The sequence below is a fragment of the Phytobacter sp. genome (genome assembly GCF_059074235.1).
The window spans coordinates 1,489,559-1,720,244 of sequence record NZ_JCACPZ010000004.1; the positions used below are offsets into that span (position 1 = coordinate 1,489,559).

At 53.5% G+C, this 230,686-nt stretch carries 209 protein-coding genes, 3 tRNA genes, 2 pseudogenes, 1 riboswitch and 1 other annotated feature (2 of these 216 cut by a window edge); of the genes and pseudogenes, 97 read left to right on the forward strand and 117 right to left on the reverse strand.

Going from position 1 to position 230,686, the window contains the following annotated elements; genetic code table 11:
• The 22 genes from secA to leuO form a co-directional block, all read right to left on the reverse strand.
• On the reverse strand, positions 1 to 99 hold the start of the coding sequence (gene secA / locus AC5JPW_RS11000; protein ID WP_494240232.1) for a preprotein translocase subunit SecA. Its footprint begins 2,607 nt before the window's first position; the window shows 99 of its 2,706 coding nt (coding positions 1-99); it begins with the start codon at positions 97 to 99; the stop codon falls past the left edge of the window.
• Positions 100 to 158: 59 nt separating this feature from the next.
• Positions 159 to 659 carry a secA translation cis-regulator SecM gene (secM, locus tag AC5JPW_RS11005; RefSeq protein ID WP_494240233.1) on the reverse strand — a complete coding sequence of 167 codons (501 nt, stop codon included), beginning with the start codon at positions 657 to 659 and terminating at the stop codon, positions 159 to 161.
• Positions 660 to 944: 285 nt separating this feature from the next.
• Positions 945 to 1,862 carry a UDP-3-O-acyl-N-acetylglucosamine deacetylase gene (lpxC, locus tag AC5JPW_RS11010; protein WP_494240235.1) on the reverse strand — a complete coding sequence of 306 codons (918 nt, stop codon included), beginning with the start codon at positions 1,860 to 1,862 and terminating at the stop codon, positions 945 to 947.
• A gap of 100 nt (positions 1,863 to 1,962) precedes the next feature.
• A complete protein-coding gene (gene ftsZ / locus AC5JPW_RS11015) occupies positions 1,963 to 3,114 on the reverse strand; it encodes a cell division protein FtsZ (RefSeq protein ID WP_494240237.1) in 1,152 nt (383 codons plus the stop codon).
• A gap of 61 nt (positions 3,115 to 3,175) precedes the next feature.
• Positions 3,176 to 4,432: a cell division protein FtsA gene (ftsA, locus tag AC5JPW_RS11020; RefSeq protein ID WP_494240239.1), complete on the reverse strand. Its 1,257-nt coding sequence runs from the start codon at positions 4,430 to 4,432 to the stop codon at positions 3,176 to 3,178.
• Positions 4,432 to 5,262, reverse strand: coding sequence for a cell division protein FtsQ (gene ftsQ, locus AC5JPW_RS11025; RefSeq protein WP_494240240.1), 831 nt, complete (start codon positions 5,260 to 5,262; stop codon positions 4,432 to 4,434). Before ftsQ ends, ftsA begins: the two co-directional genes overlap by 1 nt.
• Position 5,263: 1 nt before the next feature.
• Positions 5,264 to 6,184, reverse strand: a complete 921-nt coding sequence (locus AC5JPW_RS11030; RefSeq protein ID WP_494240242.1) for a D-alanine--D-alanine ligase — start codon at positions 6,182 to 6,184, stop codon at positions 5,264 to 5,266.
• The gene (murC, locus tag AC5JPW_RS11035; protein ID WP_494240244.1) at positions 6,177 to 7,646 is read right to left on the reverse strand and encodes a UDP-N-acetylmuramate--L-alanine ligase; all 1,470 of its coding nucleotides are present in this window, start codon (positions 7,644 to 7,646) and stop codon (positions 6,177 to 6,179) included. Before murC ends, AC5JPW_RS11030 begins: the two co-directional genes overlap by 8 nt.
• A gap of 54 nt (positions 7,647 to 7,700) precedes the next feature.
• Positions 7,701 to 8,768 (reverse strand): undecaprenyldiphospho-muramoylpentapeptide beta-N-acetylglucosaminyltransferase, encoded by a 1,068-nt coding sequence (gene murG, locus AC5JPW_RS11040; RefSeq protein WP_494240245.1) that lies wholly within the window; start codon positions 8,766 to 8,768, stop codon positions 7,701 to 7,703.
• A complete protein-coding gene (gene ftsW / locus AC5JPW_RS11045) occupies positions 8,765 to 10,009 on the reverse strand; it encodes a cell division protein FtsW (protein WP_494240247.1) in 1,245 nt (414 codons plus the stop codon). The genes murG and ftsW overlap by 4 nt, the downstream gene beginning before the upstream one ends.
• Positions 10,009 to 11,325 carry a UDP-N-acetylmuramoyl-L-alanine--D-glutamate ligase gene (gene murD / locus AC5JPW_RS11050; RefSeq protein WP_494240248.1) on the reverse strand — a complete coding sequence of 439 codons (1,317 nt, stop codon included), beginning with the start codon at positions 11,323 to 11,325 and terminating at the stop codon, positions 10,009 to 10,011. The genes ftsW and murD overlap by 1 nt, the downstream gene beginning before the upstream one ends.
• A gap of 2 nt (positions 11,326 to 11,327) precedes the next feature.
• Positions 11,328 to 12,410 (reverse strand): phospho-N-acetylmuramoyl-pentapeptide-transferase, encoded by a 1,083-nt coding sequence (mraY, locus tag AC5JPW_RS11055; RefSeq protein ID WP_044182217.1) that lies wholly within the window; start codon positions 12,408 to 12,410, stop codon positions 11,328 to 11,330.
• Complete coding sequence (gene murF / locus AC5JPW_RS11060; RefSeq protein WP_494240249.1) at positions 12,404 to 13,762, reverse strand: UDP-N-acetylmuramoyl-tripeptide--D-alanyl-D-alanine ligase; 1,359 nt, start codon at positions 13,760 to 13,762, stop codon at positions 12,404 to 12,406. Before murF ends, mraY begins: the two co-directional genes overlap by 7 nt.
• Positions 13,759 to 15,246: a UDP-N-acetylmuramoyl-L-alanyl-D-glutamate--2,6-diaminopimelate ligase gene (gene murE / locus AC5JPW_RS11065; protein ID WP_494240251.1), complete on the reverse strand. Its 1,488-nt coding sequence runs from the start codon at positions 15,244 to 15,246 to the stop codon at positions 13,759 to 13,761. Before murE ends, murF begins: the two co-directional genes overlap by 4 nt.
• A complete protein-coding gene (locus tag AC5JPW_RS11070) occupies positions 15,233 to 17,002 on the reverse strand; it encodes a peptidoglycan glycosyltransferase FtsI (RefSeq protein ID WP_494240252.1) in 1,770 nt (589 codons plus the stop codon). Before AC5JPW_RS11070 ends, murE begins: the two co-directional genes overlap by 14 nt.
• Before the next feature lie 15 nt (positions 17,003 to 17,017).
• Positions 17,018 to 17,383 (reverse strand): cell division protein FtsL, encoded by a 366-nt coding sequence (gene ftsL / locus AC5JPW_RS11075; RefSeq protein WP_458044474.1) that lies wholly within the window; start codon positions 17,381 to 17,383, stop codon positions 17,018 to 17,020.
• On the reverse strand, positions 17,380 to 18,321 hold the full coding sequence (rsmH, locus tag AC5JPW_RS11080; RefSeq protein ID WP_494241205.1) for a 16S rRNA (cytosine(1402)-N(4))-methyltransferase RsmH: 942 nt from the start codon (positions 18,319 to 18,321) through the stop codon (positions 17,380 to 17,382). Before rsmH ends, ftsL begins: the two co-directional genes overlap by 4 nt.
• Positions 18,322 to 18,323: 2 nt before the next feature.
• The gene (gene mraZ, locus AC5JPW_RS11085; RefSeq protein ID WP_494240253.1) at positions 18,324 to 18,782 is read right to left on the reverse strand and encodes a division/cell wall cluster transcriptional repressor MraZ; all 459 of its coding nucleotides are present in this window, start codon (positions 18,780 to 18,782) and stop codon (positions 18,324 to 18,326) included.
• Between the two features lie 606 nt (positions 18,783 to 19,388).
• Positions 19,389 to 20,393, reverse strand: a complete 1,005-nt coding sequence (gene cra, locus AC5JPW_RS11090) for a catabolite repressor/activator (protein ID WP_494240255.1) — start codon at positions 20,391 to 20,393, stop codon at positions 19,389 to 19,391.
• 181 nt (positions 20,394 to 20,574) lie between these two features.
• Positions 20,575 to 21,066 carry an acetolactate synthase small subunit gene (gene ilvN / locus AC5JPW_RS11095; protein ID WP_437431170.1) on the reverse strand — a complete coding sequence of 164 codons (492 nt, stop codon included), beginning with the start codon at positions 21,064 to 21,066 and terminating at the stop codon, positions 20,575 to 20,577.
• Between the two features lie 2 nt (positions 21,067 to 21,068).
• Positions 21,069 to 22,793, reverse strand: a complete 1,725-nt coding sequence (ilvI, locus tag AC5JPW_RS11100) for an acetolactate synthase 3 large subunit (protein WP_494240258.1) — start codon at positions 22,791 to 22,793, stop codon at positions 21,069 to 21,071.
• 387 nt (positions 22,794 to 23,180) lie between these two features.
• A complete protein-coding gene (gene leuO, locus AC5JPW_RS11105) occupies positions 23,181 to 24,125 on the reverse strand; it encodes a transcriptional regulator LeuO (protein WP_494240259.1) in 945 nt (314 codons plus the stop codon).
• A gap of 622 nt (positions 24,126 to 24,747) precedes the next feature.
• Here leuO and leuL point away from each other — a divergent pair.
• The 9 genes from leuL (at position 24,748) to aroD (ending at position 34,944) form a co-directional block, all read left to right on the forward strand.
• Positions 24,748 to 24,834, forward strand: coding sequence for a leu operon leader peptide (gene leuL, locus AC5JPW_RS11110; protein WP_103280481.1), 87 nt, complete (start codon positions 24,748 to 24,750; stop codon positions 24,832 to 24,834).
• Positions 24,835 to 24,924: 90 nt separating this feature from the next.
• Positions 24,925 to 26,502: a 2-isopropylmalate synthase gene (gene leuA, locus AC5JPW_RS11115; RefSeq protein ID WP_494240261.1), complete on the forward strand. Its 1,578-nt coding sequence runs from the start codon at positions 24,925 to 24,927 to the stop codon at positions 26,500 to 26,502.
• Positions 26,502 to 27,593, forward strand: coding sequence for a 3-isopropylmalate dehydrogenase (gene leuB / locus AC5JPW_RS11120; protein WP_494240262.1), 1,092 nt, complete (start codon positions 26,502 to 26,504; stop codon positions 27,591 to 27,593). The genes leuA and leuB overlap by 1 nt, the downstream gene beginning before the upstream one ends.
• 2 nt (positions 27,594 to 27,595) lie before the next feature.
• Positions 27,596 to 28,993 (forward strand): 3-isopropylmalate dehydratase large subunit, encoded by a 1,398-nt coding sequence (gene leuC, locus AC5JPW_RS11125; RefSeq protein ID WP_494240263.1) that lies wholly within the window; start codon positions 27,596 to 27,598, stop codon positions 28,991 to 28,993.
• Positions 28,994 to 29,005: 12 nt separating this feature from the next.
• The gene (leuD, locus tag AC5JPW_RS11130; RefSeq protein WP_494240264.1) at positions 29,006 to 29,611 is read left to right on the forward strand and encodes a 3-isopropylmalate dehydratase small subunit; all 606 of its coding nucleotides are present in this window, start codon (positions 29,006 to 29,008) and stop codon (positions 29,609 to 29,611) included.
• A 414-nt stretch (positions 29,612 to 30,025) separates the two neighbouring features.
• Positions 30,026 to 32,023 carry an oxidoreductase gene (locus tag AC5JPW_RS11135; protein ID WP_494240266.1) on the forward strand — a complete coding sequence of 666 codons (1,998 nt, stop codon included), beginning with the start codon at positions 30,026 to 30,028 and terminating at the stop codon, positions 32,021 to 32,023.
• 46 nt (positions 32,024 to 32,069) lie between these two features.
• A complete protein-coding gene (locus AC5JPW_RS11140; protein ID WP_494240268.1) occupies positions 32,070 to 32,933 on the forward strand; it encodes a shikimate dehydrogenase in 864 nt (287 codons plus the stop codon).
• An 11-nt stretch (positions 32,934 to 32,944) separates the two neighbouring features.
• Complete coding sequence (locus AC5JPW_RS11145) at positions 32,945 to 34,156, forward strand: MFS transporter (protein ID WP_494241207.1); 1,212 nt, start codon at positions 32,945 to 32,947, stop codon at positions 34,154 to 34,156.
• 32 nt (positions 34,157 to 34,188) lie between these two features.
• Complete coding sequence (gene aroD / locus AC5JPW_RS11150; RefSeq protein ID WP_494240269.1) at positions 34,189 to 34,944, forward strand: type I 3-dehydroquinate dehydratase; 756 nt, start codon at positions 34,189 to 34,191, stop codon at positions 34,942 to 34,944.
• Between the two features lie 48 nt (positions 34,945 to 34,992).
• On the opposite strand, the gene AC5JPW_RS11155 is transcribed toward aroD, so the two are convergent.
• Entirely contained in the window at positions 34,993 to 35,889 is an 897-nt protein-coding gene (locus AC5JPW_RS11155) for a LysR family transcriptional regulator (protein WP_494240270.1), read from the reverse strand.
• Positions 35,890 to 36,127: 238 nt separating this feature from the next.
• Between AC5JPW_RS11155 and AC5JPW_RS11160 the strand changes: the two genes are divergently transcribed.
• Positions 36,128 to 37,438 (forward strand): MFS transporter, encoded by a 1,311-nt coding sequence (locus AC5JPW_RS11160; RefSeq protein ID WP_494240271.1) that lies wholly within the window; start codon positions 36,128 to 36,130, stop codon positions 37,436 to 37,438.
• Between the two features lie 45 nt (positions 37,439 to 37,483).
• On the opposite strand, the gene AC5JPW_RS11165 is transcribed toward AC5JPW_RS11160, so the two are convergent.
• A complete protein-coding gene (locus tag AC5JPW_RS11165) occupies positions 37,484 to 38,662 on the reverse strand; it encodes a sugar efflux transporter (protein ID WP_494240273.1) in 1,179 nt (392 codons plus the stop codon).
• 12 nt (positions 38,663 to 38,674) lie between these two features.
• On the opposite strand from AC5JPW_RS11165, the gene AC5JPW_RS11170 reads away from it, so the two are divergent.
• A complete protein-coding gene (locus AC5JPW_RS11170; protein ID WP_494240275.1) occupies positions 38,675 to 38,821 on the forward strand; it encodes a hypothetical protein in 147 nt (48 codons plus the stop codon).
• 63 nt (positions 38,822 to 38,884) lie between these two features.
• Here AC5JPW_RS11170 and sgrT read toward each other — a convergent pair whose 3' ends face one another.
• Positions 38,885 to 39,037, reverse strand: coding sequence for a glucose uptake inhibitor SgrT (gene sgrT, locus AC5JPW_RS11175; RefSeq protein ID WP_494240276.1), 153 nt, complete (start codon positions 39,035 to 39,037; stop codon positions 38,885 to 38,887).
• An 88-nt stretch (positions 39,038 to 39,125) separates the two neighbouring features.
• Between sgrT and sgrR the strand changes: the two genes are divergently transcribed.
• The 4 genes from sgrR (at position 39,126) to thiQ (ending at position 44,200) form a co-directional block, all read left to right on the forward strand.
• Positions 39,126 to 40,781: an HTH-type transcriptional regulator SgrR gene (gene sgrR, locus AC5JPW_RS11180; RefSeq protein ID WP_494240277.1), complete on the forward strand. Its 1,656-nt coding sequence runs from the start codon at positions 39,126 to 39,128 to the stop codon at positions 40,779 to 40,781.
• Positions 40,782 to 40,817: 36 nt separating this feature from the next.
• Positions 40,818 to 40,917: riboswitch (TPP riboswitch) on the forward strand.
• Positions 40,918 to 40,951: 34 nt separating this feature from the next.
• On the forward strand, positions 40,952 to 41,935 hold the full coding sequence (thiB, locus tag AC5JPW_RS11185) for a thiamine ABC transporter substrate binding subunit (RefSeq protein ID WP_494240279.1): 984 nt from the start codon (positions 40,952 to 40,954) through the stop codon (positions 41,933 to 41,935).
• Positions 41,911 to 43,521 (forward strand): thiamine/thiamine pyrophosphate ABC transporter permease ThiP, encoded by a 1,611-nt coding sequence (gene thiP / locus AC5JPW_RS11190; protein WP_494240280.1) that lies wholly within the window; start codon positions 41,911 to 41,913, stop codon positions 43,519 to 43,521. The genes thiB and thiP overlap by 25 nt, the downstream gene beginning before the upstream one ends.
• Positions 43,505 to 44,200 carry a thiamine ABC transporter ATP-binding protein ThiQ gene (thiQ, locus tag AC5JPW_RS11195; protein WP_494240282.1) on the forward strand — a complete coding sequence of 232 codons (696 nt, stop codon included), beginning with the start codon at positions 43,505 to 43,507 and terminating at the stop codon, positions 44,198 to 44,200. Before thiP ends, thiQ begins: the two co-directional genes overlap by 17 nt.
• Here the strand turns inward: thiQ and AC5JPW_RS11200 are convergent.
• Both AC5JPW_RS11200 and araC read right to left on the reverse strand, forming a co-directional pair.
• Complete coding sequence (locus AC5JPW_RS11200; RefSeq protein ID WP_494240284.1) at positions 44,193 to 44,957, reverse strand: DedA family protein; 765 nt, start codon at positions 44,955 to 44,957, stop codon at positions 44,193 to 44,195. The two genes, thiQ and AC5JPW_RS11200, sit on opposite strands and share 8 nt — an antisense overlap.
• A gap of 127 nt (positions 44,958 to 45,084) precedes the next feature.
• Positions 45,085 to 45,930, reverse strand: a complete 846-nt coding sequence (araC, locus tag AC5JPW_RS11205) for an arabinose operon transcriptional regulator AraC (RefSeq protein ID WP_494240286.1) — start codon at positions 45,928 to 45,930, stop codon at positions 45,085 to 45,087.
• 336 nt (positions 45,931 to 46,266) lie between these two features.
• Here araC and araB point away from each other — a divergent pair, with 336 nt between their 5' ends.
• From araB to rluA, 7 genes are all read left to right on the forward strand, one after another.
• Positions 46,267 to 47,961 (forward strand): ribulokinase, encoded by a 1,695-nt coding sequence (gene araB / locus AC5JPW_RS11210; protein ID WP_494240287.1) that lies wholly within the window; start codon positions 46,267 to 46,269, stop codon positions 47,959 to 47,961.
• 10 nt (positions 47,962 to 47,971) lie between these two features.
• The gene (araA, locus tag AC5JPW_RS11215) at positions 47,972 to 49,474 is read left to right on the forward strand and encodes an L-arabinose isomerase (RefSeq protein ID WP_494240288.1); all 1,503 of its coding nucleotides are present in this window, start codon (positions 47,972 to 47,974) and stop codon (positions 49,472 to 49,474) included.
• 51 nt (positions 49,475 to 49,525) lie between these two features.
• The gene (gene araD, locus AC5JPW_RS11220) at positions 49,526 to 50,221 is read left to right on the forward strand and encodes an L-ribulose-5-phosphate 4-epimerase (protein WP_494240290.1); all 696 of its coding nucleotides are present in this window, start codon (positions 49,526 to 49,528) and stop codon (positions 50,219 to 50,221) included.
• 141 nt (positions 50,222 to 50,362) lie between these two features.
• Positions 50,363 to 50,989: a YdcF family protein gene (locus AC5JPW_RS11225; protein ID WP_494240292.1), complete on the forward strand. Its 627-nt coding sequence runs from the start codon at positions 50,363 to 50,365 to the stop codon at positions 50,987 to 50,989.
• Between the two features lie 44 nt (positions 50,990 to 51,033).
• Positions 51,034 to 53,391: a DNA polymerase II gene (gene polB, locus AC5JPW_RS11230; protein WP_494240293.1), complete on the forward strand. Its 2,358-nt coding sequence runs from the start codon at positions 51,034 to 51,036 to the stop codon at positions 53,389 to 53,391.
• 185 nt (positions 53,392 to 53,576) lie between these two features.
• Positions 53,577 to 56,483: an RNA polymerase-associated protein RapA gene (rapA, locus tag AC5JPW_RS11235; protein WP_494240295.1), complete on the forward strand. Its 2,907-nt coding sequence runs from the start codon at positions 53,577 to 53,579 to the stop codon at positions 56,481 to 56,483.
• Between the two features lie 11 nt (positions 56,484 to 56,494).
• On the forward strand, positions 56,495 to 57,154 hold the full coding sequence (gene rluA / locus AC5JPW_RS11240; protein WP_494240296.1) for a bifunctional tRNA pseudouridine(32) synthase/23S rRNA pseudouridine(746) synthase RluA: 660 nt from the start codon (positions 56,495 to 56,497) through the stop codon (positions 57,152 to 57,154).
• 151 nt (positions 57,155 to 57,305) lie between these two features.
• On the opposite strand, the gene djlA is transcribed toward rluA, so the two are convergent.
• Complete coding sequence (gene djlA / locus AC5JPW_RS11245; RefSeq protein WP_494240298.1) at positions 57,306 to 58,124, reverse strand: co-chaperone DjlA; 819 nt, start codon at positions 58,122 to 58,124, stop codon at positions 57,306 to 57,308.
• 197 nt (positions 58,125 to 58,321) lie between these two features.
• On the opposite strand from djlA, the gene lptD reads away from it, so the two are divergent.
• The 6 genes from lptD to apaH are packed head-to-tail and all read left to right on the forward strand — an operon-like array spanning position 58,322 to position 65,095.
• Entirely contained in the window at positions 58,322 to 60,718 is a 2,397-nt protein-coding gene (gene lptD, locus AC5JPW_RS11250) for an LPS assembly protein LptD (RefSeq protein ID WP_494240300.1), read from the forward strand.
• A gap of 53 nt (positions 60,719 to 60,771) precedes the next feature.
• The gene (gene surA / locus AC5JPW_RS11255) at positions 60,772 to 62,058 is read left to right on the forward strand and encodes a peptidylprolyl isomerase SurA (RefSeq protein WP_494240302.1); all 1,287 of its coding nucleotides are present in this window, start codon (positions 60,772 to 60,774) and stop codon (positions 62,056 to 62,058) included.
• Positions 62,058 to 63,044: a 4-hydroxythreonine-4-phosphate dehydrogenase PdxA gene (gene pdxA, locus AC5JPW_RS11260; protein ID WP_494240304.1), complete on the forward strand. Its 987-nt coding sequence runs from the start codon at positions 62,058 to 62,060 to the stop codon at positions 63,042 to 63,044. Before surA ends, pdxA begins: the two co-directional genes overlap by 1 nt.
• Positions 63,041 to 63,862, forward strand: a complete 822-nt coding sequence (gene rsmA / locus AC5JPW_RS11265) for a 16S rRNA (adenine(1518)-N(6)/adenine(1519)-N(6))-dimethyltransferase RsmA (protein ID WP_494240306.1) — start codon at positions 63,041 to 63,043, stop codon at positions 63,860 to 63,862. The genes pdxA and rsmA overlap by 4 nt, the downstream gene beginning before the upstream one ends.
• Before the next feature lie 3 nt (positions 63,863 to 63,865).
• Positions 63,866 to 64,243, forward strand: a complete 378-nt coding sequence (gene apaG, locus AC5JPW_RS11270) for a Co2+/Mg2+ efflux facilitator ApaG/CorD (protein ID WP_494240308.1) — start codon at positions 63,866 to 63,868, stop codon at positions 64,241 to 64,243.
• Positions 64,244 to 64,246: 3 nt separating this feature from the next.
• Entirely contained in the window at positions 64,247 to 65,095 is an 849-nt protein-coding gene (gene apaH, locus AC5JPW_RS11275) for a bis(5'-nucleosyl)-tetraphosphatase (symmetrical) ApaH (RefSeq protein WP_494240309.1), read from the forward strand.
• A 74-nt stretch (positions 65,096 to 65,169) separates the two neighbouring features.
• Here the strand turns inward: apaH and folA are convergent, their stop codons facing one another.
• The 7 genes from folA to AC5JPW_RS11310 form a co-directional block, all read right to left on the reverse strand.
• The gene (gene folA / locus AC5JPW_RS11280; RefSeq protein ID WP_494240311.1) at positions 65,170 to 65,649 is read right to left on the reverse strand and encodes a type 3 dihydrofolate reductase; all 480 of its coding nucleotides are present in this window, start codon (positions 65,647 to 65,649) and stop codon (positions 65,170 to 65,172) included.
• 198 nt (positions 65,650 to 65,847) lie between these two features.
• Positions 65,848 to 67,710 (reverse strand): glutathione-regulated potassium-efflux system protein KefC, encoded by a 1,863-nt coding sequence (kefC, locus tag AC5JPW_RS11285; RefSeq protein WP_494240312.1) that lies wholly within the window; start codon positions 67,708 to 67,710, stop codon positions 65,848 to 65,850.
• Positions 67,703 to 68,233, reverse strand: a complete 531-nt coding sequence (kefF, locus tag AC5JPW_RS11290; RefSeq protein WP_494240313.1) for a glutathione-regulated potassium-efflux system oxidoreductase KefF — start codon at positions 68,231 to 68,233, stop codon at positions 67,703 to 67,705. The genes kefC and kefF overlap by 8 nt, the downstream gene beginning before the upstream one ends.
• Before the next feature lie 314 nt (positions 68,234 to 68,547).
• On the reverse strand, positions 68,548 to 69,051 hold the full coding sequence (locus tag AC5JPW_RS11295; protein ID WP_494240315.1) for a heme-degrading domain-containing protein: 504 nt from the start codon (positions 69,049 to 69,051) through the stop codon (positions 68,548 to 68,550).
• An 11-nt stretch (positions 69,052 to 69,062) separates the two neighbouring features.
• On the reverse strand, positions 69,063 to 70,370 hold the full coding sequence (locus AC5JPW_RS11300; RefSeq protein ID WP_494240317.1) for an MFS transporter: 1,308 nt from the start codon (positions 70,368 to 70,370) through the stop codon (positions 69,063 to 69,065).
• A 45-nt stretch (positions 70,371 to 70,415) separates the two neighbouring features.
• The gene (locus AC5JPW_RS11305) at positions 70,416 to 71,366 is read right to left on the reverse strand and encodes a 2-hydroxyacid dehydrogenase (RefSeq protein WP_494240318.1); all 951 of its coding nucleotides are present in this window, start codon (positions 71,364 to 71,366) and stop codon (positions 70,416 to 70,418) included.
• A gap of 211 nt (positions 71,367 to 71,577) precedes the next feature.
• Positions 71,578 to 72,570, reverse strand: coding sequence for a LacI family DNA-binding transcriptional regulator (locus tag AC5JPW_RS11310; RefSeq protein WP_494240319.1), 993 nt, complete (start codon positions 72,568 to 72,570; stop codon positions 71,578 to 71,580).
• Positions 72,571 to 72,809: 239 nt separating this feature from the next.
• Between AC5JPW_RS11310 and idnO the strand changes: the two genes are divergently transcribed.
• The 3 genes from idnO to AC5JPW_RS11325 are packed head-to-tail and all read left to right on the forward strand — an operon-like array spanning position 72,810 to position 74,585.
• Positions 72,810 to 73,574: a gluconate 5-dehydrogenase gene (gene idnO, locus AC5JPW_RS11315; RefSeq protein ID WP_494240321.1), complete on the forward strand. Its 765-nt coding sequence runs from the start codon at positions 72,810 to 72,812 to the stop codon at positions 73,572 to 73,574.
• 10 nt (positions 73,575 to 73,584) lie between these two features.
• Positions 73,585 to 74,115, forward strand: a complete 531-nt coding sequence (locus AC5JPW_RS11320) for a gluconokinase (RefSeq protein ID WP_494240322.1) — start codon at positions 73,585 to 73,587, stop codon at positions 74,113 to 74,115.
• Positions 74,112 to 74,585 (forward strand): NanQ anomerase/TabA/YiaL family protein, encoded by a 474-nt coding sequence (locus tag AC5JPW_RS11325; RefSeq protein ID WP_494240323.1) that lies wholly within the window; start codon positions 74,112 to 74,114, stop codon positions 74,583 to 74,585. The genes AC5JPW_RS11320 and AC5JPW_RS11325 overlap by 4 nt, the downstream gene beginning before the upstream one ends.
• Before the next feature lie 53 nt (positions 74,586 to 74,638).
• Here AC5JPW_RS11325 and AC5JPW_RS11330 read toward each other — a convergent pair whose 3' ends face one another.
• From AC5JPW_RS11330 to AC5JPW_RS11355, 6 genes are all read right to left on the reverse strand, one after another.
• Positions 74,639 to 74,872, reverse strand: coding sequence for a YgdI/YgdR family lipoprotein (locus tag AC5JPW_RS11330; protein WP_494240325.1), 234 nt, complete (start codon positions 74,870 to 74,872; stop codon positions 74,639 to 74,641).
• A 133-nt stretch (positions 74,873 to 75,005) separates the two neighbouring features.
• Positions 75,006 to 75,848, reverse strand: a complete 843-nt coding sequence (locus AC5JPW_RS11335) for a hypothetical protein (RefSeq protein WP_494241208.1) — start codon at positions 75,846 to 75,848, stop codon at positions 75,006 to 75,008.
• Positions 75,849 to 76,021: 173 nt separating this feature from the next.
• Positions 76,022 to 79,246, reverse strand: a complete 3,225-nt coding sequence (gene carB, locus AC5JPW_RS11340) for a carbamoyl-phosphate synthase large subunit (protein WP_494240327.1) — start codon at positions 79,244 to 79,246, stop codon at positions 76,022 to 76,024.
• A gap of 19 nt (positions 79,247 to 79,265) precedes the next feature.
• Positions 79,266 to 80,414: a glutamine-hydrolyzing carbamoyl-phosphate synthase small subunit gene (gene carA / locus AC5JPW_RS11345; protein ID WP_494240329.1), complete on the reverse strand. Its 1,149-nt coding sequence runs from the start codon at positions 80,412 to 80,414 to the stop codon at positions 79,266 to 79,268.
• A gap of 455 nt (positions 80,415 to 80,869) precedes the next feature.
• Complete coding sequence (dapB, locus tag AC5JPW_RS11350) at positions 80,870 to 81,691, reverse strand: 4-hydroxy-tetrahydrodipicolinate reductase (RefSeq protein ID WP_494240331.1); 822 nt, start codon at positions 81,689 to 81,691, stop codon at positions 80,870 to 80,872.
• 283 nt (positions 81,692 to 81,974) lie between these two features.
• Positions 81,975 to 82,604 (reverse strand): alanyl-tRNA editing protein, encoded by a 630-nt coding sequence (locus AC5JPW_RS11355; RefSeq protein WP_494240333.1) that lies wholly within the window; start codon positions 82,602 to 82,604, stop codon positions 81,975 to 81,977.
• Positions 82,605 to 82,696: 92 nt separating this feature from the next.
• Here AC5JPW_RS11355 and AC5JPW_RS11360 point away from each other — a divergent pair, with 92 nt between their 5' ends.
• Positions 82,697 to 83,608: a LysR family transcriptional regulator gene (locus tag AC5JPW_RS11360; RefSeq protein WP_494240335.1), complete on the forward strand. Its 912-nt coding sequence runs from the start codon at positions 82,697 to 82,699 to the stop codon at positions 83,606 to 83,608.
• On the opposite strand, the gene rihC is transcribed toward AC5JPW_RS11360, so the two are convergent.
• The 7 genes and pseudogenes from rihC to AC5JPW_RS11395 form a co-directional block, all read right to left on the reverse strand.
• Positions 83,592 to 84,506, reverse strand: coding sequence for a ribonucleoside hydrolase RihC (rihC, locus tag AC5JPW_RS11365; RefSeq protein ID WP_494240337.1), 915 nt, complete (start codon positions 84,504 to 84,506; stop codon positions 83,592 to 83,594). The two genes, AC5JPW_RS11360 and rihC, sit on opposite strands and share 17 nt — an antisense overlap.
• 64 nt (positions 84,507 to 84,570) lie before the next feature.
• Positions 84,571 to 85,521: a 4-hydroxy-3-methylbut-2-enyl diphosphate reductase gene (gene ispH, locus AC5JPW_RS11370; protein ID WP_494240338.1), complete on the reverse strand. Its 951-nt coding sequence runs from the start codon at positions 85,519 to 85,521 to the stop codon at positions 84,571 to 84,573.
• Positions 85,502 to 85,972 carry an FKBP-type peptidyl-prolyl cis-trans isomerase gene (fkpB, locus tag AC5JPW_RS11375; RefSeq protein ID WP_494240340.1) on the reverse strand — a complete coding sequence of 157 codons (471 nt, stop codon included), beginning with the start codon at positions 85,970 to 85,972 and terminating at the stop codon, positions 85,502 to 85,504. Before fkpB ends, ispH begins: the two co-directional genes overlap by 20 nt.
• A gap of 80 nt (positions 85,973 to 86,052) precedes the next feature.
• Positions 86,053 to 86,550 carry a signal peptidase II gene (lspA, locus tag AC5JPW_RS11380; RefSeq protein WP_494240341.1) on the reverse strand — a complete coding sequence of 166 codons (498 nt, stop codon included), beginning with the start codon at positions 86,548 to 86,550 and terminating at the stop codon, positions 86,053 to 86,055.
• Positions 86,550 to 89,366: an isoleucine--tRNA ligase gene (ileS, locus tag AC5JPW_RS11385; RefSeq protein WP_494240343.1), complete on the reverse strand. Its 2,817-nt coding sequence runs from the start codon at positions 89,364 to 89,366 to the stop codon at positions 86,550 to 86,552. Before ileS ends, lspA begins: the two co-directional genes overlap by 1 nt.
• A gap of 37 nt (positions 89,367 to 89,403) precedes the next feature.
• Positions 89,404 to 90,342 (reverse strand): bifunctional riboflavin kinase/FAD synthetase, encoded by a 939-nt coding sequence (gene ribF, locus AC5JPW_RS11390; protein WP_494240344.1) that lies wholly within the window; start codon positions 90,340 to 90,342, stop codon positions 89,404 to 89,406.
• 49 nt (positions 90,343 to 90,391) lie between these two features.
• Positions 90,392 to 90,564 (reverse strand): annotated as a pseudogene (locus AC5JPW_RS11395) (DUF2575 domain-containing protein).
• 103 nt (positions 90,565 to 90,667) lie between these two features.
• Between AC5JPW_RS11395 and rpsT the strand changes: the two are divergent.
• Positions 90,668 to 90,931 (forward strand): 30S ribosomal protein S20, encoded by a 264-nt coding sequence (gene rpsT / locus AC5JPW_RS11400; protein ID WP_494240345.1) that lies wholly within the window; start codon positions 90,668 to 90,670, stop codon positions 90,929 to 90,931.
• 59 nt (positions 90,932 to 90,990) lie between these two features.
• On the opposite strand, the gene AC5JPW_RS11405 is transcribed toward rpsT, so the two are convergent.
• From AC5JPW_RS11405 to dnaK, 7 genes are all read right to left on the reverse strand, one after another.
• The gene (locus tag AC5JPW_RS11405; RefSeq protein ID WP_494240347.1) at positions 90,991 to 91,698 is read right to left on the reverse strand and encodes an ArsR/SmtB family transcription factor; all 708 of its coding nucleotides are present in this window, start codon (positions 91,696 to 91,698) and stop codon (positions 90,991 to 90,993) included.
• Positions 91,679 to 92,086, reverse strand: coding sequence for an amino acid-binding protein (locus AC5JPW_RS11410; RefSeq protein WP_494240349.1), 408 nt, complete (start codon positions 92,084 to 92,086; stop codon positions 91,679 to 91,681). The genes AC5JPW_RS11405 and AC5JPW_RS11410 overlap by 20 nt, the downstream gene beginning before the upstream one ends.
• 4 nt (positions 92,087 to 92,090) lie before the next feature.
• Positions 92,091 to 92,402 (reverse strand): antibiotic biosynthesis monooxygenase family protein, encoded by a 312-nt coding sequence (locus AC5JPW_RS11415; RefSeq protein WP_494240351.1) that lies wholly within the window; start codon positions 92,400 to 92,402, stop codon positions 92,091 to 92,093.
• 87 nt (positions 92,403 to 92,489) lie between these two features.
• Positions 92,490 to 93,383 (reverse strand): transcriptional activator NhaR, encoded by an 894-nt coding sequence (nhaR, locus tag AC5JPW_RS11420; RefSeq protein ID WP_494240353.1) that lies wholly within the window; start codon positions 93,381 to 93,383, stop codon positions 92,490 to 92,492.
• 61 nt (positions 93,384 to 93,444) lie between these two features.
• The gene (nhaA, locus tag AC5JPW_RS11425; RefSeq protein WP_494240355.1) at positions 93,445 to 94,605 is read right to left on the reverse strand and encodes a Na+/H+ antiporter NhaA; all 1,161 of its coding nucleotides are present in this window, start codon (positions 94,603 to 94,605) and stop codon (positions 93,445 to 93,447) included.
• 167 nt (positions 94,606 to 94,772) lie between these two features.
• Entirely contained in the window at positions 94,773 to 95,909 is a 1,137-nt protein-coding gene (gene dnaJ, locus AC5JPW_RS11430; RefSeq protein WP_494240357.1) for a molecular chaperone DnaJ, read from the reverse strand.
• 84 nt (positions 95,910 to 95,993) lie between these two features.
• Positions 95,994 to 97,910: a molecular chaperone DnaK gene (gene dnaK / locus AC5JPW_RS11435; protein ID WP_494240359.1), complete on the reverse strand. Its 1,917-nt coding sequence runs from the start codon at positions 97,908 to 97,910 to the stop codon at positions 95,994 to 95,996.
• 297 nt (positions 97,911 to 98,207) lie between these two features.
• Here dnaK and satP point away from each other — a divergent pair, with 297 nt between their 5' ends.
• The 7 genes from satP to AC5JPW_RS11470 all read left to right on the forward strand — a co-directional run bounded on the left by satP (position 98,208) and on the right by AC5JPW_RS11470 (position 105,183).
• Positions 98,208 to 98,774, forward strand: a complete 567-nt coding sequence (satP, locus tag AC5JPW_RS11440; RefSeq protein ID WP_494240360.1) for an acetate uptake transporter — start codon at positions 98,208 to 98,210, stop codon at positions 98,772 to 98,774.
• A 130-nt stretch (positions 98,775 to 98,904) separates the two neighbouring features.
• Positions 98,905 to 100,158, forward strand: coding sequence for a chloride channel protein (locus AC5JPW_RS11445; RefSeq protein WP_494241210.1), 1,254 nt, complete (start codon positions 98,905 to 98,907; stop codon positions 100,156 to 100,158).
• 189 nt (positions 100,159 to 100,347) lie between these two features.
• Positions 100,348 to 101,421, forward strand: a complete 1,074-nt coding sequence (locus AC5JPW_RS11450; RefSeq protein ID WP_494240362.1) for a FecCD family ABC transporter permease — start codon at positions 100,348 to 100,350, stop codon at positions 101,419 to 101,421.
• Positions 101,418 to 102,194, forward strand: coding sequence for an ABC transporter ATP-binding protein (locus tag AC5JPW_RS11455; protein ID WP_494240364.1), 777 nt, complete (start codon positions 101,418 to 101,420; stop codon positions 102,192 to 102,194). The genes AC5JPW_RS11450 and AC5JPW_RS11455 overlap by 4 nt, the downstream gene beginning before the upstream one ends.
• A 19-nt stretch (positions 102,195 to 102,213) precedes the next feature.
• Complete coding sequence (locus AC5JPW_RS11460; RefSeq protein WP_494240365.1) at positions 102,214 to 103,353, forward strand: ABC transporter substrate-binding protein; 1,140 nt, start codon at positions 102,214 to 102,216, stop codon at positions 103,351 to 103,353.
• Between the two features lie 133 nt (positions 103,354 to 103,486).
• Positions 103,487 to 104,416 carry an extracellular solute-binding protein gene (locus AC5JPW_RS11465; RefSeq protein WP_494240367.1) on the forward strand — a complete coding sequence of 310 codons (930 nt, stop codon included), beginning with the start codon at positions 103,487 to 103,489 and terminating at the stop codon, positions 104,414 to 104,416.
• On the forward strand, positions 104,404 to 105,183 hold the full coding sequence (locus AC5JPW_RS11470) for a molybdate ABC transporter permease subunit (protein ID WP_494241212.1): 780 nt from the start codon (positions 104,404 to 104,406) through the stop codon (positions 105,181 to 105,183). The genes AC5JPW_RS11465 and AC5JPW_RS11470 overlap by 13 nt, the downstream gene beginning before the upstream one ends.
• On the opposite strand, the gene AC5JPW_RS11475 is transcribed toward AC5JPW_RS11470, so the two are convergent.
• The 3 genes from AC5JPW_RS11475 to tal all read right to left on the reverse strand — a co-directional run bounded on the left by AC5JPW_RS11475 (position 105,180) and on the right by tal (position 108,255).
• Positions 105,180 to 106,484: an MFS transporter gene (locus AC5JPW_RS11475; protein WP_494240369.1), complete on the reverse strand. Its 1,305-nt coding sequence runs from the start codon at positions 106,482 to 106,484 to the stop codon at positions 105,180 to 105,182. The two genes, AC5JPW_RS11470 and AC5JPW_RS11475, sit on opposite strands and share 4 nt — an antisense overlap.
• A 127-nt stretch (positions 106,485 to 106,611) precedes the next feature.
• Complete coding sequence (mog, locus tag AC5JPW_RS11480) at positions 106,612 to 107,199, reverse strand: molybdopterin adenylyltransferase (protein WP_494240371.1); 588 nt, start codon at positions 107,197 to 107,199, stop codon at positions 106,612 to 106,614.
• 102 nt (positions 107,200 to 107,301) lie between these two features.
• The gene (gene tal, locus AC5JPW_RS11485) at positions 107,302 to 108,255 is read right to left on the reverse strand and encodes a transaldolase (RefSeq protein WP_494240373.1); all 954 of its coding nucleotides are present in this window, start codon (positions 108,253 to 108,255) and stop codon (positions 107,302 to 107,304) included.
• A 199-nt stretch (positions 108,256 to 108,454) separates the two neighbouring features.
• Here tal and AC5JPW_RS11490 point away from each other — a divergent pair, with 199 nt between their 5' ends.
• Positions 108,455 to 109,906 (forward strand): alanine/glycine:cation symporter family protein, encoded by a 1,452-nt coding sequence (locus tag AC5JPW_RS11490; RefSeq protein ID WP_494240374.1) that lies wholly within the window; start codon positions 108,455 to 108,457, stop codon positions 109,904 to 109,906.
• Between the two features lie 57 nt (positions 109,907 to 109,963).
• Positions 109,964 to 110,737 carry a peroxide stress protein YaaA gene (yaaA, locus tag AC5JPW_RS11495; RefSeq protein WP_494240375.1) on the forward strand — a complete coding sequence of 258 codons (774 nt, stop codon included), beginning with the start codon at positions 109,964 to 109,966 and terminating at the stop codon, positions 110,735 to 110,737.
• Positions 110,738 to 110,780: 43 nt separating this feature from the next.
• Here yaaA and AC5JPW_RS11500 read toward each other — a convergent pair whose 3' ends face one another.
• From AC5JPW_RS11500 to yjjY, 7 genes are all read right to left on the reverse strand, one after another.
• Positions 110,781 to 111,071 carry a DUF2502 domain-containing protein gene (locus tag AC5JPW_RS11500; protein WP_494240377.1) on the reverse strand — a complete coding sequence of 97 codons (291 nt, stop codon included), beginning with the start codon at positions 111,069 to 111,071 and terminating at the stop codon, positions 110,781 to 110,783.
• A gap of 223 nt (positions 111,072 to 111,294) precedes the next feature.
• Positions 111,295 to 112,581, reverse strand: a complete 1,287-nt coding sequence (gene thrC / locus AC5JPW_RS11505; RefSeq protein ID WP_494240379.1) for a threonine synthase — start codon at positions 112,579 to 112,581, stop codon at positions 111,295 to 111,297.
• A gap of 3 nt (positions 112,582 to 112,584) precedes the next feature.
• On the reverse strand, positions 112,585 to 113,514 hold the full coding sequence (gene thrB / locus AC5JPW_RS11510) for a homoserine kinase (protein ID WP_494240380.1): 930 nt from the start codon (positions 113,512 to 113,514) through the stop codon (positions 112,585 to 112,587).
• Position 113,515: 1 nt separating this feature from the next.
• Entirely contained in the window at positions 113,516 to 115,978 is a 2,463-nt protein-coding gene (gene thrA / locus AC5JPW_RS11515) for a bifunctional aspartate kinase/homoserine dehydrogenase I (RefSeq protein WP_494240382.1), read from the reverse strand.
• A gap of 23 nt (positions 115,979 to 116,001) precedes the next feature.
• Positions 116,002 to 116,122, reverse strand: a sequence feature (Thr leader region).
• Positions 116,058 to 116,129 (reverse strand): thr operon leader peptide, encoded by a 72-nt coding sequence (gene thrL / locus AC5JPW_RS11520; RefSeq protein ID WP_072042696.1) that lies wholly within the window; start codon positions 116,127 to 116,129, stop codon positions 116,058 to 116,060. It overlaps the preceding feature by 65 nt.
• A gap of 211 nt (positions 116,130 to 116,340) precedes the next feature.
• Positions 116,341 to 117,027 carry a tRNA/rRNA methyltransferase gene (locus tag AC5JPW_RS11525; RefSeq protein ID WP_494240383.1) on the reverse strand — a complete coding sequence of 229 codons (687 nt, stop codon included), beginning with the start codon at positions 117,025 to 117,027 and terminating at the stop codon, positions 116,341 to 116,343.
• Between the two features lie 399 nt (positions 117,028 to 117,426).
• Entirely contained in the window at positions 117,427 to 117,567 is a 141-nt protein-coding gene (gene yjjY / locus AC5JPW_RS11530; RefSeq protein WP_121497538.1) for a YjjY family protein, read from the reverse strand.
• A gap of 95 nt (positions 117,568 to 117,662) precedes the next feature.
• On the opposite strand from yjjY, the gene arcA reads away from it, so the two are divergent.
• Positions 117,663 to 118,379, forward strand: coding sequence for a two-component system response regulator ArcA (arcA, locus tag AC5JPW_RS11535; protein WP_437431093.1), 717 nt, complete (start codon positions 117,663 to 117,665; stop codon positions 118,377 to 118,379).
• A gap of 67 nt (positions 118,380 to 118,446) precedes the next feature.
• Here the strand turns inward: arcA and creD are convergent, their stop codons facing one another.
• The 4 genes from creD to creA are packed head-to-tail and all read right to left on the reverse strand — an operon-like array spanning position 118,447 to position 122,478.
• Positions 118,447 to 119,826, reverse strand: coding sequence for a cell envelope integrity protein CreD (gene creD, locus AC5JPW_RS11540; RefSeq protein ID WP_494240386.1), 1,380 nt, complete (start codon positions 119,824 to 119,826; stop codon positions 118,447 to 118,449).
• A gap of 35 nt (positions 119,827 to 119,861) precedes the next feature.
• The gene (gene creC / locus AC5JPW_RS11545; RefSeq protein ID WP_494240388.1) at positions 119,862 to 121,307 is read right to left on the reverse strand and encodes a two-component system sensor histidine kinase CreC; all 1,446 of its coding nucleotides are present in this window, start codon (positions 121,305 to 121,307) and stop codon (positions 119,862 to 119,864) included.
• On the reverse strand, positions 121,307 to 121,996 hold the full coding sequence (creB, locus tag AC5JPW_RS11550; RefSeq protein ID WP_494240389.1) for a two-component system response regulator CreB: 690 nt from the start codon (positions 121,994 to 121,996) through the stop codon (positions 121,307 to 121,309). The genes creC and creB overlap by 1 nt, the downstream gene beginning before the upstream one ends.
• Before the next feature lie 11 nt (positions 121,997 to 122,007).
• Entirely contained in the window at positions 122,008 to 122,478 is a 471-nt protein-coding gene (creA, locus tag AC5JPW_RS11555; protein ID WP_494240391.1) for a protein CreA, read from the reverse strand.
• 209 nt (positions 122,479 to 122,687) lie between these two features.
• Between creA and robA the strand changes: the two genes are divergently transcribed.
• On the forward strand, positions 122,688 to 123,557 hold the full coding sequence (gene robA / locus AC5JPW_RS11560; protein ID WP_494240393.1) for an MDR efflux pump AcrAB transcriptional activator RobA: 870 nt from the start codon (positions 122,688 to 122,690) through the stop codon (positions 123,555 to 123,557).
• On the opposite strand, the gene gpmB is transcribed toward robA, so the two are convergent.
• A complete protein-coding gene (gene gpmB / locus AC5JPW_RS11565) occupies positions 123,554 to 124,201 on the reverse strand; it encodes a 2,3-diphosphoglycerate-dependent phosphoglycerate mutase GpmB (RefSeq protein ID WP_494240395.1) in 648 nt (215 codons plus the stop codon). The two genes, robA and gpmB, sit on opposite strands and share 4 nt — an antisense overlap.
• 97 nt (positions 124,202 to 124,298) lie before the next feature.
• Between gpmB and yjjX the strand changes: the two genes are divergently transcribed.
• On the forward strand, positions 124,299 to 124,814 hold the full coding sequence (yjjX, locus tag AC5JPW_RS11570) for an inosine/xanthosine triphosphatase (RefSeq protein WP_494240397.1): 516 nt from the start codon (positions 124,299 to 124,301) through the stop codon (positions 124,812 to 124,814).
• Here the strand turns inward: yjjX and trpR are convergent.
• Both trpR and sltY read right to left on the reverse strand, forming a co-directional pair.
• The gene (gene trpR, locus AC5JPW_RS11575; RefSeq protein ID WP_494240399.1) at positions 124,805 to 125,134 is read right to left on the reverse strand and encodes a trp operon repressor; all 330 of its coding nucleotides are present in this window, start codon (positions 125,132 to 125,134) and stop codon (positions 124,805 to 124,807) included. The genes yjjX and trpR overlap by 10 nt on opposite strands.
• Before the next feature lie 63 nt (positions 125,135 to 125,197).
• A complete protein-coding gene (gene sltY / locus AC5JPW_RS11580; RefSeq protein WP_494240400.1) occupies positions 125,198 to 127,138 on the reverse strand; it encodes a murein transglycosylase in 1,941 nt (646 codons plus the stop codon).
• 207 nt (positions 127,139 to 127,345) lie between these two features.
• Between sltY and ettA the strand changes: the two genes are divergently transcribed.
• Positions 127,346 to 129,013: an energy-dependent translational throttle protein EttA gene (ettA, locus tag AC5JPW_RS11585; RefSeq protein WP_494240402.1), complete on the forward strand. Its 1,668-nt coding sequence runs from the start codon at positions 127,346 to 127,348 to the stop codon at positions 129,011 to 129,013.
• Positions 129,014 to 129,111: 98 nt separating this feature from the next.
• On the opposite strand, the gene nadR is transcribed toward ettA, so the two are convergent.
• The 3 genes from nadR to serB all read right to left on the reverse strand — a co-directional run bounded on the left by nadR (position 129,112) and on the right by serB (position 132,820).
• On the reverse strand, positions 129,112 to 130,344 hold the full coding sequence (gene nadR, locus AC5JPW_RS11590) for a multifunctional transcriptional regulator/nicotinamide-nucleotide adenylyltransferase/ribosylnicotinamide kinase NadR (protein WP_494240403.1): 1,233 nt from the start codon (positions 130,342 to 130,344) through the stop codon (positions 129,112 to 129,114).
• 107 nt (positions 130,345 to 130,451) lie between these two features.
• Positions 130,452 to 131,837, reverse strand: coding sequence for a DNA repair protein RadA (radA, locus tag AC5JPW_RS11595; protein ID WP_494240405.1), 1,386 nt, complete (start codon positions 131,835 to 131,837; stop codon positions 130,452 to 130,454).
• Positions 131,838 to 131,848: 11 nt separating this feature from the next.
• On the reverse strand, positions 131,849 to 132,820 hold the full coding sequence (gene serB / locus AC5JPW_RS11600) for a phosphoserine phosphatase (protein ID WP_494240407.1): 972 nt from the start codon (positions 132,818 to 132,820) through the stop codon (positions 131,849 to 131,851).
• A 105-nt stretch (positions 132,821 to 132,925) separates the two neighbouring features.
• Here serB and AC5JPW_RS11605 point away from each other — a divergent pair, with 105 nt between their 5' ends.
• Complete coding sequence (locus tag AC5JPW_RS11605; protein ID WP_494240409.1) at positions 132,926 to 133,570, forward strand: YtjB family periplasmic protein; 645 nt, start codon at positions 132,926 to 132,928, stop codon at positions 133,568 to 133,570.
• Between the two features lie 40 nt (positions 133,571 to 133,610).
• Positions 133,611 to 134,627 (forward strand): lipoate--protein ligase, encoded by a 1,017-nt coding sequence (gene lplA, locus AC5JPW_RS11610; RefSeq protein ID WP_494240411.1) that lies wholly within the window; start codon positions 133,611 to 133,613, stop codon positions 134,625 to 134,627.
• A gap of 5 nt (positions 134,628 to 134,632) precedes the next feature.
• On the opposite strand, the gene yjjJ is transcribed toward lplA, so the two are convergent.
• From yjjJ to deoC, 5 genes are all read right to left on the reverse strand, one after another.
• Positions 134,633 to 135,961, reverse strand: a complete 1,329-nt coding sequence (gene yjjJ, locus AC5JPW_RS11615; protein WP_494240412.1) for a type II toxin-antitoxin system HipA family toxin YjjJ — start codon at positions 135,959 to 135,961, stop codon at positions 134,633 to 134,635.
• 142 nt (positions 135,962 to 136,103) lie between these two features.
• A complete protein-coding gene (gene deoD / locus AC5JPW_RS11620; protein WP_494240413.1) occupies positions 136,104 to 136,826 on the reverse strand; it encodes a purine-nucleoside phosphorylase in 723 nt (240 codons plus the stop codon).
• 90 nt (positions 136,827 to 136,916) lie between these two features.
• Entirely contained in the window at positions 136,917 to 138,140 is a 1,224-nt protein-coding gene (gene deoB, locus AC5JPW_RS11625; protein ID WP_494240415.1) for a phosphopentomutase, read from the reverse strand.
• Positions 138,141 to 138,192: 52 nt separating this feature from the next.
• Positions 138,193 to 139,515, reverse strand: coding sequence for a thymidine phosphorylase (gene deoA / locus AC5JPW_RS11630; RefSeq protein WP_494240417.1), 1,323 nt, complete (start codon positions 139,513 to 139,515; stop codon positions 138,193 to 138,195).
• 179 nt (positions 139,516 to 139,694) lie between these two features.
• Positions 139,695 to 140,474, reverse strand: a complete 780-nt coding sequence (gene deoC / locus AC5JPW_RS11635) for a deoxyribose-phosphate aldolase (protein ID WP_494240418.1) — start codon at positions 140,472 to 140,474, stop codon at positions 139,695 to 139,697.
• Between the two features lie 251 nt (positions 140,475 to 140,725).
• Here deoC and AC5JPW_RS11640 point away from each other — a divergent pair, with 251 nt between their 5' ends.
• Together AC5JPW_RS11640 and AC5JPW_RS11645 are read left to right on the forward strand one after the other, a co-directional pair.
• Positions 140,726 to 142,276: a YjjI family glycine radical enzyme gene (locus tag AC5JPW_RS11640; RefSeq protein WP_494240419.1), complete on the forward strand. Its 1,551-nt coding sequence runs from the start codon at positions 140,726 to 140,728 to the stop codon at positions 142,274 to 142,276.
• A complete protein-coding gene (locus AC5JPW_RS11645) occupies positions 142,248 to 143,111 on the forward strand; it encodes a YjjW family glycine radical enzyme activase (protein WP_494240421.1) in 864 nt (287 codons plus the stop codon). The genes AC5JPW_RS11640 and AC5JPW_RS11645 overlap by 29 nt, the downstream gene beginning before the upstream one ends.
• A 6-nt stretch (positions 143,112 to 143,117) precedes the next feature.
• Here the strand turns inward: AC5JPW_RS11645 and AC5JPW_RS11650 are convergent, their stop codons facing one another.
• From AC5JPW_RS11650 to AC5JPW_RS11685, 8 genes are all read right to left on the reverse strand, one after another.
• Positions 143,118 to 143,897 (reverse strand): TatD family hydrolase, encoded by a 780-nt coding sequence (locus tag AC5JPW_RS11650; protein WP_494240423.1) that lies wholly within the window; start codon positions 143,895 to 143,897, stop codon positions 143,118 to 143,120.
• Entirely contained in the window at positions 143,894 to 144,967 is a 1,074-nt protein-coding gene (locus AC5JPW_RS11655; RefSeq protein ID WP_494240425.1) for a patatin-like phospholipase family protein, read from the reverse strand. The genes AC5JPW_RS11650 and AC5JPW_RS11655 overlap by 4 nt, the downstream gene beginning before the upstream one ends.
• 162 nt (positions 144,968 to 145,129) lie before the next feature.
• Positions 145,130 to 145,291, reverse strand: a complete 162-nt coding sequence (locus AC5JPW_RS11660) for a DUF1328 domain-containing protein (protein WP_007373037.1) — start codon at positions 145,289 to 145,291, stop codon at positions 145,130 to 145,132.
• 128 nt (positions 145,292 to 145,419) lie between these two features.
• Complete coding sequence (osmY, locus tag AC5JPW_RS11665) at positions 145,420 to 146,037, reverse strand: molecular chaperone OsmY (protein WP_494240427.1); 618 nt, start codon at positions 146,035 to 146,037, stop codon at positions 145,420 to 145,422.
• 401 nt (positions 146,038 to 146,438) lie between these two features.
• The gene (gene prfC, locus AC5JPW_RS11670) at positions 146,439 to 148,028 is read right to left on the reverse strand and encodes a peptide chain release factor 3 (RefSeq protein ID WP_494240429.1); all 1,590 of its coding nucleotides are present in this window, start codon (positions 148,026 to 148,028) and stop codon (positions 146,439 to 146,441) included.
• A gap of 91 nt (positions 148,029 to 148,119) precedes the next feature.
• Entirely contained in the window at positions 148,120 to 148,797 is a 678-nt protein-coding gene (gene yjjG / locus AC5JPW_RS11675; protein WP_494240430.1) for a pyrimidine 5'-nucleotidase, read from the reverse strand.
• Positions 148,798 to 148,818: 21 nt separating this feature from the next.
• Positions 148,819 to 149,259, reverse strand: coding sequence for a ribosomal protein S18-alanine N-acetyltransferase (gene rimI, locus AC5JPW_RS11680; protein ID WP_494240431.1), 441 nt, complete (start codon positions 149,257 to 149,259; stop codon positions 148,819 to 148,821).
• Complete coding sequence (locus AC5JPW_RS11685; RefSeq protein WP_494240433.1) at positions 149,228 to 149,641, reverse strand: DNA polymerase III subunit psi; 414 nt, start codon at positions 149,639 to 149,641, stop codon at positions 149,228 to 149,230. The genes rimI and AC5JPW_RS11685 overlap by 32 nt, the downstream gene beginning before the upstream one ends.
• A 149-nt stretch (positions 149,642 to 149,790) precedes the next feature.
• Between AC5JPW_RS11685 and rsmC the strand changes: the two genes are divergently transcribed.
• The 4 genes from rsmC to AC5JPW_RS11705 all read left to right on the forward strand — a co-directional run bounded on the left by rsmC (position 149,791) and on the right by AC5JPW_RS11705 (position 151,312).
• Positions 149,791 to 150,819 carry a 16S rRNA (guanine(1207)-N(2))-methyltransferase RsmC gene (rsmC, locus tag AC5JPW_RS11690; protein ID WP_494240435.1) on the forward strand — a complete coding sequence of 343 codons (1,029 nt, stop codon included), beginning with the start codon at positions 149,791 to 149,793 and terminating at the stop codon, positions 150,817 to 150,819.
• 165 nt (positions 150,820 to 150,984) lie between these two features.
• Positions 150,985 to 151,070, forward strand: a tRNA-Leu gene (locus AC5JPW_RS11695).
• A 28-nt stretch (positions 151,071 to 151,098) separates the two neighbouring features.
• A tRNA-Leu gene (locus AC5JPW_RS11700) sits at positions 151,099 to 151,184 on the forward strand.
• A 42-nt stretch (positions 151,185 to 151,226) separates the two neighbouring features.
• A tRNA-Leu gene (locus AC5JPW_RS11705) sits at positions 151,227 to 151,312 on the forward strand.
• 47 nt (positions 151,313 to 151,359) lie between these two features.
• Here AC5JPW_RS11705 and AC5JPW_RS11710 read toward each other — a convergent pair.
• Positions 151,360 to 151,638, reverse strand: coding sequence for a DUF1435 domain-containing protein (locus AC5JPW_RS11710; RefSeq protein ID WP_494240436.1), 279 nt, complete (start codon positions 151,636 to 151,638; stop codon positions 151,360 to 151,362).
• A 218-nt stretch (positions 151,639 to 151,856) separates the two neighbouring features.
• Between AC5JPW_RS11710 and AC5JPW_RS11715 the strand changes: the two genes are divergently transcribed.
• Positions 151,857 to 152,921, forward strand: a complete 1,065-nt coding sequence (locus AC5JPW_RS11715; RefSeq protein WP_494240438.1) for a GGDEF domain-containing protein — start codon at positions 151,857 to 151,859, stop codon at positions 152,919 to 152,921.
• Between the two features lie 101 nt (positions 152,922 to 153,022).
• A complete protein-coding gene (gene fhuF, locus AC5JPW_RS11720) occupies positions 153,023 to 153,811 on the forward strand; it encodes a siderophore-iron reductase FhuF (protein WP_494240439.1) in 789 nt (262 codons plus the stop codon).
• A 76-nt stretch (positions 153,812 to 153,887) separates the two neighbouring features.
• Here fhuF and AC5JPW_RS11725 read toward each other — a convergent pair whose 3' ends face one another.
• Positions 153,888 to 155,231 carry a PTS sugar transporter subunit IIC gene (locus AC5JPW_RS11725; RefSeq protein ID WP_494240440.1) on the reverse strand — a complete coding sequence of 448 codons (1,344 nt, stop codon included), beginning with the start codon at positions 155,229 to 155,231 and terminating at the stop codon, positions 153,888 to 153,890.
• A gap of 337 nt (positions 155,232 to 155,568) precedes the next feature.
• On the opposite strand from AC5JPW_RS11725, the gene AC5JPW_RS11730 reads away from it, so the two are divergent.
• Positions 155,569 to 156,027 (forward strand): YbaK/EbsC family protein, encoded by a 459-nt coding sequence (locus AC5JPW_RS11730; RefSeq protein ID WP_494240442.1) that lies wholly within the window; start codon positions 155,569 to 155,571, stop codon positions 156,025 to 156,027.
• 43 nt (positions 156,028 to 156,070) lie between these two features.
• Here AC5JPW_RS11730 and bglJ read toward each other — a convergent pair whose 3' ends face one another.
• Positions 156,071 to 156,751 (reverse strand): DNA-binding transcriptional activator BglJ, encoded by a 681-nt coding sequence (bglJ, locus tag AC5JPW_RS11735; protein WP_494240444.1) that lies wholly within the window; start codon positions 156,749 to 156,751, stop codon positions 156,071 to 156,073.
• A complete protein-coding gene (locus AC5JPW_RS11740) occupies positions 156,700 to 157,434 on the reverse strand; it encodes a helix-turn-helix domain-containing protein (RefSeq protein ID WP_494240445.1) in 735 nt (244 codons plus the stop codon). Before AC5JPW_RS11740 ends, bglJ begins: the two co-directional genes overlap by 52 nt.
• A gap of 484 nt (positions 157,435 to 157,918) precedes the next feature.
• Here AC5JPW_RS11740 and AC5JPW_RS11745 point away from each other — a divergent pair, with 484 nt between their 5' ends.
• The 9 genes from AC5JPW_RS11745 (at position 157,919) to opgB (ending at position 165,444) form a co-directional block, all read left to right on the forward strand.
• Entirely contained in the window at positions 157,919 to 158,695 is a 777-nt protein-coding gene (locus AC5JPW_RS11745) for a threonine/serine exporter family protein (RefSeq protein WP_494241214.1), read from the forward strand.
• Entirely contained in the window at positions 158,686 to 159,159 is a 474-nt protein-coding gene (locus tag AC5JPW_RS11750) for a threonine/serine exporter (protein ID WP_494240446.1), read from the forward strand. The genes AC5JPW_RS11745 and AC5JPW_RS11750 overlap by 10 nt, the downstream gene beginning before the upstream one ends.
• A 65-nt stretch (positions 159,160 to 159,224) precedes the next feature.
• Positions 159,225 to 159,866, forward strand: a complete 642-nt coding sequence (locus tag AC5JPW_RS11755) for a TetR/AcrR family transcriptional regulator (protein ID WP_494240448.1) — start codon at positions 159,225 to 159,227, stop codon at positions 159,864 to 159,866.
• Between the two features lie 41 nt (positions 159,867 to 159,907).
• Positions 159,908 to 160,357 carry a MarR family winged helix-turn-helix transcriptional regulator gene (locus tag AC5JPW_RS11760; protein ID WP_494240449.1) on the forward strand — a complete coding sequence of 150 codons (450 nt, stop codon included), beginning with the start codon at positions 159,908 to 159,910 and terminating at the stop codon, positions 160,355 to 160,357.
• A gap of 83 nt (positions 160,358 to 160,440) precedes the next feature.
• Positions 160,441 to 160,869 carry an organic hydroperoxide resistance protein gene (locus AC5JPW_RS11765; protein ID WP_494240451.1) on the forward strand — a complete coding sequence of 143 codons (429 nt, stop codon included), beginning with the start codon at positions 160,441 to 160,443 and terminating at the stop codon, positions 160,867 to 160,869.
• Positions 160,870 to 161,054: 185 nt separating this feature from the next.
• On the forward strand, positions 161,055 to 161,594 hold the full coding sequence (dnaT, locus tag AC5JPW_RS11770) for a primosomal protein DnaT (protein ID WP_494240452.1): 540 nt from the start codon (positions 161,055 to 161,057) through the stop codon (positions 161,592 to 161,594).
• A gap of 2 nt (positions 161,595 to 161,596) precedes the next feature.
• Positions 161,597 to 162,334 (forward strand): replicative helicase loader DnaC, encoded by a 738-nt coding sequence (gene dnaC, locus AC5JPW_RS11775; RefSeq protein WP_494240454.1) that lies wholly within the window; start codon positions 161,597 to 161,599, stop codon positions 162,332 to 162,334.
• A 76-nt stretch (positions 162,335 to 162,410) separates the two neighbouring features.
• On the forward strand, positions 162,411 to 162,905 hold the full coding sequence (locus tag AC5JPW_RS11780) for a YjjA family protein (protein ID WP_494240456.1): 495 nt from the start codon (positions 162,411 to 162,413) through the stop codon (positions 162,903 to 162,905).
• A gap of 247 nt (positions 162,906 to 163,152) precedes the next feature.
• Positions 163,153 to 165,444 (forward strand): phosphatidylglycerol--membrane-oligosaccharide glycerophosphotransferase, encoded by a 2,292-nt coding sequence (gene opgB / locus AC5JPW_RS11785; protein ID WP_494240458.1) that lies wholly within the window; start codon positions 163,153 to 163,155, stop codon positions 165,442 to 165,444.
• 116 nt (positions 165,445 to 165,560) lie between these two features.
• Here the strand turns inward: opgB and AC5JPW_RS11790 are convergent, their stop codons facing one another.
• Positions 165,561 to 166,583 (reverse strand): zinc-binding alcohol dehydrogenase family protein, encoded by a 1,023-nt coding sequence (locus AC5JPW_RS11790; RefSeq protein ID WP_494240460.1) that lies wholly within the window; start codon positions 166,581 to 166,583, stop codon positions 165,561 to 165,563.
• Between the two features lie 138 nt (positions 166,584 to 166,721).
• On the opposite strand from AC5JPW_RS11790, the gene AC5JPW_RS11795 reads away from it, so the two are divergent.
• Both AC5JPW_RS11795 and AC5JPW_RS11800 read left to right on the forward strand, forming a co-directional pair.
• Complete coding sequence (locus AC5JPW_RS11795; protein ID WP_494240461.1) at positions 166,722 to 167,636, forward strand: GntR family transcriptional regulator; 915 nt, start codon at positions 166,722 to 166,724, stop codon at positions 167,634 to 167,636.
• Positions 167,637 to 167,849: 213 nt separating this feature from the next.
• Positions 167,850 to 169,211: an MFS transporter gene (locus tag AC5JPW_RS11800; RefSeq protein ID WP_494240463.1), complete on the forward strand. Its 1,362-nt coding sequence runs from the start codon at positions 167,850 to 167,852 to the stop codon at positions 169,209 to 169,211.
• A gap of 15 nt (positions 169,212 to 169,226) precedes the next feature.
• On the opposite strand, the gene AC5JPW_RS11805 is transcribed toward AC5JPW_RS11800, so the two are convergent.
• Both AC5JPW_RS11805 and tsr read right to left on the reverse strand, forming a co-directional pair.
• Complete coding sequence (locus tag AC5JPW_RS11805) at positions 169,227 to 170,039, reverse strand: GNAT family N-acetyltransferase (RefSeq protein ID WP_494240465.1); 813 nt, start codon at positions 170,037 to 170,039, stop codon at positions 169,227 to 169,229.
• A gap of 81 nt (positions 170,040 to 170,120) precedes the next feature.
• Positions 170,121 to 171,782, reverse strand: a complete 1,662-nt coding sequence (tsr, locus tag AC5JPW_RS11810; RefSeq protein WP_494240467.1) for a methyl-accepting chemotaxis protein — start codon at positions 171,780 to 171,782, stop codon at positions 170,121 to 170,123.
• 354 nt (positions 171,783 to 172,136) lie between these two features.
• On the opposite strand from tsr, the gene AC5JPW_RS11815 reads away from it, so the two are divergent.
• The 3 genes from AC5JPW_RS11815 to yjiA all read left to right on the forward strand — a co-directional run bounded on the left by AC5JPW_RS11815 (position 172,137) and on the right by yjiA (position 175,677).
• Positions 172,137 to 174,290, forward strand: a complete 2,154-nt coding sequence (locus AC5JPW_RS11815; RefSeq protein WP_494240468.1) for a carbon starvation CstA family protein — start codon at positions 172,137 to 172,139, stop codon at positions 174,288 to 174,290.
• 201 nt (positions 174,291 to 174,491) lie between these two features.
• On the forward strand, positions 174,492 to 174,695 hold the full coding sequence (locus AC5JPW_RS11820; RefSeq protein ID WP_059180224.1) for a YbdD/YjiX family protein: 204 nt from the start codon (positions 174,492 to 174,494) through the stop codon (positions 174,693 to 174,695).
• 10 nt (positions 174,696 to 174,705) lie between these two features.
• Positions 174,706 to 175,677: a GTPase gene (gene yjiA, locus AC5JPW_RS11825; protein WP_494240469.1), complete on the forward strand. Its 972-nt coding sequence runs from the start codon at positions 174,706 to 174,708 to the stop codon at positions 175,675 to 175,677.
• 79 nt (positions 175,678 to 175,756) lie between these two features.
• Here the strand turns inward: yjiA and AC5JPW_RS11830 are convergent, their stop codons facing one another.
• Positions 175,757 to 177,280, reverse strand: a complete 1,524-nt coding sequence (locus AC5JPW_RS11830) for a DNA recombination protein RmuC (protein WP_494240470.1) — start codon at positions 177,278 to 177,280, stop codon at positions 175,757 to 175,759.
• Between the two features lie 179 nt (positions 177,281 to 177,459).
• Between AC5JPW_RS11830 and AC5JPW_RS11835 the strand changes: the two genes are divergently transcribed.
• The 5 genes from AC5JPW_RS11835 (at position 177,460) to AC5JPW_RS11855 (ending at position 182,282) form a co-directional block, all read left to right on the forward strand.
• Positions 177,460 to 178,728 (forward strand): DUF445 domain-containing protein, encoded by a 1,269-nt coding sequence (locus AC5JPW_RS11835; RefSeq protein ID WP_494240472.1) that lies wholly within the window; start codon positions 177,460 to 177,462, stop codon positions 178,726 to 178,728.
• A gap of 34 nt (positions 178,729 to 178,762) precedes the next feature.
• Positions 178,763 to 180,001, forward strand: coding sequence for a multidrug efflux MFS transporter MdtM (mdtM, locus tag AC5JPW_RS11840; RefSeq protein WP_494240473.1), 1,239 nt, complete (start codon positions 178,763 to 178,765; stop codon positions 179,999 to 180,001).
• Between the two features lie 113 nt (positions 180,002 to 180,114).
• Positions 180,115 to 181,266 carry a double-cubane-cluster-containing anaerobic reductase gene (locus AC5JPW_RS11845; protein WP_494240475.1) on the forward strand — a complete coding sequence of 384 codons (1,152 nt, stop codon included), beginning with the start codon at positions 180,115 to 180,117 and terminating at the stop codon, positions 181,264 to 181,266.
• Positions 181,267 to 181,275: 9 nt separating this feature from the next.
• Positions 181,276 to 182,040, forward strand: a complete 765-nt coding sequence (yjiL, locus tag AC5JPW_RS11850) for a putative 2-hydroxyacyl-CoA dehydratase activator YjiL (RefSeq protein ID WP_494240476.1) — start codon at positions 181,276 to 181,278, stop codon at positions 182,038 to 182,040.
• Complete coding sequence (locus AC5JPW_RS11855; protein ID WP_494240478.1) at positions 182,040 to 182,282, forward strand: putative Se/S carrier protein; 243 nt, start codon at positions 182,040 to 182,042, stop codon at positions 182,280 to 182,282. Before yjiL ends, AC5JPW_RS11855 begins: the two co-directional genes overlap by 1 nt.
• 22 nt (positions 182,283 to 182,304) lie before the next feature.
• Here the strand turns inward: AC5JPW_RS11855 and AC5JPW_RS11860 are convergent, their stop codons facing one another.
• From AC5JPW_RS11860 to AC5JPW_RS11900, 9 genes are all read right to left on the reverse strand, one after another.
• A complete protein-coding gene (locus tag AC5JPW_RS11860; RefSeq protein WP_494240480.1) occupies positions 182,305 to 183,372 on the reverse strand; it encodes a DUF2955 domain-containing protein in 1,068 nt (355 codons plus the stop codon).
• Positions 183,362 to 184,429, reverse strand: coding sequence for an HlyD family secretion protein (locus tag AC5JPW_RS11865; protein WP_494240482.1), 1,068 nt, complete (start codon positions 184,427 to 184,429; stop codon positions 183,362 to 183,364). The genes AC5JPW_RS11860 and AC5JPW_RS11865 overlap by 11 nt, the downstream gene beginning before the upstream one ends.
• A 3-nt stretch (positions 184,430 to 184,432) precedes the next feature.
• Positions 184,433 to 184,900 carry a MarR family transcriptional regulator gene (locus AC5JPW_RS11870; protein ID WP_494240484.1) on the reverse strand — a complete coding sequence of 156 codons (468 nt, stop codon included), beginning with the start codon at positions 184,898 to 184,900 and terminating at the stop codon, positions 184,433 to 184,435.
• Between the two features lie 111 nt (positions 184,901 to 185,011).
• Positions 185,012 to 185,314, reverse strand: coding sequence for a BrnA antitoxin family protein (locus tag AC5JPW_RS11875; protein ID WP_494240485.1), 303 nt, complete (start codon positions 185,312 to 185,314; stop codon positions 185,012 to 185,014).
• A complete protein-coding gene (locus tag AC5JPW_RS11880; protein ID WP_494240487.1) occupies positions 185,301 to 185,588 on the reverse strand; it encodes a BrnT family toxin in 288 nt (95 codons plus the stop codon). The genes AC5JPW_RS11875 and AC5JPW_RS11880 overlap by 14 nt, the downstream gene beginning before the upstream one ends.
• A gap of 125 nt (positions 185,589 to 185,713) precedes the next feature.
• Positions 185,714 to 186,664: a hypothetical protein gene (locus AC5JPW_RS11885; RefSeq protein WP_494240489.1), complete on the reverse strand. Its 951-nt coding sequence runs from the start codon at positions 186,662 to 186,664 to the stop codon at positions 185,714 to 185,716.
• A 272-nt stretch (positions 186,665 to 186,936) separates the two neighbouring features.
• A complete protein-coding gene (locus AC5JPW_RS11890; protein ID WP_494240490.1) occupies positions 186,937 to 187,986 on the reverse strand; it encodes a DUF1176 domain-containing protein in 1,050 nt (349 codons plus the stop codon).
• Positions 187,987 to 188,123: 137 nt separating this feature from the next.
• Positions 188,124 to 188,729: an ATP-dependent Clp protease proteolytic subunit gene (locus AC5JPW_RS11895; RefSeq protein WP_494240492.1), complete on the reverse strand. Its 606-nt coding sequence runs from the start codon at positions 188,727 to 188,729 to the stop codon at positions 188,124 to 188,126.
• Between the two features lie 92 nt (positions 188,730 to 188,821).
• On the reverse strand, positions 188,822 to 188,989 hold the full coding sequence (locus AC5JPW_RS11900; protein WP_494240494.1) for a DUF1127 domain-containing protein: 168 nt from the start codon (positions 188,987 to 188,989) through the stop codon (positions 188,822 to 188,824).
• A 176-nt stretch (positions 188,990 to 189,165) separates the two neighbouring features.
• On the opposite strand from AC5JPW_RS11900, the gene AC5JPW_RS11905 reads away from it, so the two are divergent.
• A complete protein-coding gene (locus AC5JPW_RS11905; RefSeq protein ID WP_494240495.1) occupies positions 189,166 to 190,584 on the forward strand; it encodes an aminotransferase-like domain-containing protein in 1,419 nt (472 codons plus the stop codon).
• 45 nt (positions 190,585 to 190,629) lie between these two features.
• Here the strand turns inward: AC5JPW_RS11905 and foxA are convergent, their stop codons facing one another.
• Positions 190,630 to 192,732, reverse strand: a complete 2,103-nt coding sequence (gene foxA / locus AC5JPW_RS11910) for a ferrioxamine B receptor FoxA (protein WP_494240497.1) — start codon at positions 192,730 to 192,732, stop codon at positions 190,630 to 190,632.
• 173 nt (positions 192,733 to 192,905) lie between these two features.
• Positions 192,906 to 193,862, reverse strand: coding sequence for a helix-turn-helix transcriptional regulator (locus tag AC5JPW_RS11915; RefSeq protein WP_494240499.1), 957 nt, complete (start codon positions 193,860 to 193,862; stop codon positions 192,906 to 192,908).
• A 387-nt stretch (positions 193,863 to 194,249) separates the two neighbouring features.
• Here AC5JPW_RS11915 and AC5JPW_RS11920 point away from each other — a divergent pair, with 387 nt between their 5' ends.
• From AC5JPW_RS11920 to AC5JPW_RS11940, 5 genes are all read left to right on the forward strand, one after another.
• On the forward strand, positions 194,250 to 194,825 hold the full coding sequence (locus AC5JPW_RS11920; protein WP_494241216.1) for a TetR/AcrR family transcriptional regulator: 576 nt from the start codon (positions 194,250 to 194,252) through the stop codon (positions 194,823 to 194,825).
• Between the two features lie 149 nt (positions 194,826 to 194,974).
• Positions 194,975 to 196,096, forward strand: a complete 1,122-nt coding sequence (locus tag AC5JPW_RS11925) for an efflux RND transporter periplasmic adaptor subunit (RefSeq protein WP_494240501.1) — start codon at positions 194,975 to 194,977, stop codon at positions 196,094 to 196,096.
• Complete coding sequence (locus AC5JPW_RS11930; protein ID WP_494240502.1) at positions 196,096 to 199,203, forward strand: efflux RND transporter permease subunit; 3,108 nt, start codon at positions 196,096 to 196,098, stop codon at positions 199,201 to 199,203. The genes AC5JPW_RS11925 and AC5JPW_RS11930 overlap by 1 nt, the downstream gene beginning before the upstream one ends.
• A gap of 2 nt (positions 199,204 to 199,205) precedes the next feature.
• Positions 199,206 to 200,570 carry an efflux transporter outer membrane subunit gene (locus tag AC5JPW_RS11935; protein ID WP_494240503.1) on the forward strand — a complete coding sequence of 455 codons (1,365 nt, stop codon included), beginning with the start codon at positions 199,206 to 199,208 and terminating at the stop codon, positions 200,568 to 200,570.
• A 94-nt stretch (positions 200,571 to 200,664) separates the two neighbouring features.
• Entirely contained in the window at positions 200,665 to 201,825 is a 1,161-nt protein-coding gene (locus tag AC5JPW_RS11940) for a multidrug effflux MFS transporter (protein WP_494240505.1), read from the forward strand.
• Here AC5JPW_RS11940 and AC5JPW_RS11945 read toward each other — a convergent pair.
• The 5 genes from AC5JPW_RS11945 to AC5JPW_RS11965 all read right to left on the reverse strand — a co-directional run bounded on the left by AC5JPW_RS11945 (position 201,822) and on the right by AC5JPW_RS11965 (position 206,576).
• On the reverse strand, positions 201,822 to 202,715 hold the full coding sequence (locus AC5JPW_RS11945) for a MurR/RpiR family transcriptional regulator (RefSeq protein WP_494240506.1): 894 nt from the start codon (positions 202,713 to 202,715) through the stop codon (positions 201,822 to 201,824). The genes AC5JPW_RS11940 and AC5JPW_RS11945 overlap by 4 nt on opposite strands.
• Before the next feature lie 9 nt (positions 202,716 to 202,724).
• Complete coding sequence (locus AC5JPW_RS11950; protein ID WP_494240508.1) at positions 202,725 to 203,672, reverse strand: ABC transporter substrate-binding protein; 948 nt, start codon at positions 203,670 to 203,672, stop codon at positions 202,725 to 202,727.
• A 14-nt stretch (positions 203,673 to 203,686) separates the two neighbouring features.
• Positions 203,687 to 204,739, reverse strand: a complete 1,053-nt coding sequence (locus AC5JPW_RS11955; protein ID WP_494240510.1) for a FecCD family ABC transporter permease — start codon at positions 204,737 to 204,739, stop codon at positions 203,687 to 203,689.
• Positions 204,736 to 205,674, reverse strand: coding sequence for a FecCD family ABC transporter permease (locus AC5JPW_RS11960; protein WP_494241218.1), 939 nt, complete (start codon positions 205,672 to 205,674; stop codon positions 204,736 to 204,738). Before AC5JPW_RS11960 ends, AC5JPW_RS11955 begins: the two co-directional genes overlap by 4 nt.
• Positions 205,675 to 205,748: 74 nt before the next feature.
• The gene (locus AC5JPW_RS11965; RefSeq protein WP_494240512.1) at positions 205,749 to 206,576 is read right to left on the reverse strand and encodes an ABC transporter ATP-binding protein; all 828 of its coding nucleotides are present in this window, start codon (positions 206,574 to 206,576) and stop codon (positions 205,749 to 205,751) included.
• Positions 206,577 to 207,012: 436 nt separating this feature from the next.
• On the opposite strand from AC5JPW_RS11965, the gene AC5JPW_RS11970 reads away from it, so the two are divergent.
• From AC5JPW_RS11970 to mtr, 4 genes are all read left to right on the forward strand, one after another.
• Positions 207,013 to 209,172 (forward strand): TonB-dependent siderophore receptor, encoded by a 2,160-nt coding sequence (locus AC5JPW_RS11970; RefSeq protein WP_494240513.1) that lies wholly within the window; start codon positions 207,013 to 207,015, stop codon positions 209,170 to 209,172.
• Positions 209,173 to 209,363: 191 nt separating this feature from the next.
• On the forward strand, positions 209,364 to 209,459 hold the full coding sequence (gene tnaC, locus AC5JPW_RS11975; RefSeq protein ID WP_458044624.1) for a tryptophanase leader peptide: 96 nt from the start codon (positions 209,364 to 209,366) through the stop codon (positions 209,457 to 209,459).
• A 125-nt stretch (positions 209,460 to 209,584) separates the two neighbouring features.
• Positions 209,585 to 210,973 carry a tryptophanase gene (tnaA, locus tag AC5JPW_RS11980; RefSeq protein ID WP_494240515.1) on the forward strand — a complete coding sequence of 463 codons (1,389 nt, stop codon included), beginning with the start codon at positions 209,585 to 209,587 and terminating at the stop codon, positions 210,971 to 210,973.
• 121 nt (positions 210,974 to 211,094) lie between these two features.
• Positions 211,095 to 212,339 (forward strand): tryptophan permease, encoded by a 1,245-nt coding sequence (mtr, locus tag AC5JPW_RS11985; RefSeq protein WP_494240517.1) that lies wholly within the window; start codon positions 211,095 to 211,097, stop codon positions 212,337 to 212,339.
• A gap of 94 nt (positions 212,340 to 212,433) precedes the next feature.
• Here mtr and AC5JPW_RS11990 read toward each other — a convergent pair whose 3' ends face one another.
• Positions 212,434 to 213,555, reverse strand: coding sequence for a ribosomal protein uL16 3-hydroxylase (locus tag AC5JPW_RS11990; protein WP_494240519.1), 1,122 nt, complete (start codon positions 213,553 to 213,555; stop codon positions 212,434 to 212,436).
• A 135-nt stretch (positions 213,556 to 213,690) separates the two neighbouring features.
• On the opposite strand from AC5JPW_RS11990, the gene AC5JPW_RS11995 reads away from it, so the two are divergent.
• Entirely contained in the window at positions 213,691 to 214,263 is a 573-nt protein-coding gene (locus tag AC5JPW_RS11995) for a DUF1349 domain-containing protein (RefSeq protein ID WP_494240521.1), read from the forward strand.
• A gap of 11 nt (positions 214,264 to 214,274) precedes the next feature.
• Here the strand turns inward: AC5JPW_RS11995 and AC5JPW_RS12000 are convergent, their stop codons facing one another.
• Complete coding sequence (locus tag AC5JPW_RS12000; RefSeq protein WP_494240523.1) at positions 214,275 to 214,664, reverse strand: putative T6SS immunity periplasmic lipoprotein; 390 nt, start codon at positions 214,662 to 214,664, stop codon at positions 214,275 to 214,277.
• Entirely contained in the window at positions 214,658 to 215,206 is a 549-nt protein-coding gene (locus tag AC5JPW_RS12005) for a type IV secretion protein Rhs (RefSeq protein ID WP_494240525.1), read from the reverse strand. Before AC5JPW_RS12005 ends, AC5JPW_RS12000 begins: the two co-directional genes overlap by 7 nt.
• A gap of 229 nt (positions 215,207 to 215,435) precedes the next feature.
• Between AC5JPW_RS12005 and AC5JPW_RS12010 the strand changes: the two genes are divergently transcribed.
• Together AC5JPW_RS12010 and AC5JPW_RS12015 are read left to right on the forward strand one after the other, a co-directional pair.
• On the forward strand, positions 215,436 to 217,505 hold the full coding sequence (locus AC5JPW_RS12010) for a site-specific DNA-methyltransferase (RefSeq protein ID WP_494240527.1): 2,070 nt from the start codon (positions 215,436 to 215,438) through the stop codon (positions 217,503 to 217,505).
• A 10-nt stretch (positions 217,506 to 217,515) separates the two neighbouring features.
• Positions 217,516 to 220,473, forward strand: a complete 2,958-nt coding sequence (locus AC5JPW_RS12015; RefSeq protein WP_494240528.1) for a type III restriction-modification system endonuclease — start codon at positions 217,516 to 217,518, stop codon at positions 220,471 to 220,473.
• A gap of 346 nt (positions 220,474 to 220,819) precedes the next feature.
• On the opposite strand, the gene AC5JPW_RS12020 is transcribed toward AC5JPW_RS12015, so the two are convergent.
• Positions 220,820 to 221,551: a hypothetical protein gene (locus AC5JPW_RS12020; RefSeq protein ID WP_494240529.1), complete on the reverse strand. Its 732-nt coding sequence runs from the start codon at positions 221,549 to 221,551 to the stop codon at positions 220,820 to 220,822.
• A 196-nt stretch (positions 221,552 to 221,747) separates the two neighbouring features.
• Between AC5JPW_RS12020 and AC5JPW_RS12025 the strand changes: the two genes are divergently transcribed.
• From AC5JPW_RS12025 to AC5JPW_RS12055, 7 genes are all read left to right on the forward strand, one after another.
• The gene (locus tag AC5JPW_RS12025) at positions 221,748 to 222,116 is read left to right on the forward strand and encodes an STY0301 family protein (protein WP_494240531.1); all 369 of its coding nucleotides are present in this window, start codon (positions 221,748 to 221,750) and stop codon (positions 222,114 to 222,116) included.
• Between the two features lie 503 nt (positions 222,117 to 222,619).
• The gene (locus tag AC5JPW_RS12030) at positions 222,620 to 225,949 is read left to right on the forward strand and encodes a DEAD/DEAH box helicase (RefSeq protein ID WP_494240533.1); all 3,330 of its coding nucleotides are present in this window, start codon (positions 222,620 to 222,622) and stop codon (positions 225,947 to 225,949) included.
• A gap of 126 nt (positions 225,950 to 226,075) precedes the next feature.
• Entirely contained in the window at positions 226,076 to 226,327 is a 252-nt protein-coding gene (locus AC5JPW_RS12035; protein WP_494240535.1) for a helix-turn-helix domain-containing protein, read from the forward strand.
• Between the two features lie 3 nt (positions 226,328 to 226,330).
• Entirely contained in the window at positions 226,331 to 227,644 is a 1,314-nt protein-coding gene (locus tag AC5JPW_RS12040) for a type II toxin-antitoxin system HipA family toxin (protein WP_494240537.1), read from the forward strand.
• A 236-nt stretch (positions 227,645 to 227,880) separates the two neighbouring features.
• Entirely contained in the window at positions 227,881 to 228,138 is a 258-nt protein-coding gene (locus AC5JPW_RS12045) for a YjhX family toxin (RefSeq protein ID WP_494240539.1), read from the forward strand.
• A gap of 15 nt (positions 228,139 to 228,153) precedes the next feature.
• Positions 228,154 to 228,867, forward strand: a complete 714-nt coding sequence (locus AC5JPW_RS12050; RefSeq protein WP_494240541.1) for an SAM-dependent methyltransferase — start codon at positions 228,154 to 228,156, stop codon at positions 228,865 to 228,867.
• Between the two features lie 136 nt (positions 228,868 to 229,003).
• Complete coding sequence (locus AC5JPW_RS12055) at positions 229,004 to 229,288, forward strand: helix-turn-helix domain-containing protein (protein ID WP_494240543.1); 285 nt, start codon at positions 229,004 to 229,006, stop codon at positions 229,286 to 229,288.
• Here AC5JPW_RS12055 and AC5JPW_RS12060 read toward each other — a convergent pair.
• A pseudogene (locus AC5JPW_RS12060) lies at positions 229,285 to 229,956 on the reverse strand (IS3 family transposase); the annotation flags it as partial. The gene AC5JPW_RS12055 and the pseudogene AC5JPW_RS12060 sit on opposite strands and share 4 nt — an antisense overlap.
• A gap of 167 nt (positions 229,957 to 230,123) precedes the next feature.
• Between AC5JPW_RS12060 and AC5JPW_RS12065 the strand changes: the two are divergent.
• On the forward strand, positions 230,124 to 230,686 hold the start of the coding sequence (locus AC5JPW_RS12065) for a site-specific DNA-methyltransferase (RefSeq protein WP_494240545.1). The gene runs 976 nt beyond the window's last position; the window shows 563 of its 1,539 coding nt (coding positions 1-563); the start codon lies at positions 230,124 to 230,126; the stop codon falls past the right edge of the window.

Genomic DNA, 230,686 nt, shown 5'->3' on the forward strand with positions numbered 1-230,686 from the left:
AGGTTCCATGGTGTTAATCAGTGCAACCGCTTTGCGCATACGACGCAGTGTACGATCGTTACGGCTACCGAATACTTTTGTTAATAATTTGATAAGCATAATAAAAATCTCAAACGCCCCGCTTTGCGGAGTCAAAAATTAGTTGAAGGTTATTTTTTTCAGCTAAGGCGTTGAGGTCCGGCACGTATGCCCTGAACCTGGCTTACCCAGGTACGGACTGTGAATACAGAATAAGAGGGAAAACCGGCATAGAATGCCTGGTGGATGGTCGTCGACGGTCTCCGCTCCTGGGTCAGCAGTGCGCTGAGCGTGTCCAGTAACGCGAGATGGTGCGCCTGAATCGGTAATGCTTCTTCCACAACCGGCAGCGCTTGAGGCGCCATCGCGAAAGAGAGATGACGAATAACGGTTCGAATGGCATGTTGATGCCAGTAATCAACGGTAAAGTTGGGACGACGTGTCCCTTCGAGCAATGCCAGGTTGGTAAAGTTTACCGTACCTGATCCATCGTGATTACGGGTTGCAGTTCTGACCGGTTCGGTATGTTCGGTGCTGTTGAGCGCAGGCAAGCCGAAACTCGCCGCGACCATCCCCAGCAGGAGATGCGGCCAGAAATAACGTCTGCCAAATTGTCGCCAGCGCGTCAGTAATCCGCTCACTCAATCCACCAAAAAATATTCAAACTTGCCCGTATAGATCCGGAACGCGTTATTTTGCGCACCGATAGTACCATTAATGGGCAAAGACAGCAGCGATAATAAGGCGTCAGGCAGGCGAAATCGACCAGGAAAGCAGCAATCGCACTCGTACGAGCCTTTAAAAGCACTATGGATGTAACAAGGGAAAAATCAGACGGAAATCAAATAAAAAACGACTGGTTTCCTGGCAGGAGAGAGTTTGCCAGAAAGACCAGTCGAATTTGTATCTAACGGGTGAAGTTAGATTTACGCCAGAACCAGTGACGGAGCTTTGAATGCCAGCGGCAGTTCAGCATCGTTTTCGTAAGTCACATATTCCCAGGCTTCCTGTTTCGCCAGGACGGCCTGCAACAGTTTGTTGTTCAATGCATGACCGGATTTAAACGCGGTAAATGCACCGACGATGTTGTGACCACACATGAACAGGTCGCCAATTGCATCCAGCATTTTATGACGCACAAATTCATCTTCGAAGCGCAGGCCGTCTTCGTTCAATACGCGATAATCGTCAACTACGATGGCACAATCGAAGCTACCGCCCAGACACAAACCACGAGACTGGAGGTATTCGATATCACGCATGAAACCGAATGTACGCGCACGACTAATCTGGCGCATGAATGCGTCGGCAGAGAAGTTCATCGCATAACGCTGAGTACTGGCATCAATCGCCGGATGGTTAAAGTCGATGGTGAAGTCCAGAGAGAAACCGTTATATGGTCTGAACTCTGCCCATTTATCACCGTCTTCAACGCGCACCGTCTCTTTGATTCGAACGAATTTCTTCGCGCTACGCAGCTCTTCGACGCCTGCATCCAGCAGAAGATAAACGAACGGTGCAGCACTGCCATCCATAATCGGGATTTCTGGCGCATCGACTTCAACAATAATGTTGTCGATACCCAGACCAGCCAGAGCAGCATTAAGATGCTCAACTGTTGAAATCCGCACGTCATGCTCGTTCACCAGACACGTACAGAGCATGGTATCACGCACAGATTTAGCATCAGCCGGGAAATCTACCGGAGGATTTAAGTCAGTGCGACGATAGATGACCCCGGTATTGGCCGGCGCAGGGCGCAACGTCAGTGTGACTTTTTTGCCGGTATGTAAACCGACGCCAGTCGCCTGAACGATACGTTTTAATGTCCTTTGTTTGATCATCGTATAATCTCGCCTAATTACCTATCCAACCGAAGTGTACTACACAATCGGTGGGCCAGTTTAGCACAAAGAGCGAAGATGCCCAACTTCCAGCGAATTCTTAATCTGCTTGTTTACGCAGGAATGCTGGAATGTCGAGATAATCCGGTTCTTTCGTGGTTTGCGGCGCATTGTCGTTCACCACTTTAGCAGCAGGTTTCTGCTCTTGCTGCATCGCCGGCATACCGTGCTGCTGGTAACGATCCATCACAGGTTGCTGTTGCTGCTTGTTGGTTACCAGCGTAATTTCAGGACGTTTGTCCATGCCGATACCTGTCGCAACGACAGTCACTCGCAATTCGTCGTTCATATCCGGATCCAGAGAAGTACCGATAACCACGGTCGCATTATCCGATGCAAACGCACGAATCGTGTTACCCACAGTTTCGAACTCATCCAGACGCAAGTCAAAGCCAGCTGTAATGTTAACCAATACACCACGCGCACCAGACAGATCGATATCTTCCAGCAGCGGAGAAGAGATCGCCATTTCTGCGGCTTCTTCTGCGCGGTCTTCGCCCTTCGCAACACCTGAGCCCATCATGGCATAGCCCATTTCGGACATCACGGTACGCACGTCAGCAAAGTCAACGTTCATCAGGCCCGGACGGGTGATCAGTTCAGCGATACCTTGCACCGCACCTTTCAATACGTCGTTCGCAGCACCAAATGCATCCAGCAGGGAGATACCGCGACCAAGAACTTTAAGCAACTTATCGTTCGGGATAGTGATCAGCGAATCCACATGTTTGGACAGCTCAGCGATACCCTGTTCCGCAAATGCCATACGCTTCTTGCCTTCAAAATTGAAAGGCTTGGTCACGACAGCAACGGTCAGAATCCCCAAATCTTTTGCAACCTCAGCAACGACAGGTGCGGCACCCGTACCGGTGCCACCGCCCATACCCGCTGCGATAAAGACCATATCCGCACCATCCAGCGCAGCGCGCAGGGCTTCACGGTCTTCTTCTGCTGCATTACGGCCGACCTCTGGGTTTGCCCCAGCGCCCAGACCTTTGGTGATGCCACCACCGATCTGAATGGTCTGACCCACCGCTGTCTTACGCAATGCCTGAGCATCGGTATTCACTGCGAAGAATTCAACACCCTCGATGCGCTCGCGCACCATGTGTTCAACGGCATTACCGCCGCCGCCACCGACGCCGATGACTTTAATCACCGCGTCGTTGGTCAGTTCCATAGGTTCAAACATAATTTCTCTCCGTTTTGTGCCTGTCGCCTGAGACCGTTAATGTGCCCCGGTCTCTGAAAAATTAAAATTCTTTACGTAGCCAGCTGTTAAGTCGCTTAAACCACGAACCGACTGATACGCGTTTTTCCACTTCTGCTTCACCACTTAAATGGGTCTCTTTTCCATAGTGCAGCAGGCCCACCGCCGTCGAGTAGTACGGCTCCTGGGCATAATCTGTTAAGCCAGTAATATTCAGCGGCGCACCAATACGCACCTGCGTATGGAACACGCGTTGAGCGCAGGCCGCAAGACCTTCAATTTGCGCTGCACCGCCGGTCAGAACAATCCCCGCAGCCAGGTGATGTTTCACACCTTGTGTACGCAGCTGTTCCTGCAATTGCAAAATTTCATCGTTGACCAGATTGAGGAGCTCGGTATAACGCGGCTCAATCACGTCCGCCAGCGTTTGACGCTGCAGACTGCGTGGTGGTCTTCCACCCACGCTCGGGACTTCAACGCTCTCGTCCTTACCCACCAGAGAGCCCAGCGCGCAACCATGGCGCACTTTGATCGCTTCGGCATCACTTGGTGGTGTACCAAACGCGTATGCGATATCGCTGGTCACCACGTTCCCTGCATACGGGATCACTTTGGTATGACGCAGTGCACCACCGGTATAAACCGCCATATCCATTGTACCACCGCCGATGTCTACAACGCAGACACCCAGTTCACGTTCGTCTTCCGTCAACACGGAATAGCTGGATGCCAGTCCGGCAAATATCAGTTGGTCAACTTTCAGCCCACATCGTTCCACGGCTTTAACAATGTTTTTAGCCATGTCGTTATGGCAGGTAATCAAATGCACTTTTGCCTGCATACGCACACCGGAAAGACCAACCGGGTTCTTGATTCCTTCCTGGTAATCAATGGCATATTCCTGAGGAATAACATGCAGGACACGATGCTCATCGCGCACACGTACGGATTTGGCGGTGTGCACAACATTCTCGACATCTTCCTGCGTCACTTCCTCTTCTGAAATTGGCACCATACCAATCTCATTCTGGCAGCTAATGTGCTTGCCGGACAGCGCCAGATAAACTGAAGATATCTGGCAATCAGCCATCAATTCAGCCTGATCGATGGCACGTTGAACACACTTCACAACCGATTCAAGGTCGTTCACTCCGCCTTTATCCATACCGCGGGACGGGCAGCTACCCACACCAATGATATTGACCATACCGTCGGGCAGAACTTCCCCTACTAAAGCGGCCACCTTCGCGGTGCCAATCTCCAGTCCAACTACCAGTTTTCTGTCCGTCGCCTTGATCATTATTGCTCTGCCTGTGCCTGATTCTGTTGCTGATTAGGGTCCTGTGCCGGGGCCGGTTTCCAACCTACCGCCGCGCCAGAGTCATAGCGTAAATCCACGTAGCTTATCTCTTTGCCATCAACCTGTGCTTGTTGTTGTAGAACTGGATACAGTTCTACAAAGCGTGCCAGGCGTTTCATGGTGTCGCCCCGGCCCAGATTGAGCTTGATATCGTTGTTGAGCGTCAATTGCCACGAACGTCGTGCTGTCATTGCCGCTTCTTTTAACGTGAATTTATCCTTCGCCAGCACCTGTCCCATGTCACGGAAGCCCTGTAAAACTTCACTTTCACTCCCTTCCGGGCCGTACAGCATGGGTAAAACCTGCTTGCTGGTACGATCGGCGGGAACACTGAACGAATTACCGTCCGTATCCATCATGTGCTGATCATTCCAACGTGCTATGGGCACAAATTCAACCAGATGAATCTTCAATTCATCAGGCCATTGCTTCCTGACGCTGGCCTGTTTTATCCAGGGTAGACGTTCAATCTGGCTCTGGATAATGTTGACATCCTGCGTCATAAAAGTGCCGGGTGCGCCTAACGCCAGTATTGACTGGCGAATATCATCGTTACGGGTGTAATGACGATCGCCTGTTACCACCAGTTTCGACAACGGTAAACGTTGCGCGTCTTCCATCCAGCCCAACACAACCCAACTGCTCACCAACACGGTACATAACACCGTCAGCAGGAAAATAATGCCTGCAAGACGCGTTCCATTACTGCGACGGGAAGCTGGAGCCTCTTCGACATCGCGATTTCTCGTGTTCAGCGCAGCCTGAGACATATCACTCCGCCAGATTCAAAATTCGCACGACGAGTTGGGAGAAACTTAACCCCGCCTGACGTGCTGCCATCGGAACCAGACTATGGCTGGTCATGCCTGGCGATGTATTCGCTTCCAGCAAATAAAACTGACCATCGCTGTCTTTCATTGCATCAATGCGTCCCCATCCGCGACAGCCCAAAACTTGCCAGGCTTTCAACACCAGGGATTGCAATTTCACTTCGTCTTCCGCTTCCAGACCTGCCGGGCAGAAATATTTTGTCTCATCAGAGAGATACTTCGCCTCATAATCATAGAAGGTTCCAGCAGGCTGGATGCGAATTGACGGTAAAATTTCTTCACCGAGTATCGCAACCGTAAATTCCGGCCCACTGAGCCATTTTTCGATTAAAACTTCATCATCGTGTTGAAAAGCAAGGGCGAGTGCCGTGTTTAATGCAGCAAATTCATCCACTTTTGACATGCCGACGCTGGAGCCTTCACGACTGGGCTTGACAATAACGGGTAACCCCAGCAATTCAATGCGTTGAATAGCGTCGTTCTTAAGTCCAATTTCAAATTCTTGCCGCGTAACAGCAACACCTGAAGCAACCGGAAGCCCTGCACCCTGCCAGAGCAACTTGCTGCGCATCTTATCCATGGAAATGGCAGATGCCATCACGCCACTGCCGGTATAGGGCAAACCGATCAGCTCAAGCAGCCCTTGTAACGTTCCATCTTCGCCACCGCGACCGTGAAGCGCGATAAAAACTTTATCGAATCCCATCGCTTTCAAAGCGGTGACATCCACCTCACGCGGATCGACCGGATGTGCGTCAACACCGCCTTCGAGCAAACCTTTCAGCACCGCAGCGCCAGAGTTCAGCGAAACGTCACGTTCAGCAGAAGAGCCGCCCAGAAGGACTGCGACTTTCTCAGCCATGGCGTTCTTCCTCCTGCGGCTTCAGTTTCACGTCTGCCAGGTGGCGAGCGATTTTGCCGATGTTCCCTGCACCCTGGATAAGGATCAGATCGTTGCCGGTCAGCACCGGTGCCAACATAGCGGCGGCCTGTGCAGGATCGGAGACCAGGATCGGATCCACTTTGCCACGGCCACGGATCGTGCGGCACAAGGAGCGACTGTCCGCTCCGGGGATTGCCGTCTCACCCGCTGAATAGACATCCAGCATCAGTAGCGCATCAACCTGCGTCAGCACATTCGCAAAGTCGTCGTACAGGTCGCGCGTACGCGTAAAACGGTGTGGCTGGAACAACATCACCAGATTTTTGTCCGGCCAGCCCGCACGTGCCGCTTTGATCGTTGCATCCACTTCCGTTGGGTGATGACCGTAATCATCAACCAGCATCGCGGTACCGGCTTTACCGTTTACGGTTTCCAGCGGGAACTCGCCGAGGAAATCGAAACGACGGCCCGTGCCCTGGAAATTCTCCAGCGCGCGCAGAATATCTTCGTCATCAATGCCTTCTTCGGTCGCGACAGCCACGGCTGCAGCCGCATTCAACGCATTATGGCGACCGGGGGCATTCAGCATGACCTGCATATCCGGTTTATCCTGACGAATCAGAGTGAAGTGGCCTTGAGCCCCTTTTTGCTGGTAATCCTGTACACGAACATCAGCATCTTCACTAAAACCGTAAGTTGTTATCTGGCGGCCAACGCGCGGCAGCAGCTCACGGATAACCGGATCGTCCACACACATCACCGCACGGCCGTAAAACGGCAAGTTATGCAGGAAGTTGATAAACGTCGTTTTCAGGTTCTCGAAGTCACCCTGATACGTGTCCATGTGGTCCGCTTCGATATTAGTGACAATGGCCACCATCGGCTGCAGATGGAGGAATGACGCATCACTCTCATCCGCTTCCGCAATCAGATAACGGCTGTGACCCAGACGAGCATGCACACCCGCCGCTTTTACGAGACCACCATTGACGAAGGTTGGATCCAGACCACCTTCAGCATAAATACTGGAGACCATCGCCGTGGTCGTGGTTTTACCGTGCGTACCGGCAATCGCAATGCCATGACGAAAACGCATCAACTCAGCCAGCATTTCAGCACGACGGATAACCGGGATACGTGCTTCGTTAGCGGCCACAATTTCCGGGTTATCGGCAGAGATTGCACTCGACACCACCACAACACTGGCGTCACTGACGTTTTCAGGGCGATGGTTGAAATAAATCGTTGCACCCAGCGCAGTCAATTGCTGCGTGACGGGGTTCGGTGCCAGGTCGGAACCGCTAATCTGATAGCCTTCGTTAGCCAAAACTTCGGCAATACCGCCCATGCCAGCACCACCGATGCCAACAAAGTGAATGTGCCGGACGCGACGCATCTCGGGCACGATTGAACGCAGTTTTGCCAGTTGTTGTGTATTCATTCTTTATGCCATCTACCACTTCAAATTCGCGCGACGCAAAAGGCATCGCCAGTATTAAGCCTGAGCTGCCAGACTCACTTCGTTTGCCACTCGTTGGGTGGCGTCCGGGATAGCCGCGGCACGTGCACGCTCTGCCATCGCCAGTAATTCAGTTCGATTCCAGCCCGCCAGTGTCTGCACAACGGCATCGACGGTGAACTGCGGTTGCTCCAGAATCTTCGCCGCACCCGCTTTTTCCAGCGGCAGCGCATTCCAGTATTGCTGCCGATCTTTATGCTGGAACGGCACAAACAGCGCCGGCAAGCCTGCCGCAGCGATTTCACTCACCGTCAGCGCACCAGAACGACACACTACGACATCAGCCCAGGCATAAGCCTTCGCCATATCGTCAATAAACTCTGTCACTTTGTGCTGAGACTGACCGGCATCGACATATGCCTGTTCAACGGTTTGCTGTGCACCTTTGCCGCTCTGATGCCAGATGGTCACCGCATCACCCAGTTTCGCTGCTACCTGCGGCATCGTCTGGTTCAGCACGCGCGCACCTTGCGAACCGCCAACCACCAGCACCCGAACCGGCCCTTCACGACCAGGCAGACGTTCTTGTGGCAGCGGCAGTGCGAGCACGTCGACGCGAACCGGGTTACCCACCACGTCAGCTTTCGGGAATGCGCCCGGGAAAGCCTGCATCACTTTGGTGGCGATTTTCGCCAGCCATTTATTGGTCAGCCCGGCAATCCCGTTTTGCTCATGAAGCACTACCGGGATCCCCAGCGACCAGGCCGCTAAACCGCCAGGACCAGAAACATAGCCGCCCATTCCCAGCACGACATCCGGCTTGTAACGCTGCATGATGGCGCGCGCCTGACGCCAGGCGTTGAAAATACGCAGAGGCGCGAGCAGTAAGGCTTTCACACCTTTGCCACGCAAACCTGAAATACGAATAAAGTCGATCTCGATGCCGTGTTTTGGCACCAGATCGGCTTCCATGCGATCGGCGGTTCCCAGCCAGCGCACTTGCCAGCCCTGATCCATTAAATGGTGCGCAACCGCCAGTCCCGGGAAGACATGTCCACCGGTACCGCCCGCCATCACCATTAACCGCTTCGCTTGACCGCTCATCGTAAACCTCGTGTAAACGCCTGGGCTTTTTCCAGACGCGTCTCATAATCGATACGTAACAACAGCATGATGGCCGTCGACATGATCAATAAACTGGAACCACCGTAGCTGATAAGCGGCAGTGTCAGACCTTTGGTCGGTAACATACCGGCAGCGGCGCCGACGTTGACCAGCGCCTGGAAACTAAACCAGATGCCAATAGAGCAGGCCAGGAAACCAGAAAATCGTTGATCAATTTCCAGCGCTTTACGCCCAATGGACATGGCGCGGAAAGCGACGAAGAATACCATTAAAAGCGCAAGTACCACACCGATATAACCCAGTTCCTCGCCGATAATGGCGAAGATGAAGTCAGTATGCGCTTCAGGTAAATACTCCAGTTTTTGCACCGAGTTCCCAAGTCCTTGTCCCCACAACTCTCCGCGCCCGAAGGCCATCAGGGATTGGGTTAGCTGGTAACCGCTACCGAAAGGATCATCCCACGGGTTCCAGAACGAGGTCACACGGCGAATACGATAAGGCTCTGCGAGGATCAGCAGCACTACAGCTGCAATACCGGAACCGATAATGGCGATGAACTGCCAAAGTTTTGCCCCCGCCAGAAACAGCATCGCCAGGGTGGTAATAAAGAGCACAACGACAGTACCAAGGTCAGGCTGCGCCAGCAGCAACACAGCCAGCACCATGATCACACCCATGGGTTTCAGGAAGCCGCGCAGGTTGTTACGTACTTCATCGACCTTACGTACCAGGTAGTTCGCCAGATAGCAGAACAACGACAGCTTGGTAAATTCCGCTGGCTGGAAACGCATCACCCCTAAATCGATCCAACGCGATGCACCGTTAATGGAGCTACCTACCAGCAACACCACGAGCAGCATCACGATAGCGGCGATTAGCATCGCAGAGCTCCAGCGTTGCCAGAACTCCATCGGTAATCGCAACGTCACCATAGCAAAACAGAACGCCAGGAACAGATAGAGCGCATGGCGCTTGGCGAAGAAAAATGGATCGGCCGTCAAGCGCTGCCCAACAGGCATTGAAGCCGAAGTCACCATGATGAAACCGATAGCCGCAAGACCCAACGTTAGCCATAGCATCGTGCGGTCATACATGACCAGACTGTCATCGTCTTTCACGCGTGAGCCCATCACCCAGCCCTTCAATGCGCCAAACACCCACGCCAGGATTCCAAATCCTGGCAGGCGCGGCATTCTCGGACGAGGGAGCGTTAAGCGCATTAACCTAACTCCTCAGCGAGGCGAGTGAAGACATCGCCACGCTGCTCAAAGTTTTTAAACTGATCCAGGCTGGCACAAGCAGGTGACAGCAGTACCATATCGCCCGGACGAACGCGGGTCGCAATAAGGCGCATCGCCTGCTCCATATCGGCGGTTTGCTCAGCGATTTCCGGGCGCAAAGCGGCAAGTTCAGCACCATCGCGACCAAAACAGTACAGGCGCACATTGTCACCTTCCAGGTAGCGTTTCAGCGGCGTGAAATCGGCTGATTTTCCGTCGCCACCGAGCAGCAGATACAAAGTGCCATCCACATGCAGGCCATTCAGCGCCGCTTCGGTGCTTCCCACATTGGTCGCTTTGGAGTCGTTGATCCAGCGAACACCGTTATGCTCCAGAGCAAGCTGGAAGCGGTGTGCAAGGCCACTGAACGTGGTCAGTGCCTTGAGGCTGCTGGCTCGCGGTAAACCGGCTGCATCGGCCAGTGCCAGTGCCGCCAGGGCATTGGTGTAGTTATGCTGGCCGCTGAGCTTCATCTCTTTGACGTTAAGCACTTTTTCGCCTTTCACGCGCAGCCAGGTTTCCCCTTGCTGACGATTAAGGTGATAGTCACCGACATCTACGCCGAAGCTGACACAGCGTTCATCAGCGCCGCGTACCGGCATCGTTAAACCGTCATCCGCATTCACTACGCATACTTTGGCATTTTCATAAACCCGCAACTTCGCGGCACGGTATTGCTGCAGACCAAACGGATAGCGGTCCATATGATCTTCAGTCACGTTGAGGATCGTCGCCGCCACCGCCTGAAGGCTGGAGGTGGTTTCCAGTTGGAAACTGGAAAGCTCAAGGACATAAAGCTGACGAGCTTCATCCAGCAGCATCAATGCAGGAAGACCGATATTGCCCCCAACGCCGACGTTAACGCCCGCTGAGGCCGCCATCTCACCCACCAGCGTGGTGACCGTGCTTTTACCGTTCGAGCCGGTAATTGCCACAATCGGTGCCTGCGCTTCCCGGCAAAACAGTTCGATATCACCGACAATTTCAACACCTGCGTCTGCCGCCGCACTCAACGAAGGGTGCGCCAGGGCGATGCCCGGGCTTGCAACAATCAGATCAGCAGCAAGCAGCCAGTCATCATTCAGACTACCGAGGTGACGCTCAACCGCTTCGGGTAGCTTATCCAGCCCCGGAGGAGAGGTTCGCGTGTCCATCACTTTTGGCGTGACGCCGCGTGCGAGGAAGAAATCCACGCACGAGAGCCCCGTCAGACCAAGACCAATAATGACGACTTTTTTACCCTGGTAATCTGCCATGATTAACGTACCTTGAGCGTTGCCAGTCCGATCAGGACCAGCATCAGCGAAATAATCCAGAAGCGCACAATGACGCGCGGTTCCGGCCAACCTTTCAGTTCATAATGGTGATGAATCGGTGCCATGCGGAAAATACGCTGCCCGCGCAGCTTGAACGACCCCACCTGCAAAATGACCGACAGGGTTTCAACCACGAACACGCCGCCCATGATCACCAGCAAGAATTCCTGACGCAGCAGCACGGCAATAATGCCCAGCGCGCCCCCCAGCGCCAGCGAACCGACATCGCCCATAAAGACCTGCGCCGGGTAAGTGTTGAACCACAGGAAGCCCAGACCCGCACCGACAATCGCCGTACAGACGATCACCAGTTCACCCGCGTGACGCAGGTAAGGAATATGCAGATAGTTGGCAAAGTTCATGTTACCTGTCGCCCAGGCCACCAGTGCAAAGCCACCCGCAACAAAGACGGTAGGCATAATCGCCAGGCCATCAAGACCGTCCGTCAGATTTACGGCATTACCCGTACCGACGATGACGAAGTAAGCGAGCAGAATGTAGAAAATGCCCAGTTGCGGCATCACATCTTTGAAGAATGGCACCACCAATTGGGTCGCAGGCGTGTCGTTACCGGCCAGGTAGAGAGCAAAAGCCACGCCCAGTGCGATCACCGACATCCAGAAATACTTCCAGCGCGCGATAAGTCCTTTGGTGTCTTTACGCACAACTTTGCGGTAGTCATCAACAAAGCCGATAACGCCGTAACCCACCAGCACGACCAGCACGCACCAGACATACGGGTTCGATGGGTAAGCCCACAGCAGCACGGAAACCACAATCGCTGTCAGGATCATGATGCCACCCATGGTCGGTGTGCCGCGCTTACTGAAGTGCGACTCCGGACCATCGTTGCGAACGACCTGACCAAAAGAGAGTTTTTGCAGACGGGCAATCATGCGCGGCCCCATCCACAAAGAGATGAAGAGTGCAGTCAGCAGGCTGACAATGGCGCGAAACGTCAGGTACGAAAAGACGTTAAAGCCGGAATAATATTTGACCAAATGTTCGGCCAGCCAAACTAACATGCCCTATTCTCCTGTAATGCGCGTGCAACCTCTTCCATGGCTGCACTACGTGAACCTTTAATCAAAATGGTAATAATCTGCTTCTCTGCGACCAGCGTTTTTAACCGCGCAATCGCTGACAACTTATCGTCAAAATGCTCGCCAACACCGCTGGCATCGCTAATGGCTTTGCTGAGTTTGCCCACGCTGAGTACCCGATCGATACCCACCGCTTTTGCCGTCTCGCCAACCTGCTTATGGCAGGCTTCGCTCTCGTCGCCTAGCTCTGCCATATCGCCAACAACCATCACCCGATAGCCAGGCATCTCCGACAACACGTGCGCTGCCGCCGTCATCGAACCGACATTTGCGTTATAGGTGTCATCAAGGAGTAACTGGTTTTCACCGAGTTGAATCGGGAACAGGCGGCCAGGCACGGCCTGAAGATGGGCAAGACCAGTTTTCACCGCGTCGTGCGTCGCACCTACTGCCATAGCGAGCGCTGTGGCGGCAAGGGCATTAGCAATATTGTGACGCCCAGGCAATGGCAATACGACATCAATGCCACCTGTAGGCGTTTGCAGCGTGAATTCAGTACCGTGCGAGGTCACATGGATGTTGGTGGCAGTAAAATCACTGTTTGCAGCATTGGGTGAAAAACGCCAGACCTTACGTGCACCAATCGTGTTCTGCCAGTTCAGCCAGTCGTTGTTATCGGCGTTCATAATGGCAATGCCGTTCACCGGCAAACCGGTATAAATTTCGCCTTTGGCTTTCGCCACACCCGCCAGCGATCCAAACCCTTCCAGGTGCGCCGCAGCCAGGTTGTTGACCAGCGCCGCTTCCGGGCGAGTCAGCCCCACGGTCCAGGCAATTTCGCCCTGGTGATTGGCCCCCAGCTCAATCACCGCAAACTGATGCTCGCGCGTCAGTCGCAGTAATGTCATCGGCACGCCAATATCATTATTGAGATTGCCAGCGGTATAAAGCGTATTGCCACATTCGCTAAGAATTGCAGCCGTCATCTCTTTCACCGACGTTTTGCCGGAGGAGCCCGTCAGCGCCACGACGCGGGCAGGTACCTGCTGACGAACCCACGCCCCCAGTTCACCAAACGCAAGGCGCGTATCCTTCACCACCAGTTGCGGCAGGTCGATATCCAGTTTACGGCTGACCAGAAGTGCACCTGCCCCCGCATCTTTCGCTTTATCGGCAAAGTCGTGAGCATCAAAACGCTCACCTTTCAGGGCAACAAACAGACAACCTGGCGTCACTTTACGCGTATCAGACGTAACCGCATCAACGCTAACATCCGCGCCGCACAGTTCACCGTTTAGAACGCTAACGAGTTGACTCAGCGTGACGTTAATCATGCGATAACTCCCAGTAAACGTGCCGCGGTGACACGGTCGGAGTAGTCCAGCCGATGCGTGCCCACAATCTGATAGTCTTCGTGGCCTTTGCCAGCCAGCAATACAACATCGTTTTCTTTGGCCTGCATGATGGCGTTGGTGACGGCTTCCGCACGACCTTCAACGACACGGGCGTGAACGGCATCGACCATCCCTGCCAGGATGTCGTTGATGATGGCGCGTGGCTCTTCGGTACGCGGGTTGTCATCGGTTACTACCGGGATATCAGCAAACTCTTCAGCAATAGCGCCCATCAGCGGACGTTTGCCTTTATCGCGATCGCCGCCGCAGCCAAACACGCACCACAGTTTACCGGTGCAGTGCAGTCTTGCGGCCTGTAACGCTTTTTCCAGCGCATCCGGCGTGTGGGCATAATCCACCACGACCGTCGGTTTGCCTGGGGCACTAAAGACTTCCATTCGGCCGCATACTGGTTGCAGGCGCGCTGCGGTTTTCAGCAAATCAGCAAGCGGGTAGCCCAGCGCCAGCAGCGTTGCCAGAGCCAACAGCAGGTTGCTCACGTTGAACGCGCCCATCAGGCGACTTTCAATTTCACCGTCACCCCAGCTTGAGGAGAAGCGAATCGTTGCACCGCTGTCGTGATAATTGACCTCGACCGCCTTCAGCCAGCGGCCATGGCAGTTCGGGTTAATATGGTCTTCCATGGAGACCGCAACCGCGTCAGGTAAATTCGCCAGCCAACGGCGACCGACTTCATCATCGGCATTCACAATGGCCTGGCCGTAATGATGAGCAGAGAACAGCAGCCATTTCGCCGCTTCGTAGTTGGCCATATCGCCGTGGTAATCGAGATGGTCGCGGCTCAAATTGGTGAACACAGAAGCCGCAAAGGTCAGTGCCGCTACACGGTGCTGCACCAGCCCATGAGAAGAGACTTCCATGCCTGCAAGCGTTGCGCCTTGCTGCGCCAGGGTGGCGATCACATGTTGAACATCAACGGCTGAACCGGTGGTATTTTCTGAGGGAGAGACTTTACCCAACAGACCATTGCCCACCGTCCCCATCACTGCGCTGGTTTCGCCGAGCAGTTGGCTCCATTGCGCCAGCAGTTGCGTGGTGGTGGTTTTTCCGTTCGTGCCGGTCACACCAATCAAGCGCAGTCGCTCAGAGGGCTCACCATAAAAGCGCCCCGCCAGTGCCGAGAGACGTTCGTTGAGCTGGCTCAGGTAAATAACCGGGACGCCGTGCATCTCACGGATTTCGCCATCGGAGGCTTCATCTTTCGCCTCGGCAATAATGGCAGCCACACCTTGCGCAATCGCCTGCGGGATATATCGACGCCCGTCCGCCTGATGACCCACAACTGCCACAAAAAGATCACCCGATGCCGCAGAACGGCTATCGAGTGTCATTTCCCGCAGTGTTCGCTCCGGCGCATTTGGCACCCACGGAGCGAGAAGGTCGCGCAAATTACGATCTGCCACCTGATCCCTCGCCTTGATTAATTACAAATTCATTTTTATCGCCCGTCGCCAGCGCATCCGGCTCGATGTTCATGGTACGCAAAACGCCGCCCATGATGGCACCGAACACCGGCGCAGATACGGCGCCACCGTAGTATTTACCCGCCTGCGGATCGTTAATCACAACCACCAGCGCAAAGCGCGGATTACTCGCAGGCGCAACGCCTGCGGTATAAGCAATGTATTTGTTGATGTAGTGGCCGTCCGGACCAACTTTTTTTGCCGTACCGGTCTTAATCGCAATGCGATAGCCTTTGATTGCGGCTTTCACGCCGCCACCGCCTGGCAGCGCGACACTTTCCATCATGTGCACAACGTTACGCACGATAGATTCAGTGAAGATACGTTCACCCGGAACAGGAGGGTCAACTTTGGTTATCGACAGCGGACGATAAATGCCGTAGCTGCCAATCGTTGCGTAAACTCGCGCTAACTGTAACGGAGTTACCATTAGCCCGTAGCCGAAAGAGAAGGTGGCCCTCTCTATGTCAGACCACCGTTGTTTTTGAGGATATAAGCCACTGCGTTCTCCGACCAACCCCAAATTGGTCGCCTTTCCTAGCCCAAAACGTGAGTAAGTATCTACTAACGCTGAGGACGGCATCGCTAACGCCAGCTTGGAAACGCCGACGTTACTCGACTTCTGTAGCACCCCGGTCAGGGTCAATTCGCTATAGCGCGCCACGTCTTTAATCTCGTGGCCATTAATACGATAAGGAATAGTGTTCAGGACGGTGTTCGGCGTGACCACTCCGCGCTGCAATGCAGTCATCACGACCATCGGTTTAACAGTGGAGCCCGGTTCAAACACGTCGGTGATTGCCCGGTTACGCATAGTGTCTTTTGCCGTACCGGTGAAGTTATTCGGGTTGTAAGAAGGGCTGTTCGCCATCGCCAGCACTTCGCCGGTATTTACATCCACCAGCACGGCGCTGCCGGATTCGGCTTTGTTAAAGGCCACCGCGTTATTCAGCTCACGATAAACCAGCGCCTGCAGACGTTCATCAATACTGAGCGCCAGGTTATGTGCAGCCTGACTGTCTGTTGACGAGATATCTTCAATCACGCGCCCGTAGCGATCTTTACGCACCACACGCTCACCCGGCTGGCCGGTTAGCCATTTATCAAAGCTTTTCTCGACGCCTTCGATACCCTGGCTATCAACGTTAGTAAAACCAATGAGGTGAGCGGTTACTTCGCCTGAAGGATAATAACGGCGGGATTCTTCCCGCAGATGAATACCGGGTAACTTGAGCTTCTTGATGTATTCGCCCAAATCCGGGTTCACCTGGCGTGCCAGATAGATAAAGCGTCCTTTCGGGTTGGCGTTAACGCGGGCAGAAAGCTGGTCGAGCGGCATATTCAGCGCATCGGCAAGCGCTTTCCAGCGGTTATCCAGCGTAACACCGCCAGCATCCTGTAGCTCTTTAGGGTCGGCCCAGATCGCTTTAACGGGCACACTGACAGCCAATGGGCGACCGGAACGATCGGTGATCATCCCGCGAGAGGTTGCCACTTCCTGCACGCGCAGCGAACGCATATCCCCTTCGCGCACCAGCATGTCGGGAGCAATAATTTGCAAAAAGGCCACGCGGCCCAGCAGGAAGCACAGCGCCAGTAAAATACAGCCGCACAGCAAGGCAAAACGCCAGCTCACAAAGCTGGCTTGTTCTTCCTGGCGTTTCGGTTTTGGCGTCTTTACCGCAGCGGCTTTCATGCGTCGCGTGGTTCCTTATTTCTGTACAACGATATTTTCCTGGGATGGATCAACATGCTGCATTTGCAGCTTTTCCGTTGCGATCCTCTCAACCCGGCTATGATCGCCGAGAGCATTTTCTTCAAGAATCAGGTTGCGCCATTCGATATCCAGAGCATCACGTTCCAGCACAAGCTGTTCGCGCTGTGCCGTCAGCAGACGGGTGTGATGCGCTGTTGTGACAACGGTGACAGCGGTCATAATGATGCAAATGAACAGGCAGAGTGGCAGTTTCCCAAATCGCAAAAGATCGTCACCGATCACACCAGGCAAGGCATGGCGCTCGTTGCTTCCTAACGACTCTTTAACTTTGCTGAGGGTCTCTGACACTCTACCGATCATGCGTTCGTCCTCTCTGCAATGCGCAGAACTGAACTACGGGCACGTGGATTCTCTGCCACCTCTTCTTCACCCGGCATCAACTTGCCTAATGCTCGCAACTGACGGCCACCCAGTTTCCTGAGTTGTGCTTCTGTCATGGGTAATCCAGCCGGAACTTGCGGACCGCGGCTTTGCTCACGCATAAAGCGCTTAACAATACGGTCTTCAAGGGAGTGGAAACTGATGACAGAAAGCCGACCTTCCGGGGCCAGCACGCCGATCGAGCTTTTTAGCGCCTGCTCTATCTCCTCCAGTTCACTGTTCACCCAGATGCGCACCGCCTGGAAGGTACGGGTCGCAGGATGTTTGAATTTGTCCTTCACGGGCATCGCCGCCGCAACCACTGTCGCCAGCTCTTTCGTTCTGGTCATCGGCTCAATGCGGTTGCGCTCAACAATGGCGCGCGCAATACGTTTGCCAAAGCGCTCTTCGCCAAAGGTTTTGATCACCCAGGCAATATCAGCTTCATCAGCGGTTTGTAACCACTCAGCCGCAGATTGGCCACGCGTAGGATCCATACGCATATCCAGCGGACCGTCGCGCATGAAGGAGAAGCCGCGTTCAGCATCATCAAGTTGAGGTGAGGAAACGCCAAGATCGAGCAGAATGCCGTCGATCTTACCCGTGAGTCCGAGTTCGTCGACGTAATCGGCGAGCGCAGAGAAAGGACCATGCACGATGGAAAAGCGGGGATCGTTGATTGTTTTCGCGACAGCAATTGCTTCTGGATCGCGATCAATAGCCAGCAAACGTCCTTCCGGTCCCAGTTGGGAAAGGATCAGGCGTGAGTGGCCACCGCGGCCAAAAGTGCCATCAATATAGATGCCGTCAGGACGAATATTCAGGCCGTTAACGGCCTCGTCGAGCAGCACCGTCGTGTGTTTAAAATTTTCCATCATCATTACAGAGACAAATCCTGCAACCGATCCGACAGTACGTCAGAACCCGATTGCTCAGCGTCGATATCTTCCCTGACCTGTTGATACCAGGTCGTTTCATCCCACAGCTCAAACTTGTTGAACTGCCCAACCAGCATCACTTCTTTCGTTAACCCGGCATGTTGCCGTAAAACGGGGGCGATTAATAAGCGCCCTGCATTGTCCATTTGGCATTCGCTGGCATGCCCTAACAACAAGCGTTGTACGCGGCGTTCCAGCGGATTCATGCTTGATAGACGCGACAATTTTTGTTCAATAACTTCCCATTCAGGTAAGGGGTAAAGCAGCAGGCAGGAGTGATGGATGTCAATGGTACACACCATTTGACCGGAAGCATTCTCAAGCAGCAAATCCCGATAACGGGTCGGCACCGCTAAGCGCCCTTTGCTATCCAGATTAACTAATGTTGCTCCACGGAACATACACGCTCCACCCCTGAATGACCTTTTTCACCACTTTCACCCACAAATCCCCACCAAAGGAGTTTACGGAGCGGAGGAAAACCTTGTCAAGCCAGTGCAAAGACTAACCGGAGCAAAAGATCTCTTATTCGCAGCTACATTCCAGATTGATGAAATACCGCTCACCTGACGAAGCAAATTAACGTCATGAATATTTGTAAGAAAAAAAACCAAATATTCAATGGGACGTTAAAGCGCACTCATTAGACGCATATGAAATATAAAATGTCAGTTTGCGACGCGGGCGGCATTTTAAGGCATAACGCGTGCAGATAACAGTACCTGTTGCATACAGTGGCAATTGAAAGCTTAAGGCAGTGAAGGCTACGCAAACCGCTGCGTTCAGACGCAGTGATATTCCAATGAGTGCCTCAATAGATGTAACAAAATAATACAGAGATAATGTTTAGTTACGTCTTATTTGACCTTGAGAAAATAATTAGCGTTCCGAATGAAATTAATTAAGAAGACACCTTAAAAAAAGGGATTTATCCGAAATAATAATATCCTTAATTTATGTATTTGAGATGCAGTAAAAAAGGCAGCCTTCGCTGCCTTAATGTCTGATTAAACCCGACTTAACACCCCACGGCGGTAGAGATTTCTCCGTATACGGCTTAAACCTGCTTTCGGTTTACGGGGTTCATCAAGACTGGCCAGCACGATCTCCAGTACACGCTCTGCTACATCACGGTGGCGCTGCGCAACGGCAAGCACAGGGCATTGCAGAAAATCCAACAGTTCATGGTCACCAAAGGTCGCAATCGCCAGATCGGAAGGCAGTTTCCCATCACGGCGCAACGTCACGTCAAGCACCCCCTGCAATAACGCAAAGGATGTGATGAAGAGTGCCTGCGGCATTTCGTGTGTTTCCAACCATTTTTCAAACAGCTGGGCCGCCGCTTCGCGTTCATAGCTGTTTGCATAAAGGTACTGCACTTCACGTGGATCATCTTTCCATGCAGTACGGAAACCTTGTTCACGTAAAAAACTCACGGATAACTCGGGTAACGCGCCGAGATAAAGTACGCTCTCTGCCGGGAACGTCCGCAGTTCAGCCGCCAGCATCTCTGAATCATCCTGATCGGCACCCACCACACTGGTGAAGTGCTCACGATCAAGCGCCCTGTCCAATGCAACAATCGGGAACGCATCGTTTGCCCAACGCTGATAAAACGGATGCTCAGGTGGTAAAGAGGTGGACACAATAATCGCATCAACCTGCCGCTGTAAGAGATGTTCAATGCAGCGCATTTCGTTATCTGGCTGATCTTCCGAGCAGGCAATCAGCAATTGATAACCACGCTGACGCGCCTGGCGCTCCAGATAATTGGCGATCCGTGTATAACTGGTGTTTTCCAGATCGGGAATAACCAACCCAATGGAGCGAGTACGTCCCGCTCGCAACCCAGCCGCCACCGCATTCGGGTGGTAATTATGCTCACGCACGACCGCCATGACTTTCTCAACGGTTTTGTCACTTACACGATATTGCTTTGCCTTTCCATTAATGACATAGCTTGCCGTGGTGCGTGAGACGCCGGCTAGCCGGGCGATTTCATCCAGTTTCACAATTGCCCCTCAAAAAATAAAAGATACTCCATAACCTTTTTAGGGATATAGGTTAAATTCCATAACATCTAAGCGCAGAATAGTCACTGCGGCAACCGCTTTTATGTTCGCTTCAAGCGGATTTCGCAAAAAAAAGCCCGGCAGAGGATGCCGGGCCAGGAACGAGAGCTAAGCATCTTGCTTAACGCATGATTTTATCACCGCGTGATAAGCCCACTACACCCGATCGTGCCACCTCAACGATTTTAGCCACGTCGCGGATTGTCGCTAAAAATGCATCAAGCTTATCGCTGGTCCCGGCCAACTGGACCGTATAAATAGAAGGTGTCACATCAATGATCTGCCCGCGGAAAATTTCCGCGCTGCGTTTTACCTCTTCGCGACCGTAACCACTGGCCTGTACTTTCACCAGCATGATTTCACGCTCAACGTAAGCACCCTGGCCTAACTCATTCACTCGCAGCACATCAACTAACTTGTGCAACTGCTTTTCGATCTGCTCAAGCACCTTCGCATCACCCACCGTCTGGATGGTCATACGCGAGAGTGTGGGATCGTCAGTCGGCGCAACGGTCAGACTTTCAATGTTGTAGCCACGCTGAGAGAACAAGCCAATCACGCGCGACAGGGCACCTGATTCGTTTTCCAGTAATACAGACAATATCCGGCGCATAATCAGGTCCTCTCCGTTTTGCTAAGCCACATTTCATCCATACCGCCGCCGCGAATATGCATCGGATAAACGTGTTCGCCACCGTCAACACACACATCCACGAATACCAGGCGATTGTTACGCACCTGTTCAATGGCTTCTGCCAGTTTGCTTTCCAGCTCAGCAGGTTGTGTGATGCGCATCCCGACATGTCCGTAAGCTTCTGCCAGACGTACGAAGTCCGGCAACGACGTCATATAGGATTGTGAATGGCGACCGGAATAGATCATATCCTGCCACTGTTTCACCATACCCAAATAGCCATTGTTCAGGTTCAGCACCAGCACCGGTAACTCGTACTGCAGAGCGGTAGAAAGCTCCTGGATATTCATCTGGATACTGCCATCGCCGGTCACACAAATGACCGTTTCATCAGGTAGCGCCATTTTGACGCCTAATGCCGCTGGCAGACCAAAGCCCATCGTCCCCAAACCGCCGGAGTTGATCCAACGTCGGGATTTGTCGAAAGGGTAATAGAGAGCTGCGAACATCTGGTGTTGACCGACATCGGAAGTGACATATGCCTCGCCATTGGTCAGACGCCAGACTGTTTCAATTACCGCCTGCGGCTTGATACTTTCACTTTGGGTATCGTATTTCAGACACTGACGGGCACGCCACTGATCGATACGTAACCACCAGTCACGAAGATCGTCCAGCGGCTGCTGCGTCTCTTCCTGAGCCAGCTGTTCGAGCATTAACTCAAGCACCAGTCGAGCATCACCGACAATGGGTACATCTGCCTGGACGGTCTTCGAAATCGACGTCGGGTCAATATCGATGTGCAGAACGGTCGCGTCCGGGCAGTACTTCGCCAGGTTGTTCGTCGTGCGGTCGTCAAAACGCACACCGACGGCAAAAATCACGTCGGAATTGTGCATGGTCATATTGGCTTCATAGGTCCCATGCATGCCGAGCATCCCCAACGCCTGCCGATGCGTAGCCGGGAATGCACCGAGTCCCATTAAGGACGAGGCGACCGGAATATTCAGCTTTTCAACCAGCGTGCGCAATTGCTCTTCACAGCCGGAAGTAATTGCCCCCCCGCCCACATAGACGACCGGTTTTTTTGCTGAGATGAGCGTCTGAAGAGCACGCTTGATTTGGCCTTTGTGCCCGTGCGTTGTCGGATTGTAAGAACGCATGCTGACCGTTTCGGGCCACACATAAGGAAGCTTGTTTGCCGGGCTGAGAATATCTTTTGGCAGATCCACAACCACCGGCCCAGGACGGCCGCTGGCGGCCAACCAAAAGGCTTTTTTAAGCACGCCAGGGATGTCCTCCGTTTGCTTCACCAGGAAGCTATGTTTCACGACAGGGCGGGAAATCCCCACCATATCGCACTCCTGGAACGCATCATAACCAATCAACGACGTTGCAACCTGCCCGGAAATCACCACCAGCGGAATGGAATCCATATAAGCAGTTGCAATACCCGTGATGGCATTCGTTGCCCCTGGGCCAGAGGTGACCAGCACAACCCCGACTTCACCCGTTGCCCTGGCGAGACCATCCGCCATGTGTACGGCGGCTTGCTCATGGCGCACCAGCACATGGTCGATGCCGCCGACGGTATGTAGCGCATCGTAAATATCGAGGACTGCGCCCCCAGGATAGCCGAACACTTGCTTCACGCCCTGATCGATCAATGACCGGACGACCATCTCGGCTCCAGACAACATCTCCATGGTTTGCCTCCAGGCTATTGTTTGTCGACTGACAGCAGAATTCATTTCCGCCATGTCGCTCTACTCAGAACAGGAAATCCCTGCATTCTGATTATGAATGGCAGTTACCATAACCGCTGAAAATCTGGCAGGCAATTAGCAAACGATTTACCGCCTGCAGCCTGAAAAGTGGAAAGATGACGTTAGTTTACGGGAAATGGTAGAATAGTCTGAGATAAGTAAAGTCGATGATAAATCATCGCTCAAATTGCTTACTGCTCAGTAAATCATGCATTTTTCAGGCACCGAAATCCTCTTCGATAAAGATTTTCAGCATAAAATATTGCGATGATATACATGAGCAGATTAAACATAATGAATTAGTTTCACTGCGTAACTGCGATCAATTTATCGAGAGCATACAGAGACTAACAACTCTTCCATCCATTGATGGCCTTTGTCACGGCCAGCGGCTTCATGCCATGAAAGAAAACAAGTGCGACTGTTCAGTTTCAATGGTAGCGGTAATACCTGAAGCTGTAATTTCTCAGCAAACTCTTCGGCCAGCCAGCGTGGTGCTATCGCAATCAAATGTGTTTGTGAGACCACATTTAATACGCTGGTTAAGGCCATCCCCTGATAGGCAACACTGGCTTGTTTATCAGGAGTGTCATACCAGGGTTGGCTAAATGAAGCATAACGATCCAACGATACAACAGCATGCTGCTCACTATAAATATCACTTTCACGCAAAGGTCCCATAATACGCGGGTGAGATTTACTGGCTACCAATACCATTTCATCTTTAAACAGTGGGATACAACTGAATTCTGGACGATGAAATTCATCATAACCGATAACAAATTCAGTTTCCTGGTAACGTAATTGATGTTCTGTATTTTGATTCAGTGAAGATTTGAAGACCAAATGAATATTCGGTGCAATTTTTTCAACACTATTATAAATAACAGAGGTCAGAAAATTATCCAGTGGACTGCAAACACAGAGATTAAAAATACGTTCACTGGTAACCGGTTCAAAACCTGATCCCGGGAGCTCATTCTGCACTAGTTGTAGCGCCTGACGGACAGAACCAAAAAGCTGATGCGCACGGGCAGTAGGCTGAATCCCCCTGCCATAGCGAACGAAAAGTTCATCATTAAACATCACTTTTAGCCGTGCCAGTGCATTACTTACTGCGGGTTGTGACATCCCCAACGAGTGTGCCGCGCGAGTGATATTTTGTTCCTGCATCACGGCATCAAAAATAGTTAACAAATTTAGATCAACTTTGCGCAATTGAGGTTTAACTATCTCATTTTGCTGAGTGTCTTCAACGTGTTCTTCTGACATATTCATCTCCAGTGTCAAACTACATCCCTTTTCCGGTAGTAATAACCGCTAGAAATATGATTTACCATGCATATAGAAACAGGAAAAGAGGATTCTAAAAAAATAGGAATATATAAAGACGCCCAATGCAATTATGCATTCACAAACTCAAAGTGAATTGAATTTACGCCGGTTAATTACCTATATTAACGAAGTGAAATCAAAACATAAACCAGGTGAATATACAATACGGCCAAAGTGCATAATTAGTACATCTACACTAAAACATTTCAAATGACACAAATAATATAATTTAACCTAATTTTATCATTTGAATTTATCATTTGAAAAAATCGATACAGCTACATTATTAATGATGCAATATCATTAAGATAAGCTAAACGCCTGGAAAATGTATAAATATCTCCAGTTGCAAGGAAATGTGCCCGTAAGGAACAATTCTCACCAAGTATGAAAAAGCACAAATACCTTATTTTGCTTTTACCACTAAATCCAGCACGATTAACTAAATTCATCTACCAACCCTCTTCTGCTTTCTTACTGTTTTCCTTGCCTAAGGGTTGACTTTGAATTCCGTATCCAGTACCACTAATAGCATTACGCATTCATCTGGAGCATGGTCATGATTCGCAATGTTCGCTTCCTCGGTCTACTACTACTAAACGCATCCCATGTGCGCGGTAGACCGGTGGACGACGCTCAGCGTTAATCATCCTCCAGTTAATACTTAAACCCGCGCCTTGGCGCGGGTTTTTTTATGCTCGTAGCAAGGCGACCTGAAAGAGACAAGGACCAATCCATGAGCCAGCAACAACAAGTCATTATTTTCGATACGACCTTACGTGATGGTGAGCAGGCGTTACAGGCAAGCCTGAGCGTGAAAGAGAAACTGCAAATCGCCCTGGCGCTGGAACGTATGGGCGTGGACGTCATGGAGGTCGGTTTCCCGGTCTCCTCTCCAGGCGACTTCGAATCTGTACAGACCATCGCCCGTCAGGTGAAAAACAGCCGCGTATGCGCACTGGCACGTTGCGTTGAGAAAGATATTGATGTCGCTGCCGAGTCACTGAAAGTCGCCGAGGCCTTCCGTATTCATACCTTCATTGCCACTTCCCCGATGCATATTGCCACCAAGTTGCGCAGTACGCTGGATGAAGTGATTGAGCGCGCCATCTATATGATTAAGCGCGCACGCAATTACACTGACGATGTTGAGTTCTCCTGCGAAGATGCAGGCCGTACGCCCATTGCTGACCTGTCTCGCGTGGTGGAAGCGGCCATTAACGCCGGTGCGAAAACCATCAACATTCCAGATACCGTCGGCTACACCATGCCTTTCGAGTTCGCCAATATCATCACTGGTCTGTATGAGCGCGTGCCTAACATTGATCAAGCAATTATCTCTGTTCACACCCATGATGACTTAGGCCTGGCAGTCGGTAACGCTATCGCCGCTGTCCATGCTGGCGCACGTCAAGTTGAAGGCGCTATGAACGGCATCGGTGAGCGTGCAGGTAACTGCTCACTGGAAGAAGTCATCATGGCCATCAAAGTGCGCAAAGACATCATGAACGTGCACACCCGTATTAACCACCACGAAATCTGGCGTACCAGCCAGACCGTCAGCCAGATTTGCAACATGCCTGTTCCAGCGAACAAAGCCATTGTCGGTACCGGCGCGTTCGCTCACTCCTCCGGTATCCACCAGGACGGCGTGCTGAAAAATCGCGAAAACTACGAAATCATGACCCCGGAATCCATCGGTCTGAACCAGGTGCAGTTGAACCTGACCTCCCGTTCAGGCCGTGCGGCAGTGAAACACCGTATGGAAGAGATGGGTTACCAGGACAGCGACTACAACATGGATCACCTGTACGACGCGTTCCTGAAACTGGCAGATAAAAAAGGTCAGGTCTTCGATTACGACCTGGAAGCGCTGGCGTTCATCAACAAACAACAGGAAGAGCCAGAACATTTCCGTCTGGATTACTTCAGCGTGCAGTCCGGCTCCAGCGATATTGCGACCGCCTCCGTGAAACTGGCCTGTGGCGAAGAGACGAAAGCCGAAGCGGCTAACGGCAACGGCCCGGTAGACGCCATTTATCAGGCAATTAATCGCATCACTGGTTATGACATTGAGCTGGTTAAATATGATCTCAATGCCAAAGGCCAGGGCAAAGATGCATTGGGTCAGGTGGATATCGTGGTGACTTACAACGGTCGTCGTTTCCACGGTGTCGGTCTGGCGACGGATATCGTTGAATCCTCAGCCAAAGCAATGGTTCACGTCCTGAACAACATCTGGCGCGCCGCCGAAGTCGAAAAAGAATTGCAACGCAAAGCTCAAAATAAAGAAAACAACAAGGAAACCGTGTGATGTCGAAGAACGCTCATATTGCTGTTTTGCCGGGTGATGGAATTGGCCCGGAAGTGATGGCGCAAGCCCTGAAAGTACTGGAAGCTGTTCGCAACCGTTTCGATATGCGTATCTCCACCAGCCATTATGACGTGGGCGGCATCGCTATCGACCGTCATGGCAACCCTCTGCCGCAGGCCACCGTTGAAGGTTGTGAGCAGGCAGACGCCATCCTGTTTGGCTCCGTTGGTGGTCCGAAATGGGAAAATCTGCCGCCAGCCCAGCAGCCTGAGCGTGGTGCTCTGCTGCCGCTGCGCAAACATTTCAAACTCTTCAGTAACCTGCGTCCGGCTAAACTGTACCAGGGCCTGGAAGGGTTCTGCCCGCTGCGTGCCGACATCGCCGCAAACGGTTTTGATATTCTGTGCGTGCGTGAACTGACTGGCGGTATCTACTTCGGTCAGCCGAAAGGCCGCGAAGGCAGCGGTCAGCATGAGAAGGCGTTTGATACCGAGGTGTATCACCGTTTTGAGATCGAACGTATTGCCCGCATCGCTTTTGAGTCCGCACGCAAGCGCCGCAAGAAAGTACACTCGATTGATAAAGCTAACGTCCTGCAAACCTCCCTGCTGTGGCGTGAAATCGTCAATGAAATCGCGCAGGAGTACCCGGACGTTGAGCTGGCGCATATGTACATCGACAACGCGACCATGCAGTTGATTAAAGATCCGTCCCAGTTCGACGTGCTGCTCTGTTCCAACCTGTTTGGCGATATCCTGTCTGACGAGTGCGCCATGATCACCGGTTCTATGGGCATGCTGCCGTCTGCCAGCCTGAATGAACAAGGCTTTGGTCTTTACGAACCTGCCGGTGGCTCTGCGCCGGATATCGCAGGCAAAAACATTGCTAACCCAATCGCGCAGATCCTCTCTCTGGCGCTGTTACTGCGCTATAGCCTGGATGCAGATGACGCAGCCACCGCGATTGAAAGCGCGATTAACCGCGCATTAGAAGAAGGCGTACGCACCGGTGACTTAGCCCGTGGTGATGCCGCAGTCAGTACCGATGAAATGGGCGATATCATTGCCCGTTATGTCGCCGAAGGGGTGTAATCATGGCCAAAACGTTATACGAAAAATTGTTTGATGCGCACGTTGTTCATGAAGCGCCAAACGAAACCCCACTGTTATATATTGACCGCCACCTGGTGCATGAAGTCACTTCACCTCAGGCCTTCGATGGCCTGCGCGCCCACAATCGTCCGGTGCGCCAGCCAGGCAAAACCTTCGCCACCATGGATCACAACGTCTCCACGCAGACGAAAGACATCAATGCATCCGGCGAAATGGCTCGCATCCAGATGCAGGAGCTGATTAAGAACTGCAAAGAGTTCGGCGTTGAGCTGTATGACCTGAACCACCCGTATCAGGGCATCGTGCATGTGATGGGGCCAGAACAGGGTGTCACCCTGCCGGGCATGACCATCGTCTGCGGCGACTCCCACACCGCAACTCACGGCGCTTTCGGTGCGCTGGCGTTCGGTATCGGCACCTCCGAAGTCGAACACGTTCTGGCAACCCAGACCCTGAAACAGGGCCGCGCCAGAACCATGAAAATTGAAGTCCAGGGCAAAGCAGCCGCGGGCATCACTGCGAAAGACATCGTGCTGGCGATTATCGGCACCACCGGCAGCGCAGGCGGTACAGGTCATGTGGTCGAATTCTGCGGCGACGCCATTCAGGCGTTGAGCATGGAAGGCCGTATGACTCTGTGCAACATGGCTATCGAAATGGGTGCCAAAGCCGGTCTGGTTGCGCCAGATGAAACCACCTTTAACTATGTGAAGGGTCGTCTGCACGCGCCAAAGGGCAAAGATTTCGACGATGCGGTTGAGTACTGGAAAACCCTGAAGACCGACGATGGCGCGACCTTCGACACCATTGTCACTTTGCAAGCCGAAGATATTGCCCCTCAGGTGACCTGGGGTACTAACCCGGGTCAGGTGATCTCCGTGAATGACAACATTCCGGACCCTGCCTCCTTTGCCGATCCGGTTGAGCGGGCTTCAGCAGAAAAAGCACTGGCCTACATGGGCCTGCAGCCTGGCGTCCCGCTGACCTCAGTGACTATTGATAAAGTCTTTATTGGTTCCTGTACCAACTCGCGTATCGAAGATTTGCGTGCGGCAGCAGAAGTGGCCAAAGGCCGTAAAGTGGCCCCTGGCGTTCAGGCGCTGGTGGTTCCAGGCTCCGGCCCGGTGAAAGCGCAGGCGGAAGCCGAAGGTCTGGACAAGATCTTTATCGAAGCGGGCTTCGAATGGCGTCTGCCTGGCTGCTCAATGTGTCTGGCTATGAACAACGACCGCCTGAATCCGGGTGAACGTTGTGCATCCACCAGTAACCGTAACTTTGAAGGCCGTCAGGGCCGTGGTGGTCGTACACATCTGGTGAGCCCGGCAATGGCCGCCGCCGCCGCCGTAAGCGGTCATTTCGCTGACGTTCGTAGCCTGTAAGAGGAGATAATCATGGCAGAGAAATATACACAGCATACCGGCCTGGTTGTCCCTCTGGATGCCGCCAACGTTGATACTGACGCAATCATTCCAAAACAGTTTTTGCAGAAAGTCACTCGTACCGGATTCGGCGCGCACCTGTTCAATGACTGGCGTTTCCTGGATGACAAAGGTGAAGTTCCTAACCCGGAATTCGTCCTGAACTTCCCGGAATACAAAGGTGCCTCCATTTTACTGGCACGTGAAAACTTCGGCTGTGGTTCATCACGTGAACATGCCCCTTGGGCACTGACCGATTACGGCTTTAAAACCGTGATTGCCCCGAGCTTTGCGGACATCTTCTACGGCAACAGCTTTAACAACCAACTGCTGCCGATCAAGCTGAGCGATGAAGAAGTCGATGAAATGTTCAAGCTGGTTCAGGCGAATCCAGGCATCTCTTTTGAGGTGGATCTGGAAGCACAGGTCGTCAAAGCGGGCGATAAGACCTACAGCTTTACTATTGATGCGTTCCGCCGTCACTGCATGCTCAACGGTCTGGACAGCATCGGTCTGACCTTGCAGCACGAAGATGCTATTGCGGCTTACGAAAACAAACAGCCTGCATTTATGAACTGAGTCAGTCAATGTCTCCGATGCCCGGCCAGCGCGCCGGGCATTTTTTTGTTTTTATACCAGTCACAAAAAACGTGACACAAGTCACAATTACCAACATTCACCCATATCATCAGTAAGGTTATTTGATTTTCTAAAATTTTGTTATTCCACTCAGCGTTTACATTCTCGCCCAATATTCCCGCCTTTATGTATAAACTCACCATCACAAGTAAAAATAGATCTCAATTATTTAAGATATAAATACCAGCATGTGAAAAAACGGTTAATTGCATAGAAGTCCCCTATGGTTCCATGCAAAAAAAAACATTATTTTTCCCCCAGCCCGCTCGCTATCTTGCCCACAGAAACATATTAACTTTGGATTTATCAGGAGTACCGCGTAACGGCCTTCTGGATTTCCCGTGGAGAGATCAAATGAGCCACTACCAACACCTTTTTAGCCCGCTAACCATCAACGGGATGACGATTAAAAACCGCATCATCATGCCGCCGATGGGCACCAACATGGCTACGCTCAACGGTGAAGTCTCTCGCGAACAGCTTGAGTACTATGAGTTACGGGCAAAAGGCGGTACGGGTTTAATTACCATCGAGAATATTTGTATCGATTTCCCTTTTGCCTCAAATGGCACAACACAACTGAGAATCGATAACGACCAATATATTCCTGGGTTGTTTAAATTAACGGAAACATTACATAAACACGGGGCATGTGTTTCTATTCAACTTAATCATGCCGGGGCTTCTGCGTATGCATATCGCCTGAACGGCGAGCAGCCATTATCCTCCTCCACGACGCCTTCGAAAAAGAATGGCAATATTCCCCGTGCCATGACGCGTGAGGAAATTTATCATGCTGTGGAGAAATTCGGAGAAGCCGCAGAGCGCGTAAAACGCGCCGGTTTTGACTGCGTGGAAATACATGCAGGCCACTCTTACTTAATCAGCCAGTTCTTATCACCGCTGTTTAATAAGCGTACCGATGAGTTTGGCGGAGATCTGGAAAACCGAGCCAGAATCCTGTGCATGGTGGTCGACAAAGTGCGCGCAAGCGTTGGTCCTCGCTTCCCCATCAGCCTGCGATTTAGCGCCGATGATTTTCTAAAAGGCGGCAACACCCTGGATGACACGCTGCGCATGCTCGAACTCTGCCAGGACAAAGTCGATATCCTCAACGTCTCTGCCGCACAGAACGACAACCTCAATCTGCAAATTGACCAGATGTCGCTGGAAGATGGCTGGAAACGTTACCTCTCCCGTGCCGTGCGTGAGAAGTTTAATAAACCCACCGTCATCGCCGGTAACATCCGCACGCCAAAAGTCGCCGAAGATATTGTCGCCAACGGCGATGCTGACCTGATTGCTATTGGCCGCGGCCTGATTGCCGAGCCTGAATGGGTGCAGAAAGTCCAGCAGGGCAACGAACGCCTGATGCGTAAATGCATCTCCTGCAACATTGGCTGTGCGGATCACCGCATTGCCCGCTCCCGCCCGCTGCGCTGCTCCATTAACCCGGACATTATTCACGGCGATGCCTACAAACAGCGTGCAGTAAACCGAGACACCCGAGTGGTGGTCATTGGCGCGGGTACAGCCGGCATGGAAGCGGCCTGTACCGCAGCTGAAGTGGGTTGCCACACCTGGCTGCTGGAAAAGAAAAACAGTCTGGGTGGACTTGCCAGTGAAATCTCACTGCTGCCGGAGAAAAAGCGTATTGCTGACTTCCCCCAGTTTATGAAAAACCGCATGTCAGGTTTGCATAACCTGATGCTGCAGGTGGGTCATGAAGCCAACGTCAATGCCCTCGCTGAACTTCAGCCAAACCTGATCATTAACGCCACCGGCTCCACACCTTTGCTGCCACCGATTACCGGGCTGAAAGAGTGCATTGATGTCGAAGGCGGCAATGTCTTCTCCATTACTGGCATGATTCACCACCTGGACAAATTTGCTGATGTCGAAGGAAAACGCATCGCAGTGGTTGGCGGGGGAGCCGTCGGCCTCGACGTTATCGAATATTTCTCCGCCCGCGGTGCCCGCACCGTGCTGATTGAAATGCAGGATGGCCCGGGCCGTGACCTGGACATCATCACCAAAAACGCCATGTTGACCATGCTGGACGAGCACCACGTGGAACAGCACATGCAGACACAACTCGTCGCCGTCCACCCGGACCATTTCAGCGTCAGGAAAGCCGACCATGCGTATGACATTCCCTTTGATTACGGCTTTGTGTGCCTGGGAATGCGCGCAAACAGAAACGGCCTTGATGACATCGAACGTTGGGCTAGCACCCAGGCAATTCCCGTCATGAATATCGGCGATAGCGTGATGGCGCGCCGCATCATCGACGGCGTGCGCGAAGGGCGCAACGTGCTGCAGACCCTCGAAGACATGGGTGTACTGGGTTAACGACGACGAAAAACGAATTCTATTTCCAATAATTGAGGACTTTATCATGGCAGAACGTATTACTGGTCACACTGAGCTTATTGGCCTGATTGCGACCCCTATTCGTCACAGCATGTCCCCGACCATGCATAACGAAGCCTTTGCCCATCTGGGTCTGGATTATGTCTATCTGGCCTTTGAAGTGGACAATCAGGAGCTGAAAGATGTCGTGCAGGGTTTCCGGGCCCTGAAACTGCGCGGTTTTAATGTCTCCATGCCCAACAAAACCGCTATTTGCCAGTATCTCGACAAGCTGTCTCCGGCAGCCGAACTGGTCGGCGCGGTCAACACCGTGGTGAACGATAACGGCGTGTTAACGGGCCACATCACCGATGGCACCGGCTATATGCGCGCACTCGCCGAGGAGGGCATCGACATCATCGGTAAGAAAATGACCGTGCTGGGTGCCGGTGGCGCGGCAACGGCGCTCTGCGTACAGGCAGCACTGGACGGCGTGAAAGAGATCTCCATCTTCAATCAGAAAGACAAATTCTTCGCCAATGCAGAACAGACTGTCGCCAAGATCCGCAATAACACAAATTGCGAAATCCACCTGTTTGACATTGCCGACCACGACAAGCTGCGTCAGGAAATCGACAGCAGTGTGATCCTCACCAACGCCACGGGTGTCGGCATGAAACCGTTTGAAGGCCAGATGCTGCTGCCGAACGACAGCTTCCTGCGTCCGGATCTGATCGTGTCTGACGTGATTTACAATCCGCGCAAAACCCACCTGTTACAAGTCGCAGAGAAGAAAGGCTGCCGTACCCTCAATGGCCTGGGCATGATGCTCTGGCAGGGCGCAAAAGCATTCGAAATCTGGACGGGCAAAGAGATGCCGGTTGATTACGTCAAGAATGTCCTTTTCTAAGGGTCGGCATGATGAAAAATAAATATGTCCCGACGGCAGCCGGGCTGTATCTCAACTATCTGATTCACGGTATGGGGGTACTGCTGATTACCCTCAATATGGCGAATTTGCAGGAACAGTGGGGAACAGACAGAGCCGGCGTGTCGATTGTCATCTCGTCTTTGGGTATCGGTAAACTCGCCACCATCGTGACGGGTTTCCTGTCCGATCGTTACGGACGTAAACCCTTTATCTATCTTGGCATAGTGAGCTATCTGATCTTTTTCTTCGGCATTTTGCTGACTAAAAATATCTACATGGCCTACTTCTTTGGCATCCTGGCCGGGATGGCGAACAGCTTCCTCGACTCCGGTACTTATCCGGCGCTGATGGAGTCTTTCCCGAACTCTGCAAGCCGCGCTAACGTGCTGATCAAAGCCTTTGTGTCGGCCGGGCAGTTCCTGTTGCCGTTCATTATCAGTCTGCTTATCTGGGCAAACATGTGGTTTGGCTGGTCATTTATTATCGCAGCGGCGTTGATCGTCATCAGCGGTATCTATCTGATCAAAATGCCCTTCCCCGATCACAGGGCGAAAAAAGAGGTCGCAGAGAAATCCACTGCCCCGACGGCTCAGCAGCCGGACGCCAGCGCAATGGATATGATTATCTTCACGCTGTATGGCTACATCGGTATGGCGACCTTCTATCTGGTGAGCCAGTGGTTGGCGCAATACGGTCAGTTTGTTGCCGGGATCCCTTACGAATCGGCCATTAAATTGCTGAGTATCTACACGGCGGGTTCCTTGACCTGCGTATTCGTCACCGCCACCTTCGTGAAAAACGTCATCAACTCTGCCGTGGCGATGGTGCTCTACACGGCCATTTCGACCATTTCGTTGTTGGTGGTCTGCCTGTTCCCCACCCCGCTTATTGTCACCGGTTTCGCATTCGTGATCGGTTTCTCAGCGGCTGGTGGGGTCTTACAACTGGGTGCGACCATCATGGCCATGAGTTTTCCAAGCGGAAAAGGCAAAGCGACGGGGATCTTCTATACCGCAGGCAGTATCGCCAGTTTCACCATCCCACTCATCACGGCAAAACTGTCAAAAATCAGCATCGCCAGCATCATGTGGTTTGATTTAATTATCGCCATCATCGGCTTTGTGATTGCCCTGTACATCGGTTATCGTCAGTTTCAGGTTTATGCGGCTCAGAAAACCGCTCGCGTTACCGCGACGGCCTGATAGCTCAGCGAAAAAGAATAATGGATACCAACATGACTCAAGCTGTAAAGGTTAAAAACATCACCTTCCAGGAAGGGGAAACGTTGATTTGCGTGCCGCTGATTGGCAAAACGCTCGACGAAGTAACAGCCAGTGCCCGCACGCTGGCAAGCGCAGGTGCCGATCTGATTGAATGGCGCGTGGATCACTTTACTCAGGTGCGAGACGTCGAACAGGTGCAAAACGCACTCGCTGAAATCCGCGCCCTGTTAGCGGATATTCCGCTGCTGTTTACCTTCCGTAGCAAACGCGAAGGCGGCGAAACGGAGATCAGCGACGAGGCTTACTTTGAGCTGAACCGCCAGGCGGCAGCAAGCGGGCTGGTCGATCTCATTGATATCGAGCTGTTCAACGACGAAACGCAGATCCGTGCCGTTATTGATGCCGCACATGCGGCGGGTGTCAAAGTTATCATGAGCAACCATGATTTCCACAAAACGCCTGCCCAGGAAGACATCATCTACCGCCTGCGTCGCATGCAGGATCTGGGTGCAGATTTGCCGAAAATTGCCGTAATGCCGCAGACGCCAAAAGATGTACTGACGCTTCTGTCTGCCACGCTTGAGATGAAAGAGAAGTATGCAACACGCCCGATAATCACCATGTCGATGGCAAAAATGGGCGGTGTGAGCCGCGTAACCGGACGTCTTTTTGGATCCGCCATGACGTTCGGCACAGTGGGTCAGGCCTCAGCACCGGGTCAGATTGCCATTGCACAACTGCGTGAAATGATGGGCGTATTGTCCTGATTTTAGCCGTGAAACCGTATCGCCCGGGGTAACACTCCGGGCATACCGCTACCGTTTTTTCTGGCTGTCATCAATGATGAAGTTCTTAAAGGACTGAATCGCAGGGGAAAGCACCCTGTCTTTCATGGTCGCCAGGTAGATAAAGCGTGGGGGAATTTTGTTTTTGATCGCGAGGATATGCACATTGTAATTTGCCAGAGCGGAAATACGCGGCATGATGGCAATCCCATAATCAATACTCACCAATCCCGCCATCGCCGTGTCTTCTTCAACATAGCAGGCAATGTCTGGCACCAGTTTTTGCTGGATAAAAACATTGTCAATAAAAGGTCGAAGCCCGCTATTTTCAGAAAAATAGATGTAGGGGTAATGGATCGTCTCAACCAGGTCTACTTCATCCTGATATAACCTTGCCAGTGGATGATCCTTCGCGGTAACAACAACTAATTCCTGTTGAATAATGGGGATAAAATCAATATCCGGCTCATCAGCAATATAAGAACAAATCGCCAGATCGGTACGCCCCGACTTTAGCTCTTGTAAAAGCGTCAGGGATGTTCCTTGCGTAAAAGAAAACGTTACATTATGGCGTGCGGGGGTGACAGAATATTTATGAATAAGTTGAGGCACAACATATTCACCCATTGTGTAAATAAATGCGATGCGAATATTTTCCTTGCTATCCAGCCCACTCTTTTGCAACGTCAGTCGGCCGTTTTCCAGCGACGTTAGCGCATCCTCTACATAGGGAAGAAAGCGTTTCCCGTTTTGCGTAATCTCGACATTGCGGCCTTTTCTGGCAAACAGCGATACGCCCAGCTCCTTCTCTAACTCAGAGATAGCATGGCTTAGCGACGGTTGCGTGATGAAAAGACTGGAAGCGGCCTCAGTGTAGTGCTCCGTTTCTGATAGTCGCTTAAAATAATAAAGTTGCTTTAGGTTCATTATTTTTAACCGTATAATATAATATAATATAAGATAAATTAACTATCTTAAATATAACACAAAGGGAGTAAACCACGGTTACTAAAGCGCAAATACACGTGTAACATCAAATATTATCACGCGCTGTAACCAGGATGTAAATAAACAGTTCACGAGATGAGAAATAAGATATTCAGATAAAGTATTTCTGCATGCAAAGATATATGCAAAAATATTTTAAACTTTAAAGGATATTCATATGAGGACGATAGCGAATCAGGAGAGCGCCGTGCCATTAGCGGGTACCAGAAAAAGAAGCCGGGCGCGAATTGTAATTTTATTGTTATTATCTATCGGCACCATGATTAATTATCTGGACCGAACGATCCTGGGAGTTGTCGCGCCCGCATTGACCAGCGAACTGCACATCGATCCCGCCATAATGGGCATCGTTTTTTCCGCTTTTGCCTGGACCTACGCACTGGCGCAGATCCCCGGCGGCATGTTTTTGGATCGCTTTGGGAACAAACTCACCTACGCTCTTTCTATTTTTTTCTGGTCAACATTTACGCTTCTGCAAAGTTTTTCACTGGGTCTCAAATCCCTGCTGCTCTTTCGTTTGGGTCTTGGAATCAGCGAAGCCCCCTGCTTTCCGGTGAACAGTCGCGTTGTCGGAACCTGGTTTCCGCAGCACGAACGCGCACGTGCCACCGCAACCTACACGGTTGGGGAATATATTGGCCTTGCCGCCTTCTCACCCCTTTTATTTTTAATTCTTGAGCATCATGGCTGGAGAACGTTATTTTTCATCACTGGTGGATTAGGCATCGCCTTCACCTTTGTGTGGTGGAAATTTTATAAAGAACCACATGAATCCACTACTGCTAATAAAGAAGAGCTGGATTACATTGGCGTTGGAAATAAAGAGAAGGCAAGTGAGAACATTCCTTTCAACTGGGCAGATGCAAAACGACTTCTCTGCTGCCGCCAGGTGATTGGTGCCAGTCTGGGGCAATTTGCAGGCAATACAACTCTGGTCTTTTTTCTGACCTGGTTCCCGACTTACCTGGCCCAGGAACGACAGTTACCGTGGCTTCATGTCGGATTCTTCGCCACCTGGCCGTTTCTCGCGGCGGCAATTGGCATCGTTTTTGGCGGTTGGGTCTCCGACAAACTGTTAAAGAAAACCGCCTCGGTAAACGTCAGCAGAAAATTACCGATCATTACCGGGTTACTGCTCTCCAGCGTTATTATCGCAGCCAACTGGGTGTCAAATAACACAATCGTTATTGTGATAATGTCCATTGCTTTCTTTGGCCAGGGAATGGTCGGTCTGGGCTGGACACTTATTTCAGATATTGCACCCAAAAATATGGCGGGCCTGACCGGGGGGATATTTAACTTCTGCGCCAATATGGCATCCATCATTACCCCGTTAATTATCGGCTTTATCATAGCCGGTACGGGGAATTTCTTCTATGCACTGATCTACATCGGCTTAACGGCCCTGATAGGGCTGGTGGCGTACATCTTCATCATCGGCGACATCAAGAGAATCGAGTTCAATTGACCGAGTGCGCCCGGCGTAAACCTCGCCGGGCGCACTGCTAAGGCATCAGATATCTTTCACTCTGCTGGTCAGGAAAAGTGTGACCAGCGACAGCGCGGCAATCACCCAGTAAACGGAGGCGTGGCCGTAGCTTTGCGCCAGCGCCCCCTGGATTACCCCCGCCAGAATCACCCCCGTCGAGATGCTGTTAGTGAACAGCGTTGTCGCAGAACCTGCGCGGCCCGGCATTAAATCCTGGAACCACAACATGCCAATCCCGGCGATAATACCGATGAAGATGGCGTTGAAAATTTGCAGCCCCATCAATGCTTCGCGGCTGTGGAACATCAGCAACCCCGCATAGAACAGCACACCCGCAGCCACGGCGGTGACCATCATTTTGCGTTTTCCAAAACGCTTCACATAGTAACCCGCCAGGATCATGGCCGGGATCTCAAGCCCTGCGGCGGTGCCCATCAGCACACCGGCCAGACTGTCCGGCAGACCCAGTTCGCTACTGATCCATAAAGGCATGTCGATGATGTACATGGTGTTGCAGGTCCACATGAGAGTGGAAGCAATAAACAGCATGCGGACGTTTTTATCGTTCCATCCGCTCACCTGGGTCACCGGCACATCAGCCGGTTGCTCTACACGAGCAACGGAAGGTAGCCAGAGCGCAATCATCACCAGGCTTATGACAAAAATCCCGGCAGCGATGGCGTACATGGTAGTGAAGCCATAATTCAGCGCCAGCATAAATGCCAGCGGTGGGCCAATCACCCAGGCAACAGAAATCTGCGCACGCATGATGGAGCTGAACATCACTACTTCGCGAGCGGAGCTATCAGCATATTCGCGCGCCAGCGCGAAAAGCTGTGGCATAGCCGTGCTGGCAAGGGAGGCCAGGAAGACACCACAGGTGATGAGCGTCAGGTAATGCCGGTTGAAGGCAAAAAGCAGCGCGTTCCCCACCGCCATCAGGCAGCAGAACATAATCAGTTTGCGGCGATCCCCCTGGCGGTCAGAGCGCTTAGCCAGTGCCAGACTCACCCCAATCCCTGCGATGGCGTTCACCGTATAGAACAGCCCAACCCAGAAGGGCGCAACACCCACTTCACGGCTGAGAAACAGACTGAGCGTAGGCGCCTGTAACGCCCCCGCCACGCCGATCATAAACGCGACCATCATAAAAGCGAGGTATACACCGTTCAGGCGGCGTCCCATCGTCATCAACCAGAGCATAAGGATCCTTGCATGCGTAGAAACGAAAAAAGCCAGCAGATGATACCTGCTGGCGTGGTGATTCGCACCAATACTCAGTCACACATGATGGCTGCGATTCAGGGTTATACCCGTCATACTTCAAGTTGCATGTGCGTTGGCTTTCCTCGCTCACCCTAGTCACTTACCAACGTAAGCTCCTGGGGATTCTCTGCGTTGCCGCCTGCCTGCAACTCGAATTATTTAGGGTATAGAGACCGGGGATGTCACTTCCCACTGCATTAATTCTTCGAGCATTTTCAGTCGTTGAGCCGCGTCAGGACGCGGTAGCCACGACGCTCCCTGCGTCGCACGAAAATACGCTAAGTAAAATTGCCGGGTAAATGATCTCTTCATACTCCCCTCCTCGCTTTCATCGAAGAGAATTATTGGCTTAATATAGGGATTAATAAATTGCTGACTTTTTCTCAGGAGTTCCCCTTTTATGTCTTCTGGTCGCCTGCAACAACAGTTCATCCGCCTCTGGCAATGCTGTGACGGGAAGTCACAAGAGACCACGCTCAATGAGCTGGCGGAATTACTGAGCTGCTCGCGGCGCCATATGCGCACCCTGCTCAACACCATGCAGGAACGGGGCTGGCTGACCTGGGATGCAGAAGCCGGGCGCGGCAAGCGATCGCGCCTCACTTTCCTCTATACAGGCCTCGCTTTACAGCAGCAGCGCGCCGAAGACCTACTCGAACAGGATCGCATCGATCAACTCGTGCAACTGGTGGGCGATAAGAGTGCCGTGCGGCAGATGCTGGTGTCACACCTGGGGCGCAGCTTCCGCCAGGGGCGGCACATTCTGCGCGTCCTCTATTACCGGCCACTGCGCAACCTGCTGCCCGGCACGGCGCTGCGCCGCTCCGAGACCCATATGGCCCGGCAAATCTTCAATGCTCTGACCCGCATAAATGAGGCAAATGGGGAACTGGAAGCGGATATTGCCCACCACTGGAAGGAAATTACCCCCTTGCACTGGCGATTTTATTTGCGCCCTGGCATTCATTTTCATCACGGACGCGAACTGGAGATGAGTGATGTGATTGCTTCTCTTCAGCGTGTCAGCACGTTACCGCTCTATTCCCATCTCACCGATATCGTTTCACCTACGCCCTGGACACTGGATGTTCATTTGAGCCAGCCGGACCAATGGCTGCCCTGGCTGGTCGGGCATATTCCGGCGATGATCCTGCCGCAGGAGTGGAGCACGATGGCGAACTTCTCCAGCCATCCGGTCGGCACCGGACCTTATGCCGTGACGCGTAACAATAACAATCAGCTTAAAATTCATGCCTTTGAGGATTACTTCGGCTTTCGTGCACTGATTGACGAGGTCAACGTCTGGGTATTACCGGAAATTGGTGATGAACCCAACGGCGGCCTGACGATAGATGGCCCTACCGACAGCGAAAAAGCCATCGAGAGCCGACTGGAAGAAGGGTGTTATTACTTGCTCTTTGATGCGCGCTCAAACCGGGGCGCGAATCAGGCGGTACGTGACTGGATAAGTCAGGTCCTCTCCCCGACCAATTTACTCTATCACGCCGAAGAGCACTATCAGCGTTACTGGTTCCCGGCCTATGGTCTCCTGCCACGCTGGCACCATGCTCGCCCTGGCAGCGGTGAAAAACCTGCCGGACTGGAGTCACTGACGCTCACCTTCTATCGCGACCACAACGAACATAAAGCCATTGCGAATACCATGAGCGCACTGCTAGCCAGTCATGGCGTGCACCTGGAAATCCAGGAAGTGGACTACGCGGAGTGGCACGCGGGTGAGATTATTAGCGATATCTGGCTCAACAGCGCCAACTTCACCCTGCCGCTCGATTTTTCCCTCTTTACGCATCTCTATGAAGTGCCGCTCATACAGCACTGTGTACCGCTCAACTGGCAGGAAGATGCAGAAAAGTGGCGCGCCGGTGAGCTGAATCTGGCGGTCTGGTGCCAGCAACTGCTGGAGAGCAAAGCGATGGTGCCGCTGATTCACCACTGGCTGATGATCCAGGGCCAGCGAAGCATGCGCGGGCTGCGAATGAACACCCTGGGCTGGTTTGACTTTAAATCTGCGTGGTTTGCCCCGCCGGATCCATAAGGCTTTCCGAAAACTTACAAAATCATTACAATGCTGCGGTGCTCAACGGGGTGCTGCGCGTAAGCGTGTGCTGAGAAAATACCCGTCGAACCTGATCCGGATAACGCCGGCGAAGGGATTTGAGGCTCTCGCTCAAAATCCTTTGCCACCTACATTTTTTGAGGTGCAAAGTGCTTAAAAAAGTTCTGCCCGTCATGCTGCTGGTTGCAGCCCCCGTGTTTGCCAAACCGACCCTCACTGTTTACACCTACGACTCTTTTGCCGCCGACTGGGGCCCAGGTCCGGTAGTCAAAAAAGCCTTCGAAGCTGACTGCAATTGCGAGCTGAAACTGGTGGCGCTGGAAGATGGCGTGTCTCTGCTCAACCGTCTGCGTATGGAAGGCAAAAACAGCAAAGCGGACGTGGTATTAGGGCTGGACAACAACCTGATTGAAGCGGCATCACAAACCAAGCTGTTCGCCAAAAGCAGCGTAGCGACCGATGCGGTAAACGTACCGGGCGGCTGGAAAAATGACACCTTCGTGCCTTTTGATTACGGCTGGTTCGCCTTCGTCTATGACAAAACTAAACTGCAAAATCCGCCGAAAAGCCTGAAAGAGCTGGTTGAAAGCCCAGAGAAATGGCGCGTGATATACGAAGATCCGCGTACCAGTACGCCGGGCCTGGGCTTGCTGCTGTGGATGCAGAAAGTCTATGGCGACAAATCCCCGGAAGCCTGGAAAAAACTGGCCGCGAAAACTGTGACCGTCACCAAAGGCTGGAGCGAAGCCTACGGTCTGTTCCTCAAAGGGGAAGGCGACCTGGTCCTGAGCTACACCACCTCTCCGGCTTACCACATCATTGAAGAGAAAAAAGAGCAGTATGCCGCCGCGAATTTCAGCGAAGGTCACTATCTGCAAGTTGAAGTGGCGGCTCGCACTGCGGCCAGCAAACAGCCTGAACTGGCAGAGAAATTCCTGAAATTTATGGTCTCCCCGGCATTCCAGAACGCCATCCCAACGGGCAACTGGATGTATCCGGTGACCAATGCAGCACTGCCAGCGGGCTTTGATAGCCTGGTGAAACCGCAAACCTCTCTGCAATACACACCACAAGAGGTTGCCTCCCAGCGCGCCGACTGGATCAGTGCATGGCAACGCGCCGTCAGCCGCTAATTGCAGGCTGGCTGATTCCCGGCCTGACCGCCGCGACCATCATGGTTGCGGTGGCTTTAGCCGCGTTTCTGGCACTCTGGGAACACGCACCCGCAACGGAACTGGCGGACGTATTACAGGACAGTTATCTGTGGCACGTGGTGCGTTTTTCCTTCTGGCAGGCGTTTCTCTCTGCCCTGTTTTCTGTGATTCCGGCCATTTTTCTCGCCCGTGCCTTGTACCGGCGTCGCTTCCCCGGACGGCTCGCACTGCTGCGCTTATGCGCCATGACCCTGATCCTGCCGGTACTGGTGGCGGTCTTTGGCATTCTTAGCGTCTACGGTCATCGCGGCTGGCTGGCATCAGCTTTCACTGCGCTCGGTCTTCAATGGACCTTCTCGCCCTATGGGTTGCAGGGCATCCTGCTGGCGCACGTTTTCTTTAACCTGCCAATGGCCTCGCGCTTACTGCTGCAGGCGCTGGAGCAAATCCCCGGCGAACAGCGTCAGCTCGCAGCCCAACTGGGCATGCGCGGCTGGTCGTTCTTCCGCTACGTGGAGTGGCCGTGGCTGCGTCGGCAGATCCCGCCAGTCGCGGCGTTGATCTTCATGCTCTGCTTTGCGAGCTTTGCCACCGTGCTATCACTGGGCGGCGGGCCTCAGGCCACGACTATCGAGCTCGCCATTTACCAGGCGCTGAGCTACGACTTTGACCCCGGCCGTGCGGCATTGCTGGCGCTGATTCAGATGGTCTGCTGCTTAGGGCTGGTGCTACTCAGCCAACGTCTCAGCAAAGCCTTTGCGGTGGGCAGTCACCAGATTCAGGGCTGGCGCGACCCGCAGGATAGAACCTTTAGTCGCCTCTGTGATTACACCTTGATTGCGCTGGCGTTACTGTTGCTTCTGCCACCGCTGTTGGCAGTCATTATTGATGGATTCAACCTCAGCCTGCTGAACATGCTCTCCCAGCCGGTGCTCTGGCAGGCAGTATGGACATCAGTGCGCATTGCCCTAAGCGCAGGGTTGCTCTGCGTCATATTCACCCTGATGCTCCTCTGGAGTAGCCGTGAGCTGCGCGCCCGCCAACACACTCTGGCAGGCCAGACGCTGGAGATGAGCGGCATGCTGATCCTGGCGATGCCGGGCATCGTGCTGGCGACCGGTTTCTTCCTGCTGCTGAATGACAGCATTGGATTACCTACATCGGCAGATGGCATTGTGATTTTCACCAACGCATTAATGGCTATTCCGTATGCTTTAAAAGTGCTGGAAAACCCGATGCGCGATGTCACCGCACGCTACAGTCTGCTGTGTCAGTCGCTGGGTATGCAGGGCTTCAGCCGCCTGCGCGTAGTAGAACTGCGTGCACTCAAAATCCCGCTGGCACAAGCGCTGGCATTTGCCTGCGTGCTCTCCATTGGCGATTTTGGCGTGGTCGCGCTGTTTGGTAATGACGACTTCCGCACACTGCCCTTCTATCTTTATCAACAGATAGGCTCATACCGTACCCAGGACGGGGCGGTTACGGCATTGATCCTTTTGATATTGTGCTTCTCACTGTTCACGCTTATTGAAAAACTTCCGGGCCGCCATGCTAAAACTGATTGATGTAACCTGGCTGTATCAGCATTTACCCATGCGGTTTTCACTGTCAGTCAAACAGGGAGAGCTGGTCGCCGTGCTCGGACCGAGCGGCGCGGGGAAAAGTACCCTGTTGAGCCTCGTGGCGGGTTTCTTAACCCCCGCAAGCGGCACCATCATGATTGAAAACAGCGAGCATACGCACACCCCACCAGCAAAGCGCCCGGTGTCGATGCTGTTTCAGGAAAACAATCTCTTCACTCACCTGACCGTGCGGCAGAATATTGGGCTGGGACTGGATCCTGGTCTGAAGCTTACCAGCGCGCAGAGCACTAAGCTGGATACCATTGCTACTACGATGGGGCTGGAGACGCTGTTAAATCGGCTGCCGGGGGAGCTGTCTGGTGGGCAACGTCAGCGTGTGGCCCTTGCTCGCTGTCTGGTGCGTGAGCAGCCGGTGCTGCTGCTTGATGAGCCCTTTTCCGCGCTCGACCCGGCGCTGCGTCAGGAGATGCTCACCCTGGTTCAGGACGTGTGTCATCGCCAGCAACTCACGCTGCTGATGGTGTCGCATAGTGTGGAAGATGCCGCGCGCATTGCTCCGAGATCGGTGGTCGTGGCTGACGGGCGTATTGCCTGGGACGGGAAAACCGGCGACCTGTTAAGCGGTGAATCGCCGGTCTCCGCCCTGCTTGGGATCAGGTGATCACTTTACCGAGGATCTCAGCATAAATGGGCATCAGCGGATGGCGCACCAGCACCGTTATCGCAATCACGGCCGCGCAAATCAGTAACGGCGTAAGCCAGAACAGGCGCTGGCGCGGCAGGTAAGCAGAAAGTTTGTCACGGCCACTTTTTTGGCTGCGCCAGAGTCGCCAGCACATCCAGCACGCCAGCCACAACAGCACTGCCGCCAGTACCAGCAGCCATTTAAAACCGCCGCTTTGTTCACCCGCCGGAATGTCGATCGCCGCCCCCGCCAGAATGCCCGGCAGGAAGTAAAACGGTGGCCAGAGCAGACAGCCGATGATATTCGGCACGACAAATTTGGAGACCGGCAGGTCCAGCATCCCCGCAACCATCGGGATCAGCGGACGCGTGGGCCCCACAAAGCGCCCAATAAGAATGGTAAACATGCTGTGCCGATGAAGCGCATGCTCGGTTTTATCCAACAGCGCTTTGTTTTTTTGCAGGAAGGAGAGGCGATGCAGCGGCCCCTTAAAGCGCCAGCCGAGCCAGAAAGAGATCCAGTCCCCCAGAAGACAACCGACGATCCCTGCCAGCCACGCGTGCCAGAAATTCACTTCGCCGCTGCCAATCAGCGCGCCGAGCGCCGCCATCATCACCGTACCGGGAAGGATGAGCCCCACCAGCGCCAGCGATTCGAGAAACGCGACCAGGGCAATCGCAATCAGCGAGTAAATGGCTGACTGCGTAATAAAGTGTTCCAGCAATGCTTGCATAGTCTATCCGGTTGAGTAACGACGCCGGGATTGTCCAGAGCCGAACCACGAGGGTCAATCTTCAATTATCCGAATAGTTTAGCGATTCTGGTATTCACCCGCGTAATTCATTGCGCTTCTTTACCGTTTATTCACATCCTGCACGAAATTCACTGGGGCTGGCCCCGGTGCATTTTTTAAATACCCGCGAGAAGTAGAGCTGATCTTCAAACCCCACGTTGCGCCCGACGCTGGCAATCGGCATACGGGTGGTACTCAGCAGTAATTTGGCCTGACTGATGCGCTGGTCTTCACGCCAGCTCAGGACGCTGACGCCTAATTGCTGGCGGAAAAGATGAGATAAACGTGACGGAGAGAGGCACACGTGCTGCGCCACCCCGGCGATATCAAAGTGGTTGTCCGCCAGATGATCACTGATGTACTGACAGGCGTCACGCACCCGGTTATCCAACGGCGGATGCAGGGATTCGTTGATCGCATCCATACGCCGCAGCAGCAGTTGCTCCAGCAAATTTATCGCCAGCAGCTCCGCATAGCGCCCGCCGCTCTGCCCGGCATCAATAATTTGCCCGAATAGCTCACTAAACTGCGCCAGATGCTGCTCTTCCGGGCGGTAAAAACCGGTTTGCGCGAAAATGGTGGGCCAGCTTAGCCACTCCTGCCAGTAGGCGCGTGGACGGAAGTAGACCCACTGGTGATACCACTCACTGGCATCCGGGTGGCGGCCGTAATGGTGGATTTCGCCCGGCGGGAACAGCAGCATATCGCCAGGACGGCAAACATACTGCTTGCCGTGGTTATCAATCACCCCTTCTCCACGGATGGTGAAGTTCAGGATGTAACCCTTCATACCGAGTGGGCGATCGATAAAAAAATCGAGGTAACCTTCCGACTCAATGGGGGTCAATCCCGCCACCAGATGGGCGTTAAACGAGTAGCCAGGCAGCAGTGGATCGTTTTGAGATTCAGCCATAAACGCAATACTCCGATTGTCAGTCAGGAAACCAATTGTCCATATTGATACGCTTTTCATTTCCCACGCATTTTGACCGGGCACAAGGAAATCGCCGTCACTTTTAACCCCGCCAGATAAAAGCAGTTATGCCAGTTTAGCGCATAATAATGGGATAGAAAGAGGCAACCAAAGTGTCTATAAAGGCGGCAGAAATGTCCACATCGAATTTTTGCACGGCGTCACACTTTGCACTTACATAGCATTTTAGTCCATAAGATTAGCGAATACAGCCTGACGCTTTTTTCAGCCGATCACTATGTTTCTCCATAAGGTAATTCTTCATGGAGCAACACGATGGCAATTGCAATTGGCCTCGATTTTGGTAGCGATTCAGTACGTGCACTGGCAGTGGACTGTGCCTCCGGCGATGAAATCGCCACCAGCGTCGAGTGGTATCCCCGCTGGCAGGAAGGTCGCTACTGCGACGCTGCCCACAACCGCTTTCGCCACCACCCCCGTGACTACATTGAGTCAATGGAAGCGGCCATCAAAGCCGTGCTGGCGCAACTTACCGACGGTCAACGTCAGGATGTGAAAGGCATTGGCGTTGACAGCACCGGTTCAACGCCCGCCCCTATTGACGCCGAAGGTCGCGTTCTGGCGCTGCGCCCTGAGTTCGCGGATAACCCCAACGCCATGTTTGTCTTGTGGAAAGACCATACAGCAGTGGAAGAGGCTGAAGCGATCACCGCGCTCTGCCACGCACCGGGCAAAACGGACTACTCACGCTATATCGGCGGTATTTACTCCAGCGAGTGGTTCTGGGCCAAAATTCTACATGTGACCCGCGCAGACAGCGACGTGGCTCAGGCCGCGGCCTCATGGATTGAGCTGTGTGATTGGGTGCCTGCCCTGCTCTCTGGCACCACTCGTCCGCAGGATATCCGCCGTGGACGCTGCAGCGCCGGGCACAAATCGCTGTGGCATGAAAGCTGGGGCGGTTTGCCACCCGCAAGCTTCTTTGACGACCTCGATCCGCTGCTCAATAAGCATCTCCCGACCCCGCTCTTTACTGAGACGTTCACCGCCGATCTGCCGGTCGGTACGCTGACGGCGGAGTGGGCTCAGCGCCTGGGCTTATCCGAATCTGTTGTGATTTCGGGCGGCGCATTTGACTGCCATATGGGTGCCGTGGGTGCCGGGGCGCAGCCGAATACGCTGGTGAAAGTGATTGGTACCTCGACCTGCGACATCCTGATTGCCGATAAACCGAGCGTGGGCGACCGCGCGGTAAAAGGCATCTGTGGGCAAGTGGATGGCAGCGTGGTGCCGGACTTTATTGGGCTGGAAGCCGGGCAGTCTGCCTTCGGTGACATCTATGCCTGGTTTGGTCGTGTACTCGGCTGGCCGCTGGAGCAACTGGCCTCGCAACATCCGGAACTGAAAACTCAGATTAAAGAGAGTCAGAAACAGCTTCTGCCTGCTCTGACCGCCGCATGGGCGAAAAACCCTTCTCTGGAGCATCTACCGGTTGTGCTGGATTGGTTTAACGGTCGCCGCACACCGAATGCGAACCAGCGCCTGAAAGGGGTGATTACCGATCTTAATCTCGCCACCGACGCACCGGCACTCTTCGGTGGGTTGATTGCCGCCACCGCCTTTGGTGCCCGCGCCATCATGGAGTGCTTCACCGAACAGGGCATTGCTGTCGACAACGTCATGGCCCTGGGCGGTATCGCCCGTAAGAACCCGGTCATCATGCAAGCCTGCTGCGATGTGCTTAATCGCCCGCTGCAAATTGTTGCCTCTGACCAGTGCTGCGCACTCGGTGCGGCCATTTTTGCCGCCGTGGCGGCTGGCGTTCATGCCGACATTCCAGCTGCTCAACAGCAGATGGCCAGCCAGATCGAAAATACGCTGCAACCCGCAGCCGCGCAGGCTCAACGTTTCGAACAACTCTATCGACGCTATCAGCAATGGGCGAAAAGCGCCGAGCTTCACTATCTCCCGGTAGCCGCGCCAGCACCCCAGGCAGCGCTCACTCACTAAGGACACAATAATGACAATTTTTGATAATTATGAAGTTTGGTTTGTGATTGGCAGCCAACACCTGTACGGACCCGAAGCGCTGCGTCAGGTGACGCAGCATGGTGAGCAAGTGGTTAACGCCCTGAATGCCGAAGCGAAATTACCCTGCAAGCTGGTGCTTAAACCGCTTGGCACCTCGCCGGATGAAATCACCAATATCTGCCGTGATGCCAACTATGACGATAAATGTGCGGGTATGGTGGTGTGGCTGCACACCTTCTCCCCGGCCAAAATGTGGATTAACGGCCTGACTATCCTCAACAAACCGTTACTGCAATTCCACACCCAGTTCAATGCAGCCCTGCCGTGGGACAGCATTGATATGGACTTTATGAACCTGAACCAGACCGCGCACGGCGGCCGCGAGTTCGGCTTTATCGGTGCCCGCATGCGTCAGCAGCATGGCGTGATCACCGGCCACTGGCAGGACAAAAAAGCGCATCAGCGTATTGGTGCCTGGATGCGTCAGGCCGTCTCCAAACAGGATACCCGTCACCTGAAAGTGTGCCGCTTTGGCGACAACATGCGTGAAGTGGCAGTGACCGACGGCGACAAAGTGGCTGCACAAATCAAGTTCGGCTTCTCCGTCAATACCTGGCCGGTGGGCGACCTGGTGCAGGTCGTGAACAGCATCAGCGACGGTGATATCAGCGCACTGGTCGACGAGTATGAAAGCAGCTACCGCCTGACCGCCGCCGCGCAGGTTAATGGCGACAAGCGCCAGAATGTGATTGACGCTGCACGTATTGAACTGGGGATGAAACGCTTCCTCGAACAAGGTGGATTCCATGCCTTCACCACCACGTTCGAAGATTTACACGGCCTGAAACAACTGCCAGGCCTGGCAGTACAACGTCTGATGCAGCAGGGCTACGGCTTTGCGGGCGAAGGCGACTGGAAAACTGCCGCTCTGCTTCGCATCATGAAGGTGATGTCGACCGGTCTGCAGGGCGGCACCTCCTTTATGGAGGATTACACCTATCACTTCGAAGAGAACAACGATCTGGCGCTCGGCTCGCACATGCTGGAAGTGTGTCCGACCATCGCGCTGGATGAAAAACCGATCCTCGACGTTCAGTACCTCGGCATTGGCGGCAAAGCCGATCCGGCACGTCTGATCTTCTCCACCAAAACCGGCCCGGCCATTAATGCGAGCCTGATTGATCTGGGGGATCGTTTCCGCCTGCTGGTGAACTGCGTTGATGCCGTTGAAACGCCGCATGCACTGCCAAAACTCCCTGTTGCTAACGCCTTGTGGAAAGCGCAGCCGGATCTGCAAACTGCATCCGAAGCCTGGATCCTCGCAGGCGGCGCACACCACACTGTCTTTAGCCACTCTCTGACCCTGGACGATATGCGTCAGTTCAGCGAACTGCACGGTATCGAGCTTGCTGTTATCGACAACGACACCCGCCTGCCCGCCTTTAAAGACGCGCTGCGCTGGAACGAAGTGTATTACGGCTCCAAACGTTAACAGGGGAACATTTGGCCTGCTCCGGCAGGCCGCTTTTTCCTGGAGGAAAGCATGTTAGAGAATCTCAAACAGCAGGTACTTGAGGCCAACCTCGCCCTGCCAAAACATAATCTGGTGACGCTGACCTGGGGCAACGTAAGTGCCGTGGATCGCGAACGCGGTGTGTTGATTATCAAGCCTTCCGGCGTCGACTACAGCGTGATGACCGCCGAAGATATGGTGGTTGTCAGCCTGGAAACCGGCGAAGTGGTCGAGGGCAAGAAGAAACCCTCTTCAGACACCCCGACCCATCGTCTGCTTTACCAGGCCTTCCCAACCATTGGTGGGATTGTCCATACCCACTCGCGGCACGCCACCATCTGGGCGCAGGCCGGACAATCAATCCCCGCAACGGGCACCACCCATGCGGACTATTTCTATGGTTCCGTTCCCTGTACGCGCAAGATGACCGATGAGGAAATCAACGGCGAGTACGAGTGGGAAACCGGTAACGTGATTGTGGAAGCCTTCAAAACCCAGGGTATCGACCCGGCGCAAATGCCTGGCGTACTGGTGCACTCCCACGGCCCTTTTGCCTGGGGCAAAAATGCTGACGATGCGGTACATAACGCCATCGTACTGGAGGAGGTGGCCTATATGGGTATTTTCTGTCGCCAGCTCGCGCCAGAACTGCCGGATATGCAACAGACTCTGCTCGACAAACACTACCTGCGTAAGCACGGCGCAAAAGCCTATTACGGTCAGTGATCTTCCTTTACAAGCGAAGCGCCAGGCTTCGCTTATCTCTTTGTATGTTCCTAATTTTCATCTCTCATCCCTCCGCATGTTGAATCCGCAGCAATAAAAGGTAACGTTGTCGCCTGACGGGTCTAAAAGGATGTAACCACGATGCGTAAAGGTATATTCAAACTCGCAATATTGAGCGCTCTCACGGCGTTAATCGTCATCTTCTACAACGCGGTGGCTATCTGGCAGTTCAGCAAGCAGGATCAGACACGTCATGCCGACTGCGCTATCGTCGCAGGCGCAGGTATTCAAGGCGACCAACCGAGCGCTGTTTTCAAAGCGCGACTGGATCATGCCGTCTGGCTGTACCACGAGGGATTTGTCGGTTCACTGATTCTGACCGGCGGCATGAGCCCCGGTGCAACACGTTCTGACGCCGCAGTGGCAAAAGAGTATGTGCATGCAAAAGGAGTTCCCGAAGCGGCAATTCTGATTGAAGAGCAATCGACCATCACGCGCGAAAATTTGCGCAATGCCGCAGAGCTCATGCATCTTCATCGCCTGAAAACCGCCCTGCTGGTGAGCGATCCGTTGCATATGCGGCGTATGCAAATTATCGCCTGGGATAATCGCATTGAAAGCTGGTCTTCTCCGGTCACCGCCAGTCGCTACCAAAGCTGGTCGACCCGACTTCCTTTTTTACTCAGCGAGTCATTTTATTACACCGGTTACCGTATCCTGCGCTACGTGCCGCTGATACCTGTACAAAAAATCAGTACTCCCGAGTAATCCAGGCTATAATCTCGCCGATACGAACTGGATGAGAGAATGGTGTGGCGCAAGCGCGAGAAGGCTTTTTACTGACCCGGCACTGGCGAGACACGCCGCAGGGCACCGAAGTGGAATTCTGGCTGGCAACGGACAACGGGCCGTTGCAGGTTTTTCTGCCGCCCCAGGAGTCCGTCGCCTTTATTCCCTCTTCTCAGGTCGCACAAGCCCAGCGTCTGCTCAGCGGTGAACAGCATTTTCGTCTCGCTCCCCTCCAGTTATTAGATTTCCATCGCCAGCCGGTGCATGGCCTTTACTGTCGCGCACATCGCCAGCTAATGCGCTATGAAAAGCTGCTGCGCGATGGCGGCGTGACGGTGTATGAAGCAGATGTGCGACCACCTGAGCGTTTTTTGATGGAACGCTTTATTACTGCGCCAGTGTGGGTCGATGGTGACGAGCAAGCTGGACGTTTACGTAATGCCCGCCTGAAGCCGCACCCGGATTACCGCCCTTCCCTGAAATGGGTGTCGCTGGATATCGAAACCACCCGTAATGGCGAGCTCTATTGCATCGGTCTGGAGGGCTGCGGTCAGCGCACGGTGTATATGCTCGGCCCGGCCAACGGCGATGCCAGTGGGCTCGATTTTCATCTTGAGTACGTGAACAGCCGCCCGCAGTTGCTGGAGAAGCTCAACGCATGGTTTGCCGAGCACGATCCGGATGTGATCATTGGCTGGAACGTGGTGCAGTTCGACCTGCGCGTGCTGCAAAAGAGCGCCGAGCGTTATCGCATCCCCTTGTTGCTTGGCCGGGGGAACTCCGCACTCGAATGGCGTGAGCACGGTTTTAAAAACGGCGTTTTCTTCGCTCAGGCAACGGGCCGGGTGATCATCGACGGGATCGATGCACTGAAATCGGCGTTCTGGAGCTTCTCCTCTTTCTCACTGGAAACCGTCTCGCGAGAGTTACTGGGGGAAGGCAAAGCCATTGATAACCCGTGGGATCGCATGGACGAAATCGATCACCGCTTCGCCGAAAATAAACCGGCCCTCGCCACCTATAACCTGAAAGACTGCGAGCTGGTCACGCGTATTTTCCACAAAACGGAGATCATGCCGTTTTTACTTGAGCGCGCCACGGTTAACGGCCTGGCAATTGACAGGCACGGTGGTTCCGTCGCCGCTTTCGGTCATCTCTATTTCCCGCGAATGCACCGTGCGGGCTACGTCGCCCCTAACCTCGGTGATGTGCCACCGCAGGCAAGCCCTGGCGGTTACGTGATGGACTCGCGTCCCGGTCTCTACGATTCGGTGCTGGTGCTTGACTATAAAAGTCTGTATCCGTCGATCATTCGCACGTTCCTCATCGATCCCGTCGGTCTGGTGGAGGGGATGGCGAAACCAGACACCGAACACAGCACCGAAGGTTTTCTCGGTGCCTGGTTCTCCCGGCAAACCCATTGTCTGCCGGAGATCGTGGGTCAAATCTGGCACGGTCGCGATGAGGCAAAGCGCACCGGTAATAAGCCGCTTTCACAGGCACTGAAGATCATCATGAATGCCTTTTACGGCGTGCTCGGTACCAGCGCCTGCCGCTTTTTCGATCCGCGCCTGGCGTCGTCGATCACCATGCGCGGTCATGAGATCATGCGCCAGACAAAAGCGCTTATCGAACAGCAGGGCTATGACGTTATTTATGGCGATACCGACTCGACCTTCGTCTGGCTGAAAAAGGCCCATAGTGAAGACGACGCAGCCCGTATTGGCCGCGAACTGGTTACACACGTGAACAACTGGTGGACAAACCATCTTCAGGCGCAAAACCTGACCAGCGCGATGGAACTGGAGTTTGAGACCCATTTCTGCCGCTTTTTAATGCCGACCATTCGCGGTACCGACCAGGGGAGTAAAAAGCGCTACGCAGGGTTGATTCAGGAAGGTGACGCGCAGCGGATGGTGTTCAAAGGGCTGGAGACGGTACGCACCGACTGGACTCCCCTGGCACAACAGTTCCAGAAAACGCTTTACCTGCGCATCTTCCGCAATGAGCCCTATCAGGATTATGTGCGCGAGACGATCAAAAGCCTGATGGACGGCGAGCTCGACGATCAGCTGGTTTACCGTAAGCGCCTGCGCAGGCCGCTCGCCGAATATGAACGCAATGTGCCTCCTCATGTACGCGCCGCACGTCTGGCCGATGAAGAGAATCTGAAACGTGGGAGACCTGCACAGTATCAAAACCGGGGAACCATCAAATATGTCTGGACCACGCAAGGGCCTGAGCCGGTCGACTATCAGCACTCTCCGCTGGACTACGATCACTATTTAACCAAACAACTTATGCCGGTCGCCGATGGAATCTTACCCTTCACCGACGATGATTTTGCTACACTACTGACAGGGCAACTGGGTCTGTTTTGACGCAATGCATGATTACGCAAGCCACAGCCAATACATGGTATTAGGCTGTATGTCGAGTAGTGACGAAATCATTGCCATCCAGTACCATAGCGCCCTTTCTATTCCTGGCCCCAACATTAGACGCCCGTCTGCTCCTCAGACGGTGACGAACTATTGCCTGCAATTTGAGATATAGAGTTCATTTTATGCCTTTTAAACTTGGTCAACGCTGGATCAGCGACACGGAAAGCGAACTCGGACTTGGTACCGTCGTTGCGATGGATGCGCGAACTGTCACTCTGCTTTTCCCCGCGACCGGAGAAAACCGTCTTTATGCGCGCAGTGACTCCCCTGTCACACGCGTCATGTTTAATCCTGGCGATACGGTGACCAGCCACGAAGGCTGGCAGATGAGCATCGAAGAAGTATTAGAAGAAAACGGTCTGCTCGCCTATATCGGTACACGTCTGGATACAGAGGAAGCAGGCACTATGCTGCGCGAGGTGATGCTCGACAGCAAACTGGTGTTCAGCAAACCTCAGGACCGACTCTTTGCGGGTCAAATCGACCGTATGGATCGCTTCTCACTGCGTTACCGCGCCCGCAAATACCAAAGCGAGCAGTACCGCATGCCCTGGAGTGGTCTGCGCGGTCAGCGCACCAGCCTGATCCCCCACCAGTTGCATATCGCCCATGATGTTGGTCGTCGCCATGCGCCACGCGTCCTGCTGGCCGATGAAGTGGGCTTAGGGAAAACCATTGAAGCCGGGATGATCCTGCACCAGCAATTGCTGTCAGGGGCCGCAGAACGCGTTCTGATCGTCCTGCCGGAAACACTGCAACACCAATGGCTGGTGGAAATGCTGCGCCGCTTTAACCTGCGCTTTGCGCTGTTTGATGATGAGCGCTATGCCGAAGCCCAGCACGATGCGGATAACCCGTTCGAGACCGAACAGTTGGTCATCTGCTCTCTCGACTTCGTCCGCCGTAACAAGCAGCGTCTTGAGCACTTGTGCGACGCAGAATGGGACCTGATGGTCGTCGATGAAGCGCACCACCTCGTCTGGAGCGAAGATGCGCCGAGCCGCGAGTATATGGCCATTGAGCAACTGGCTGAACGTGTGCCAGGCATCCTGCTGCTGACGGCTACCCCGGAACAGCTGGGGCTGGAGAGCCACTTCGCTCGCCTGCGTCTGCTCGACCCAAGCCGCTTCCACGACTTCGCTCAGTTTGTTGATGAGCAACAGAACTACCGTCCGGTTGCCGATGCCGTCGCCTTGCTGCTCGAAGGCAAACGTCTGAGCGATGCCGACCTGAATATGCTGAGCGATTTGATTGGCGAACAGGACATTGAGCCGCTGCTGCAAACCGCCAACAGCGATCGTGACGGTGCCGACGCGGCGCGTCAGGAACTGATCGCCATGCTGATGGATCGCCACGGCACCAGCCGCGTGCTGTTCCGTAACACCCGTAACGGTGTGAAGGGCTTCCCGAAACGCGAGCTGCACACCATCAAGCTGCCGCTGCCGACCCAGTACCAGACCGCAATCAAGGTGTCTGGCATCATGGGCGCGCGCAAAAGTCAGGAAGACCGTGCGCGTGACATGCTCTATCCGGAACAAATTTACCAGGAGTTTGAAGGTGACACCGGTACCTGGTGGAACTTCGACCCACGTGTTGAATGGCTGATGGGCTATCTGACCAGCCACCGTTCACACAAAGTGCTGGTGATCTGCGCCAAAGCCGCCACCGCGCTGCAACTGGAGCAGGTACTGCGTGAGCGTGAAGGTATCCGTGCAGCCGTCTTCCACGAAGGCATGTCGATTATCGAACGCGACCGTGCAGCGGCCTGGTTCGGTGAAGAAGACAGCGGTGCGCAGGTGCTGTTGTGCTCTGAAATCGGCTCTGAAGGGCGTAACTTCCAGTTTGCCAGCCACCTGGTGATGTTCGATCTGCCGTTTAACCCGGATCTGCTCGAACAGCGTATTGGCCGTCTGGACCGTATCGGTCAGGCACACGATATCCAGATCCACGTGCCGTACCTTGAAAAAACCGCTCAGTCGGTACTGGTGCGCTGGTACCACGAAGGTCTGGATGCGTTTGAGCATACCTGCCCAACCGGTCGCGCGATTTATGACCAGGTCCACACCAGCCTGATCGGTTATCTGGCTTCTCCGGAAGAGAGCGAAGGCTTTGATGACCTGATCAAAACCTGCCGCGAACAGCACGATGCCCTGAAAGCGCAGCTTGAGCAAGGCCGTGACCGCCTGCTGGAAATCCACTCCAACGGCGGTGAAAAAGCGCAGGCACTGGCAGACAGCATTGAGGAGCAGGATGACGACACTGGCCTGATTAACTTTGCGATGAACCTGTTCGATATCGTCGGCATTAACCAGGACGACCGTGGTGAGAACATGATTGTTCTGACCCCGTCGGACCATATGCTGGTACCGGACTTCCCGGGTCTGCCGGAAGATGGCTGCACCATCACCTTTGAACGTGATGTGGCGCTGTCTCGCGAAGATGCACAGTTTATTACCTGGGAGCATCCCCTCATCCGCAACGGTCTGGATCTGATCCTCTCCGGTGACACGGGCAGCAGCACCATTTCACTGCTCAAAAACAAAGCGTTGCCTGTCGGTACCCTGCTGCTTGAACTGATTTACGTGGTCGAAGCCCAGGCACCGAAACAGCTGCAGTTGACCCGCTTCCTGCCGCCGACGCCAATCCGTCTGCTGGTCGATAAAAACGGAACCAACCTCGCAGGTCAGGTGGAGTTTGAAAGCTTTAACCGCCAGCTTAGCGCCGTAAACCGTCATACCGGCAGCAAGCTGGTGAACGCGGTACATCAGGACGTGCATACGATTCTGCAAAAAGGCGAAGCGCAGGTAGAGAAAGCAGCGCTGGCACTGATCGAAGCGGCTAAAAACGAGGCCGATGAGAAGCTGTCTGCGGAACTCTCTCGCCTGGAAGCACTGCGTGCGGTGAACCCGAACATCCGTGACGACGAGCTTTCTGCTATTGAGAGCAATCGTCAGCAGGTGCTCGAAAGCCTGTCGCAGGCAAGCTGGCGTCTTGATGCGCTGCGCCTTATTGTCGTCACGCATCAGTAACGGAGCAGGCTATGTTAATGGAGCCCTACAATCCGCCTCAGGATCCCTGGCTGGTCATTCTGTATCAGGATGAACATATTATGGTGGTCAACAAGCCAAGCGGCTTGTTGTCTGTGCCCGGGCGTCTGGAGGAACACAAAGACAGCGTGATGACGCGTGTGCAGCGTGATTTTCCGCAGGCCGAGTCCGTGCATCGCCTGGATATGGCGACCAGTGGCGTGATTGTGGTGGCACTGACCAAAGCCGCTGAGCGTGAGCTTAAGCGGCAGTTTCGCGAGCGTGAACCAAAGAAACAGTACGTAGCCCGCGTCTGGGGACATCTGGAAAAAGAAGACGGACTGGTGGATTTACCGCTGATTTGCGACTGGCCGAATCGCCCGAAGCAGAAAGTCTGTTTTGAGACCGGTAAGACGGCGCAGACGGAATATGAGGTGCTGGAGTATGCGTCTGATAACTCGACGCGAGTCAGGCTTAAACCGATTACCGGGCGCTCTCACCAGTTGCGCGTACACATGCTGGCGTTAGGTCACCCGATTCTGGGCGACCGCTTTTACGCGACGCCAGAAGCGCTTGCCATGGCACCGCGCCTCCAGTTGCACGCAGAAACGCTCACCATCACCCACCCGACGTTTGGCAACAGCATGACGTTTAAAGCGCCGGTGGATTTTTAGTTTCGTAAAAACGGTTTTGAAAACAGCCCTGAGTGTCAGCGGCGCAGGCAGCTTATTCGCGGCCTGCGCGCAGCCACCGGAGCGTACTCAAAGTACGTGAGGATGGCGAGCACAGCCCGAGGATAAGCTGGCAAGTAAGCTAGCCCGCAGGTTACTTAAATCCTTTTTGCTCTTTAATCAGCTCATACGCCTTCTGAATTTCCTGCGCTTTCTGCTTCGCCATCTCCATCATCTCCGGCGGCAGACCTTTCGCTACCAGTTTATCCGGATGATGTTCACTCATCTGTTTACGATAAGCCCGCTTGATAGTCGTCGCATCGTCCGTCGGCTTAACACCCAGCACATTGCAGGCATCTTCCAGCGTTGGGCCGCGTTGCGCCTGTTGCCAGCCGCCACCGGACTGCTGCTGATGCTGGTAACCGCCACCAAACTGGGCACCACCTTGCATCATGCGCAGGAACTGGTCGAACTGCGTGCGGGAAATGCCAAGCTCTTCGGCGATGACGTACAGCACTTCACGCTCGTTGGGATGCAGAGAACCATCGGCAAACGCTGCCTGAATCTGAATCTCCAGAAACATCCGAATTAAATCAAAACGACCGAAACAGACGCTGCGAAACTGGCGCATCTTGTCGCGTAACGGGTAATTGTCTGCTTTACCGACGCGAAATGCCTGTTGTGCCGCCGTACGAGAATCGCCATGCAGATTCATTCTGTCCATGAACAGGCTGGCAACCTGAATATCTGCCTGAGTGACATGCCCTTTCGATTTGGTCAGATGGCCCATCACCTCAAAGGTGGTGGCGAAAAAGAGCGCCTGGCGTTCACGTTGATTGGCAAACCACGCCATTTTTCGGCTGCGCGCCTTATCAAACATATGTCCGACTAATAGCCCAAGGACCGCGCCCCAAAAGCCTCCGCCCATAATCAGAGCGATGACCAAACCCGCCACTTTTCCCCAATACTGCATATACTCCCCAAATCGTCATGCCGTCGGCTAAAATTTGCTTTATCATACCCGTCATTCTATGCCGTGCACAGGTACAGTCTTCGCTGACCTGGCTCGAAAACGGGCAGGATTAAAACTAGCGCGGCGAAGATGAGTACGTTAGTCTCTGACCGTTTGCCAGCGTAAAGCCACAGATGACGGAACAACAAATACAACGTATGAAAAAACGTATTCCCACCCTCCTGGCCACCATGATTGGTACCGCCCTTTATAGTCAACAAGGGTTGGCAGCCGATCTCGCCTCGCAATGTATGCTGGGCGTACCCAGCTATAACCGCCCTCTTGTCGAAGGCGATACCAATAATCTGCCTGTTACCATCAATGCCGATAATGCAAAAGGCAACTACCCTGACGACGCCGTTTTTAGCGGCAATGTCGATATTAATCAGGGAAATAGCCGTTTACGATCGGATGAGGTTCAACTTCACCAAAAGCTGGCTGAAGGTCAGACCGATCCGGTGCGCACAGTCGATGCGTTGGGTAATGTGCACTACGATGACAACCAGATCATCCTGAAAGGTCCGAAAGCCTGGGCCAATCTGAATACAAAAGATACCAACGTCTGGGAAGGCGACTACCAGATGGTGGATCGCCAGGGACGCGGCAAAGCGGACCTGATGAAACAGCGTGGTGATAATCGCTACACCATTCTGGAAAACGGCAGCTTTACCTCCTGCCTTCCAGGTTCAGACACCTGGAGCGTTGTCGGCAGTGAAGTGATTCACGACCGCCAGGAACAGGTCGCCGAAATTTGGAATGCGCGCTTCAAGCTCGGGCCAGTTCCGGTGTTCTACAGCCCGTATTTGCAATTGCCGATCGGTGACAAACGTCGCTCTGGCTTCCTGATCCCGAATGCGAAATACAGCACCAACAACTCGTTTGAGTTCTACCTGCCGTATTACTGGAACATCGCGCCTAACTTTGATGCCACCATTACGCCGCATTACATCCAAAAGCGTGGCAACATCCAGTGGCAGAACGAATTCCGTTACTTGACACAAGCCGGTGCTGGCCTTGTTGAATTCGATTATCTGCCCTCTGACAGCGTTTATAAAGATGACTACCCGACGGCAACCAATGCTCACCGCTGGTTGGTTTACTGGAACCACTTTGGGGTGATGGATCAGGTGTGGCGTTTTAACGTCGACTACACCAAAGTCAGTGACTCAAACTATTTTAACGATTTCTCGTCAAAATATGGTTCCAGTACCGACGGTTACGCCACGCAAAAATTCAGCGTGGGCTACGCACTCGATAACTTTAACGCAACGGTATCGACCAAGCAGTTCCAGGTGTTTGATCGCACAAACAGCAACTCTTACTCTGCTGAGCCGCAGCTGGATGTCAATTATGCCATGAACGATCTGGGCCCGTTTGATGCCCATATCTATGGCCAGGCAGTGCATTTTGTAAATACCAATGCTAACCGTCCTGAAGCGACGCGTGTTCATCTGGAGCCAACCTTAGACCTGCCGTTATCGAATGCCTGGAGCAGCCTCGACACCGAGGTTAAATTGCTGGCGACGCATTACCAGCAATCGAATCTGAGTGCTTATCGTAACTATGCTCAGGAGCAGTACAGTAGCAGTGCGACAAGTGCTAACGAGACGCTTCTGAATTCAGCCAACGCGCTTAAAGGCTCGGCAAACCGTGTTATGCCGCAGTTCAAAGTCGATGGAAAACTGATCTTCGAACGCGATATGAACCTTGCCAGCGGCTATACCCAGACGCTGGAACCGCGCATGCAGTACCTCTACGTGCCTTATCGCGACCAGAGCGGTATCAATAACTACGACTCTGCCTTGTTACAGTCGGACTATAGTGGCCTGTTCCGTGATCGCGTATATGGCGGTCTGGACCGTATTTCGTCAGCAAACCAGGTCACCTCCGGCGTCACATCTCGTATTTATGATGACGCTGCCGTTGAACGTTTTAACGTTTCTGTTGGTCAAATCTACTATTTCACCGAGTCTCGTACCGGTGATGACAATATCAACTGGGAGAAAGACAACAAAACGGGTTCGTTAGTGTGGGCAGGGGATACCTACTGGCGCATTGCCGATAGCTGGGGCTTAAGAGGTGGCGTGCAGTACGACACGCGCCTGAACAACGTGGCCAATAGCAGTGCAGCGGTTGAATATCGTCGCGATGAAGATCGTATGGTACAGCTGAGTTATCGCTACGCCAGTCCGGAGTACATCCAGGCCACACTGCCAAACTATGCGACCTCAGACCAATATAAAGACGGAGTTTCACAAGTTGGCGTAGCCGCAAGCTGGCCAATCGTCGATCGCTGGTCTGTCGTCGGTGCGTATTACTATGACACCAACACAAGCAAGCCTGCCGACCAGATGCTCGGTCTGCAGTATAACTCCTGCTGTTATGCCCTTCGCGTTGGGTATGAGCGCAAGATCAACGGCTGGGAAAACAATCAAAGCAAGTATGACAACGTCATCGGTTTCAACATTGAGTTGCGTGGTTTGAGTTCTAATTACGGTTTAGGTACGCAAAAAATGCTGCGTTCCAACATTCTGCCGTATCGCAGCTCTCTTTGATGTAGTTGATTTGCAACATAATCCGCATTGCGGTTAATTGAAATGGAAAAGGTATGAAGAACTGGAAAACGCTGCTTCTCGGTATCGCTATGGTTGCGAATACCAGTTTCGCCGCACCACAGGTTGTTGATAAGGTCGCCGCCGTCGTTAATAACGGCGTGGTGCTCGAAAGCGACGTTGATGGTTTGATGCAATCCGTAAAACTCAACGCAGGTCAGGCGGGTCAGCAGTTACCTGATGACGCGACGCTGCGCCATCAGATTCTGGAACGTCTGATTACGGATCAAATCATTCTGCAAATGGCGACCAAAATGGGCGTCAAAATTACGGATGAGCAGCTCGATCAGGCTATCGCAAATATCGCGAAACAGAACAACATGTCGATGGATCAAATGCGCAGCCGTTTGGCCTATGACGGTGTGAACTACAACACCTATCGCTCGCAGATTCGTAAAGAGATGACCATCTCTGAAGTGCGTAACAACGAAGTGCGTCGTCGCATTACCGTTCTTCCGCAGGAAGTGGATGCACTCGCTCAGCAGGTCGGCAATCAGAACGATGCCAGCACCGAGCTGAACCTGAGCCACATCCTGATTCCACTGCCGGAAAACCCAAGCTCTGAGCAGGTCAATGAAGCAGGCCGCCAGGCGACCTCCATTGTTGAAGAAGCGCGTAATGGCGGTGATTTTGGCAAACTGGCTATCACCTATTCAGCCGATCAGCAGGCGCTGAAAGGCGGCCAGATGGGCTGGGGTCGTATTCAGGAACTGCCGTCTATTTTCGCCCAGGCTCTGAGCACCGCGAAGAAAGGTGACGTGATTGGCCCGATTCGTTCCGGTGTGGGCTTCCACGTTCTGAAAGTGAACGATCTGCGCGGTCAGAGCAAAAGTATTTCGGTTACCGAAGTCCACGCCCGCCACATTCTGCTGAAACCATCACCGATCATGAGTGATGACCAGGCACGTGTGAAACTGGAACAAATCGCGGCAGACATTAAGAGTGGTAAAACCACCTTCGCGGCTGCAGCGAAAGAGTTCTCTCAGGATCCAGGTTCTGCAAACCAGGGCGGCGATCTGGGCTGGGCGGCTTCTGATATCTACGATCCTGCCTTCCGTGATGCGCTGATGAAACTGAATCGTGGTCAAATGAGCGCGCCGGTGCACTCCTCATTCGGCTGGCACTTGATTGAACTGCTGGACACCCGCAACGTCGATAAAACCGATGCGGCGCAGAAAGATCGTGCGTACCGCATGCTGATGAACCGTAAGTTCTCTGAAGAAGCAGCCACCTGGATGCAGGAACAACGCGCAAGCGCCTACGTCAAAGTGCTGAGCAATTAATGTCGGTGCAACGTGTCGTTATCACTCCCGGCGAACCCGCCGGGATTGGCCCCGATTTAGTCGTCCAGCTCGCACAGCGCGACTGGCCGGTTGAACTGGTGGTCTGCGCGGATGCCGGATTGCTGACCGAGCGAGCCCGCTTGCTCGGTCTTCCCCTTACCCTGCGCGAATATGCTCCTTCCCTGCCCGCCATTGCTCAGCAAGCGGGCAGTTTGACGTTATTACCTGTCACACTGAAAGCAGCGGTTATGCCGGGTGAGTTGAATGTGGCAAACGGTCCCTACGTGGTCGACACGCTGGCCCGTGCCTGCGACGGCTGCCTGAACGGCGAATTTGCCGCGCTGATTACCGGCCCAGTGCATAAAGGCGTAATCAACGATTCAGGCACACCTTTTACCGGGCATACAGAATTTTTTGAAGAGCGCTCTCACGTTAATAAAGTCGTGATGATGCTGGCAACGGAAGAGTTGCGTGTCGCCCTGGCGACCACACATCTCCCCATCAAAGCAGTGGCGGAGGCCATCACAGCGGATTTGCTGCGTGATGTGATCACCATTCTGCATACGGATTTGCAGCAAAAATTCGGCATTCGCCAGCCACACATCCTGGTGTGCGGCCTCAACCCACATGCCGGTGAAGGCGGGCACATGGGAACAGAAGAGATAGATACCATTATCCCTGTTCTCGACGAAATGCGTGCAACAGGCATGAACCTTAGCGGACCACTGCCTGCAGACACGCTCTTTCAGCCCAAGTATCTGGACAACGCCGACGCGGTACTTGCTATGTACCACGATCAGGGCTTGCCCGTGCTAAAATACCAGGGCTTTGGCCGTGGCGTGAATATCACCCTCGGTTTACCCTTTATTCGTACTTCTGTGGACCACGGCACCGCGCTTGAACTGGCGGGTCAGGGTAAAGCAGATGTCGGCAGTTTTATTACGGCGCTTAATCTCGCCATTACCATGATTGTTAATACTCAATGAATACTAGAGTCCACCAGGGCCACTTAGCCCGTAAACGCTTCGGGCAAAACTTCCTCAACGATCAGTTTGTGATCGACAGCATCGTCTCGGCGATCAATCCGCGTAAAGGTCAGGCTGTGGTCGAAATCGGCCCGGGTCTGGCAGCGTTGACTGAACCGGTTGGCGAGCGTCTGGATGAACTGACCGTTATCGAGCTGGATCGCGATCTGGCTGCACGTCTGCAAACGCACCCGTTCCTCGGGCCGAAGCTGACGATTTATCAGCAAGATGCGATGACCATGAACTTCGGCGAACTGTCGCAGAAGATGGGTCAGCCGCTGCGTGTGTTCGGCAACCTGCCGTACAACATTTCCACCCCGCTGATGTTCCATCTGTTTAGCTATACTGATGCGATTGCAGACATGCACTTTATGCTGCAAAAAGAGGTCGTGAATCGTCTGGTTGCAGGGCCGAACAGTAAAGCGTATGGTCGTTTAAGCGTCATGGCGCAGTACTACTGCCAGGTTATTCCTGTGCTCGAAGTACCGCCAACGGCGTTCACACCGGCACCAAAAGTTGATTCTGCGGTTGTGCGTCTGGTGCCGCACACCACGATGCCGTACCCGGTAAAAGATATCCGCGTGCTGAGCCGTATCACCACGGAAGCCTTTAACCAGCGCCGTAAAACTATCCGTAACAGCCTCGGCAATCTGTTCACTGTCGACGTGCTGACTGAGCTGGGAATTGATCCGGCAAAACGTGCGGAAAATATCTCTGTTGCGCAGTATTGCCAACTGGCGAATTACGTTTCTGATAATGCGCCGCCGAAGGAGAGTTAACTCATGATCAATTCGCCCCGAATCAGTGTCCAGGTGCAAAGTGTCTACATTGAGTCTCAGTCTTCACCCGACGAAGAACGCTATGTATTCGCCTACACCATCACCCTTCGGAATTTGGGGCGAACCCCTGTCCAGTTGCTGAAGCGTTATTGGCTTATCACCAACGGGAATGGCCGTGAAACTGAGGTTCAGGGCGAAGGTGTTGTTGGCGTCCAGCCACACATTGAGCCCGGCGGAGAATATCAGTACACCAGTGGTGCCGTCATCGAAACACCGATGGGCACCATGCAGGGCCATTACGAGATGATCGATGCGCAAGGGAAGGCGTTCCGCGTCGCAATCCCTGTCTTCCGACTTGCCGTCCAAACACTGATCCATTAATCAATGTCTACCTATCTTATTGGCGACGTTCACGGTTGCTATGATGAACTGATCGCATTGTTAAATCAGGTGCAGTTTGTACCTGGGCAGGACACCTTATGGCTGACAGGTGATTTAGTCGCACGCGGTCCCGGTTCACTGGACGTGTTGCGCTACGTTAAATCCCTGGGCGACAGCGTGCGCATGGTTCTCGGTAACCATGATTTGCATCTGCTGGCCGTGTTTGCAGGCATCAGCCGTAATAAGCCGAAGGACAGGCTTAATCCCTTACTCGAAGCACCGGATGCAGACGAGCTGATTAACTGGCTGCGTCGCCAGCCGCTATTGCAAGTTGATGAAGAGAAAAAGCTGGTGATGGCCCACGCTGGTATCACACCGCAATGGGATCTGGAGACCGCTCAGCTTTGTGCGCGTGATGTCGAAGCGATTCTGTCCAGCGACTCTTATCCCTTCTTCCTCGACGGCATGTATGGTGATTATCCGAATAGCTGGTCAGCCGAACTGAGCGGTATGGCACGCCTGCGCTTTATCAGTAATGCCTTAACGCGTATGCGCTACTGTTTCCCGCATGGCGAACTGGATATGTACTGCAAAGATATTCCGGAATGCGCACCAGCACCGCTTAAACCCTGGTTTGTCATTCCTGGCCCGGTTTCTCAAGAGTACAACATCGTATTTGGTCACTGGGCTTCGCTGGAAGGGAAAGGGACACCGGAAGGCATCTATGCGCTGGACACCGGCTGTTGCTGGGGTGGCACATTAACCTGCCTGCGTTGGGAAGATAAGACCTGGTTTGTACAACCTTCAAACCGCCAGATGGATTTAGGCGAAGACGAAGCGGTTGCGTCATAACTGTATAAAAAAAGCCTGACGGCGAGTGCCAGTCAGGCTTTTCAGTTACGCTTTTCAGTCACGCAAACAACCGATTAACGGCGTTCCAGAATCTCGAAGCAGTAGCTGTGCGAGTTTTGCTCATCGGCATCATTAAACTCACTAAACACCGACTCCCAGTCGTCCGGCTCGTAATCCGGGAAATGGGTATCCCCTTCCACTTCTGCATCGATATGTGTCAGATAGAGTTTTTGCGCTTTAGGCAGGAACTGTTCATACACGCGTCCGCCACCAATCACCATAATCTCTTCGACGTCACCACATGCGGCGACGGCCTCTTCCACAGAAGAAACCCACTGCACGCGATCGTCAGTACCGGGTTTGCTACTGATCACGATGTTCTTGCGGCCTGGCAACGGGCGTCCGATCGACTCCCATGTCAGGCGACCCATCACGACAGGTTTGTTTAACGTGTTACGCTTGAACCAGGCGAGATCGGCGGGTAAATTCCATGGCATGGTGTTTTCCATGCCGATCACGCGATCTACTGCCAGCGCCGCAATCAGACTGATCATTGATAATTTCCTGGATGCAAAAAAATTGTCGCCACTATACGGAAAGCATATTCTTTCGTCGACTGGCGGCGCGGTAAAGAATGCGAAAATTTTCGCATTCTGCAAGCGACCCCACGCCGCATGATCGGACATCTTGCTTTCCACATTCGGTTAATCAAAAGCTTACACGTCAATCTTCCGTAACAGCACCGAAGAGCACTACGGCTGCGGTTTTACCTCTGGCTCATCATGAGGATTGCCGGTATGACGACCCTCTTCCGTTCCTTGCCAGCCATGACGTTGAATCACCGATAAATGCGCTTGATCCTCGGTGATGATTTCGGTCAGCATCGCGCTGGTACGTTTGAAGACCGCCGCTCTGGACTGCGGATCGTTTTCCACCTCCGCCATCTCCTCCACCATTTGGGTATTAAACTGGCGGAACAGATCGGCACGCTCACGGGCCTCATAGCGCCCCAGCCCCAACCCTTCGAGCGCCATACGCCCCACTTTCAGCGCCGCCTCGAAGGTTTCACGTTCCGGGTTCTCGACACCCGCCTGCCGCAGTCGGATGTAATGGTCAACGTCGCGGGCACGGGCGATGATCCGTAGCTCAGGGAAGTGCGTCTGCACCAGTTCGGTTAGCTGCAAACTGGCCTGCGGATCGTCAATAGCATTAATGAGCACTTCTGCTTTTCGTGCACCCGCAGACTCAAGCAGATCGGCACGGGTTGCATCGCCGTAAAACACCTTCATGCCGAATTTGCGCAGGGTTTCGATGTGGTCAGGGTCATGATCAAGAACGACCATTTTGACACCGCTGGAGAGCAGCAGACGCCCGGCAATCTGACCAAAGCGACCAAACCCGGCGATAATCACCCGAGGTTCATCTTCGTCAATCTCATCGGCTTCACGCGTCTGCGTACTTCCCGCATTATCAAGACGGGTAAGCAGCACCAACAGTATTGGCGTTGCCGCCATCGAGAGTGCTACGGTCAGCGTCAGGGCTTTGACCCACTCCGGATCCAGCACACCGGCCATTTGAGCTGCCCCAAAGACCACGAAGGCAAATTCACTGCCCTGCCCCAGCAGGGCGGCAAACCAGCGACGCTGACGGGCTGGTACATTCAGCGGACGACCAATCAGCCACAGAACCACCGCTTTAATGACCAGGAACCCGACCAGTAGAATCAGGATCCGCAGCGGGTGGGTGACCAGGGTGCCGAAATCAATCGACATACCGACGCCGATAAAAAACAGCCCCAGCAACAATCCTTTGAAAGGCTCGATATCGCTTTCCAGCGCATGGCGGTACTCGGAACTCGCCAGCAGCACCCCCGCCAGAAATGCCCCCATCGCCATCGACAGCCCGGCCTCTTCCAGCAGCAGACCGAAGCCAAAGACCAGGAACAGGGCCACGGCACTGAAGACTTCACGCAGGCCAGTACGGGCAACAAAGCGCAGCGCCGGGCGAGCGACATAACGCCCGATCAACACCACCAGCGCCAGCGCGCCAATGACTTTCAGTGCCGACAGCGCGAACGCCCCGAATGTTGTGGATGCGCCACTGCTGGCGAGCAGAGGGATCATCGCCACCAGCGGGATAGCCGCAATATCCTGGAACAACAGCACCGAGAAGGCACTGCGCCCCATTTGCGAAACCGTCAGGTTACGCTCGTTCATCGCCTGCATCGCAATCGCGGTCGAAGAGAGCCCCAGCGTCAGACCAATCAACAGGGCGACCGGCCAGGCCAGCCCCAGCGCGATGCAGAAACCACCGAGCAGCAGTCCACAGGTCGCCATTTGCAACGCACCGCCGCCAAACACCGACACGCGCAGTTTCCATAAACGCCGCGGGTCGAGCTCAAGGCCGATGACAAACAGCATCAGTACCACGCCAATTTCCGCAAAATGGAGAATCGACTCGGCGTCCGTCACCAGGCGCAATCCCCAGGGGCCGATGATACAACCGGCAATCAGATACCCCAGAACCGACCCCAGCCCAAGCCTGACGGCAATGGGCACGATCAGCGCCGCAGCGCCCAGGTAAATCAGCGCCTGAATTAAGCTATGGCTATCCACGGGTCGCCTCCTGCCAGTCAACAAGACGCTGTCTGTAACGACGCGCCTGCCCTTCCAGCGTTTCGTCATCACAAATAAAGGTGCAGTGCATCGCAAACGGCGGGAGCCACTTCATGCCGCAATAGAGCGCCGTCGCCTGTAAAGGCTGCGCCAGGACGTCGAACCCAGGGTGAGAGCCAATATCAAAATGCTGATCGCCGCCACCGGTCGTGACCGCCCACAGCAGGCTTTTGCCTTTGAGCGCACGCGCACCATGACCATAGGCCCAACCGTGAGCCAGCACTTTATCGATCCAGAGTTTTAACAACGGCGGGGTACTGTACCACTGCATGGGATGTTGCCAGACCACCAGGTCAGCGCGGTCGAGCGCAGCCTGCTCAGCGGCAATGTCGATATTAAAATCAGGGTAGAGCTCATACAACGAGCGGATTTCAATCCCCTCCAGCGTCCCTATGTGGTCAAGCATCCGCTTATTCGCATGCGAATGCTGCGGATAGGGATGGGCATAAATAATAAGAATCATCGATTAACCTGTTTTCACTCGCCCCTAAATAATTCGAGTTGCAGGAAGGTGGCAACGCAGCGACAAATTCGTCAGGAACGAATTTGAACAGCCAAAGGCTGCCTTGCGTGAGGGACATGGATGTCCCTCATTAGTCCCCAGGAGCTTACTCAAGTAAGTAACTGGGGTGAGCGAGGAAAGCCAACGAACCTGCGACTTGAAGTATGACGGGTATGCACACTTTTTTGTTTGAGTGTAGACACTTAATCGCCCTGCAAACAGTCATAATCTGTAGGGAATTGCAGGTACGGTCCTTGTACCTGCAATTTATTACCTTACATCGGCTCCGGAACCAGCGTCAGTTCGCTTTTCGCAATGCCTGACATAGCCCCCAGGACCTCAAGCACCAGATTGTGATCGTCTCTCTGCGGCGCGCCAGAGACCGTCACGGTGCCTATCTGACAGCCGCTGGTCAGATAGAGCGGATAGCTGCCACCGAACGCCGCGTAATCGCGTAAATCCAGGCCATATCGCTGGGCCAGCGTGGTCTCACGGGACTGCAACATCAGCCCCGCAGCCCATGAGCTGATACCCAGGAAATCAACCATGTTACGTTTACGCCGGACCCAATCGATATTCTCGGCTGTCGCCCCCGGCATTAACGCACTGAACAGGCAAACCTGATTGACGCGAATGTCGATGGCGAGCGCAAATCCTCTGCGTGTCGCTTCTGCATACAGGGCGTTGCCGAGCGCCCATGCATCACTGGCATCAAAGCGCGGAAATTGCAGCAGTGTCCGGTGGCTTTCGCATAAGGCAATCTGTTTTTCCAGCGTCATGCTCTTTCCTCTCACACGCGGTGCGGCTTTTCATCGCCACTCAAGGCAGCAGACTTGTCCGGTACGCGGTCACATTTTTTCGGCAGGAAGAAGGTCATGGTCCCGGCGATAATCAGTGACCCCGCCAGTGCGCATACCGCCACGTTTTGCCCGTAGAAGTAGATCATCACGCCCACCAGATACGGGCCACAGAAGCCGCCCAGATTCCCGAGACCGTTGATCACCCCACGCGCGCTGCCCGCCACTTCCGGTGACGCAATACGACTCGGGATAGACCAGAACGGGCTGGTTGCTGCCTTGAGGAAGAAGCCGCACAGCACCAGCGCGATATAGGCCGCCACGATATGCTCTTTCAGCACCACCGATGCCAGTAAACAGGCCGCAAAGCAGTAAAGAGAGATGCGTACAAGTGCACGCCGTTTACCCGTGCGGTCGCTGAACAGTGAAATCACGTAAATCCCGGCCAGAGTGGCGACAAAGGGTAAAATCGCCAGCACTCCCACGCCCGCCATGTTGGCCCCGGTCAGGTTTTTCAGGATTGTCGGCAGCCAGAGCGTGTAGCCGTAATCACCGGTCTGATAGAAGAAGTTGAGAATGACCAGTTTCATCAACCCTGGGTTACGGAACACGTCTTTCACGGGGGCGTTGCTGACAGGCTCTTCTGCCATGCGCGCCTGACGTTCACGGCTCAGGGTCGTCACCAGATATTCACGCTCGCTGTCCGGAAGCCATTTCGCCTCTTCCGGGCGATCGCTTATCAGGAACCACCACACCAGCAGCACCACGAACGAGAGCAGACCTTCGATGATAAACAGCCAGCGCCAGTCGAATGCCGCAATGATCGCGCCGGAAACCGGTGCCGTCAGCATGCCGCCGAGTGGCGCAAACATCATCACAAAAGCATTGGCCCGACCAACTTCTTTTTCCGGGAACCAGTTGCTGACCATGGTCAGGACCACCGGTAACATCCCCCCTTCGGAGACGCCCAGGATAAAGCGCAGCACTAACAACTGATATTCATGCGTCACAAAGCCGGTCGCGATGGAGACTACCGCCCATGCAATTAATGACCAGGCAATAAAACGTTTACCGCTGCCGTAGACCGCAATACGGCCACCGGGGATTTGCAAAAACAGATAACCGATAAAAAATATGCCACTGGCTACCCCAGCCATCTGGCTGGTAATACCTAAATCCGTTTCCATACCGCCGGGTAAGGCAAAACTAATATTAACCCTGTCCATGAACGAAATAATGCAGGCAATCAGAACCGGGGCAATAATTCGCCACCAGCGGGTGCCGGGAATTTTATTATTCATATTTTTCTCGCTATCGCAGAGGGGATAAATAACCTGTGTGAGAAATTACGCAATCACATTCGGTAACGGCGCTTGGGCAAAATAAGCCTCAACATTGGCATAAACGACATCACTCATTCTTTGGCGTGTTTCATGGGTCGCACTGGCAACGTGCGGTTGCAGTACCACGTTGTCCAGAGCAATCAACTCAGCCGGAACGTGAGGCTCATCTTCGTACACGTCGAGCGCGGCCCCGGCGATAACACCTTTTTGTAACGCGTTAATCAGTGCTTTTTCATCGACCAATGAACCACGTGCCACGTTAATCAACCATGCATGACCGGGCATGACGTTCAGCACTGAGGCATCGATCAGCTTGTGGTTTTCAGGCCCTGCGGAAGCCGCAATCACCAGAAAATCGCTCTCATGGGCGAGGGTGTGGAGGTCTGCACACCACTGGTAGTCCAGCCCGGCAATTTTCTGGCGATCGTTATAAAGAATCTCCATATCAAAGCCACTGGCGCGTCGTGCAATCGCCTGACCAATGTTCCCCATACCAAAGATACCGATGCGCTTGCCGCTCACCTGAGTCGCCAGTGCCGGCGCCGTATTGACCCAACGGCCTTCACGCACAAATCGGTCGCCCTGACAGAGCTGGCGAGCACCTGCCAGCAGCAGTCCCATCGCCAGGTCAGCCACGCCTTGAGTTAGCACGCCGGAGGTGATGGTCACCGCGATATTACGCGAGCGGGTGTAATTCAAGTCGACCGCGTCGGTGCCCACACCAAACACCGCAATCAACCCAACCTGCGGCAGCGCCTCAAGCACCGGATTGGTCACGCCAATATCGCCACGGGTCACCACCGCCTGAACAGACGCCCCGACTTCTTTCAGAAAGGCAGCCGCATCCTGCTGCTCATAAAGACGATGAACCGTAAAGGCCGTGGAGAGTTTATCCAGCAGGCTGTCGACGACGGGGGCAATCAGCAAAACGGTCTGGGGGAGTTGTGTAGTCATAGTGTTACCTGTTTGAAAGTTTTAGTACGTCAGATACGTATTATCAAACGGGTTTTTAGCAGGTAATTTTGCGATCTACGTCACGCTGAATCGTGTTAAAAAAGCGTGTTACCGTCTACGTGATCGGGGCGGACAAATCCCCGCGTCACGCCTGACGGCTTTCGACATAACCTCAACAAAACGCTAACAATTTAAGTTTGCGAACGCAGCGTCAGATGGTTTCACCCATCGACAGGCGGAAGTGAAGATCCACTTTTTCGATGGTCGGCAATCCTTTGATTTTTTTGATGATAATTTCAGTCGCCACTTTCCCCATTTCAAAACGCGGGGTCAGTACACTCGCCAGTCGGGGATTGATAATCTGCCCAATCTCCAGGCCGTGGAATCCGGCAATCGCCATGTCTGCAGGGACTTTTATACCGGACGCGAGGCACTCCTGTAACACCCCAACCGCCAGGTCATCATTGGTGCACAAAATCCCGTCCATATCGGCATACATCTGCCGCGCCAGCGTCATCATGCCGGTACCAATCGAAATAGAAGAGACTTTATTGGGCGCTATGCGCCCAACCGACAATCCCTGCGCTTCCATCGCCTGGCAGTAGCCCGTGTAGCGCTGCTCGTCGCGCACATCCGACATCGAACCGAAATAGATAATGCGCTTCTTGCCGCTTGCCAGCAGCATGTTGGTCATATCGAAGCCGGCCCGTACGTTGTCAAAACCGACGTTGATACGATCCGGGTTGTCTGACAGCCCCATCACTTCCGCAATCGGGATTTTAGCGGCTTTCAGGTACTTCTCCGCCCGCAGGCTATGCACGGATTCAGTGAGCAATAACCCCTTCACTTTAAAGGCGAGCACCGTGGCAATTTGCTCTTCCTCGCGCTGGCTGTCGTAATCGTAGTTGACCACCAGCGTCTGATAGCCCTGCGCTGCGGCGACCGACTCAATACCGGCAAGCAGGTCAGCAAAGATCTGATTATTAAAAGAGGGGATCAGGACGCCAATGCGTGGCAGGCCATTGGCGGACATGGCCGGGTTATCCGGGTCAGGCTGGTAGCCCACTTCAGCAATCACGCTGGCTATACGCTCAGCGGTTTCAGGTTTCACCCTTTCCGGGGTGCGGAGATAGCGGCTCACCGTCATTTTGGTTACCCCCGCCAGCGCAGCGATATCATGTAATGTAATTCGTTGTGGTTTCATCGTTGATACCTGTTCTGACGCCTGCGCAAGCCTGCCATTATGCCCCGTGTCACCGGAAAAGAGAATTACCAGAACACGCGTCGCAGCGCGCTTAGCACCTGAAATGCCCCGAAATTTGCCCTCAGGTTCACACTAAAGGTAACCCCTTTTCGTAACATGGATTTGAGTGATCTTCATCACAGTTTACCGGCATTAAAAACCGTGAGATAGACAGCACATCATTTGGGCAGGAAATAACAATGAACGATCTTTTTAGTTTAAATGGCAAACGCATTTTAATTACGGGTTCAGGTCAGGGGATCGGCTTTGTCATGGCCCAGGGTCTGGCGCAATCTGGCGCAGAAATTATCATCAACGATATTTCCGCAGAGCGTGCTGAGCAGGCCGCGATGAAATTACGTGATGAAGGGGCAACGGCCTGGACTTCGGTATTTAATGTTACCGATGCAGAATCCGTAGAAAAAGCCATTGAGGATATTGAAAGCAATATCGGCCCGATCGATGTGTTATTTAATAATGCCGGCATTCAGCGTCGTCATCCTTTTACCGAATTCCCCGTTGAAGAGTGGAATGCAGTCATTGCCGTCAACCAGACCGCCGTGTTTTTAGTCTCTCAGGCCGTCGCAAAACGCATGATGACCCGCAAACAGGGCAAAATTGTCAACATTTGCTCCATGCAGAGCGAGCTTGGTCGCGACACCATCACCCCGTATGCCGCCGCCAAAGGTGCAGTGAAAATGCTCACCCGTGGTATGTGTGTTGAGCTGGCGCGATACAACATCCAGGTCAACGGCATTGCTCCTGGCTATTTCCAGACCGCCATGACGCAAACGCTGGTTGATGACAAAGCCTTCACCGAGTGGCTGTGCAAACGTACTCCGGCCGCCCGCTGGGGCAACCCGGAAGAGTTGGTGGGCGCGGCGGTGTTCCTCTCGTCAAAAGCCTCCAACTTCGTCAATGGCCATCTGCTGTTTGTTGACGGCGGCATGCTGGTCGCGGTGTAAGGAGCGAATCATGGCAGGTCAGTGCGTGATTTTAATGGGGGTTTCCGGTACGGGGAAATCAACAGTGGGCCTGGCGTTAGCGCAGGCAATGCAGGCCAAGTTTATTGATGGGGACGATCTTCATCCCCGGCAGAACATCCGCAAAATGGCCTCGGGCCAGGCACTGAATGATGACGACCGTCTCCCGTGGCTGGAGCGCGTTTCCGACGTCATTTTCAGCCTTGAGCAGAAAAACGAATCCGGTGTATTGGTCTGTTCAGCGTTAAAAAAACGCTATCGAGACCAGTTGCGCCACGGCAACAACAACGTGCGTTTCCTTTGGTTAAAAGGGGATTACGACTGCGTGCTGGACCGCATGCGCCAGCGTCAGGGGCACTTTATGCCGGAGGCGTTGCTAAAAAGTCAGTTCGCAGCACTTGAGCTGCCCACTGAAGACGAAGCGGACATCATCGCCGTCGATATCGCACCTCCGGTCGCCACCCTCGTGTCGCAAAGCCTTTTACTGTTACGAAACCATGTTAAGCAGGATGTTCCCGCATGATAGTTGATACCTTATCCGCAGGCGCGGTAAACCCGATTTATCCGGCCATTATTCGCCAGACGCTACAAGCCATCATCGACAAAGCGCCCCACACGCTGCCCACCGGGAAATACCCGTTGCAGGGGGACAGCGTTTTCTTTTCCGTGGTTGAAGGGCATACCCGTCTGATTGACGAACAACGCCCGGAATTTCACCGTCAGTACATTGATATTCATATCGTACTGACGGGAGAAGAGGTGGTCGGTGCCGGAGTGACGGGTCTGCCGCTGGATCTGAGCGAGCCGTTTAATACCGCTCACGATCTGGGATTTTGTCATCGCATTGACAGTGAAACACTGATTCACCTACAACCTGAAGAGCTGGCCATTATCTTCCCGCTTGAGCTGCATCGCCCAATGTGTGCCCTTGAAACGCCTGCCGCACTGCGCAAAATCGTGGTCAAAATCGACGCGGCACTTCTCACTGCGTAACCCATAAAAAAGTCCCGCATACCGGCGGGACTTTTCTCGCTTAGCGGCTGGTATCAATTATCCAGCTCACTCATGTTTTTCACTTGATCACGGTTAATCTGCTCAGTTTTACCGGTCTCAGCATTTTTGTAAGAGACCAGACCGGTATCCTCATCAACCTCCGGCTTGCCATCGGTCACGATAGTTTTGCCGTCAGTGGTTTTCACTGCCTGGTTAGATGAACAGCCCGCAACGGTAAACAACGTGGCGGCAGCAAAAATGGACGTTAATAGTAGTTTCGATCGCATGGTGTTCTCCCCTGCTTTCAGATGGATTAGATTACATACCTCACTATTTTAGTTTAACGTCCTGAAATTTTATGGAAATACAGAAGGTTCCGAGACCGGGCATTCTGAAGCACAGTTGCCCGGCCAGATGACGTTACGGCTTAAGCTCGAGAATTGAGCTCATCATCGTGTGATTCAGGTTAGTCATAATTTCATAATAACGGGTCAATTCCCCCCCACCCGTTTTAGGATTACGCCATTTCTCGCGGTTCTGTTTTTCAAACTCCTTCAGCAAATCTTTTTGTTCACTTGCCGATTCTGCGTGAATAAAGGCTGTATAAATTTTGCTGGCGGCATCCAGGTTTTGCTGAAGTTCAGAAGAGTTGAAATGCGCAGTTATTTCAGGCGGCTGGTAACGTGACTCGGTGATACGCATATTTTGACTGTAGTCAGCTGACGGAGAAAATTCATTATCATAATAATGTTTAAAATCCTCGCTGCGGAAAATCTTGGTTTTGTAATTATCGTTAGATGTGGATGACATCGATTGTGGGAAAGACTCTGTCGGATTCAGTTCCCACTGATTTGCAAATTTATCAATAAACAGTTCGCTTCCCAGATCGTTGAACGGGCCGGTGACGGTCCGCCCATCAATAGTCAAAGTATGAACATCACTATTTTCACCGGCGGGCTGTACCCCTTGCGCCAGATACTTTTGCACCACATAAATATAGCGGGTACGGGTAGGATTGATGAGACCGCTCTCGCCGGAACCAGGCCAGGCCTCAAACACGCTGAATTTTACCGTTTCACCCTTTTCCAGCGTAAGCGTATGTTGACCCGCATCGAGTTTGATATTTTGCGATTCCTTTGCCGGGATCGTTATTTTCTGATCGTCGATCGCAATAGTTAATGGTTGCCCGGTCGGGTTATCGATAAGAAATTCTTTTTTATCACCAAAGCAGGCGGTCAATGTTATGCAGGCTGCCAACAGCATGATTCTTTTAAACACGTGTTTCTCCTTGAACGTGAAAGACGGACTCATTAAACGACACGATTTAAGGGTAAAGGATGGTCACGCGGGAGTGAAAAAGAAATTGGCTATTAAATTTGGGGGGGCAGGAATAAAAAAAGCCAGCTTACGCTGGCTTTTGGTTAATTCATGACAACTTATTTGGTGATCTGCGCGTGCATTTCCTGAACTGAAATCACTTTCTCAACCGCATTGGCATTCAGGGCCATCGCTGTTGCGAAACCGCCATTCAGGGTGGTGTCGTAATGCACTTTGTACTGCAGTGCGCTGCGGCGAATCAGCTTGGAATCTTCAATCGCCTGACGACCTGCGGTGGTGTTGATGATGTAGGTATACTCGCCATTCTTGATACGGTCCTGAATGTGCGGACGGCCTTCATGCACCTTGTTCACCAGACGCGGGTTGATGCCAGCTTCACCCAGTACAATCGCGGTACCGTGGGTGGCATCCAGCTCAAAACCAAACTTGAGCAGTTTTGCCGCCAGATCCACCACGCGCTCTTTGTCGCCTTCACGAACAGAAAGCAGCGCACGGCCCTGTTTCTTCATCGTGGAGTTGCTGCCCAGTTGCGCCTTGGCAAAGGCTTCTGCGAAGGTGCGACCTACGCCCATCACTTCCCCGGTAGAGCGCATTTCTGGCCCTAACAGCGGGTCAACGCCTGGGAACTTGTTGAACGGCAGCACCACTTCTTTAACAGAGTAGTACGGCGGGATAATCTCTTTGGTCACGCCCTGCTGAGCCAGCGTCTGGCCTGCCATAACGCGTGCAGCCACTTTCGCCAGCGGAACACCGGTGGCTTTGGAGACGAACGGCACGGTACGCGCAGCACGCGGGTTCACTTCAATCAGATAGACCTCGTTGTTTTTCACCGCAAACTGCACGTTCATCAGACCGCGCACCTGCAGCTCGAAGGCAAGTTTCTGCACCTGCTCACGCATCACATCCTGAATCTCTTTGCTCAGCGTGTAGGCTGGCAGAGAACAAGCGGAATCGCCGGAGTGTACGCCAGCCTGCTCGATGTGCTCCATGATACCGCCAATCAGCACCCTTTCGCCGTCGCAGATAGCATCTACGTCCACTTCTACCGCATCGTCAAGGAAGCGGTCCAGCAGCACTGGCGCATCGTTAGACACGCTGACGGCTGTCTGGAAGTAACGACGCAGGTCAACTTCGTCGTAGACAATTTCCATTGCGCGACCACCGAGAACGTAGGACGGGCGAACCACCAGCGGGTAGCCAATCTCTTTCGCTTTTTCGACAGCCATTTCGATCGCGGTGACGGTGGCGTTAGCCGGTTGTTTCAGCTTCAGACGGTCAACCGCCTGCTGGAAACGTTCACGGTCTTCAGCACGGTCAATTGCATCCGGGCTGGTACCGATAACCGGCACACCCGCCGCTTCCAGCGCACGCGCCAGTTTCAGCGGAGTCTGACCACCGTACTGCACGATTACGCCTTTTGGCTTCTCGATGCGCACGATTTCGAGTACGTCTTCAAAGGTCACCGGCTCGAAGTAGAGACGGTCAGAGGTGTCATAGTCCGTCGACACTGTTTCCGGGTTACAGTTGACCATGATGGTCTCATAACCGTCTTCGCGCAGCGCCAGCGAGGCGTGTACGCAGCAGTAGTCGAACTCAATGCCCTGACCGATACGGTTCGGGCCGCCGCCGAGAACCATGATTTTGTCGCGGTCAACGGACGGGTTTGCTTCACACTCATCTTCATAAGTGGAGTACATATACGCGGTGTCGGTCGCAAATTCTGCCGCACAGGTATCCACGCGCTTGTAGACCGGGTGGAGGTCATACTGGTCACGCAGTTTGCGAACTTCCGCTTCACGCACGCCCGCCAGTTTTGCCAGACGCGCATCGGCAAAGCCTTTGCGTTTCAGGTGGCGGAGGAAATCAGCGTCAAGGCCGTTGATGCCCACGTCAGCCACTTTCTCTTCCAGACGTACCAGCTCTTCAATCTGCACCAGGAACCAGCGGTCAATATTGGTCAGGTTGAACACGCCGTCTACGGACAGGCCAGCACGGAAGGCATCCGCGATGTACCAGATACGCTCGGCACCCGCATCTTTCAGCTCGCGGCGGATTTTGGTCAGTGCTTCCGGGTCATCCAGGCTCACTTTCGGGTCAAAACCAGTCGCGCCCACTTCCAGGCCGCGCAGGGCTTTCTGCAAGGATTCCTGCTGAGTACGACCAATTGCCATCACTTCACCGACAGATTTCATCTGGGTGGTCAGACGGTCGTTCGCGCCAACGAATTTTTCAAAGTTAAAGCGAGGAATTTTAGTCACAACGTAGTCGATGGACGGTTCAAACGACGCCGGAGTTCGGCCGCCAGTGATGTCGTTCATCAGCTCGTCGAGGGTGTAACCCACCGCCAGTTTCGCCGCCACTTTAGCAATCGGGAAGCCGGTGGCTTTAGAGGCCAGCGCTGAGGAACGGGAAACACGCGGGTTCATTTCGATGACGATCAGGCGGCCGTTTTTCGGGTTCACCGAGAACTGAACGTTAGAGCCACCGGTTTCAACGCCGATTTCACGCAGTACCGCCATCGAGGCGTTACGCATGATTTGATACTCTTTGTCAGTCAGGGTCTGCGCAGGTGCCACAGTGATGGAGTCACCGGTATGGATACCCATCGCATCGAAGTTTTCGATAGAGCAGACGATGATGCAGTTGTCGTTTTTATCACGCACCACTTCCATCTCGTACTCTTTCCAGCCAATCAGCGACTCATCAATCAGCAGCTCTTTGGTTGGCGAGAGATCCAGACCGCGCTCACAAATCTCTTCGAACTCTTCACGGTTATAGGCGATACCGCCGCCGGTGCCGCCCATGGTGAAGCTGGGACGGATGATGCACGGATAGCCCACGTCAGCGGCAACCGCCAGCGCTTCTTCCATGGTGTGTGCGATACCGGAACGTGCAGTGTCGAGGCCGATTTTCTTCATCGCCACATCGAAACGACGACGGTCTTCGGCTTTATCAATCGCATCGGCGGTAGCACCAATCATGGTCACACCGAACTCTTCGAGTACGCCCTGGCGTTCCAGCTCCAGCGCACAGTTCAGCGCGGTCTGGCCACCCATGGTCGGCAGAACCGCATCCGGGCGCTCTTTTTCGATGATTTTGCGTACCACTTCCCAGTGAATTGGCTCGATGTAGGTTGCATCCGCCATTTCCGGGTCGGTCATGATGGTCGCCGGGTTAGAGTTCACCAGGATGACACGGTAACCCTCTTCGCGCAGCGCTTTACACGCCTGCGCACCGGAGTAGTCAAACTCACACGCCTGGCCGATAACGATCGGGCCGGCGCCAAGGATCAGGATGCTTTTTATGTCTGTACGTTTTGGCATGGCTCTTTTTCGCTCCTGATTATTTAGCAGACTGACGGTAATGCTCGATTAACTCGATAAAATGGTCGAACAACGGTGCGGCATCGTGCGGACCGGGGCTCGCTTCAGGGTGACCCTGGAAGCTGAACGCAGGCTTATCGGTGCGATGAATCCCCTGCAGAGTGTGGTCGAACAGCGATTTGTGCGTAACACGCAGGTTGGCAGGCATTGACGCCTCATCCACTGCAAAACCGTGGTTCTGTGCGGTGATCATCACCGTGTTGTTGTCGATATCTTTTACCGGGTGGTTGCCGCCATGGTGACCAAACTTCATCTTCACGGTTTTCGCGCCACTCGCCAGCGCCAGAAGCTGATGGCCCAGGCAGATACCAAAGACCGGAATCTCAGTTTCGAGGAACGTTTTGATAGCAGCGATCGCGTAGTCACACGGTGCCGGGTCGCCCGGGCCGTTGGAGAGGAAGATGCCGTCAGGATTCATCGCCAGCACTTCATCCGCCGGGGTTTTCGCAGGCACCACCGTCAGGCGGCAGCCACGGTCAACCAGCATGCGCAGGATGTTACGTTTTGCACCGTAGTCGTAGGCCACGACGTGGAATGGCAATTCGCTCTCTTTTTTCGCTTCCGGCAGGTCGCCTTCCAGCGTCCAGCTCCCCTGCGTCCAGCTGTAGGTTTCGGCGGTGGTCACTTCTTTCGCCAGATCCATACCGTTCAGGCCCGGGAAGGCTTTCGCTTTTTCCAGCGCCAGTGCAGCATCCAGGTTATCACCTGCGATGATGCAACCGTTTTGTGCACCCTTCTCACGCAGCAAACGAGTCAGCTTACGGGTATCGATATCAGCAATCGCCACGATGTTATGGCGTTTCAGGTAAGAAGAGAGGTCTTCAGTGTTGCGGTAGTTGCTCGCAATCAGCGGGAGGTCACGGATGATGAGGCCTTGCGCATGAACTTGAGAAGATTCTTCATCAGCGGCGTTGGTGCCGACATTACCAATATGGGGATAAGTAAGAGTGACGATTTGGCGGGAATAGGAAGGATCAGTGAGGATTTCTTGATAACCGGTCATTGAAGTATTGAAAACGACTTCCCCAACCGCCGAACCTGTTGCCCCTATGGCCCGACCGTAAAACTGGGTTCCGTCTTCCAGAACCAATAGCGCTGACTTAATCAAAACACCCTCCAGAGAATATTCACTCACTTTATTTGCATATTAATTCAAATATACGCCTTGAATCAATGCAAATCTGCGTAGCCGCGAATTTTTTGCAAACGGCGGCATTCTGGAGACATGAGGGGTAAAAGTCAACTTATAGCGCATATTTTTCATGTCTTTTTGCGCCCCAGGAAAGAATAGCATGAATTTAAGGACAAAAAGATCATCTTAACCGGCCTACGTAAACGCTTGCGTGGCAATAAAAACGATCTGGGCTACGGCGAAGAGGTAAAAAGTGGACCAAATGGTCAAAATTTACATTTGAGAAACAAAAAAAAGGAGGAAAACGCCAATAAATAAGAGGGATAGAAGAAAATAAACATGAAAGGAACAAAATAAAAGGGCAATAAAATATTGCCCTTGCAATCAATGCATTACGACTGCAATAACCACATCACGATGGGTAATAAACTTTACAAATTGTTGAGATCAAGAACATCTCGCATATCAAAAAGGCCGTTACTCTTCGCTTTCAGCCACAATGCCGAACGAACGGCACCATTCGCGAATGTCATACGGCTTGAAGCCTTATGGCTAATCTCTACGCGCTCGCCAATATCGGCGAACATCGCGGTATGTTCACCGATGATGTCGCCCGCACGGACGGTGGCAAAGCCGATGGTGCCAGGCACACGCTCGCCGGTGTAACCCTCGCGGCTGTAAACGGCGCACTCTTTTAAATCTTTATCCAGCGCATGAGCAATGGCTTCACCCATCGCCAGTGCCGTACCTGATGGCGCATCCACTTTGTGGCGATGGTGGGCTTCAACGATTTCAATATCGGTATAGTTACCCATTACTTTCGCCGCTTTCTCCAGCAGCTTAAGCATCACGTTCACGCCCACGCTGAAGTTAGCTGCAAAGACGATGCCTATCTCTTTCGCGGCATCGCTGATGGCCTGTTTACCTTCATCATCAAAACCGGTAGTACCAATTACCATGCCTTTTTGATGTTTACGGCAGAACGCCAGATGCACGAGGGTGCCTTCCGGACGGGTAAAATCGATAAAGACGTCAAAATCATCTTTTACCGCCTGCAGGTCGCTGCTGACAGTGACACCCGTTTTGCCGACGCCCGCCAGCTCTCCCGCATCACTACCCAACAGGGAAGAGCCTTCACGCTCCAGCGCTGCGCCAAGTTGAACGCCATCCATTTGCAGCGTGGCCTGAATTAACTGACGGCCCATACGACCACCGGCACCCGCGATAGCCACGCGGATTTGTGCATCATGCATAGTTGTACTCTTTTGTTAATAAAATGCTGACAATCGCTTCCAGATTAACCAGCCCACGTTGGGGCTGCCAGCCGAAAACGCCGATAATTAGAATTAAATGATAAACAGCATGGAGTATCAGTAAAAGGCATGAGTGCGCATGTTGCGATTTAAGAGGCAAAACTGGCAGGAGACACTGACCACGAAAGCAAGAAGACGATTATTCGCTTAAGCGGCCCTTAGCCACCCTGCATACCACTGTTTTTCCCGTTCATCACTGACCGGGAAACGTCAGCTTTCTGATTTAATCGACCCTGTAACTCACCACAAGCTGCCCTTTTTTCATTTTCAGGCTGGTGAGCGTGACCAGACCTATCTCCCCGGATGTCTGCGTATGCGTTCCGCCACAGCCATAGGCGGGCAATTCCCCAAAACGCACTTCGCGTTTGCCATCAATAAATTCAATTTTTCTTGGAAGTTTGCCTGCAATCCACGCCGAAATTTGCGCTTCAATCCTGGCAGCATCAGGTACAACACCCGTACTATTTCCTGTAAAGGTAATGCGTCCTTCTCCAGGCCAGTGATGTGCTTTTACAGGCCGCCATTCATGCACTTCACCTGCATAACCAATCAAATGCCCGGCAGAGTGCCAGCGAGCATGCAGGGCGCGCAATTCAGAATCAATCTGAATGATGACCATCCCTGGCTCGACCGCGATGGACGTGCGGTGCCATACGATGTCGCCATCATTAAACACGCTCACTACCGATGCATCGCCAATCCAGCCCTTATCTGCGGGCTGCCCACCGCCCTGGGGGTGAAACAGTGTCGCGTCCAGTTCAATATCAAAAAAACCGTCGCTCGTAGGGATGCAGCGCAGGACATGTGCCTGCCCGGAGGTCTCATCTCGCGTGTAGTAATCTCGTTGTGTCATGGGTTTTCTCCTTTCATCGCAAGCAGTATATTATTTTCCCCGACCGCGATAATCTGCCATTCCTTCAACGCACCTTTGCCTGGTAGACACAAATGAACATCGCCTTACTTCCGGACCTTGCTACCTTCGTCCTGATCGTTGACCAGGGCAGTTTTTCCGCTGCCGCGCGTATGACGGGGGCAACACCATCGGCAATGAGCCGCTGCGTGTCGCGGCTTGAAGAAGCGCTCGGCAACAAATTACTGCATCGCACAACACGTAAATTGCGGCTCAGTGAATCCGGGAATGCCGTCTATGCTCATGCGCAGATCATGCTTGAAGCGGCGAAGCAGGCGATGGATTCCGGCAGCAGTGTCCATAATATCGCCCAGGGAATGCTGACCGTCAGCGTACCAAAAGCGGTAGGTCGCTTTGTTATTCACCCGCTGATGAGTGAATTTCTGGAACGCTATCCCCTGGTCAACGTGCGTCTTCGCCTGGAAGATCGCTATATGGATTTGATTGATGAGAGCATCGATCTGGCGCTACGAATAACTAACTCTCCCTCACCCGGTTTATATGGCAAACCCTTGATGCCTGTCAGCCACCTTATTTGTGCAACACCGGAATACCTGAAGCTACACGGTGCACCAGAAAAACCAGAAGATCTGCGCAACCACTGCTGCATCAGTCTCGGAGAAAACCCCGCTGATTCGCGCTGGAAATTCCGCAAAAACGGCAAGACCGAGACGCTGCAAACCCACGGGCGCTATGCGGCAAACCACACTGGCGTACGACTGGATGCGGTGTTGAATCACTTAGGTATTGGCAGCCTGCCTCTGTTTACGGCCAGGGAGAAACTGGCAAGTGGTGAGATCGTGCAGGTACTGCCGGAGTGGGAATTTATCAGTGCCTATTCAGGGGAACTTTGGCTACTGTGGTCGTCAGGGAAACATATGCCCGCACGCATGCGGGCCATGATCGACTATCTGAGTGAAAAAATGGTATCTAGGGTGCGAGACTAATGACCTCCGCGACCCATGCACGAAACGCCTCAACATCAATTTCCAGCGCCACTTGTGCGTTGGCAGTTTTGCCAAGCTTGCCTTCGATGTCTACTACGGTGGTACCAGCGGTCCAGGTTCCCTGCGTTTCGACCGTCACAAAGCAGGGTTTCAGAGTAAAGAGCGAGGGGCGCGCCAGCCAGGCAATTGCGCATAAATCATGCATACGCAGACCGGTGGTCATACTGCCGCTACGGTAGTGACTGAACAACGCATGCAGCATTTTCCCCGTCTCATTCAGCACAGGTAATGACGCCAGATATTCAGGTGTCAGCGTAGCGTGATTGGTCACATCCAGACCACACATCACAATCTCCAGCCCGCTATTGAACACCCTGGCAGCCGCTTCCGGATCGATGGCAATGTTAAATTCCGCATTGGGCGTGAAGTTACCACGCCCGGCCGATCCACCCATCATCACCAGACGGCGAATATTAAACTGGCACTCCGGGTAGTGGGTCAGCAGCAGCGCAATGTTAGTTAACGGGCCGATAGTGACCAGCGTTACGGGTTCTGGCGAAGCCATCAGCACATCGCGAATCGCTTCAAACGCCGGTTTGGCAAGTGGCTGGCGCTGATGCTCCACGAAGTCATAGCCTTCCATACCCGATTCACCGTGCACATTCGCTGCATCGCGCAGCGGGCGCAGCAACGGGGTCGCCGCCCCCTGAGCTACGGGCACGCTGGCATTCCAGAAATGCAGTAGCTGCAGCACATTGCGGGTGGTTTTTTCCAGTGAGACGTTACCAGCAACCGTGGTCATCAACTTGAGGTCAAGCTCTGGGGCAAACAGCGCAGCAGCGATGGCAGCCGCGTCGTCAATGCCGGGGTCGGTGTCGAGAATAATCGGCAGGCGCATAAATCCTCCATAAAAAATGCCAGACATTAGCCTGGCATCTTCTCATACTTGCAGCGTGAAAAAGTTATTCGACTTCGCGAACATCCACACGCAGCTCTTTTGGCACTTCGAAAACAATGTTCTCTTCACGGCCTTCAAGTGGAATGGCTTCACCGCCGCCCAACTCCTGCAAACGGGTAATGACGTTTTGCACCAGAATATCCGGTGCGGATGCCCCCGCGGTGACGCCGACGCACTTAATGTCTTTGACCCAGGCTTCCTGAATGTCGGAGGCATCGTCAATCAGGTACGCGGATTTGCCCATACGCTGAGCCAATTCCGCCAGACGGTTTGAGTTGGAGGAGTTTTTCGACCCCACAACCAGTACCACTTCAGCCTGTGAGGCCAGCGCACGGACGGCTTCCTGGCGGTTGGTAGTGGCATAGCAGATGTCATCTTTGCGTGGACCAACAATCTTCGGGAAGCGTTTACGCAGCGCGTCAATCACATCAGACGTATCGTCCACGGACAGGGTGGTCTGGGTCATGAACGAGAGTTTGCCGACATCTTTGATGTCCAGCGTCGACACATCTTCCGGTGACTCCACCAGATACATGCCGCCCTTCTCGTTGCTGTACTGCCCCATTGTACCTTCCACTTCCGGATGCCCGGCGTGGCCAATCAGAATAGCCTCTTCACCACGGCGACTGGCGCGTGCCACTTCCATATGCACTTTCGTCACCAACGGACAGGTCGCATCAAAAACGGTTAGATCGCGACTTTTAGCTTCATTACGCACCGCCTGGGAGACACCGTGCGCAGAGAAAATCAGGATCGAGCCATCCGGCACCTCACTGATTTGCTCAATGAAAATCGCCCCGCGTTCGCGCAGGCTGTCGACCACGTAGCGGTTATGCACCACTTCATGGCGGACGTAAATCGGCGCACCGTAAATCTCCAGTGCGTTTTCAACAATGCTGATAGCACGGTCAACCCCGGCGCAAAAACCGCGCGGGTTAGCCAACAGGATCTGCATTCAACCCCTCCAGTACCGGCTCAATCTCCAGTACTTCGACATCAAAGTGAACGGTCTGGCCTGCCAGTGGGTGATTAAAATCAACGGTGATAGAATCACCGTTCACTTCACGGATCACACCCGGCATTTCGCTGCCATCCATGGAGGTAAAGAGCATAATCGCGCCGATTTCTGGTTCACCTGCATCCATAAAATCACGGCGGGAAAAATATTGAATAAGGTCGGGTACAGGCGTACCAAATGCAGCATCGGGCTCCAGCGAAAAGGCTTTTTTCTCGCCCTCTTTCAGCCCCAGCAAATGTTGTTCCAGCCCTTCAGAGAGCGAAGCGTCTCCGAGGCGAAACAGTGCAGGTTTACCGTTATTGCGGGTCGACTCAGCGGTGGAGCCGTCTTCGAGCTTGAGCGTGAAGTGAACCAGCACCGCGCTATTACTCTGTATAGATTTTGACATGCAGGTTTGCTCACTTGTTGGGCCTGATGGCGATGCGCTTATCAGGCCTCGAAAACCTGATAAGCGCCATTAAGCTTTTTTTACGCGGCTTTTTTCTCTCTGGATGGCAAGAAGCCTTCCAGCACAATCAGCGCCGCACCGATACAAATGGCCGTATCAGCAAGATTAAAGGTAGCAAAGTGCCAGTCGCCCATATAAAAATCGATCATATCGACGACAAAGCCATGCCACAGGCGATCGAACAGATTGCCCAAAGCGCCACCAATGATCAGCGCATACGCGATATTGTTCAGCTTCTGCGTCGCCTTCGAGCGGTACATCAGTACCGCCAGAACGACACAGATACCAATAGCAATACCGGCAAAGAACCAGCGCTGCCAGCCACCGCTATCGGCGAGGAAACTGAACGCCGCACCATAGTTACGCGCATAATGCAGATTAAGTGACGGGAACAGTGGAACCGTGTCCCCCAGAGCAAAGTTCTGGAGGATCAGGTACTTACTGCCCAGGTCAATAATCAGCACAGCCACGACCAGCCATAGCCAGCGCAGCCCTGTTGAACAGACAGATTTACTCATCAGGCAAACTTACGTTTTTCGCCGTCACCGGCAACGTTGCTGACACAGCGTCCGCAGATCTCTGCGTGTTCCGCCACCTTGCCGACGTCCTGAGTGTAGTGCCAGCAGCGCGGGCACTTATCCCCTTCGGCTTTGCTTAACGCCACTTTCAGACCTTTGAGCAGTTCACTCTGTTGGGCATCAGCGGAAGCACCCGCATAATCTTCAACTTTCGCCCCCGAGGTCAACAGGACAAATCGTAATTCATCGCCCAGTGCTGTCAGCTTAGCGGCCAGTTCTGGCTCAGCAAACAGCGTCACCGCCGCTTCCAGAGAACCGCCTACTTTCTTGTCGGCACGCGCCTGTTCGATAACCTTGTTCACTTCGCCGCGCACTTTCAGCAGCTCGTCCCAGTAGGCATCGTTCATGGCTTCAGTTTCCGCAAGGCCAAACAGACCTTCGTACCACTCGCCGGTGAAGACGTATTGCTCGCGATCGCCCGGCAGGTAGCCCCAGATTTCATCTGCGGTGAAGGACATGATCGGTGCCATCCAGCGAACCAGCGCTTCTGCGATGTGGAACAGGGCAGTCTGGCAGCTACGGCGCGCCACGCTGTCTGCTTTCGCGGTGTACTGGCGATCTTTGATGATGTCGAGGTAGAACGAGCCCATTTCGATGGAGCAGAAGCGCATCAGGCGTTGCACCACTTCGTGGAAATCGTAAGACTCGTAAGCTTTAACGATGTCTTCCTGCGCGGCTTTAGCACAACCCACCGCCCAGCGGTCCAGAACCACCATCTCTTCCGGGCTCACCATATCTTTTGCCGGATCGAAACCGTTCAGGTTTGCCAGCAGGAAGCGTGCGGTGTTACGGATACGACGATAGCTGTCGGCTGCACGTTTGAGGATCTCGTCGGAGACCGCCATTTCGCCGGTGTAGTCGGTAGAAGCCACCCACAGACGCAGGATATCCGCGCCCAGTTTGTTCATCACTTCCTGCGGCGACACGGTGTTACCGATAGATTTGGACATTTTGCGGCCCTGACCATCCACGGTGAAACCGTGCGTCAGTACCTGGCGATAAGGGGCTTTGCCTTTCATCGCCGTCGAAATCATCAGGGAGGACATGAACCAGCCGCGATGCTGATCGGAACCTTCCAGATACATGTCAGCCGCGTGACCGGCAAATTCCGGACGCACATCAACGACAGAAGAGTGCGTTGAACCGGAGTCAAACCAGACGTCCAGCGTATCCGGCACCTTCTCGTAGTTATCCGCATCGTCACCGAGGATGTCGCGAGAATCCAGATCCCACCAGGCCTGAATACCATCAACTTCGACGCGTTTGGCTACGGCTTCCATCAGCTCCAGCGTGTTCGGGTGCAGTTCCTGCGTCTCTTTGTGAACGAACAGAGACATCGGCACGCCCCAGGTACGTTGGCGGGAAATACACCAGTCAGGACGGTTAGCGACCATGGATTCGATACGCGCCTGGCCCCAGTCAGGGATCCACTGCACGCCTTTGATTTCAGACAGAGACTGCGTGCGCAGGCCTTTCTGATCCATGCTGACGAACCACTGCGGCGTGGCACGGAAGATGATCGGTGACTTGTGACGCCAGCAGCATGGGTAGCTGTGCTGCATTTTTTCAACGTGCAGCAGTGCGCCATTATCACGAAGCAGGTTAACAATGAGGTCGTTGGCCTTGAAGACATTCACACCGTCCAGGAGCGGGTAAGTCCCTGGCAGATAAGCCCCATCCGGGCCAACCGGGTTGGCGATTTCCAGACCGTACTTCTGGCTGATGGTGTAGTCGTCCGGGCCGTGGCCACCGGCGGTATGCACCGCACCGGTACCGGCATCCAGGGTGACATGATCGCCCAGGATCGCTGGCACATCAAAGTCCAGGAACGGGTGCTTAAAGCGCATCAGCTCAAGCTCAGCACCTTTGACGGTACCCAGTACGCTGTATTCACTGATATTGGCGCGTTTCAGAACGCTTTCAACCAGGTCTTTCGCCAGGATAACGGCTTTACCGTCGACCTGCACCAGTGCGTATTCAAACTCTGGAGAGAGGGAGATCGCACGGTTAGCCGGCAGTGTCCACGGGGTGGTGGTCCAGATGACCAGCGCAATCGGGCCATTCACACTGGACGCGCCAAATTTGGCTTTCACTGCATCCTGATCGACGGCGTTAAACGCCACATCGATGGACGGAGAGGTTTTGTCGTAATACTCCACTTCCGCTTCTGCCAGCGCAGAACGGCAGTCGACGCACCAGTGCACCGGCTTCGCACCTTTATGCAGGTGACCGTTACCGATGATTTTACCCAGCGCACGAATGATATTGGCTTCAGTTTTGAAATCCATGGTCAGGTAAGGACGCGACCAGTCACCCAGTACGCCCAGGCGGATAAAGTCCGTACGCTGGCCGTCAACCTGGGTCGCAGCGTATTCACGGCATTTTGCGCGGAATTCAGCGGCGGTAAATTTCTCGCCCGGCTTACCAAATTCTTGCTCAACTTTCAGTTCGATCGGCAGACCGTGGCAGTCCCAGCCAGGAACGTAAGGCGAGTCATATCCTGCGAGTCCTTTGGACTTCACAATAATGTCTTTCAGAATCTTGTTAACAGAGTGACCAATATGAATGCTGCCATTCGCATATGGAGGGCCATCATGCAGAATGAAGGTTTTTTTGCCTTTTTTGGCTGCACGAATGATGCCGTACAGGTCATCATCGGTCCAACGCGCCAGCATTCCCGGTTCGCGTTTGGCGAGATCGCCACGCATCGGGAACCCTGTTTCCGGCAAATTCAGGGTAGATTTATAGTCACTCATCAGATTCTCGGTTCCGTATTTATTACGTGTCAGGCAGTTAAGCCGGTTTTGATAGCCCAAAGAACTCGCGGGCCGTTGACTCATCACGTGCGATTTGCGCTTTCAGTTCATCCAGCGAGCCAAATCGCTGCTCGTTGCGTATTTTCTTACGCAGTATTACATCTATATGGCGTCCGTAAAGGTCCATTGCAACGTCCAGGATATGGACTTCCAGCTGCTGGCGCACGCCTGCAACCGTCGGCCGCGTACCAATGTTGGCCACGCCCGGAAGTAATGTATCGCCTAAACCCGCCACTTCTACCGCATACACCCCTTTAACAGGGGAGACCTGACGACGCAGCGGTAAATTCGCCGTCGGAAAACCTATCGTCCGCCCCAGTTCATCACCATGAACGACGCGTCCGGAAATACTGAACGGATGGCCCAGTAACGCTTCAGCAAGCTGAAGGTCATCGTCGGCCAGCGCCTGGCGTACCGCCGTGCTGCTTACCCGTGAGCCACCGGTGCAAAATGTTTGTGTGCTGGTGACATCAAAGCCGTATTTTTGCCCGGCCTTCTGTAATAACAAGAAATCACCTTGTCGACCAGCGCCAAAGCGGAAGTCATCACCCACGGCAAGAAATTGCACGCCGAGTTTGTCCACCAACAGGTCACTGACGAAGTTTTGCGCCGTTAGTGCCGCAAAACGGCGGTCAAAACGGACACACAGCACGTAGTCCACACCTGATTTTGCAAGCAGGCGCAGTTTTTCACGCAACCGGGTCAGTCGCGCCGGGGCTTTGTCACCGGCAAAAAGCTCAAGCGGCTGCGGTTCGAAAATCATCACCACGACGGGTAAACCGCGCTGGCGACCTTCTTCGCTAAGCCCTTGTAATAGCGCTTGATGACCACGATGCACGCCGTCGAAATTACCAATAGTCAGCACACACTTTTTCGGTGCCTGGCTGAGATTATGTATGCCGCGTATCAGCTTCATGTCTGGCTCAAAACAGTGAAAATCGTCGGATTATACCTTGTACAACGTGCTACGTTAACCGACGATTGCCAGAAGCCGCCAGAAAGGGGAAGGATTTCATTAAGCTGCCCTCTGTTAGTACGAAAAACTGGATGAGTTAACGATTTTTATCGTGGAAAAGCTGTATTCGTCGCCAGCAAGCTGGTAGAATCCTGCGCCATCACTACGTAACGAGCGTTGTATTTAACGGCGCTTATTTGCACAAATCCATTGACAAAAGAAGGCTAAGAGGGCATATTCCTCGGCCTTTGAATTGTCCATATAGATCATATTTGGGAGTTGGACCTTGGCTAATATCAAATCAGCTAAGAAGCGCGCCGTTCAGTCTGAAAAGGCTCGCAAACACAACGCAAGCCGTCGCTCTATGATGCGTACTTTCGTTAAGAAAGTGTACGCTGCGATTGAAGCTGGCGACAAAGCTGCTGCACAGAAAGCATTTGACGATATGCAACCGATCGTGGATCGCCAGGCCGCTAAAGGTCTGATCCACAAAAACAAAGCTGCACGTCATAAAGCTAACCTGACCGCACAGATCAGCAAACTGGCTTAATCGCCCGCTTGTTGTACTTTGTGAAAAGAACCCGCTTAATGCGGGTTTTTTTATGCCTGCTATTCGCTGCCGATAGCGAACAATACCTGTAATCCTCTCAGCCCTTCATAAGAAAACGTCACTTCCCGAAAGCCCGGCGTCCGCTGTATCCATCCTTTCTGTTCAAAATGCAGCAGCAACAGTGCCCCCGCATGTCCACCAAGATGAAAACGTCTTTCGCTCCAGTCAAGACAAGCACAGCACCGCTTGCGGGTGGTTTTTCCTGATAACGGCATGCCGATGCGGGCAAAGAAAGTCATGCCCTCCTCCGTCACTGCGCTGCCATCTTCCGTTATCCAGCCTTTACTCCGCAATGCTTCGAAGATTTTTACCGCCAGTTCCCCCGCAAGATGATCGTAACAGGTTCGCGCCCGCCTTAAGGCCACGGGTGTGCGGGTCGCAGGAGGATTCACCCGTCGCCATGACACGCCCATCATCAGTTCGATGAGCTGGGCAACATCCTGGCCCGCAAGGCGAAAGTAGCGATGACGGCCCTGACTCAGACAGCTAATCAACTGGCTGGACAGGAGCTTATTAAGGTGGGCACTGGTCGTCGAGGCAGACACACCCGCTACAGCACTGAGTTCGGTAGCGGTCCAGGCGCGCCCGTCCATAAGCGCGCAGAGCATTTTTACTCGCGACGGGTCGGACATCGCCGCAGCGACGGCTGAGACGGATTGTTCAAGGGCGTCATCGTCACAAAGCGGTTCAGGATGATGCGCTGTCATGGGCGGTACTCTCCCAGGATTGGGTGGCCTCACTGGCAACAGCCGGATTGTCGGTCACCAGAATGAGCTGATTAGCGTGGTCGCTGTACTGTACCAGGATATTAACACCGCGTTGTGCCAGTGCCATCGCTATCTCGCCCAACTCACCCGGACGTTCCTGTTTCAGTCGACGAATCAGCGGGCGCGACACGTTACTTACCCTGAACCCCGCCGCCTCCAGTACCGCTTTCGCCTCATGCCCCTCTTCAACAAGAAAATGGGCGTGCGCTTCATGACCAGCGGTAAAGACGCCACCGCCTTCCAGGCCAATACCCTCGCTGCCCAGCGTTTTCCCTAGTCTGGCCAGCTCGCCCGGCGCATTTTTCAGAATGACGTGAATATCGTACATCGTCTCACCCCCGCCCTTCTGAAGCATATTCCCGTTCAAGACGGGCGATACGGATGCGGTAATACGAGAAAATGGCGTCCCGACCTTCAGCCTGCGCGGCAAGGTGGAAGTGGTTTGTCTTCCACGTCTGAATAGACGCCTCATCACGCCACCAGGATAACGAAAGGATTTTGCCCGGCGTGGTGAGGCTCTGAAAACGCTCAATGGCAATAAAGCCATCAATGTCGGTCAGCAACGGCTTTAGCTGTGCGGCCAGTTCAAGATAGCGCTCCTGCTTTTCAGCCACCGCTTGCGCTTCAAAAAGTACTGCAATCATGGTTTACCCCCTTTGTATGCTAACGGGGGTAAATGTACGGCACTGGAACCCGGATGCTTCGTCGCTTGGCGAAATGTGCAGTGAAAATCAGTGACCACGAAAAAGCGATGAATAATCACGATTGCAGATGCGCTGCACCGCTGGATGCTGAATCATGCGTTCGGCAAAAATAGCATGATACTCCTCCATCACATTTTCCACCCGGCCAATCTCCAGCATGCTGTCGTCGGCATAAAAATTCTGCGCGTAAATCGTAGGGGCAACGAAAATGGCATTGTGCGCCACGCCAAAAGATTTCATCAGTGCCGCATCATCGAACTCCCCGAGGATCTCAACGTTGAGCCCCTGCGAGTTAAACCAGTTCAGCAACTTACGTCCGAGCATGGAGCGGCGGCCAGGAATCAGCAGCCGACGCTCTTCCAGGCAGGCTGGAAAAGGTTTGCTCAACGCCGGTTTCTGGCACCAGAAACTGACGCTGCACTCACCGATTTTCACGGAAAAAAGCCCTTCCTGATGTGTCGAATCAATCGGACAGTCCGAGATAATCATGTCGAGCTTGTGCTGGCTGAGCTGCTCCAGCAGCATTTCATGCGTGGATTCAAAACAGCGCAGGTGGATGGGCTCTCCTTCCTGCACGGCAGCATCAAGAATACCGCTGACCAGCGTTTTCGATAACGCATCTGCCACGCCGACATCAAAGAGCAGGTGCGACTCTTTGCGATAGTTAACGATGTCGAGCATCTCCTGACTGAGCGTGAACATCTTATCTGCGTAGCGATACACCAGTTCCCCAAGCTCAGTCGGTTCCAGTCCTCGCCCCTTGCGTTTAAAGAGCTTGCCCTGCAACCGCTCTTCCAGCGACTTGATCTGCCCGGTAATGGTCTGCGGCGTAAGAAATAACACGTCCGCCGCGCCCACGACCGATCCTTCCCGGTAAACGTGCCAGAAATAGTACAGGTGGTTGTAATTAATGTTCGACATCGTCTCTTCGCTCCCTGAGTAGATGTAGCGGGAAGGCTGTCACGCGCCTCCCCGCTAAAGGTTAGCGGACGATCCGCGTGCGCAGCAGGCAATAACCAATAATTGCAGAGAGTACTGACCCCGTCAGAATTCCCAGTTTCGCCCAGCTAACGCTATGTGGATCGGCATCGCCAAAGGCCAGCGTGGCAATAAAAATAGACATGGTAAAACCAATGCCGCACAACACCCCCACCGCCATGATCTGCTTAAAGGCCGCACCTTTGGGCAGCTTCGCCAGTCCCAGACGCAATGCCAGCCAACAAAACACGGTGATACCGACCGGCTTACCAATCAGCAGACCAGCAATAACGCCCAGCGGCAAGGCAGACGTCAGGCCACTCAGCGAGACGCCTTCCAGCGATACGCCCGCATTGGCAAAAGCAAACAGCGGCAGGATGAGCCAGGCCACCCACGGATGGATAGCATCAACCAACTGGCGGGCCGGAGAGACGCCGTCCTTCTCCTTGAGCGGTATAAAGAAGCCAAGGATAACGCCCGCCAGCGTGGCGTGGATACCTGACTTGAGCACCGCCGTCCACAGCACCAGCCCCACCAGAATGTAGATACCGGTACGCCGGACATTAAAGATATTCAGTAGAGCCAGCGTAACAATCGCCGCCGCCGCAACCCCCAGCGCCACCATCGACAGGTCGCTGGTGTAAAAGAGAGCAATAATGATGATCGCGCCCAGATCGTCAATGATCGCCAGCGCCATCAGGAACACTTTCAGTACGACGGGAACGCGATCGCCAAGCAGCGCCAGCACGCCAAGGGCAAACGCAATGTCGGTTGCCGTCGGAATAGCCCAACCATGGCTGACCACCGGATCGTTATAATTGAACGCCAGGAAAATCAACGCCGGGGCCACCATGCCACCGAGTGCTGCAATCACCGGGAATATCGCCTGCTGACGTGTCGCCAGCGCCCCCCTCACAAGCTCATATTTCACTTCCAGGCCAACCATCAGGAAAAACACCGCCATCAGCGCATCGTTGATGAATAACAGCATGTTTTTATCAATGCCCAATGTGCCTATTTTCAGTGCGACTGGCGTATCCAGAAAGGCCTGATATGCCGCCTGCGTAACGCTGAGGTTTGCGCAAAGCATCGCCAGCGCAGCGGCAATAATGAGGACAATGCCCCCTGATACATCACTTCCAAAGAAGCGTTGCAAAAATTTCATGATTTTCTCCCGATATACGGCTCCCTGAAGGTGGGCCATATTACCGCGTCAAAATGCTCGATAAAATCAGATAATTTTTGGGGATAAATTCGGTTTAACCGAGCAATAATACCAGAAAAGAAAAACCCGGCATCTGAGCCGGGTTTTATCGTGATGCAGTAGCACGGTTAGCGCGTCAAATCATCAAAGAATTTCTTCACGCCGTCGAAGAAGCTCTTGGAACGCGGGCTGTTATGCTCACCCGTTGGGCCGCCGAAACTTTCCTGCAGCTCTTTAAGCAGCTGTTTCTGCTTGTCGTTCAGGCCGACTGGCGTTTCAACGACGACACGACACAGCAAATCACCCTGTGCGCCGCCACGTACAGACTTCACGCCTTTGCCACGCATGCGGAACAGCTTGCCGGTCTGGGTCTCGCCAGGCACTTTCAGGTTTACGCGGCCATCCAGCGTCGGGACTTCGATTTCACCGCCGAGTGCGGCCATTGCGAAGTTGATCGGCACTTCACAGTACAGGTTATTGCCTTCACGCTCGAAGATGGCGTGCTGCTTCACCTGTACCTGAACGTACAGATCGCCTGCTGGCGCACCGTGCTCACCGGCTTCGCCTTCACCTGCCAGACGGATGCGGTCGCCCGTATCAACGCCTGCCGGGATTTTAACGGACAGGGTTTTGGTTTTCTCAACGCGACCATGACCGTGACATTTGTTGCACGGATCTTTAATCAGCGTACCGCGACCCTGACAGTGTGGACAGGTCTGCTGTACCGCGAAGAAGCCCTGACGCATCTGAACCTGGCCCGCACCATGACAGGTTGGACAGGTCTGCGGCTGCGTACCCGCTTTCGCCCCGCTGCCGTGGCAAACATCACACTCTTCCAGCGTCGGAATACGGATCTCTTTGCTCACGCCGCGTACCGCTTCTTCCAGCGTCAGTTCCATGGTGTAACGTAAGTCAGCGCCACGCGCTGCACGTTGACGACCCCGGCCACCGCCAAAGATATCGCCAAACACGTCACCAAAGATATCGCTGAAGTCAGCACCGCCGCCAAAACCGCCACCACCACCGCCCATGCCACCTTGTTCAAAGGCGGCGTGACCGTACTGATCGTAGGCCGCGCGTTTTTGAGCATCGGTCAGGATTTCGTAGGCTTCTTTAATCTCTTTGAATTTAGCTTCGGCTTCTTTATCACCCTGGTTGCGGTCCGGGTGATATTTCATGGCCAGGCGCTTATACGCCTTTTTGATTTCACGCTCTTCCGCTGTTTTGGAAACGCCTAAAATCTCGTAATAATCTTGCTTAGCCATCTTTTTTATCTGCCCCTAACATGCGTGCACGGGCGGAGAGGAAACCTCTTCGCCCGTGCCAGTAATTACCCGTTCAAAGGGCGATTATTTTTTGTCTTTTACTTCTTCGAACTCAGCGTCAACAACATCGTCGTCTTTCGCGTTGTTCGCAGAAGCATCAGCGCCGCCAGCCTGCTGCTGTGCGTGCTGCTGCTGAGCGATTTCCATCAGTTTCTGGGAAACCTGCGCCAGCGCCTGCATTTTCGCTTCGATATCTTCTTTATCTTCGCCTTTCAGAGACGTTTCCAGCGCGCTCAGTGCAGACTCGATAGCAGTTTTGTCTTCAGCCGGCAGTTTATCGCCTGCTTCTTCAACCTGCTTACGGGTGCTGTGCAGCAGATGGTCACCCTGGTTACGGGTCTGAACCAGCTCTTCGAACTTACGGTCAGATTCAGCGTTCGCTTCTGCTTCGCGAACCATTTTCTGGATTTCTTCTTCGTTCAGACCAGAAGAGGCCTTGATGGTGATCTTCTGCTCTTTACCGCTGTTTTTGTCCTTCGCGGAAACGTGCAGGATACCGTCAGCATCGATATCGAAGGTGACTTCGATCTGCGGCATGCCGCGTGGTGCTGCGTTGATACCATCCAGGTTGAACTGACCCAGAGATTTGTTATCGCCCGCACGTTTACGTTCACCCTGCAGCACATGGATGGTTACCGCAGACTGGTTGTCTTCAGCGGTAGAGAACACCTGGCTGTGCTTGGTCGGGATGGTGGTGTTTTTGGTGATGAGCGCAGTCATCACACCGCCCATGGTTTCGATACCCAGAGACAGCGGGGTAACGTCCAGCAGCAGTACGTCTTTAACATCACCACTCAGAACGCCGCCCTGAACCGCTGCACCGATGGCAACAGCTTCGTCCGGGTTAACGTCTTTACGCGGTTCTTTACCGAAGAACTCAGCAACTTTCTTCTGCACCATTGGCATACGAGTCTGACCGCCGACCAGGATAACGTCCTGTACATCAGAAACAGACAGGCCAGCGTCCTGCAGTGCAACTTTCAGCGGCTCGATAGAACGGTTGACCAGGTCTTCGACCAGGCTTTCCAGTTTTGCGCGAGTCACTTTGATGTTCATGTGTTTCGGACCGGTCGCGTCTGCAGTGATGTACGGCAGATTGACGTCGGTCTGCTGAGCAGAAGACAGTTCGATCTTCGCTTTCTCAGCGGCTTCTTTCAGGCGCTGCATAGCCAGCGGGTCGTTACGCAGGTCAATGCCCTGATCTTTCTTGAACTCTTCAACGAGGTAGTTGATCAGACGGCTATCGAAGTCTTCACCACCCAGGTGAGTATCACCGTTGGTTGCCAGAACTTCGAAGGTTTTTTCGCCATCAACTTCATCGATTTCGATAATAGAGATATCGAAAGTACCACCACCCAGGTCATATACCGCGATAGTACGGTTACCCACTTCTTTGTCCAGGCCGTAAGCCAGGGCAGCAGCAGTCGGTTCGTTGATGATACGTTTGACTTCCAGACCGGCGATACGGCCAGCATCTTTGGTTGCCTGACGCTGAGCATCGTTGAAGTAAGCCGGTACGGTGATAACTGCTTCAGTTACCGGTTCGCCCAGGTAATCTTCAGCCGTTTTCTTCATTTTTTTCAGCACTTCAGCAGAGATCTGCGGTGGTGCAGTGCGAGTACCTTTCACATCAAGCCATGCGTCGCCGTTATCAGCAGCAACAATTTTGTACGGCATGATAGAAACGTCACGCTGAACTTCTTCATCCTGGAAGCGGCGACCGATCAGGCGTTTAATCGCAAACAGGGTGTTTTGCGGGTTTGTCACTGCCTGACGTTTAGCCGGCTGACCAACCAGAGTTTCACCATCCTGGGTATAAGCAATGATAGAAGGCGTGGTGCGATCGCCCTCGGCGTTCTCCAGCACACGTGCAGTAGTGCCATCCATAATCGCTACACAAGAGTTGGTAGTACCCAGGTCGATACCAATAATTTTACCCATCTAAACGTCTCCACTAAAAATTCAGTCAACATGTGGTTGTGAACCTGTAATAAGGGCGAATTGTGGAGTTTCAACTGCTCCCCTTCGCTTTTTTTCAGGCCCACACACTGCGGTTGACTACAAGATGGGGTCGTAAAGGCGCTCATCAAGGGGGAAGGATTAAAAAAATTTTTAATTTCCACCTGTTCAGATCATAGACACAGGGCATGGTGCTATTTATGATGCCGCCGCCCCGCTTCCTCAATACGGATGCTGGGACACCTTTTCATCATTCATATTGATTTATTTTGAGGAATTATGGGCGACTCTAAGTTGGCTAATCCGGCTCCGCTGGGCTTAATGGGCTTCGGCATGACCACTATTCTGCTTAACCTGCACAATATTGGTATGTTCCCGCTGGATGGCATTATCCTGGCTATGGGTATTTTTTATGGTGGTATCGCACAGATTTTCGCTGGCTTGCTGGAATTCAAAAAAGGCAACACCTTCGGCTTAACCGCATTTACCTCTTACGGTTCATTCTGGTTGACGCTGGTTGCTATCCTGCTGCTGCCGAAAATGGGTCTGGCTGATGCAGCAAACGGTCACTTCCTGGGTGTTTATCTGGGTATCTGGGGCGTGTTCACCCTGTTTATGTTCTTCGGCACGCTGAAAGGCGCTCGTATGCTGCAATTCGTGTTCCTGAGCCTGACGGTGCTGTTTGCATTGCTGGCTGTTGGTCACCTGGCAGATAACGAAAGCATCGTTCACATCGCAGGCTGGATTGGCCTGGTGTGTGGCGCAAGCGCAATCTACCTGGCGATGGGTGAAGTCCTCAACGAACAATACGGTCGTACCGTACTGCCGATTGGCGAACAGCACTAATCTGCTTCCTTCGTGCCCGTATCGCGGGCACGAATTCCTCCTCCGTCTTTCCGTTTACGTTTCGATTGATTACCTGTTAAGCCGCTTTATGGGATGATTGACACCCCTTCTCATTATTAAGACGCGGATGATGACCTTATCTCAGGGCAGAACTTACGGGCTTCAACGCTGGGCAGCACTTCTTCTCACCGGTATCCTGGCCGGACTTGGCGGCATGTTGCTTGCCATGCTGCTGCATGAGATCCAACACCTTACCTATGGCTACAGCCAGAACCTGCTTATTGGCCCACACACATTTTTAGAAGGCGTCACCGATGCAAGCGCGCAGCGGCGTTTTATCGTGCTGGTCGCTGCAGGGGTCGTGGCCGGATGCGGATGGTGGTTACTGGCGCGTTATGGCAAAAAGCGAGTCAGCATCGGCGCGGCTGTCGCTGACGCCAGTAAACCCATGCCACCTCTGACAACGCTTGCCCATATTCTTTTGCAAATCATCACCGTGGCGATGGGGTCACCGCTTGGCCGTGAAGTCGCACCGCGCGAGGCCGGGGCACTTTTTGCCGGAAGCGTTGCCCGTCGTTTACGCCTCAAACCTGAGGATATTCAACTCATGACGGCCTGTGGTGCGGGTGCTGGCCTTGCCGCCGTCTACAACGTCCCGCTGGCGGGCGCAATTTTCACCCTCGAGGTGTTGCTGGTGAGTTTCAGCTGGGATGCTGCCATTGCTGCGCTGGCGACGTCCGCACTTGCCGCCTGGGTCGCGTCACTGGGGCTGGGCGATGAACATCAATACCGTTTCACCGCCGAATTCGCGGCGACCTCGTTGGTGTTTTGGGGCGTATTGTGCGGCCCGCTGTTGGGGGCCGCCGCTTACTGTTTCCGTCGCCTGACCCAATATTCGAGCAGTAAAGTGCGGGATAACTGGCAAATGCCCGTGATAAGCCTTGTGGCCTTTACGTTACTCGGCATTGGCGCAATCTGGTTTCCACAATTACCGGGCAACGGCAAAGGTGCGGCGCAGCTGGCCTTAAGTGGTGAGATGACTGCAACGCTTGCTGCGATCCTGCTCGTTCTCAAAGTGTTTCTGATCTGTGCCGTTATCCGGGGCGGAGCGGCCGGCGGGCTGTTGACGCCAGGTCTGGCAGTGGGTGGGCTGTTAGGTTCACTGCTGTTTTTACTTGCCGGACACGCCTTCCCCGGTAGCGATATGGAGAGTTTTGCCCTGCTGGGTGCCGCAGGATTCCTGGCGGCGTCGGCACACATGCCGGTCACCACATTAGCCTTGATAATGGAATCCACGCGTATGGATCATAGCTTCCTGGTGCCGGTAGTCTTGTGCATTGCTGGGGCATATGCCACCTGTCGGGCGCTGGAACGTTGCCAGTGAGTGCGTTTTTTGAACTAAACAATAACAGTTCTTAAACGAAGCCTTAAAAATCCCGCAGTACAATTGATAAGCATTATCATTTTTATTATGTTCGCCGGGAGCATCCCGGTGAATGGAATTCATGCAACAACCCAGACAGGTACGTCGGGTGGGATAACCCCCTTCTGTCGTGTTGCATAAGGTTAGACAATGAGTTCCACCCTTACCGCCAGCGTGAAGTCTGACGAGTCAGCCGTGGCGTCGCATTACAAAAAAGTCCTGTTGCGGCGTTTTATCCTGGCGGGCACCATACTGCTGTTGATCCTGTTCTCGCTGATCCTTGATTTTACTCTTGGCCCTTCCGGCCTGTCCGTTTCCACACTCTGGCAAACCCTGTTCGATGCCTCTTCTGCGGATGCGGGTACCCGAGTCATCGTCTGGGAACTGCGTCTGCCCTTCGCACTGATGGCGATCGTGGTCGGTATGGGACTCGGGCTTGCCGGTGCCGAGATGCAAACTATCCTGAATAACCCGCTGGCCAGCCCGTTCACTCTCGGCGTCTCTTCTGCCGCCTCTTTTGGCGCGGCGCTGGCGATCATTCTGGGGATCGGTATTCCCGGTATTCCCGATCAGTGGTTCATCTCGGTGAATGCTTTTGTTTTTGCGCTGATGGCCTGTTTTGTGCTCGACGGTATCAGCCGCTGGACGCGCGTCGCCACCTCCGGCGTCGTGCTGTTTGGTATTGCGCTGGTGTTTACCTTTAATGCTTTGATTTCCATTCTGCAGTTCGTTGCCAGTGAAGACACGTTGCAAGGGTTGGTTTTCTGGACGATGGGCAGTCTGGCGCGTGCCTCCTGGGATAAGCTCGCCATTTTGGTTATTGCGCTGCTTATCATCGTGCCATTGTCGATGCGGAATGCCTGGAAGCTGACCGCTCTGCGGTTAGGGGAAGATCGTGCCGTCAGTTTCGGTATCAACGTGCGCAAACTGCGCCTTGCTACCCTGCTGCGCATCAGCATCATTTCGGCGCTGACCGTCGCCTTTGTCGGCCCTATCGGATTTATTGGCCTGGTGGCCCCACACATCTCGCGCATGATGTTTGGCGAAGATCATCGTTTCTACTTACCCGGCAGCATGCTGATTGGTGCGCTGGTCCTCTCCCTGGCGTCGGTGCTGTCTAAAAACATTGTCGCGGGCGTCATCATTCCGGTCGGTATCGTCACCTCGCTGGTCGGCGTGCCCTTCTTCCTCAGCATTATCATTCGTCACCGGGGAACGCTATGACCGACGGTCTGAAAATCAGCGACCTGCACACCGGCTATCGCAGAAAGAAAATCATAGATGGGTTGAATACGCCCCTGCTACCGCGCGGCAAAATTACCGCTCTGCTCGGCCCGAACGGTTCCGGTAAATCGACGCTGTTGCGCGCACTGGCCGACCTCAATCCGGCGCAGGGCAAACTCGAACTCAACGGCGAAGACCTGATGTCGCTGTCCTCAACAAAGCGGGCACAGAAAGTGGTCTACCTGCCGCAATCGCTGCCGCAGGGTGTGCACCTGCATGCACTGGAATCGGTGATTGTGGCTCGCCGGGCCAGCGGTTTTGACGCGCAAGATAATGTCGAAAAAGAGGCTTACGACATCCTGCACAAGCTGGGGATCTCGCACCTGGCAATGAGCTTTCTTGACCAGCTTTCCGGCGGGCAAAAACAGTTGATTGGCCTGGCCCAGTCGCTGATTCGCAAACCTGATCTGCTGCTACTTGATGAGCCGCTCAGCGCCCTCGACCTCAACTATCAGTTTCATGTGATGGATATTGTCGCCCGCGAAACGCGTCTGCGTAACATCGTGACGGTGGTGGTTATCCATGACATCAACATTGCCCTGCGCCACGCCGAATATGCGGTGATGCTGAAAAATGGCGCACTGGTCGCCAGCGGCGTACCGGACGACGTCGTGACGCCGGCCAATCTGGCTACCGTTTATGGCGTACAGGGGCGGGTCGAATTTTGTTCACAAGGACTGCCACACGTGGTGGTTGACGGTTTAACAACATAAAAAAGAAGACGGGGAAATCATGAATCTGAAGAAGGCACTCATCGCCGCCGCCAGTGGTGCGGTTCTGCTGCTCTCGCCGTTATTGGCTCAGGCAGCAGACTGGCCGGTCACGGTGAAGGATATGGATAACCGCACGGTCACCATTCCTCAGGAGCCACAGCGCATCATTCTGCAGGACGGCCGCGATATTTTTGCCCTCGCGCTGCTGGAACGCGACAACCCATTCGCCAAAGTCGTGGCGTGGAACAACCTGCCTAAAAAGCAAGATACCCAGACCTGGGACGTGCTGAAGCGTAAGTGGCCAGAAGCGGAAAAGATCCTCGACATGCAATTTTCCGATCAGGGAAACGTGGATCTGGAAACCATTATCTCCCGCCACCCTGACCTGATGATTGCCCAGCTACGCGCCAGGCCATCACTGGTACAAAGCGGTGTGCTCGCGAAACTGGAAGCGCTGCATGTGCCGGTTGTATTTGTTGATTATGAACTGCACCCGGTTGAAAACACCCTGCCAAGCATCACCCTGCTCGGCAAAGTTATGGGACAAAACGAGCGCGCCAAAGCCTATACCGACTTCTATAAACAGCGTCTGGAAACCCTGCATCAACGTCTGGCAACGGCTGCCAAAAAACCGTTGGTCTTTATTGAGCCTATCGCAGGCGTTGCGGGTCTGGACAACGGCTGCTGCTTTACCCATGCACGTAACGGCTGGGGCGGTCTGGTGGAAGCCGCGGGTGGCGAGAACATCGGTTCACAGCTGCTGCCAGGGGCAACCGGTACGGTGTCGGTCGAGAAAATCATCTCTCTGAATCCTGACTATTACCTGATGAGCGGTTCGAAACGTCCGGGCAAAGGTACAGCGATCATTCCGTTTGGCTACAACGTCGATCAGAAAGAGGTTGTTACTGCTTTTAATGCGCTTCTGGCTCGCCAGGGTGTGAGTAGTATTCCTGCGGTCGTTCAGGGGCATACCGGGGCGCTGTATCACCACTTCTACAACAACCCGTACAACATCGTCGCCATTGAGACGCTGAGTAAGATCTTCTACCCGGACCTGTTTAAAGACATCGATCCGCTGGCGGATTATCACGCCATCATTAAGAACTTCACTCAGATCCCAGATGACAATATCGTCCTGAGCTACACCCCTTCGCACTAATCTCCCTCTCGCGCCATCATTCGATGGCGCTTTTTTTATCAACGATAGCTAAACAAGCCGAGCGTAATAATTGTTATCACGCTAACGATCTTCGACACTCGTTATGCAAAAAAATACATAACGAGAGAGCAAAATGATTTCAGGAAAAGTGAAGTTAGGGCTACTGACGGTAGCGCTGTTGCAGTGTGCGTCCATGGCAATGGCGAAAGACATCCGTGTTACCTATGCCGGTTCGATGGGTAAAGTCATGGATCAGGGCATGGGCCCGGCGTTTGCCAAAACAGAAAACGGTGATTATCAAGGGCAAGGACAGGGCGCGTACGGTATGGCACGCCTGCTGGCGAGCCACAAAATCGAAGCTGACGTGTTCGTCTCCATCAACCCTGGCCCCATGCAAATCCTTAAAGATGCCGGCCTGATCGACGATGCGGTACCGGTTGCCAGCACCAGTATGGTCATTGCTTACAGCCCGAAAGGGAAATATGCCGCCCAGTTTGCCCAAGCCAATGAGAAAAAAGATCCGTCATGGCTGAATCTGCTGGCGCAGAAAGACGTTTCCTTTGGCCGCACCGATCCGTATGTCGATCCAAAAGGGCAAAACATCGTCTTCACACTGCTGCTGGCTGAGAAGTATTACAAGATGCCGGGCATTGCCGACAAGATTTTAGGTTCGCTGCAAAACCCGGAGCAAACTCACCAGGAAGGCGGCCTGCTGGCGCGTCTGGAGAGCGGCCAGGTTGATGCTGCCGCCGGGTATGAAAGCGAAGTGCGTTCTGCTCACCTCCCCTACGTTGCCCTGCCGGATGAGATCAACCTGAGTAACCCGGCAATGGCGAAACAGTGGTATGACACCGTCAGCTTCACCATCAAAGACAGCCAGGGTAAAGATCAGGTGCTGCATACTCAGCCGATGGTCTTCTACGCTGCGGTACTGAAAAATGCGCCTAACGGCGTGGATCAAGGGAAGAAATTTGTCTCCTTCCTGCAAAGCCCGGCAGGCCAGGCTCTGTTTAAACAATATGGTTACGCAGAGCCGAAAGGGGATGCGCTATACGCCCGTTAAGACGTCCGGGCTGGGTCGCGGGCTGGCTCTCCCTGCCCGCGCTTTTACTGCTCAGTATCCCCTTCATTACGCTGGTCAGCGTCACCCCCTGGCACCATCTGCAACTGGCCTGGCGTGACGACAACGCCATTGCCGTTTCCATGGGGCTGGGTATGTTGTCGCTTGGCATCATTATCGCACTCGGCGTACCTGCCGCCTGGTGGCTGTCACAGGCTTCCGGGCGTAAGCGACTGATTGGCGAGCTGCTGGTAATGGTTCCGTTGCTTACCCCACCGTTGGCAATGGGCATTCTGCTGGTCTCGGCTTTTGGGCCTTATGGTCTGGTTGGGGAGTGGATTTCACGAATTGGGGTGACGCTGGTCAACAATCCGGCTGCGTTCGTACTGGCGCAGGTTTACGGTGCGTTGCCCTACTTCATAGTGGTGGCGCGCTCGGCCTTCGCGACCGTACCGAAAGATATTCTCGAAGCGGGCCAGACGCTCGGCGCGTCAGGCTGGAATCGTTTTCGCTTTCTCACTTTGCCACTGGCCTTTCCTGGCCTGGCCTCCGCCGTAACGCTGGCCTGGGTGCGGGCAGTCGGCGAATTTGGCATTGTGATGATCTTTGCTTATTTTCCGCAGGGTATCCCGGTCAAACTCTACACCAACCTGCAAAACGACGGTGTCGACGCGATTTATACCCTGCTGTGGATGCTGCTTATCGTGACGTTACCCCTACCGATGACCTGTTTTTTCCTCGGCAGACGGGCAACGTTAAAACAGCGTTAGTGTGTGGATTTGGCAAGCACCGGGTTTTGCGCTGCGACCCAATCCTGACGCAGCCAGATCCCCAGACCCAGACCAATCAGCGCCAACGCCAGCACGTACCAGGCGGGTGCCATTGGGGAAACGCCCATCAGCACCGTGACGGCGATCGGCGTCAGGCCACCGAAAATGGCATAGGAGACGTTGTACGAGAAGGAAATACCGGTGAAACGCACTTCTGCCGGGAAGGCACGCACCATCACGTACGGCACGGCCCCCACAATCCCCACAGACAGTCCGACCAGACCGTAGAGAGCAAACAGCTGCTCCGGATGGCTGCCAACCTGGTGATAGAACAACCAGCTTGAGCAGGCGAGCAGGATCCCACCGACAATAAAGGTCTTACCTGGGCCAACCCGGTCAACTATCAGGCCGGCAATCAGGCAACCGAAACAAAGCATAATTGTGGCGATACTGTTGGCCTGTAAAGTCAGCGCAGGGGCAAAGCCGTACTGTTTTTGCAGCCAGACGGGAGACATCAGGATCACAACGACAATGCATGCCGAAAGCAGCCAGGTCAGCAGCATGGAGACGACCACCGCCTTTTTGTGTTTCAGCACCACAGCTTTAACCGGCAGTTCTTGCGCCAGGGCTTTACGCTGCTGCATTTCAAGGAAGACGGGCGTTTCTTGTAACCAACGACGCAGGTACATGGCCACCAGGCCAAATGCTCCACCGAGCAGGAACGGCACACGCCAGCCGCCATCATGAATCGCCTGTGGCGTCATGCTGGTGTTGATGAGCGTCGCCACAACCGAGCCCAATAGGATCCCGACGGTCAGTCCTGCTGTTAAGGTCCCGCAAGCAATACCAATGCGCCGTTCAGGTACATGCTCAGCCACAAATACCCATGCGCCCGGTACTTCACCGCCGATTGCCGCTCCCTGAAGCACACGCATCAGCAACAACAACAACGGCGCGGCAATGCCCACCGACGCGTAGGTCGGCAGCAGACCAATCGCCAGAGTGGGGATCGCCATCAGCAGGATGCTGAGGGTGAACATCTTTTTACGTCCGACCAGATCGCCAAAGTGCGCCATCACAATGCCGCCCAGCGGACGCGCCAGATAACCTGCGGCAAAAATACCGAAGGTCTGCACCTGACGCAGCCATTCAGGGATATCCGCCGGGAAGAAAAGCTCTCCCACAACGGCCGCAAAGAAAACGAAGATGATGAAGTCGTAAAACTCCAGCGCCCCACCTAATGCGGCAAGCGTGAGAGTTTTGTAATCCTGTTTATTCAGAGGGCGTGTGTGTTTTGACATAACGGACCATTTGTAAAGAGGAGGTGTTGATTTAGGTTTTTACGCTAACTGTAAATTAAAAATTACTATACCGTAAATAAATCAACACTCCAGTGTCCGTGTAACTTAAATCAAAAAACCACTACTTTTAGGAGATTGTTTCGCGCCTTGCGCTTTTTGGACGGAAAGACGCTACCCTCGCCGGGTCAGTCTCCACATAAGGACCATCAAGCAACTGTACACAATACGGTACACTTGCAAAAATCCCCGGCACTTTTACGTTACCCTCGTCATCTTTCAGCCCTTCCAGCGTCTCTTTGATGGACTTAGGTTGGCCTGGTAAATTGAGGATCAGCGCCTGTTTGCGGATCACCCCCACCTGACGGGAGAGGATCGCCGTCGGCACAAAGTTGAGGCTAATCTGGCGCATTTGCTCGCCAAAGCCGGGCATTTCACGATCGGCTACCGCCAGCGTGGCATCGGGGGTCACATCGCGGCGCGCAGGCCCGGTTCCGCCGGTGGTCAGCACCAGGTGACAGCTCATTTCATCCACCAGCTCGCACAGCGTCTGCTCAATGATGCTTTGCTCATCCGGGATTAATCGCGTTTCGATGGAAAAAGGGGTGGTCAGTGTGGCAGCAAGCCACTCTTCAAGCGCCGGGATGCCTTTGTCCTGATAAATACCGCTGGAGGCGCGGTCAGAAACAGAAACTAAACCAATGCGTAATGTGTCCATATTCATTCCGTATAAAAAAGTATGACTTACGGAAATGATACACGCTGAAGGGAGATGCAGACAGAGGGGAAGCGTGACCGGAGGCCCGGTCACGCAGAATGATTACAGCAGGTCGCCGATCATTTTTTCCAGTTTTTCCTGGTCAACAGCAAACTTACGGATACCGTCCGCCAGCTTGTCTACTGCCATCGGATCCTGGTTGTGCTGCCAGAAGAACTGCGCTTCGGTGATACGTTCCGGACGCGCTTTTACTTCGCCAGTGTAAGACAGTTTACGCTCGATAGCGCCTTCGCTCTCAGCCAGCTCTTTCAGCAGGCCCGGGGCGATGGTCAGACGGTCGCAGCCAGCCAGTTCCAGAATTTCGCCGAGGTTACGGAAGCTTGCGCCCATAACAACGGTTTCGTAACCGTGCTGTTTGTAGTACTGGTAGATTTCAGTCACCGACACCACGCCTGGATCTTCAGCCGGTGCGTACTCTTTCTTGTCAGTGTTGGCTTTGTACCAGTCGAGGATACGGCCCACGAACGGAGAAATCAGGAAGACACCTGCTTCTGCACATGCACGCGCCTGAGCGAAGGAGAACAGCAGAGTCAGGTTACAGTTGATGCCTTCTTTTTCCAGCTGCTCTGCAGCACGGATCCCCTGCCAGGTGGAAGCCAGTTTGATCAGAATACGATCGTTGCTGATGCCAGCATCGTTGTACAGTTTGATCAGGTGTTTAGCTTTGGCAATTGAGGCTTCAGTGTCGTAAGACAGACGTGCATCAACTTCAGTAGAGATACGACCTGGGATCAGCTTCAGGATTTCGAGACCGATATTCACTGCCAGTTTGTCTGATGCATCGATAACCTGCTGAGCACGATCGCTGCTCTGGCCTTTAGCCCAGACAATCGCGTCATCAATCAGTTTACGGTATTCAGGAATTTGGGCAGCGCCAAGAATCAGAGAAGGGTTGGTGGTCGCGTCTTGCGGCTGGTACAGCTTCATTGCCGCGATATCTCCGGTGTCAGCCACGACTGTGGTGTATTGACGCAGAGAAGTCAATTTATCCGTCATGATAGTGTTTCTCTTTGAACTTGTTAGGGGGATGTAACCGGTCTTCCCTGATGATAACACGACGCACAGGCAGCGCAACCGCGCAGTGAAGTTGCGTAATTATGATAAACTCGATTTATTAATTGCCTGCAAAGTAGTGCGCTATTAATAATAGCGCCGCTTATTACCCTGCGACCTGGCATAGACAAGAGGGATGTTAATGCCTGAATTTTTCTCCTTTATCAGTGAAATGCTTTGGGGTTCATTGATGCTTTATTTGCTGCTTGCAGCAGGCATCTGGTTCGCCTTTCGCAGCAAATTTATCCCCTTTCGGCTAGTAGGTGACTTCTATCGCAATCTCAAAAGCCGCAGTAGCGCTCAGTCTGGCGGGCTGACCTCTTACCAGGCGCTCTTTCTCAGTCTTGCAGGTCGCGTAGGGAGCGGTAATCTGGCGGGTGTCGCCTTCGCGATTACCTCCGGTGGCCCTGGCGCCATTTTCTGGATGTGGGTCTCCGCATTCATCGGCATGGCAACCTGCTTTGCCGAATGTACACTGGCGCAACTCTACAAAGAACGAGATGCAAACCAACAGTTTCGCGGTGGTCCAGCGTGGTATATGGCCCGTGGACTGGGCATGCGCTGGATGGGCGTTCTGTTCTCCGTATTCCTGCTGCTCGCCTATGGCCTGATTTTTAACACTATCCAGGCCAACTCAGTGGCGCGCGCCGTGCACTACGCCTGGGGCGTGCATCACATCATTACCGGCATTGTGCTTGCCGTTCTCATCCTGCTCCTGATCACCCGAGGTTTGCGTAGCGTTGCTGGCGTGATGCAATGGATGGTCCCAATTATGGCGAGCGCCTGGGTGGTGATGAGCATCGCGGTCAGCATGGGGCACTTTGCCCAGATTCCAGGCATCATCGAGTCGATTTTCAGAAGTGCATTTGGCTGGCAGGAAGCCGCTGCGGGCACCATGGGATATACCATCAGCCAGGCGCTCACCAGTGGTTTTCAGCGCAGCATGTTTTCCAACGAAGCGGGAATGGGATCAGCGCCTAATGCCGCAGCAATGGCCGCTTCTTCTCCCCCTCACCCCGCCGCGCAAGGATTTGTGCAGATGATTGGCGTGGTCGTAGATACTTTTATGGTGTGTACCGCCAGCGCCTTTATTCTGCTGCTGGCCAACGTCACGCCAGCCGAGGGCACCTTCAACGGCACTCAGATGGTACAGGAGGCCATGGTGGCCTTAACCGGTAACTGGGGAGCCAGCTTTGTTGCTTTGATCGTCTTCTTGTTCGCGTTGAGTTCGATTGCCGTTAACTACCTCTACGCAGAGAACAACCTGATTTTTCTGCGCTTAAACAGCCGACGGAATATCTGGTTGTTACGCAGCGGCATACTGCTCATGGTGCTGGTGGGTTCATTGTTACGTTTGCCGTTACTTTGGCATCTGGCCGATGTGATTATGGCATTTATGGCTATCACCAACCTGACGGCTATTCTGCTGCTCTCCCCCGTCGTCAGCATTATTGCAGGTGACTATTTGCGCCAACGAAGGCTTGGCGTTACCCCCGTTTTCAAAGCCAGCCGTTATCCGGAAATCAAGCGGCAACTGGCACCGGGCGCGTGGGACAATGAGACAGAGAAGCCTGCTGACAATCACAACTATTGATCAATCCCTTGGGCTTTTTTGTTAAAATCAGCAACAAATTCCCTGCAAGGACTGAATATGCTGATTCTCATCTCCCCCGCAAAAACGCTGGATTATCAAAGTGAGCTGGCCACAACGCGCTTCACTCAGCCAGAACTGCTCGATCACTCGCAGCAGCTCATCGACGTGGCACGTCAACTGACTGCCCCGCAAATCAAAGCGTTAATGGGGATCAGCGACAAACTTGCCGACCTGAACGCCACCCGCTTCCATGACTGGCAGCCAGACTTCACGCTGAAAAATGCCCGTCAGGCCATTCTGGCGTTCAAGGGGGATGTTTATACCGGCTTACAGGCAGAAACCTTCTCTGAAGCTGATTTCGATTTTGCCCAGCAGCATCTGCGTATGCTCTCTGGTCTCTATGGGGTGTTACGTCCGCTGGATCTGATGCAGCCGTACCGCCTGGAGATGGGCATTCGTCTGGAAAACGCGAAGGGCAAAGATCTCTATCAGTTCTGGGGAGAGACCATAACTCAGAAGCTTAACGACGCCATTAAAGCGCAAGGCGATGATGTGGTGGTCAATCTGGCCTCCGATGAATACTTCAAATCAGTGAAGCCAAAAAGCCTGAATGCGCAAATCATCAAGCCGGTCTTCCTGGATGAGAAAAACGGCAAATTCAAAGTCATTAGCTTCTATGCCAAAAAAGCACGTGGGCTGATGAGCCGTTACATTATCGAAAAACGCCTGACAAAACCTGAGCAGTTAACCGGGTTTAACAGTGAAGGCTATTTCTTTGATGAAGAGCAGTCAGGGAAAGGCGAACTGGTCTTTAAGCGTCACGAGCAGTAATCACACCCCGTCTCCGTACAGTACGGAGACGGGATGAATAGAATTAACGACGCCAGTCCGGCCCCGGACCACGGTCGTCGTGTCGGTCATCATGGCGATCGTCATGATGGTCGCGAAACTCTTCATGATGCGGTCGCCAGTGGTCATCGCGCATCTCATAATGACGGTTCCACCAGTCGTGGTCACGCCAGCGTCCCCCATCCCAGCGATTGCCATAATTATCACTGTCGCCAATTTGCAGTTTCACCGCAGGTACAAGGGTAATTTCAGCAGCTTGTGCCGCCAGCGGAGCCACCATCAACAACGAAAGCGCTAAGAATACAGGTTTCAACATGGGTTACTCCTTTGTTCATCTTGCCCTTTCCGGGCTGATGTAAGGAGCTTATGCAAAGTGATGACGGCTTGTTATTATCTGCAATCCTAATATTTAAGTGCCCGCATTTATTGGGAATTCCTCCATTTTTTCTGCGCAATTGCGTCGCAATTTCTCCGTATTTGCGCGAAAAAAAGCCGGGAAGCAGTGACGCGACCCGGCTTTTTAGATTTTCGTCTGACGCTTACGCTTTACTCATCATCAGTTTGCGTAACTCAGCAAAATCAGCAGGCAGATGGTGAGACAAGAGTTCCAGGTCAGCACGCTCTGCCAGCTCTTTCGGCAGCACCAGCGGTTCACCCAGGATCTCTTCCACGCTCTCTTTGAACTTCGCCGGATGGGCGGTTCCAAGGAACAGACCATACTCGCCCGGATGCAGTTGATCGCGCAGCGCACGGTAGGCGATTGCAGCATGAGGCTCGGAAAGATAACCCTTACCTTTCAGCTCGCGCATAGTCTCTTTGGTGGTTTCATCGTCAACCGCCGCATAGCCCAGCTCGTTCAGACGCCAGATTTTACGACGGAACAGTTCTTCAACACGCGGCCAGTTGTTAGGCTGGCTGACGTCCATCGCGTTCGACAGGGTGGCCTGCGTCGCTTTTGGCTTCCACTCACCTTCCTGCAGGAAACGTGGCACGGTGTCGTTGGCATTGGTAGCAGCGATAAAGCGCTTGATCGGCAGACCCAGAGACTTCGCCAGCAGGCCAGCAGTCAGGTCGCCAAAGTTGCCGCTCGGCACGGAAACCACCAGCTGGTTGCGCGCTTCCTGCGGAAGCTGTGCCACCGCTTCAAAGTAGTAGCAAATCTGTGCCAGCAGGCGGCTGATGTTGATGGAGTTGGCTGAGTTCAGACCCAGCGCCACTTTCAACTCTTCATCATCGAATGCCTGTTTCACCAACGCCTGGCAGGCATCAAAGTCAGCATCAATAGCAACCGTTTCAATGTTGCCACCCAGCGTACAGAACAGTTTCTCCTGAAGCGGGCTGATTTTGCCGTTCGGGTAGAGGATAACCACGCGCACGTTTTTCAGACCGTAAAACGCATGCGCCACCGCAGCACCGGTATCACCGGAAGTGGCGGTGAGGATAGTCACTGGCTTGTCGCCGCTGATGGTGGTCAGCATCTGCGCCATAAAGCGGCCGCCGAAGTCTTTAAAGGCCAGCGTTGGACCGTGGAACAACTCCAGACAGCCGATGTCGCTCTCCACCGGTTTCACCGGCGCCGGGAAGGCAAACGCATCACGAACGCGCGCTTCCAGCACCTCTTGCGGCAGCTCATCACCGATGAACGCACCGAGGATCTTCGCACTGCGAGTGATGAAATCCTGCTCCAGCATTTCATCGATTTCTGTCAGGCTAAATTCCGGCAGATCGTGCGGAAAAAAGAGCCCCTGATTCTTGCCCAGGCCTTGCGTGATGGCCTGCGCGAAACTGACCTGTTCGTTATGATCTTTTAAGTTATAGAGTTTCATTGGTTATCCCACTACTCGTGCACCCGTCGTATCCAGACGGCAAATATGAACAAAGCCTTCCTGATTTTGCAAATAGTGTTTGCTCAGCCAGTCTGCCACACGTTGCGCCGTTTCGGTTTTATCGCACAACGCAAACAGCGTCGGACCAGACCCCGAAATCCCGCAGGAGATTGCGCCGATATCCGCTACCGCCTGACGTGCTTCATTAAAGCCCGGCAGCAGTTTGGTGCGGTACGGCTCAGCAATCACATCTTTCATTAACTTCGCAGCAAGCGCAGGCTGACGCGAATAGCAGGCATGAATAAAGCCTGCCAGATGCCGCCCGTGGGCAATACAATCCTGGCGACGATATTGTGCCGGCAGGATAGCGCGCGCTTCAGCCGTCGATACTTTAATACCCGGATAAGCAAGCACCCATAACCACTCATCAAAGCATGGCACCTGCTGACTGATAATGCCGTTTTCCTCAATCATCAATTGCATGCCGCCGAGGAAGCAAGGCGCGACGTTATCGTAGTGAATGCTGCCTGAGATACGCCCTTCCAGCTCACCCATGATCGCCAACATTTTGCTGTCGTTCAGCGGCTTACCACAGTATTCGTTCATGGCGACCAGTGCGGCAACAACGGAACAGGCGCTCGACCCCAAACCAGAACCAATCGGCATGTTTTTTTCAAGCGTCATCGCTACCGGAACAGTTTTACCGATCTCCTGGCAGAAGCGTTCCCAGCACTGATAGACGATATTCTCTTGCGGATTAGTCGGCAGCTTGCTGGCGAAGCGCCCGACATTTTTCAGGCTGAAGCTGTCAGCCGCCTCAACCGAAACATTGTCCCCGAGCAGCGTCCCATCGACAGGTGTCACTGCAGCGCCCAGTACATCAAAACCCACGCTCATATTGGCACTGGAGGCCGGAGCATATACTTTCACCATCTTAAACTCCCAACTTCCAGGAAAGAGTGCGTAACAGGTCAGCAAACACACCCGCAGCCGTTACGTCATTACCCGCACCGTAACCACGCAGCACCAACGGAATTGGCTGGTAGTAGTGGCTGTAGAATGCGAGGGCGTTTTCGCCATTTTTCACTTTATAAAGCGGATCGTTGCCATCAACTTCGGCGATTTTCACCCGGCAAGAACCGTCTTCTTCGATATTACCGACATAGCGCAACACCTTTCCTTCATCCCGCGCTTTCGCCACGCGAGCAGCAAAGGCATCGTCCAGTTGCGGCAGGCGATCCATAAATTCAGCAACATCACCACCGTCGTCAAAGGTGGACGGCAGGACAGGCTCAATGATGATATCGGAAAGTTCCAGCTCACGTCCGGTTTCACGAGCCAGAATCAACAGCTTACGTGCGACATCCATACCGGAGAGATCATCACGCGGATCTGGCTCAGTAAAGCCGATTTCACGCGCCGCTTTTGTCGCGTCCGACAGACTCATGCCCTCATCCAGTTTCCCGAAAATGAAAGAGAGTGAACCTGACAACACACCGGAGAAGCGCTGTAGCTCATCCCCTGCGTTGAGCAGGTTTTGCAGGTTCTCGATAACCGGCAGCCCCGCACCGACGTTGGTGTCATAGAGGAATTTACGACGCGACTTTGCCGCGGCGTGGCGCAACTGATGGTAGTAATCCATCGATGAAGTGTTGGCCTTTTTGTTCGGCGTGACCACATGGAAACCTTCACGCAGGAAGTCGGCATACTGGTCGGCAACGCTTTGGTTAGAGGTACAGTCGACAATCACCGGGTTAAGCAGATGATACTCTTTCACCAGACGGATCAGACGCCCAAGGTTGAACGGCTCTTTCGCTTCCGCCAGTTCTGCCTGCCAGTTTTCCAGATTCAGGCCGTGCACATTGGTGAGCAGCGCTTTTGAGTTCGCCACGCCGCACACGCGCAAATCGATATGTTTGTTCTTTAGCCACGCCTGCTGACGCTTAAGTTGTTCCAGCAGTGCGCTACCCACACCGCCCACACCGATGACAAACACTTCAATGACCTGATCGGTGTTAAACAACATCTGGTGGGTCACACGCACACCAGTCGTTGCATCATCGTTGCTAACCACCACGGAAATAGAACGCTCAGAGGAACCTTGCGCAATCGCCACAATGTTGATGTTCGCACGCGCCAGCGCAGCAAAGAATTTGGCAGAGATGCCACGCATTGTGCGCATACCATCACCGACAACCGAAATGACGGCCAAACGCTCCATCACGGCGATCGGCTCCAGCAGACCTTCTTTCAGTTCAAGGAAGAATTCATCACTCATCGCTCTCTGGGCGCGGGCACAATCGGACTGCGGCACGCAGAAACTGATGCTGTACTCAGAAGAAGATTGGGTAATAAGTACAACGGAAATACCTGCACGAGACATAGCAGCAAATACGCGAGCCGCCATTCCCACCATGCCTTTCATGCCCGGGCCCGACACGCTGAACATCGCCATGTTGTTCAGATTCGAAATACCTTTCACTGGCAGACCATCTTCATCAGAAGTGGCACCAATCAACGTGCCTGGAGCCTGCGGGTTGCCGGTGTTTTTGATAAGGCAAGGGATCTGGAACTGGGCAATCGGGGTAATCGTACGCGGGTGAAGCACCTTCGCACCAAAGTAAGAAAGCTCCATCGCTTCCTGGTACGACATGGATTTCAGCAGGCGGGCATCCGGTACCTGGCGAGGATCGCAGGTGTAGACGCCATCCACGTCCGTCCAGATTTCACAACAATCCGCACGCAGACACGCTGCCAGTACAGCAGCAGAGTAGTCAGAACCATTACGTCCGAGTACGACCAGCTCGCCCTTCTCATTACCGGCGGTAAAACCGGCCATCAGGATCATGTGGTCAGTAGGTATTCGGCTTGCAGCGATGCGACGCGTAGATTCGGTAATATCGACAGTAGATTCAAGGTAGTGGCCAACAGCGAGTAGCTTTTCGACCGGATCAATCACCGACACATTATGACCACGCGCTTCCAGAAGCCCGGCCATAATGGCGATAGAGAGTTTTTCGCCACGGCAGATCAGCGCCGCATTGATGCTGTCCGGACACTGGCCAAGCAGGCTGATACCGTGCAGAACATGTTTGATCTGGGCAAATTCTTGTTCAACGAAAATTTTAAGCTGAGCGAGTGGGAAGCCGGGTTGGGCGTCTGCGAGTCCTGAGAGAAGCTCCGCAAAAATCCTTTCTGCATCACTGATATTCGGTACGGCGTCCTGACCACCAATGGTTTTTTCAATCATGGCGACCAGATGGTTGGTGATTTTCGCCGGGGCAGATAACACTGTCGCCACCTGCCCCTGCCTGGCATTACTCTCCAGGATGTCGGCAACACGCAGAAACCTTTCCGCATTTGCCACTGATGTACCGCCAAACTTCAACACTCGCATGTTATACCCCTTGATCTTTGATCGAAAAAAAAGCCCGCACTGTTCAGGTGCGGGCTTTTTTCTGTTTTTCCTGTACGCGTCAGCCCGCACCGTTACCTGTGGTAATTGTGGTGGTGGTAATAATCGTGGTGACGATGCTGATGCGTTTCATGGATGTTGTGTGCTCTGTAATTTTTATCTGTCTGTCGCTGTGCCTATATTGGTTAAAGTATCTGCCGCTTTAAGTCAACGAATTTTTAGTTTTTAGCGCTTTTATCTCTTTTTCGTCTGCACTATCACCGATGGAGATAACGATCCGTAAGGACCACAAAGCCAGCCATATAACAGAACCATAAACTATAAAATATACTTATACCCAGATATTACTCGGCAAGTTTTTTTTCGATGTCGTGCAGCAGTCGATGCAACATTGCGGTGTCTCGTTGCCCCAGAACACCAATACGCTGATCGAGCCAGTCCGCCATTTTGATATCATCAGCAACGTCGAGCCTTTCGAGCAAAGCATGGGTACGCATGCGAAGTGCTCGTAACGGGTTATCATCACCTGCCGTAACCGTTTCGGGCATATTTTGTATTAAAGTTGCTAATTGATAGCAGTACACCATCACTGCTTGTCCCAGATTTAACGAGGGATAATCTGCCACCATGGGCACACCCGTTAAAATATCGGCCAGTACCAGTTCATCGTTGGTCAGGCCTGAATCTTCCCGGCCAAAAACCAGCGCGCCGGTATGTAGCCATTCACTTTTTTCCCGCAAAAGAGGCACCAACTCTTCAGGTGTGGCGTAGTAATGAAACTTTGCCCGACTGCGTGCGGTCGTCGCGACCGTGAACTGAACATCCGTCAGCGCGTCCGCGAGATCAGAATAAGTTTTAATATTATCAAGGATATCACCCGCACCATGCGCAACGCGCCGTGCCCCTTCTTCCAGATGCGCAACGCTATCGACAATACGCAAATCTGTGAAACCCATCGTTTTCATGGCGCGTGCAGCAGCGCCAATATTCTCCGCTCTGGCGGGGGAAACAAGTACAACGGCCAGGTGCATTTTTCGCTCTCTTCTTCATCATTTGACGTATTAATTTTCGCCATCGTAATCATTTTACGCGTCGCAAATTTACAATTATGTAACAGATATCACTGATTTTCACCTTCTCAACGGTTAAAAAACGCTAAACTGTTGAATGGGTGAATGACTGGCAAGAATGTTAACAGAACATACTTATCCCTATGTTTATTCATGGCATTTTGATAAGTAATCTTAATCTTCTGTTGGATTCAGTATATTTATCAATTAATATTCGCAACTAGTTGGTTTATTGAAATATTGTGAAATTCGCTAGCATTAAGATACGGATATTTCATCAAACTGTTAACGTGCTACAATTGAACTTGATATATGTCAACGAAGCGTAGTTTTATTGGGTGTCCCTTACGTCTTAGCCTGTTATGTTGCTGTTAAAATGGTTAGGATGACAGCCGTTTTTGACGCTGTCGGGTCCAAAGGGAAAGTACCCACGACCAAGCTAATGATGTTGTTGACGTTGATGGAAAGTGCATCAAGAACGCAATTACGTACTTTAGTCATGTTACGCCGATCATGTTAATTTTCGACATGTATCAGGCAGGTCAGGGACTTTTGTACTTCCTGTTTCGATTTAGTTGGCAATTTAGGTAGCAAACATGCAGACCCCGCACATTCTTATCGTTGAAGACGAGTTGGTAACACGCAACACGTTAAAAAGTATTTTCGAAGCAGAAGGCTACGATGTTTTCGAAGCGACCGATGGCGCGGAAATGCATCAGATCCTGTCTGAAAATGATATCAACCTGGTGATCATGGACATCAACCTGCCGGGTAAAAACGGTCTTTTATTAGCCCGTGAATTACGCGAACAGGCGAATGTCGCACTCATGTTCCTGACCGGCCGTGATAACGAAGTCGATAAAATCCTCGGTCTCGAAATCGGTGCAGACGACTACATCACCAAGCCATTCAACCCGCGTGAACTGACCATTCGTGCACGTAACCTGCTGTCTCGTACCATGAACCTGGGAACGATCAGCGAAGAACGTCGCAGCGTTGATAGCTACAAATTCAACGGTTGGGAACTGGATATCAACAGCCGCTCCCTGGTGAGCCCGAATGGCGAACAGTATAAGCTGCCGCGCAGCGAGTTCCGTGCGATGCTGCACTTCTGTGAAAACCCAGGCAAAATCCAGTCTCGTGCTGAACTGCTGAAAAAAATGACCGGTCGCGAGCTTAAGCCGCATGACCGTACTGTCGACGTGACCATCCGTCGTATTCGTAAACACTTCGAATCTACGCCGGACACACCTGAAATTATCGCGACCATTCACGGTGAAGGTTACCGTTTCTGTGGCGATTTGCAGGAATAACGACAACGCATCCAGACAAAAAGCGGCGCTCAGCGCCGCTTTTTTTATTCCCTCGATCTGCTTACCGCTACTTCCATAACCTTAACGCGTCATCAACCGGCTCCGTTATTTCTGCCTGCACTTTTCGGATACCTGAAATCGAATACCAGTTAAAGCGACGAGTCAGCATCATCACCGTACTCAGTGCTGCAAACAGGACGCCTGTCCCAAGCAACAGAGCACTGTCTTCGGAGTGCAGCAAACTCCACATCACGCCGTACAGTACTAGCAGAGCCCCCGTGAAAGGCAGACTAGCGCGCCAGGTTTTCATGACACCCTGCAAATAGAGGCCATTAATAATGCCGCCAAGCAAACTGGCCGTAACCCACGCCGGTGTGAAACCAATGTGCTCGGACAACGCCAGCAGCACCAGATAAAACATCACCAGAGAGAGGCCCACCAGCAGGTATTCCATGGGGTGCATCTGCCGGGCGGTGAGGCTTTCAAAGACAAAGAACGCCGCGAAGATAAGTGCAATCAACAGGATCGCATACTTAATGGCACGATCCGTCAGTTGGTACTGGTCAGCAGGCGTGGCGATGTTGACGCTAAAGGCTGGCAGCCGCCATGCGTTTTGATCGCTGAGACTTAACATATCGCGAATTTTGCTGTCCAGGTTGTTAGCAAACCAGGTACTTTGCCAGTGCGCCTGAAAACCACTGGTACTGATTTCGCGTTTGGCAGGCAGAAAATCGCCCATAAACCCTGGATGCGGCCAGTCGCTCAGCAGCGTCATTTCGCTATTGCGACCTACGGGGACGACAGAAAGCGAGCCCGTGCCGTTAAGACTGAAGGACATCTCCAGTTTAAGCGGTTTGCGGGTGGCCTCCGCCGATGCTAACGGCACATGCATTCCTTGCATATCACTCATCAGGCCGGAACCTGGCTCAACGGTAAGAGATTCACCGTTGATTTTCATTGTTTGAACCTGCCCGATACCACGTGCATCGCTCAAGGCGAACACGACAAAGGGCTCGCCAATCTGTCGGTTTTCATTGGCTTCAAGGCCAAAACGTTTGGGGTCGAATTCCGCTTTTATAGACAGATCGCCATGCCAGACCTGACCGTTGTAAATACCGATTTGCCGTGATTCAACCTGCTGTTTACCCTCAACCATCAGCGACTCAGGCAACCAGAATCGAATATAGCTTTTGGTCCTATGGATCTCTTTAGGCGGCTCATCATTGGTGGATTCCAGTACTGTCGTGACTTCAGTGACCGGCACGGCAATCAGCGGCCCGATCAGCTTCTGAGACCCCGCACTGCTTTGCCGCAACGCGTCTGATACTTCGTCACGATAATCGCTTCGTTCTTTGATCAAATTGCTGACCATCATCAGCGGCACCAGCAGTAAAAAGATGCACCCAACCAGGGTAAATACTTTCCAGAATAACGGTGATTTCAACATAGCCCCTCCTTTGTATTGCACGCAGGGTAAAGGGGCTATGTGGGGAGAATTTGAAGTGATGTGAAGTGACGGTGAAGTGTCAGACGCGCTTCCACGCCCCCTTCCGGACGATTTGCGATTTCAATGGTCCCTTGATGCAAGCGCGCCACTTCCTGTACAAACGCGAGTCCCAGGCCGCTGCTCTTATGGCCATCTTCACGCGGCAGTGAATAAAAGCGCTCAAAGATACGATCCAGCGCGTAATCCGGAATCCCCTGCCCGTTGTCGGAGACCGCAATCGTAACACTCTCCCCCTCTTCGCTGGCCTGTAAACGGATAACCCCCTGCTCAGGAGTAAAATCTATCGCGTTATCCAGCAAGTTCCCCAGCGCCTGAGTGAGCAGCCCCACATCGGCAGTAGCGACCACTTCTGCCGCATCCCACTCCAGAGTGAGATGTTTGCCCGCCAGTACAACGCTACGTTCATCTGCAAGCTGCGAAAAAATCTCACTGAGGTTCACTTGAGACGGCGCAATCGCCTGGCGATTTTCCAGTTTTGCCTGCGAGAGCAGCTTTTCCACCAGTGCCTGCATACGGGTATTTTGCGCGAGTATATTCCCCGTGAAATGAGCCGCCACATTCGGTGGGGGGTTTTCGTGGAGGATTTCTGCCGCACCGCGAATGGCAGCAAGAGGGCTTTTCAGCTCATGGGTCAATGCATGTACGTAATGCTCAATATAATTTTTCCCCTCGAGTTTCTGCCGCATGCTTTCCAGCGCGTGCGCGAGTTTACGCAGCTCGCTACTACCGAGTGAGGGCAGCGGCAGCGGCGTGCTCTCTGTCACTGCATCGGCATAACGCGTCAGTTTACCGATTGAACGGTTAATCCACAGCGCCACACCCAGACCAATCATCAGTGCGATCCCGAGCAAGGCGGCACTCGCCCAAAGGATCCGTCGCTCGCTGCGTTTAATCACTGGCGCAATGGCGCTGTTGGGTTTGCCCACGCTGAGCACGCCAATGATTTTCCCCTGATCGGTGATGGGAGCCGCCACATACATCACGGTGCTTTCCGGATCGTTTGGATCGGAAGGCGTACTGCGCGCCCCGTATTTCCCGCGCAGCGTCAGCCAGACATCGTTCCAGCGCGAATAATCCTCCCCCAGCGCTTTGCCCGCCGAGTCGAAAACCACTCTGCCAGCGGCGTCGGTCATATAGACATGGTACTCATTACGCACTTTGCGAATGCCGCTGATGTTGGCTCTGAAAGCCCGTTGCGAAAGCGAGGAGAATGCCTGCGCCAGTTGCCCTTTTTGCGCCTCGCCGGAGAGCAAATCGCCACGGGCGATCTCTGCCAGCAGCGTGGCGGTATCAATCAGCGTCCCTTCAGTCGCCCTGCGCACGCCTGGCTTGATCTCTTGAACGAAGATCGACAGCACGAACCACGCGGCCACCGCCACAATCAGGAAATACCCCAGTAACAACCGCATGCCGATGCGCATTAACGAATTCCCAGACTGTAGCCCATCCCGCGATGAGTATTGATGGGGGTCGTGTCAGCATTGATCGCACGCAGTTTGGCACGCAGCGTCTTGATGTGAGTATCAACGGTACGGTCGAAACTCTCTTCGGCATCCACCCAAATAAGATCCATTAATTGCTGGCGGGAGAAAACGCGGCCTGGCGCATGCAGTAACGTTTTCAGCAGCAGGAATTCATAGCGCGTCAACGGTAGCGTCTCACCACACCAGCGAATCAATGCCGCGGGTTCGTCCAGCTCAAATTGTCCAACGCGCACGCTTGTCGACGGCGTTGCCGCTTTCTGAAAACGCCGCAGCACGGTGCGCACCCGGGCGCAGACTTCACGCGGTGAGAAAGGCTTAGCAATATAGTCATCGGCCCCCATCTCCAGGCCCAGCAGCTTATCGATTTCATCGCTGCGGGCGGTAAGAAAGAGCACAGGTAAGCCCGGCGCAACGGCCAGTAAGCGTCGACACAGCTCAAAGCCGCTGATGTCCGGCAGACCCACATCCAGGATTGCCAGATCGGGTAACTGCCGGGTTGCCGCGTCCAGTACCGGCAATCCACGTTCAAAGGCACGGACGTCAAAGCCATCCTGTTGCAGCATGTAGATCAGCGTATCGGCAATGCTTATCTCATCTTCCACCAGCCAGATTTGCGGTTGTGGCATGCCCACTCCTTTTATTTGCCCCAGGGCATGATCGGCACGGCGCTCAGTGCGTTCTTCGGCGACCCTTCAACAACCTTGTCGGAGTAGGTCAGATAAATAAGCGCATTACGTTTGGCATCATAAAAACGGACGACCTGCAGTTTCTTAAACACCAGTGAGGTACGTTTCTGGAACACTACATCGCCCTGCGATTTGCCGTTTTTAATCTTATCGCTGACCTCAATAGGCCCGACCTGCTGGCAGGAGATAGCCGCGTCGGATGTATCTTCCGCCAGTCCCAGTCCGCCTTTGATTCCGCCGGTTTTTGCCCGGCTCAGATAGCAGGTCACGTTCTGCACATCGGGGTCATCAAACGCTTCGACAACAATTTTATGATCCGGTCCGAACATCTTAAAAACGGTGTCCACGGAGCCAATTTGTTCTGCCTGAGCAGCACCACAAAACAGCAGTAATGAGGAAAGGATGAGGCCTGTATATTTCATATTGTTACCATTTTTGAATATAACGTGGAGCAACTATTCATCGTTAAAGACGAAAACGTTTATAGATCACTAATTTACAAAAATCATCATGAAAATCAGTCACAATGCGCATTAATGCACAAAAAAAACACTGAATGCTAAAACAGCAAACGATGGTACTATTTCCTCCTTGTAACAGGCGTTCGCCGTTTTATGGAAGAGGATATTGTATGGATCAGGCTGGGATTATTCGCGATCTGCTTGCATGGCTGGAAGGCCATCTCGATCAGCCGTTATCACTGGACAATGTGGCGGCAAAAGCAGGTTATTCCAAGTGGCATCTGCAAAGGATGTTCAAAGACGTGACGGGTCATGCGATCGGCGCCTATATCCGTGCTCGTCGCCTGTCGAAATCCGCAGTTGCACTGCGTCTCACTTCACGCCCCATTCTGGATATTGCCTTGCAGTATCGTTTTGACTCGCAGCAAACCTTTACGCGCGCCTTCAAGAAGCAGTTTTCGCAAACGCCCGCGTTTTATCGTCGTTCCCCTGACTGGAATGCATTTGGTATTCGTCCGCCGATGCGCTTAGGTGAATTCACAATGCCTAAACACGAGTTTGTGACGTTACCGCAAACGCAACTGGTCGGTATCACCCAAAGTTACACCTGCTCCCTGGAAGAGATTTCCGATTTCCGGAATCAGATGCGTATTCAGTTCTGGCGGGAGTTTTTGGCTAATGCGCCTTCCGTTCCCTCTGAACTGTATGGCTTGCATGAGCCTCGTCCAAGCCTGGAAAAAGATGATGAGCAGGAAGTCTTTTACACCACGGCGCTGACGCCGGAGATCGCGAACGGTCACATGCATAATACTCACCCCGTGTTACTGGAAGGCGGCGAATATGTGATGTTCTCCTACGACGGACTGGCCAGCGGGGTGCAGGACTTTATCCTGACCGTTTACGGTACTTGTATGCCGATGCTGAGTCTGACACGCCGTAAAGGTCAGGATATCGAACGCTTCTATCCGCAGGAAGATGCGCGCACGCAAGAGCCGCCGCGCCATATTCGCTGCGAATATTTAGTGCCTATCCGCCGTTAACGCTGCAATTCATCCAATGCAGGGGCGTCAAGGTGCGACACGTCCCCTGCCGTCTCCACGACCCAGCCAGAAGCCAGCCATGCGCTATCCTGATAATCAACGCGGGAGATGGAGCAGTTGCGCAGTCGCAGACGACGTTCAGCGTAAGCAGGCAGACCGAGAATCGTGCTGACCAGGCAGCCCAGTGCCATGCCATGACTGACAATCATTGGGCGACTGCCTTGAGGCAATTCCAGGCTGGCCGCTAGTGCCGCGTGCATGCGGTCAGCCAGTTCCTGCATGGATTCACCTTCAGGAATACGACCGCCCGCCGTACCATTAACCAGGGTGCGACGCCAGCCTTCTTCTTCATCGGTAAGGGATTCAATACGGCGTTTTTCCAGTACGCCCATATCAAGCTCACGCAGACGTGAATCAAGAGTGATTTCACATCCACATAATTCTGCGATGATTTCAGCCGTGCGGCGCGTCCGTCCAAGGTCGCTGGCGATAATATGGGTGATGCCCAGCGCTTTGGCGCGCTCTGCAACCTGCCATGCCTGCTGTTCACCTTTCTCTGTTAACGGACTGTCTGAATGGCCTTGAATACGACGCTCGGCGTTCCACTGCGTTTCACCGTGGCGAACAAGGTATACCTGTAACATGCTTTTTATCCATTATACTGCGATGAAATTTATTATTTGAGGACGGCATTTCCCGGCATGAGGAACACATCTCATTTCGGGTAACCGACTATAGATTATGCACCATGTTGTCGTTGCTACCACCAATCCCGCCAAAATTCGGGCGATTCTGCACGCTTTTAATGAGATCTATGGCGAAGGATCCTGTGAAGTCGAATCCGTAGACGTTGAAAGTGGCGTACCGGAACAGCCACTTGGTAATGAAGAAACCCGCGCGGGCGCACGTAACCGTGTGGTCAATGCGCGTCTTGCCAGACCCCATGCTGATTTTTGGGTCGCCATTGAAGCCGGTATTGATGAAGGCAGCACCTTTAGCTGGGTGGTTATTGAGAGTATCAACCAGCGCGGGGAATCGCGTTCGGCTACCCTGCCCCTGCCGGAAGTGATTCTGGAAAAAGTCCGTGCCGGTGTGGCCCTTGGCCCGGCGATGTCACGTTACACCGGGATTGATGAAATTGGTCGTAAAGAGGGGGCAATTGGGGTATTCACGGCGGGTAAACTCACCCGTGCCAGCGTTTATCACCAGGCGGTGATCCTGGCCTTAAGCCCCTTTCATAATGCGGTTTACCGCTGAGGGTTCAGTAAGATCTCTTCCAGCCACACGCGCAGGTCGGCCGGTGCTGATTTTAAACTGTTGGAGCCTCGGGTAATGGTGGCAATACCGGCACCCAGCTCCGTTTTCAGCTCACGCTGACTCATCTCCCCGCGTAATAACTCTTCGATGATGCGCACGCGCGTGCCCAGCGCTTCACGTTCATCCGGCGTGAGCATTAAATTGAGCAGGGGAAGGTGTAAATCCTGTTCGTAAGATTGTCTGACGAGTTCAACGAAGCGCAGCCATTCCTGGTTGCGTTGTTCGGCCATGGCCGCTGAATAGGGTGATTGTTGAGTCATAATATTCCGCCATTTTGCTGCGTACTCGTTAAAGAGTACGCAGCATAACACAAACAATGGCGATCAGTAACGACGCTGCCACTCCGCATCCGTCAGCACGGTTGGCTTCGTCCCGTTCATAAAGAAGCGGTAGTACGCGTCGTAAGCCAGGACATTTTTCACATAGCTACGCGTTTCAGAGAACGGAATACTTTCGATAAACGCCACCGCATCAATGCGCCCGGCACTGTTGTTCAACCAGGTGCGCACACGTCCAGGGCCAGCGTTGTAGGCCGCCGAGGAGAAGATACGGTTGTTACCAAACTGCTGATAGACATACTGCAAATAGCTGGTGCCAATGTTGATATTGGTTTCTGGATCCAGCAGCTGCACTGGATTGCTGTAACCCGGAATATTGAACATCTTCACCGTATGCGTTGCCGTGCCCGGCATGATTTGCATCAGCCCGCTGGCCCCCACCGGCGAACGTACTTTCGGATTCCATGCGCTCTCCTGGCGGGAAATCGCCATCGCATAGCTCTGCGGGATGTCTTTACCGCGTGTATAGCGAGCATAAAGATCGTTGTACGCCAGCGGGAAGCGCTCTTCCAGTTGATCCCAAAGTTTACCGGCGATCGTTGCCTGAACGCTCAGATCCCACCAGTGCTGATTAAACGCATAGCGTGCCAGTTGCGCTTGCTCAGAGGCGCTACGGCTGGTGATCAGATTGGCCCATTCGCTGCGCGCCGTATTGTCCTGCTCCCAGTACATCAACTCACGCACGCGAGACATTTCCGGCCCCTGAGCCAGCCCAGGATCGATATTGCCGGGGGCTTTGTCGATCCTCATCGTATAGGCTTCCCCCAGACGCTGCGCTGCCGCCATCGGGTAGAAACCGCGCTGCTGCATCAGCGTGTGCAGGATCTCTTTGGCCTCCGTCTCACGACCGCGCTCCAGCAACAAATCTGCCTGCCAGTAGCGCCATTCGTCTTTCTCTTTCGCGTCCATCGGCAAACGTGACAGCCAGGTGTTCAACCCTGAGCGATCGCCGTTACCGATCGCCATGCGCACCCGACGCTCCACAATGGAGGTCGACTGGGATCGCATGATGGCATCGTCGCGCCAGCGCGCTTGCTCATCGGTCACATCGTTGCCCATCAACCGCCAGGCTACGGTGTCCCGGAGGATCTGGGTTTGATCTTCATTCAACTGCTGCGCCTGCACCAGAGCGGGGATCATCAGCCGCGCATTTTCCACATCCTGGCGCGCCACGCTTTCAAACGCTTCGGCCGCCATCTGGCGTGTAAAGTCCGTCGCCCCGGTCGTACGGGCAAAGTTCATCACGCTATTCGGGTCGTTTGCCAGGGCGATGATCGCCGTCGAGATGGTTTGATAATCCGATGGCATCTGCCCTGCCAGCAAGGTCACCAGCCGGGTATTGCCCGCTTTCATCGCCAGGCGAATACGTTCCAGGAATGCCAGCGGATCCTGTTGACCGGAGGCACGCCACGCGCCAAACAGCTGATCACAGGCGTTCGGCTGGCTGCTGCCGGTGAGCCACAGCTCTTTCGCTCCCTGCCAGGCTTCTTCAGCCTGCCCGGTGCTCCACTTGGCGAAGTAGTAATTACATTGTGCTTCGGTCGATGCCGGTTTTTCCGGGCTGAAGGCCAGCAGACCACGCCAGTCCTGTCGGCGCGCCAGTTCATTGACGAAACGCGTTTTCAGGGTTCGTGCTGGCGGAAGCGTAGGGTTAGCCTGAATAAAATTGCTCACGGTAACCGTGGGCTGGTTCATCAGATCGTCGGTTATCTGGCGATATTCCAGATACGGATAAAGCGGGTAATTTTTCAGTGTCGGCATTAACTGCGACACCACATCCATCTGCTTTTTATCCCACGCCTGTTTGATTTGGGCGTAACGATTACGTTGTTCATCCAGTGAGTCCGCTCGCACTGCATGGCTGAAGGACAGCAAACACATACTGGCCACCAGGTAACGCCAGGCGGCTTGTTTAGCTCTCTGCACTGCGCATTCCTCTTATCAAAACGGTCATTGCAGCCTCATGCCGCATAATTCCTTAATGCTAACCGTGACCGGTGCAACGCGCCACGTAATGCACACTTTTTTACCTTTCTCGTCTGTTTTAACACACCTTTCGGGGCTGACTGGGATTGGACAAAGAAAACGGCTACACTCCGCTGTTGATATTACATAAAAGAGGCGAAGTCCAACGTGGCTCAATTCGTATATACCATGCACCGTGTCGGCAAGGTCGTTCCGCCGAAACGTCATATTCTGAAAAATATCTCGCTGAGTTTCTTCCCTGGCGCAAAAATCGGCGTACTGGGCCTGAACGGCGCCGGTAAATCTACCCTACTGCGCATTATGGCTGGCATTGACACCGACATTGAAGGTGAAGCTCGCCCACAACCGGGTCTTAAAATCGGCTACCTGCCTCAGGAACCGAAGCTAAATCCTGAGCAGACCGTGCGTGAATCCGTTGAAGAAGCGGTTGCCGAAGTGGTTAACGCGCTGAAAGGTCTGGACGAGGTGTATGCGAAATACGCTGAGCCGGATGCTGACTTCGATAAACTCGCCGCACAACAGGGTAAATTTGAAGAAATTATCCAGGCGCACGACGGTCACAACCTGAACGTCCAACTGGAACGTGCCGCTGATGCGCTGCGTCTGCCAGACTGGGATGCAAAAATCGAAAACCTGTCCGGTGGTGAACGCCGCCGCGTGGCGCTGTGCCGCCTGCTGCTCGAAAAACCAGACATGTTGCTGCTCGACGAACCCACTAACCACCTGGATGCAGAATCCGTGGCATGGCTGGAACGCTTCCTGCACGACTTCGAAGGGACCGTTGTGGCGATTACCCACGACCGTTACTTCCTCGATAACGTTGCCGGTTGGATCCTCGAGCTTGATCGCGGTGAAGGTATTCCGTGGGAAGGCAACTACTCCTCCTGGCTGGAACAGAAAGATCAGCGTCTGGCGCAGGAAGCTTCTCAGGAAGCCGCTCGTCGTAAATCGATTGAGAAAGAGCTGGAGTGGGTTCGTCAGGGCGCGAAAGGCCGTCAGTCTAAGGGCAAAGCCCGTCTGGCACGCTTTGAAGAGCTGAACAACGCTGAATACCAGAAGCGTAACGAAACCAACGAGCTGTTTATTCCACCTGGAGCCCGTCTGGGTGACAAAGTGGTTGAAGTCAGCAACCTGCGTAAATCCTACGGCGATCGCCTGCTGATTGACGACCTGAGCTTTGCCGTGCCTAAAGGGGCAATCGTCGGCATTATCGGTCCGAACGGCGCGGGTAAATCGACCCTGTTCCGCATGATGTCCGGTCAGGAATCACCTGACAGCGGCACTATCACCCTGGGTGATACCGTCAAGCTGGCCTCCGTTGACCAGTTCCGTGACGCGATGGACAACAGCAAGACAGTGTGGGAAGAAGTCTCCGGTGGGCAGGATATTATGCGCATCGGCAACACCGAGATGCCAAGCCGCGCCTACGTTGGTCGCTTTAACTTCAAAGGGGTTGATCAGGGCAAACGCGTGGGCGAGCTGTCCGGTGGTGAGCGTGGTCGTCTGCACCTTGCGAAACTGCTGCAGGTTGGCGGTAACGTGCTGCTGCTCGATGAACCAACAAACGACCTGGATATCGAAACCCTGCGCGCGTTAGAAAACGCCCTGCTGGAGTTCCCAGGCTGCGCAATGGTTATCTCGCATGACCGCTGGTTCCTTGACCGTATCGCAACCCACATTCTGGATTACCAGGATGAAGGTAAAGTCGAATTCTTCGAAGGCAACTTTACCGAGTACGAAGAGTACAAGAAACGCACCCTCGGCGCTGACGCGCTGGAGCCGAAGCGTATCAAGTACAAACGTATTTCAAAATAAAAGCAAAAAGGCAGCATAAGCTGCCTTTTTTAATGTTTTCTCCCTCTCCCTATGGGAGAGGGCCGGGGTGAGGGCATCAGACCGCAGAAGACAAAAATTTACCCTTCCTCACCCATCAACTCTTTGACCAGCTCCACGCAATGCAGGAACCGCGAATCGTAATCCGGCTCTTCAACATGCCGCCAGGTGATATTGTTCTCTTTGAGCATATCCACCAGCATGTTCTGGAACTCCCGGCGATCAACCGAACTTCCCAGGCTTCTCAGTCCATCGGCAACCCAGGGAACGTTATTTTCCAGAAGGATCACCAGGTCGAAGCGGTATTCGTCGATCATCGCCTGCACAAAGGGATGTTCGCGCCCTTCATACTTAAGGCAGAACGCCTGAGTGGTCACAAAGTCGGTATCAATAAAGGCGATTTTATTGGCATATTTAACTGCAAAATCAATGTACTGCGCCTGACCCAGAGCAATCTTGTCATAGTCCGAATATTGCAGCGCCATCTCATCGCCGCCTAAGTGCGAGAAGACATAATCACGTCCATATTCCCAGGCACTGGTGGTGTTGAAAATATTGGCGAGCTTGTTCACCAGCGTTGATTTCCCGCTCGACTCGCCGCCAAGAATCGCCACGGTGCGCACAAAGAACGGCTTCACTTCTGTAGGAATGTAGTCCCAGTAGCGGAACGGGTTCGCACGAATCTGGCCACCGCTGATGTTCATAAAGGTACGTTTCGGGTCGATCAGCACCGTCTGCACACCCAGATGTTCCAGATATTGCTCAGCATCCGCTTCTTCGGAAGTGTAAATCCAGTTGGGCTGAATGCCCTTTTCATCCATAAAAGCGTTGATGCCTTTGCTCCACACGTCCCAGCCGTGCGGATACGGCTCCATCCCCTCTTCGTTGAAGGCATGAATACGGATATTTTTCTGATACTTGAAGGTCTGCAGCAACCAGCGCAGGCGATCGCTGATGGTCGGCTGCTGCGACATGGCACTGTTTTCAAAGAGTTCACGATCGCGCTTTTCATCGTAACCCATCACGATATGCAGCTCATCCACCTGGCTACAGGCGCGCTGAATCAGATAAATATGCCCGGTGTGCAAGGGGTAAAATTTGCCGAACACTACACCAATGTTTTTTTGCTGGCGAGGGAATTCCAGGCCGAGAAAACGGTGCAAAGCCTCCAGTTTTTGTGCGCTGGGGCTTTTGATTTTGGCATTCAATAACTGGCTCAGATAACCTTTGGTCATACCGCTGGCATCAGCAACCTGCTGTAATGTACAGCCTTTTTGGCGAATGGCGGTTTTGAGATAGTCGAATGACGACATGAATGCCTCCTGCAAGATCGATTGTACGGACATGGGCTCGACATATAAAAAGGCCCGGTGGCGTTTTGCCTCCCGGGCTGACGATGCCTCAGTGACAGATATGAAGATTATAAGTCGTCAAAGACACTTAGCGCATCTGCGAGTTTCTTCACGCCAAAAATCTGCATCCCTTCTGGCGTTTTTTTCGGTACGTTGGCTGCTGGCACAATGGCCCGGCGGAAGCCGTGTTTTGCCGCTTCAGAAATACGTTCCTGCCCGCTCGGCACTGGACGGATTTCCCCAGACAACCCCACTTCCCCGAAAACAACCAGGTCCTGTGGCAGTGGCCTGTCGCGCAGACTGGACACCATCGCCAGAAGCAGCGCCAAATCGGCACTGGTCTCCGTCACCTTAACGCCGCCGACCACATTGACGAACACATCCTGGTCCGCCATTTGCAGCCCACCATGGCGATGGAGAACCGCCAGTAAAATCGCCAGACGGTTTTGCTCAAGCCCCACCGCCACCCGGCGCGGGTTGCCCATCATCGAGTGATCGACCAGCGCCTGAATCTCAACCAGCAGCGGGCGCGTGCCTTCCCACACCACCATCACCGAGCTACCGGAGGTGACTTCATCGCCCCGACTCAGGAAGATAGCGGACGGGTTACTGATCTCGCGTAACCCTTGTTCGGTCATGGCGAAAACGCCCAGTTCATTGACTGCACCGAAACGGTTCTTGTGGCTGCGCAAGGTACGAAAACGGGAATCAGCGTCGCCGTCGAGGAGCACCGAGCAGTCAATGCAGTGCTCCAGCACCTTCGGGCCTGCCAGTGAACCGTCTTTAGTGACGTGGCCGACCATCACAATCGCCACGCCGCGCGTTTTCGCAAAGCGCGTCAGGTACGCCGCCGTTTCACGCACCTGCGCCACACTGCCTGGCGAGGACTGAATATCGGCCATGTGCATCACCTGAATGGAATCAATAACCATCAGCTTCGGCTGTTCTTCTTCCGCAATCATGCAAATCTGCTCGATGCTGGTTTCAGAAAGCATATTGAGATTATTGGTCGGCAGGCCCAGACGGTGGGCGCGCATCGCCACCTGTTGCAGCGACTCTTCCCCTGTCACGTACAGGGTTTTCATCTGTTCGGAGAGCTTACAGAGCGTTTGCAGCAGCAGCGTCGATTTCCCGGCTCCAGGGTTGCCGCCAATAAGAATGGCACTGCCTGGCACCACGCCGCCACCGAGCACGCGGTCAAACTCTTTAAAGCCAGTAGAGAAGCGCGGTAGCGCCTCGAGGCTAATCTCAGAAAGTTTCTGGACCTTTGAGATACCCGCATTGCCCGCATAACCGCTCAGACGTTCATTGCGAGCAACGGTTGGCGAAGCGGCCACGCCGCGCACTTCGGTAATGGTATTCCAGGCCTGGCAGGCACTGCATTGCCCCTGCCAGCGCGGATAATCGGCACCACATTCATTACAGACAAATGCGCGTTTTGGAGCTTTCGCCACAGAGACCTCGTTTATTTTTTACTGATGCTGGCTGAGAGAATGCAGAACACTCCCATCAGGTCAGCGTGGCGGATTGTCACTTCCGCTTTCTCGTTAACTTTTGGTTTTGCATGATAAGCAATGCCCAGACCCGCTGCTTTGATCATCGGCAGATCGTTAGCGCCATCACCAATGGCAATGGTCTGGGTTAGTGGAATTTCATACTTTTCAGCCAGTTCAGTGAGAGTTTTTGCTTTGTACTGCGCATCGACGATATCGCCCAACACATTGCCGGTAAACTTGCCGTCAAAGGTTTCCAGTTGATTAGCAACGGCGTCAGACAGGCTCAATTTGTCCCGCAGGTGGTCTGCGAAGAAAGTAAAGCCGCCGGAAGCGATAGCCACTTTCCAGCCCAGGGTTTGCATTTTCAGCACCATCTGGGTGAGTCCTGGCATCAATGGCAGCGTTTCCCGCACTTTGTGAAGGATGCTGGCATCGGCGCCTTTCAGCGTCGCGACACGGCTGCGCAGACTGGCGGTAAAGTCCAGTTCGCCGCGCATCGCACGTTCCGTCACTTCCGCAACCAGCTCACCGGTGCCCGCCAGTTTGGCGATTTCATCAATGCATTCGATTTGAATCGCGGTGGAGTCCATATCCATCACCATCAGGCCAGGTGTGCGCAGCGACGGAATTTTACCCAGCGGGGCGACATCCAACCCATTATCATGCGCGAGGCGCGTTGCACGCGGGGTCAGAGAACCCGCCAGGCGAATCACCTGGTAGTCATCCACGCGCCAGGCGGCCACAATAACCATGGCAGCGCCTAATTTGCGCTGCCATGCCGTCAGATGTTCTTTATCCAGTTTGCGTCCATACAGAAGCCATCCGCTGCGTCCTGCGTGATAGTCCAGGGGCATGACCTCATCGCCACTTAAAGAGAGCGGCAACCCAGGCCACTGAGAAACATCGTTGGGCAGGTCGCACCAGGTCAGATTATTCGGCATTACAGCTCCTGTAGGGATATGTGCTGAGGTAAAAATAACGCATGAGGCTACCTTGTAACCAGCGCTTCTGGCAACATTAAGCCGCAAATTTTCAACAGGTGGAATATGGCTCGCGCAAAACTAAAATTCAGGCTTCATCGCGCCGTGATCGTGCTTTTCTGTCTGGCATTGCTGGTCGCCCTGATGCAGGGTGCATCCTGGTTCAGCCAGAATCACCAGCGCCAACGTAATCCACAGCTTGAGGAGCTAGCCCGTACGCTGGCAAAACAGGTGACGCTGAACCTTGCCCCGCTGATGCGCACCGAGACGCCTGACGACAAGCGTATCAGCGTTGTGCTGCGGCAATTGACGGAAGAGAGCCGCATTCTGGACGCCGGGGTTTATGACGAACGCGGCGATCTGGTCGCACGCTCGGGTGAAAGTATCGATGTCCGCGACAGGCTGGCGCTGGACGGCAAAAAAGCCGGTGGTTACTTCAATCAGCAGATCGTCGAACCCATTCAGGGAAAAAGCGGCCCGCTCGGCTACCTGCGCTTAACGCTCGATACCCATACGCTGGCGACCGAGGCCAAACAGGTCGATAACACCACCAATATTCTGCGCCTGATGCTGCTTCTCTCCCTGGCGATCGGTGTGGTGCTGACGCGTACTCTGCTGCAGGGTAAGCGTACCCGATGGCAGCAGTCGCCTTTCTTACTGACGGCCAATAAGCCCGTCGCCGAAGAGGAAGAGAGCGAAAAGAAAGATTAGTGATACAGTGGGCGCCTCAAAATGGAAAAGGAAATCTGCCATGTCAACGCTGCGTCTGCTCATCTCTGATTCTTACGATCCCTGGTTCAATCTGGCGGTGGAAGAGTGTATTTTCCGCCAGATGCCTGCCACTCAGCGTGTGCTCTTCTTGTGGCGCAACGCCGATACGGTGGTCATTGGACGGGCACAGAACCCGTGGAAAGAGTGCAATACGCGGCGCATGGAAGAAGATAATGTCCGCCTGGCACGTCGCAGCAGCGGCGGCGGCGCGGTCTTCCACGATCTCGGTAACACCTGTTTTACCTTTATGGCAGGCAAGCCGGAGTATGACAAAACCATCTCCACTGCGATTGTGTTACAAGCGCTGAATTCGCTGGGCGTAACGGCAGAAGCATCCGGGCGAAATGACCTGGTAGTCAAAACCGCTGAAGGCGATCGCAAAGTCTCAGGTTCAGCCTACCGCGAAACCAAAGATCGCGGTTTCCATCACGGGACGCTGCTGCTGAATGCTGACCTCAGCCGGCTCGCCAACTACCTCAATCCGGACAAGAAAAAGCTGCAGGCCAAAGGCATCACTTCGGTGCGTGGCCGTGTGGCGAATCTGGTGGATTTGCTCCCCGGCGTTAGCCATGAGCGGATCTGTGAAGCTGTTACAGAGGCGTTCTTCGCGCATTATGGCGAGCGAGTGGAAGCCGAGATCATTTCGCCGGACAAAACCCCGGATCTGCCAAACTTCGCCGAAACCTTCGCGCGCCAGAGCAGCTGGGAGTGGAACTTTGGTCAGGCACCTGCGTTTAGCCATTTGCTGGATGAGCGTTTCACCTGGGGTGGCGTGGAGCTGCATTTCGATGTGGAAAAAGGGCATATCACCCGCACGCAGGTCTTTACCGATAGCCTGAACCCCGCACCGCTGGAGGCACTGGCTGCCCGTCTGCAGGGCTGCTTGTATCGCGCGGATGCGCTGGCGCAGGAGTGTGATGCTCTGCTGGGAGATTTCCCGGAGCAGGAAACCGAATTACGGGAGTTGTCCGCGTGGATTGCAGGGGCCGTGCGGTAATATCCTTAAGCCAGACGCTGGATAATTGAGGCGACCAGCGTTAATTCTTCCAGCATCGCGCGGGCGAGATCCTGAAAACCCGCGCTGATGCGTTTGTCATCCAACACCTGTTGCCAGAATTGCCTGGCGAGCGGCAGCGCAAACGCCCATGCTGCTTTACTGACCGTAGAATCCACTTTGATATCAATAGCCTCGTTACGCATCGCACCTGAATTCGCTGGCGCAAACGCCATCGGCAGCATGTCATAGACCGGAGCCATCTTCAGCGGCGCGCCAGACAAATAAAACGAAAGGTTTCCGGCATGCATATCGCTGTTGGCAATCAAACGTCCAAATGCCCATGCTTTTTCAATTTCATGATGAGAACCCTCGTCAATACAATGCATTGCAGCCAACTGGCGTGCAGTGCCAGGCCATGTCCCCGGTGATGAGACATATTCACTTTGCAATGCCTCCAGAGAAACAATTTGCTCCCTTCCTCGTATGCCCACGCAATCAAACCTGACGCTTTCCAGAAAGACCTGCCCCGTGTCGCTACAAAGCGCCGTGGCATGACTCGCATTCAAATTCGCGGCTGACAGCACCGATAGCGCAATAGACTCAGCGACCAGCAGATCGCCCCACCGCTCAGAAACGGCGTTCCTCACCCCTGCGCTGAATTTGACCAGTACGTGTTTGTCCCCCTGGGACGTCTGTGCATAGCAGGCGAATTTAGGTTGTTCACCTCCGGCAGACGATCCCACAATTTCCCCTGCCAGCGCATCCTGAGCAAGCTGCTGATAGCACGGAATTTTATCGGACTGCAAAATGGCAATAGGATCTGGCGAGTTAACCCAGCGTTGATAATTTTCCTCACCGATTATCCATCCCCCTGCATTTTCGCCATGCCAGGCTCGAAGCGCGTAAAGCACCTCATCTTCCTGCCATAAACGAATGTCATCCGGCAAATGCGTATCGGCGGCAATGGCACGTCCCCATGCACGCCCCAGAAACCCCTGTGGTCGGAGATCGGTTAGATACCAGGGCAGGCCGTCAAACCATTGCCATTCCCCACCAGCGCGCTCAACCAGACAGCTTCCCTGCGGCCAACAGGGATATAGCGCGCCAAACTGGCTTGCGCTTCCCTGAGCATTGACCTGCCAGAGAGGAAAAGAGGAGACACCACGAACCGGCCTGAGGAGTGCATAACGTGTTGCCCGGGCTTTACCAAACTGCACCACCTCATCTTGTGCGGACACAAGACGCGAGAACGTTGCCTGGCTGATTGCCAGCGACTGTCGCAGTTCAGGGGCGGAACGCGGCCCTTGCAGAAGTAAATCGGTCAATACGCTCATGAAAGAATAGATTTGTGAATAGATACTTGAATAGATTTATAGCGCTATTCTTCTGAAAGAAAAAGGAGAAAGAAGATAGAAAGGGGAAATAAATGAATAGATAAAACGGGCAGCACTGAGGGCTACCCGTTTTGAAACATGCTTACTCTTTGTCGCCCAGCAGAACGGATTCCAGCGCGATTTTGATCATGTCGTTAAACGTGGTCTGGCGCTCAGCAGAGCTGGTCTGCTCATGGGTACGGATGTGGTCGGATACAGTACAGATGGTCAGCGCTTTCGCACCAAATTCTGCCGCCACGCCATAGATACCCGCAGCTTCCATTTCCACGCCCAGGATGCCGTATTTTTCCATCACGTCGAACATCTCGCCGCCGTCCGGTGCATAGAACAGATCCGCAGAGAAGATGTTGCCGACACGAGCATCAACGCCCAGCGCTTTTGCTGCATCAACCGCGTTACGTACCATGTCGAAGTCAGCAATCGCTGCAAAGTCATGATCTTTGAAACGCATACGGTTAACTTTGGAGTCGGTGCAAGCACCCATACCGATAACGATATCACGCAGTTTCACGTCCATACGTACGGCACCACAGGAGCCCACACGGATGATTTTCTTCACGCCAAAATCGGTGATCAGCTCTTTCGCATAAATGGAGCAGGACGGGATACCCATGCCGTGGCCCATTACGGAGATTTTGCGGCCTTTGTAAGTACCGGTGTAACCCAGCATACCGCGCACGTTGTTCACTTCACGGATATCTTCAAAGAAGGTTTCAGCAATGTGCTTTGCGCGCAGCGGGTCGCCCGGCATCAGAACAACATCAGCGAAATCACCCATTTCTGCATTAATGTGAGGAGTTGCCATCTTCAGTTCCTTTTTATTCGTTGTGTTTTCCCCCTCTCCCGTGGGAGAGGGTTGGGGTGAGGGCAACAAACAGTGCCCATCCCAAAGCGTTTAAAGCATGTTTTTGCCGTAGTCCATCGGCGAGGTGCCGAAGAACGACGCGACGGTCTGACCGATATCCGCGAAGGTGTCACGGTGACCCAGCGAGCCTGGTTTCACTTTCGGGCCGTAGATCAGCACTGGAATGTGCTCACGGGTATGATCGGTACCCTGCCAGGTCGGGTCGCAACCGTGGTCAGCGGTCAGGATCAGGATGTCATCCTCACCCACCAGCTCCATCAGTTCCGGCAAACGGCGATCGAACAGCTCAAGCCCGCCAGCATAGCCAGCGACATCACGGCGATGGCCCCATGATGAGTCGAAATCAACGAAGTTGGTAAAGACGATTGTCTTATCACCCGCGACTTTCATTTCCTGAATGGTGGCGTCAAACAGCGCGTCCAGACCGGTAGCTTTCACTTTTTTGGTGATGCCGCAGTTGGCGTAGATGTCCGCGATTTTACCTACGGAAACGACCTGGCCGTCTTTTTCGTCCACGAATTTCTGCAGCACGGTCGCTGACGGTGGCTCTACAGCCAGGTCATGGCGGTTACCGGTACGCTGGAAGTTACCCGCTTTGTCGCCCACAAATGGACGGGCGATAACGCGACCAATGTTATAACCCCCTTCGGTCAGCTCTTCGCGGGCGATTTCACACAGCTCGTAAAGTTTATCCAGGCCGTAAGTCTCTTCGTGGCAGGCAATCTGGAACACGGAGTCGGCAGAGGTGTAGAAAATCGGCTTACCGGTTTTCATGTGCTCTTCGCCAAGCTGGTCAAGGATAACGGTACCGGAAGAGTGGCAGTTACCGAGGTAACCCGGCAGGTTTGCACGTTTAACCAGTTTATCCAGCAGCTCCTGCGGGAAGCTGTTGTCATGATCGGAGAAGTAACCCCAGTCGAAAAGAACCGGTACACCAGCGATTTCCCAGTGACCAGACGGGGTGTCTTTACCGGAAGAGAGTTCATGTGCCCAGGCGTACGCGCCCACCACTTCCGCGTTACCGTCCATCCCGGCTGCGATTTTACCGGTAGAACCTTCATGCGCTTTAACCAGACCAAGACGAGTCAGGTTTGGCAGATTCAACGGGCCTTTGCGACCGTTATCCGCTTCGCCTTTGGCACAGGCTTCTGCGATGTGACCCATGGTATCGGAACCCACGTCACCAAAACGTTCTGCATCTTCTGTTGCGCCGATGCCGAAGGAGTCCAGCACCATAATAAATGCACGTTTCATATTGTTCTCCGTACTTAGTGCTTCAAAAAATAGCGATCAGATCAGTATACAGTTATTCAGTGATACGACGATAGACCGTTGGTGTGGTTTCTGGTGCTTTGTCACCGAGCGTAATCGCCGCTTTCACGGATTTCGCCGCTTCCTGCCAGCTGTTTTCATCTTTCGCATGGATCACTGCCAGCGGACGCTGTCCGTCTACGCTGTCGCCCAGACGAGCCATTTCTGTAAAGCCAACGCTGTAATCAATGGTGTCAGAGGCCTGACGACGACCGCCGCCCATCGACACGACAGCCATGCCGAGCGCACGGGTATCCATCGCAGACACAAAGCCTTCATGATCCGCGTAGACTGCTTTTGTCAGCATCGCCGTTGGCAGGTACTTCGCGTAGTTTTCGACGAAATCGGTCGGACCCTTCTGAGCTGCAACCATGCGACCGAAGATCTCTGCTGCTTTGCCGTTATCCAGCACCGCCTGCAGCTTCGTACGCGCTTCGGCGTCGTCTTTGGCAAGCTTGCCTGAAATTAACATCTCAACACACAGCGCTATCGTCACATCGAACAGGCGCAGGTTACGGTATTCACCCGTCAGGAACTGTACGGCTTCACGGACTTCAACGGCATTACCTGCGCTGGAAGCCAGCACCTGATTCATGTCGGTAAGCAGCGCGGTTGTGCGCACACCAGCACCGTTGGAGACGCCAACAATGGCTTCGGCCAGCGCTGCAGAAAGCTCAAACGTTGGCATAAAGGCGCCGCTGCCCACTTTGACGTCCATCACCAGCGCATCCAGCCCTTCTGCCAGCTTCTTGGCAAGGATTGAGGCGGTGATCAGTGGAATAGAGTCGACGGTCGCCGTGATATCGCGGGTCGCGTAAAAGCGTTTATCCGCAGGAGCAAGAGAGCTGGTCTGGCCGATAATGGCCACACCCACATCTTTAATAATTTCGCGGAAGCGTTGGTCATCCGGGAAGATATCGAAGCCCGGAATGGCTTCCAGTTTGTCCAGCGTACCGCCGGTATGTCCCAGGCCACGCCCGGAGATCATCGGAATATAGCCACCGCATGCCGCCACCATTGGGCCAAGCATCAGTGAGGTCACATCGCCCACGCCGCCGGTGGAGTGTTTGTCGACAATCGGGCCGTTGAGGCTGAGGCTTTTCCAGTCAAGCACGGTTCCTGAATCTCGCATTGCCATCGTCAACGAAACACGCTCAGGCATCGACATATCGTGGAAGAAAATGGTCATCGCCAGAGCAGCAATCTGCCCTTCGGAAACGGTGTTATCACGGATGCCGTTGATAAAAAAGCGAATCTCTTCGTCGCTTAATGCGTGACCATCACGTTTTTTACGAATAATTTCTTGTGCGAGAAACACGGTAACCCCCGAGAATCAGGTTAAATGCGGCGGAAGAACCGCCGCAATGAATGATTACTCTAAATAATTCAAGTCGCAGGGAGGCAGCAAGGGAGCTCATCCCCAAAAGCTTACTACAGTAAGTGACTGGGGTGAGGGAGTGCAGCTAACGCACCTGCGGCTTGAAGTATGACGAGTAATTAGTAGCTGCTTGCGCTCTTACCGTCGCCATGACCCAGTGCCTTCAGCAGGCTAGCCAGCAGGCTGGATGCCCCGAAGCGGTAGTGACGAGCGTCGGCCCAGTCAGCGCCAAACAGTTCATCCGCAATGGCCAGGAACTGCTGCGCGTCTTCAGCGGTACGTACGCCACCTGCTGGTTTGAAACCAACAGTTTTAGACACGCCCATATCACGAATCACTTCCATCATGATGCGTGCGCTTTCCGGGGTGGCGTTGACCGGCACTTTACCGGTAGAGGTTTTGATGAAGTCCGCACCGGCTTTGATAGAAATTTCAGACGCTTTGCGAATAAGCGCTTCTTCTTTCAGCTCGCCGGTTTCGATGATCACTTTCAGCAGCACGTTTGCCGCAGCACAAGCGTCTTTACAGGCTTTCACCAGGTCAAAACCGACCTGCTCGTTACCTGCGATCAGCGCACGGTACGGGAACACCACGTCCACTTCATCTGCGCCGTAAGCGATAGCCGCGCGAGTTTCAGCCAGTGCAATCTCGATGTCATCGTTGCCGTGCGGGAAGTTGGTCACCGTCGCGATACGCACATCTGGCGTACCCTGGGCATTCAGGGTTTTACGCGCAATCGGGATAAAACGCGGGTAAATGCAAACCGCTGCGGTGTTACCTACCGCTGTTTTCGCCTGATGACACAGCGCGATGACTTTTTCGTTGGTGTCATCGTCGTTCAGGGTGGTCAGGTCCATCAATTTCAGTGCACGCAGGCTGCTTGCAGTTAAATCAGTCATAGCTTTCTCCGTCGGCGACTGCCGATTTAGTCGGGTCTGTTATTATTCTAACATTTACCCATCATCACACTTCGACACTCATCACAGTTAATGAAAACGACATTCATCTTTGCAAAACCATAATGAGACATTCATCAAATTTCTACCCTAAGCAAGGGCGTTTACCGGCCATTTAGCGCATGTGGATCAAGAGGAATGAACAGCCAATTACCTACACTTCGTTCACCACTTAAGGAATAAGAGGAGCGAATATGTCTACATCCATTGATTCATCCCATCAGTCCCGTTGCCGGGAAATTGTCACCAGCAGCGAACTGACGCCAGCGCAAAAACGCCACTTCCTGGCGCTGGAGGCGGAGAACCATCTCCCCTATCCGGATTTACCGGCAGAGGCCCGTGCCGCACTGGAAGAAGGGACTATTTGCGACATGTTCGAAGGCCACGCCCCCTATAAACCGCGCTATGTATTGCCGGACTACGCCAAATTCCTTGCTCATGGATCGCAGTGGCTTGAGCTGGAAGGGGCGACCGACCTCGACGATGCGCTGTCGATGCTCACTATCCTCTACCACCATGTTCCTTCTGTCACATCGATGCCCGTCTATCTGGGGCAGCTCGATGCCATCCTGCAACCATATGTTAGAATTCTAACACAAGAAGAAATCGATATTCGAATAAAACGTTTCTGGCGTTATCTCGACAGAACCCTGCCCGATGCCTTTATGCATGCCAACATTGGCCCAGCGGATACGCCCATCACCCGTGCTATTTTACGTGCGGATGCAGAACTCAAGCAGGTTGCGCCTAATCTGACCTTTATTTATGACCCGGAGATTACGCCGAATGATTTACTGCTTGAGGTGGCGAAAAACATTTGTGAATGCAGTAAGCCCCACATCGCTAACGGCCCGGAAAATGATAAAATTTTCACAAAAGGCGGCTATGGCGTGGTCAGTTGTTACAACTCCCTCCCCCTGGCAGGCGGTGGCAGCACCCTGGTGCGACTGAACCTGAAAGCCATTGCCGAACGCAGCCGCGATGCTGAAGACTTTATCAACAATGTGCTTCCACACTATTGCCGCCAGCAGATGGCAATTATCGATGCCCGTTGTGACTTCCTGTACCAGCGATCCGGCTTCTTTGAGCATAGCTTCCTGGTTAAAGAAGGGTTGATCGACCCACAACGTTTTGCCCCCATGTTTGGCATGTACGGGCTGGCGGAAGCGGTGAATATTCTCTGCGAACGCTCAGGGAGTCAGGCACGCTACGGGAAAGATGAAGAAGCCAACGCGCTGGCTTACCAAATCAGTCAACAACTCGCTGAATTTGTGGGAAAAAATCCGGTAAAACATGGCTGGAATAACAGAGCAATGTTACACGCCCAGTCCGGGATTAGCTCTGATACCGACACCACGCCGGGCGCGCGCCTGCCTTACGGTGATGAGCCAGACCCTATCACACACCTGTTAACGGTCGCCCCGCACCATGCCTGGTACACCTCGGGTATCAGCGACATTCTGACCCTTGATGAAACAGTTAAGCGTAACCCCCTGGCGGTGGTTCAACTCTGTCTCGGCGCGTTTAAAGCCGGGATGCGCGAATTCACCGCTAACGTCAGCGGCAATGATTTGGTGCGCGTCACCGGCTACATGGTACGTCTGTCGGATCTGGAAAAATTCCGTACCGAAGGGTCGCGCACCAACACCACCTGGCTGGGTGAAGAGGCCGCCCGCAATACCCGCATCCTTGAACGACAGCCTCGCGTGGTCAGCCATGAACAGCAGATGCGCTTTAGTCAGTAAAATCATCCCGTTCTCCTGCGTCGATGGGCCCGGCAGCCGCCTGGCCCTGTTTTTACAGGGCTGCAATCTGAACTGTAAAAACTGCCACAACCCGTGGACGATTGGCCGCTGTAACCATTGCGCTGAGTGCGTGCCGACCTGTCCACATGGGGCATTAACGCGGGCAGACGGGCAGGTAAACTGGGTTACCTCAGCATGCCAGCAGTGCGATACCTGCCTGACAGTGTGCCCGCAGCAATCCACGCCCATGGCGCTCACGCTCAGCGTTGACGACGTGCTGGTACAGATCCAAAAAGCGGCACTGTTTATCGAAGGCATTACCGTCAGCGGCGGCGAAGCAACCACTCAGTTGCCGTTTTTACTGGAGCTGTTTAGCACGCTGAAGGCCAGCAAAACGCTGGGGCATCTGACCTGCCTGGTAGACAGCAATGGCATGTTGAGCGAAACCGGCTGGCACCGACTGCTGCCGCTTTGCGATGGAACGATGATTGACCTGAAAGCCTGGGGCAGCGAACGACACCGCTTTCTGACCGGACGGGATAACAGGCCGGTCTTAACCAGCCTGCGTCTGTTGGCTGAAAACCATAAGCTTGCGGAACTGCGGCTGTTGGTGATCCCCGAACATAGCGACTACCTGCAACACATTGACGCGCTGGCGGCATTTATTCATACGCTGGGTGACGTACCGGTGAGGCTTAATGCGTTTCATGCACATGGGGTTTATGGTGAGGCAAAACAGTGGCGAAGCGCCACGGCTCAGGATGTCGAACCGCTGGCGCAGGCGCTGGAAATGCGGGGCATAAAAAACGTTATTCTGCCCTCGCTGTACCTCTAGCCACCATCAGGAAAGCGTGAACAGGCGGTGTGTATTCTCGAACAGCGTCTGGGCAATCACATCCGGCGCTTCCGGGCGCAATTCACAAAGCGTTTCAAAGACGCGAGCGGCCTGCTCGGGGCGATTGGGCTGCCCCTGGAAGCCATTCAACGGCATATCCGGCGCGTCGGTTTCCAGCAACAGGGAGCCGAGCGGCAACTGCGCCATCACCTCACGGGTCTTACTGGCCCGCGGATAGGTAATCGTCCCCCCGACGCCAATACAGTAACCCAGACCGATAAAGCGCTCTGCCTGTTGCAAACTCCCGGCAAAGCCGTGCACTACACCCGTTCGCGGTAAGTTATGGCGCTTTAAATGCATGGCCAGCTTATCGTGCGTGCGCCGCGAATGCAGGATAACCGGTAAATCAAAGCGCTTTGCCAGTTTAAGCTGCGCTTCCAGCACGGCTTCCTGCCGTTCGAATTGCGGATTTTCACGGTATAAATCGAGACCAATCTCACCAATGGCCACTATTTTTTCCGGCCTCGTGGCGAGCTGCTGTTCCAGTTTGTCGACGCAATCCGGCGTGTGCTCTTCGATGACGATCGGGTGCAGCCCCAGCGCGCCGTACAACGCAGGCCAGGTGCGGGCAAGATCCACCACGCGGGCAAAATATTGCGAGCCAATCGCCGGAACGATAATCCGCTCAACCCCCGCCTCTGCCGCACGGGCGATGCTGTGCGCTTCATCATCCTTAAAGGGGGGAAAATCAAAGTGACAGTGAGTATCAATAAAACGCCAGGTCACGCACTGTCCTCATTATTGAAAGGTAAATCGTTGGCCTGAACGGCATTGACCAAGGGCGTATCCACCGCATCGTTCGCCACGGCGGCGGGCGGGACCACAATGGTTGGGGAGGACGTCACCACCGGGCGGTGACGCAACAGCGGTGGCGTTGCGGCCAGTATTTTCCCTACTGTGGCGAGGAAATAGCGCCCGCAAAGTCGGCCCAATTTGTAATCATCACGCAGTGCGGGAAGACGGCTACCCAGCGCCATACTGTTTAACAGCTTCGGAGGGTAAATTTCGATAATGCGCAGCTTGCCTGGCGGCGCATCGATAAACTTCTGCGTCGCAGAGTAGGTTTTCTCGTGATGCTGAACCAGGTTGATCAGCGGCTGCAGGCTGCTCTCCCCAAGCCAGCGTTCCATACGCTTAAACCACTGCGGTGTGTAGTACATCTGTGAAGGCACGGTGCGGATCACGACAATGGTTTTCGCTCCGCGCTTCGCCGCTTCTTGAACCGGAATGGCATCACTCACTCCGCCGTCCAGATAATTAACGCCATTGAGCGTGACCCCTGGTCGGTAAAAGCCCGGGATCGCACTGGAAGCACGAATCAAATCAAGCCAGGTGTTGTGCTCAGGGGCGAAGTACTCCGCGGTGTAATCGTCCTGACGACAGGCGGTCATCAGGAAGGATTTTCCAGCATCGAACCCACGTGACGCATAATCCATAGCCAGCGGCATCTGGCTGGCCGTCGATTCCACCAGCCAGTCGAGATCGACCAGATTGCCACCACGTACAAAGCGCACCGGGTCGAAAAATTCACGGGTCGTGGTGTAGCGCATGATGACTTTACGGGCATAACCGGGCTGGTTACACACATATGCCGAGAGATTCTGAGCACCCGCAGAGGTGCCAAGATAAAGGTCGAAAGGGTCAAATTCGGCGCGCATAAATTCGTCCAGCACACCGGCAGTGAAGATGCCACGCTGACCGCCGCCCTCACATACCAATGCGATCCGGCCAGGACGAAATGGTTTTAACGCTAATGGCGCGATGTTGCCAAGCGTAACGGGAATATGCTGCCCCACCCTGCCTTCCTTCAATGCTTATTGATTATCGTTGAGCCAAAGTAACGCATTTTATTATTCATAGAAACTATCCATGCCTTAGCGATCTGTGCCATTCCCTGAAATGATGAAAGCCAGTCACATGGACTGGCTTGGTCATTCATTTACTTACGCGTTAAATCGCTATGGACGCCGGCGTCCCATGAACAGACTGACCAGGAACAGAATAATACCGACGATAAAGACGATTTTCGCAGCGCCAGCTGCCGTACCCGCCAGACCACCAAAGCCCAGAGCGGCGGCAATTAACGCGATAACCAGAAATATAATGCCCCAACGAAACATAAGACTCTCCTTTACCATAGTTAATGTCGACCGCTTATCGTGAGCGCTCAGGATGCTCACGGGCGATACTTCCCAGGTGCGTACTTACTCCACCCGAGTGAATCGGGACTGCACGTTTTCAGGGTTTATTACTTTGCTTTAAGATCGTTTTTCACACTTTTTACGCCATCAACTGCTTTGGCGATACTTTCGGCCCGTTGAATTTGTGCCTGTGAATCAACCGTACCGGATAACTGCACGACGCCATCGGTCGTCTCCACTTTCACCTTGCGGGAAGGGACAATGCTATCGGCGAGTAGTTTTGCTTTGATTTCACTGGTGGTTGCCGTGTCGCCTGCATAACCTTTCGCAGTGGGCGACTTGCTATCGCGCACATGAAGTTTGTCACTCACGGACGCAACACCTTCGACACCTTTCGCAGCGTTAACGGCCAGTTCAGCCTGTGCCTGACTCTCAACAAAGCCGCTCAGGGTGACCACTTTCTTTTCAGTTTTCACGGAGATATCGGTACTTTTGATATCCTGATGATCAACCAATGCTGCTTTGACTTTTGCCGTAATGGCGCTGTCATCCATGAAATTACCGACTTTATTCATAGAGCTATCGATTTTTTGCCCTGCGTTATTGGCCGCGTTTTGCGCTTTGTCGGAAGTGGTGTTTTCCGCCATCGCAGAACCACTTGCCAGGGTCGCGCCTAACATAACAGCCAGCAGAGTTTTAGAAATCTTCAGTCTTGTCATAGTCATCGATCTGTTCCTGTTGTTTGCCCACAATTTGGGCTTTTCACGGCCACTGGCCGCTTTTACTGCCCTGGTGAAATCACCGAGTGTTGAGTCAGTGGCTCAGGCCACAAGTAACGGAGATGCCGTTATCTTCCTTTGCACACGTCTCTTTTCCAGTCATTAATACTAAGTAATGAATTTTTGAATGAATAAGAAACCATTGAACATGCATTGAACAGGATTAACACCCACCAAAAATGTCATTACTTTGTTAAATATAGATCACAATCGTAAAAACGCTTGTGAAGGCGGCTAAAAAGCGAGCAATGAAGGCGAAATCGCGGCTATTTAAGAACTTTCCGCAAGAGGCTAATAAGACAGGTAAAGTGACGGAGCACGGCGTCTGCCGCGCTCCGTAGAGGGGATTAGTGTTCGCGGGTCTGGTGGAACTGAACGTCAGGGTAACGCTCACGCGCCAGGTTCAGGTTCACCATGGTCGGTGCAATGTAGGTCAGGTTATCGCCGCCATCCAGCGCAAGTTGGATCTCGTTCTTGCGTTTGAACTCTTCGAATTTCTTCACATCATTACACTCCACCCAACGCGCGGTGGCGACGTTGACGGATTCGTACACGGCTTCAACGTTGTATTCGCTTTTCAGGCGCGAAACCACCACGTCAAACTGCAGCACACCGACCGCACCAACAATCAGATCGTTGTTGGCGATCGGACGGAAGACCTGCACAGCACCTTCTTCTGAAAGCTGTACCAACCCTTTGAGCAGCTGTTTCTGTTTCAACGGATCTTTCAGACGAATACGACGGAACAGTTCAGGCGCAAAGTTCGGAATACCGGTGAACTTCATCATCTCACCCTGGGTAAAGGTGTCGCCGATCTGGATTGTACCGTGGTTATGCAGACCGATGATGTCACCCGGGAAGGCTTCTTCCACGTGCGAACGGTCGCCAGCCATAAAGGTCAGCGCATCAGAAATCACCACGTCTTTGCCCAGACGAACCTGACGTAGCTTCATGCCTTTTTCATATTTCCCCGACACCACGCGCAGGAAAGCAACGCGGTCACGGTGTTTCGGGTCCATGTTGGCCTGAATTTTAAAGACGAAGCCGGAGAACTTCTCTTCTGCTGCAACCACTTCACGGGTGTCCGTTTTGCGCGGCATCGGCGCAGGCGCCCAGTCCACCAGACCGTCCAGCATGTGGTCAACGCCAAAGTTACCCAGTGCGGTTCCGAAGAACACCGGGGTGATTTCCCCTGCCAGGAACAACTCTTCATCAAATTCGTTTGAAGCGCCCTGTACCAGTTCCAGCTCGTCACGCAGTTGTTGCGCCAGATCTTCACCAACAGCGGCATCCAGCTCCGGACTGTTCAGCCCTTTCACAATGCGTACTTCCTGGATGGTGTGACCTTTACCGGTCTGGTACAGATAGGTTTCATCCTTATAAAGGTGGTAAACCCCTTTGAACAACTTACCGCAACCAATCGGCCAGGTAATCGGCGCGCAGCCAATTTTCAGTTCGTTCTCGACTTCATCCAGCAGCTCCATTGGGTCGCGGATGTCACGGTCGAGTTTGTTCATAAAGGTGATGATCGGCGTATCGCGCAGGCGCGTAACTTCCATCAGCTTACGGGTCCTGTCTTCAACACCTTTTGCGGCGTCGATAACCATCAGACAGCAGTCAACCGCCGTCAGAGTACGGTAGGTATCTTCGGAGAAGTCTTCGTGGCCCGGGGTATCCAGCAGGTTAACCAGGCAGTCGTGATACGGGAACTGCATCACGGAGGTGGTAATCGAGATACCACGCTGCTTTTCCATTTCCATCCAGTCAGATTTTGCATGCTGGTTGGAGCCACGGCCTTTGACCGTACCGGCGGTTTGGATTGCCTGTCCGAACAGCAACACCTTCTCGGTGATGGTGGTTTTACCGGCATCCGGGTGAGAGATAATGGCGAACGTACGGCGCTTCGCTACCTCTTGTAAAAAGGGAGACAACGTCATAATCAATTTCTTCTGTGTAAAGGCGCGGCCACAGCCACGCCAGGAGATACGAAAAATGCGGCTATTGTACTCAACGACTGAGTGCAGACAATCAATGTTTACACAGGAGTTGCTCCAGTTCGGTTAGCGACGTCACGGTCCAGGTTGGGTTGATCCCCTCAGGCAGGGGACGTGCGTGCGCGTTGAGCCAACAGGTAGACAGCCCGGAATTTATGCCGCCCAGGATGTCTGACTCGGCGGTATCACCGACCATCAGCACGCGGGAGCGGTCCGGATTTTGCGCCTGCTCCAGCGCGAAATCGAAAATACGGGGGTCAGGTTTTGCGACGCCCACCTGCTCGGAAATCACCAGTAAATCAAAGTAGTCGCGAAAACCGGTACGTTCCAGACGAGTCTGCTGCAAGGCGGTAAAGCCATTGGTAATGATGCCAAGCTTCACGTTGCCTTTTAATGATTTAAGCAGTGATTCCGCCCCAGGCAGCGGCGAGCAAATCTCGGCCATCGCATTCAGGAAGGCATTGTTTAAATCGCCGGGCGCGACGTTTAAGCGTTCAGCCCATCCCTGAAAACGTTGATGTTGCAACTGCAAGGCAGTGATGGCTCCGTTCTGGTAATCAACCCACAATGGTTTATTAATGGACTGATAATCCTGAAAATCTTCGCTAGTGAATGTGACACTGTAGTCAAGAAACATCCGCTGTAAGCCGCCGAAAGCATCGAACGTAAACAGCGTTTCGTCGGCGTCAAAGAATATCCAGTCCCATCTCATTACATCATCACCTTTCATCTATTAAATTGGCAGCGCCATAATAATGGCGTCTTCACGTCCGTTCGCTGTGGGGTAGTAGTTACGGCGGATTGTCGCCTCGTTGAAGCCCAGACTTTCATATAAAGCGATGGCGGCATGGTTTGATGCCCGCACCTCAAGCCAGAGCGTCAGAACGTCGCGTTTTTCCAGCTCGCTGATTAAATGCTCCAGCAACTGCCGACCAAAGCCTTGTCGCTGCCAGGCCGGATCAACCGCAATATTAAACAGCGTGGCCTCATCTAACACGACCTGCGTAATAGCAAATGCCGCCATCACGTCTCCCGCCATTAAACGAAAGTTGAGGTACCGTTCGCCCTGATTGGTGGCAAAGGTTTTCTCGCTCCAGGGAAACGCATGCGCCCGGGTTTCAATCTCGTAAGCGCGGGCTAAATCAGTCGTGGTGAGGGAAGAAATCGTGTTCATAGTCGCAGATTTGTTGCCATAATGCGGCACGTGCCGCCGGGTTTCCCCGAAGTTCGTCAAAAGCAGGCGATGCCACTTGCGCCCCCGCCAGCGCCAGGGGCGTTTCAATACCCAATCGCCAGCTATTGCAGGTAGACCCTTCAGGCAGCATAACCACGCGGTCTGGTGTCAGTTGTAAAACCTGATCCGCACTCACCGCCAGGGCTCGTAACACATCGCCGACCAGCGGATCGGTTAGCATTGGCAGTTCAGGGGATACCATCACCAGACGAATATGTGCCGGAAGCGAGATAGCGATTTCGCCCTGTAGCACCGTCGGGCGGCGCAGGGACCACTGAGTGATGCCCAGTTGCTCTAATTGCCAGTCGCGTCGGGTAGTCATAGCGAATCACTCCTGTCTGTCAGGCGCGCAAATATACCAAACTCGTCGAAAATGCGCCATCAACCAATAAGTGACGGGGGCCGTCAACAAAGAGGCAGCGTGAAGGATAACGTGTATAATCCCGGGCTGAGTTTAATGAGGAACCCTCCATGTCTGCTTTAACCCCGGCAAGTGAAGTCTTGCTGCGCCACAGTGATGATTTCGAACAAAGCCGTATTCTGTTTGCCGGTGATCTGCAGGACGACCTGCCAGCCAGGCTGGACACGGCATATAGCCGCGCCTGGACCCAACAGTACCATCAGTGGCAAACGCTCAACCGCCAGATGGGCGACGACGCGGTCTTTGCGCTGACGCTTGAGCAAGCTTCGGTTGGCGACAGCGATACGTTGATCTATTACTGGCCGAAAAATAAGCCAGAAGCGCTGTATCAACTGATGAACCTGCTCTCTCTTCTGCCCGTTGGGACAGATATTTTTGTTGTGGGTGAAAACCGCAGCGGCGTTCGCAGTGCAGAACAGATGCTGGCGGACTTCGCCCCGCTGAACAAAGTCGACAGTGCACGCCGTTGTGGGCTGTACCATGGTCGACTGGAAAAGCAGCCGTCCTTCGATGCACAAGGTTTCTGGAACGAGTACGCACTAGATGGCCTGACCATCAAAACCCTGCCAGGTGTCTTCAGTCGTGATGGCCTCGACGTCGGCAGCCAGCTGCTGTTATCCACCTTTACACCACATACTAAAGGTAAGGTGCTGGATGTCGGTTGTGGCGCAGGTGTGCTCTCCACGGTGCTGGCCAGCCATTCACCGAAGGTACGTCTGACGCTGTGCGACGTCTCCGCGCCGGCTATCGAAGCCAGTAAAGCCACCCTCGCCGCTAACGGTCTGGAAGGTGATGTGTTCGCCAGTAACGTCTTCTCTGACGTAACAGGGCGTTTCGATATGATTATCTCGAACCCACCGTTCCACGACGGTCTGCAAACCAGCCTCGAAGCAACACAAGTTCTGATTCGCGGTGCAGTCCGTCACCTGAATAGCGGCGGCGAGTTGCGCATTGTTGCTAACGCCTTCCTACCGTATCCGGCAGTGCTTGATGAGATGTTTGGCTTCCATGAAGTGATCGCGCAAACCGGTCGTTTCAAAGTCTACCGCACCGTCATGACCCGCCAGGCTAAGCGTTAATTTCTCCTGCCCGGTAACGGTTTGTTTACCGGGCATTTACGCCTCAATTCCCGCTGCGTTTTTTTACATCAGTTGAAAAAGCGACCTGCAATTAACTGTTGACGAAAACCAGAAAACATCTAGAATGCGCCTCCGTGGTAACGATACTTATTGTATCGATGGTATGCGAAGGTGGCGGAATTGGTAGACGCGCTAGCTTCAGGTGTTAGTGTCCTTTGGATGTGGGGGTTCGAGTCCCCCCCCTCGCACCATAATCCACAATGATATTGCTCGCACTGGGCGAAGGTGGCGGAATTGGTAGACGCGCTAGCTTCAGGTGTTAGTGTCCTTAGGATGTGGGGGTTCGAGTCCCCCCCCTCGCACCAACGAGGCGATATCAAAAGTTAGACCCAAAGTAAGATAGTTGTGCGAAGGTGGCGGAATTGGTAGACGCGCTAGCTTCAGGTGTTAGTGTCCTTAGGATGTGGGGGTTCGAGTCCCCCCCCTCGCACCAAATATCTTATTACCTTTCCCGCGTGACTTCTCCTTCGTACTTCCCGGCTACATCATCGTCTTAACATTCAGCATAGCCATAATAATTCCGCCCACTAATGCAACGCCCGATGGCAGCAGAATGAAATGGCGCAAACGCTTATGGTAGAGCATGACAGGTGTCAGCAGCAGACCGATAACAATCACTGCGCGCCAGGCATCTAAAGGAAGATCGGCAAACGCCATTACAGCGACGATGAGACCAGGTAACAGGATGGCCCATCCACTCCCCAACGCACGTTGCAACATGGTTTCGACTCTCACACTGATAATGATAACCAATATCATATGATATGTTTTCTCATTTGTCAGCATGTCAGCAAAAACCGGTACGAACTTTACTCATCTACTGGTGACAGGCATTCTTGAAGGTGATAAATTAAGCACTACTTAATTAAATCTAAACAATTTCTTCACCTTTTCGCGGTAACTTTTCCTCGCGTTATTTTTCGTTTTGGCAACCCCTTAAATTATATATTGCAGATTAATAACGATTTTTTAAATATATGACAGCACAATCATGGCAATCACTCTGTAAAAAGAAATATCGATTATCGCTTCGACTTTTCTTGTTACTCAATGTTATTTCAGCTCTGTGTTCTATTGCATTGCCGCTCAGCAATTTGCGTTCTTTGACCCTGCCCTTGGGCCTGATCGCTGGCTTCAGCGGGTTGGCGCTGCTTTGGCAATGGAAATGTCCTAAGAAAAAATTAAATATTACGCTAAGTTCTTTTTTATTTGGCTGCCTGTGGGCCTGGCATATCATTATTAAAACCAGGGCAATGAACGATTATGATTCGACTTATCTCTTGATTGCCCTATTAAGTGTTTTATTTATTGGTGCACTCGCTTTTTCTAATAATATCATCGCCTTTGTGTTGCACTCTGTACCGGCCTTTGCCGCCTGCTTTTGGTTAAGCACGGGTGAAATGTCTCTCAGGTTGATCTACGCACTTGCCCTGCCACTGATAGGTATTTCCATTCAACATGTGATTCAAAAGCGTAACGACAATTTCTCGCAGGCATTGATGTATCGCCTGCTGCAAGAACGTAAAACGCTGAATGACCTGAGTATGCTCGATCCCCTTACCGGGTTGTACAACCGTCGCGGCCTGCAGCACAAACTCGACAATCTGCTGGCTCTGGATGACGGTACGCGATTTGTCCTTCTGCTGGATATCGACCACTTTAAAGCCTACAACGATCACTACGGTCATATGATGGGTGATCAGGCGTTAATCCGGGTTTCAGCCGCGATCCGCGATGCCGTTCGCTCTCGCGATATTGTCGCCCGCTTCGGCGGCGAGGAGTTTATGATTTTGCTCAATAGCGTTGACCTTGACCGCGCGCGCGTTGCCGCAGAACGCATTCGCCAGCATGTCTACGATCTCGACATCCCTCATATGTTCAATGAAAGCGTCGCGACAAATGTAACGGTGAGTATTGGCATTGCGCCACTCGAAGATGGCGATATTGAAGAAGCTCTCAGTAAAGCGGATAAAGCGCTTTATGAAGCGAAGCACCAGGGGCGTAATAACATTCTCGTCAGCGGTGATTTACAGGTCGCCTGAGCCGAACCGCATTTTCTTTACCATAAACATCTTGCTATCGATATTACCCCTGGCTAGGATTGGCAATCATTATCATTTAGATTTCCATCTATCCTGTCATTATGGCTTATCGTTGCGCACCCTTAAATGAATTCGTCATTCGCCGCGTCAGACACGTTAACGACACTGATGTGTTAGCAAATGCCGTACGCGATACGCTGACTCGCCTGCGCCCCCACCTTTTAGATTTCATTAAGTTCAATGAACTCGCCCCGCGCGAGGCCATGACGCTGGCAGAATGGATGAGCCCGGCAAAGCTGAGTGAACTTAAAGAAATCTACGCGAACCATATTTACCAGAAACAGCCAACGCTAACCCATGAAGGCAAACCGCTCCTCTCGCTCTGGGCGCAGTGGTATCTCGGTTTGATGGTTCCTCCGCTATTACTGGCACTGTTAACGCAAAAGCAAGCGCTGGATCTGTCGCCGGAACATCTTCATGTGGAATTTCACGAAACGGGTCGTGCGGCCTGCTTCTGGCTGGACGTCTGGCAGGATCACGATCTGACCGCTCAGGGTGATATTCCGCGTATTGAAGCGCTGATTCGTGACGCCATGCAGCCGGTTGTTGAAGCCCTGGAAGCCACGGGCGAGATAAACGGGAAGCTCATCTGGAGTAATACCGGCTACCTGATTAACTGGTGCCTGGGGGAGATCATTCCGCTGCTAGGCGAGGCACGCGTCAGCGCCCTGCGACAGTTCTGCTTCTTTGAAAAGCAGCTCTCTGATGGCCAGGATAATCCACTCTGGCGGACCGTTGTTACCCGTGAAGGGATCCTGGTCAGGCGCACCTGCTGTCAGCGTTACCGCCTGCCGGATGTCCAGCAGTGCGGCGATTGTACGCTGAAATAACCTGGTGCAACTTGATGCCTTATACCAGCCCTCTCCCACGGGGAGAGGGCACCAACACTAAATGCTTTACTTTTATTTAGGCTACCTGCTGTTTCTCTTCTTCCATACGTTGTGCTTCTTCAGCTTCCTGTTCCAGCAATTGTTTCTCATACACCTTGAAGAACGGGTAGTAAATGATCGCTGAAATCACCGCCAGGATGATCACCAGAACCGCGGCACGGAAATCCCAGCCTAGTGCCCAGGCACCACCGATAGGTGCAGGCGCAGTCCATGGCACAACAGAGATCACCCTGCCAATCAGATCCATTTTCATCGCTGCCCAGGCCACAATGGCGTTAATCATCGGAGCCAACAGGAACGGAATAAAGAACACCGGGTTCATCACAATCGGCGTACCAAAAATGACCGGTTCGTTGATGTTGAACATGCTCGGCACCACGCTCAGACGGCCGATGGAACGCAGATGCACGGACTTACTACGCAGGTAGCAGAACACCAGTCCCATGGTCGCACCCGATCCCCCAATAACAATAAAGAAGGTCCAGAACGCTTCCATAAAGATGTGTGGCAGGGGGGCACTTTGCGCCAGCGCCGTCTGGTTCAGCCCCAGGTTGGTCAGCCAGAACATTTGTAACATCCCGGAGACAATGGCTGCACCGTGGATCCCCGCAAACCACAGTAAATGAGCAATCAGCACCGCCAGCAGAATAGCAGGCAGGGAGTCAGCAGCGGAAACCAGTGGTTTGAACAGCGCCATGATGGCCTGCGGGATCAACATATCGAATTGAGTCTGAATAAACAGGCTCAGTGGATAGAGCGTCAGCACTACAACCAGAACAGGGATCAGTAAGTCGAAGGAGTTTTTGATCATCGGCGGCACCTGCTCTGGCAAGCGAATACCGATGTTCCAGGTTTTCAACAGGCGCATCATTTCAACGCAATAGAGGGCAACCAGAATCGCGGTGAAAATACCGACGCCACCGAGGCTGTCTACTGGCAGCGTACCGTTGGTTTTCGGGGCGGCAACCAGCAAGAAGGCCATCAGGGAGAGCATGGCACACATGAAGGGATCGAGCTGGTGCGATTTCACGTAGTGCTTACCAAGATTATAAGCAATAGCGGCGCACACGTAGATGGACATGATGCCCATCGTCATATCAAACGGCGTAAGAATCCGGCCTTCATACTGCTTCGCCAGATCCAGCCAGGCGCGGGCAAAACCCCATGTGGTATCGGGGGAGAATGGCGGATAGGCAAAGACCAGTAAGAATGAACCGACAATCATAAATGGCATGGCCGAGATAAAACCATCGCGGATGGCCATGACATGACGTTGGGAAGAAATCCGCCCGGCTATCGGGCTGACGTAGTTTTCGATGAAGCGAAAAATCACGTTAAACACAGCATGGTTGGCAGACATAGCGGCTCTCCTGTCAGTCTAAATAATTCAGCGCAGCAGCGAGTACTTTGCCGTGCAGCAATCCATTTTTAGGGTTTAAGACCATGCTGGCTAACGAACCAGCATTACAACAAAGCAGGATACGTTTCATAGACGGCTCTTATTAATTATCAGAACAGAGGAAGTGACGGAGTCAGTATTAACTCCGGTTTGAAACACTGCAACCGGTTACTGTAACCGGTTTCCGCGATTGTGAAGGCGATCCAGAAATGCGCCGTAACGAGTTTGTTATGACAAAATATTTACAGGGATCACAGGCTTGTGACAGATTATTGGAGGTTACGTTCAGGAGAAGAAAATGAGTTTGCAGTCTGTGCGGCAGTTCTTTGCCGACAACGCCCCCGAAATTGACATCATCGAGATGAATCAAAGCACGGCAACAGTGGCCCTCGCAGCCGCGGCGCATAACGTTGAGCCGGGCCAGATAGCCAAAACGCTGTCACTGAAAATTAAAGATGAGGTCGTGCTTGTTGTTGCCAAAGGCGACGCCCGCCTGGATAACAAAAAGCTCAAGTCGACATTCGGCGCAAAAGCCCGAATGCTCAGCAGCGACGAAGTAGTCACCATCACGGGCCACCCGGTCGGAGGTGTATGCCCTTTTGGGCTGGAAAATCCACTGGCCATCTATTGTGATGTTTCGTTGAAACATTATGAGGAAGTCCTGCCTGCCGCCGGTGCAATTCACAGTGCGGTCCGTATTTCACCGCAGCGCATGGCGGAATTGACTCAGGCAAAATGGATTGATGTTTGTTTATAAAAAACCAGGTCACCTAAATGACCTGGCGTACGGATGATACTTATCAGGCCACTGCCGTGCGGGTATTTTGCAAGACAGTGGTCACTGGTAACCACGATATAATATCCGCAGCATGAAGCAGGGCGACTTCCGAGCGAATGCCGAGCTTTGCCATCGCGTTAAACTTATGTGCCCGGATAGTTTTGATGTTTCTGTCAAGCGCAACTGCGATTTCCGGAATCGACAACCCGCGCGTCATGTGCGTTAAGATTGCTCGTTCGGTTGGGCTCAGCATCCGGGTATGGCTGACGTACCAATGGTTGATAATATTGTCGTTCAGACGCCGGGTTTCCGCCAACAATGTGACTAACTGGCTTAACAGAGCTGACAGCGTATCTGATTTACTCAGAATACCATGTAACTCTGCGGGATAGAGGCGACTGACTAATCGGGCTTCACGGTCGTCTTCCGCCAGAATAATTCGCTGTATTCGGGGCCTGGACGCCGAAAGCATGTGCATACACATCAGACACTCTCGCCGGGGGCCTCGCAAACCTGAAAGCGAAAAAATAACGGAAAAAAAATCCGTCTTGCGCATTGCGTCAATAAAATCCTGGTGATCTCTAAAAAAATGAAAGCAGTACTTACTGGTAGCAGGCGACGAAAGAAGATGACGAAGGCCCGCCTCGCTCATCATGCACTTCTCGATGATGGCAACATGCTTCTGTGCTTCGTTGCGTTCCATTCTGTTTGTTCTCCATAGGCTGAAATAAGATTCAGCTCTTTCGTGCCTTCAGCACTGTTTATCCATGCGTAAAGTTCTGCGTTGCTACGCAGTGATAAACGGCGCATTGCGCTATTTTTCTGCGCACTCACCGTTTTATTGCTTTTGTTAAGCAACATCGCGATTTGATTAATGCCCCAACCTTTTCCAAGAAGCCGCATCACTTTTCGCTCAGAAAGCGTTAAGCGTTCTATTTTTTCACTCGCTTCTTCATTCTGCAGATAATCAGATGACAACAACGTCTGACTGATTTTCTCCGCATTATCATTTCCGTGACGAATGGCTCCAATGATATATTCAATGGGTTCCATATCAGAAAGCAGCGTACAACCCGGCCCCATTAACAATTCAACCGCGGTGGGGTAAAAAACACGAGGAACAAAGAATATCCAATGAATATTAGAATGCTGCGAAACAATAGAGTAATACTGCTCACACACATTTCTTGTATGCCGTTGATCAGCCGACAGATCGGCAATAATTAAATTAGCCCGGCGTAGTTGTAGCAGCGTAACCTCTTCCAGAGTACGAAAATAGGTCATCTCATAGTCGGGAAAGTGACGTTCCATAATGTCACCTAAACCCACTTTTAATACGGGCACTTTACTGATAACTATTCCGTACTTGCACATTCTTGATAACATATAACCTCCGCATCCATTCGCGAGTCTTATCAAATAAACAACATGAATAATTAAAGAAATGCCAACCATCCTGTCAGCAGGGAAAATGAATTATATTCGCGACATAATAAATTGGCTCAAGTCATGTCTTTCGCAATATAAAGACAATAGGTGATTATAAAAACCGCTGGTAATAGTGTCAATCTATTGCTAACCGTCAAAACAACAATTCTCATTCACAATATATATAATTCCGATCTTTAAATTTACTTTTTTTATATATCCGATCTGTAAATACAGCGATCTGAGGGCATCAACAATGCCACTCTGCCCGGAATAGTTTCCAAAGAGAATGCCATTCTCTCTCGTCACTGCAGCATTTTGTGATTTATTGCACGAATCTTGATCTACCTCCGCGCCATCATCGGGACAACCTGTGCTAAAAATTAGCGATTCGTGCCACATCTTGTGGGACTTGAGCAACGTCACCAGGACTATCATGCAGATGCAAGAAGACCAGTCATCCCAACGGGCCATCACACGTCTGTGTATCCAGTGCGGCCTTTATTTATTGCAACATGGTGCTGAAAGTGCACTGGTTGAAGAATTATCAACGCGCCTCGGACTGGCCCTCGGGATGGACAGCGTCGAGAGTTCGATTTCATCGAACGCGATTGTGCTCACTACCATCAAAGATGCGCAGTGCCTGACGTCCACACGTAAAAACAGCGATCGTGGGATCAATATGCACGTGGTGACCGAAGTTCAACACATTGTCATCATGACAGAACATAAACTGCTTGATGCAGCAGACGTCGAAAAACGCTTCTCTCAGGTGAAACCATTACGTTACCCGCGCTGGTTGGTGACGGTGATGGTCGGGCTTTCCTGCGCCTGCTTCTGCCGTCTGAACAATGGCGGTTGGGATGGCGCATTCATCACATTTTGTGCCAGCAGTGTGGCGATGTATGTCCGACTGGTGCTGGCTAATCGCCACATGCATCCACAAATCAACTTTTGCATCACCGCCTTTGTCGCCACAACCGTCTCGGGGTTAATGCTGACGATGCCCATTTTCATCCATACCCCCACCGTTGCGATGGCGGCAAGTGTGTTGCTGCTCGTTCCCGGTTTTCCACTGATCAACGCCGTCGCGGATATGTTCAAAGGCCACATCAATACTGGCCTTGCTCGTTGGGCGATTGCCAGCCTGTTAACGCTTGCCACCTGTATTGGCGTGGTGATGTCGATGACCTTATGGGGGCTACGCGGATGGATGTGATCTGGTTTCTGCTCGCACTCGTTCAGGACATGCTGCTGGCGGCCATTCCGGCGGTTGGTTTTGCAATGGTATTTAACGTACCGCATCGTGCCCTGCCCTGGTGTGCGCTGCTCGGGGCGATAGGTCACGGCACGCGTTTTGCCATGGTCTACTGGGGATTCAATATTGAGTGGTCCACCTTTGTCGCCTCAATGCTGGTCGGCAGCATCGGCATTCGCTGGTCGCGCTGGTACCTGGCCCATCCCAAAGTCTTCACCGTCGCGGCGGTCATTCCCATGTTCCCCGGAATTTCAGCCTATACCGCAATGATTTCCGCCGTAAAAATTGGCCATATCGGCTATAGCGAAGATTTGATGATTCTGCTGTTAACCAACTTCCTGAAGGCGTCGTCCATTGTCGGAGCCTTGTCTATTGGCTTGTCGATTCCGGGATTATGGATCTACCGCAAACGCCCGCGTGTGTGAAATTTGAGTTATTGTGGCACCGTGGTAATAATCCTTATCCCCTATACGGCTGATAAGGAACAGATGTGGAACAGCAGGGTATTTATGCACCCGGCGATTTTGATGAATCCCGGGTGAAAGACAAAATCTTCCTCAGCGCCATTACTCTGTTTGCAGAATATGGACTCAATGGCGCGCGTATGGAGCAGATAGCAGAGAAAGCAGGCACCACCAAGCGCATGGTGGTTTACCACTATAAAACCAAAGAGAATCTCTACTTACAGGTACTTGAATACGTCTATGCCGCTATCCGTGCCAGCGAGAAAGCACTGAATCTGGCCGCACTCCCCCCGGTAGAAGCCCTGGTGCATCTGGTTGAAAACACGTTTGATTACCACGCCGATCACCCTGATTTCATTCGCATTATCTGTATGGAAAACATGCAACGTGGCCGCTATATCCAGCAATCCGCCTGGTTGCGTGATGTTAACCGCAGCGCACTGACGTTACTGGAAGATATTTTAATTCGTGGTCAACAAAAGCATCTGTTCAACCAGAGTGTATGCGCCCGCGACCTGCACCGGGTCATCAGCAGTTTTAGCTTCCACTACGTTGCCAACAGTTATTCATTCTCCATGCTGTTTGAAGCCGATGAAGATCAACGGCAGCAGCGCCAGCACTACCGTCAGATGGCCGTTCAGGTGGTACTGCGTTATATTTGCGCATAAATAACTTGCAATTAAATCGTGCACTATCTATATTCACAACCATGAAAACAAAACACACCCCGAACGCGCAGCTTGAACTTGATAACCAGTTTTGTTTTGCACTCTACTCAACAAATCTGGCGCTGCACAAACTGTACCGACAGTTATTGACGCCGTTGAATCTGACCTACCCTCAGTATCTGGTGATGCTGGTATTGTGGGAAAAGGACGACGTCACAGTGTCGGATATTGGCGAACGCTTGTTTCTTGATTCGGCAACACTGACACCATTGCTCAAGCGCCTGGAAAGCGCGGGGCTGATCAGTCGCCAACGCTCTCGCCAGGATGAACGTCAGGTGGTCATTACCCTGAGCGACTCTGGTCGTGAGTTACAACTGCAGGCACAATCTATTCCGAACGCCGTGATGTGTTCTTTCGATTGTGACCACACACAATTAATGGCGCTTAAACAACAGCTTGAAACGCTGCGCCAACAGTTTCAACGCGCATAAATACCCCTTGCATGGGGATTTATGGCGATAATTAAATAGCACACTATATTATAGCAACCGACAAATACGATAAGGAACCTGTTATGTCTTTAGAAAAAGTGATTTACACCGCGAATGCAAAAGCCACCGGTGGCCGTGATGGCCGCGCGACCTCTTCTGATGGCGTGCTGGATGTCAAACTTGGCGTACCTAAAGAAATGGGTGGCATGGGCGGTGCAGTCACCAACCCGGAACAACTTTTTGCCGCTGGCTACTCTGCCTGTTTCCTTGGCGCAATGAAGTTCGTTGCTGGTCGCGACAAATTCGCCATGCCGAAAGAGGCGTTTACTGAAGCCAGCGTCGGTATTGGCCCACTGCCAACCGGTTTTGGGATCGAAGTAGAAATGAAGATCCACCTGGAAGGTATGGATCCTGCTGAAGCGAAGAAACTGGTTGATGCTGCACATATCGTTTGCCCTTATTCCAACGCCACTCGTGGCAACGTTGATGTGACCTTAACGATCATCGCGTAATACTAAACCGGACAGGCTCAGGCCAAAGATCCGGTAGCCAACACCAATGTGAAACACACAAGCCGGGGCAACCCGGCTTTTTCGTCTCCATCCCCCTTCTCCCGCTCTGTGTTACTATGTGTCGATATGCCTGCGGATCCGCAACGCAGTGCGCCCATACTGTTTTTCCTGTTTGAGAATGCGTTATGTCTTCCAGAATTCTGACGTCCACCGTTATCGGTGTTGATGAGTTTATCCGCGATCACGCAAGCGTACTGGCGCGAACGGAAGGTGGCGCGGTTGCCGTCTTTGCCAACAACGCTCCGGCGTTTTATGCCGTCACACCTGCTCGTCTGGAACAACTTCTGGCGCTGGAAGCCCGTCTTGCCCGGCCTGCAAGCGATGTCGCGCTGGATACGCAATTTTTTAATGAACCCTCAGCGGCGCCAGTCAGTGTGCCGATGGGGAAATTTCCCATGTATGCAGACTGGCAACCGGATGCCGACTTTCAGCGCATGGCAGGACTTTGGGGGATCGCGCTCACCCAACCTGTCACCCCTGAAGAGCTGGCTGCTTTTGTTGCCTACTGGCAGGCAGAAGGGAAAGTGTTCCACCACGTACAGTGGCAGCAGAAACTGGCGCGCAGCGTGCAAATGAATCGCAGCAGCCAGGGCGGTTCGGCGAAGCGTGACGTCAACGCCATTTCCCAACCAGATAATCACATTCCACCGGGTTTTAGAGGTTAACGATGAAAAACGTCGGCGAATTGATGAAACGACTGCAAAAAATGATGCCCGCAAATACGCAACCCGCCTTCAAAACAGGCGAAGAGCTGATGGCCTGGCAAAAAGAGCAAGGTGAGATTCGTGCTGCGGCTCTGGCACGTGAAAATCGGGCAATGAAAATGCAGCGCACATTTAACCGTTCTGGTATTCGCCCGCTTCATCAAAACTGCTCTTTCGAAAACTACAAAGTGGAATGTGACGGACAGATGCGTGCGCTGGGCCAGGCTCGACAATATGTTTCTGAATTTGAAGGGAATATCGCCAGTTTTATATTCGCAGGCAAGCCCGGCACTGGCAAAAATCATCTGGCCGCTGCCATCTGCAACGAACTACTGCTGCGTGGAAAATCGGTATTGATCATCACCGTGGCCGACATTATGTCCGCGATGAAAGAGACGTTCAGCAGTCGGGAAAATACGGAAGAACAGCTTCTCAGCGATCTGAGCGGCGTGGATTTGCTGGTGATTGACGAAATCGGTATGCAAACCGAATCACGCTACGAAAAGGTCATCATTAACCAGATCGTCGACCGCCGTTCCTCTTCCAAACGCCCCACTGGCATGCTTACCAACAGCACGCTGGATGAGATGAACAAGTTGCTGGGCGAACGCGTAATGGACAGGATGCGCTTAGGCAATAGCCTATGGGTCAATTTTAACTGGGACAGCTACCGTAGCCGTGTAACCGGCAAAGAGTATTGAGAATTTTCCCCTGCTGAACGCTCAATACGCGGGGTGTATAATGTGGCCTTTCCAGCCACATCCAGGGTTCAACATTATGTCATTTGCCAAACGCCTTCTTTGCACCGCCGCCATCAGCGGTGCCCTGCTCTCCAGCACCACCTTTGCTGCGTCCTGGCAGGACAGCCTCTCCAGCGCCGCCAGTCAACTTAGCCAAAATAACGGTAGCAGCAGCCAACAGGGCGGGATGTCGCTCTCTTCACTGACGGGTTTGCTCAACGGGGGCAGCCAGTCTCTGAGTGCGGGCACCATGAACAACGCTGCGGGTATTATGTCCTACTGCGCGAAGAACAAACTGGCCTCGCTGACCAACACTAACAACATCAAAAACCAGGTGATGGACAAGCTGGGACTGGGTCAGACGGAGCAAAAGCAGGATACCAACTACCTTGAAGGTTTACAGGGGTTGCTGAATACCAAAAACGGCGAGCAGCTCAACCTGAACTCCATCGGCAGCACGCCGCTGGCGGAAAAAGTGAAAACCAAAGCCTGCGATATCGTGCTCAAACAGGGCGTAAATTTCCTGTCATAAGTTCATCTTCTCGCGTTTGCCTGAGTTCAGGGCAAGCGCGTTCTCTTCAAAATGCCTTAAATGCCCCACCTGCATGCCCTTCCCCCAGATGCGACGGCGATCAAACTTCACCTTATCTAAACCGATTCCTAATAACTTGCGAAAAACGTGACACTACAATTGCAGCTGTGTTACATCGAAATTAAATTGTATCCCCTTGTAAAAAAGTAAGTGCCAGCAGCGAGCTGGCATCGCTGAGGAAAAACGGTTGGCCGAGTTACTTTCGATTTCCCTGTTTCTCGCATCCGTGGTGATTTACGCATGGAAAGCGGGTCGTAATACCTGGTGGTTCACAGCAACGCTGCTGGTCCTGGGCTTCTTTGTCGTGCTGAACATCACCTTGTATGCCAGTAACTATTTCACGGGTGACGGGATCACCGATGCCGTCATTTACACGCTAACAAACAGTCTGACCGGCGCGGGTGTCGGCAAATATCTTCTGCCGGGCGCGGGAATTGCTATGGCGCTGGTTGCGGTTTTTTGCGCACTGGGGTGGGTTTTACGTCGCCGCCGCCATCGCCCTCATCACTTTGGTTACAGCTTGCTGGCCCTTGCGCTTGCGCTAGGTTCTGTTGATGCCAGCCCAGCCTTCCGGCAGATAACCGAACTGGTGAAATCCCAGTCGCGTGAAGGCGATCCGGATTTCGCGACATACTACAAAGAGCCCGCGAAAAAGATCCCCAATCCCAGGCTCAACCTGGTCTATATCTATGGGGAAAGCCTGGAGCGCACCTATTTCGATAATGACGCCTTCCCCGACCTCGCACCAGAGCTTGGTGCGTTAAAAGGCGAAGGACTCGATTTCTCCCAAACGGAACAGCTGCCGGGAACGGATTACACCATCGCCGGAATGGTCGCTTCCCAGTGCGGTATTCCGCTGTTCGCCCCGTTTGAGGGTAACGCGTCTGCGTCTGTATCCAGCTTCTTCCCACAAAACCTGTGCCTCGGCGATATCCTGAAAAACTCCGGCTATGAGAACCACTTCATCCAGGGGGCAAATCTCCGCTTCGCAGGCAAGGATGTATTCCTCAAATCCCACGGTTTCGATCACCTGGTGGGGGCAGAAGAGTTAAAAGGGTTGGTTGACGACCCCACCTACCGCAATGACTGGGGCTTTTATGACGACACAGTACTCGACGAAGTGTGGCAAAAATACGAAGAGCTGGCCCGCTCCGGCAAGCGTTTCTCGCTGTTCGCGCTGACCGTCGACACACACCATCCTGACGGTTTTATTTCCCGCACCTGTGACCGCAGAAGCTACACCTTTGACGGGAAGCCTAACCAATCCTTTAGCGCCGTAACCTGTAGCCAGCAGCACATTGCAGCGCTGATCAATAAGATCAAAGCATCGCCATGGTTTAAGGATACGGTGATCGTGGTCTCCTCCGATCATCTGGCCATGAACAACACCGCGTGGAAATACCTGAACAAAGAGGATCGCAAGAACCTGTTCTTCGTGCTTCGTGGTGACCAGCCTCAGCAGGACATCCTGGCGGTGAAGCGTAATACGATGGATAACGGTGCTACGGTGCTTGATATGCTTGGCGGCGATAATTTTATCGGCCTGGGTCGAAGCAGCCTCTCCGGGCAGTCGCTTTCCGGCGTATTCCTTAATATGAAAGAAAAAGCGCTGGCCTGGAAACCGGATATCATTCGGCTGTGGAACTTCCCGCGGCAAATGAAGGATTTCACGATCGACAAAGACAAGCAGATGATCGCCTTCTCTGGCAGCAAATTCCGTCTGCCATTGCTGGTGCGGGTCTCGGACAAACGGGTGGAGCCTTTACCTGAAAGTGAGTATTCGGCACCGCTGCGTTATCAGCTTGCTGATTTCGCGCCCCGCGATAAGTTTGTCTGGGTTGATCAGTGCTACAAAATGGCACGGTTGTGGGCACCGGAACTGGTGCTTTCCACTGACTGGTGCGTCTCCCAGGGCCAACTTGGCGGCCAGCAAAGTGTCCAGCACGTAGACAAAGCGCAGTGGAAAGGCAAAACGGCGTTGAAAGAGACGGTGATCAGTACCGAGCGCTATCAGCAAAATATCGATATGCTCAAAATTGGCGATGATGATATCCGTTATAAGGCAGACAGCTTTGTCTTTAACGTGGCGGGAGCACCGGAAGAGGTAAAACAGTTCAGTGGGATCTCGCGCCCGGAAAGCTGGGGCCGCTGGTCCAATGCTCAACTGAGCAATGAGGTGTCTATTGAGTTTAACGATCCGCTCCCGGAAAGCTTTGATCTGGTGATCACCGCCAAGGCCTTTGGAGCCAATGCCAACAAACCCATCCCCGTGCGCGTGGGCAATGAAGAGCAAGAATTAACGCTTGGGAATGACGTCTCTACCACTACGCTGCGTTTCTCCAACCCAACGCGCAGCAGCACGCTGGTGATTGTTCCTCCGGATCCGGTCTCGACCAACGAGGGCAATATCCTCGGTCACTCTCCTCGCAAGCTCGGGATTGGGATGGTGGAAATCAAAGTGGTGAAGAGTAACGGATAAAAAAATGCGCCCAAAACACCCCGGGCGCTGAATAGCAATCTGTCACACTTCTTACCCCGCTGGCGCAGACCAAACCGGTAGCGCCAGTGTCTTTACTCTTTTCCGCACTGCACCTTTCAGAACGTAATCACACCTTTAATCAACTCGCGGTTATTGATCACCTGCTGCTCGTAGATCTCAGCCAGAGCCGTGAAGTCATAACGATGGGTCAGCATCATTGCGGCAGTGATCTTGCCTTCCCCCATCAAGCGCCCCACTTTTTCGAAGTCCTCTTCCGTGGCGTTACGGCTGCCCATCATGGTGGTCTCTTTCTTGTGGAATTCCGGATCGGAAAACTGTAAATCCCCTTTAAACAGGCCCACGAAGGTAATACTGCCGCCGTGGCGAATCAGGTTAACCGTGTTGTTCATGGCATGCTGATTCCCTGTTGCATCAATGACCTTCTGCGCCAATGAACCGCCAAAAGCCGCACGCAATTGCGCGTCAAATTCGGTGTCAGAGGGGTTAAGTGTTACCAACTCAAGGTGTTTGGCAACATGCTCACGTCGCGCCGGACTGGTATCAGCCACAATAACATGTGCTCCGTCCGCTTTCGCAATCGCCGCTGCGCCCAGGCCAATAGGCCCTGCGCCAACAACCAGTACCTGCTCGCCCGGCTGAACCGCCGCACGGCGTACCGCATGGGCACTGATGGCAAAAGGTTCAATCAGAGCAGCCGCCTCAGGGTCGATGCCATCAACCACCAGCAGGTTGCTCACCGGTACACTCAGGAACTCACTGAAGCCACCATCCTGATGCACGCCAATGACCGAGATATTCTCGCAACAGTTTGTGCGCCCACTTTTGCACGCCGGGCATTTACGGCAAGAGACGTAAGGAATAACAGAAACCTGCTGCCCGTTATGCAGATTATTGATATTTTTACCCAACCCAACAATCTCACCACATATTTCATGACCTAACACCCGAGGATAACTAAAGAAAGGTTGATTACCCGCCCAGGCATGAATATCCGTTCCACAAATGCCGACATTTTTTATTTTCACCAACGCTTCATCATCGCCAGGAATAGGCACTTCACGTTTTTTCCACAGCATTTTCTTAGGTTCCTGACATACCAGGGTATTCATTGTTGTCATCGATTTCTCTCCCATATTTCCGATGCAACAGATATCGTGGAAAAGTCATCACAAAACGAAATGGGCCATCTGAATTGTGAAACCCTACACACAAAAATGTTTTAAATACGTTTTTAATAAAAAAAACAGGAGCCAAAGATGAGCCGTTCACAAAATTTACGTCACAACGTCATTAACCAGGTTATCGACGATATGGCCCAGGGTCATATTCCGTCCCCCCTGCCAACGCAAAATGCCCTCGCGGAGATGTACAACATCAGCCGCACCACCGTCAGACATTTGCTGTCTCACCTGTGTGAATGTGGGGTGCTGGCGCAATCAGGTAGCACCTGGTGCATCGTCAGAAAACCCACGCTGGAAGATGGCTTCAACTGTGTGAGCGCTCCCCTGGCCGAGCAAAACCGTATCTTTGAGCAGGCATTTTTTTCAATGATCAATCAGCGTCAGCTGCGGCCAGGAGAGTCATTTTCTGAGCTCCAGCTCGCCCGTGCCGCAGGTGTCAGCCCGGTTGTCGTCCGTGAATATCTGCTTAAGTTTGGTCGTTACAACCTGATTGAAAATGACAAACGCGGGCAGTGGAGCATGAAGCAGTTCGACCAGCGCTACGCTGAACAACTCTTTGAACTGCGTGAAATGCTGGAGACTCACGCCCTGCAGCATTTTCTCAATCTGCCTGCCGACGATCCCCGCTGGTTAAATGCCAAAACCCTGCTGGAGCGTCACCGCCTGCTGCGCGATAGCATTGGCGATAGCTTCCGAATGTTCTCCCAACTGGATCGGGACTTTCATGCCCTACTGCTTTCTGCAGCCGATAATATCTTTTTTAATCAGTCTCTTGAGATAATTTCGGTGATCTTCCATTTCCACTATCAATGGGATGAAGGCGATCTGAAGCAGCGCAATATCATCGCTATCGATGAGCACATGACGATTTTAAGTGCCCTCCTCTGCCGCAGTGACCTGGATGCCACCCGCGCCCTGCGTGACCACCTGCATACTGCGAAAGCATCCATGGTCCGCTCTATCAAACAATCTCTTGCCGCCAGCCATTAAGTACCAATTAAAAACAGCAAATGTCTATCGAGAGCACGATTCAGATACAAGGCGGAGAAAGAAAAATATTCCCACTCCTATGCTCCAGTTAAGTCGACTGAATTAAATAGCACTACGTGAGCGGTGCTGGATTTAAAAATCCGGCACCAGGATTTTAATTTTCAATTTTCTTTATATAAGAAAATCGATCAGCACCATTTTTTGGAGTCAGGCGTGGAAAAAAACGATATTACACTCGACCCACGAACAAAATTCGATAAAACAGTGGAAGCAGACATTCCTGTTCCACCAGCGGGTTCATTACAGCGCAGCGCCAGAATTAAGAAAATACAAACCACTGCAATGATTTTATTATTCTTTGCAGCGGTGATTAATTATCTCGACAGAAGTTCACTGTCGGTGGCCAATTTAACTATTCGCCAGGAGCTGGGATTAAGTGCAACAGAAATCGGCGCACTGCTCTCCGTTTTCTCCTTGGCCTACGGTATCGGTCAATTACCCTGCGGGCCGCTGCTGGACCGCAAAGGGCCCAGGATCATGCTCGGTTTAGGTATGTTCTTCTGGTCGTTGTTCCAGGCGCTATCGGGCATGGTACATAGTTTCACGCAGTTTGTGCTGGTCCGTATTGGTATGGGCCTGGGCGAAGCGCCGATGAACCCGTGTGGCGTGAAGGTCATCAACGACTGGTTCAACATCAAAGAGCGCGGCCGTCCGATGGGCTTTTTCAACGCTGCCTCGACTATCGGCGTTGCTATCAGCCCACCTATTCTCGCCGCCATGATGATGATGATCGGCTGGCGCGGCATGTTTATCACCATTGGTGTGTTGGGGATCTTTCTCGCCATTGGCTGGTACATGCTCTACCGCAACCGTGAGGATCTTAACCTGACCGCCGTCGAACAGAGCTACCTCAACGCAGGCAGCGTAAACGCCCGGCGCGATCCGCTCAGCTTTGCGGAGTGGCGTAGCCTGTTTCGTAACCGCACTATGTGGGGCATGATGCTCGGCTTTAGTGGCATCAACTACACCGCCTGGCTCTATCTCGCATGGCTGCCGGGCTACCTGCAAACGTCCTACAACCTGGATTTGAAAAGCACCGGGATAATGGCAGCAATACCGTTCCTGTTTGGTGCGGCAGGTATGCTCACGAACGGCTATGTGACCGACTGGCTGGTTAACCGAGGGATGGCTCCGATCAAGAGTCGTAAGATCAGCATTATTACCGGGATGCTCTGCTCTGCCGCTTTCACCTTCGTGGTACCCCAGGCAACAACATCCATGGCCGCCGTACTGCTGATTGGGATGGCGCTGTTTTGCATCCACTTTGCCGGTACGTCCTGCTGGGGCTTGATTCATGTTGCAGTGGCGTCACGAATGACCGCATCTGTAGGCAGTATTCAGAACTTTGCGAGCTTTATCTGTGCCTCATTTGCCCCGATCGTGACCGGTTTTATTGTCGATACCACCCAGTCCTTCCGCCTGGCCTTGATCATCTGCGGCTGCGTTACCGTTCTGGGGGCCATCGCTTATGTGGTGCTGGTCCGTCAGCCCATCAGCGATCCGAAGCAAAACTAACGTAAGAGGGGAGCGTCACAGCACCGCCCGCATTTCCAACTGGCTGAGTTCCATCGTGGCATACCCCGCTGACACAAACAGCGGGGTAAAAACGTCTGGTACCGCCACGCTGGTGTTCAGCCCCGGAAAATGGTGATTTAGCGTCATCAACATTTCCCGGGCAAACCCTTTATGCCGGTATTCTGGATCGACATAAAGAAAGCGCAATTGAGGCACATCCAGCAACGTTGAGATGGCGGCATAAGCATGTTTGCGGTACTCAAAAACCCGACAAGGAAGCGTGATCACAGAGAGAGGATCGAGCTGCCAGGGCAGCGTGCTTTTCACTTCATTGACCGAACGCCAGACCAGCTCAAGGGGATTGATCTCACGCAGCAGATTATCTCCCACACCGGAATACGCATCGCCCTGAAATCCTCTCAGTACCTGCCGTGGCTCAAAACCCAGCGACTGATACAGAGCAATGCCTGCCTGGTTATCCGCTATCACCTCCAGCATCATCTGGCGGATACCTTTCGCCCGTAGCCCTTTAACCAAGGGCTCAAGCAGTTTTTTACCTATGCCTTTCCCTCTGTAAGCCGGTCGCAGAGCAAAGGCTGCCAGCCTTGCTGTTTCAGCTCGACGCGTAATGATAGCCACTGCAACAAGCATCTCGCCGTTCAGCCAGACGCAGGAATCAGACAAGCTGATATCTTCCGCGCCAAAGCGCTGGGCGAAACGCTCGGAAGATAAGGAAACGGGGATGCTATAACCTTCGAAACACTCACCTAAAAAGTCGGAGAGCTGCTCGCTACTGTAGTGAAGGGCAGAAATGGGGGTCAGGTTCATAATGCGTCTCCATGGTTAACCTAAGGATAGCATGATGAAAAAGAGTAAAACGCGCCCTGCATCAGCAGGGCGCATGGGGGCTTAGAACGTTTCCCAGTTATCTTCACCACCGCTGACTTTCGCCGCGACAGGTTTAGATAAATTCGGTCGCACCAGTGCCGGAGCAGCTGGCGCTTCACGGTTCACGCGACGGGTGCGGAACACGGCAACGGCCTGCGTCAGACGGCTGGCCTGCTCTTCCAGTGCTGCAGCCGCAGCTGCGGATTCTTCCACCAGCGAGGCGTTCTGCTGAGTTACACGGTCCATCTCTGCTACCGCCAGACCCACCTGGTCGATACCGCGGCTCTGCTCATCGGATGCAGAAGCGATTTCGCCCATGATGTCGGTCACACGGGTCACCGCGCTGACGATTTCGTCCATGGTTTCACCGGCGCTTTCAACCAGGGTGGACCCCAGTTCAACGCGGCTCACGGAGTCTTCAATCAGCCCTTTGATTTCACGTGCAGCCTGCGCACTGCGCTGAGCCAGGTTACGTACTTCACCCGCAACCACCGCAAAGCCACGACCCTGCTCACCCGCACGGGCAGCTTCCACCGCGGCGTTCAGCGCCAGGATGTTGGTCTGGAAGGCAATCCCATCAATCACACTGATGATGTCAGCAATTTTCTGCGAGCTGGCGGTAATGTCACGCATGGTCTGCACGACGTTATCCACCACCTTGCCGCCTTTCTGAGCGGTGCCAGAGGCACTGAGCGCCAGATGGCTTGCCTGACGGGCGTTTTCGGCGTTCTGTTTCACCGTCGCGGTCAGCTCTTCCATGCTGGCAGCGGTCTCTTCCAAAGAAGCAGCCTGCTGTTCAGTACGGGAAGAAAGATCGTTGTTGCCCGCAGAGATTTCGCTCGCGCCGCTGTAAATCGCATCGGCACCGTTACGCACATCACCCACGGTACGCACCAGCTCGCTCTGCATGTGACGCAGGCTTTCTGCCAGTTGCCCCATTTCGTTGGAGCCGTGAACATTGATGTTCTGCTCCAGATCGCCACCGGCAATATGGCGGATGTTTTCGATCAGGTGGTTCATTGGACCAATCACGCCACGCTTGATGCCTGCCCATGCCGCCAGAATCACCAGCAGGACGACCAACAGAACAGTGATGATTATCCATACGGCAGTTGAGTAAGAGCTGTTGCTCTCTTCTACCGCAGTGGCATACAGACGATCGTTTTGCTGCAGGTAATCGAGATACGGTTTCTCAAACGCATCCTGATAGCCCTGAGTCGGTTGATCGAAGAACTCATTGATCTTACCGGCACCCAGAAGCTGAATCAGCTCAGCCAGTGCATTGTGGTAGATGTCATAAGTGCGGTTGATTTCCGCTGCCGCAGCGTCGCTCTGACGCGGGTCGCGAGGGGTCGCCTGGTACTCTTTCCAGTGTGCTTCTGCCGCTTTCAGAGAAGTGCTGGCAATCTGCATCAGGTCGTTAACGGTTGCACCGCTACCAATCTGATTCTGATCCATCATATAACGGATCCCGGCGCGGTTGAGGGTATTACGCGTTTGCAACAGCGCTACCCAGCTGGCGTTCAGCGTGGACTGCTGTTGACGAATGGTTTGTAAAACAGTGAAGTTTTCTTTGTCGTGCTTGAGTGCATTAAAGAACAAGCCGCCAGAGGTGAGCTGCAATAGGCCAAAGAGTCCCAGTACCAAAAGTAGACTGGTGACAAGTTTCATACGGTTTAACATGTTTTTTCATCCCTTATCCAGACATCGAATTTTCGGCCTGGAAATCGAAAACTTTATAGTCATATCTGCTAAAACCCGATTGTTTACATTAACATTTTGGCAACGCGCTGTTTTATAACCGCATAATGACAGTGGGTAATACGCCCAACGCCTAGTGATCATCGTCACACATTTTTAACCGCTTAAACCCGTATAAAACCGCTTACGTCATTTCATGACCGCTTACCCCCGTTTTCCTGCCTCTTAACTAAATCGCGCCCTTTTTACGCTTGTAATTTGTCATGATCGCTACCAGCAAAAATTGACTTTCAACACATCAACTCTCATTCCATTTTTCCGTTAATCAGGTCTGATATGGATACTAAAAAGCTATTCAAACATATACCCTGGGTGCTCGTTGGCATCCTCGGCGCGTTCTGTTTATCTGTGGTCGCGTTACGCCGTGGTGAGCACGTAAGCGCGCTGTGGATTGTCGTTGCCTCCGTTTCTGTTTACCTCGTGGCGTACCGTTATTACAGCCTCTACATCGCTCAGAAAGTGATGAAGCTGGACCCTACGCGTTCCACTCCGGCAGTCATCAACAATGACGGCCTGAACTATGTACCGACCAACCGCTACGTGCTCTTCGGTCACCACTTTGCCGCTATCGCTGGTGCAGGCCCGCTTGTTGGTCCGGTTCTGGCAGCACAAATGGGTTACCTGCCGGGTACCCTGTGGCTGCTGGCGGGCGTTGTGCTGGCCGGTGCGGTGCAAGACTTCATGGTGCTCTTTATCTCTTCTCGCCGTAACGGCGCGTCTCTGGGTGAGATGATCAAAGAAGAGATGGGCCGCGTACCAGGCACCATCGCCCTGTTCGGCTGCTTCTTAATCATGATCATCATCCTCGCCGTACTGGCGCTGATCGTGGTAAAAGCGCTGGCTGAAAGCCCGTGGGGTGTATTCACCGTTTGCTCCACCGTACCGATTGCCCTGTTTATGGGTATCTACATGCGCTTCCTGCGCCCGGGTCGTGTGGGCGAAGTCTCAGTGATTGGTATCGTGCTGCTGGTTGCGTCGATTTACTTCGGCGGCATCATCGCCCATGACCCGTACTGGGGCCCGGCGCTGACCTTCAAAGACACCACCATCACCTTCGCGCTGATTGGTTATGCCTTTATCTCCGCGCTGCTGCCTGTTTGGCTGATCCTCGCACCGCGTGATTACCTGGCAACCTTCCTGAAAATCGGCGTGATCGTCGGTCTGGCGCTGGGTATCGTTATCCTGAACCCGGAACTGAAAATGCCTGCGGTCACGCAGTACATCGACGGCACCGGTCCGCTGTGGAAAGGGGCAATGTTCCCGTTCCTGTTTATCACCATCGCCTGTGGCGCCGTGTCTGGCTTCCATGCGCTGATTGCTTCCGGTACAACACCGAAACTGCTCGCGAACGAAACCGACGCACGCTTTATCGGTTATGGCGCAATGCTAATGGAGTCCTTCGTGGCGGTGATGGCGCTGGTTGCGGCATCTATCATCGAGCCGGGTCTCTATTTCGCGATGAACACCCCGCCAGCTGGCCTTGGTATCACCATGCCAAATCTGCATGAAATGGGTGGTGACAATGCGGCCATGATTATGGCGCAACTGAAAGACGTCAGTGCACATGCAGCGGCAACCGTCAGCTCCTGGGGCTTCGTGATCTCTCCTGAGCAGATCATGCAGACCGCGAAGGACATCGGTGAACCGTCTGTTCTGAACCGTGCTGGTGGCGCACCAACCCTGGCGGTAGGTATCGCTCATGTGTTCCACAAAATCATGCCGATGGCAGACATGGGCTTCTGGTACCACTTCGGTATCCTGTTCGAAGCACTGTTTATCCTGACCGCGCTGGATGCCGGTACCCGTGCTGGCCGCTTTATGTTGCAGGACCTGCTGGGTAACTTCGTACCGTTCCTGAAGAAAACCGACTCACTGGTGGCGGGCGTTATTGGCACCGCTGGTTGCGTAGGCCTCTGGGGCTACCTGCTGTATCAGGGCGTGGTTGACCCGCTGGGCGGCGTGAAAAGCTTGTGGCCGCTGTTCGGTATCTCTAACCAGATGCTGGCAGCCGTAGCGCTGGTACTGGGTACCGTTGTACTGATCAAAATGCAGCGCACCAAATACATCTGGGTCACCGTGGTTCCGGCTCTGTGGCTGCTGCTTTGCACCACCTGGGCGCTGGGTCTGAAACTGTTCAGCACCAACCCGCAGCTGGAAGGCTTCTTCTTCATGGCTAACCAGTACAAAGAGAAAATTGCCGCAGGCGGTGCTGACCTGACTGCCCAGCAGATTGCCAACATGAACCATATCGTGGTGAACAACTACACCAACGCCGGTTTGAGCATTCTGTTCCTGGTCGTGGTTTACAGCATCATCTTCTATGGCATCAAAACCTGGTTGCAGGTACGTAACAACACCGTGCGTACCGACAAAGAAACCCCGTACGTTCCGGTTCCGGAAGGCGGCGTGAAGACCTCTTCACATCACTAAATCGGCAACCCTAAAACCCCGCTTCGGCGGGGTTTTTAAGTGAGCCACGCAGGCGTAATTGGCGCAGGCAGTTTGAACGCGGACAGCGCGGAAAAACCGGAGCGTACACGTAGTACGTGAGGATTTTGAGCACTGCCCAGGTTCAAAATGGCAAGTAAAATAGCCTGCATCCCCGGGCTTTATTCATATCTGGATAGTGCAATGTTTGGTAACTTAGGCGAAGCAAAAAAGTACCTCGGCCAGGCGGCGAAAATGCTGATTGGCATCCCGGATTACGACAACTACGTCGAGCACATGAAAACCAATCATCCGGATAAGCCGTATATGACCTATAACGAATTCTTCCGTGAACGCCAGGAAGCACGCTACGGTGGAAGTGGCGAAGGCGGCGTGCGCTGTTGCTAATGGAGGCAAAATGACACCGATTGCAGTCACCCTACTTACCGGTTTTCTCGGCGCGGGTAAAACCACCCTGCTGCGCCACATTCTCAATGAGCAACACGGTTTTAAAATCGCCGTTATCGAAAACGAATTCGGTGAAGTCTCCGTCGACGATCAACTGATTGGCGATCGTGCCACACAAATCAAAACCCTGACCAACGGCTGCATCTGCTGCACTCGCTCTAACGAACTCGAAGACGCACTGTTAGACCTGCTCGACAGCCTTGACCATGGCGACATCGCGTTTGACCGCCTGGTGATTGAGTGCACCGGCATGGCCGATCCTGGCCCGATTATTCAGACCTTTTTCTCCCACGAGATCCTCTGCCAACGCTATCTGCTGGACGGCGTGATTGCGCTGGTGGATGCGGTACATGCCGACAAGCAAATGAACGAGTTCACCATTGCTCAGTCCCAGGTGGGCTACGCCGACCGCATTCTGCTGACCAAAACCGATGTCGCGGGCGACAGTGAAAAACTGCGTGAACGCCTTGGCCGCATCAATGCCCGCGCCCCGGTGTACACCGTGACCCACGGGGATATCGATCTGGCCTCCCTGTTCAATACCAGCGGCTTTATGCTCGAAGAGAACGTCCTGCCCGGTAAACCACGCTTCCATTTTATTGCCGACAAGCAAAACGATGTCTCATCGATTGTCGTGGAGCTGGATTATCCGGTTGATATCAGTGACGTGTCCCGGGTGATGGAAAACCTGCTGCTCTCGTTTGCCGACAAGCTGCTGCGCTACAAAGGCATGCTGTGGATTGATGGTGAACCAAACCGCCTGCTGTTCCAGGGCGTGCAGCGCCTTTACAGCGCCGACTGGGACCGCCCGTGGGGCGACGAGCCGCCGCACAGCACGCTGGTGTTTATCGGCATTCAGTTGCCCGAGCAGGAGATTCGCGATGCCTTTGCGGGTCTGAAAGGCACGGCGTCTGAGGCGTGATGGCCCTTTCGCTTTTAAAACACTCAGCGTGAACAGGCCCGGTATGCAGGTGCTACCGGGATGTTTGCAAGCAATCAGATTAAGATTCAGGTAAAGCGGGAGCGTCAGGGAGCGCTGTATCAGGCTCAGTCAGCGCTTCGGCAATCAGCGTCAGGCGCTCATGTTCGAAATCCCGGTGCGACAGCTCCAGCTTCGGCAGCTCTTTGTTGACCTTCTCGGAGAGTTTGCCAAAACGTTCCACTTTGCCGTACAGCCCCTGGTTGCCCACCAGCGCAGTGATGGTGGCGTTGTACTGATTGCTGGCGGTAGAGAGCGTGCCGCCAAGTTTGCCTAATCGATCCGCGACCAGACAGACGTTATTGAAGATTTCCCCGGCCCGTTCGCTGATTTCCCGCGCTTCGCTGTTACTGCGCTCAATCATCCACAGATTGGAGACAGTGCGCAGAATCGGGATAAGCGTTGTGTGGGAGACCAGCACAATCCCTTTGCGATAGCCGTATTCAAACAGTCCTTTGTTGGTTTTCAGCGCCTCGATATAGGCCGCTTCGATAGGCATAAACATCAGTACAAAACTGGGGCTACGGATGCCCGCCAGATTGGTGTAGTCCTTCGAGGCAAGGTCATCAATGTGGCGGCGTACCGCCATGATATGGTCGTCCATCGCCCGTTTCTGCTCGTCCGGCGTTTCGGCAGAACAGGCGCGATCGTAGGCATTAAGAGACACTTTACTGTCGATGATGATGTGTTTGTTGCCCGGCAGACGAATCAGGTAATCGGTCTGCTTGCGCTTGCCCTCTTCGTCACGGAACGCACTCTGAACTTCATAATGCTCTTCTTCAACCAGCCCGCTCATTTCAAGGGTGCGACGTAACTGTGCCTCACCCCAGGCCCCGCGCTGCTGAGAATCCCCCTTCAGGGCAGAGGTCAGGTTGGTGGCCTCGGCGCTCATCTGCAGACCAATTTCCAGCACCTTTTTAATCTCAGCATTGAGGTCAGCGTTACCGCGAATCGAGGCATCATGCACCTCGTTCACCCGCTTCTGGAAACCTTCAATTTGCTCACGGAACGGCTTGAGCATGTCGTCCAGACTGGTTTTGCTGGTAGTAGTAAAGGTTTTGCCCTTCTCCTCAAAAATCTTGTTGGCGATATTTTCGAACTCACGCGAAAGAGACTTTTTGGTCTCATCCAGACTGGCAAACTGCTCGCGGAAGTGCTGCTCACGCTGGTCCAGTGTGGTTTTCAACTCGGTGTAGTCGTGGTCAAGCTGCGCAGACAGACGGCGCTCATCCGTAAGCTGATCCTCGGTTTTTCCCAGTCGCTGGAGCAGCTCTGCGGCCCGTCCTTTCAGGTCGTTAATCTGCTGGCGCAGCACGCTGGTATCAATATCCAGTTGATGCTTTTCGTTACGCAGCGCTTCCGCTTTTGCTTCCTGCTCGCGAAGCACTTTTTTCGTCGCGGCCAGTTCGTCTTCCGCCTGGTCGTGGTCATGCTCCAGCGTCGCCACTTTTTGTGCAAAGGCCTGCTTAGTCAAAAACCAGCCAAATGCGCCCCCCAGCAGGGCAGCCAGCACGGCAGCAATAATCGTGAGCGTCATGTCGGTCATTCTTTTCTCCCTCTTTTCTGCGACTACCATACCCGTGGTGCATCAGGATGCAATCATTAAACGCTGAGTCCTTAGTTCCCCCTCACCCCGGCCCTCTCCCTCAAGGGAGAGGGAGTAAACCACTCCGCTCAACCTTGAAAATTCAGCGAAATTCGCCGCCTGGCTCTATGCTTAAAACCATGAACAAAATCACAGAACTTAAACGCGCCAAGCGTCTGGCGCTCTCATTACTGCTGATAGCCGCAGCGGTCTTTGTTGCCACCCTGTTTCTGCCACCCAACTTCTGGGTGAGTGGCGTAAAGGCCATTGCCGAAGCAGCGATGGTCGGTGCGCTGGCGGACTGGTTTGCCGTAGTCGCGCTGTTCCACCGCGTGCCGATTCCGTTTATCTCGCGTCATACAGCGATCATCCCGCGTAATAAAGACCGGATTGGCGACAATCTCGGCCAATTCGTGCAGGAAAAATTCCTCGATACCCAGTCACTGGTAGAACTGATCCACCGTCATCAGCCCGCCCAGATGATTGGTGCCTGGTTTAGTCAACCGGATAACGCCCGTCGCGTGGGCCAGCATCTGCTGCAGGTGATGAGCGGGTTTATGGAACTGGCTGACGATACGCGAATCAAAAATTTGCTCAAACGCGCCGTGCACCGGGCGATCGACAAGGTGGATCTGACCCAGACCAGCGCCTCAATGCTGGAGAGCATGACCAAAAATCAGCGCCACCAGGTGCTGCTTGATGCCCTGATAGGCCAGGTCGTGCAACTGCTGCAAAAAGAGAGCAGCCGGGAATTTATTGCCAACCAGATAGTGCGTTGGCTGAAGACCGAACATCCGCGTAAAGCGAAAATCTTGCCCACTGAATGGCTGGGTGAGCAGAGTGCGGAGATGGTGACCCGTGCGGTGAACACCCTGCTGGATGATGTCAGCCATGATAGTGCCCACCAGATCCGCCGCGCCTTTGACCGCGCCGCCCTGAAGCTTATCGACAACCTGAAACACGACCCGGAGATGGCCGCCCGCGCTGATAACATCAAAGAATATTTGAAAGAAGATGAAGCCTTTAATCGCTATCTGGGTGAGATGTGGGGCGATCTTCGTAGCTGGATCAAAACCGACATGCAGTCCGATGACTCACGCATCAAACTGCGCATTACTGAGGCGGGCCTGTGGTTTGGTGAAACCCTGCTGGCCGATAACGCCCTGCGCACGTCGCTCAATGAGCACCTGGAACAGGCGGCTTACAGCATTGCACCGGACTTCGCCAGTTTCCTCACCCGCCATATCAGCGATACGGTAAAAAGCTGGGATGCACGGGATATGTCACATCAGGTAGAGCTTAATATCGGTAAAGATCTGCAGTTTATCCGCATCAACGGCACTCTGGTCGGCGGTTCCATTGGCCTGGTGCTCTATCTGCTGTCGCAAATTCCGGCGTTGCTTGCATAATAAGCGTTCGACAGAGCCGTATAAGGAGTGCGTTATGTCATGGAAGTCAGCCTTTTTCGCCCGCTACGGTGGGACCTTTATCTTCCCGATGGCGCTGGTGCTGTATGACTTCGCCGCCTACCTGACCACCGATATGATCCAGCCGGGCATCATTCAGGTGGTACGTGATTTTGACGGCGACGTCAGCCTCGCACCGCTGTCGGTGAGTCTCTATATGGCGGGCGGCATGGCGCTGCAATGGCTGCTCGGGCCGCTGTCTGACAGAATTGGCCGCCGCCCGGTTCTGCTCGCTGGCGCACTGATCTTCACTTTGGCCTGCATCGCCACCCTGTTCACCACCAGCTTTGAGCAGTTCCTGGTAGCACGTTTTGTGCAGGGCACCAGCATCTGTTTTATCTCCACGGTGGGTTACGTCACCATCCAGGAAGCCTTTGAGCCAACAAAGGCTATCAAGCTGATGTCGATGATCACCTCGGTGGTGCTGCTCGCACCGGTGATCGGCCCCCTGAGCGGCGCGGCGCTGATGCACTTCGTGCACTGGAAGGTGATCTTCGGTGTGATCGGCGCGATCGGCTTTATTGCCTGGCTCAGCCTTATGCTGGCGATGCCAGAGACCATCACAAAACAGAGCGAGCCCCTGAGGGCAAAAGATGTGGTGCGGGACTTCGCTGCCGTCTTTCGCAATCGTGTATTCCTCAACGGGGCCGCCACGCTGGCGCTCTACTACATCCCGCTGATGACCTGGGTGGCCGTTTCGCCGGTGATCCTGATCGACGCGGGCGGCATGACCACCGCCGAATTTGCCTGGGCGCAGATCCCGGTATTTGGAGCCCTGATCGCCGCCAATATCGTCATGATGCGCTTTGTTGAAGATCCAACCGATCCGCGCTACATCCGTCGTTCGGTGCCGATCCAGCTTGGTGGTCTGGTGCTGCTGATTGCCGGTAACCTGCTCTACCCGCACGTCTGGCTGTGGTCGGTGCTGGGCACCAGCATTTATGCGTTTGGTATCGGGCTGATTTTCTCCACGCTCTACCGCTTCACACTCTTTTCTAATGACCTGCCAAAAGGCACCGTCTCCGCGTCACTCAACATCGTGGTACTCAGTACTGTCGCGATTGCCATCGAAGGCGCACGCTGGTTGTGGTTCTCTGCCGGGGGGCGAATTCCGTTCCATATGCTGGCGCTGGTCACCGGTGGCCTGGCCGTCATTTGCCTACTGAGCCTGATACGCCGGGTTCGGCAATATGACCACGCCAGCGAATGCCGCTAATCTCGCGGCAGATCAACAAAGCCACATATTTACAAAGGTTATAATCCTTCCCTCGGCGGCATCAAGACCGCCTCGTTTTTCATGGTCTCCCGTGTGACGGGGAAGGAAAAATCATGTCTCTTATTACAGAACTTCCGGAAGTTTTTGAGCAATTCTCCGAAGCCCGACAAAAAGGTTTTCTCACCGTGATGGAACTGAAGGAGCAAGGTATCCCGCTGGTCGGCACCTATTGCACCTTCATGCCACAAGAGATCGCGATGGCGGCGGGTGCTGTCGTTGTCTCACTCTGTTCCACCAATGACGAAACTATCGAAGAGGCGGAGAAAGATCTGCCGCGCAACCTCTGCCCGTTGATTAAGAGCAGCTACGGTTTCGGTAAAACCGACAAATGTCCGTACTTCTACTTTTCCGATCTGGTGGTGGGCGAAACCACCTGCGACGGGAAGAAAAAAATGTACGAGTACATGGCCGATTTTAAAGCCGTACACGTCATGCAACTCCCCAACAGCGCCACCGATGCGGCGTCCCGTGCGTTGTGGAAATCTGAAATCCTGCGCCTGCAAAAACAAATAGAAGAACGCTTTGGTCAGCCCATCAGTGAAGCCGCGCTTCGCGAGGCCATTGTGCTGAAAAACCGTGAGCGCCAGGCGACGGTTGATTTTTACCGCCTCGGGCAGCTTAACCCGCCTGCGCTAAGTGGTACCGACATCCTCAAAGTGGTCTACGGTGCCACCTTCCGTTTCGATAAAAACGCGCTGATTAGCGAACTGAATGAGATGACCGCCCGCGTGAAAGCGGAGTGGCAGGAAGGCAAACGGCTGGAATCGCGCCCTCGCATCCTCATCACCGGTTGCCCGATTGGCGGCGCGGCAGAAAAAGTGGTGCGCGCCATCGAAGAGAACGGCGGTTGGGTGGTGGGCTACGAGAACTGCACCGGGGCCAAAGCCACCGAGCGCAACGTGGCAGAAGACGGGGATGTGTATGACGCCCTGACAGACAAATACCTGGCGATTGGCTGCTCCTGTATTTCACCGAACACCGAGCGTTTACGCCTGCTCAGCCAGATGGTGGAAGAGTACCAGGTAGACGGGGTGGTGGATGTGATTTTGCAGGCCTGCCACACCTACGCGGTGGAGTCACTGTCCATCAAGCACCACGTGCGCCAACAGCACGACATTCCCTATATGGCGATTGAGACAGACTACTCCACGTCAGACATCGGGCAGTTGAGTACCCGCGTCGCCGCCTTTATTGAGATGCTGTAAGGAGTTGCCGTGACGTTCACTATCGGAATTGATTCCGGCTCAACCACCACTAAAGGGATTTTGCTCGACGGCACCACCATTGTGCGTCGTTTTCTCTGCCCCACTTCGTTTCGCCCGGCGGACAGTATTCATGATGCCTGGGAAATGCTGCGGGACGGGCTGAACAACAACCCTTTCCTGACGCTGACCGGTTATGGGCGACAACTGGTGGATTATGCCGACAAACAGGTCACCGAAATCTCCTGTCACGGCCTCGGTGCACGGCTGCTGCTGCCCGAGGCACGCACGGTGATAGATATCGGCGGGCAGGACAGCAAAGTTATCCAGCTTGATGAGCAGGGCAATCTCACCGATTTTCTGATGAACGACAAATGCGCCGCCGGGACGGGGCGCTTTTTAGAGGTGATTTCACGCACCCTGGGTACACGCGTAGAGGCGCTGGACGGCATCACCGATGGCGTGGAGCCGCACCCGTTGACCAGCATGTGCACGGTGTTCGCAGAATCTGAGGTGATCAGCCTGCGTTCGGCGGGCATCGCGCCCGAAGCCATTCTGGCGGGTGTGATTAACGCGATGGCGCGGCGCAGCGGCCATTTTATCTCGCGACTTTCAACCCAGGGGCCGCTGCTGTTTACCGGTGGCGTGAGTCACTGCGCGAGCTTCCGTCAGATGCTGAGCACACATTTGAAAATGCCGGTACACACCCATGATGATGCGCAGTACGCTGGCGCGATTGGTGCGGCACTGGTGGGTCAGCGACAGAGGAAGCGTTGATGGCGGAGTACCTGTATTTGTTCCACTCCACCGTGGGGGTCATGCAAACCCGCAAACTGTTGCAGAGCGCAAAGATAGGCTTTCGGGTAGCGGATATTCCCCGCACGTTACGCGGTGGCTGCGGCTTGTGCATTCGGCTTCACTGCGCGCCAGGAGAAGAGACGCAGTGGGTAATACCCGGGGCAACCCAGGCCATTTACCGCTGCGTGGATGAGGTGTTTGAGCAGGTGGCAGAGTTTTAGCGCATGCCCCTGCCCTGACAATCTACGACTCCTCAATCACGAACCGCGTTGCCTCAAAGCGATTTAAGATCAAGTGCACCAGGAAGACCATGGTCAGCGTACCCAGTAGTGCCACGGTGACCGACACAATACGGTAGAGATCGCTGAACACCAGGTCCGTGTCCGGGTGGAGGTTCTGTCCAAACATGATGCCGATGGTCGTCACACTGGCAAAGCCCACGCCCGCGCCAACCTTTTCCATTACGTGCAGCCGCGCGCTAAATGCCAGCCCAAGGCCGATCAGCGGCATCATCAGCAGCATATGGCTGCTGTGGTTATAGAGCACCAGTTGCACCAGCAAAATGTAGAGACAGGCGAGCATCACCCCTACCACACGCCAGATTGAGCTCATCACCGCACCGCGATAATGCATCGGGAAGAGGATCAAAATGCCCGCCATTAACGCCGACAAAGAATCACTGAGATCGCTGAGCTGGAATACCACGAAGATCATCGTCGCCACGGTGCCTGAGAGCAGCGATTCGTGGCGCACGCGGGCGTCACTTTTTTCGATCCTCGGCGGTGGGTTACGGGGATCGACATCGGGGATCAGGTAATTCATCAGCGCGCTGAGCATCACCGCCATCACGCTGGCTTCAATATTGGAGAAGATCAGCGTATGCCAGTCACTGGTCGGGTAGCTCATGAAGTTGAGCATCGTGCTCTGACACACCACCCCGGCGGAGCCGAAGAGAAACAGCGGCCCTTTGCTCATAAAACGAAAACGCATGACATACAGGCCGAACACCACCAGCGTCATCATCACCGGCCATTTCGCCAGATAGCCGATGATCAGCACCATCTCAACACAGTTAATCACCGCACTGAAGATGAACTGCTTTGCCACGTGGCGGTTAAAAACCGGCACCAGCGAAAGCAGCATCACCGGGTAGACGACGTAGAAAACGCCGTAGCTGGTGTTATAGAAACTCGAAATACTGAGCGCGATCATCCCGGCGAACACAATGCGCAAAGTCTGGCGAAAATCGTTCGCTGTGTAGACGATGTTGCCGTGCGGCGTGAAGACACGCGCCAGGGTATTAATAGACATAGTGCAGCCAGCTCACGAGATGAATTTGCAGCCCGGAGAAGAAGCGGGCAAAGGCCCCTTCGCTGTTGTAAAGCTGGACGGTGGCGCGTGCGCCGGTCGGCAGATTTTTTGGCATCTCGTCATCAAGCGCAACGTGAATACGCATACGCTGCGCATCACGTACCCAGCGGTTGGAGGTTTCCGGTTCAGACAACGATCCGTTTACCGCTTCCTGGCCTGCCAGCACACCGGCATCGCTGCTGGTGACGTGGGCGCGGAACACCTGACCCGGCAGAGCATCAAAGACCACGGCGGCATCGGTACCCGGATGGGTATGACGCAAACTTTTCTCGCGGAAATCCGCCACGATATCGGCATTGTCATGCACCAGCGCCAGTGCGGCACTGCCGGCAGCGGCGTAAAAACCCGGACTGAGCTGTAGGTTACTTACCTTGCCATCCATCTCCGCACGAACCTGCGTCCAGCCGAGGTTAAGCTGCGCCTGTTCGAGACTATTCTGGTACTTTTGCAGCGTCACGTTACGGCTGTCGTCACGTTCGCCACGCTCAATGGTGAGGGCGTGGATACTGGCATTGAGGTTGTTAACTGACTGCACGCTGCTCTGCCAGGTCGTGCGCACTTTATCCAGATCGGACTGGGAAACGTTCTGCATCGTGCCCAGGCGCTGGTAGCGATCAAAGGTCACTTTGTCGTTCTGCGCGGTGAGCTGGGCCGTTTTCAGATTCGCCTGGGCCGCCGCAATTTGTGCATCCAGCTGTTGATTGGTCAACCTGGCCTGCGCGAGAGCGATTTTTGCCGCATCGACTTGATTATTAAATGGCGTGGCATCTAACTCGAACAGCAGATCACCCTTCTTCACCAGGCTGTTGTTTTGCACGTGCACCTGGGCGACATAGCCCGCTACGCGTGAAGAAACCGGCGTCACTACGCGCATCACCGTGGAGTCAGGCGTCAGCGGGATCCAGATATCCGCAACGATAAAATAGACAAACATCAGCAGGAAAGAGGCAATACTGACCCTTACCCAGCGGGCAAATTTTTGTTCTGGCGTCATCATGATTTATTGAGTCTTATTATCTTCACTACGCATTACGCGTAAATTGCAGGCGATTTGATTCAGGGTGGCGCTAAAAATCTCAAGATTCTCAGCCGCGATATTTTGTGCAGCCCGTTCCTGGCAAGCTTCAATCACGCTGGTGATTTTCTCCAGCATGACGCGTCCTTCAGGCGTCAACGCGAGCAGGCGGATGCGCTTGTCATACGGCGATATCGTACGTGCGATCAGCCCCTGAGCCTCGAGTTGGGTGAGAGTCCGCATCAGCGGCGGCAGTTCGATGCCCTGCACCTCTGCCAGTTCACTCACCGAGACGTTATCCCCTAACTGACGAAGCTGCATCAGCACCGTCCAGCCGGACTGCGTCAGCCTCGTATCTGCCAGCGCGTGATCGATAGTCGCACGCCACTGGCGCACAATCATCGCCATACGCATCCCTAAAGGTCGGCGGGCAAACAGTTCATCTTCAGTCACGGGAGGCTCCTCATTTAACGCTGAGGAGGATAATAGTTACCAGGGTAACTATCAAGAAACGAGTGTGAGAAAAAGCATGGAATGCGAAAGGCCACATGACCGTGGCCAGGATTATTTCTTGTTCAGATCGCGCAGCATGGCATCGCGCAGAATGGCATTAAGGCGGGTCTGATAGCCTTTACCGGGCCGTTTCAGCCACTCCATAACATCAGCATCAATTCTGACGGATGCCTGAGTTTTTAGTGGCCGATAAAATTTGCCACGTGCGGCTTCAGACCACTGCAGATCATCTGTTGCAGGAATGTCGCTGTAATCAATGTCATCATCGACTTTGGCGGATAACACGTTCAATTCTGCCCGATGCTCAGCACTCAGAACCGGTGCCTCGCCACGTTTATGCTTAACCATGCTCATATCGATTTCTCTCCTTACGATCTGCCTTACGCGCACTGATTATCCGAATAACTTCATTCCCACTTTCAAACAAAACAGTATGTGCAACGAGGATGACAACAATACCGTGTACAAGACCAATGGACTGCCAGCGGTATTCACCATTTTCATAGCGCTCCTGCATCGATAAACGCCAGGGATCATCAAATACTAAGACCGCATCCTCAAAACGCACCCCATGCTTGCGCCAGTTACTCTCTGCCTTGTCTGAGTGCCATTCAAACTCCATTGGCATAGTGTACCCTCCCTTATTGTATATACAAAAAAGAATATACAACAAGGTTAACGTACGCACGAAAATGGCGTTTTGATGATGCAAAAATGGAAGGGTGCTTCAGGAATGCATGACATCCGTAACGGTCACACCATCCCCCACATCTCTCTTTGCCACCCTGCCCGTTCCACGATCGATGGAATACCTTCTTGTTCCCAGAAACGCAGTGAGATATGACCACTGCTCATGCCACCACGACTGAAGCGGGCGATGTAAACGGAGTCCCCATCCAGCATGGTGGTGTTGGTGCGGGCGAGAACCAGATTGCGCAGCAGGGTCGTCAGCTCTTTTTTGGTGCCTGGCAGCGGAATGCGCGACGTGGATTTGCGCAGTTCCATCCACAGCCAGGGATCACCGCGCAGCCCCCACCCCTCTTTTTCCAGCACCAGCAGATCGCCAATGGTGGCCCAGCTACGGCCAAGCGGGATTCGCGATTTTTGTTTCTCTAGCTCAAGTAGCGCAGGCAAAAAGGTATCGCGCCAATAGTCAGTGTTCACCCACCAGTGTGGCGGAATCGAGGCATGGGGTGTAAAAGGCGCAGAAAGATCGGTGCCCGTCAGCGCCAGGAAAGCAGCTTTAAAACGGACTTCGGCAGGGGTATTGGGGGCGACGCACTCTTCATCACTAAAGAGCATCACCAGATTGTCCATCAACAACAGATCGGGGTAACCCATGCCTTCAGGCAACCCCTGAGCAAAAATGATACGCATCAACTGGGCAAGCGTGCGAGAAGCCGGAGAAAGGGCGAAACCCAGATCCGGGCGATCCTTATGTTTCTTGCGCGCAATGTCATACGCAGTCTGGCGGGCGCCTTTGGTTTTCAGTTGTATATCTGCGCCAAATTGCAGTAAGCGACCAATCGTTTCCAGACCCGCCCCATGCCAGGCCGCCTGGTGCAGTGCAGTAAATCCTTTGCCGGGTGACGCATGATTGATCAGTGCCGGAAATCGTTCGAGGAGAGCAAGGACAGCATCCCATTCCCCGTGAAAAGCCTTATCAGAAAGCTGCTGCGAAGCTAGCGCGAGCGTGTCATCCATACTGCCTCCTTTGTCCATCATCGCGACCGATTTTGGCGATTTTATCCCCACTTTTTATAAAAGGTACAGTTTTCCTATAAGAGATATTTATCAATGTGGTGTGAAGCTGTTCACGCCCTGAATCTTTCCCCAAACCGGACAAAAGATATATCAGGAGAAAACGAGTCTGGAGCGTGAGAGGGGGTGTGGAAGTTATGAATACAAAAATGGCACCTCAGCTTACCAAAACCGCCTAAAAGGTAAGCAGAGATGCCATTAACGAAAAATCAGTCTTACTCAGGCTCTTTCACTTGTGCCACAAATGACGGGAGATCCCAGGTGCCGCCAGCGCGAATATAACGGCACATACCGGTGGTAGACTGGCTGCTCTGGGCAAAGGCTTTGCCGTCCCATACCCATTCCGATGATGCCCAGCAATCGCCAATACCACGGCCACGCTGGCCCAGTGAAATCAGGCCATCGCTGTAGTCTGATGCCGAATCCGTCACCAGGACGGGTGTGCCCTGCATTTTGCTGTCGGTGACCCAGAAGCCGTAGCCTTCGTTATAGGCCGCGCGCCAGCAGAGTGCAGAAATCAGCACCTGATTGTTACTCAGCGGCGTCAAAGTGACGTCATTCTCACCCTCTTCCGCCTTCTCATCCGGGTTTTGCAGACGATCGCAACTGTTGTCTTTGGTCAGCGTGGCCATCAGTTTAGGCTTCAGGGCCGTGACTTCCGCGACGGTCAGCGTACGCTCAGGCGCTTCGCTGATTTTCGCCGCATTAATCACTGGTGCTGCCACCGCCGCAGTGACGCCACTTTCGGGTTTGTCACCTTTCTTGATCAGTGCACCAGGGGTGTCAACGCGCCCCTGAACGTCGTCCATTTTCAGCAATACCGCCGTCGCCCCGTCACCGGAAAGAATGAACGGTTTTGCTCCGCCCCTGAACTCCACCTTACCGCTGCCTTTCACGGCGGTGATCAACGCGGCGGTCTGAGCATCAGAGAGACGCCAGGTATCGCTGTCCTGCGCTTCCACTTCGCCAAGCTCAGCGCCATCAATCCACAAGGTCAGTTTCGGCTGCTGGACAGTTTCGTCCGATTCCATTTCTGCCAGCACTACATCCACCGTAACCGGCGTATCTGCGCCCGCTTTACGCGTCAGCAGTACCGAACCACTGGCCTCTTCTTCCGGGCTGTATCCGGCGGCGCGACAGGTCAATGTGTTATCACATACCACTTCCCAGTCTTTATGGTTAAAGGAGGTTCCATTGTTGTCCGCCAGGACAGGCGCACTGAGCGTCGCCATCATCACAAAAGCGGCTTTATAACTGTTATTCATGCCGTTTCTCCGTAATCAGAATCACCGACAGTGTGAAGAAATTCGGGCGTTCGGAGAAGTGAATTTTTGAGGTCAGAGAGAGGAAAAAACGTTGCTTTTTGCCCCCGCCATTGCGACAGGGGCACAGACGAGATAAATCAGTCCAGATTCAGCTCTTCGTAGCTTTTCACCACGCGGGAAACAATCCCATAATCAATGGCTTCCTGCGGGTTCATCCAGTAGTTGCGATCGGTATCTTGTTTCACTTTTTCCACCGTCTGGCCGGTAGCGTCCGCGATAAGACGGTTCACGCGATCCAGCATGCGAATGATCTCTTTTGCTTCGATCTCAATATCGCTCGCCTGACCACGCACGCCGCCCAGCGGCTGGTGAATCATAAAACGGGTATTTGGCAGCGCATAGCGGTGCTCTTTCTTCGCCGCGAGGAAAATAGTGATCCCGGCGCTGGCTACCCAGCCGGTACCAATAACATGCACTTCCGGCTTAATGAATTTGATGATGTCGTGAATGGTGTCCGCCGCTTCAACGTGACCGCCCTGGCTGTTGATGTAGATTTTGATCGGCGCATCGCTAATGCCCTGCAACAGCAGCAGTTGGGTGACCACTTTCTCGGTCAGCGTCTGGTTGATTTCACCGGAGATGATAATGGAGCGTGAATCCAGCAATTTCTGCTGCATCAGTTGCGTCACATTGCCGCCTTCGGTCTCTTTTTTCTCGTCGTCCTTACCGCCCATAAAATGCATGTTGTGTCCCCCGTAATGGTGATGGCATTAAGCATAGTCTACGCCAGAAAAGGCGGAAATTAACAAGATGTTATCTCCGCCTTTTGGGGGGATCAATAACCAAGGTCGTGGCGGCTTAATCCTAAGTCTTTCAATTGCTCATCACTTAACCGACTCAGTACCTTACGGGTGTGGTGGCGCTGCCACTTTTTCACCAGCCAGTTCCAGGTGTGGGTGAACAATAAAAACGGCCGTTTTGATCGATTTTCAAAGAATTCCATCGCGTCTCTCCTCACTCTCGCAGAGCCATATCTTCGCTGGAATTGACCATAACAATACAGATTCAGAAATCACTTTTCTTTAACATACAGATCCACTAAAACTGTATCTGCACGGCAAAATCAGCGCCGTTCTGTACTGGTTTAAAAATCTGTATGGTGAGAATTGGGGATACAGCATGACGCGTTATGAAAATCTGGCCACGCTGCTGGCTGAACGTATTGAACAAGGGTTGTACCGCCACGGCGAGAAGCTGCCCTCGGTACGTAATCTGAGCCAGGAGCATGGGGTGAGCATCAGTACCGTGCAGCAGGCTTATCAGGTACTGGAAAATCTGCAGCTTATTCGCCCCCAGCCGCGTTCAGGCTATTTTGTCGCGCCACGCAAGGCTCAACCTCCGGTTCCCGCCATGTCGCGCCCGGTACAGCGCCCGGTGGAAGTCACCCAGTGGGACGAAGTGCTGACGCTGCTGGAAGCGCGTAGCGATCGTGAAATAGTCAACTTTGGTGGCGGCTCGCCGGATGTGACCCAGCCGAGCTTAAAGCCGCTCTGGCGTGAGATGAGCCGCCTGGCACAGCACAATGTCCATGACGTGCTGAGCTACGATCCGCTGGCGGGACAACATGAACTGCGCACTCAGATTTCCCGCCTGATGCTCGACAGCGGATCGTCAGTCGATCCAGACGATATTGTGATCACCAATGGCTGTCATGGTGCGCTGGCCCTGGCGTTACTGGCGGTCTGTAAACCCGGTGATATTGTCGCCGTCGAATCCCCTTCGTTTTACGGCACCATGCAGTTGCTACGCGGGTTTGATATTAAAGCCATTGAGATCCCAACCGATCCGGAAACCGGTATCAGCATTGAAGCGCTGGAAATGGCGCTGGAACAGTGGCCGATCAAAGGGGTGATCCTCGTCCCCAACTGCAATAATCCGCTGGGCTTTATCATGCCGGAAGCACGTAAAAAGGCAGTACTGGCGCTGGCTCAGCGCCACGACATCGTCATTTTTGAGGACGATATTTATGGCGAACTGGCAACGGAGTACCCTCGCCCACGCACCATAAAATCGTTCGACATCGACGGGCGAGTACTGCTGTGTAGCTCGTTTACCAAGTCTGTCGCGCCGGGTCTGCGGGTCGGCTGGATCATTCCAGGCCGCTATCGCGACCGCGTGTTGCATATGAAGTATGCCGCAATTGGCACCAACGTCCCCTCCACGCAACTGGCGATGGCGGCGTTTATCCGCGATGGTCACTATCACCGCCACGTTCGGCGGATGCGCCAGATTTACCAGCAGCATCTGGAAACCTATACCTGCTGGGTGCGTCAGTATTTCCCCTGTGAGATCTGCGTTACGCGCCCGCAGGGGGGCTATATGTTATGGATTGAGCTGCCGGAAACGGTCGATATGCTGTGTGTGTCACGCCAGCTCTGCCGCCTGAAGCTGCAAATCGCGCCCGGCTCGCTGTTTTCTGCGTCCGGTAAGTACCGCAACTGCCTGCGTATTAACTGCGCGATGCCGCTGAGCGATAAGAATCGAGAGTCGATTCAGAAGGTAGGGGAAGCGGTGCATATTGCGATGGAGGAGGGTTGAGGTGTGAGGGAGAAAACATGCCCGGCACACTGCCGGGCATCTCTATCAGAACGAATATGACACGCTGCCCACAATGCTGCGCTCAGCACCAAAGTAGCAATAAGACAAGGAGTTACAGGCTGCCACGTAGCTCTTATCCGTCACGTTATTGACGTTAACCTGCGCGCTCAGCCCCTTCAGACCGACATTGCTCAGGTCGTAGCCCACCACCATATCCATCAGCGTATAAGACGGCAGCGTATGGGTGTTCTGGCGATCGGAGGTAATCCCGTTCACATAACGCACACCGGAACCGACGGTCAGACCGTTGAGCGGGCCGCTCTTCACATCGTAACTCAGCCAGGCGCTGGCCTGATTACGCGGCGCATAGACGGCACGTTTGCCCTGCTCTTCCGGGCTGCTCTTCTTGTAGCGAATATCGGTGTAGGTATAGGCCGCCTGCAGACGAATGTTCTCCGTCAACTGACCGACCGCTTCCAGTTCCACACCTTCAGATTCAATTTCGCCAATGGAGCGGTACGGGTCGGTCGGCTCCTCTTTAGTGGCGATATTTTCCTGATTGATGCGGAACACCGACGCGCTGTACATCGCCTGCATCCCTTCCGGCTCATACTTCAGCCCGGCTTCCCATTGTTTGCCTTTCATTGGCTTAAGGATTTTGCCGTATTCATCGGTAAAGCTGGTTGGCGTAAAGGCAGTTGAGTAGCTCACGTACGGGGCAATCCCGTTATCGAACAGGTACAGCAACGCCGCACGGCTGCTGAAGTGGCCTTCGTCCAGCGTGTCGCTGGTATCATTCAGCTTGTTGACGTTGGTGACTTTCACCTGGTCATGACGACCGCCGAGGGTCAGACGCCAGTTATTAAGCGACATCTGATCCTGCACGTAGATACCGGTCTGCTCCAGCTTATGCTTCTCGCGGCTGTACATAGTGATGTAGTCCGGATCGGCACCATAGACCGGGTGGAAAGCATCAATCGCCGGGAAGCCACCGTAGTATCCGGTGGTATTGTTGCTGCGACGCTGATAATCCACGCCCAGCAGCACACGGTGGTTCACAATGCCGGTTTCGATGTTGCCATCGACCTGGTTATCCAGGGTCAGCGCATTCATCTTCTCATCGGAGCCGGAATAGCCGCGGTTCAGTTCAGTATCGTTCAGCCAGCCCGCCGCATATACCTGATTCAGGTTCACTTTGGTCTGCAGGTAGCGCAGCTTCTGGCGAACGGACCAGCCACTTTCGAAGGCGTGCTCAAAGTTGTAGCCGACCATGTTTTCGCGACGATCGTAGTTGTCGTAATCGTCTTCGCCTTCAAAGAAGGTATTGGAGATTTTCTTGCCCGCGTGCGGCACAACGGTGCCTTCATATGGCAAACCGGAGTGGCTGCCGCCTTCCGGATCGCGGTGCAGATAAGCCATCACATCCAGACGCGTCCTGTCGGTAATGCGCCAGGTCAGGCTCGGCATGATCGCATAACGTTCTTCTTTCAGATGGTCAAATTGAGAGTCAGCGTAACGGGTCATCCCACTCAGGCGCACGGCGACACGATCGTTATCATCCACCGGGCCCGTCACATCAAACGCAGCACCGCGCTGGTTATTGTTACCAGCAAACAGCTTGACCTGACCGCCTGCGTCGAAGGAGGGCTTACGCGAATTCAGCGCCACAATCCCTCCTGGGGAAGAGCGACCATAGAGTACCGACGCAGGGCCACGGACCACTTCCACGCTGTCGAGGAACCAGGGGTCAACCACCAGCGAACTATGCGAGTTGGTGTCGCCCATCATTTTCAGGCCGTCGAGATAGATGTTATCCAGACTGCCATCGGAGAAGCCGCGCATTACGATGTAATCAAAGCGGTTGGACGCACCAATCTGGTTGGCGTAGACACCTGGCGTATAGGTCACGGCCTGGCGGACGCTGGTCGCGCCCTGCTCTTCAAACTGCTGGCGCGTCACAATGGAAACAGACTGCGGCGTTTCAATATCCGGCGTCTCCAGCTTGGTTGCACCACTCTGCATTTGCGAGGTCACCACCAGCGTGTCGCTCTTTGTCGACGAGGTTGCGGACTCTTCTGCATAAGCCATCAGGCTCATCCCACCGGTAATACAACCAATCATCAGCGCCAGCCGCGTTTTTGCGAACATGAAAATCTCCAGAAGCCGTTATTATTGTAAATAAGAATTATTACCCTTTTGAACGCAGCAATAGCTATGCGCAGTGCCAGAACGCGTATGCGTGGTGCCAAAGTGCATTACAGATGCGGAACTTTGGGCTATATAGCGGGTAAAAGCGGCGATATCCCGGAGAAAATGCCGGGTTAATTGGATTGTCGGGCATCACCTGGTGCAATACCGTAGTGGCGGCGAAACGCGGTTGAAAAGTTAGTGGCATGCTGATAGCCCGACATCCAGGCCGCCTGCTGCACACTGTAGCCCTGTGCGAGGTAGCGCCGCGCCTGCTCCAGCCGACATTCACGCAAGTAATCAAACACCGTGTGTCCGTAGGCCTGGCGGAACTTCACCCGCAGACTGCTGCTGCTCATCGCCGCCAGTTGGGCAAGTTCAGTGAGGGTGTACTCTTTTTCAGGCTGCTGCTCCAGCATGCGTCGAATCGTCTCCAGACGATGGTGTTCACTGACCGGAGAGGTATGGCGGGGCGCATGATTTTCCAGACGGTGGGCCAGGCCGTGACCCAGAAGTTGTAGCATCACCCCTTCGAGCATCAACTGGCGCGATAATCCGGACATGCCAGATTGCTGGGTATGTTGTAATCCGGAAAGCAGAAAGCCCGGTACCTGCCACAAAAACGTCGGCGCGCCGCTGCTTTCCCACTGCTGTAACAGCGCCGAAAGTAACGGCGATTGCCAGCAGTTTTGCGGATCCACGCCCAACGAAAAGGTGCGCAAATGATGGTCTGCAAGATGGCTGGCATTCATCACCTGCTGCTCGCTCAACCGGGAGGTAAAGGCCATACCGGAACGCACCACAAATTCCTGGCCGCCTAACCGCAGCATCACGCTACCTTCCAGTACCACCAGCATATAGAGCGGGCAGCTATGCAGTGACGTGGTCTCATAGGGTTGCAGCACCCGGATGTCAGAACTGGTCAGATTGAGGCCGGACGAGAGCGCGATCTCTTCCACATCGCCTTTAATGACAATGTGTTTTTCTTTGGTGATATCACGCGTTTGAGACAGTGAAGGGAAGCGATAGTCGATGCCGTAACGCTCGCCAAACACGATAAAGTCTTCTACGGAAAAGTGTTTTTTTTGCATAGCGGGCAACCGTGGCAATCCTGTTCTGCGTCCCGGCCGGAACGCACTGTAAAGCGCGTTACACCTTACCATTGGCGCGAAAGCGCAGCAATAATACTGAGAACTATTCTCACTATCACATACTGCACAATCGGTCCTTTCACCCCATTTATAAATGCAGAATAATATTGTGGGTATTAATACTAAGCCCCCCAATAATATTTCCCACACGACCAGAAATATATTTCCTCTATTCCCACGCAACCTTCTTCACTATTTCTCCACAATATGGACTTTTGTAAATCCATATTATCTCCTCAGAAAAAGATTCCCTCTTGCGGCAAAATTCATATATTCTTACCGGAAATGAGAATGATCACTCTCAAAACTTATTCACCCGGAGCCGACATGCAACCCAAAGCCTCGCAGCAAGAACGCCATCAGATCCGTCAGGACGAAATCATCACTGCCGCCCGGCACTGCTTTCGCGCCAGCGGCTTCCATGCGGCCAGCATGTCGCAAATCGCCCTTGAGGCGCAGCTCAGTGTCGGGCAAATCTACCGTTACTTCACCAGTAAAGACGCCATTATCGAAGAGATGATCCGCCGTATCATCGACTACCGCATCGCCGAGATGGAAGGCAAAACTCAGACGCAACACCTCGCACAGGTGCTTGCCTGGCGGCAAACGTTAAGCCATGACGATGACGCGCTAATGCTGGAAGTGGCCGCCGAAGCGACCCGCAATCCCCGTGTTGCGGTGATGATGGAAGAAGCAGACACCCGTATGTATGAAACCGCCTGCGCCCACCTGAAAAAGACGCACCCGCATCTTGATGATGAGCGCGTGCGCTGCGGGGTGGAGATCATGGCATCACTGATGGAAGGCACCATGTTTCGCAGCCTGACGCCGCAGAAATGCGACCCGGCACAATTACACCAGATGTATCAGGACATAATGCAAATGTTGTTTGCTGAAAAATAACCTTAATTAAATAAATTACAGGCGGTGTTTAACACCGCTCGTCATCATTTCCGCACACGCGGAAGTGGCGTCATGCTATTGCCAAAATAAAACGTCATCCGCCTTTGATTTATCAACGGGCAGGCCTTTTACACGCCGGGAAAAATATAATGAAGTTAATAAAAACTACCGTTGTGGCTTTATTCGCGCTGACCGGTTGCGACAATGCCACACCACCTGCACAACCACATGCGACCCCGGAAGTCGGTGTCGTTACGCTCCAGAGCCAACCGCTTTCCATCGTCAGCACTCTGACAGGACGCACAGCAGCCTCTCTCACAGCTGAAGTTCGTCCTCAGGTCGGCGGCATTATTCAAAAACGCCTGTTTACCGAGGGCGATACGGTCAAAGCCGGACAGGCTCTCTACCAGATTGACCCTGCCAGCTACCGCGCCACCTTCGATGAAGCTGACGCCTCGCTGAAACAGGCGCAGTCCCTGGTGGAGTCCGACTGCCAGAAAGCCCGCCGTTACGCGCTGCTGGTGAAAGACAACGGCGTATCGCAACAGGATGCCGACGATGCGAAATCCACGTGTGCACAGGATCGCGCCAGCGTTAGCGCCAAACAGGCCGCACGTGAAAGCGCCCGCATCAACCTCAACTGGACCACCGTAACCTCGCCGATTGCCGGACGCATTGGCATTTCGTCCGTCACCCCAGGGGCGCTGGTCACTGCGGAGCAAACCACGGCGCTGGCGACCGTGCGCGGCCTCGACACCATGTATGTCGACCTGACCCGCACCAGCGCTGACCTGCTGCGTCTGCGCAAACAGGCGCTTGCCAGTAACGACAGCACTCTGGGCGTCACCCTGACGCTGGAAGATGGCAGTACCTACAGCGAAACCGGCAAACTGGCCCTCACTGAAGTATCCGTGGATGAAGCTACCGGCTCCGTTACCCTGCGCGCCGTCTTCCCGAACCCACATCAGCAGTTGCTGCCGGGCATGTTTGTCCGCGCCCGCGTCAATGAAGGTGTGATGGACGATGCCATTCTCGCCCCGCAGCAGGGCATCACCCGCGACAACAAAGGCAACGCGACGGCGCTGGTTGTGACGAAAGAGAACAAAGTCGAGCAGCGCAGTGTGGAGACCAGCGACACCTACGGTGACAAATGGCTGGTGCTTAAGGGCCTGCAAAATGGCGATAAACTGATTGTGGAAGGCACCGATAAGGTCGCGCCGGGCACACAGGTTAATGCCGTAGAAGTGCAGAAAAATGGAGGCAACGCCTGATGTTCTCCAGCTTCTTCGTGCGTCGCCCGGTCTTTGCCTGGGTGATCGCCATTCTGATCATGATGGCCGGGGTGCTGGCTATCCGCACGCTGCCCATCGCCCAGTACCCGGACGTCGCCCCGCCGTCGGTCAAAATCAGCGCCACCTACACCGGTGCCTCGGCACAAACGCTGGAAAACAGCGTAACCCAGGTGATTGAGCAACAGCTTACCGGTCTTGATAACCTGCTGTACTTCACCTCCACCAGCAGTTCCGACGGCCAGGTGAACATCACCGTGACCTTCGCCCAGGGAACCGACCCTGACACCGCCCAGGTTCAGGTGCAGAACAAAGTGCAGCAGGCGGAATCCCGTCTGCCCACTGAAGTAACGCAATCCGGCGTGACGGTGGTGAAATCCCAGAGCAACTTCCTGCTGATCATGGCGCTGTATGACACCACCGATCGCGCCAGTAGCTCTGACATTGCCGACTGGCTGGTCAGTAATGTGCAGGACCCGCTTGCCCGCGTGAGCGGTGTGGGTAGCTTGCAGGTGTTCGGTGCCGAATACGCGATGCGCATCTGGATGGACCCGGACAAGCTGGCCTCGTTCTCTTTAATGCCCTCAGACGTGCAGTCGGCCATTGAAGCGCAGAACGTGCAGGTTTCAGCCGGTAAAATCGGTGCGTTGCCCGCGTCCAACAGCCAGCAACTGACCGCCACGGTGCGCGCCCAGTCGCGCCTGCAAACCGTAGAGCAGTTCCGCAATATCATCATCAAAAGCGAAACCAACGGTGCCGTGGTGCGCGTGGGCGACGTCGCTCGCGTAGAGATGGGCAGCGAAGATTATTCGGCAATGGCGAAGCTGAACGGCCACCCGGCGGCAGGTCTTGCCGTGATGCTGGCACCCGGTGCAAACGCGCTGGATACCGCCACCCTGGTGAAGGACAAAATCGCCGAGTTCCGCCACAGCATGCCGCAGGGCTATGACATCGCTTACCCGAAAGACAGCACCGACTTCATCAAGATCTCCATTGAAGACGTGGTACAGACGCTGATCGAAGCCATCGTGCTGGTGGTCTGCGTGATGTATCTGTTCCTGCAAAACGTCCGTGCGACGTTGATTCCGGCGATGGCCGTGCCGGTGGTGTTGCTCGGAACCTTTGGCGTGCTGGCACTGTTTGGTTATTCCATCAATACCCTGACGCTGTTTGCAATGGTACTGGCAATCGGCCTGCTGGTGGATGACGCCATCGTAGTGGTGGAAAACGTCGAGCGTATTATGCGCGACGAAGGGCTCCCCGCCCGCGAAGCCACCGAGAAATCGATGGGGGAAATCTCCGGCGCGCTGGTGGCAATTGCGTTGGTACTCTCCGCCGTGTTCCTGCCGATGGCCTTCTTCGGCGGTTCGACCGGGGTGATTTACCGTCAGTTCTCGGTCACCATCATCTCCGCGATGGCCCTCTCCGTGTTGGTTGCCCTGACGCTGACCCCGGCGCTGTGTGGCACTGTGATGCAGCACAGCAAGCCGCATAAAAAAGGCTTCTTTGGTGCGTTTAACCGCTTTTACGCCCGTACCGAAAACAAATACGAGCACCGGGTTCTGCGCGTGCTGCGCCGCTCCTTTACGGTGATGGCGACCTACGGCGTGCTATGCGCGGCGATGGCCTTTGTGATGTGGCGACTGCCCGGCAGCTTCCTGCCGACCGAAGACCAGGGGTCAGTCATGGTGCAGTTCACCCTGCCTGCCGGGGCAACCGCACCGCGCACCGACGCTGTTGCCAGCAAAGTAACCGACTGGTTCCTCAACAAAGAAAAAGCCAACACCGACGCTATCTTTACCGTCACCGGTTTTAGCTTTAGCGGCAGCGGGCAGAACGCCGGGATGGCCTTCGTCTCCCTGAAAAACTGGTCCGAACGTAAGGGGGATGAGAACACCGCGCAGGCCATTGCACTCAGAGCCACTCAGCAGCTCAGTACCATTCGCGACGCCAGCATTTTTGCCATGACGCCGCCGTCGGTGGACGGTCTGGGGCAGAGCAACGGCTTTACCTTCGAGCTGCTGGCAAGCGGCGGCACCGATCGCGATGCCCTGCTCAAGCTGCGTAACCAGTTGATTGGTGAAGCAACCAAGAGCACCGAGTTGCAGGCAGTGCGCGCCAACGACCTGCCACAAATGCCACAGTTGCAGGTGGATATCGACAGCAATAAAGCCGTCGCACTCGGCCTCTCGCTGAGCGATGTCAGCGACACCCTCTCCAGCGCCTGGGGCGGCACCTACGTGAACGACTTTATCGACAGAGGGCGTGTGAAAAAGGTCTATATCCAGGGCGACAGCGAGTTCCGTGCATCCCCGTCTGACCTGAAGAAATGGTACGTACGCGGCAGCAATGACAGCATGACGCCGTTCTCGTCCTTTGCGACCACTCACTGGGAGTACGGCCCGGAAAGTCTGGTGCGTTACAACGGCTCCGCCGCGTATGAGATTCAGGGTGAAAATGCCAGCGGCTTCAGCTCCGGTGTGGCAATGACCAAAATGGAAAGCCTCGCCGATAACCTGCCAGCCGGGAGCACCTGGGCCTGGAGCGGTCTGTCACTTCAGGAAAAACTCGCCAGCGGTCAGGCCATGAGCCTGTATGCTCTGTCGATCATGGTGGTGTTCCTCTGTCTCGCCGCCCTCTATGAAAGCTGGTCAGTGCCGCTGTCGGTGATTCTGGTTATCCCGCTGGGTCTGCTCGGTGCCGCACTGGCAGCGTGGATGCGAGACCTCAACAACGACGTCTACTTCCAGGTGGCGCTGCTGACCACCATCGGGCTGTCGTCGAAAAACGCCATCCTGATTGTCGAGTTTGCCGAAGCCGCCGTGGAAGAGGGCTACTCGCTGGGCCGCGCCGCGCTGCGTGCCGCCCGAACCCGTTTGCGCCCGATCATGATGACCTCGCTGGCGTTTATCGCCGGGGTACTGCCGCTGGCGGTCGCGACTGGCGCAGGGGCCAACAGCCGCGTCGCTATCGGCACCGGCATCATCGGCGGAACGCTGGCCGCCACCGTGCTCGCCATCTTCTTTGTGCCACTTTTCTTCGTGCTGGTGAAACGTCTGTTCGCCGGTAAACGCCAACGCCAGGGGTAATTATGTTTCGTATTAGTGTGTTAGTGCTTGCTCTCCTGAGTGCGGGCTGTGTTTCTCTCGACCCGGCATATCAACGCCCGGCGGCCCCGATTCCTGCCACCCTGCCCGGCAGCAGTGGCCAGGCGCAGGCGGTGGCAACTGACTGGAAGCAGGTAGTCAACGACAGCCGCCTGCAGCAGGTGGTGAGCCTGTCGCTCAAGCAGAACCGAGATGTGCAAAAGGCGATTGCGGATATCGATTCTGCCAGAGCGCTTTATGGCGAGCAGCGCGCGGCGCTGTTCCCGACGCTGAATGCGGAGCTGAGTAGCACCCGCAGCCGGACGGTCGCCAGCGGGATTACCTCCAGCGCCGAGGCCAGCGGGGCGGTATCAAGCTTTGAGCTGGATCTGTTTGGTCATAACCAGAGTTTGACCCGTGCCGAGCGGGAAACCTGGCTTGCCAGTGAATATACCGCCCAGAACACCCGTCTGACGCTGGTCGGGGAAATCACCACCGCGTGGTTAACCCTGGCGGCGGATAACAGCAATCTGGCGCTGGCGCAGCAAACCCAGGCCAGCGCACAGAATTCGCTGAAGATTGTGCAACGCCGTCAGGAGATTGGCGTCGCGGCTGCAACGGACGTCAGCGAAGCGATGGCAGTGTATCAGCAGGCCCGCGCCAGCGTTGCCAGTTACCAGACCCAGGTGGCGCAGGATATCAACGCGCTTAACCTGCTGGCAGGCGACACCGTGGCACAAAACCTGCTGCCCGGTACGCTGGAGAGCCTCGGTAACGACAGCATCAAGCTGACCCCGGCAGGAGTCTCCTCCTCCGTGCTGTTGCGTCGCCCGGATATCCAGGAGGCGGAACATAATCTGTTAAGCGCCAACGCCGATATTGGCGCGGCGCGGGCGAATTTCTTCCCGTCGATTTCGCTGACCACCAGCGCAGGCGTCGGCAGCAGCGCCCTGTCGTCGCTGTTCGACCACGGCATGAAGGTCTGGTCATTTGCGCCGTCCATCTCACTGCCGCTGTTTACCGGCGGCAGTAATCTGGCGCAGTTGCGTTACGCAGAGGCGCAGAAAAAAGGGCTGATTGCGACCTACGAGAAGACGATTCAGAGCGCGTTTAAGGATGTTGCCAATGCGCTTGCCCGCCGCCAGACGCTGGATGAGCAACTGGATGCCCAGCGCGAGTATGTCGCCGCCGAGCAGAAAACGCTGGATATCGCTCAGCGCCAGTATCAGGCCGGTACCGGCGATTATCTGTCGGTGCTGACCGCACAGCGTTCGCTGTGGTCGGCGCAGGAGGGGCTGATTTCCTTGCAACAGACGGACCTGGAAAACCGCGTCACCCTGTGGCAGTCACTCGGCGGCGGCGTGGGCTAAAGCCCGCTTTTCCCCCTCTCCCTCTCCCTTGAGGGAGAGGGAGAGGGGGGAGCAGCCAGCGCTAAATCCGTCACTTATAACAACGAGAACAACCATGCAAAAACTGCCGATTTCTTATGTACTGGTGCTCGGCCTCCTGACAGCAATGGGCCCGATCTGCACCGATCTTTATCTGCCCGCGCTGCCCGATATGACCCAGCAGATGAGCACCACGACCTCATTGACTCAGCTCTCCCTGACCGCGTCGCTCATCGGCCTTGGACTGGGGCAGTTGTTCTTCGGTCCGCTGAGCGACAAGCTCGGGCGCAAACTCCCCCTGCTGCTGTCGCTGGTGCTGTTTATCGCCTCCTCGGTGCTCTGCGCCACCACCAACGATATCTACCTGCTGATTTTATGGCGCTTTATTCAGGGCTTTGCCGGTGCAGGCGGCTCGGTGCTGTCGCGATCCATCGCCAGAGATAAATACTCCGGTACCCAACTCACCCGTTTTTTTGCCCTGTTAATGACGGTTAACGGTATCGCCCCGGTTATCTCACCGGTGCTGGGTGGCTACATCGCCCAGACGCTGCACTGGCGCGCACTTTTCTGGACGATGGCGCTGGCAGGGGTCATCTTACTGCTGCTGAGCCTGACGCTGATTAAAGAGACGCGCCAGCCGCAAAGCACGCCGCAGAGCCTGCTCAGTACCACCCGCGCGGTGTTTAAAAACCGGGCATTTCTGGGATTCTGTTTCGTGCAGGCGTTTATGCTGGCAGGGTTGTTCTCGTACATCGGCGCATCGTCGTACGTGTTGCAGAACGAATACGGCATGAGCCCGATGCAGTTCAGCCTGCTGTTCGGCATCAACGGCACGGGGCTCATCATCTCTGCGCTGATTTTCTCGTCCCTCGCCCGCCGCATCCCGCAGGAGGTACTGCTCAAACGCGGCCTGATCCTGGCACTGCTGACCGCGCTCGCGACCTTTGGTTTTGCCGAAGCAGGCTATGAAACGCTCGCTCTGGTGGGGCTGTTCTTCACCGTCGCCTTCAACAGCGGCGTCTGCACGCTGTCTGGCTCGGCGGCAATGAACTGCGTGGAATCCCGCTATTCCGGTACCGCCTCGGCCCTGCTTGGCATGCTGATGTTTGTGTTCGGTGGGATTGCTACCCCGCTGTCGGGGCTCGGCGGCGAAGCTATGTGGAAAATGACCCTCGCCATTGTGATGGCCTACGGCGCTGCACTGGCGGTTTACGCCCTCGCCCGCCGGAAAGCTTAAACCTTTTTCCCGCCCGGTTTCAGGCCACGGTGGAACTCGTTAATGCGTTTCACCGTTTTGATCGCCCGCTGAGAGGTGGCAGAGGCGACAGACAGCACGATCATCTCCAGGCACAGCAGTACCGTCCCGTGCAGCGGGATTTTGCCTTTCTCACCGCCGCGCGGGACGTGGATCACCACGTCTGCCTCTTTACTGAAGCGGGAGTCGAGCGCGTTGGTGAGAAGAATGGCAGGAATGCCCAGCCGTTTGGTCTCTTTTAAGGTGGTCAGCCCTTCCCGGTGGGCCGATTTTTGCGCCATCATCACCAGCACATCGCCGCGTTGCAGGCTCACAAGCTGCTCGGCAAGCCCGATACCGGTGCGATTGAGCGCCACCGAGGGCAGCCCAACGCGGCTGAACAACCGCGCCGTGTAATCTGCCAGAATCCCGGATGCGCCAATACCAAAAATCGCCACCTGACGCGCCTCCACCAGCAGGGCCACCGCCTGGGCGATGGCGTAGCGATTGTCCGGCTCAGACAAAATCTCGCAGGTGTACTGATGCCCCTCCAGCACAAAATCGATGCCAGAATTCACATCACAGGAGAGCGCCCCCACCGTGGTGCTCATCTTCTCCGCCGAGCTAACCGACGGACCGAACCAGTGCTCCATGGTCTGTTTCAGGTCGCGCAATCCGGCAAAGCCTAACGCCTGAATCGCCCGCACCACGGTAGCATCGGAGGTCTGAGTAGCGGCGGCTATCTCAATGGCTGTGTGCTCCAGCACCACTTCCCGATTCTCATGAATGTAACGCGCCACCGCCTGCAAACGCGGTGACAGCGACGGCGCCCGCGCCCGGTAGCGCTCACCGTACACATCCACACGGCTTTTCGTTTTCTTCGCTGCCAGCATCTCAGCCTCTTATTTCTGCGCGGGCAGTGGACGCCCGGCGACTTGTGACTGCACCTGCGCCACCATCAGGCTTAGTGCCGCAAACGAGTTGGAAATCGCCTCTTCGCGGGAGATCAGTACATAGTGTCCGGTACGGCAGGCGGTGAGGAAATCGCACCAGCCGGGCATCACCGCATCCATCGCTTTCATCTCATCCTGCGGCTTGCCGCCAGTGTCGCCGCGCCAGGTGGCAAAGACGAAATCCGCGTCCAGTTCCGGCAGACGCTCTGCGCTCACATCGATGCGCCCGCCGTCAGGAATGCTGTCAATCAGCGGCGGGAAGCTGAACCCCGCATCGCGCAATACACGCCCGAGGGAGTGATAAGTATGCAGCGCGTTGATTTTTCCCTGATTAGCCTGAATCACCGACACACGGATCTTGCTGGTGTCCACCGTGCTTTTCAGCGCCGCAATTTGTGCCTGGTAACGGCGCTCAAGAATGGCGAGCTGCGCCTGGGTGCCGGTCAGTTGCGCCAGCTTGCTGTAAATGCGCGGTGCCCCCCCGTCGAGGTGATCGATGCTGACGGTCGGAGCAATTTTTTCCAGTTGCTCCACCGGCGTGTTACGGCTCGGTTCGGTGATGATCAGATCCGGTTTCGCCGCCGCGACGGCTTCAATGTCGATGGTTGCGGTGCCAATAAACACAATGTGGCTGTTATCGAAATCGACCCCGGTGAGCATGGCGCTGGATCGCAGAACGTGGCTGCCATCCGGGCGGGTACGCCCGTGACTGGCAACCGGCAGCACGCCCAGCTCAATCAACGGAATGGTGATGTCGAGATCGTGCAGCGAGACAATGCGCTGCGGGTGCAGCGGCACGATCACCGAACGTCCGAGATCATCTTTAAAAACCTGGGTGGCAGGTGCGGCGTACGCCGTGCTCACTGCCAGAGCGAAGAAAGCAAAAAGTAAGCGCATACGGCTCCCTGAAGTTACAGCCGGTCCCGACGCTGCCAGAGCAGCAGCAGGAAGAACGGCCCGCCAATCAATGAAATCACAATGCCCGCCGGGATCTGCAATGGCGCAAAGGCCAGTCGTCCCAGGGTATCTGCCACCAGCACCAGCAAGGCACCGAGCAACGCACTCCCTGACAGCAGTGCTACCTGACCGCCGCGTAGCAGGAAGCGCGCCATGTGTGGCGCAATCAGTCCGACAAATCCGATACTCCCGGCGCAGGAGACGCAGGCCGCCGTCAGTAAAACAGGGGCAATAAAGCGCACGCGCATCAGCCAGCCCAGGCGCACTCCCAATCCAACCGCCGCCTGATTTCCTAACAGCGCCACATCTGACGCCCTGGCGGTGAGAAACAGAATGAGCGCTGCGGGCATCGCCCAACCGCTCGCCACCAGCAGTAAAGGCCAGGTCGCTGCATGCAGGCTGCCCGCCATCCACACCAGCGCGGTCTGCACATCACGCACATCGGCGGTGGTCATAAACACCCCGATACCCGCCGCGAAAGTCCAGGAGACGCCAATGCCCAGCAGAATAAAGCGCGGGCGGGAGAAGTCCCTTGCCAGCAACAGCACAATCAGCGCCGCCAGCAGTCCCCCTGCCATTCCTACTAACGGTCGCCAGACCACGCCCAGAGCAGGGAAAAGCAGAATCAGCGTCAGCACCGCCACGCTACTCCCCTCTTTCACGCCGAGCAGACCCGGATCGGCGAGTCCATTGCGGGTAATGGACTGCATCGCCGCCCCCGCCATGCCGAGCATACCGCCGCACAGCAACGCCATCAGCAGGCGTGGCAGACGAATGTCCCAGACCACATACTGCTGCTCAGCGCTCAATGCTTCAGGGGAGAAAATGGCGCGTCCGATGGCAGAAACCGGTACCGGGAGCGAGCCTTGCATCAGTCCGCAGAGCAGCAAACCAATAGCAACAGCCACCAGCACCAGCCCCCAGCAGGCGGTTTGCGGTCGCCATAAGCGGGAGAAGCGCCCCGCACGGAATGCACAGAATCCGGCACGTTGCAGAATCGGGCTCATTTAAACAACCTCGATGCCAGCAGGATGAACAGCGGCGCGCCGACCAGGGCCGTCATCACGCCCGTCGCCAGTTCCTGAGGCGCAATCAGCGTACGGGCGGCAATGTCCGCCAGCGTCAACAGCAGTGCCCCGGTCAGGGCGCACAACGGGATGCCAATACGCAGATCATCGGTCGCCACGCGGCGCACCACGTGCGGCACCACCAGGCCAATAAAACCAATCGGCCCGGCCAGCGACACCGCCGCGCCGCAAAGCAGCGCAATCGCTGCCAGTCCGAGCAACCGGGTACGCACCAGCGATACGCCGAGCCCGGTCGCCACCTGGTCACCGAGCGCCAGCATATTCAGCGCCGGTGAAAGCCACAGCGCGAGTACCAATCCGCCGCACGCCACACTGGCGGCCCCGCGCAGCGTCTCCCAACTTAAGCCTGCCAGGTCGCCTGCCAGCCAGATACGCATCGCCGCAAGGGTTTGTTCATCAAGGATTAAAATGGCCGCGGTGATGGAGGACGTGAAGGCGGTCAGCGCCACGCCGCAGAGAGTGACTTTCATTGGCGTCAGGCCCACGCGCCCGGCGCTGGAGAGCCCCATCACCAGTGCAAACAGCGCTCCGGCACCACCGGCCGCAATCAGCGGTCTGCCTGGGCCAAAAGAGAGGCCCAGTGCCGTGGTGGCAACCACCGCCAGCGCCGCCCCCGCATTGAGTCCGAGGATATGCGGCTCGCCCAGTGGGTTGCGGATAACCGACTGGAGCAACGCGCCCGCCACGCCCAGCGCCGCCCCCACCAGCAGTGCTGCGACAAGGCGTAACAGACGCAGGTTAACGATAATCTGGTGTTCAAAATTACGCGGGTCAAACGCCAGCAACGCCGCCACAACGGTGCGTGGCGCAACCAGGCGCGCGCCCAGCCCGAGATGAATCACCGCACTCACCATAAGCAGGAGCAGAATGCCTCCCGTCGCCCAGACGATGCGCCCGGTCTGACGGCGCAGTGCCAGCGGTTGCGTCGTCACACACCCTCCCCGTTCGGGCGGCGAAACGGCATAAAGAACGGTTTGCCGGTCATCGGGTTGGTGGAGACATGCACGTCCACGTCGAACACGGCTTTAATGAGTTCTGCCGGACATGGATCGCCTTCGTGCAACACGCCCTGCACTTTGCCCTGGCGCAGAAACACTAAGGTGTCGCCATAATTGACCGCAAAATTAAGATCGTGCAGGACCACCACCACAGTACGCCCGTGACGGCGAGTGAGGTCGTGCAGCAGTTCGAGGATCTCCACCTGGTAGCGAAGATCGAGATAGGTGGTGGGTTCGTCGAGCAGAATCACCGGGGTCTGTTGCGCCAGCGCCATGGCAATCCAGCAGCGCTGACGCTGACCACCGGAGAGGCTGTCGACCGGGAGATGGGCAAATTCGGTGGTGCCGGTGACCTCCAGCGCTTCTTCGACCGCCCGTTGATCCTCCTGCGACCACTGACGCATAAAAGTCTGCCAGGGAAAACGCCCACGGGAGACCAGCTCAAAAACGGTCAATCCTTCCGGCACCAGCGGCGATTGCGGAAGAATACCTAACTGGCGCGAGACGGCTTTCGTGGGTTGCTGGTGAAGGACTTTGCCATCCAGCAATACATTGCCGCCAAGCGGTTTAAGCAGGCGCGCAATGGTGCTGAGTAAGGTGGATTTTCCGCTACCGTTGGCGCCAACCAGCACCGTCATTTTTCCAGGTGGAATAGCAAGGCTGATGTTGTCAACAATCACCTGCTGTTGATACCCCGCCGAGAGGTTTTCCAGCACAATTCCCGGCGGCAGAGCCGCATTTTCCACCTGCTGTGGCATCTTCACTCCTGCGCCGCAACCACGTGGTAAACTCCGCGCGCGTCAGCCCAATAAATAAAAATAAATATCATTCTCTTTTAGATTTTGCCGCCGCACCCTGTAGTAGTCAAGAGATTCAAACCCGTAATTATTCACGGGATATTTGTCGCTATTACAGAAACTTCACTGGGTTTTCAGAAAACAAAAACATTTACATTTCAATAAATTAAAAACCATAAAACCGTAATTCAGCTAAGACTGTTTCAGCCCATTTGCAATGTAGTGTTTTTATCACTTTTTTCATTTACTACTACATTTCGTCATGTTTGAATGATTCTCAATAACATATCCGGCGCGAATATTTCAGGCCAACGGATAGATTGCAGCATCGGGCAATGAACAAAGAAACGTTCCCCCTCATGGGTGACTGGCAGGGGCATTTTGGAAAAACAACAACATGGCTGAGTTAACTTCTTATATCTCCGGGAAAAAAGGGCGCGCACTGTTTTCAGCGCTGTTTCTGGGCGCAGCATTTTCACCTCTGGCAGCAGCGGCAGAAAATACCAAACAAGACAAAGAGACCGACACGATAACGGTACTGGCAGGGGCGTCCTCTGCGGACCAGGCAGCGACATCAGGCTATCAGCCGCTGACCTCCTCCTCCGCAACGCTGACCACCATGCCGCTGCTGGATATTCCACAGGTGGTGAACACCGTCAGCGATAAAGTGCTGGAAGATCAGCACGCCACCACGCTTGATGAAGCGCTGTATAACGTCAGCAACGTGGTGCAGACCAACACGCTGGGCGGCACCCAGGACGCTTTCGTGCGCCGTGGATTTGGTGCCAACCGTGACGGTTCTATCATGACCAACGGCCTGAAAACCGTGCTGCCACGTAGTTTCAACGCCGCCACCTCGCGGGTCGAAGTGCTGAAAGGCCCGGCCTCTACGCTGTACGGCATTCTGGATCCCGGTGGGCTTATCAATGTTGTAACGAAGCGCCCGCAAACTACCTTTGGCGGTTCCATTTCCGCCACCTCTTCCAGCTTTGGCGGCGGCACGGGCGATTTTGACGTCACCGGGCCAATTGAAGGTACCCGTCTGGCCTACCGCTTAATTGGCGAGTACCAGAATGAGGATTACTGGCGCAATTTCGGCAAAGAGAGAAGCACCTTTATTTCTCCGTCGCTGACCTGGTTTGGCGATGATGCGACGGTGAGCGTGCTCTACTCCCACCGCGACTACAAAACCCCGTTCGATCGCGGCACCATCTTCGATCTCAACACCAAAAAAGCGGTCAATGTCAGCCGTGAAACCCGCTTCGATGAGCCGTTCAACATCACTGATGGTGAGTCCGATCTGGCGCAGTTGAACGCCGAATACCGCCTGAACAGCGCCTGGACGGCGAAGTTTGATTACAGCTTCAGCCAGGACAAATACAGCGATAACCAGTCCCGCGTGATGGCGTATGACGCCGCTACCGGCAACCTGACCCGCCGTGTGGATGCCACCCAGGGATCAACCCAGCGTATGCACAGCACCCGTGCCGATCTGCAAGGGAATGTGGACATCGGCGGGTTCTACAACGAGATCCTGACCGGCGTGTCGTATGAGAATTACGATCTGCTGCGCACCGACATGATCCGCTGTAAGAACGTGAAAGATTTCAATATCTATAACCCGTCTTACGGCAATGCCAGCAAATGTACCTCGGTCTCTGCGTCCGATAGCGACCAGACCATCAAGCAGGAGAGCTACTCCGCGTACGTGCAGGATGCGCTCTATCTGACGGATAAATGGATCGTGGTCGCGGGCGTGCGCTACCAGTACTACACCGAATACGCCGGGAAAGGTCGTCCGTTTAACGAGAACACCGACAGCAGTGACGAGCAGTGGACGCCGAAATTCGGCATGGTCTACAAGCTGACCCCGTCCATCTCACTGTTCGGTAACGTGGCGCAGTCGTTTATGCCGCAATACTCCATCGCCAGCTACATCGGCGACCTGCCGCCAGAGACTTCAACGGCCTGGGAAGTGGGGGCGAAGTTCGATCTCTTTGATGGCGTAACCGCCAACATCTCGCTGTTCGATATTCATAAACGCAACGTGATGTACAGCGAGATCGTCGGCGACGAAACCGTGGCGAAAACCGCAGGTCGCGTGCGTTCGCAGGGTGTTGAGATGGATATCGCCGGTGCGCTGACCAGCAACATGAACGTCATCGCCAGCTACAGCTACACCGATGCCAAAGTACTGGAAGACCCGGCTTATGCAGGCAAACCGATGCCTAACGTGCCGCGCCACACCGGTTCCGTGTTCCTGACCTATGACATCCGCAACATGCCGGGCGGTAACACGCTGACGCTGGGCGGCGGCGGTCACGGGGTGAACCGTCGTTCTGCAACCAACGGTGCAGATTACTATCTGCCAGGCTACTTCGTGGCGGATGCCTTTGCAGCATACAAAATGAAGCTGCAGTACCCGGTGACGCTGCAACTGAACGTGAAAAACCTGTTCGATAAGACCTATTACACCTCGTCTATCGGCACCAATAACCTGGGTAACCAGATTGGCGATCCGCGCGAAGTGCAGTTCACGGTCAAAATGGATTTCTAAGGCTTTATGCTCGTGTGTTTTGCCCTGCTTATTGCAGGGCTTTTTTTTGCAATCGTCTTCATTGAAAGCGTGTCCGTCTTCAAACTTTCCTGTCCCACTTGATCCCCAATAAACTATTTGTGAGTTTAATCGCGGTTATTATTTCATTTCTCTCTATTTTTATTACACCCGTAACGTCTGAGGACGATGTAATGAAATACAGATTGATTTACCGCCTCATTGCCCAGGGCGGTCTCAACGCCTGGTATAATCTTGACCCTCGAATTACTGACGACTTCCCACGTTAATTCTCCGCTGCCCGAAACCCATTAAAAAAATCTAACTCAACACGACGTTGAGCGATATTTTTCTGCGTGCTTTATTCCGCCAAAAATATCGTGACGTCGCACGGCACGCTATTGGAGAAATTATTATGAAACGCATCCCTGAACCTTTCCGCATTAAGATGGTTGAGAATATCCGAATGACCACCTGGGACGATCGCGTGAAAGCGCTGGCCGAGGCCGGATATAACCCCTTCCTGCTCAACAGCGAAGATGTCTATATCGACCTGCTGACCGACTCCGGTACCGGGGCCATGAGCGACCGCCAGTGGGCCGGGCTGATGATGGGCGATGAAGCCTACGCAGGCTCACGCAACTATCAGAATTTATGTGCAAAAGTGAAAGAGATCATCGGTTATCCGTTCACCATTCCGACCCACCAGGGGCGTGGCGCTGAGCAGATCCTTTTCCCTTCGCTGATTGCCCGCTGCAAATCGAAAAAGCCGGTGTTTATCTCTAACTTCCACTTCGACACCACCGCCGCCCACGTTGAGCTGAACGGGGCGAAGGCCATCAACGTGGTGACGCCAAAAGCGTTCGACACCACCTCGTGGTACGACTGGAAAGGCAACTTTGATATCGACCAGTTGAAAGCGACCATTGCCGAGCATGGCGCAGAGAACGTGGCGGCGATTGTCACCACCGTGACCTGCAACAGTTCAGGCGGTCAGCCGATTTCGCTGGCGAACATGCGCGAAGTGTACCAGATCGCAAAAAGCCATAAGATTCCGGTGGTTATCGACTCCGCTCGCTTCTGCGAAAACGCCTGGTTTATCAAGCAGCGTGAAGAGGGCTGTGCGGATCGTTCCGTCAAAGAGATCATCCGCGAGATGTACACCTACGGCGACATGCTCACCATGTCGGCGAAAAAAGATCCGCTGGTGAACATTGGCGGGCTGTGCTGCTTCCGCGAAGATGAAGACCTGTTTAACGAAGTACGCATCCGCTGCGTGCCAATGGAAGGCTTCGTCACCTATGGCGGCCTGGCGGGGCGCGATATGGAAGCGATGGCTATTGGCCTGGAAGAAGGCACCAACGAAGATTACCTGACCTACCGTATTGCGCAGGTCGAGTATCTGGGTGAGCGTCTGCGTGAAGGCGGCATTCCGATTCAGTACCCGACCGGCGGCCACGCGGTGTTCGTGGATGCGAAACTGCTGCTGCCGCATATTCCGGCTGAACAATTCCCCGCGCATGCGCTGAATAACGAACTCTATCTGGAAGCAGGGATTCGTAGCGTGGAGATTGGCTCTCTGCTGCTGGGCCGTGACCCGGCAACCGGGCTGCAAAAACCGTCACCGATGGAGCTGCTGCGCCTGACCATTCCGCGCCGTGTCTACACCAACGACCATATGGACTATATCGCTGACTCGCTGATTGCCGTGAAGAAACGCGCTTCGTCCATTAAAGGGCTGACGTTTACCTACGAGCCGCCGGTGCTGCGCCACTTTGTGGCCCGCCTGAAACCGGTGGTATAACGCCCCTTCTGACGCGCCCGCAATGGGCGCGTCTTTCCGATATCACGCCTGAATAAATACACGTTGCCCGATAAGGGCGATGCGGAATATGACGTCTATAGCCACGCGAGGAAAACGCATTATGGCTACTCTATCGGTAACAAATAAAGCACCGTCGCTCGTCGGTGGCGCGATGATTATTGGTGGCACCATTATTGGCGCAGGCATGTTTTCATTACCGGTTGTTATGTCTGGCTCCTGGTTTTTTTGGTCTTTGCTCGCATTAGTTTTCACCTGGTTTTGTATGTTGCATTCAGGATTAATGATCCTCGAAGCCAACCTGAATTATCATATTGGTGCCAGTTTCGACACCATCACAAAAGACTTACTCGGCAACCGCTGGAATATTATTAATGGTCTGACGGTCGCCTTCGTCCTCTATATTTTGACTTACGCTTATATTTCCGCCAGCGGCTCCGTTATTCATCACACCTTTTCGCAAATGAATATTAATTTCCCGGCTCGAATCGGCGGGGTGTTATTTGCGTTAGTGGTCGCGTTTATTGTCTGGTTGAGTACCCGGGCGGTCAGTCGCATGACCACCATTGTGCTCGGTGCGAAGATCCTTACTTTCTTTATGAGCTTTGGTGGGTTGATCTGGCACGTGCAGCCTGCGGTGTTATTCAACACTGCCGAAGTCAACCCCAGCTATCTGCCCTACATCATCATGACCCTGCCGTTCTGCCTGGCCTCCTTTGGCTACCACGGTAACGTACCGAGCCTGATGAAGTACTACGGTAAAGATCCGCAGACCATTCGCCGCTGCCTGCTGCTCGGCACGCTGATGGCGCTGATCCTTTACATCTTCTGGCTGGTCGGAACGATGGGCAATATTCCGCGCCCGGCGTTTGTCGATATCGCAGAGAAAGGCGGCAATATTGACGTGCTGGTGCAGGCGCTCAGCGGGGTGCTGAACAGTCGTGGTCTGGATCTGCTGCTGACGGTGTTCTCGAACTTTGCGGTCGCCAGTTCGTTCCTTGGCGTCACCCTGGGGTTGTTTGACTATCTGGCGGATCTGTTCAAATTTGACGACAGCCCGCAGGGGCGCTTTAAGACCGCGCTGGTCACCTTCCTGCCACCGATGGTCGGCGGACTTTTGTGGCCCAACGGCTTTATCTATGCGATTGGTTTTGCCGGACTGGCAGCCACCGTGTGGGCCGCGATTGTGCCCGCGCTTTTAGCGAGTGCATCACGTAAACATTTTGGGAGTCCGCACTATCGGGTGTGGGGCGGCAAGGCGATGATCATTTTGATTCTGTGTTTCGGGGCGGGCAACGCGCTGATTCATGTGCTGTCGAGCTTTAACCTGCTGCCGGTTTACCGGTAGGCTCTGGTGGTGATCCCCTCTCCTCTTTGGGGAGAGGGGACCGTTCGTGCTCGCATTTTTGTGGGGATTTCACCGCCTGATCGAGCACATGTTCTTACTCGTCGAAATACCAGTAGCCCTGGTTAACCAGCCCGGTAAGCTCGGCAACGAAGGTCGGGTTGTTTAACGCTTCACCCAGTTCGTCCTTACCGATCAGCAAATGCTGGCACAGTGCTTCTGCCGCCTTCGGTGCAACGGTCTCAAAAGGCTCGCTGTTGACGAAGAAGCCGTCGCTGACATGCAGCACGCGCAGGCCTCCAAGACGGGTCAGCACCTGGTCGTCCATCAATGCATCCAGCACTTCCTGCGGCTCATACGGCGGCTCTGCCGGGGCAATGTCCAGCTCGTGGCGCGGTGTGGTGATAAAGCGGCCAAACCACTGTTTGAACTCTTCCGGCTGGCTGATCATCTCGATCATCATGCCGCGCACGCGTTCCAGCTCGTAATCTTCTATCCGGCCTGGGTTTTCGCGGCTAACCAGATCCGGATCGGTGTAGTGATCGCCACCCAGATCGTTATCAACGGCATAATCGGCAAAGCTGCTGATCAGGTCACGACCGTTTGGCCCACGGAAACCGATGGAGTAGTTAAAGGCAGTTTCATGGGTGATGCCGTCATGCGGGAATCCTGGTGGGATATAGAGAATGTCGCCCGGTTCCAGATCTTCATCAATGATCGGCGTGAACGGCTCAACGTGCAGCAGCGCCGGATGCGGACAGAACTCTTTCAGTGGCAGTTTATCGCCTACGCGCCAGCGACGGCTGCCCATCCCCTGAATGATGAAAACGTCATACCAGTCGATGTGTGGACCGACACCACCGCCCGGTACGGAGAAGGAGATCATCAGGTCATCAAAGCGCCATTCCGGGATCGCCCTGAACGGCTTCACCAGCTCAGCAGACGGCGCATGCCAGTGGTTTACCGCCTGCGCCAGCAGTGACCAGCCGGTTTCACCGAGCCCGTCAAAATGCTCGAACGGACCGTTGCTGGCCTGCCATTCGCCATTGAAATGGCTGACGAGGCGGCTGTCGACTTCCGCTTCCATCGCCAGGCCTGCCAGTTCATCTGGCGTAATCGGATCAACGAAGTTCGCGAACGCGTTTTTCAATACAACCGGCTTTTTCTGCCAGTATTTCTCTAAAAATTCAGGCCAGTTAAGGTTTAGTTGGTAAGCCATGTGGTCACACCCGTGGAAAGATAAGCGGGCGTGATTATGCGAGGGATTAGGCAGCGTTACTTTGTCGGCGGTCAAGGGTGGGGTGTGCGCTACACTCTTTCTACCACTCCCGGTGTCACTGACAAGGAAAGATCAATGCAGCCTGTTTTTAAATGGATCAACGAGCCCACCACCTGGCAGTTTGAAAACGGTGAGCTTTCGGTAGTGACGGATGCGCACACCGATTTCTGGCGCAAAACCTGGTACGGCTTCGAACGGTTTTCCGGTCATATCTTTGCGACTGAAACGACTGAAGACTTTACCTTTCAGGTCAAAGTCTGCGCGGATTTTACGACGTTGTATGACCAGGCTGGCATTATGCTGGTGAAAGACGACCAGCACTGGCTGAAAGCGGGCATTGAATTCAATGATGGTTCGCCCGCCATCGGCAGCGTACTCACCCTGACCCATTCCGATTGGGCCACTGGATTGTTTCAGGGGAATCCCCGTGAGTTCTGGTTACGGCTGACGCGTAAGGGGGGTGCCTTACGTCTGCAATATTCCGCCGATCGCAAACGCTGGCCGCTGCTTCGTCTCTGCCCATTCCCTGAAGGTGCAGTGCAAGTGGGCGTGATGTGCTGCACGCCGGAGCGGCAGGGGCTGAAGGTCATATTCCCTGACATGTCGCTTACACCTGCTCTGGAAAAAGATTTGCACGATTTAAGCTAAGCCGGCTCGTCTTAATGGGACTCAATGCGAAGGCCCCCATCTTCTTTCGCTGACACGCTGAACTCCGCAGTAATTAAGTGATAATTCTCGGGGTTTGGCGCTTCCACATCCCAGGCCAGCGCGTAGTGTTTGTCAGGCACAAAAGCATAGCCAAACAGCGGTAAACACTCACCGCTCGCGGCATAAACCGGTTGTTTGTGGAACATACGCACCAGTTTCTCGCCCGTGTTGCTGTAAAACTGAATGCCGGTAATTTTCTCGTCCGGCTTAATGGGCGAGACCACGCAAACCGCGTTGTTCTTGATGACCACCAGCGCAGGTACGCGTGATACCACCCTGTCGCCCGGCCCCGGACATCCCGTTAATAAAAATGCTGCCAGTACCACTCCGTGTCTCAACATATTCCCTCCCGGCCCTTAATGAGTTTTTGATAAAGGGCAGGTATGTCGTTCAGATTATCTTTCCCGCGATATCTCCCCGGCTTCCCCGCCATCTGATAAAACTGCCAGGTACTGATGCCATAGGTCACTATTAACCAGTAATCCGCCAGAATAGAGGCCTGCTGCTCAAGGGAATAATCGGTGAGTTTTTGCTTATCCAGTTGGTAATCGTAATCCGCCGCCCAGCTAAATAGCCCTCGGGTCCTGACCCATTGCCCGTGCTGGTGCTGCCACACATGCCCCAATTCATGGATGAACAGATGCTTGTCCTGAATAAAGACGTGGGTCGCGGCAAAGTCCTCTTTATAGTGTTGCTCCCGAAACCACATTTCGCCATTCGGCGTCATCGCGTAGCAGCTGCACTGCATGCCAAACGGTAAATAGCTGTCGCAGTGGATCCAGACGTGACCATACTGAATGGACTCGCCATAGACCCGCCGCGCCATGGCGATTTCCCCTAGCGTCAAAAGGCGCAGTCTGCCTTCCTGACCGTGTGCGCTCATCGTTCATCCGTTGCGTTTATTTTTTGCCATCATGAAACCATTCACATGATGAATCCATTCGGGAAAGTCCTGGTTTTTACAGGGATTTGTGCGGTAAGACCGATGACTGACACCTGGCGTCAGTGAACAACCCTACTCTGCCCCGTAAGGTAGGCGGCCCGGCCTTTTTTTTGTATCATCGCCCCTGGCTTTTTTGACCCTCAATGGAACGTCGTCGGAGTAAACGTGAATGCTTAAAGATTTACAGAAACATAATGAATCCATTACTCCCAACAGCGCCTTTCTGAATGAGTTGCACGCCAAGCTGCCTGAGTTTTTCACCCCGGATGAATATGATGAAAATGGCAACCTGCTTGCCAAAGGCACCTTTGATCTGGCGAAGTTTCAGAACGCGCTCAGAGAACGCAACATTGAGGAGTTAAGCAGCGGTTACCAGCTTGATTTCATTGGCAAAGACTACGCAAAAAAACAGGCCGGTGAAAAATCCGCCACGGTGATTGTGCCGGACAGCGAGCACAACGCGCAGCCGGAACACAGCGCCAGCCAGAATCTGTTCCTCACTGGCGACAATCTTGAGGTGCTGCGCCACCTGCAGAACAACTACCACAATGCCGTCGACATCATCTATATCGACCCGCCGTACAACACCGGCTCCGACGGCTTTGTCTACCCGGACACCTTCGAGTACAGCGACCAGGCATTACAAACGATGTTTGGCTTGAACGATCAGGAACTGGCCCGGCTGAAATCCATCCAGGGCAAGGCAACCCACGCCGCCTGGCTGACCTTTATGTACCCGCGCCTGTGGCTGGCAAAACGGGTACTGCGTGAATCCGGCGTCATCTTTATTCATATCGATGAGAACGAGCACGCCAACCTCAAGCTGCTGTGCAATGAGATCTTTGGCGAGGCCAACGATTTAGGCGAAATCATCTGGGATAAACGCAACCCCAAAGGCGACGCCACGGGGGTTTCTCAGCAGCATGAAGTGATTCTGGCGTACTGCAAAAACAGCGAAGCCTTTAAAGAGGTCAACAGCCTGAAGCGGCCGAAAGAGAATGCCGCCCGGATGCTGGAGAAGGTCGACGCCTTAATTAAAAAACATAAAGGCATCACTGACGCCGTTCGCAAAGAATATAAAGAGTGGATTTCTCAACAGAACTTCAGCGGCGGCGAAAAGGCCTATAACCAGATTGACGATAACGGCGATATTTTCCGTCCTGTCTCCATGGCGTGGCCGAATAAGAAAAAAGCGCCGGATGATTATTTCATTCCGTTGATCCACCCGGTCACTGGTAAGCCCTGCCCGCTGCCTGAACGCGGCTGGCGTAATCCGTCCGCCACCATGAAAGATCTGCAGGAAAAAGGGCTGATTCTGTTTGGCAAAGATGACACCACGCAGCCGAACCGTAAGTACATTCTCAAAGAGAATATGTACGAGAACGTGCCGTCACTGTTCTATTTTGGCGGCAGCGACGACACCCTGCTCTCCGCGCTGGATATCCACTTCGACAACCCGAAACCGGTGAGTCTGGTAAAACGAATGCTCAACTCTATTCAGGGTATTGAGAACGCCGTGGTGCTGGACTTCTTCGCCGGTTCCGGCACCACCGCACATGCGGTCATGGAACTGAATGCCGAAACCGGCAGCACGCACAGCTTTATTACCGTGCAGCTGGCGGAGCCTATTCGCGAAGATAACGCCGCCCGCGCGCTGGGCTTCACCTCGATTGACCAGATGAGCCGCGAACGTATTAAGCGCGCGGCCCGCTACATCCGCACGGAAATACCGGGCACCGATGCCGATCTTGGTTTTAAACATTACCGTTTCGTCACGCCGGTGCAGCAGACGCTGGATGATTTAGACAGCTTCGATATTGCCACCGGCAATTTCATGACCACCAGCGGCCAGTTGACGGCATTCAGCGAGTCCGGTTTCGACAATATGATTACGCCGTTCTCCGCGCAGGGGCTGGGACTTTCCGGTAACACCTCCGGCGAAGAGACAATTCTCACCACCTGGCTGGTCTCCGACGGCTACAAGCTGGACGTTGATGCGCAAAAACTGGCGTTCGCGGGCTACACCGCCACGTATGTGGACGGCACGCGCCTCTATTTGATCGAAGAGAAATGGCGTGCGGCGCAAACCCGCGAGCTGCTCAACCAGATTGGTACCCATCAACTGGCGGTGCAGACGGTGGTGGTTTACGGCTATTCGTTTGACCTCGAATCCCTTCGCGAACTGGAGCTGGGCTTAAAACAGCTCGACCAGAAAGTGAACCTGGTGAAGCGTTACTGAGGCGGGCGAGATGAAAATTTTATTAGAAGAACTGCCGCACCAGGAACAGGCGCTTGAGGCGATACTCCACCACTTTTCGGGTATTGATGGCTCGGTTGCGGACCACGCTAATTTCGCCAATCCGCTGATCAACGGTCGCTATGAAGATAACACCCATATCGACGTGAAAATGGAAACCGGCACCGGGAAAACTTACGTTTATACCCGCCTGATGTATGAACTGCATCGCCGCTATGGCCTGTTTAAATTCGTGCTCGTCGTGCCGACGCCCGCCATCAAGGAAGGGGCGCGCAACTTTATTACCAGCGACTATGCCCGTCAGCACTTTTCGCAGTTTTATGAAAACACGCGCATTGAGCTTTCCACCATTAACGCCGGGGATTTCAAAGCCAAATCAGGCCGCAAAAACTTTCCGGTGCAGTTGCTCAATTTCACCGACGCCAGCCGCAGCAACAGCCACACCATTCAGGTGCTGCTGATTAACGCCCAGATGCTGAACTCCGCCAGCATGACCCGCAGCGACTATGACCAGACCTTAATTGGCGGGCTGACCTCGCCCATCGAAGGCCTGCAAATGACCCGCCCGGTGGTGATTATGGATGAGCCGCACCGCTTCGCCCGTGATAACAAATTCTACAAAGCCGTCGAGTCGATTAAGCCGCAGATGATCGTGCGCTTTGGTGCCACCTTCCCGGAAATCGAAGAAGGGAAAGGCAAAAATAAGGTGGTGCGTAAAGACTATTACCGCCGCCAGCCGCAGTTCGACCTCAACGCGGTAGACAGCTTCAACGGCGGGCTGGTGAAAGGCATCGATATTTATTACCCGAACCTGAGCGAAGAGCAGGCGCAGAACCGTTATATCGTTGACAGCCTCAGCGCTAAAAAGCTGACCCTCAAACAGGGTAGCCGTTATTTTGAGGTGGGCGTGGGGGATAATCTGGCCGACGTGGACGCCGGATTTGAAGGCAATATTGAATATGCCGGCAGCAAAATGCTCTCCAACGATCTGGAACTGGAAACCGGTATGGCGCTGGTGCCCGGCACCTTTAACGCCAGCTACCAGGCGCTGATTATTCAGGATGCCATCGACAAACATTTCACTACCGAGCAGGCCAACTTCCTGCGCGGTAACGAACGCGACAACAACGCGCCGCGTATTAAATCTCTCAGCCTGTTCTTTATCGACAGTATTAAGAGCTACCGCGACGGCGAAGGCTGGTTAAAGCTGACCTTCGAGCGGCTACTGCGTAATAAGCTGACGATACTTATCAGCGAATATGAGCCGAAGACGTTGCCGCGCGAAGGGGAGTATTTGTCCTTCCTGCGCGCCACCCTTGCGAGTCTTAATTCGGATGAGCAGAACGTTCACGCCGGATATTTTGGCGAGGACCGGGGCAGCGGCGACGAGGCGATTCAGGCAGAAGTCGACGACATTCTCAAAAATAAAGAGAAGCTGCTCAGCTTTAAAGATTCGCACGGTAACTGGGAGACCCGCCGTTTCCTGTTCTCCAAATGGACGCTGCGTGAAGGCTGGGATAACCCGAACGTCTTTGTCATCGCCAAACTGCGCACCTCCGGCAGCGAGGCGAGCAAAATCCAGGAAGTGGGCCGCGGCCTGCGTCTGCCAGTGGATGAAAACGGCCACCGCGTGCAGCAGGAAGAGTGGCCTTCGCGGCTGGCATTCCTGATCGGCTATGACGAAAAAGCCTTTGCCCGCACCCTGGTCGACGAAATTAACCGCGACAGTAAGATTCAGCTTAACGAGCACAAACTCGACGAGGCGATGATTAAGCTGATTGTCACCGAACGCCAGAAGGTGAACCCGGCATATAACGAAGAGACCTTGCTGGCCGAGCTGGATGAGAAAGGCCTCATCAAACGAAATAATGATTTCCACGCCGAAGTGACCATCGATGGCGTCACCCAAAGCGGCTTTGCGTGGCTGCTGCACTATTATTCCGAACTGGATCAGGCACGCGTGCGCGCGGACCGCATTCAGGAGAATAAACCGGCATCCAAACTGCGCGTGAAGCTGCGCAAAGAGAACTGGGAGCAACTGAAGGACGTCTGGCTACACTTCTCCCGCCGCTATATGCTGCAGTTCGAGCGCATCCCGGATTCGCTGTCGCACATTGCGGAAGCGGTGATGGGCAACGAAGCCCTGTACACCCGTGAAAAGCCTAACCAGACGCAGCAGACGTTGCGCATGGGGGACGGTAATAAGATGGTGGTGGCGGAGCGCGAAGGCGACTACGATGCGCGCCAGTTCCTGCCGGGCCTGCCGTACGGTCAGTTCCTCAAGCAACTGGTGCTGCACACCAGCCTGCCGGTGAAGATGCTTCATCCGCTGCTGCTCACTATGCTGCGCGACACCTTTAAGGGCGATGCCCGCTACCTGAGCCAGCCGACGCTGGACAACCTGGTGCGCGAGTTTAAGCAGCGCTTCGACGAACGCTTTGCCCAGAGTTACGTGTACGAGCCGCTGGCATTCCAGGCCTCTACGTCGATTTTCGACAGTGAACGTCAGGCGTTTAAAGAAGATGTGACGGCGGAGATCCTCGGTAAATCCACTGACCCTGCCGCCATCGACGATGCGCGTTACCTCTACGAGATGCCGCCGCTGCGCTACGACAGCGCCGACCCGGAACTGGCGCTGCTTAAGCACAACTACCCGGCGAAGGTGACCGTGTTTGGCAAGCTGCCTAAGCGGGCGATTCAGGTGCCGAAATACACCGGCGGCACCACGACGCCTGACTTCGTTTACCTGATTGAGCGCGAGGATGCGACCAGCGTTTACCTGCTGGTCGAGACCAAGGCGGAGAACATGCGCGTTGGCGACCAGGCGATTGTCGAGGTGCAGCGTAAGTTCTTCGAGATGCTGAAACAGCAGGCGGTAAACGTGGAGTTTGCGGAAGCGACCAGCGCGCAGGCGGTGTATGAGAAGATTAATGGGTTGATGGGGGAGTAAGTCGTTCGGTGGAATCGTTCCGTTCACCTTGCGTGCAATACTCCCATGAAGCCTCTCCACACGTGAACGTGCAAGGGAGGCTCGCCGCCACCTCCCTTGCAACCCAGGCTCCCGGCTAAGAAAATCGCCGCTGGCGCGGTCCATTTGCCTTATGTCGTCTGACTTTCGGGTCGGGGACCAGCCTGCGTCCTTGCAGGGTATCCCCTCCGCCCGCTTCCCTGCGGGCGGTCCCGGTCAGACGCCAACGCCTCATCGATTTTCAGCCGGACCAGAACCCCCCCGCTGTAAGCATCTGCATTTCAGGAATAGCGGAGTAGCGGTAGGTGCAGCCTATCCCCCTTCAGCATCAGTAATTCGAGCTCTGGAAATCTGCCAGCGACACGATTTTTGTCTGCGTGACGTTAAAGTTCGCGTCGTACCAGAAGAGTTTGATTTGCGACGGATCGTCGAAAAATGCGGGTTTGGTGTGACGCACGTTATAAGCAATCATAAAACCCAGCCCCGCTCTGACGCAGACGTTATTAATCAGCCGGAAGTTGGGGTAATCAACCGGGTATGGATTCCAGTCATTCAGCGATTTGAACGAGCGTTTGAGTTCAAGAATGGCAACCATCTTGCGATTGTCGATACGCACCAGGTCTATATCGCTTACCGTAATATTGCCCAGCGATGCGCGTTGCCACTTATGGTACGCACTGCTCTCTTTATCGTTAATGGCTTTGGCAAAGTTGTCTGAATTCACCGGCACACCACGTTCGGCAAAGAGCGCTTTGAGCTGCGGCAACGTAATGTCCTGCTGAGTTTGAGCATCGAGGTGAAGCCTGACTCTCTCAATCTCATCAACACTGTCGTCAAACTCAATACGCACGCTGGGAAGGTTTGCCCAGCGGGAGAGGACCGCCACTACCGCCAGCACTCTGTCATCCTCCAGCCAGGACTTACCGTGGGCAAAAATGATTAATTTAGGATCGGAGTTGTGATCGCCATACACCAGAATCCAGGCATTCCCCACCGTCCAGCAGTAGTGCGGCGTGTGGCCAAGATGGTCATAGATAGCGTTCGAATTGTAATAGCTCATTCTCCATTCCTTTCCAAAACGAGGACTTACGCAGTATAACGCCCTCACCTTGTGAATAAACCCCTTCCTGCCCCCACCTGATTTAGTTGGGAAGAGGGCCGCAGAATGGGTGGATTTGTTTCTCCAGCGGACACTTCCTGTTTAAATATGGCAGTCCGACAATCTCCCCGAATGGAAAACAATGGAGCAAATTATTATGTCGTGGAGTAAATCACTGCTGCTCGTGAGTGCCCTGACCCTGTTCTCCGGCATGGCGAATGCTGAAAAAATTACCTGCCCTGATTCCTTCCAGGTTAAAAGCAAGCCACACCGACTGAACGATGTAAGCCTGTTTCAGGGACCACCTCAACAACTTGGGGAACTGATGCCTGACACGCAGAATAAAACGGAGTGGACGCTCAAGGATTACCAGGATTATGCCCGCGAGAAGGACATGCCGTTATTTCTGGTCTGCCGTTACAACGGCACCGATAAGGCGGTCACGATAAAAGTCCCTGACACTGCAAAAGTCTGCTCAGCATGGTATGGGAATGGCAAAGAGGATTTCCACGCCTCCTGTGAATAAAGGTACATATTTGTAGTGGCATAGTAAATTCTGCCGCCTGACATAAGTGATATCATCATCAAACCTGATATGGTGATGTAGCTTTTATCTGAGTGGCTAAACGTTACATTTATTTCGCTATACAGCATGGATGCCGGATATACGCTAACTTTAGAGAACTCAGCGCAAAGATAATAAATTGCACAACTGGATATTACAGTCAACTCAGACCTCATCACTGTAATAGTATTTTGACACTGAATGAATCAGAATGATTTTTGGGGAATCTCTAAAGTTGTAGCTAATTTTTGTTGACTGCTATAGTTGCAATTATTTCTCCGAGCAATAACTTCGCCTTTGGTACCCTCAACACATTAGATATATCAATATATCCTCTTATGAAATGACATGCTTCACTTTATTTACCCTCTTAAAATCAAAGTTTGTATAGATTGCCTGACAATTCCTGTCCAACTGGAGTATTCTATTTGCATTCAACTTACAAATGCGAATAAAGAACTAAGATGGCTACTACTTCTCCGCAAGACATATTAAAAACCTGGCAACGGATGGAATTTTTTCAACCATATTCTCTTGAAAAAAAAGATGACAGCCTGGTAATTTCCCTCAGAGAGCTTAAGGAAGCAGGGGATAGTGCCCTTCCCTGGCTATCTGAACAACTTCGCATGGAACATGATATTCCGCATAAAGCTACATATGGTATACACATCGGCTTATTCGAAAAGTCGATGTCCAATATCATTAGCCAAAGTATCTTTGGGCCAGATGCAGACGATACCAAAGAAGAACTTGATCAACGCCTTGATCAGGAAGGTACGACGTGTTTTGCAAAGGTATTGTTAAACCACGAAGGCGCACCTGCATTAGATAAATTGTCAGTTAGCTCTCTTCCATGGGCTTTAGGTCATTTGAAAAAGGGACGATTCTCCCATCTACGCTCTGATATTTTTACGTCTGATTGCGCTCAACTTGCTGATGCATTAAGTAATTTTCAACACAAACTAAAACCGGCACATGAGAAAGGCCCCGGAATTTTACGATCTGAAGATATTTTAAATTTATTAAATGATTATCTGACAAAATGGGCTGATTTTGTTCCGTCCTGGAAATATGCACTGCAAATAGACTGGTCAGAACGAAATAGTGATATTTCGCAACCAGCCACAGAAGAAGAAAACGAAAATGATGTAGAACTCAGTCTCAATGACCAAGCCTTAAAATTACCCATTTTGAATAGCTTCTATTTTGATGATCTGGAGCTTGTCATTACCGGGCTTCTTAATAAGGATAAATGCAAAGCACTCAGGACATATCTTACCGACCAGGCAATAAGGAAACCTTCTCTCTATTCAAAAGAGGGATTGTCAGAAATTATTAATAATTTACACCCTGCTAAAATGCCTGCCGGAAGATGGCCTTCCGATCCGGAACATGCGATGTCATTGATGCAGCAATTTGCCATTAACACTGCAATTGAAGAGCTGGATGAAGGGGGAATGCTATCAGTTAATGGCCCTCCAGGCACTGGAAAAACGACAATGCTGCGTGATCTTGTTGCACATAACATCGTTGAACGTGGACGCAAGCTTTCAAGCTTCAATAGCGTTAGTGAAACGTTGGATAAAGAGGGGTTCGTTGTACCTGAATTGACCGGTTTTGAAATGGTCATTGCGTCATCAAACAATGCCGCGGTAGAGAACATCTCAAAGGAGCTTCCACAGTTAAAATCGCTTGCTCAGGAGTTTTATTCACTCGAATATTTAGCCCCTACAGCAAACCAACTCGCAGCGGAAAATCGTCCCAAACGAGAGCATAAAAAAGGAAAGAATGGAGAGGGTAAAGAGCGCGAATATCATCTATTTCGGCCTCTCGAAAAGGAAAAACAGTGCTGGGGAATGATCTCTGCGGCACTCGGAAAAAAAGCCAATCGAACAAAATTCGGGCAACGTTTATTTATTAATGAACATTTCCTGCGAGAAACGCCATCTGAAACATCTCGTCCTGAGGATGAAAACTTCCTCAGCTTATGGCGCTGGAAACGGCTGCAAAGCAAATTAACATTTGCTGATGCCCATGTTCATTTTCAGAAATGTTTAAAGCAGACCGAAGCAATGCAACAGGAGTTGATAAGTTATGCTGCCCTACTGACTAAAAGCACTCTTCCAGCAGATAAACATTTGGTGTCAGATCTACAGATGCTCGTGCAACAATGTAAGAAGCACACCTACAGACTGAATGAGATAAGCATTAAAATAAAAGAAAACGATGATGCTATTCTTCAAGCTCAACATATTGAATCCAAACTCGAAGAACAAAAAACCAGATGGATCGCATCGATTTTTCACTGGAATAAATCCCGGGAACAAAAACGATTAAAGTCTCAAAATACATTGATATTGAAAAACCTTAACGAATTGAAGCAGAGGTTCAAAGAGAATTATGCAGAGGAAGACTATCACTATAATGTTGCTATTAAGAGAAAACAAGTCTTGCAAGATGAAATTGATAACATCCGGCAGCAGCAGGAACATGACCGAATAGAATTGCAACGATTACAACAACGCTACCCTGGTATTAACTTGCCTGATAATCAGTTGGATATTTCAGATGTAACTTTACAACGCATTGCGCTTTGGCAGAATGCAACAATCAATCATTTACGGTCGACATTATTTGTCGCCGCGATTGATTTACATAAAGCGTGGCTTTATGAAGCATTGAACAAAAAAGAGTTCCGCCGAAATTTGATGTCACTTAAGTCTTTTCTTGAAAAACCTTATTCTGAGAGCCACCCATTACGGTGGTGGCAGTTACTTTTTATGTTTGTTCCCGTTGTCTCAACCACCTTTGCATCAGTAGGACGAATGTTTCATAACGTTAAAAGTGATGAATTAGGTTGGTTAATGATCGATGAAGCGGGCCAGGCATCACCACAACAGGCTGTTGGTGCTATCTGGCGCTCCCGGCGAGTGTTAGTCGTGGGAGATCCCCTTCAGATAGAGCCAGTGTTTACGACATCCCCGGCACTTGTAGAACGCATCTGTCTGGATGTACTTGGAGATGACGCAAGTGACTGGAATCCTGGTAAGATATCCGTTCAGCAAATTGCAGATCGTGCAAATCATTGGGGCTGTGAATTAGAAGTTATGAACAATAAGGAATGGATTGGCATTCCTTTATGGGTTCATCGTCGTTGTAACGAACCGATGTTCAGCCTGGCAAACAAAATGGCTTACAACGACAGAATGATACATGGATTAAATGCTGAAAAAATCCGTAGCAAATCTATTAATAATGTCCTCGGTAATAAGTGGATTGTTTCAGCGGGTGGGCTTGCAAAAAAACAATACCGTGATAGCCATGGTAAAAATTTAGTGCTTCTTTTAGACCATTTGCTGGCAGAAAATGTATCTCTGAACAGTATATATGTCATCACACCTTTTAAAGCCGTTAAAGCCGCGCTTGTTGAATTACTTGAAAAACGTGATCTTAAAATCTGGCAAAAACATACCCCTTCATTAAAACGCAGCGAAATTAGTAAATGGCAGCAACAATGTATTGGTACTGTTCATACCTTTCAGGGAAAAGAAAATGATATCGTCATTTTTGTATTGGGGTGTGATGAAGATAATAGCGGTGGTGCAAATTGGGCAGCCAGCAAACCTAATTTAATAAATGTGGCATTAACCAGGGCCAAGAAAAATATATTTGTGATTGGTGATCCAAAAGTGTGGGAAACACTCCCCTGGTTTTCAGATGTTGCGGATACACTTCCATTTAGTTTGCCTGAGGCTCTTCCTCAATCCGTGCCCGAAGACTCAAAACTCCTTTAAGTATGACGGATACCCGAGACGCCGTATCCGCTATAAGGGTTAAATTGCATTCATCCTTTATAGCGGATAATCTTGTTTTATCCCCTACAGGGGTTTTTCTTTAAATATCCGCTAAAGGGGCTAATAATGAAAGTGACCTCTCCGGCCTCACTGGCTAGTGCAGTCAAAGACCAACGCAAACTGAGCAAGCTGACCCAGACTCATACCGCTGAGCTTATCGGGATCAAACAGACCACAGTTTCTGATTTCGAAAACAGACCAGAATCCACCAAGCTGGAAACGCTGTTCAAGATCCTTTCAGCCCTGGACCTGGAGCTGCATGTGGTCAAAAAAGGCGACACGCTGGACGAGAAAAAAGTCTGGACGAAGGAGTGGTAAAGAATGAGAACACAAACACTGACTGTCGCAATGAACGGCGATGTGGTGGGTACATTGTACCGGGATGGCAGCGGTGCGATGTCATTTCAGTACATACCTGAATGGCTGTCTGAGCCCGGTTCACGTGCCATTTCATTATCACTTCCTCTCCAGCACAGCCGAATCAAGGGCAAGGAAGTTTTCAATTTCTTCAGCAACCTGTTGCCCGATTCCGAGGCGATAATTGCCAGAATGCAGGCCCGCTTTCAGGTAGAAACCGCGCATCCTTTTGACTTACTGGCGAGTGTCGGGCGCGACTGTGTCGGCGCCATCCAGCTTTATCCGCCGGGAAACGACATCCCCTTAGTGCTAGAAATACAGGCAGAACCGCTTGATGAGTTGCAGATAGCCGCGTTGCTTGAGGGTTATCAAACGGCCCCGTTGGGTATGGAAGAAGGCGCAGATTTTCGCATCTCTCTCGCTGGCGCTCAGGAAAAAACGGCGCTGCTCTGGTACCAGGACCGCTGGCAAAGGCCGCTGGGCAGCACGCCGACAAGTCACATTTTTAAACTGCCGATTGGCCGTATAGAACAGAACAATATCGATCTCAGTGAGAGCTGTGAAAACGAATGGCTGTGCCTGCGCATTACGAAAGCCTTTGGATTCCCGGTTGCTGATGCTGAACTGGCGATATTTGGCAAAAAAAAGGTGCTGATTGTCGAGCGTTTTGACCGCAGATGGTCCCGCGATGGCTGGCTGATGCGCTTGCCACAGGAGGATTTTTGCCAGGCATTAGGAGTTGCTCCGGCGCTAAAATATGAGTCACACGGAGGACCAGGTATCGCCGATGCCATGACGTTGCTGCTAGGTTCACGCCTTGCCACACCGGACCGAGAAATGTTCTTTAAATCGCAGATCCTCTTCTGGATGCTGGCGGCAATCGACGGTCACGGGAAAAATTTCAGCGTGTTCATCGAACCTGAATCCTCATTCCGCCTGACCCCTTTATATGATGTGATGTCCGCATTTCCAATTTTTGGCGCGGCGAGCATCCCACGCAAAAAAGCCAAAATGGCGATGGCGCTACAGGGGAAGAATCGGCAGTACCACTTCTCATTGATTCAGCCACGGCATTTTATCAGTACGGCTGCTCATGTTGGCTTTTCACCCGATATGGCACGCAGACTCATGCAGGAGATGGCCAATCAAACGGAGGACGTTATCGCCACTGTGACGGCAGAACTGCCAGTGGATTTCCCCGAACACATCAGTAAAGCCATTTTTGAGGGGTTATCCGGCCAGGCTGCGAAAATCATCAAAGATGATAAGCATGATTAACCCGATCGCGATCACACGCCTTAAGCCAAATCATTCCCACATGAACTTCACGTGTTAACATTCACCACGTAAATACCTACCTACTCTTACTGAGGCTTCGATGCTGGAGAATGTAATCATCTGATAATCAGTTAGCCGACCTCTTCAGGCCGGGCTGATTATCACTGCGCTGAAATGGAATGCGGGCACCGCCGGGTGTTTGCACGTTTTGCACATGATGATTAACAGGTTTCAGTATGAATTTATCCCGTCAGGAACAACGTACCTTACACGTACTCGCCAAAGGTGGACGCATCGCCCACACCCGCGACGCCTCTGGCCGCGTCACCACCGTTGAGTGTTTTACCCGCGAGGGGCTGCTGCTCAGCGACTGTACGCTCGCCGTCTTCAAAAAACTCAAAACCAAAAAGCTGATCAAGTCCGTGAAGGGTCAGCCGTACCGCATCAACACCACCGGGCTGAACAACGTTCGCGCCCAGTTGGATAATCGCTAAGGAGCAGTGATGGCCATGACAACCACTACACCCTTTACTGACGCTTATGACCGCGCGTTTCTGCGCGAGGCCATGATGGGCCCGAACGCGATGCGCATTACCGAGGAGCTGGCGAGTTCGCTGCCCCTGCGGCCCGGCATGCGCGTTCTGGACCTCGGCTGTGGGAAGGGAATCTCTTCCATTTTGCTCGCCCGAAAGTTCGATGTGACGGTCTTCGCCGCCGATTTGTGGATCTCCCCCACCGAGAACGCGCAGCGCTTTGCCGCACTGGGGCTGGATGACCGCATCTTCCCCCTGCGCCTCGATGCCACGAAAGAGATCCCGTTCGCGCACGATTACTTCGACGCCATCATCAGCGTGGATGCGTATCAGTATTTTGGCAGCAACGACACCATGCTGCCTGAGCTGCTGCCCTACCTGAAACCCGGCGGGCACATCGCCGTGGCCGTGCCGGGATTCATCGGCGATTACTCCGAGGGCAACCTGCCGGAGGTGGTGAAGCCCTTCTGGACGCCGGAGTGGTACTTTTTCTCCCGTGCCTGGTGGAAGGCGTTGTGGGAGAAAGCGCCCGGCATGGCGCTGAGCGAGCCACGTGAGATGGACTGCTGCACCAAAGCCTGGGATGAGTTTATGGAATGCCCGATGGCGCAGGAGATGATGGTGCCGATTATGGATGCCGGTGCGGGGGCGTTTTTTAATATGATTGAGCTGGTGGGGAGGCGGGTTTAGGCGTTAATCCTCGGAGGCGGTACTCTGCGTGCTGCCTCTTTCAAAGCTACGTTTGGCGTAGTATCCAGCCCTCTCCGTTGCGTTTAAATTACCTCTCAGCTTTAAAACATTCGCTATCAACCGAGTTGAGGAAACTATGCAAAAGGACTGGCATACCGCAGATATCATCGCGGGTTTACGCAAGAAAGGGACATCGCTAGCAGCGGTTTCACGCGCGGCTGGGTTGAGTTCATCGACGCTCGCTAATGCGCTGACGAGGCCCTGGCCCAAGGGAGAGTATTTGATTGCCGAGGCGCTGGGTGTGCATCCGTCGGTGGTTTGGCCGAGTCGGTATTTTAAAGATGGGGTGATGGTGGAGAGGAAGGGGTTGATGAGGGGGAAGCGGATTGATCCTACCCGCGTAATGTGGACACGGCCCTAAGCGAGGTTCTGGTTTTCAAATTGTTCCGGACTGAGACCGCCACAGGCACTGTTTCGGTGCCACCGGTTGTAATCGCACTCAATATAATTAAACACTGCTGTTCGCATTATTTCTCGGCTGGCAAACTCCTCTCCGTGAATACATTCCACTTTAAGTGAGTGGAAGAAGCTTTCCGCACAGGCATTGTCGTAACAACAGCCTCTGGCACTCATGCTGCCCTGCAGATTATGGCGTTTCAGTAAACTCTGGTAATCCGTTGAACAGTACTGACCACCTCTGTCTGTATGTACAATGACATTTTCTGGATGTTCACGCCGCCAGAGCGCCATCTGTAGTGCATCGCAGGCAAGCTGTGCTGTCATTCGCGATGACATTGACCAGCCAATGACTGAGGTCGATAACCACGGCCAGGTAAAGCCAGCCTTCACCGGTGCGAAGATACGTGATGTCACCCACCCACTTCTGATTCGGGCCACTGGCGTAAAAGTCCTGCTTCAGCAGATTCTCTGATTCTGGCAGACCATGCTCACGGTAACTGACCGGCCTGAACCGCCGCGAAGCTTTCGTCCGCAGTCCTGCCGACGCAGGCTGGCCGCCACGGTTTTTATGTTATACACCCGTCCCTGAGCACGAAGCTCATCCGTCAGGCGTGGCGCACCATAGCGTTGTTATGGAAAATTATTATTAAATCAATAGATTATTTAACAATCAATTCGTAAAAACTTGAGTCCACATAGTGAACTAATTATAAACATCTCTACAAGCAACAACCTGAACAAAATCAGGTTTTAAGGTATCATAACGCCCAAGTTTAACAGAAGGACAAGACACCACTATGCCATTTCTGGACTGGGTAAACAAAAATCAAGCCAAAGCCGTAAGCATTTCAGTGCCTTACCATTTGCTGCAAAAAGAAGCAGAATTCGGTTCGCCGTCCAGAGACAATATGGTCATACAAGGGGATAATCTCCTAGCATTACGCGCCTTAATGCCCCTTTATGCGAGTCAAGTGAAGTGCATTTTTATTGATCCTCCTTACAACACTCAATCCGCTTTTGAGCACTATGACGATAAACTGGAACATAGTCAGTGGCTATCGATGATGTATCCTCGGTTAGTTCTTTTACGAGATCTTCTGGCTGAAGACGGAAGTATTTGGGTTACATTGGATGATAATGAAGCCCACTATATGAAAGTAATGATGGATGAGATTTTTGGCCGAACTAATTTTGTTGCAAACGTAATTTGGCAGAAGAAATACGCGGTTGCTAATGATCATAAAACAATTGCCCCCATGCATGACCATATATTAGTTTATAGAAAATCGCCCTTATGGAAAAGGAATTTGCTTCCACGGACGAATGAAAAAGATAGACAATACAAATATGAAGATGCCCG

Excerpts from the sequence above, each read along its gene's own strand:
- AC5JPW_RS11890 (WP_494240490.1), bottom strand. The coding sequence starts at position 187,986 with ATGAATAACAGTTATAAAGCCGCTTTTGTGATGATGGCGACGCTCAGT.
- mog (WP_494240371.1), bottom strand. The coding sequence starts at position 107,199 with ATGGACACATTACGCATTGGTTTAGTTTCTGTTTCTGACCGCGCCTCC.
- AC5JPW_RS11970 (WP_494240513.1), top strand. The coding sequence starts at position 207,013 with ATGGCTGAGTTAACTTCTTATATCTCCGGGAAAAAAGGGCGCGCACTG.
- AC5JPW_RS11490 (WP_494240374.1), top strand. The coding sequence starts at position 108,455 with ATGCCTGAATTTTTCTCCTTTATCAGTGAAATGCTTTGGGGTTCATTG.
- tnaC (WP_458044624.1), top strand. The coding sequence starts at position 209,364 with ATGAAATACAGATTGATTTACCGCCTCATTGCCCAGGGCGGTCTCAAC.
- AC5JPW_RS11740 (WP_494240445.1), bottom strand. The coding sequence starts at position 157,434 with ATGTTATCAAGAATGTGCAAGTACGGAATAGTTATCAGTAAAGTGCCC.
- thrB (WP_494240380.1), bottom strand. The coding sequence starts at position 113,514 with ATGGTGAAAGTATATGCTCCGGCCTCCAGTGCCAATATGAGCGTGGGT.
- yjiA (WP_494240469.1), top strand. The coding sequence starts at position 174,706 with ATGACACCGATTGCAGTCACCCTACTTACCGGTTTTCTCGGCGCGGGT.
- nhaR (WP_494240353.1), bottom strand. The coding sequence starts at position 93,383 with ATGTCGAACATTAATTACAACCACCTGTACTATTTCTGGCACGTTTAC.
- AC5JPW_RS11455 (WP_494240364.1), top strand. The coding sequence starts at position 101,418 with ATGACCGACGGTCTGAAAATCAGCGACCTGCACACCGGCTATCGCAGA.
- nhaA (WP_494240355.1), bottom strand. The coding sequence starts at position 94,605 with ATGAAATTTTTGCAACGCTTCTTTGGAAGTGATGTATCAGGGGGCATT.
- AC5JPW_RS11935 (WP_494240503.1), top strand. The coding sequence starts at position 199,206 with ATGTTTCGTATTAGTGTGTTAGTGCTTGCTCTCCTGAGTGCGGGCTGT.
- rapA (WP_494240295.1), top strand. The coding sequence starts at position 53,577 with ATGCCTTTTAAACTTGGTCAACGCTGGATCAGCGACACGGAAAGCGAA.
- AC5JPW_RS11905 (WP_494240495.1), top strand. The coding sequence starts at position 189,166 with ATGACGCGTTATGAAAATCTGGCCACGCTGCTGGCTGAACGTATTGAA.
- AC5JPW_RS11915 (WP_494240499.1), bottom strand. The coding sequence starts at position 193,862 with ATGCAAAAAAAACACTTTTCCGTAGAAGACTTTATCGTGTTTGGCGAG.
- AC5JPW_RS11750 (WP_494240446.1), top strand. The coding sequence starts at position 158,686 with ATGGATGTGATCTGGTTTCTGCTCGCACTCGTTCAGGACATGCTGCTG.
- leuA (WP_494240261.1), top strand. The coding sequence starts at position 24,925 with ATGAGCCAGCAACAACAAGTCATTATTTTCGATACGACCTTACGTGAT.
- leuD (WP_494240264.1), top strand. The coding sequence starts at position 29,006 with ATGGCAGAGAAATATACACAGCATACCGGCCTGGTTGTCCCTCTGGAT.
- ileS (WP_494240343.1), bottom strand. The coding sequence starts at position 89,366 with ATGAGTGACTATAAATCTACCCTGAATTTGCCGGAAACAGGGTTCCCG.
- AC5JPW_RS11820 (WP_059180224.1), top strand. The coding sequence starts at position 174,492 with ATGTTTGGTAACTTAGGCGAAGCAAAAAAGTACCTCGGCCAGGCGGCG.
- AC5JPW_RS11715 (WP_494240438.1), top strand. The coding sequence starts at position 151,857 with ATGACAGCACAATCATGGCAATCACTCTGTAAAAAGAAATATCGATTA.
- AC5JPW_RS11900 (WP_494240494.1), bottom strand. The coding sequence starts at position 188,989 with ATGGAATTCTTTGAAAATCGATCAAAACGGCCGTTTTTATTGTTCACC.
- AC5JPW_RS12005 (WP_494240525.1), bottom strand. The coding sequence starts at position 215,206 with ATGAGCGCACACGGTCAGGAAGGCAGACTGCGCCTTTTGACGCTAGGG.
- AC5JPW_RS11965 (WP_494240512.1), bottom strand. The coding sequence starts at position 206,576 with ATGCCACAGCAGGTGGAAAATGCGGCTCTGCCGCCGGGAATTGTGCTG.
- AC5JPW_RS11930 (WP_494240502.1), top strand. The coding sequence starts at position 196,096 with ATGTTCTCCAGCTTCTTCGTGCGTCGCCCGGTCTTTGCCTGGGTGATC.
- AC5JPW_RS12025 (WP_494240531.1), top strand. The coding sequence starts at position 221,748 with ATGTCGTGGAGTAAATCACTGCTGCTCGTGAGTGCCCTGACCCTGTTC.
- AC5JPW_RS12020 (WP_494240529.1), bottom strand. The coding sequence starts at position 221,551 with ATGAGCTATTACAATTCGAACGCTATCTATGACCATCTTGGCCACACG.
- creB (WP_494240389.1), bottom strand. The coding sequence starts at position 121,996 with ATGCCACAACCGCAAATCTGGCTGGTGGAAGATGAGATAAGCATTGCC.
- AC5JPW_RS11325 (WP_494240323.1), top strand. The coding sequence starts at position 74,112 with ATGATAGTTGATACCTTATCCGCAGGCGCGGTAAACCCGATTTATCCG.
- AC5JPW_RS11070 (WP_494240252.1), bottom strand. The coding sequence starts at position 17,002 with ATGAAAGCCGCTGCGGTAAAGACGCCAAAACCGAAACGCCAGGAAGAA.
- araA (WP_494240288.1), top strand. The coding sequence starts at position 47,972 with ATGACAATTTTTGATAATTATGAAGTTTGGTTTGTGATTGGCAGCCAA.
- AC5JPW_RS11160 (WP_494240271.1), top strand. The coding sequence starts at position 36,128 with ATGAGGACGATAGCGAATCAGGAGAGCGCCGTGCCATTAGCGGGTACC.
- ftsL (WP_458044474.1), bottom strand. The coding sequence starts at position 17,383 with ATGATCGGTAGAGTGTCAGAGACCCTCAGCAAAGTTAAAGAGTCGTTA.
- AC5JPW_RS11605 (WP_494240409.1), top strand. The coding sequence starts at position 132,926 with ATGGCTCGCGCAAAACTAAAATTCAGGCTTCATCGCGCCGTGATCGTG.
- ftsA (WP_494240239.1), bottom strand. The coding sequence starts at position 4,432 with ATGATCAAGGCGACGGACAGAAAACTGGTAGTTGGACTGGAGATTGGC.
- carB (WP_494240327.1), bottom strand. The coding sequence starts at position 79,246 with ATGCCAAAACGTACAGACATAAAAAGCATCCTGATCCTTGGCGCCGGC.
- AC5JPW_RS12010 (WP_494240527.1), top strand. The coding sequence starts at position 215,436 with ATGCTTAAAGATTTACAGAAACATAATGAATCCATTACTCCCAACAGC.
- AC5JPW_RS11330 (WP_494240325.1), bottom strand. The coding sequence starts at position 74,872 with ATGCGATCGAAACTACTATTAACGTCCATTTTTGCTGCCGCCACGTTG.
- murF (WP_494240249.1), bottom strand. The coding sequence starts at position 13,762 with ATGATTAACGTCACGCTGAGTCAACTCGTTAGCGTTCTAAACGGTGAA.
- AC5JPW_RS11660 (WP_007373037.1), bottom strand. The coding sequence starts at position 145,291 with ATGTTTCGTTGGGGCATTATATTTCTGGTTATCGCGTTAATTGCCGCC.
- tsr (WP_494240467.1), bottom strand. The coding sequence starts at position 171,782 with ATGTTAAACCGTATGAAACTTGTCACCAGTCTACTTTTGGTACTGGGA.
- AC5JPW_RS11170 (WP_494240275.1), top strand. The coding sequence starts at position 38,675 with ATGCGTAGAAACGAAAAAAGCCAGCAGATGATACCTGCTGGCGTGGTG.
- AC5JPW_RS11845 (WP_494240475.1), top strand. The coding sequence starts at position 180,115 with ATGTCTCTTATTACAGAACTTCCGGAAGTTTTTGAGCAATTCTCCGAA.
- dnaJ (WP_494240357.1), bottom strand. The coding sequence starts at position 95,909 with ATGGCTAAGCAAGATTATTACGAGATTTTAGGCGTTTCCAAAACAGCG.
- AC5JPW_RS11955 (WP_494240510.1), bottom strand. The coding sequence starts at position 204,739 with ATGAGCCCGATTCTGCAACGTGCCGGATTCTGTGCATTCCGTGCGGGG.
- AC5JPW_RS11135 (WP_494240266.1), top strand. The coding sequence starts at position 30,026 with ATGAGCCACTACCAACACCTTTTTAGCCCGCTAACCATCAACGGGATG.
- bglJ (WP_494240444.1), bottom strand. The coding sequence starts at position 156,751 with ATGGAACGCAACGAAGCACAGAAGCATGTTGCCATCATCGAGAAGTGC.
- rluA (WP_494240296.1), top strand. The coding sequence starts at position 56,495 with ATGTTAATGGAGCCCTACAATCCGCCTCAGGATCCCTGGCTGGTCATT.
- AC5JPW_RS11475 (WP_494240369.1), bottom strand. The coding sequence starts at position 106,484 with ATGTCAAAACACACACGCCCTCTGAATAAACAGGATTACAAAACTCTC.
- ftsQ (WP_494240240.1), bottom strand. The coding sequence starts at position 5,262 with ATGTCTCAGGCTGCGCTGAACACGAGAAATCGCGATGTCGAAGAGGCT.
- dnaC (WP_494240454.1), top strand. The coding sequence starts at position 161,597 with ATGAAAAACGTCGGCGAATTGATGAAACGACTGCAAAAAATGATGCCC.
- leuB (WP_494240262.1), top strand. The coding sequence starts at position 26,502 with ATGTCGAAGAACGCTCATATTGCTGTTTTGCCGGGTGATGGAATTGGC.
- ribF (WP_494240344.1), bottom strand. The coding sequence starts at position 90,342 with ATGAAGCTGATACGCGGCATACATAATCTCAGCCAGGCACCGAAAAAG.
- AC5JPW_RS11745 (WP_494241214.1), top strand. The coding sequence starts at position 157,919 with ATGCAAGAAGACCAGTCATCCCAACGGGCCATCACACGTCTGTGTATC.
- AC5JPW_RS11990 (WP_494240519.1), bottom strand. The coding sequence starts at position 213,555 with ATGGCTTACCAACTAAACCTTAACTGGCCTGAATTTTTAGAGAAATAC.
- yjjJ (WP_494240412.1), bottom strand. The coding sequence starts at position 135,961 with ATGAGCGTATTGACCGATTTACTTCTGCAAGGGCCGCGTTCCGCCCCT.
- creC (WP_494240388.1), bottom strand. The coding sequence starts at position 121,307 with ATGCGCATCGGCATGCGGTTGTTACTGGGGTATTTCCTGATTGTGGCG.
- serB (WP_494240407.1), bottom strand. The coding sequence starts at position 132,820 with ATGCCGAATAATCTGACCTGGTGCGACCTGCCCAACGATGTTTCTCAG.
- AC5JPW_RS12015 (WP_494240528.1), top strand. The coding sequence starts at position 217,516 with ATGAAAATTTTATTAGAAGAACTGCCGCACCAGGAACAGGCGCTTGAG.
- lptD (WP_494240300.1), top strand. The coding sequence starts at position 58,322 with ATGAAAAAACGTATTCCCACCCTCCTGGCCACCATGATTGGTACCGCC.
- murD (WP_494240248.1), bottom strand. The coding sequence starts at position 11,325 with ATGGCAGATTACCAGGGTAAAAAAGTCGTCATTATTGGTCTTGGTCTG.
- lplA (WP_494240411.1), top strand. The coding sequence starts at position 133,611 with ATGTCAACGCTGCGTCTGCTCATCTCTGATTCTTACGATCCCTGGTTC.
- mtr (WP_494240517.1), top strand. The coding sequence starts at position 211,095 with ATGGCTACTCTATCGGTAACAAATAAAGCACCGTCGCTCGTCGGTGGC.
- AC5JPW_RS11360 (WP_494240335.1), top strand. The coding sequence starts at position 82,697 with ATGAACATCGCCTTACTTCCGGACCTTGCTACCTTCGTCCTGATCGTT.
- AC5JPW_RS11355 (WP_494240333.1), bottom strand. The coding sequence starts at position 82,604 with ATGACACAACGAGATTACTACACGCGAGATGAGACCTCCGGGCAGGCA.
- folA (WP_494240311.1), bottom strand. The coding sequence starts at position 65,649 with ATGATCAGTCTGATTGCGGCGCTGGCAGTAGATCGCGTGATCGGCATG.
- sgrT (WP_494240276.1), bottom strand. The coding sequence starts at position 39,037 with ATGAAGAGATCATTTACCCGGCAATTTTACTTAGCGTATTTTCGTGCG.
- AC5JPW_RS11880 (WP_494240487.1), bottom strand. The coding sequence starts at position 185,588 with ATGCCAATGGAGTTTGAATGGCACTCAGACAAGGCAGAGAGTAACTGG.
- AC5JPW_RS11960 (WP_494241218.1), bottom strand. The coding sequence starts at position 205,674 with ATGGTGAGTGCGGTGATTCATCTCGGGCTGGGCGCGCGCCTGGTTGCG.
- dnaK (WP_494240359.1), bottom strand. The coding sequence starts at position 97,910 with ATGGGTAAAATTATTGGTATCGACCTGGGTACTACCAACTCTTGTGTA.
- tal (WP_494240373.1), bottom strand. The coding sequence starts at position 108,255 with ATGACGGATAAATTGACTTCTCTGCGTCAATACACCACAGTCGTGGCT.
- AC5JPW_RS12030 (WP_494240533.1), top strand. The coding sequence starts at position 222,620 with ATGGCTACTACTTCTCCGCAAGACATATTAAAAACCTGGCAACGGATG.
- AC5JPW_RS12040 (WP_494240537.1), top strand. The coding sequence starts at position 226,331 with ATGAGAACACAAACACTGACTGTCGCAATGAACGGCGATGTGGTGGGT.
- AC5JPW_RS11730 (WP_494240442.1), top strand. The coding sequence starts at position 155,569 with ATGAGTTTGCAGTCTGTGCGGCAGTTCTTTGCCGACAACGCCCCCGAA.
- prfC (WP_494240429.1), bottom strand. The coding sequence starts at position 148,028 with ATGACGTTGTCTCCCTTTTTACAAGAGGTAGCGAAGCGCCGTACGTTC.
- AC5JPW_RS11725 (WP_494240440.1), bottom strand. The coding sequence starts at position 155,231 with ATGTCTGCCAACCATGCTGTGTTTAACGTGATTTTTCGCTTCATCGAA.
- djlA (WP_494240298.1), bottom strand. The coding sequence starts at position 58,124 with ATGCAGTATTGGGGAAAAGTGGCGGGTTTGGTCATCGCTCTGATTATG.
- AC5JPW_RS11405 (WP_494240347.1), bottom strand. The coding sequence starts at position 91,698 with ATGACAGCGCATCATCCTGAACCGCTTTGTGACGATGACGCCCTTGAA.
- AC5JPW_RS11500 (WP_494240377.1), bottom strand. The coding sequence starts at position 111,071 with ATGTTGAAACCTGTATTCTTAGCGCTTTCGTTGTTGATGGTGGCTCCG.
- AC5JPW_RS12035 (WP_494240535.1), top strand. The coding sequence starts at position 226,076 with ATGAAAGTGACCTCTCCGGCCTCACTGGCTAGTGCAGTCAAAGACCAA.
- AC5JPW_RS11320 (WP_494240322.1), top strand. The coding sequence starts at position 73,585 with ATGGCAGGTCAGTGCGTGATTTTAATGGGGGTTTCCGGTACGGGGAAA.
- AC5JPW_RS11920 (WP_494241216.1), top strand. The coding sequence starts at position 194,250 with ATGCAACCCAAAGCCTCGCAGCAAGAACGCCATCAGATCCGTCAGGAC.
- pdxA (WP_494240304.1), top strand. The coding sequence starts at position 62,058 with ATGTCGGTGCAACGTGTCGTTATCACTCCCGGCGAACCCGCCGGGATT.
- leuO (WP_494240259.1), bottom strand. The coding sequence starts at position 24,125 with ATGTCAGAAGAACACGTTGAAGACACTCAGCAAAATGAGATAGTTAAA.
- AC5JPW_RS12055 (WP_494240543.1), top strand. The coding sequence starts at position 229,004 with ATGCAAAAGGACTGGCATACCGCAGATATCATCGCGGGTTTACGCAAG.
- rsmH (WP_494241205.1), bottom strand. The coding sequence starts at position 18,321 with ATGATGGAAAATTTTAAACACACGACGGTGCTGCTCGACGAGGCCGTT.
- leuC (WP_494240263.1), top strand. The coding sequence starts at position 27,596 with ATGGCCAAAACGTTATACGAAAAATTGTTTGATGCGCACGTTGTTCAT.
- murC (WP_494240244.1), bottom strand. The coding sequence starts at position 7,646 with ATGAATACACAACAACTGGCAAAACTGCGTTCAATCGTGCCCGAGATG.
- AC5JPW_RS11225 (WP_494240292.1), top strand. The coding sequence starts at position 50,363 with ATGCGTAAAGGTATATTCAAACTCGCAATATTGAGCGCTCTCACGGCG.
- trpR (WP_494240399.1), bottom strand. The coding sequence starts at position 125,134 with ATGACTCAACAATCACCCTATTCAGCGGCCATGGCCGAACAACGCAAC.
- kefF (WP_494240313.1), bottom strand. The coding sequence starts at position 68,233 with ATGATTCTTATTATTTATGCCCATCCCTATCCGCAGCATTCGCATGCG.
- araD (WP_494240290.1), top strand. The coding sequence starts at position 49,526 with ATGTTAGAGAATCTCAAACAGCAGGTACTTGAGGCCAACCTCGCCCTG.
- AC5JPW_RS11710 (WP_494240436.1), bottom strand. The coding sequence starts at position 151,638 with ATGATATTGGTTATCATTATCAGTGTGAGAGTCGAAACCATGTTGCAA.
- AC5JPW_RS11860 (WP_494240480.1), bottom strand. The coding sequence starts at position 183,372 with ATGTCTATTAATACCCTGGCGCGTGTCTTCACGCCGCACGGCAACATC.
- yjjG (WP_494240430.1), bottom strand. The coding sequence starts at position 148,797 with ATGAGATGGGACTGGATATTCTTTGACGCCGACGAAACGCTGTTTACG.
- ilvI (WP_494240258.1), bottom strand. The coding sequence starts at position 22,793 with ATGGAGATGTTGTCTGGAGCCGAGATGGTCGTCCGGTCATTGATCGAT.
- thiQ (WP_494240282.1), top strand. The coding sequence starts at position 43,505 with ATGCTAAAACTGATTGATGTAACCTGGCTGTATCAGCATTTACCCATG.
- AC5JPW_RS11450 (WP_494240362.1), top strand. The coding sequence starts at position 100,348 with ATGAGTTCCACCCTTACCGCCAGCGTGAAGTCTGACGAGTCAGCCGTG.
- AC5JPW_RS11925 (WP_494240501.1), top strand. The coding sequence starts at position 194,975 with ATGAAGTTAATAAAAACTACCGTTGTGGCTTTATTCGCGCTGACCGGT.
- AC5JPW_RS11140 (WP_494240268.1), top strand. The coding sequence starts at position 32,070 with ATGGCAGAACGTATTACTGGTCACACTGAGCTTATTGGCCTGATTGCG.
- surA (WP_494240302.1), top strand. The coding sequence starts at position 60,772 with ATGAAGAACTGGAAAACGCTGCTTCTCGGTATCGCTATGGTTGCGAAT.
- AC5JPW_RS11875 (WP_494240485.1), bottom strand. The coding sequence starts at position 185,314 with ATGAGCATGGTTAAGCATAAACGTGGCGAGGCACCGGTTCTGAGTGCT.
- yjjX (WP_494240397.1), top strand. The coding sequence starts at position 124,299 with ATGCACCATGTTGTCGTTGCTACCACCAATCCCGCCAAAATTCGGGCG.
- AC5JPW_RS11445 (WP_494241210.1), top strand. The coding sequence starts at position 98,905 with ATGACCTTATCTCAGGGCAGAACTTACGGGCTTCAACGCTGGGCAGCA.
- apaH (WP_494240309.1), top strand. The coding sequence starts at position 64,247 with ATGTCTACCTATCTTATTGGCGACGTTCACGGTTGCTATGATGAACTG.
- foxA (WP_494240497.1), bottom strand. The coding sequence starts at position 192,732 with ATGTTCGCAAAAACGCGGCTGGCGCTGATGATTGGTTGTATTACCGGT.
- creD (WP_494240386.1), bottom strand. The coding sequence starts at position 119,826 with ATGTTGAAATCACCGTTATTCTGGAAAGTATTTACCCTGGTTGGGTGC.
- dnaT (WP_494240452.1), top strand. The coding sequence starts at position 161,055 with ATGTCTTCCAGAATTCTGACGTCCACCGTTATCGGTGTTGATGAGTTT.
- lpxC (WP_494240235.1), bottom strand. The coding sequence starts at position 1,862 with ATGATCAAACAAAGGACATTAAAACGTATCGTTCAGGCGACTGGCGTC.
- sgrR (WP_494240277.1), top strand. The coding sequence starts at position 39,126 with ATGTCTTCTGGTCGCCTGCAACAACAGTTCATCCGCCTCTGGCAATGC.
- AC5JPW_RS11460 (WP_494240365.1), top strand. The coding sequence starts at position 102,214 with ATGAATCTGAAGAAGGCACTCATCGCCGCCGCCAGTGGTGCGGTTCTG.
- AC5JPW_RS11640 (WP_494240419.1), top strand. The coding sequence starts at position 140,726 with ATGTCTACATCCATTGATTCATCCCATCAGTCCCGTTGCCGGGAAATT.
- AC5JPW_RS11685 (WP_494240433.1), bottom strand. The coding sequence starts at position 149,641 with ATGACTACCCGACGCGACTGGCAATTAGAGCAACTGGGCATCACTCAG.
- AC5JPW_RS11465 (WP_494240367.1), top strand. The coding sequence starts at position 103,487 with ATGATTTCAGGAAAAGTGAAGTTAGGGCTACTGACGGTAGCGCTGTTG.
- thiP (WP_494240280.1), top strand. The coding sequence starts at position 41,911 with ATGGCAACGCGCCGTCAGCCGCTAATTGCAGGCTGGCTGATTCCCGGC.
- AC5JPW_RS11995 (WP_494240521.1), top strand. The coding sequence starts at position 213,691 with ATGCAGCCTGTTTTTAAATGGATCAACGAGCCCACCACCTGGCAGTTT.
- deoC (WP_494240418.1), bottom strand. The coding sequence starts at position 140,474 with ATGACTGATTTAACTGCAAGCAGCCTGCGTGCACTGAAATTGATGGAC.
- araC (WP_494240286.1), bottom strand. The coding sequence starts at position 45,930 with ATGGCTGAATCTCAAAACGATCCACTGCTGCCTGGCTACTCGTTTAAC.
- AC5JPW_RS11795 (WP_494240461.1), top strand. The coding sequence starts at position 166,722 with ATGAGCCGTTCACAAAATTTACGTCACAACGTCATTAACCAGGTTATC.
- AC5JPW_RS11835 (WP_494240472.1), top strand. The coding sequence starts at position 177,460 with ATGAACAAAATCACAGAACTTAAACGCGCCAAGCGTCTGGCGCTCTCA.
- deoD (WP_494240413.1), bottom strand. The coding sequence starts at position 136,826 with ATGGCAACTCCTCACATTAATGCAGAAATGGGTGATTTCGCTGATGTT.
- AC5JPW_RS11155 (WP_494240270.1), bottom strand. The coding sequence starts at position 35,889 with ATGAACCTAAAGCAACTTTATTATTTTAAGCGACTATCAGAAACGGAG.
- AC5JPW_RS11830 (WP_494240470.1), bottom strand. The coding sequence starts at position 177,280 with ATGACCGACATGACGCTCACGATTATTGCTGCCGTGCTGGCTGCCCTG.
- nadR (WP_494240403.1), bottom strand. The coding sequence starts at position 130,344 with ATGTCGTCATTCGACTATCTCAAAACCGCCATTCGCCAAAAAGGCTGT.
- fkpB (WP_494240340.1), bottom strand. The coding sequence starts at position 85,972 with ATGTCAAAATCTATACAGAGTAATAGCGCGGTGCTGGTTCACTTCACG.
- AC5JPW_RS12000 (WP_494240523.1), bottom strand. The coding sequence starts at position 214,664 with ATGTTGAGACACGGAGTGGTACTGGCAGCATTTTTATTAACGGGATGT.
- AC5JPW_RS11295 (WP_494240315.1), bottom strand. The coding sequence starts at position 69,051 with ATGACGCTGGAAAAACAGATTGCCTTATGCGAAAGCCACCGGACACTG.
- arcA (WP_437431093.1), top strand. The coding sequence starts at position 117,663 with ATGCAGACCCCGCACATTCTTATCGTTGAAGACGAGTTGGTAACACGC.
- AC5JPW_RS11780 (WP_494240456.1), top strand. The coding sequence starts at position 162,411 with ATGTCATTTGCCAAACGCCTTCTTTGCACCGCCGCCATCAGCGGTGCC.
- AC5JPW_RS12045 (WP_494240539.1), top strand. The coding sequence starts at position 227,881 with ATGAATTTATCCCGTCAGGAACAACGTACCTTACACGTACTCGCCAAA.
- murG (WP_494240245.1), bottom strand. The coding sequence starts at position 8,768 with ATGAGCGGTCAAGCGAAGCGGTTAATGGTGATGGCGGGCGGTACCGGT.
- yjjY (WP_121497538.1), bottom strand. The coding sequence starts at position 117,567 with ATGACTAAAGTACGTAATTGCGTTCTTGATGCACTTTCCATCAACGTC.
- AC5JPW_RS11940 (WP_494240505.1), top strand. The coding sequence starts at position 200,665 with ATGCAAAAACTGCCGATTTCTTATGTACTGGTGCTCGGCCTCCTGACA.
- AC5JPW_RS11790 (WP_494240460.1), bottom strand. The coding sequence starts at position 166,583 with ATGACAACAATGAATACCCTGGTATGTCAGGAACCTAAGAAAATGCTG.
- AC5JPW_RS11145 (WP_494241207.1), top strand. The coding sequence starts at position 32,945 with ATGAAAAATAAATATGTCCCGACGGCAGCCGGGCTGTATCTCAACTAT.
- AC5JPW_RS12050 (WP_494240541.1), top strand. The coding sequence starts at position 228,154 with ATGACAACCACTACACCCTTTACTGACGCTTATGACCGCGCGTTTCTG.
- deoB (WP_494240415.1), bottom strand. The coding sequence starts at position 138,140 with ATGAAACGTGCATTTATTATGGTGCTGGACTCCTTCGGCATCGGCGCA.
- ilvN (WP_437431170.1), bottom strand. The coding sequence starts at position 21,066 with ATGCGCCGGATATTGTCTGTATTACTGGAAAACGAATCAGGTGCCCTG.
- AC5JPW_RS11335 (WP_494241208.1), bottom strand. The coding sequence starts at position 75,848 with ATGCTGTTGGCAGCCTGCATAACATTGACCGCCTGCTTTGGTGATAAA.
- apaG (WP_494240308.1), top strand. The coding sequence starts at position 63,866 with ATGATCAATTCGCCCCGAATCAGTGTCCAGGTGCAAAGTGTCTACATT.
- lspA (WP_494240341.1), bottom strand. The coding sequence starts at position 86,550 with ATGAGTAAATCTGTCTGTTCAACAGGGCTGCGCTGGCTATGGCTGGTC.
- AC5JPW_RS11855 (WP_494240478.1), top strand. The coding sequence starts at position 182,040 with ATGGCGGAGTACCTGTATTTGTTCCACTCCACCGTGGGGGTCATGCAA.
- thrC (WP_494240379.1), bottom strand. The coding sequence starts at position 112,581 with ATGAAACTCTATAACTTAAAAGATCATAACGAACAGGTCAGTTTCGCG.
- tnaA (WP_494240515.1), top strand. The coding sequence starts at position 209,585 with ATGAAACGCATCCCTGAACCTTTCCGCATTAAGATGGTTGAGAATATC.
- creA (WP_494240391.1), bottom strand. The coding sequence starts at position 122,478 with ATGAAATATACAGGCCTCATCCTTTCCTCATTACTGCTGTTTTGTGGT.
- AC5JPW_RS11310 (WP_494240319.1), bottom strand. The coding sequence starts at position 72,570 with ATGAAACCACAACGAATTACATTACATGATATCGCTGCGCTGGCGGGG.
- osmY (WP_494240427.1), bottom strand. The coding sequence starts at position 146,037 with ATGACTATGACAAGACTGAAGATTTCTAAAACTCTGCTGGCTGTTATG.
- robA (WP_494240393.1), top strand. The coding sequence starts at position 122,688 with ATGGATCAGGCTGGGATTATTCGCGATCTGCTTGCATGGCTGGAAGGC.
- idnO (WP_494240321.1), top strand. The coding sequence starts at position 72,810 with ATGAACGATCTTTTTAGTTTAAATGGCAAACGCATTTTAATTACGGGT.
- rihC (WP_494240337.1), bottom strand. The coding sequence starts at position 84,506 with ATGCGCCTGCCGATTATTCTCGACACCGACCCCGGCATTGACGACGCG.
- AC5JPW_RS11760 (WP_494240449.1), top strand. The coding sequence starts at position 159,908 with ATGAAAACAAAACACACCCCGAACGCGCAGCTTGAACTTGATAACCAG.
- ftsW (WP_494240247.1), bottom strand. The coding sequence starts at position 10,009 with ATGCGCTTAACGCTCCCTCGTCCGAGAATGCCGCGCCTGCCAGGATTT.
- ispH (WP_494240338.1), bottom strand. The coding sequence starts at position 85,521 with ATGCAGATCCTGTTGGCTAACCCGCGCGGTTTTTGCGCCGGGGTTGAC.
- AC5JPW_RS11200 (WP_494240284.1), bottom strand. The coding sequence starts at position 44,957 with ATGCAAGCATTGCTGGAACACTTTATTACGCAGTCAGCCATTTACTCG.
- AC5JPW_RS11305 (WP_494240318.1), bottom strand. The coding sequence starts at position 71,366 with ATGACTACACAACTCCCCCAGACCGTTTTGCTGATTGCCCCCGTCGTC.
- araB (WP_494240287.1), top strand. The coding sequence starts at position 46,267 with ATGGCAATTGCAATTGGCCTCGATTTTGGTAGCGATTCAGTACGTGCA.
- mdtM (WP_494240473.1), top strand. The coding sequence starts at position 178,763 with ATGTCATGGAAGTCAGCCTTTTTCGCCCGCTACGGTGGGACCTTTATC.
- ftsZ (WP_494240237.1), bottom strand. The coding sequence starts at position 3,114 with ATGTTTGAACCTATGGAACTGACCAACGACGCGGTGATTAAAGTCATC.
- fhuF (WP_494240439.1), top strand. The coding sequence starts at position 153,023 with ATGGCTTATCGTTGCGCACCCTTAAATGAATTCGTCATTCGCCGCGTC.
- aroD (WP_494240269.1), top strand. The coding sequence starts at position 34,189 with ATGACTCAAGCTGTAAAGGTTAAAAACATCACCTTCCAGGAAGGGGAA.
- rsmC (WP_494240435.1), top strand. The coding sequence starts at position 149,791 with ATGTCTGCTTTAACCCCGGCAAGTGAAGTCTTGCTGCGCCACAGTGAT.
- dapB (WP_494240331.1), bottom strand. The coding sequence starts at position 81,691 with ATGCATGATGCACAAATCCGCGTGGCTATCGCGGGTGCCGGTGGTCGT.
- AC5JPW_RS11030 (WP_494240242.1), bottom strand. The coding sequence starts at position 6,184 with ATGGCTGAGAAAGTCGCAGTCCTTCTGGGCGGCTCTTCTGCTGAACGT.
- AC5JPW_RS11865 (WP_494240482.1), bottom strand. The coding sequence starts at position 184,429 with ATGATGACGCCAGAACAAAAATTTGCCCGCTGGGTAAGGGTCAGTATT.
- AC5JPW_RS11300 (WP_494240317.1), bottom strand. The coding sequence starts at position 70,370 with ATGAATAATAAAATTCCCGGCACCCGCTGGTGGCGAATTATTGCCCCG.
- satP (WP_494240360.1), top strand. The coding sequence starts at position 98,208 with ATGGGCGACTCTAAGTTGGCTAATCCGGCTCCGCTGGGCTTAATGGGC.
- rimI (WP_494240431.1), bottom strand. The coding sequence starts at position 149,259 with ATGAACACGATTTCTTCCCTCACCACGACTGATTTAGCCCGCGCTTAC.
- mraY (WP_044182217.1), bottom strand. The coding sequence starts at position 12,410 with ATGTTAGTTTGGCTGGCCGAACATTTGGTCAAATATTATTCCGGCTTT.
- mraZ (WP_494240253.1), bottom strand. The coding sequence starts at position 18,782 with ATGTTCCGTGGAGCAACATTAGTTAATCTGGATAGCAAAGGGCGCTTA.
- AC5JPW_RS11525 (WP_494240383.1), bottom strand. The coding sequence starts at position 117,027 with ATGCACCTGGCCGTTGTACTTGTTTCCCCCGCCAGAGCGGAGAATATT.
- AC5JPW_RS11165 (WP_494240273.1), bottom strand. The coding sequence starts at position 38,662 with ATGCTCTGGTTGATGACGATGGGACGCCGCCTGAACGGTGTATACCTC.
- rsmA (WP_494240306.1), top strand. The coding sequence starts at position 63,041 with ATGAATACTAGAGTCCACCAGGGCCACTTAGCCCGTAAACGCTTCGGG.
- AC5JPW_RS11415 (WP_494240351.1), bottom strand. The coding sequence starts at position 92,402 with ATGATTGCAGTACTTTTTGAAGCGCAAGCGGTGGCTGAAAAGCAGGAG.
- AC5JPW_RS11945 (WP_494240506.1), bottom strand. The coding sequence starts at position 202,715 with ATGCTGGCAGCGAAGAAAACGAAAAGCCGTGTGGATGTGTACGGTGAG.
- AC5JPW_RS11410 (WP_494240349.1), bottom strand. The coding sequence starts at position 92,086 with ATGTACGATATTCACGTCATTCTGAAAAATGCGCCGGGCGAGCTGGCC.
- AC5JPW_RS11645 (WP_494240421.1), top strand. The coding sequence starts at position 142,248 with ATGAACAGCAGATGCGCTTTAGTCAGTAAAATCATCCCGTTCTCCTGC.
- AC5JPW_RS11765 (WP_494240451.1), top strand. The coding sequence starts at position 160,441 with ATGTCTTTAGAAAAAGTGATTTACACCGCGAATGCAAAAGCCACCGGT.
- AC5JPW_RS11805 (WP_494240465.1), bottom strand. The coding sequence starts at position 170,039 with ATGAACCTGACCCCCATTTCTGCCCTTCACTACAGTAGCGAGCAGCTC.
- AC5JPW_RS11895 (WP_494240492.1), bottom strand. The coding sequence starts at position 188,729 with ATGCATTTTATGGGCGGTAAGGACGACGAGAAAAAAGAGACCGAAGGC.
- yaaA (WP_494240375.1), top strand. The coding sequence starts at position 109,964 with ATGCTGATTCTCATCTCCCCCGCAAAAACGCTGGATTATCAAAGTGAG.
- AC5JPW_RS11815 (WP_494240468.1), top strand. The coding sequence starts at position 172,137 with ATGGATACTAAAAAGCTATTCAAACATATACCCTGGGTGCTCGTTGGC.
- leuL (WP_103280481.1), top strand. The coding sequence starts at position 24,748 with ATGATTCGCAATGTTCGCTTCCTCGGTCTACTACTACTAAACGCATCC.
- AC5JPW_RS11950 (WP_494240508.1), bottom strand. The coding sequence starts at position 203,672 with ATGCGCTTACTTTTTGCTTTCTTCGCTCTGGCAGTGAGCACGGCGTAC.
- gpmB (WP_494240395.1), bottom strand. The coding sequence starts at position 124,201 with ATGTTACAGGTATACCTTGTTCGCCACGGTGAAACGCAGTGGAACGCC.
- AC5JPW_RS11885 (WP_494240489.1), bottom strand. The coding sequence starts at position 186,664 with ATGGATGACACGCTCGCGCTAGCTTCGCAGCAGCTTTCTGATAAGGCT.
- thrA (WP_494240382.1), bottom strand. The coding sequence starts at position 115,978 with ATGCGAGTGTTGAAGTTTGGCGGTACATCAGTGGCAAATGCGGAAAGG.